This is a genomic window from Shewanella sp. Isolate13, from assembly GCF_022398325.1.
Classification (GTDB): Bacteria; Pseudomonadota; Gammaproteobacteria; order Enterobacterales; family Shewanellaceae; genus Shewanella.
Map to the genome: position 1 here is coordinate 57672 of NZ_JAKEVD010000001.1, position 220159 is coordinate 277830.

175 protein-coding genes, 3 tRNA genes and 1 pseudogene (1 of these 179 running past the window's edge) are annotated in these 220159 nt (G+C 47.2%); 86 read left to right on the forward strand and 93 right to left on the reverse strand.

What is annotated here, in order from left to right; translation table 11 throughout:
• Together L1D44_RS00250 and L1D44_RS00255 are read right to left on the reverse strand one after the other, a co-directional pair.
• Window positions 1-983: the 5' portion of a two-component system response regulator gene (locus L1D44_RS00250; protein WP_239888239.1), read on the reverse strand. The gene continues 37 nt to the left of window position 1, outside the view; the window shows 983 of its 1020 coding nt (coding positions 1-983); its start codon is at window positions 981-983; the stop codon falls past the left edge of the window.
• 161 nt (window positions 984-1144) lie between these two features.
• Window positions 1145-6445, reverse strand: a complete 5301-nt coding sequence (locus L1D44_RS00255) for a PAS domain S-box protein (protein ID WP_239888240.1) — start codon at window positions 6443-6445, stop codon at window positions 1145-1147.
• A 318-nt stretch (window positions 6446-6763) separates the two neighbouring features.
• Here L1D44_RS00255 and L1D44_RS00260 point away from each other — a divergent pair, with 318 nt between their 5' ends.
• The 8 genes from L1D44_RS00260 (at window position 6764) to L1D44_RS00295 (ending at window position 16295) form a co-directional block, all read left to right on the forward strand.
• Window positions 6764-7432, forward strand: coding sequence for an ABC transporter ATP-binding protein (locus L1D44_RS00260; RefSeq protein WP_239888241.1), 669 nt, complete (start codon window positions 6764-6766; stop codon window positions 7430-7432).
• Window positions 7425-9980, forward strand: coding sequence for an ABC transporter permease (locus tag L1D44_RS00265; protein WP_239888242.1), 2556 nt, complete (start codon window positions 7425-7427; stop codon window positions 9978-9980). The genes L1D44_RS00260 and L1D44_RS00265 overlap by 8 nt, the downstream gene beginning before the upstream one ends.
• Window positions 9977-11092: a lipocalin-like domain-containing protein gene (locus L1D44_RS00270; protein ID WP_239888243.1), complete on the forward strand. Its 1116-nt coding sequence runs from the start codon at window positions 9977-9979 to the stop codon at window positions 11090-11092. Before L1D44_RS00265 ends, L1D44_RS00270 begins: the two co-directional genes overlap by 4 nt.
• Before the next feature lie 362 nt (window positions 11093-11454).
• On the forward strand, window positions 11455-11730 hold the full coding sequence (locus L1D44_RS00275; protein ID WP_239888244.1) for a chaperone NapD: 276 nt from the start codon (window positions 11455-11457) through the stop codon (window positions 11728-11730).
• Window positions 11720-14200 carry a nitrate reductase catalytic subunit NapA gene (gene napA, locus L1D44_RS00280; RefSeq protein ID WP_239888246.1) on the forward strand — a complete coding sequence of 827 codons (2481 nt, stop codon included), beginning with the start codon at window positions 11720-11722 and terminating at the stop codon, window positions 14198-14200. The genes L1D44_RS00275 and napA overlap by 11 nt, the downstream gene beginning before the upstream one ends.
• Before the next feature lie 60 nt (window positions 14201-14260).
• On the forward strand, window positions 14261-14995 hold the full coding sequence (gene napG, locus L1D44_RS00285; protein WP_239888247.1) for a ferredoxin-type protein NapG: 735 nt from the start codon (window positions 14261-14263) through the stop codon (window positions 14993-14995).
• Window positions 14992-15873: a quinol dehydrogenase ferredoxin subunit NapH gene (gene napH, locus L1D44_RS00290; protein ID WP_239888249.1), complete on the forward strand. Its 882-nt coding sequence runs from the start codon at window positions 14992-14994 to the stop codon at window positions 15871-15873. The genes napG and napH overlap by 4 nt, the downstream gene beginning before the upstream one ends.
• Window positions 15870-16295: a nitrate reductase cytochrome c-type subunit gene (locus L1D44_RS00295; protein WP_239888250.1), complete on the forward strand. Its 426-nt coding sequence runs from the start codon at window positions 15870-15872 to the stop codon at window positions 16293-16295. The genes napH and L1D44_RS00295 overlap by 4 nt, the downstream gene beginning before the upstream one ends.
• A gap of 80 nt (window positions 16296-16375) precedes the next feature.
• On the opposite strand, the gene L1D44_RS00300 is transcribed toward L1D44_RS00295, so the two are convergent.
• From L1D44_RS00300 to L1D44_RS00310, 3 genes are all read right to left on the reverse strand, one after another.
• Complete coding sequence (locus L1D44_RS00300; RefSeq protein ID WP_239888251.1) at window positions 16376-17254, reverse strand: universal stress protein; 879 nt, start codon at window positions 17252-17254, stop codon at window positions 16376-16378.
• Window positions 17255-17410: 156 nt separating this feature from the next.
• Complete coding sequence (locus L1D44_RS00305; protein ID WP_239888253.1) at window positions 17411-17617, reverse strand: hypothetical protein; 207 nt, start codon at window positions 17615-17617, stop codon at window positions 17411-17413.
• Window positions 17583-18683 (reverse strand): hypothetical protein, encoded by a 1101-nt coding sequence (locus L1D44_RS00310; protein WP_239888254.1) that lies wholly within the window; start codon window positions 18681-18683, stop codon window positions 17583-17585. The genes L1D44_RS00305 and L1D44_RS00310 overlap by 35 nt, the downstream gene beginning before the upstream one ends.
• 250 nt (window positions 18684-18933) lie before the next feature.
• Here L1D44_RS00310 and L1D44_RS00315 point away from each other — a divergent pair.
• The 3 genes and pseudogenes from L1D44_RS00315 to L1D44_RS00325 form a co-directional block, all read left to right on the forward strand.
• Window positions 18934-19557 (forward strand): annotated as a pseudogene (locus tag L1D44_RS00315) (AraC family transcriptional regulator); the annotation flags it as partial.
• Window positions 19558-19686: 129 nt separating this feature from the next.
• Entirely contained in the window at window positions 19687-19968 is a 282-nt protein-coding gene (locus L1D44_RS00320; protein ID WP_275660360.1) for a helix-turn-helix transcriptional regulator, read from the forward strand.
• A 128-nt stretch (window positions 19969-20096) separates the two neighbouring features.
• The gene (locus L1D44_RS00325) at window positions 20097-20357 is read left to right on the forward strand and encodes a DUF5062 family protein (protein ID WP_220769919.1); all 261 of its coding nucleotides are present in this window, start codon (window positions 20097-20099) and stop codon (window positions 20355-20357) included.
• 3 nt (window positions 20358-20360) lie between these two features.
• Here the strand turns inward: L1D44_RS00325 and L1D44_RS00330 are convergent, their stop codons facing one another.
• Complete coding sequence (locus tag L1D44_RS00330) at window positions 20361-21278, reverse strand: LysR family transcriptional regulator (RefSeq protein ID WP_239888255.1); 918 nt, start codon at window positions 21276-21278, stop codon at window positions 20361-20363.
• A 100-nt stretch (window positions 21279-21378) separates the two neighbouring features.
• On the opposite strand from L1D44_RS00330, the gene L1D44_RS00335 reads away from it, so the two are divergent.
• Window positions 21379-21984: a LysE family translocator gene (locus L1D44_RS00335; protein WP_239888257.1), complete on the forward strand. Its 606-nt coding sequence runs from the start codon at window positions 21379-21381 to the stop codon at window positions 21982-21984.
• A 316-nt stretch (window positions 21985-22300) separates the two neighbouring features.
• Here L1D44_RS00335 and L1D44_RS00340 read toward each other — a convergent pair whose 3' ends face one another.
• On the reverse strand, window positions 22301-22441 hold the full coding sequence (locus L1D44_RS00340; protein ID WP_239888258.1) for a hypothetical protein: 141 nt from the start codon (window positions 22439-22441) through the stop codon (window positions 22301-22303).
• Between the two features lie 115 nt (window positions 22442-22556).
• Here L1D44_RS00340 and L1D44_RS00345 point away from each other — a divergent pair, with 115 nt between their 5' ends.
• From L1D44_RS00345 to L1D44_RS00365, 5 genes are all read left to right on the forward strand, one after another.
• Window positions 22557-23483, forward strand: coding sequence for a LysR family transcriptional regulator (locus tag L1D44_RS00345; protein ID WP_239888259.1), 927 nt, complete (start codon window positions 22557-22559; stop codon window positions 23481-23483).
• Between the two features lie 130 nt (window positions 23484-23613).
• The gene (gene glf / locus L1D44_RS00350) at window positions 23614-24756 is read left to right on the forward strand and encodes a UDP-galactopyranose mutase (RefSeq protein WP_239888261.1); all 1143 of its coding nucleotides are present in this window, start codon (window positions 23614-23616) and stop codon (window positions 24754-24756) included.
• A gap of 24 nt (window positions 24757-24780) precedes the next feature.
• Window positions 24781-25596 (forward strand): hypothetical protein, encoded by an 816-nt coding sequence (locus L1D44_RS00355; protein WP_239888262.1) that lies wholly within the window; start codon window positions 24781-24783, stop codon window positions 25594-25596.
• A gap of 326 nt (window positions 25597-25922) precedes the next feature.
• Complete coding sequence (locus L1D44_RS00360) at window positions 25923-28508, forward strand: HAD-IC family P-type ATPase (protein WP_239888264.1); 2586 nt, start codon at window positions 25923-25925, stop codon at window positions 28506-28508.
• A gap of 95 nt (window positions 28509-28603) precedes the next feature.
• Window positions 28604-29848, forward strand: a complete 1245-nt coding sequence (locus L1D44_RS00365; protein WP_239888265.1) for a cation:proton antiporter — start codon at window positions 28604-28606, stop codon at window positions 29846-29848.
• Window positions 29849-29988: 140 nt separating this feature from the next.
• On the opposite strand, the gene L1D44_RS00370 is transcribed toward L1D44_RS00365, so the two are convergent.
• Window positions 29989-34542 carry a biotin carboxylase N-terminal domain-containing protein gene (locus tag L1D44_RS00370; RefSeq protein ID WP_239888266.1) on the reverse strand — a complete coding sequence of 1518 codons (4554 nt, stop codon included), beginning with the start codon at window positions 34540-34542 and terminating at the stop codon, window positions 29989-29991.
• Window positions 34543-34664: 122 nt separating this feature from the next.
• Here L1D44_RS00370 and L1D44_RS00375 point away from each other — a divergent pair, with 122 nt between their 5' ends.
• The 10 genes from L1D44_RS00375 to L1D44_RS00420 all read left to right on the forward strand — a co-directional run bounded on the left by L1D44_RS00375 (window position 34665) and on the right by L1D44_RS00420 (window position 46212).
• The gene (locus L1D44_RS00375) at window positions 34665-35576 is read left to right on the forward strand and encodes a LysR family transcriptional regulator (RefSeq protein WP_220769928.1); all 912 of its coding nucleotides are present in this window, start codon (window positions 34665-34667) and stop codon (window positions 35574-35576) included.
• Window positions 35577-35830: 254 nt separating this feature from the next.
• Window positions 35831-36991, forward strand: a complete 1161-nt coding sequence (locus tag L1D44_RS00380; RefSeq protein WP_239888268.1) for a hypothetical protein — start codon at window positions 35831-35833, stop codon at window positions 36989-36991.
• A 276-nt stretch (window positions 36992-37267) separates the two neighbouring features.
• Entirely contained in the window at window positions 37268-37798 is a 531-nt protein-coding gene (locus tag L1D44_RS00385; protein WP_239888473.1) for a SprT family zinc-dependent metalloprotease, read from the forward strand.
• A gap of 157 nt (window positions 37799-37955) precedes the next feature.
• A complete protein-coding gene (locus tag L1D44_RS00390; protein ID WP_239888269.1) occupies window positions 37956-38699 on the forward strand; it encodes an endonuclease in 744 nt (247 codons plus the stop codon).
• A gap of 12 nt (window positions 38700-38711) precedes the next feature.
• Window positions 38712-39443 (forward strand): 16S rRNA (uracil(1498)-N(3))-methyltransferase, encoded by a 732-nt coding sequence (gene rsmE, locus L1D44_RS00395; protein WP_239888270.1) that lies wholly within the window; start codon window positions 38712-38714, stop codon window positions 39441-39443.
• 120 nt (window positions 39444-39563) lie between these two features.
• On the forward strand, window positions 39564-40517 hold the full coding sequence (gene gshB, locus L1D44_RS00400; RefSeq protein WP_239888271.1) for a glutathione synthase: 954 nt from the start codon (window positions 39564-39566) through the stop codon (window positions 40515-40517).
• 14 nt (window positions 40518-40531) lie between these two features.
• Complete coding sequence (locus L1D44_RS00405; RefSeq protein WP_239888272.1) at window positions 40532-41836, forward strand: alkaline phosphatase; 1305 nt, start codon at window positions 40532-40534, stop codon at window positions 41834-41836.
• Window positions 41837-42112: 276 nt separating this feature from the next.
• Window positions 42113-43138: a class I SAM-dependent methyltransferase gene (locus L1D44_RS00410; protein ID WP_239888273.1), complete on the forward strand. Its 1026-nt coding sequence runs from the start codon at window positions 42113-42115 to the stop codon at window positions 43136-43138.
• Between the two features lie 178 nt (window positions 43139-43316).
• The gene (locus tag L1D44_RS00415; protein WP_239888274.1) at window positions 43317-44981 is read left to right on the forward strand and encodes a FapA family protein; all 1665 of its coding nucleotides are present in this window, start codon (window positions 43317-43319) and stop codon (window positions 44979-44981) included.
• A gap of 100 nt (window positions 44982-45081) precedes the next feature.
• A complete protein-coding gene (locus L1D44_RS00420; protein WP_239888275.1) occupies window positions 45082-46212 on the forward strand; it encodes a site-2 protease family protein in 1131 nt (376 codons plus the stop codon).
• Window positions 46213-46404: 192 nt separating this feature from the next.
• Here the strand turns inward: L1D44_RS00420 and L1D44_RS00425 are convergent.
• Window positions 46405-46489, reverse strand: a tRNA-Leu gene (locus L1D44_RS00425).
• Between the two features lie 329 nt (window positions 46490-46818).
• Between L1D44_RS00425 and L1D44_RS00430 the strand changes: the two genes are divergently transcribed.
• Complete coding sequence (locus L1D44_RS00430; RefSeq protein ID WP_012153859.1) at window positions 46819-46953, forward strand: DUF3149 domain-containing protein; 135 nt, start codon at window positions 46819-46821, stop codon at window positions 46951-46953.
• 94 nt (window positions 46954-47047) lie between these two features.
• Here the strand turns inward: L1D44_RS00430 and L1D44_RS00435 are convergent, their stop codons facing one another.
• Both L1D44_RS00435 and tcdA read right to left on the reverse strand, forming a co-directional pair.
• Window positions 47048-47665, reverse strand: coding sequence for a superinfection exclusion B family protein (locus tag L1D44_RS00435; protein ID WP_220769624.1), 618 nt, complete (start codon window positions 47663-47665; stop codon window positions 47048-47050).
• 190 nt (window positions 47666-47855) lie between these two features.
• Window positions 47856-48677, reverse strand: a complete 822-nt coding sequence (gene tcdA / locus L1D44_RS00440; protein WP_239888276.1) for a tRNA cyclic N6-threonylcarbamoyladenosine(37) synthase TcdA — start codon at window positions 48675-48677, stop codon at window positions 47856-47858.
• Window positions 48678-49061: 384 nt separating this feature from the next.
• Here tcdA and L1D44_RS00445 point away from each other — a divergent pair, with 384 nt between their 5' ends.
• The gene (locus L1D44_RS00445) at window positions 49062-50108 is read left to right on the forward strand and encodes a porin (protein ID WP_239888278.1); all 1047 of its coding nucleotides are present in this window, start codon (window positions 49062-49064) and stop codon (window positions 50106-50108) included.
• A gap of 559 nt (window positions 50109-50667) precedes the next feature.
• Window positions 50668-51690 carry a porin gene (locus L1D44_RS00450; protein WP_239888279.1) on the forward strand — a complete coding sequence of 341 codons (1023 nt, stop codon included), beginning with the start codon at window positions 50668-50670 and terminating at the stop codon, window positions 51688-51690.
• A 307-nt stretch (window positions 51691-51997) separates the two neighbouring features.
• On the opposite strand, the gene L1D44_RS00455 is transcribed toward L1D44_RS00450, so the two are convergent.
• On the reverse strand, window positions 51998-52657 hold the full coding sequence (locus L1D44_RS00455; RefSeq protein ID WP_239888281.1) for a thiopurine S-methyltransferase: 660 nt from the start codon (window positions 52655-52657) through the stop codon (window positions 51998-52000).
• 200 nt (window positions 52658-52857) lie between these two features.
• Window positions 52858-53199 carry a hypothetical protein gene (locus tag L1D44_RS00460; protein WP_239888283.1) on the reverse strand — a complete coding sequence of 114 codons (342 nt, stop codon included), beginning with the start codon at window positions 53197-53199 and terminating at the stop codon, window positions 52858-52860.
• Window positions 53200-53442: 243 nt separating this feature from the next.
• Between L1D44_RS00460 and L1D44_RS00465 the strand changes: the two genes are divergently transcribed.
• A complete protein-coding gene (locus L1D44_RS00465; RefSeq protein ID WP_239888285.1) occupies window positions 53443-55245 on the forward strand; it encodes a protein kinase in 1803 nt (600 codons plus the stop codon).
• On the opposite strand, the gene L1D44_RS00470 is transcribed toward L1D44_RS00465, so the two are convergent.
• Entirely contained in the window at window positions 55242-55829 is a 588-nt protein-coding gene (locus tag L1D44_RS00470) for an FxsA family protein (protein WP_239888286.1), read from the reverse strand. The genes L1D44_RS00465 and L1D44_RS00470 overlap by 4 nt on opposite strands.
• Window positions 55830-56146: 317 nt before the next feature.
• Between L1D44_RS00470 and cutA the strand changes: the two genes are divergently transcribed.
• The 8 genes from cutA (at window position 56147) to L1D44_RS00510 (ending at window position 68685) form a co-directional block, all read left to right on the forward strand.
• Entirely contained in the window at window positions 56147-56470 is a 324-nt protein-coding gene (gene cutA / locus L1D44_RS00475) for a divalent-cation tolerance protein CutA (RefSeq protein WP_239888287.1), read from the forward strand.
• Entirely contained in the window at window positions 56467-58299 is a 1833-nt protein-coding gene (locus L1D44_RS00480; protein WP_239888289.1) for a protein-disulfide reductase DsbD, read from the forward strand. Before cutA ends, L1D44_RS00480 begins: the two co-directional genes overlap by 4 nt.
• 204 nt (window positions 58300-58503) lie before the next feature.
• Window positions 58504-60162 carry a cation:proton antiporter family protein gene (locus L1D44_RS00485; RefSeq protein ID WP_239888290.1) on the forward strand — a complete coding sequence of 553 codons (1659 nt, stop codon included), beginning with the start codon at window positions 58504-58506 and terminating at the stop codon, window positions 60160-60162.
• Between the two features lie 68 nt (window positions 60163-60230).
• The gene (locus tag L1D44_RS00490) at window positions 60231-61157 is read left to right on the forward strand and encodes a hypothetical protein (RefSeq protein ID WP_239888291.1); all 927 of its coding nucleotides are present in this window, start codon (window positions 60231-60233) and stop codon (window positions 61155-61157) included.
• A 63-nt stretch (window positions 61158-61220) separates the two neighbouring features.
• Window positions 61221-64436: a glycoside hydrolase family 2 TIM barrel-domain containing protein gene (locus L1D44_RS00495; RefSeq protein WP_239888293.1), complete on the forward strand. Its 3216-nt coding sequence runs from the start codon at window positions 61221-61223 to the stop codon at window positions 64434-64436.
• A 59-nt stretch (window positions 64437-64495) separates the two neighbouring features.
• Window positions 64496-65917, forward strand: coding sequence for a solute:sodium symporter family transporter (locus tag L1D44_RS00500; protein WP_239888294.1), 1422 nt, complete (start codon window positions 64496-64498; stop codon window positions 65915-65917).
• A 547-nt stretch (window positions 65918-66464) separates the two neighbouring features.
• Window positions 66465-67619, forward strand: a complete 1155-nt coding sequence (gene galK / locus L1D44_RS00505; RefSeq protein WP_239888295.1) for a galactokinase — start codon at window positions 66465-66467, stop codon at window positions 67617-67619.
• Between the two features lie 34 nt (window positions 67620-67653).
• Window positions 67654-68685, forward strand: coding sequence for an aldose epimerase family protein (locus L1D44_RS00510; protein WP_239888297.1), 1032 nt, complete (start codon window positions 67654-67656; stop codon window positions 68683-68685).
• A gap of 44 nt (window positions 68686-68729) precedes the next feature.
• On the opposite strand, the gene L1D44_RS00515 is transcribed toward L1D44_RS00510, so the two are convergent.
• Complete coding sequence (locus L1D44_RS00515; RefSeq protein WP_239888299.1) at window positions 68730-69146, reverse strand: hypothetical protein; 417 nt, start codon at window positions 69144-69146, stop codon at window positions 68730-68732.
• A 538-nt stretch (window positions 69147-69684) separates the two neighbouring features.
• Here L1D44_RS00515 and L1D44_RS00520 point away from each other — a divergent pair.
• Window positions 69685-70416, forward strand: coding sequence for a transporter substrate-binding domain-containing protein (locus L1D44_RS00520; protein ID WP_239888300.1), 732 nt, complete (start codon window positions 69685-69687; stop codon window positions 70414-70416).
• 142 nt (window positions 70417-70558) lie between these two features.
• Here the strand turns inward: L1D44_RS00520 and ssb are convergent, their stop codons facing one another.
• The gene (ssb, locus tag L1D44_RS00525) at window positions 70559-71224 is read right to left on the reverse strand and encodes a single-stranded DNA-binding protein (RefSeq protein ID WP_220769641.1); all 666 of its coding nucleotides are present in this window, start codon (window positions 71222-71224) and stop codon (window positions 70559-70561) included.
• A gap of 32 nt (window positions 71225-71256) precedes the next feature.
• Entirely contained in the window at window positions 71257-72624 is a 1368-nt protein-coding gene (locus L1D44_RS00530; protein WP_239888301.1) for an MFS transporter, read from the reverse strand.
• A gap of 270 nt (window positions 72625-72894) precedes the next feature.
• Here L1D44_RS00530 and uvrA point away from each other — a divergent pair, with 270 nt between their 5' ends.
• The 4 genes from uvrA to L1D44_RS00550 all read left to right on the forward strand — a co-directional run bounded on the left by uvrA (window position 72895) and on the right by L1D44_RS00550 (window position 79163).
• Window positions 72895-75738 (forward strand): excinuclease ABC subunit UvrA, encoded by a 2844-nt coding sequence (uvrA, locus tag L1D44_RS00535; RefSeq protein WP_239888303.1) that lies wholly within the window; start codon window positions 72895-72897, stop codon window positions 75736-75738.
• 17 nt (window positions 75739-75755) lie between these two features.
• Complete coding sequence (locus tag L1D44_RS00540; protein ID WP_239888304.1) at window positions 75756-76067, forward strand: hypothetical protein; 312 nt, start codon at window positions 75756-75758, stop codon at window positions 76065-76067.
• Window positions 76068-76136: 69 nt separating this feature from the next.
• A complete protein-coding gene (locus L1D44_RS00545) occupies window positions 76137-77105 on the forward strand; it encodes a M28 family peptidase (RefSeq protein ID WP_239888305.1) in 969 nt (322 codons plus the stop codon).
• Between the two features lie 228 nt (window positions 77106-77333).
• Window positions 77334-79163 carry a DEAD/DEAH box helicase gene (locus L1D44_RS00550; RefSeq protein ID WP_239888306.1) on the forward strand — a complete coding sequence of 610 codons (1830 nt, stop codon included), beginning with the start codon at window positions 77334-77336 and terminating at the stop codon, window positions 79161-79163.
• Between the two features lie 268 nt (window positions 79164-79431).
• On the opposite strand, the gene L1D44_RS00555 is transcribed toward L1D44_RS00550, so the two are convergent.
• From L1D44_RS00555 to metB, 6 genes are all read right to left on the reverse strand, one after another.
• Entirely contained in the window at window positions 79432-80409 is a 978-nt protein-coding gene (locus tag L1D44_RS00555; RefSeq protein ID WP_239888308.1) for a DMT family transporter, read from the reverse strand.
• Between the two features lie 56 nt (window positions 80410-80465).
• Window positions 80466-80786 carry a cysteine-rich CWC family protein gene (locus tag L1D44_RS00560; RefSeq protein ID WP_239888310.1) on the reverse strand — a complete coding sequence of 107 codons (321 nt, stop codon included), beginning with the start codon at window positions 80784-80786 and terminating at the stop codon, window positions 80466-80468.
• A 79-nt stretch (window positions 80787-80865) separates the two neighbouring features.
• On the reverse strand, window positions 80866-81246 hold the full coding sequence (locus tag L1D44_RS00565) for a hypothetical protein (RefSeq protein ID WP_239888311.1): 381 nt from the start codon (window positions 81244-81246) through the stop codon (window positions 80866-80868).
• A gap of 173 nt (window positions 81247-81419) precedes the next feature.
• Window positions 81420-82310, reverse strand: a complete 891-nt coding sequence (metF, locus tag L1D44_RS00570) for a methylenetetrahydrofolate reductase (protein WP_239888474.1) — start codon at window positions 82308-82310, stop codon at window positions 81420-81422.
• Between the two features lie 223 nt (window positions 82311-82533).
• A complete protein-coding gene (locus L1D44_RS00575; protein WP_239888312.1) occupies window positions 82534-84927 on the reverse strand; it encodes a bifunctional aspartate kinase/homoserine dehydrogenase II in 2394 nt (797 codons plus the stop codon).
• Window positions 84928-84942: 15 nt separating this feature from the next.
• On the reverse strand, window positions 84943-86103 hold the full coding sequence (gene metB / locus L1D44_RS00580) for a cystathionine gamma-synthase (protein ID WP_239888314.1): 1161 nt from the start codon (window positions 86101-86103) through the stop codon (window positions 84943-84945).
• A gap of 210 nt (window positions 86104-86313) precedes the next feature.
• Here metB and metJ point away from each other — a divergent pair, with 210 nt between their 5' ends.
• Together metJ and L1D44_RS00590 are read left to right on the forward strand one after the other, a co-directional pair.
• Window positions 86314-86628 (forward strand): met regulon transcriptional regulator MetJ, encoded by a 315-nt coding sequence (gene metJ / locus L1D44_RS00585; RefSeq protein ID WP_028765579.1) that lies wholly within the window; start codon window positions 86314-86316, stop codon window positions 86626-86628.
• A gap of 155 nt (window positions 86629-86783) precedes the next feature.
• The gene (locus L1D44_RS00590) at window positions 86784-87515 is read left to right on the forward strand and encodes a sulfite exporter TauE/SafE family protein (protein WP_239888315.1); all 732 of its coding nucleotides are present in this window, start codon (window positions 86784-86786) and stop codon (window positions 87513-87515) included.
• Between the two features lie 9 nt (window positions 87516-87524).
• Here L1D44_RS00590 and L1D44_RS00595 read toward each other — a convergent pair whose 3' ends face one another.
• Window positions 87525-88718 (reverse strand): conjugal transfer protein TraF, encoded by a 1194-nt coding sequence (locus L1D44_RS00595; RefSeq protein WP_239888317.1) that lies wholly within the window; start codon window positions 88716-88718, stop codon window positions 87525-87527.
• Window positions 88719-88916: 198 nt separating this feature from the next.
• Window positions 88917-89831 carry a LysR family transcriptional regulator gene (locus L1D44_RS00600; RefSeq protein WP_239888319.1) on the reverse strand — a complete coding sequence of 305 codons (915 nt, stop codon included), beginning with the start codon at window positions 89829-89831 and terminating at the stop codon, window positions 88917-88919.
• Between the two features lie 142 nt (window positions 89832-89973).
• Here L1D44_RS00600 and L1D44_RS00605 point away from each other — a divergent pair, with 142 nt between their 5' ends.
• The 9 genes from L1D44_RS00605 to L1D44_RS00645 all read left to right on the forward strand — a co-directional run bounded on the left by L1D44_RS00605 (window position 89974) and on the right by L1D44_RS00645 (window position 111767).
• A complete protein-coding gene (locus L1D44_RS00605) occupies window positions 89974-90693 on the forward strand; it encodes an SDR family oxidoreductase (RefSeq protein ID WP_239888321.1) in 720 nt (239 codons plus the stop codon).
• 405 nt (window positions 90694-91098) lie between these two features.
• Window positions 91099-91428 carry a c-type cytochrome gene (locus L1D44_RS00610; protein ID WP_239888322.1) on the forward strand — a complete coding sequence of 110 codons (330 nt, stop codon included), beginning with the start codon at window positions 91099-91101 and terminating at the stop codon, window positions 91426-91428.
• Window positions 91429-91603: 175 nt separating this feature from the next.
• Complete coding sequence (locus L1D44_RS00615) at window positions 91604-93316, forward strand: DUF3373 domain-containing protein (RefSeq protein WP_239888323.1); 1713 nt, start codon at window positions 91604-91606, stop codon at window positions 93314-93316.
• 48 nt (window positions 93317-93364) lie between these two features.
• Entirely contained in the window at window positions 93365-94762 is a 1398-nt protein-coding gene (locus L1D44_RS00620; RefSeq protein WP_239888325.1) for a tetrathionate reductase family octaheme c-type cytochrome, read from the forward strand.
• A 274-nt stretch (window positions 94763-95036) separates the two neighbouring features.
• On the forward strand, window positions 95037-96695 hold the full coding sequence (locus L1D44_RS00625; protein ID WP_239888326.1) for an ABC transporter transmembrane domain-containing protein: 1659 nt from the start codon (window positions 95037-95039) through the stop codon (window positions 96693-96695).
• Window positions 96696-96700: 5 nt separating this feature from the next.
• Window positions 96701-98842: an ATP-binding cassette domain-containing protein gene (locus L1D44_RS00630; RefSeq protein WP_239888328.1), complete on the forward strand. Its 2142-nt coding sequence runs from the start codon at window positions 96701-96703 to the stop codon at window positions 98840-98842.
• Entirely contained in the window at window positions 98835-100160 is a 1326-nt protein-coding gene (locus L1D44_RS00635; protein WP_239888329.1) for an HlyD family type I secretion periplasmic adaptor subunit, read from the forward strand. Before L1D44_RS00630 ends, L1D44_RS00635 begins: the two co-directional genes overlap by 8 nt.
• Window positions 100161-100171: 11 nt before the next feature.
• The gene (locus tag L1D44_RS00640; protein WP_239888330.1) at window positions 100172-110353 is read left to right on the forward strand and encodes a VCBS domain-containing protein; all 10182 of its coding nucleotides are present in this window, start codon (window positions 100172-100174) and stop codon (window positions 110351-110353) included.
• Window positions 110354-110618: 265 nt separating this feature from the next.
• Entirely contained in the window at window positions 110619-111767 is a 1149-nt protein-coding gene (locus L1D44_RS00645) for a putative sulfate/molybdate transporter (RefSeq protein ID WP_239888332.1), read from the forward strand.
• A gap of 245 nt (window positions 111768-112012) precedes the next feature.
• Here the strand turns inward: L1D44_RS00645 and L1D44_RS00650 are convergent, their stop codons facing one another.
• The 4 genes from L1D44_RS00650 to L1D44_RS00665 all read right to left on the reverse strand — a co-directional run bounded on the left by L1D44_RS00650 (window position 112013) and on the right by L1D44_RS00665 (window position 115932).
• Window positions 112013-112990 (reverse strand): sensor domain-containing diguanylate cyclase, encoded by a 978-nt coding sequence (locus tag L1D44_RS00650; RefSeq protein ID WP_239888334.1) that lies wholly within the window; start codon window positions 112988-112990, stop codon window positions 112013-112015.
• Window positions 112991-113127: 137 nt separating this feature from the next.
• The gene (locus L1D44_RS00655; RefSeq protein WP_202723197.1) at window positions 113128-113673 is read right to left on the reverse strand and encodes a response regulator transcription factor; all 546 of its coding nucleotides are present in this window, start codon (window positions 113671-113673) and stop codon (window positions 113128-113130) included.
• Entirely contained in the window at window positions 113666-114970 is a 1305-nt protein-coding gene (locus tag L1D44_RS00660) for a HAMP domain-containing sensor histidine kinase (protein ID WP_239888335.1), read from the reverse strand. Before L1D44_RS00660 ends, L1D44_RS00655 begins: the two co-directional genes overlap by 8 nt.
• A 35-nt stretch (window positions 114971-115005) precedes the next feature.
• Window positions 115006-115932, reverse strand: a complete 927-nt coding sequence (locus tag L1D44_RS00665) for an SDR family oxidoreductase (RefSeq protein WP_239888337.1) — start codon at window positions 115930-115932, stop codon at window positions 115006-115008.
• A 111-nt stretch (window positions 115933-116043) separates the two neighbouring features.
• Between L1D44_RS00665 and L1D44_RS00670 the strand changes: the two genes are divergently transcribed.
• On the forward strand, window positions 116044-117930 hold the full coding sequence (locus L1D44_RS00670; protein ID WP_239888338.1) for an alkaline phosphatase family protein: 1887 nt from the start codon (window positions 116044-116046) through the stop codon (window positions 117928-117930).
• Between the two features lie 339 nt (window positions 117931-118269).
• On the opposite strand, the gene L1D44_RS00675 is transcribed toward L1D44_RS00670, so the two are convergent.
• The 3 genes from L1D44_RS00675 to L1D44_RS00685 form a co-directional block, all read right to left on the reverse strand.
• Window positions 118270-119208 carry a pseudouridine synthase gene (locus tag L1D44_RS00675; RefSeq protein WP_239888339.1) on the reverse strand — a complete coding sequence of 313 codons (939 nt, stop codon included), beginning with the start codon at window positions 119206-119208 and terminating at the stop codon, window positions 118270-118272.
• A gap of 58 nt (window positions 119209-119266) precedes the next feature.
• Window positions 119267-119860, reverse strand: a complete 594-nt coding sequence (locus L1D44_RS00680; protein WP_239888341.1) for an LON peptidase substrate-binding domain-containing protein — start codon at window positions 119858-119860, stop codon at window positions 119267-119269.
• A gap of 162 nt (window positions 119861-120022) precedes the next feature.
• Entirely contained in the window at window positions 120023-121078 is a 1056-nt protein-coding gene (locus L1D44_RS00685; RefSeq protein ID WP_239888343.1) for an alpha/beta hydrolase, read from the reverse strand.
• Window positions 121079-121345: 267 nt separating this feature from the next.
• Between L1D44_RS00685 and L1D44_RS00690 the strand changes: the two genes are divergently transcribed.
• The 3 genes from L1D44_RS00690 (at window position 121346) to L1D44_RS00700 (ending at window position 124994) form a co-directional block, all read left to right on the forward strand.
• Window positions 121346-121807 (forward strand): YhcH/YjgK/YiaL family protein, encoded by a 462-nt coding sequence (locus L1D44_RS00690; protein WP_239888345.1) that lies wholly within the window; start codon window positions 121346-121348, stop codon window positions 121805-121807.
• A gap of 94 nt (window positions 121808-121901) precedes the next feature.
• Entirely contained in the window at window positions 121902-122438 is a 537-nt protein-coding gene (locus tag L1D44_RS00695) for a protein tyrosine phosphatase family protein (protein ID WP_239888346.1), read from the forward strand.
• Window positions 122439-122708: 270 nt separating this feature from the next.
• Entirely contained in the window at window positions 122709-124994 is a 2286-nt protein-coding gene (locus L1D44_RS00700) for an aminotransferase class V-fold PLP-dependent enzyme (protein WP_239888348.1), read from the forward strand.
• An 85-nt stretch (window positions 124995-125079) separates the two neighbouring features.
• Here L1D44_RS00700 and mepA read toward each other — a convergent pair whose 3' ends face one another.
• The 7 genes from mepA to L1D44_RS00735 form a co-directional block, all read right to left on the reverse strand.
• Complete coding sequence (mepA, locus tag L1D44_RS00705; protein ID WP_239888349.1) at window positions 125080-125952, reverse strand: penicillin-insensitive murein endopeptidase; 873 nt, start codon at window positions 125950-125952, stop codon at window positions 125080-125082.
• Window positions 125953-126359: 407 nt separating this feature from the next.
• Window positions 126360-129584, reverse strand: coding sequence for a CusA/CzcA family heavy metal efflux RND transporter (locus L1D44_RS00710; protein WP_239888350.1), 3225 nt, complete (start codon window positions 129582-129584; stop codon window positions 126360-126362).
• 12 nt (window positions 129585-129596) lie between these two features.
• Entirely contained in the window at window positions 129597-130931 is a 1335-nt protein-coding gene (locus L1D44_RS00715; RefSeq protein ID WP_239888352.1) for an efflux RND transporter periplasmic adaptor subunit, read from the reverse strand.
• Between the two features lie 10 nt (window positions 130932-130941).
• Window positions 130942-132255 (reverse strand): TolC family protein, encoded by a 1314-nt coding sequence (locus L1D44_RS00720; RefSeq protein ID WP_239888354.1) that lies wholly within the window; start codon window positions 132253-132255, stop codon window positions 130942-130944.
• A 281-nt stretch (window positions 132256-132536) separates the two neighbouring features.
• Window positions 132537-132941, reverse strand: a complete 405-nt coding sequence (locus L1D44_RS00725; protein ID WP_239888476.1) for a hypothetical protein — start codon at window positions 132939-132941, stop codon at window positions 132537-132539.
• Window positions 132942-133123: 182 nt separating this feature from the next.
• Window positions 133124-133300, reverse strand: coding sequence for a DUF3012 domain-containing protein (locus tag L1D44_RS00730; RefSeq protein WP_012275728.1), 177 nt, complete (start codon window positions 133298-133300; stop codon window positions 133124-133126).
• Between the two features lie 73 nt (window positions 133301-133373).
• Complete coding sequence (locus L1D44_RS00735) at window positions 133374-133745, reverse strand: STAS/SEC14 domain-containing protein (protein WP_239888356.1); 372 nt, start codon at window positions 133743-133745, stop codon at window positions 133374-133376.
• A gap of 194 nt (window positions 133746-133939) precedes the next feature.
• Between L1D44_RS00735 and arfB the strand changes: the two genes are divergently transcribed.
• The 5 genes from arfB (at window position 133940) to L1D44_RS00760 (ending at window position 136669) form a co-directional block, all read left to right on the forward strand.
• On the forward strand, window positions 133940-134362 hold the full coding sequence (arfB, locus tag L1D44_RS00740) for an alternative ribosome rescue aminoacyl-tRNA hydrolase ArfB (protein ID WP_239888358.1): 423 nt from the start codon (window positions 133940-133942) through the stop codon (window positions 134360-134362).
• Between the two features lie 150 nt (window positions 134363-134512).
• Window positions 134513-134962, forward strand: a complete 450-nt coding sequence (gene aroQ, locus L1D44_RS00745; protein ID WP_239888359.1) for a type II 3-dehydroquinate dehydratase — start codon at window positions 134513-134515, stop codon at window positions 134960-134962.
• 15 nt (window positions 134963-134977) lie between these two features.
• Entirely contained in the window at window positions 134978-135439 is a 462-nt protein-coding gene (gene accB / locus L1D44_RS00750; protein WP_239888360.1) for an acetyl-CoA carboxylase biotin carboxyl carrier protein, read from the forward strand.
• A 56-nt stretch (window positions 135440-135495) separates the two neighbouring features.
• On the forward strand, window positions 135496-136158 hold the full coding sequence (locus L1D44_RS00755) for an SDR family NAD(P)-dependent oxidoreductase (RefSeq protein ID WP_239888362.1): 663 nt from the start codon (window positions 135496-135498) through the stop codon (window positions 136156-136158).
• A 157-nt stretch (window positions 136159-136315) separates the two neighbouring features.
• Window positions 136316-136669: a hypothetical protein gene (locus L1D44_RS00760; protein WP_239888364.1), complete on the forward strand. Its 354-nt coding sequence runs from the start codon at window positions 136316-136318 to the stop codon at window positions 136667-136669.
• 7 nt (window positions 136670-136676) lie between these two features.
• On the opposite strand, the gene L1D44_RS00765 is transcribed toward L1D44_RS00760, so the two are convergent.
• A complete protein-coding gene (locus L1D44_RS00765) occupies window positions 136677-137303 on the reverse strand; it encodes a DsbA family protein (protein ID WP_239888366.1) in 627 nt (208 codons plus the stop codon).
• Window positions 137304-137568: 265 nt separating this feature from the next.
• Between L1D44_RS00765 and L1D44_RS00770 the strand changes: the two genes are divergently transcribed.
• Window positions 137569-138003 carry a DUF3859 domain-containing protein gene (locus L1D44_RS00770; protein ID WP_239888368.1) on the forward strand — a complete coding sequence of 145 codons (435 nt, stop codon included), beginning with the start codon at window positions 137569-137571 and terminating at the stop codon, window positions 138001-138003.
• A 122-nt stretch (window positions 138004-138125) separates the two neighbouring features.
• On the opposite strand, the gene L1D44_RS00775 is transcribed toward L1D44_RS00770, so the two are convergent.
• Together L1D44_RS00775 and gdhA are read right to left on the reverse strand one after the other, a co-directional pair.
• Window positions 138126-139217, reverse strand: coding sequence for a choloylglycine hydrolase family protein (locus L1D44_RS00775; protein ID WP_239888370.1), 1092 nt, complete (start codon window positions 139215-139217; stop codon window positions 138126-138128).
• A 277-nt stretch (window positions 139218-139494) separates the two neighbouring features.
• Window positions 139495-140838, reverse strand: a complete 1344-nt coding sequence (gene gdhA / locus L1D44_RS00780; protein WP_239888372.1) for an NADP-specific glutamate dehydrogenase — start codon at window positions 140836-140838, stop codon at window positions 139495-139497.
• Between the two features lie 531 nt (window positions 140839-141369).
• Between gdhA and L1D44_RS00785 the strand changes: the two genes are divergently transcribed.
• Together L1D44_RS00785 and L1D44_RS00790 are read left to right on the forward strand one after the other, a co-directional pair.
• Complete coding sequence (locus L1D44_RS00785; protein ID WP_239888374.1) at window positions 141370-143520, forward strand: TonB-dependent hemoglobin/transferrin/lactoferrin family receptor; 2151 nt, start codon at window positions 141370-141372, stop codon at window positions 143518-143520.
• A 10-nt stretch (window positions 143521-143530) separates the two neighbouring features.
• Window positions 143531-144856: a 4Fe-4S binding protein gene (locus L1D44_RS00790; protein WP_239888376.1), complete on the forward strand. Its 1326-nt coding sequence runs from the start codon at window positions 143531-143533 to the stop codon at window positions 144854-144856.
• A gap of 299 nt (window positions 144857-145155) precedes the next feature.
• Here the strand turns inward: L1D44_RS00790 and L1D44_RS00795 are convergent.
• From L1D44_RS00795 to tyrP, 3 genes are all read right to left on the reverse strand, one after another.
• A tRNA-Ser gene (locus L1D44_RS00795) sits at window positions 145156-145246 on the reverse strand.
• A gap of 504 nt (window positions 145247-145750) precedes the next feature.
• A tRNA-Ser gene (locus L1D44_RS00800) sits at window positions 145751-145841 on the reverse strand.
• Between the two features lie 176 nt (window positions 145842-146017).
• The gene (tyrP, locus tag L1D44_RS00805; protein WP_239888378.1) at window positions 146018-147220 is read right to left on the reverse strand and encodes a tyrosine transporter TyrP; all 1203 of its coding nucleotides are present in this window, start codon (window positions 147218-147220) and stop codon (window positions 146018-146020) included.
• 432 nt (window positions 147221-147652) lie between these two features.
• On the opposite strand from tyrP, the gene L1D44_RS00810 reads away from it, so the two are divergent.
• Together L1D44_RS00810 and L1D44_RS00815 are read left to right on the forward strand one after the other, a co-directional pair.
• Window positions 147653-148207 carry a TlpA disulfide reductase family protein gene (locus tag L1D44_RS00810; protein WP_239888380.1) on the forward strand — a complete coding sequence of 185 codons (555 nt, stop codon included), beginning with the start codon at window positions 147653-147655 and terminating at the stop codon, window positions 148205-148207.
• 10 nt (window positions 148208-148217) lie between these two features.
• Window positions 148218-148742, forward strand: a complete 525-nt coding sequence (locus tag L1D44_RS00815) for a GNAT family N-acetyltransferase (protein WP_239888382.1) — start codon at window positions 148218-148220, stop codon at window positions 148740-148742.
• Between the two features lie 66 nt (window positions 148743-148808).
• On the opposite strand, the gene L1D44_RS00820 is transcribed toward L1D44_RS00815, so the two are convergent.
• Window positions 148809-149399 (reverse strand): hypothetical protein, encoded by a 591-nt coding sequence (locus L1D44_RS00820; RefSeq protein ID WP_239888384.1) that lies wholly within the window; start codon window positions 149397-149399, stop codon window positions 148809-148811.
• Between the two features lie 86 nt (window positions 149400-149485).
• Window positions 149486-150025, reverse strand: coding sequence for a hypothetical protein (locus tag L1D44_RS00825; protein ID WP_239888386.1), 540 nt, complete (start codon window positions 150023-150025; stop codon window positions 149486-149488).
• 222 nt (window positions 150026-150247) lie between these two features.
• Here L1D44_RS00825 and ubiD point away from each other — a divergent pair, with 222 nt between their 5' ends.
• Window positions 150248-151729: a 4-hydroxy-3-polyprenylbenzoate decarboxylase gene (gene ubiD / locus L1D44_RS00830; RefSeq protein ID WP_239888388.1), complete on the forward strand. Its 1482-nt coding sequence runs from the start codon at window positions 150248-150250 to the stop codon at window positions 151727-151729.
• Between the two features lie 105 nt (window positions 151730-151834).
• The gene (gene fre / locus L1D44_RS00835) at window positions 151835-152545 is read left to right on the forward strand and encodes an NAD(P)H-flavin reductase (RefSeq protein ID WP_220769330.1); all 711 of its coding nucleotides are present in this window, start codon (window positions 151835-151837) and stop codon (window positions 152543-152545) included.
• Window positions 152546-152622: 77 nt separating this feature from the next.
• Here the strand turns inward: fre and L1D44_RS00840 are convergent, their stop codons facing one another.
• From L1D44_RS00840 to L1D44_RS00985, 30 genes are all read right to left on the reverse strand, one after another.
• A complete protein-coding gene (locus L1D44_RS00840; protein ID WP_239888390.1) occupies window positions 152623-153627 on the reverse strand; it encodes a substrate-binding domain-containing protein in 1005 nt (334 codons plus the stop codon).
• 43 nt (window positions 153628-153670) lie between these two features.
• On the reverse strand, window positions 153671-154588 hold the full coding sequence (gene rbsK / locus L1D44_RS00845) for a ribokinase (RefSeq protein ID WP_239888391.1): 918 nt from the start codon (window positions 154586-154588) through the stop codon (window positions 153671-153673).
• A 149-nt stretch (window positions 154589-154737) separates the two neighbouring features.
• Window positions 154738-155637, reverse strand: a complete 900-nt coding sequence (gene rbsB / locus L1D44_RS00850; RefSeq protein ID WP_239888392.1) for a ribose ABC transporter substrate-binding protein RbsB — start codon at window positions 155635-155637, stop codon at window positions 154738-154740.
• Window positions 155638-155737: 100 nt separating this feature from the next.
• Window positions 155738-156712, reverse strand: coding sequence for a ribose ABC transporter permease (gene rbsC / locus L1D44_RS00855; RefSeq protein WP_239888394.1), 975 nt, complete (start codon window positions 156710-156712; stop codon window positions 155738-155740).
• Complete coding sequence (gene rbsA, locus L1D44_RS00860; RefSeq protein ID WP_239888395.1) at window positions 156709-158214, reverse strand: ribose ABC transporter ATP-binding protein RbsA; 1506 nt, start codon at window positions 158212-158214, stop codon at window positions 156709-156711. The genes rbsC and rbsA overlap by 4 nt, the downstream gene beginning before the upstream one ends.
• Window positions 158215-158231: 17 nt before the next feature.
• On the reverse strand, window positions 158232-158651 hold the full coding sequence (rbsD, locus tag L1D44_RS00865) for a D-ribose pyranase (protein WP_239888397.1): 420 nt from the start codon (window positions 158649-158651) through the stop codon (window positions 158232-158234).
• 788 nt (window positions 158652-159439) lie between these two features.
• Window positions 159440-160723, reverse strand: a complete 1284-nt coding sequence (locus tag L1D44_RS00870) for a winged helix-turn-helix domain-containing protein (protein ID WP_239888398.1) — start codon at window positions 160721-160723, stop codon at window positions 159440-159442.
• 275 nt (window positions 160724-160998) lie between these two features.
• Window positions 160999-161826 carry an ABC transporter permease subunit gene (locus tag L1D44_RS00875; protein WP_239888400.1) on the reverse strand — a complete coding sequence of 276 codons (828 nt, stop codon included), beginning with the start codon at window positions 161824-161826 and terminating at the stop codon, window positions 160999-161001.
• 1 nt (window position 161827) lies between these two features.
• Window positions 161828-162736 (reverse strand): ABC transporter ATP-binding protein, encoded by a 909-nt coding sequence (locus L1D44_RS00880; RefSeq protein WP_239888401.1) that lies wholly within the window; start codon window positions 162734-162736, stop codon window positions 161828-161830.
• A 67-nt stretch (window positions 162737-162803) separates the two neighbouring features.
• Entirely contained in the window at window positions 162804-164144 is a 1341-nt protein-coding gene (gene nosD, locus L1D44_RS00885; protein WP_239888403.1) for a nitrous oxide reductase family maturation protein NosD, read from the reverse strand.
• Between the two features lie 62 nt (window positions 164145-164206).
• Window positions 164207-164695, reverse strand: coding sequence for a nitrous oxide reductase accessory protein NosL (locus L1D44_RS00890; protein WP_239888405.1), 489 nt, complete (start codon window positions 164693-164695; stop codon window positions 164207-164209).
• A gap of 168 nt (window positions 164696-164863) precedes the next feature.
• Window positions 164864-165811, reverse strand: coding sequence for an NrfD/PsrC family molybdoenzyme membrane anchor subunit (gene nrfD, locus L1D44_RS00895; protein ID WP_239888407.1), 948 nt, complete (start codon window positions 165809-165811; stop codon window positions 164864-164866).
• A gap of 2 nt (window positions 165812-165813) precedes the next feature.
• Complete coding sequence (locus tag L1D44_RS00900) at window positions 165814-166524, reverse strand: 4Fe-4S dicluster domain-containing protein (protein WP_239888408.1); 711 nt, start codon at window positions 166522-166524, stop codon at window positions 165814-165816.
• A gap of 63 nt (window positions 166525-166587) precedes the next feature.
• The gene (locus L1D44_RS00905; protein WP_239888410.1) at window positions 166588-167301 is read right to left on the reverse strand and encodes a nitrite reductase; all 714 of its coding nucleotides are present in this window, start codon (window positions 167299-167301) and stop codon (window positions 166588-166590) included.
• A gap of 57 nt (window positions 167302-167358) precedes the next feature.
• Window positions 167359-168144, reverse strand: coding sequence for an FKBP-type peptidyl-prolyl cis-trans isomerase (locus L1D44_RS00910; protein WP_239888412.1), 786 nt, complete (start codon window positions 168142-168144; stop codon window positions 167359-167361).
• Window positions 168145-168204: 60 nt separating this feature from the next.
• The gene (locus tag L1D44_RS00915) at window positions 168205-168633 is read right to left on the reverse strand and encodes a rhodanese-like domain-containing protein (RefSeq protein WP_239888478.1); all 429 of its coding nucleotides are present in this window, start codon (window positions 168631-168633) and stop codon (window positions 168205-168207) included.
• Window positions 168634-168707: 74 nt separating this feature from the next.
• On the reverse strand, window positions 168708-170738 hold the full coding sequence (locus L1D44_RS00920; protein WP_239888479.1) for a cytochrome c3 family protein: 2031 nt from the start codon (window positions 170736-170738) through the stop codon (window positions 168708-168710).
• A 977-nt stretch (window positions 170739-171715) separates the two neighbouring features.
• Window positions 171716-174526, reverse strand: coding sequence for a hypothetical protein (locus tag L1D44_RS00925; RefSeq protein ID WP_239888414.1), 2811 nt, complete (start codon window positions 174524-174526; stop codon window positions 171716-171718).
• 162 nt (window positions 174527-174688) lie between these two features.
• A complete protein-coding gene (locus L1D44_RS00930; protein WP_239888415.1) occupies window positions 174689-175246 on the reverse strand; it encodes a DUF1629 domain-containing protein in 558 nt (185 codons plus the stop codon).
• A 258-nt stretch (window positions 175247-175504) separates the two neighbouring features.
• Window positions 175505-176788 carry a winged helix-turn-helix domain-containing protein gene (locus L1D44_RS00935; protein WP_239888417.1) on the reverse strand — a complete coding sequence of 428 codons (1284 nt, stop codon included), beginning with the start codon at window positions 176786-176788 and terminating at the stop codon, window positions 175505-175507.
• A 209-nt stretch (window positions 176789-176997) separates the two neighbouring features.
• On the reverse strand, window positions 176998-177843 hold the full coding sequence (locus L1D44_RS00940) for an ABC transporter permease subunit (protein WP_239888419.1): 846 nt from the start codon (window positions 177841-177843) through the stop codon (window positions 176998-177000).
• A gap of 1 nt (window position 177844) precedes the next feature.
• Complete coding sequence (locus L1D44_RS00945; protein ID WP_239888421.1) at window positions 177845-178798, reverse strand: ABC transporter ATP-binding protein; 954 nt, start codon at window positions 178796-178798, stop codon at window positions 177845-177847.
• The gene (gene nosD / locus L1D44_RS00950) at window positions 178795-180126 is read right to left on the reverse strand and encodes a nitrous oxide reductase family maturation protein NosD (RefSeq protein WP_239888422.1); all 1332 of its coding nucleotides are present in this window, start codon (window positions 180124-180126) and stop codon (window positions 178795-178797) included. The genes L1D44_RS00945 and nosD (L1D44_RS00950) overlap by 4 nt, the downstream gene beginning before the upstream one ends.
• A gap of 45 nt (window positions 180127-180171) precedes the next feature.
• Window positions 180172-180660 carry a nitrous oxide reductase accessory protein NosL gene (locus tag L1D44_RS00955; RefSeq protein ID WP_239888424.1) on the reverse strand — a complete coding sequence of 163 codons (489 nt, stop codon included), beginning with the start codon at window positions 180658-180660 and terminating at the stop codon, window positions 180172-180174.
• Window positions 180661-181007: 347 nt separating this feature from the next.
• Window positions 181008-181955, reverse strand: a complete 948-nt coding sequence (gene nrfD / locus L1D44_RS00960; RefSeq protein ID WP_239888426.1) for an NrfD/PsrC family molybdoenzyme membrane anchor subunit — start codon at window positions 181953-181955, stop codon at window positions 181008-181010.
• A gap of 2 nt (window positions 181956-181957) precedes the next feature.
• Entirely contained in the window at window positions 181958-182665 is a 708-nt protein-coding gene (locus L1D44_RS00965) for a 4Fe-4S dicluster domain-containing protein (RefSeq protein ID WP_239888428.1), read from the reverse strand.
• Between the two features lie 84 nt (window positions 182666-182749).
• A complete protein-coding gene (locus L1D44_RS00970; RefSeq protein ID WP_239888430.1) occupies window positions 182750-183217 on the reverse strand; it encodes a tetratricopeptide repeat protein in 468 nt (155 codons plus the stop codon).
• A gap of 292 nt (window positions 183218-183509) precedes the next feature.
• On the reverse strand, window positions 183510-184313 hold the full coding sequence (locus tag L1D44_RS00975; protein WP_239888431.1) for an FKBP-type peptidyl-prolyl cis-trans isomerase: 804 nt from the start codon (window positions 184311-184313) through the stop codon (window positions 183510-183512).
• Window positions 184314-184350: 37 nt separating this feature from the next.
• Window positions 184351-184779, reverse strand: a complete 429-nt coding sequence (locus L1D44_RS00980; RefSeq protein ID WP_239888433.1) for a rhodanese-like domain-containing protein — start codon at window positions 184777-184779, stop codon at window positions 184351-184353.
• A gap of 60 nt (window positions 184780-184839) precedes the next feature.
• Complete coding sequence (locus L1D44_RS00985) at window positions 184840-186876, reverse strand: multiheme c-type cytochrome (protein ID WP_239888481.1); 2037 nt, start codon at window positions 186874-186876, stop codon at window positions 184840-184842.
• 556 nt (window positions 186877-187432) lie between these two features.
• Between L1D44_RS00985 and L1D44_RS00990 the strand changes: the two genes are divergently transcribed.
• Genes L1D44_RS00990 through L1D44_RS01000 form a run of 3 tightly spaced genes read left to right on the forward strand, consistent with a single transcriptional unit; the run spans window position 187433 to window position 190435 of the window.
• Window positions 187433-189415, forward strand: coding sequence for a heme lyase CcmF/NrfE family subunit (locus L1D44_RS00990; protein WP_239888435.1), 1983 nt, complete (start codon window positions 187433-187435; stop codon window positions 189413-189415).
• The gene (locus L1D44_RS00995; RefSeq protein WP_239888436.1) at window positions 189412-189858 is read left to right on the forward strand and encodes a cytochrome c-type biogenesis protein; all 447 of its coding nucleotides are present in this window, start codon (window positions 189412-189414) and stop codon (window positions 189856-189858) included. Before L1D44_RS00990 ends, L1D44_RS00995 begins: the two co-directional genes overlap by 4 nt.
• Window positions 189851-190435 carry a TlpA disulfide reductase family protein gene (locus L1D44_RS01000; protein WP_239888438.1) on the forward strand — a complete coding sequence of 195 codons (585 nt, stop codon included), beginning with the start codon at window positions 189851-189853 and terminating at the stop codon, window positions 190433-190435. Before L1D44_RS00995 ends, L1D44_RS01000 begins: the two co-directional genes overlap by 8 nt.
• Window positions 190436-190612: 177 nt before the next feature.
• Here the strand turns inward: L1D44_RS01000 and nhaC are convergent, their stop codons facing one another.
• Window positions 190613-192130 carry a Na+/H+ antiporter NhaC gene (gene nhaC / locus L1D44_RS01005; protein WP_239888439.1) on the reverse strand — a complete coding sequence of 506 codons (1518 nt, stop codon included), beginning with the start codon at window positions 192128-192130 and terminating at the stop codon, window positions 190613-190615.
• A gap of 358 nt (window positions 192131-192488) precedes the next feature.
• Here nhaC and L1D44_RS01010 point away from each other — a divergent pair, with 358 nt between their 5' ends.
• The 3 genes from L1D44_RS01010 (at window position 192489) to L1D44_RS01020 (ending at window position 194589) form a co-directional block, all read left to right on the forward strand.
• Complete coding sequence (locus L1D44_RS01010) at window positions 192489-192731, forward strand: hypothetical protein (protein WP_239888441.1); 243 nt, start codon at window positions 192489-192491, stop codon at window positions 192729-192731.
• A gap of 149 nt (window positions 192732-192880) precedes the next feature.
• Window positions 192881-193459 (forward strand): nucleoside triphosphate pyrophosphohydrolase family protein, encoded by a 579-nt coding sequence (locus tag L1D44_RS01015; RefSeq protein WP_239888443.1) that lies wholly within the window; start codon window positions 192881-192883, stop codon window positions 193457-193459.
• Between the two features lie 206 nt (window positions 193460-193665).
• The gene (locus L1D44_RS01020; protein WP_239888445.1) at window positions 193666-194589 is read left to right on the forward strand and encodes an alpha/beta hydrolase-fold protein; all 924 of its coding nucleotides are present in this window, start codon (window positions 193666-193668) and stop codon (window positions 194587-194589) included.
• Window positions 194590-194594: 5 nt separating this feature from the next.
• Here L1D44_RS01020 and L1D44_RS01025 read toward each other — a convergent pair whose 3' ends face one another.
• From L1D44_RS01025 to L1D44_RS01040, 4 genes are all read right to left on the reverse strand, one after another.
• The gene (locus tag L1D44_RS01025) at window positions 194595-195125 is read right to left on the reverse strand and encodes a hypothetical protein (protein ID WP_239888448.1); all 531 of its coding nucleotides are present in this window, start codon (window positions 195123-195125) and stop codon (window positions 194595-194597) included.
• Between the two features lie 343 nt (window positions 195126-195468).
• The gene (gene ubiA / locus L1D44_RS01030) at window positions 195469-196335 is read right to left on the reverse strand and encodes a 4-hydroxybenzoate octaprenyltransferase (RefSeq protein ID WP_239888450.1); all 867 of its coding nucleotides are present in this window, start codon (window positions 196333-196335) and stop codon (window positions 195469-195471) included.
• A 162-nt stretch (window positions 196336-196497) separates the two neighbouring features.
• The gene (gene uvrD, locus L1D44_RS01035; protein ID WP_239888451.1) at window positions 196498-198663 is read right to left on the reverse strand and encodes a DNA helicase II; all 2166 of its coding nucleotides are present in this window, start codon (window positions 198661-198663) and stop codon (window positions 196498-196500) included.
• Window positions 198664-198810: 147 nt separating this feature from the next.
• On the reverse strand, window positions 198811-199164 hold the full coding sequence (locus tag L1D44_RS01040) for a RidA family protein (protein WP_220767842.1): 354 nt from the start codon (window positions 199162-199164) through the stop codon (window positions 198811-198813).
• 430 nt (window positions 199165-199594) lie between these two features.
• Here L1D44_RS01040 and L1D44_RS01045 point away from each other — a divergent pair, with 430 nt between their 5' ends.
• Window positions 199595-201613 carry an EAL domain-containing protein gene (locus L1D44_RS01045; RefSeq protein WP_239888452.1) on the forward strand — a complete coding sequence of 673 codons (2019 nt, stop codon included), beginning with the start codon at window positions 199595-199597 and terminating at the stop codon, window positions 201611-201613.
• Window positions 201614-201632: 19 nt separating this feature from the next.
• Here the strand turns inward: L1D44_RS01045 and L1D44_RS01050 are convergent, their stop codons facing one another.
• From L1D44_RS01050 to L1D44_RS01065, 4 genes are all read right to left on the reverse strand, one after another.
• Entirely contained in the window at window positions 201633-202046 is a 414-nt protein-coding gene (locus tag L1D44_RS01050) for an NUDIX domain-containing protein (RefSeq protein ID WP_239888453.1), read from the reverse strand.
• A gap of 116 nt (window positions 202047-202162) precedes the next feature.
• Complete coding sequence (locus tag L1D44_RS01055) at window positions 202163-203098, reverse strand: stomatin-like protein (protein WP_239888482.1); 936 nt, start codon at window positions 203096-203098, stop codon at window positions 202163-202165.
• 2 nt (window positions 203099-203100) lie between these two features.
• Window positions 203101-204030, reverse strand: a complete 930-nt coding sequence (locus tag L1D44_RS01060) for a slipin family protein (protein WP_239888454.1) — start codon at window positions 204028-204030, stop codon at window positions 203101-203103.
• Window positions 204031-204056: 26 nt separating this feature from the next.
• Window positions 204057-204536, reverse strand: a complete 480-nt coding sequence (locus L1D44_RS01065; RefSeq protein ID WP_239888455.1) for an NfeD family protein — start codon at window positions 204534-204536, stop codon at window positions 204057-204059.
• Between the two features lie 390 nt (window positions 204537-204926).
• Between L1D44_RS01065 and L1D44_RS01070 the strand changes: the two genes are divergently transcribed.
• Window positions 204927-205679, forward strand: a complete 753-nt coding sequence (locus tag L1D44_RS01070; RefSeq protein WP_239888456.1) for an outer membrane protein OmpK — start codon at window positions 204927-204929, stop codon at window positions 205677-205679.
• A gap of 61 nt (window positions 205680-205740) precedes the next feature.
• Here the strand turns inward: L1D44_RS01070 and udp are convergent, their stop codons facing one another.
• Window positions 205741-206499: a uridine phosphorylase gene (gene udp, locus L1D44_RS01075; protein ID WP_239888457.1), complete on the reverse strand. Its 759-nt coding sequence runs from the start codon at window positions 206497-206499 to the stop codon at window positions 205741-205743.
• Between the two features lie 495 nt (window positions 206500-206994).
• Between udp and L1D44_RS01080 the strand changes: the two genes are divergently transcribed.
• Window positions 206995-207210, forward strand: coding sequence for a DUF465 domain-containing protein (locus L1D44_RS01080; protein ID WP_239888458.1), 216 nt, complete (start codon window positions 206995-206997; stop codon window positions 207208-207210).
• Between the two features lie 79 nt (window positions 207211-207289).
• Here the strand turns inward: L1D44_RS01080 and L1D44_RS01085 are convergent, their stop codons facing one another.
• A complete protein-coding gene (locus L1D44_RS01085) occupies window positions 207290-207748 on the reverse strand; it encodes a hypothetical protein (RefSeq protein WP_239888459.1) in 459 nt (152 codons plus the stop codon).
• Between the two features lie 211 nt (window positions 207749-207959).
• Here L1D44_RS01085 and L1D44_RS01090 point away from each other — a divergent pair, with 211 nt between their 5' ends.
• The 4 genes from L1D44_RS01090 (at window position 207960) to L1D44_RS01105 (ending at window position 212262) form a co-directional block, all read left to right on the forward strand.
• Entirely contained in the window at window positions 207960-208796 is an 837-nt protein-coding gene (locus tag L1D44_RS01090) for a mechanosensitive ion channel family protein (RefSeq protein ID WP_239888461.1), read from the forward strand.
• A 241-nt stretch (window positions 208797-209037) separates the two neighbouring features.
• The gene (locus L1D44_RS01095; protein ID WP_239888462.1) at window positions 209038-210078 is read left to right on the forward strand and encodes an outer membrane beta-barrel protein; all 1041 of its coding nucleotides are present in this window, start codon (window positions 209038-209040) and stop codon (window positions 210076-210078) included.
• A gap of 316 nt (window positions 210079-210394) precedes the next feature.
• Window positions 210395-211327, forward strand: a complete 933-nt coding sequence (locus L1D44_RS01100; protein WP_239888464.1) for a LysR family transcriptional regulator — start codon at window positions 210395-210397, stop codon at window positions 211325-211327.
• The gene (locus L1D44_RS01105) at window positions 211324-212262 is read left to right on the forward strand and encodes a LysR family transcriptional regulator (RefSeq protein WP_239888466.1); all 939 of its coding nucleotides are present in this window, start codon (window positions 211324-211326) and stop codon (window positions 212260-212262) included. The genes L1D44_RS01100 and L1D44_RS01105 overlap by 4 nt, the downstream gene beginning before the upstream one ends.
• Window positions 212263-212277: 15 nt before the next feature.
• Here L1D44_RS01105 and L1D44_RS01110 read toward each other — a convergent pair whose 3' ends face one another.
• A complete protein-coding gene (locus tag L1D44_RS01110) occupies window positions 212278-213162 on the reverse strand; it encodes a radical SAM protein (RefSeq protein WP_239888467.1) in 885 nt (294 codons plus the stop codon).
• A gap of 172 nt (window positions 213163-213334) precedes the next feature.
• Here L1D44_RS01110 and L1D44_RS01115 point away from each other — a divergent pair, with 172 nt between their 5' ends.
• Window positions 213335-213580 carry a hypothetical protein gene (locus L1D44_RS01115; protein ID WP_239888468.1) on the forward strand — a complete coding sequence of 82 codons (246 nt, stop codon included), beginning with the start codon at window positions 213335-213337 and terminating at the stop codon, window positions 213578-213580.
• A gap of 83 nt (window positions 213581-213663) precedes the next feature.
• Here L1D44_RS01115 and L1D44_RS01120 read toward each other — a convergent pair whose 3' ends face one another.
• The 3 genes from L1D44_RS01120 to L1D44_RS01130 form a co-directional block, all read right to left on the reverse strand.
• Window positions 213664-214122, reverse strand: a complete 459-nt coding sequence (locus tag L1D44_RS01120; protein WP_220767826.1) for a GNAT family N-acetyltransferase — start codon at window positions 214120-214122, stop codon at window positions 213664-213666.
• A 142-nt stretch (window positions 214123-214264) separates the two neighbouring features.
• Window positions 214265-215809 (reverse strand): DHA2 family efflux MFS transporter permease subunit, encoded by a 1545-nt coding sequence (locus L1D44_RS01125; RefSeq protein WP_239888483.1) that lies wholly within the window; start codon window positions 215807-215809, stop codon window positions 214265-214267.
• 41 nt (window positions 215810-215850) lie between these two features.
• Window positions 215851-216924: an HlyD family secretion protein gene (locus L1D44_RS01130; protein WP_239888469.1), complete on the reverse strand. Its 1074-nt coding sequence runs from the start codon at window positions 216922-216924 to the stop codon at window positions 215851-215853.
• A 94-nt stretch (window positions 216925-217018) separates the two neighbouring features.
• Here L1D44_RS01130 and L1D44_RS01135 point away from each other — a divergent pair, with 94 nt between their 5' ends.
• Window positions 217019-217966: a LysR family transcriptional regulator gene (locus L1D44_RS01135; protein ID WP_239888470.1), complete on the forward strand. Its 948-nt coding sequence runs from the start codon at window positions 217019-217021 to the stop codon at window positions 217964-217966.
• A gap of 126 nt (window positions 217967-218092) precedes the next feature.
• On the opposite strand, the gene L1D44_RS01140 is transcribed toward L1D44_RS01135, so the two are convergent.
• Window positions 218093-220021 (reverse strand): cytochrome c3 family protein, encoded by a 1929-nt coding sequence (locus tag L1D44_RS01140; protein WP_239888471.1) that lies wholly within the window; start codon window positions 220019-220021, stop codon window positions 218093-218095.
• Window positions 220022-220159 lie beyond the last annotated feature (138 nt).

Consider the following 220159-nt stretch of genomic DNA (forward strand, 5'->3'; position numbering starts at 1 on the left):
AGCTCAGCAACTATCTGTTTAAAGTGCCTCACCAGTTCAGGATCGAAGTGCTTTCCCGCCTCATCCTCTATTAACGCCATCGTCGCCTCTACCGTCCACGCCTTCTTATAAGGGCGAATCGAGGTTAAGGCATCAAACACATCGGCGATTGCCACTATCCGCCCTTCGATAGGAATATCCTCACCGGATAAGCCATAGGGGTAACCGCTGCCATCCCACTTCTCGTGATGGCTCAAGGCGATCCTCCGCGCCATCTCCAGTAGCGGATCTTTATGTTCACCGATGATCTCGGCGCCGATTTCCGCATGACGCTGCATCTCCTGCCACTCAATGTCATCAAGCTTAGTTGGCTTTTTTAAAATAGAGTCTGGCGTACCAATTTTGCCAATATCATGCATAGGCGCCGCGTTATAAATAAGCTCGCAATAACGTTCTGGCAGACCAGACTGCACCGCCAATAAACGTGCATAGTGACTCATCCTGACCACATGTAGGCCGGTCTCATTATCTTTATATTCTGCGGCGCGGCCAAGACGGCGGATGATCTCAAAGCGCGTCTCTTCAAGCTCTTTAGTACGCGCCTTGACTTCCTGCTCCAGTAAACGCTTCTGATCATACAGGGCTAAGTGGGTTTTCACCCTCGCCTTCACTACTGGCGCACTAACAGGCTTAGTAATGTAATCGACGGCGCCAAGCTCAAACCCTTGAGTCTCGTCGGCGACCTCTGTAAGCGCGGTCACAAAAATAACTGGGATGTGGCTAGTTAATGGCTCTTGTTTGAGTCGCTTACACACCTCATAACCATTCATACCCGGCATCATCACATCCAAAAGAATAAGATCCGGAGTGGTTTTACTCGCCAGTGCAAGGGCTTTAGGGCCATCGATCGCCACCTTGACTCGATAGTCCCTCCCTAAGATCCCAACCAAAATATCAATATTCTCAGGGGTATCATCCACAACTAAAATGGTGGCCTTGTCCATTTAACCCTCTCTCCTTTTAGAACTAAAACTCTCTCAAGTATAGCCAAGCATTCCTGCTCGTTTGCTAAGCACTATCCAGTACAAACGCTCCTCACTAAGAGCCCCTGTTTAACGCTCCGATCCCCACTCGCTAATCATTTTATTAATAGGCTCTTATTCGGCTAACTTGGCTTGTTGTTATCACTAAACAAGGCTTGGATCAGCTCCGCCGCCTCATCAAACTGGTAGCCGTTGACCATGGTCACCGCCGGAGTCATCTTCTGCGATAGCGATGGCGAGACTCGAGCTTTGATCTCATTTATTTTCTCAACCGCATCAGAATCGGCCTCATCTAACATCTGCAGTAGCTGTGTCACTTCTTCAGTTAGTTCCTTATCCGACAACGAAGACTCTGACGTAGCACTCGCCTCAAGTTCATCTTCGCCATCCAGATCCGCCTTCCAGCTCGCTATGGCCGCGCATATCGATGCCGTTAACTCGGCAATCTGACTCAGTTCAGCTGTTACATCCGCCGTTGGTGAATCTAGCAGCTTAGTCTCTAGTTGACTTGCGAGCTTCACCAATGCCGTCGAGCACAAGTTACCAGAGACCCCTTTAAGGGTATGAGCATAGCGGATCGCTTCATCGGTTTTACCTTGGCTAAGTGCTGACGCTATCTCTTGGGCAATATGGATTTTACCGCTATAGAATCGTTCGAAAATCCTTCGATATAGCCGTACAGAGTTCTGTACCAGCTGCAACCCCTTATCAATATCTATCGCCTCATGCTGCGGCCAAAACAGCACCTCTTCGCTGTCCTTAATATCAAAATCTGTTGCCGAGATTTCCAGCTGACTGTCACCTAAATATTGCAGCAAGGTACTATAGAGTCTCGCCACCTCGATAGGTTTAGCAATATGATCATTCATACCAGCTCGCAAACACATCTCTCTATCTCCCGCCATGGCATTAGCTGTCATAGCGATTACGGGCAGCTTTTCTAACCCTGGCATTTTCCTCAGTTCCCGCGTGGCTTGATAGCCATCCATAATTGGCATCTGACAATCCATCAGCACCAGATCGACGCTTTGCATCGCCAGCTTCTCCAGTGCCACCTGACCATTCTCGGCAATGGATAGCACCACCCCAACTTGCTCAAGAAATTCGGTGGCGACCTCTTGATTCATATCATTATCTTCAACCAACAATATTCGCTTGCCCTGCAACTGTCCTAGCAACTCTTGGCTGATGTCACTCCCTTTACGACGAACCGCCATCGCGCCATTTTGACCAAGCGAAGACATGATGCCATCAAGAAGCCGTGAAGCACTGATGGGTTTGGTGATGTAACTGGCTATCTCACTGTGTTCTATCTGCTCGATAAACTCGGCATTGGCATGAGCCGAGACGATCAATATTTTCGGTGGATTATCTTGCTCAGCGAGAATTTTTTGGGCGGCTTCGATTCCATTCATTTCCGGCATTAACCAATCGATCAGCGCCACCGGATAGTCCGTATGTTGGCAACGCTCAATCGCCTCGGCGCCACTCTTAACGGCATCAACCTCGAATCCCATGCTCTCAAGGGTGGTACGCATGATGTCTCGAGCGGTCGCGTTATCATCCGCCACCAAGATCCGCATCCCTTCAATCTCACGTTTCACTTTTAACAACCGGTTATCGGCAACCGTCAGTCTCACGCTAAAGTAGAAGGTACTACCGTTGCCAAATTGGCTTTCAACACCGATTTCGCCCCCCATCAGCTCCACCAGCTGCTTACTGATTGCCAGACCTAAGCCTGTGCCGCCATACTTTCTAGTGGTTGAGGTGTCTGCCTGACTAAAGGACTTAAACAGTCGATCACGCTGCTCTTCCGTAAGACCAATACCGTTATCACGGACACTAAACCTAAGCACAATGTCATCTTCGATACGCTCTAGCAGGCTAATGGAAAGCAGCACCTCCCCCTGTTCGGTAAATTTAATCGCATTACTCATCAGGTTAATCAGTATCTGACTTAGGCGCAGTGGATCCCCCTGCAGGAGTCTTGGAATGTTCGGCGCAACGGCAAACAGCAACTCAAGCCGCTTATCGGTGGCCTTGACTGAGAACATATCACTCAAGTCCTCGAGCAGGATATCGAGCTGAAAGGGGACTGACTCAATATCAAGCTTGCCAGCCTCTATCTTAGAAAAGTCGAGAATATCGTTAATGATCCCCAGCAAAGACTTAGAGGCTCTATCGATTTTCTGTACATAATTTTGCTGCTTACTATCGAGCTCTGTCTGCAAGCAGAGCTGTGACATGCCGATAATGGCATTCATCGGAGTGCGAATTTCGTGTGACATATTGGCTAAGAAGTCACTCTTAGCCTGATTGGCCGCATCGGCACTGTCTTTAGCCAACTTAAGCTCTTCAGAAAGCTGCTTCAGTGAGGTGATATTGGCCATAGACAACACAACAGAGGTTAATTGGCCATCGGGATCTTGCAGCTTCGTCAGGGTGATATCCATCCAGATACACTCGCCAGATTGATTAAGCAACCTTAGCTCGGTGAACATATTGTCGCTGCCACCCTCGGTTAGCCCGGCAAACACTTCTCTGGCCTTTTCTCGATCGTCTAAATGTTGAAAATCAAAGAAAGAACAACTCTTCAAATCGGCGACATCTATCTGCATATACAGACTAAACTGCTCATTACAGTCGAGAATATTGCCGCGTTCATCGACATTGACTATGCCAATACCTGCATTATCAAACAGCGCTCTAAAGTGAGCCTCACGATCTTCTAACTCCTTATCTATCTGTTTACGGTCGGTAATATCCATCAAGTAACCGTTCCAGCTAATACAGCCATCGGCTTGCAGATCCCCATGAGCCCCTGCCTGAAGCCAACGGATGTCACCGATAGGGTGGCGGTACCTAAACTCTTCGGTCCACTGTAGCCCTTTACTACTCTTGCCCGAGAGCGCCTCAATAATATGCGAGCGATCATCTTTGATAATACACTCGGCCACTCGCTCAAAGTTATTTAAAACTTCATCACGGTGAAAACCTAAAGTGGTGATACAGGCACTGGAAAGGAAAGTAAACTTGCGCTCACCGTTACGGCACCAATGCAACTGATAAACCGTGCTTGGAATCGATTCGGTAATCGTCTCCAACTGCCGTTGAGACTGAGCTATTTCCTCTTGGGCTAACTTACTATTAGTGATGTCGTGAATGCTACCATCGAACCAAAGCGCGAGCCCATCATCGTTGTAACTCGCCTTGCCTTTTTCATGAACCCAATGGATGCTGCCATCTCTGTGTTTGATTCGGTATTGAACTTCGAAACTTTTTTGCTCTAGCAGTGCCTCTTCGATGGCTCGGGTTGTGTCCTGCAGATCTTGCTCGATAATCAAACTCGCAAAACTTCGGCTAGCATTTTCAATAAAGTCCGATGCGGGAAATCCGGTGATCTCGCTAATGTTATCGCTGATATACTCCATCACCCAAGTCTCACCGACCTGGGTGCGGTAGACGGCACCAGGGATATTAGTGACTAAGCCTCGAAAGCGACTCTCGCTATCTTTGATCCGCTGAGCGATCTCAAGCTCAACAGTCATATCTCTAACAGTAGCGGCCACCTGACGCTTGCCATCATCGGCAATGGGTAGCAAGCCCAAGCTCACCTCAACCGGAAACTCGGTGCCATCACTCCTACGGGCATGTAACGATCTACCCGCCCCCATCTTGCGATCACGCCCCTCAGCCATAAACTGCGCCCGCTGCTTTGCATGCCCTCCTCTCACCGCATCTGGGACTAACTCATCGACAGACATTGCCAACATCTGTTGCTCACTGTACCCAAACAACTGCTGACAACGGCTATTGGTAAATACCAGTTGTCCCGACTCTTCAACGATCAACATCGCCTCTGGCGCAGACTCGAGCACCGCATTTGACCAAGCGACGGCAGAAAACTGCTCGGTCACATCATTAAATAACATCTCAATGGAGAGCAGTTCTTTGTTGTCAGACAGTAGAGGCTGCATAAACAGATCTAAGCGTCTCAACTTACCGAAGGCATCTATCATCTCTATCTGATGCGGCGGCACATTCTCCCCAAGTAAAGCCTGGTCCATATACTGCCAATTTAGCTCGTTGATGGGATTGTCTGAAAACATCCTCTGGTACTTGCGCTTTAACAGTTCTGGTGACACACCCAGCACTTTTTCAACGCCTTCGCTCACTTGAGCTATCTGACCACTAGGTTCAATTGAGCAATAGAAAGACTTATCACTCATGCCATCGATCAACTTAGCGAAGCGATTACCTCGTGAATCTAACAGCGCCTCTTCTCGCTCCTCCAACACCTCGGCCATGTCGTTAAACTTATCGGTTAGAGTAACGATTTCACTCGCCGCACCACGGGGCTTTTTAACTCGTTTAGTTTCTCCTGCGCCAAAGGCTACAATACCGGCCTCCAACTCCTCAATGGGCCGAGTCAAACGCCTAGAGGTGACATAACCTGTCAGTAAAAGAAGGATAGAAAGTAAAAAAAGGTTAAGGCTTAAAGAGAAAAAGTCACTGAGCAGCTCGCCATACAACTGGTGCTGAGAAGTCATGACCGCCACCCGCCAATTAAGGGCAGGAACCACGCCGACACTGGCGAGGAATTTGTCACCCACGCTATCTTCAATATAGGAATAACCGAGTTCACCACGGTTAATCAAGTCGATAAACTTTTGATTTTCATCGGACTTAGACAACCATTTATCGGTTCCTCTCTCAAGGAGTAAACGGTTATTAGGATGATAGATAAGCTGCCCCTTATCATCAAACACCACTATCTGCTTAGTCGATACACCCACCATCTGTGGAATGGAATTAAGCGCCAGATCCACGGTAACCACTCCGGAAAAAGGTCGCTTGCCACCAAATGGCTGAGAGAAACTCACCATTAAAGCGTTACCAGCTCCCTCATCAAAATAGACGGGAGACCAATACCCGTCAGGATTATCGATAGCCTTGCTCCACCAATCCCACTCACCGTTGGTGTAATCGTAACCATCGACGCCGATATCCATCAGACTAATCTCGGTTTGCTCTCTATATGCATAGGGGGCATATAGCTCGCGCCCCTCGATAAAACCTTTTTGAAACGCGATGGCACTGCCGTAAAAGTCACTATAGCGCTCAAGGCGGTGGCTTAGCAGTTGTTGAAGCATGGCTTCATCGGCGAGCTCTTCACGACTCCCCATCTCTGTTAGGAATTCGGAAAAAGAGCGAGTGTCGGTTTCGGCAGTGATGAGAAAATACTGCAGGCGTAGCGCTGCACTCTCGGCTTTTTGACTGAGGTGCTGATAGATATCCTGCTCTTCATCTTGGTAATTAATCCATGCATTCACACCGAAAACGACTGCCATAATTGCAATCAGAGGCAGGGCCATTTGCGACAAAATTCGGCTACGAAAGGTACGAAGTCTGCTCATATCCATAATCCACAGGGCTTTGGTTGAAATGCTTTGGTTTAATAGTGCTACAGCAAGCAGCGGCCTTTATTCTCGAACATGAAAAATGCCTATCACAGGCTTTACCAATTAAAGACGGTAAACTGTGATTTAACACCTTTAAAAGAGCTCCATTTACTTTTAATGGTGTTAACTATTTGATGAGCTTGAAATAACATGTTCATTAAATCACCTTAAACAACGTCATTCAATATAAATAGCGTTTATTAAATGAACTACAACATCAGTAAAGCATGCTAGATTAATATTTGAATTAGAAGTCAAAGTACTGCGACAGGAGTTGTAATGGGGACTGAGATTGTCGGGCTGAGGTGCGTCTCAAAAGGATTTAACGATGGAGACAAATTCCATCAGGTTTTAGATGATATTAGCCTTAGCCTAGATACCGCCGACACAGTTGCATTAACCGGCCCTAGCGGCAGTGGTAAAAGCACCCTACTTAATGTCATTGGCGGCTTCGAGTTTATCAAACAGGGCCAGTTGTTCATTAACTCTAATGACACCGCAAGCTGGCAAGATAAGCAATGGAGCCAGTTCAGGCGCCAGCATCTAGGCATGGTTTTCCAGCAATTTAATCTATTAACCCCTCTCAATGTAAAAGACAATATCGCCTTCTCTCTTAGCTTAAACCAACAAAAATGGAGCCCTTGGTGTGACTATTTGGTAGAGCAACTCGGTCTGAGCGAAGTTAAAAATAGAAGTGTCGAAACCCTCTCTGGCGGTCAGCAGCAGCGCGTTGCTATCGCCCGCGCCCTTGCCCATAGACCAAGGCTATTATTGGCCGATGAACCTACAGGCAACTTAGACGAAAAAGCGGGTCAACAGGTGATGAGCCTGCTTAGCCTGCTCGCTAAAGAGTCTAACACCGCCATTCTAATGGTCACTCACAGCAGCGACTGCGCAGCTTTTATGGCCAGACGTTGGCACCTTGAGAATGGTAAGCTCTATGAGTAGCCTCGCCGGGCAGGAGCTGTGGCTTACGATGCGCTTAAGCCTGAGCGTATTTACACGCCACTATTTAAAATCACCTCTGCAGGCCGGCGCGATTCTAGTCGGGATCATACTCGCAGTCACCCTATTAATCGGCGTCAGAGCCACCAATGAAAATGCGGTACGCAGTTACTCCGAGGCAACCGAGCTACTGAGCCAAAGAGCGCAACTGCTACTCACGCCGATAAGCGGTAAGAAGTCAGTCGATGAGGCGGTTTATTTTGCACTTAGGCAAGCTGGAGTCGATCGGGCCTTAGCGGTACTAAGCGGCACCGTCACCGATGAAACGGGGCAACGCTGGGATATTCAAGCAAGCGATCTGGTGGCGGCGCTGTCGATACAGAGCCAGCGAGAAACCCAAGGTCAAACGAAAAGCCAAACAGAAGACGCGCCAGAACAAAATCAGCTTTCGCTACTGTCGGCCAACCTCCCCCTCGGTAAGTTACTCTCGGGAGCTCCCTACATATTGATGAGTGAAAGCTTTAGTGCGCAAGTCGCTCCTCAAGGCAGTATGACGCTTAACGGCGCTCAACTAAAGGTTATTAGCCTAGACGATAGCCTTGGACTCGGCAGTGCCATCTTAATGGATATTTCACTGGGACAACGGCTGTTAAATCGCAGGGGCGAACTCAGCTATATCGCATTATTTGGTCAAGCCCAGTCACTCACTAAAGCGATCAATCAGGCCTTTAACGGTCAAGGCAGTCTGTATTTTAACCTTACGCCACAAGATGATGGCGAAGGCCTGACGAGCCTCACTCGCAGCTTTCACCTAAATCTAAGCGCAATGAGCCTACTGGCATTTGTCGTTGGGCTATTTATCGCCTATAACGGCGTGCGCTACAGTCTGCTCAAGCGCCAAAAACTATTGGTGCAGCTGCAACAGCAGGGCGTACCTCAACGAGCCTTACTACTCGCCCTACTGTTTGAGCTACTCATATTAGTGCTTATCGGCTCATTAGTTGGCTTTATTCTTGGCCTGCAGCTCAGCCATTGGTTACAACCTATGATTGCACTCACCCTTGAGCAGCTCTACGGCGCGAGACTGATGCCGGGTGTTTGGCAGTGGAGCTGGCTCTATCAGGCTATCGGCCTCACCTTCTTGGCGGCACTACTCGCCTGTTATCCGCTATTTAATCATTTGGCTAAACAACCTTTAGCGCGCAGTGCGAGTCGCTTCGAGCAGCAGAGTCATGGTCGAAAACAACAACGAAAACTCTTTGTTGTCGCCCTATTACTACTCGTTTTAGCGGCTGGCTTGTTTCCGCTGACACAGGACTATCAACATAGCCTAGCCTTATTAGGGTTGGTCACCATCGCCATTCCTTTACTGTTGCCATTGGTGTTACAAACTGGCTTATCCCTTGTTGAGCGAGCCACTCGGCCAGGCCTATGGCAATATGGTGTCGCCGAGAGCAAAGAGCTTATCGCTCCGCTCTCCCTAGCCATGATGGCGATGCTACTGGCTCTGACTGCCAACATCTCGATGAACACCCTAGTCGGTAGTTTTGAGATCACCTTAAAGCAGTGGCTCGATGACAGACTCTATGCCGATCTGTACATCCGTCCCCCCAGCGACAAAATGGTCGAGACTCAAGCCTTGCTGGCAAGCTTAACCAATGTCAGTGCTATTTATGGTCAGTGGCTGCACACGAGTCAATACCAGCAAACGCCAGTGAGTTTAATGACCCGAGATGACCACTCCTTACGAAATAGCAATCAGATTAAGGTACAGTCTAATAAGCATTGGCAAGATCTCTTCGAGGGCAAGGTGTTGATGATCAGTGAGCCGATGGCGATCAAGCACCGACTCAATGTGGGTGACAAGATCAGTCTCCCCGAGTTCGAAAAAGTCTCTCTAGCGCCAATGGCTATTGGGGCAATTTTCTATGATTACGGCAATCCCAACGGACAGGTCATCGTCAGTCAAACGACCTGGAAACGGCTACAGCTACCGATTCTGCCAACGAGCATTGCGGCGGATTACGCTGGTGAAATTAGCCAACTCGAATCGATACTGCAGACCCAGCTGTCACTGCCCGCCGCGCAGATGTTTAACCAAAGTAAAATCAAGCAGCGTGCGATGCAGATCTTCAAACGCACCTTTTCTATCACCTTAGTGCTCAATAGCTTAACTTTACTGGTTGCCGCCATCGGCCTGTTTAGCGCCTGCTTGATGCTGACCCAAGCGAGGCAAGCCCCACTTGCCAGACTCTATGCGCTGGGAGTGAGTCGCGGCCAACTACTCTGGTTGGTTTCGGGGCAGATGCTGTTGATTGTCCTCTTTACCTGCCTCCTTGCCCTGCCTACTGGTGCCTTACTGGGTTACCTACTGATAAATAAGGTCACCCTACAGGCTTTTGGCTGGAGTATCGCCATGATTTGGGACTGGCAAGCGTATTTCAGAGTGCTAATGGTCGCGATGCTTGTCAGCGCTGTCGCGGTGATCTTGCCGCTGTTGTGGCAGACCCGTCGCCCCTTGATTAGCAGCTTACAGCGGGAGGTATTATGAGGCCGTTAATTTGGAGCCTGTTTTTGACTCTTTCACTCTGTGGATGCTTTTTCGATAAACCGACCGCAGACACACCACAGGGGATGGGACAGCTGCTCGATGGCAACATCCAAGGCTACGCTCCCGTCGTTCCGGGAAAAACATTCTCCTTTCCCGACGACCACCAGGCCCATGAAGATTTCAGACAAGAGTGGTGGTATCTAACCGCTAATCTAAAAACCGCCTCCGGAGAGCACCTAGGCCTACAATGGACCCAGTTTCGTATTGCTCTCTCCCCTCCCAACGCTGATGCAGAGGCGAGTAAACAAGACGCTGTCCAATCGAGTTGGCAGACTCAACAGCTCTATATGTCCCATACCGCAATCACCAGCAAGACTCAGCACCTTGCCAAGGAAAAATGGTCTAGAGGTAGCCCAGCCCTTGCAGGATCTCAAGTAAGCCCCTTAGTCATTAAACAAGATAGCTGGCAGTGGCGCAGTGACGATAATCAACTATTTCCGGCCACACTATCGGTTACCACCGACAGTTTTAGCTACCAACTCAAACTTAATAGTCAGGCTCCCTTCCAGCTTCAAGGCGATAACGGCTATAGCCAGAAAAATGCGGCAGGCACTGTCGCGAGCTACTACTACAGCCAACCTTTTATCGAGGTCAGTGGCACTATCGAGCGAGATGGAAAGACGGTAAAAGTCAGCGGTGATGGCTGGCTAGATAGAGAGTGGAGCTCACAATTTCTTGCCAAAACTCAGCAGGGTTGGGATTGGTTCGCCTTAAGACTCGATGACGGGTCTGCGCTGATGTTGTTTCAGCTAAGGCAAAAAAACGCTGATAAACAAGATTTCTACAGCGGCAGGCGCATGTATCGCGATGGCCGCGGCCACAACATTACCAGTAAAGAGATCTCGATGATCCCAACGGCTTGGCAGCAGACAAAATCGGGACGCTACCCAATAAGTTGGCAAATCAGCATCCCCTCCGAAAACATCCAATTAACTACCCAAGCGCTCAACCTCGACTCGAACATGCCGCTGTCCATTGCCTATTGGGAAGGACCAATCAAGATTAGCGGTAGTCACAAGGGTCTCGGGTACATGGAACTAACCGGTTATTAGACAATAATCAAACAACATACCCAGCTTGCCACAGATATATTCTCATGCTGTTTACGCCGCTATAGACACCTGTAAATAAAAATCATTATCAATAAATAAGTTTTTGAATATCTTGCCTTTTTAATATAGCGCAAGCTAACATTCCAAGCGGGTATTTTTTAAACAGCGCACCAGTATTTATTGATAGATTTGTGAACTCGATCAACACCAAAAAGTTGATCTTGGTCTACAAAAAACTCCAATACCCCTTGCGAGGTATACCCACAATAATTATGAGGTCTAGACTCGATACTAACCTTGCTAGATAACATAGACGTCACTCGACAACGATGGAGTCGTCAAAATCATATAAAGGTATAAAGATGAGCCAAGAGTTTCATATTACCAGTCTAGTGGTGCACGCGGCACCGCACGCAGTGACTGAGATTAAAAGCAGAATATCTGCTCTTGAAGGCACCGAAATTCATGCCGTTACCGATGAGGGCAAGTTTGTGGTCACCGTTGAAGGTGGCACACAAGGCGCCATTCTCGATAGCGTAGAAGCAATTAACGCCTTAGAAGGCGTACTAAATAGCAGTCTAATTTATCATCAAGTCGATCCAGTAGAAGAAAAGAGTGAGGAACACCATGAGCATTAGCCGTCGCGAGTTTCTAAAAGCCAACGCCGCCGTTGCAGCCGCAACAGCCGTAGGCGCGACTCTGCCAGTTAAGATAGTCGAAGCTGCAGAGCAAAAAGACAACATCAAGTGGGACAAAGCACCTTGCCGTTTTTGTGGCGTAGGTTGTAGCGTTCTCGTGGGCACAGATAATGGCAAAGTTGTGGCCACTAAAGGTGACCCTGAAAGCCCAGTGAACAAAGGCCTTAACTGTATTAAAGGCTACTTCCTTTCTAAGATCATGTACGGTAAGGATCGTCTAACTACGCCACTTCTACGTATGAAAGATGGCCAATATGATAAAGAAGGTGAATTCACCCCAATCAGCTGGGATAGCGCTTTCGATATCATGGCTGATAAGTGGAAAGACACCCTTAAGACTAAGGGCCCAACAGCCGTTGGTATGTTTGGTTCAGGTCAGTGGACCGTATGGGAAGGCTATGCGGCCTCTAAGCTACACAAGGCAGGCTTCCTTACCAACAACATCGACCCTAACGCACGTCACTGTATGGCATCGGCAGTAGGTGGCTTTATGCGCACCTTCGGTATCGATGAGCCAATGGGTTGTTACGATGACCTAGAGGCTGCCGATGAGTTCGTACTTTGGGGTGCTAACATGGCAGAGATGCACCCAATCCTTTGGGCTCGTCTATCAGATCGCCGCCTAAGCAGCCCAACCAGTCGCGTACACGTGCTGTCGACCTTTGAAAACCGTAGCTTCGACTTAGCCGATAACGCGATGGTGTTCCGCCCTCAGTCTGACCTAGTTATTCTGAACTACATTGCTAACTACATCATCCAAAACGATGCAGTGAACAAAGACTTCGTCAACAAGCACACTAAGTTTGCACTCGGTACCACCGATATCGGTTACGGTCTGCGTCCAGACCATCCGCTAGAAAAGAAAGCGAAGAACCCAGGTAACGGTAAGTCTACGCCTATTAGCTTCGACGAGTACGCTAAGTTCGTTAGCTCTTACACACTAGAGTATGCAGCAGAGATGAGTGGCGTTGAGCCAGAAAAGCTAGAGCTAATGGCTAAGGCTTATGCTGACCCAAGTGTCAAAGTGATGAGCTTGTGGACCATGGGTATCAACCAGCACACTCGTGGTGTTTGGGCCAACAACATGCTTTACAACATCCACTTACTAACAGGTAAGATCGCCACACCAGGTAACAGCCCATTCTCATTAACGGGTCAGCCATCGGCTTGTGGTACGGCACGTGAAGTGGGTACCTTTGCTCACCGTCTACCTGCCGACATGGTTGTTGCGAATCCTAAGCACCGCGCAATCACTGAAAAACTGTGGCAACTACCAGAAGGCACTATTCCGCCAAAGCCTGGTTACCACGCAGTATTACAGAGCCGTATGCTAAAAGATGGCAAGCTGAACTGTTACTGGACTATGTGTACCAATAACATGCAAGCCGGTCCAAACATCAATGATGAAATCTACCCTGGTTTCCGTAACCCAGAAAACTTCATCGTGGTATCAGACCCATACCCAACGGTAACTGCAACTGCAGCCGACTTGATCCTTCCAACCGCTATGTGGGTTGAGAAAGAAGGTGCTTACGGTAACGCAGAGCGTCGTACTCACATGTGGCACCAGCAAGTTAAAGCACCAGAAGGCGCTAAGTCTGACTTATGGCAGCTAATGGAATTTTCTAAGCGCTTTAAAGTGTCTGAAGTGTGGCCTGCAGAGCTTATCGCTAAGAAGCCTGAGTACGCAGATAAGACACTTTATGACGTGCTATTTGCCAATGGCGTAATCAACAAGTTCCCATCGTCTGAGTGTAAGGGCGATTACAACGATGAGTCAGATGCATTTGGTTACTACGTGCAAAAAGGTCTATTCGAAGAGTATGCCCAGTTTGGTCGCGGCCATGCCCATGACTTAGCAGACTTCGATACTTACCATGAAACCCGCGGTCTACGCTGGCCAGTGGTTGATGGTAAAGAAACCTTACGTCGTTTCTCTAAGGGTGACCCTTATGTGAAAGGCGATAAAGAGTTTGATTTCTACGGTAAGCCAGACGGGAAGGCGGTGATTTTCGCGCTACCATTTGAGCCTGCAGCTGAAGAGCCAAACGAAGAGTTTGATCTTTGGATGTCAACAGGTCGTGTTCTTGAGCATTGGCACACAGGTTCGATGACGGCTCGCGTTCCTGAGCTATATCGCGCCTACCCAGATGCGCAGATCTTTATGCATCCTGAAGATGCTAAAGCCCGTGGACTTAAGCGTGGCGATGAAGTCATCGTAGCCTCACCTCGCGGTGAAGTGAAAACACGTGTTGAAACTAAAGGCCGCAATAAGCCGCCAAGAGGCGTGGTATTTATGCCATTCTTCGATGCGCGCCAGCTGGTCAACAAGTTAATACTAGACGCGACTGATCCTCTGTCTAAAGAGACAGATTTCAAGAAGTGTCCAGTTAAAGTGATGAAAGCGTAAGCTTTTTACTAACAAACTTAACTTTAATCGCTTGAGCAAAAACGGAGAATAGAGAAGCAAATGAGTACGGTCAATCAGAGTAAGTTCACAGTCAAAGGCGTTAATCGCCGTCAGTTTTTAGCCACTTCGGCTAAAGCGGGCTGTGCAATGGGCTTGCTAGGGTTAGGGTTAACTGCAGTTGCTAAGCAATCTAGTCAGTTAGACCCACTCGCGATTCGACCGCCAGGTGCATTAAGTGAACAAGATTTTCTCTCGGCCTGTGTACGCTGCGGTTTATGCGTAGAAGCCTGCCCATACGACACCCTCAAACTGGCTCGCTGGTTTGACGGTGCTCCGACAGGCACGCCCTACTTTACCGCACGCAAAATCCCCTGTGAGATGTGTGAAGATATCCCCTGTGTAAAAGCCTGCCCATCGGGTTCGCTTGACCATGATTTAACGGATATTGAAGAGTCTAAAATGGGGATTGCTGTACTGATCGATGAGAAAAACTGCCTTAACTTTAAAGGGTTGAGATGTGATGTTTGTTATCGGGTATGCCCGCTAATCGATGACGCAATCACACTAGAGATGCAGCACAATGAACGCAGTGGTCACCATGCGATGTTCCTCCCCACAGTCAACAGCGACAGCTGTACCGGCTGTGGAAAATGCGAACACGCTTGCGTGCTTGAGCAAGCTGCGATCAAGGTGTTACCTACTCATATTGCTTTAGGTAAAACGGCTTCACACGATACTTATATCAACACCGAAGAAACCACGCTTGAGATGTTAAACAAGGGGCTTGAGTTATGAGCCAGACACTAAAGCAAAAACCGACAACACATGGCTTTGCTAAAGCGGCAATAAAAGAGCTTGGATGGTGGCGCGCCCACAAATTCCTATTTCTTCGTCGTCTCAGCCAAGTCAGTGTCTTTGCATTGTTTGCCATTGGCCCCTGGTTCGGACTCTGGTTGCTTAAAGGCAACCTCTCAGCCAGCGAACTCTTCGGTGTTGTGCCTTTATCTGATCCACTTGCCACCTTGCAAGTGTTGATGACAGGCCATCAGCCCGAGCTAAGCTTAATTCTTGGCGCCATTATTATTGTGCTGCTGTATGCAGTACTTGGTGGCCGAGTATTTTGCAGTTGGGTCTGCCCCGTGAATATGGTGACAGATCTAGCTAGCTGGTTACGACGTAAAATGAACTTGCCTCGCACCTCCGAGATGCCAAGGAACTTACGTTACTACCTGCTCGCGCTTGTGCTCATACTACCTGTGCTATCTGGCATAACAGTCTGGGAATGGCTTAACCCTGTTCCTGTATTGTACCGCGCCGTATTGTTTGGCGCAGGCAGTGGTTTATGGATCTTGGCCGCCATCTTCTTACTGGACTTATTTATCAGTGAGCGAGCATGGTGCGGACACTTGTGCCCAACGGGAGCACTCTTTGGCCTTATCGGCAAAGTGAGTCCAGTAAAAGTATCAGCCGTAAACGCAAAAGACTGCGATAACTGTATGGATTGTTTTGTGGTTTGCCCTGAAAGACAGGTATTAAAACCTGCACTCAAGGGCAAGCAACCCATGATAATCGATAGTGATTGTACTCAATGCGGCCGTTGTATCGACGTTTGCGCCCAACGCGTTTTCCAGTATCAAAATCGAATTGCCCTAAAGGCGGAGAACAACCAATGAAAAAAGTACTCACCTTAGCTGCGCTAGTGATGGCGCTTAGTGCTTGCTCAGGTCAGCAAGCGAACACTCAAGCCGAGCCAGTTAACATCAGTTCACTCGGTAAATCTGAGATCACCGATATTCGTGCAGCCGATCCTGCGCCGCTTTATCCAAAGCGCGGTAAGTCTATCGAGCGTACCTTCGTACATCAGCCACCGATGATCCCACATAAAGCGGATTACCCAATCACGCTGAAGAAAAATGGCTGTATTAGCTGTCACAGTCCGGCAAAAGCTAAGCGCATGAAGGCAACAGCCGTTGATCCTTCACATATGTTGGCAGACGGTAAGTTAAATAACGAGTACTACAACTGTACTCAGTGCCATACGCCACAAGCGGAAAACAAGCAGCAGCTAGTCGAAAACGACTTCTCTGTTCAATAAGCTTTAGCTAGCTTTAAGCCATTAAAAAACCACCTCCATTGAGGTGGTTTTTTATGTGTCATCTCTTATTAGCAATCGCTTTACTCTAGGGGCTCTAACATCCCTTCGCGGGCCGGCACAACCAATACATTACTGCGGATACGGCTTAATATCGATTCCGCCATATTACCGACCACAAAGGCGTACAGGCCTTGACGCTGCACCGCACCAAGCACTAAATAGCGCACCTTATGCTTACAGGCTAACTGATAGATACACAAGTCGGGCTCACCCACCGTAATGTGAATGCACTCAGGAGCGATATTGAGCTTATCAAACAAGGCTTGGTGCTTGGCTCTTGCCTCCCTCACCATGGCGTAGGTATCGACTATCTCCATATCATGGATCACCTGAGGCAATCGAATCACAAATGCAAGATGTAGCTCACAGCCTGTCGCCTCAGCCAACTGGGTCGCTTGACGAATAACGGCTTGATTCAGCTGCTGCTTTAAGGTTTTTTTACTGTCGAGATCCAGCGACATCATCACGGTATTATTCTTCTTTACCGGGTGATCGGTCAGCAGCATTAATGGTACTCGAGTATGACGGATAAGGTTCCAGTCAACAGGTAGGTAATGGTTGGCGTGATGCACCGATTTAACGATAAGATCGAAGCCATGACGGTCTGAATGATGACAAGCATGCTCATAAAGATCTTTGCTCCAGACACTATGGGTTGGCGTATCGGCGGCATCGATACTCTCTAGCTCCAACTCAACTTTAGCCATTCGCTGCTGCATAATATGTTTTTGCGCAACAGCAACAAACTTGGGATTGTAATATTCAGCATTACCAAAGTATTCAAAACTATAAGCAAACACTTCGGCGCGCTTGCCTAACATTCTGGCAAGCTCCACTCCCGCCGATATCGCATCGACCTCGGCCTCTTCTCTCTGGGAAATAATGAATACTTTGTCCATCACACTCTCCGCTTACTATACCCTAATCCTAGCTTAGACAAGTTTGGCCTTAAGTGCAGTTAAACCGACAGGATTAATGATCCGAATCAAGACTGTATAGATAACAAAAAAGCCATCAAACGATGGCTTTTTTACGAGTGTAATCATTAGACTAAATTAAATCTCACAACCTAACGCCTCAAAGTCAGCCTGACTCATATACTCAGTAGTGGGCAAATACTCGCCCATGATGGCATATTCATCTCCAGGTACCGAAGTGTTTTGAATCGCCTCGGCAAAGTCCGCTTTCGGAAGCATATTACGGACAATGAGCAATGCTTCATTAAGTTTATTCTCCCCCCCCCTCAACTCGACCGAAGCCATCTCCCTGCTCGGTCCATGGTAAGTAGTTATAGCCACACTCGACATTGGCATTACTCGGCTTAGTTACATCAGGGCTGGTCACAACCGTGTAGTAACCATCCTCATCGACAACAAGCTCCTCATCAAATAAACATGCCGTCACCCGTTGTGAGTAATACTCATTCTGGCAAATAGACCAGTAGCGCAGTTGAGACTCTGACTCATCAAACACCCCCTCGCCTGCCAGTGTTTTAGGCACTTTAGGCAACTTACCTCGGGTGACAGCCACTTCGCCAAAGTCACTGTTTAAGAAGGTACTCACATATTGGTTATCGGCATTGGCATAGTAATTAACCTTCCGCTCAGGCTCGCCATCACAATTACCTAAGAAGTTACACTGAATACCGAATGCGCCATTATAAGCAGCCCGCCAAACCGCTAGATTTTTAGCTGGGTCGAATGCAGGGTTTAGACGGATCTTGCCATAGGTTTCTTTGGGGACGAGTGGAATAGCGAGGTTATCACTATCAACTTGCAGAGCATCACAAGCTTGCTGGCCATACAGTTGCTCACCAGATGATAGAGTCAGCTCTACTGTTGGCAGTTCAACACCGCCTTGCTCATCTTGGCCTTCATCGTTAACGTAAATTCGATAAATCAGTACTGCCTTATTGCCCTGCTCGGCATAATCAAACAAGGTGTTACTTGGCAGTTCGCCTGCTGGCTGCCCTTGAGCAACTGCAAGAGTAAACTCTCTTAGCAGCTTCTGGCGCTCCGCACCTTGAATATAGGGATTAAACGACCCGTCATCTGCAACAATATCTTTATCAGTTATCGCCGTTGCTGGTGAGGTGTCTGCTCGGTAGCTATTGAGTGATATATAGCGCGCATAAGGGTATTCGCCATGCAGGGTTAAGCTGGCACCTTCTGGCAGGATATAACCCGCGTGCCAGTAATTAGCGCCCGTATCGGGGTAGGCAAAGTTACGTTCAGGATGGTCGATGTTATAGGGGCCGACCCAGAAACAGGCGCTGGGCTCAATTTGCTTACCCAAAGGCTCTTGCACTGAATCGGAGTTACACCCCATAAGAGCTATTATCAACAAGCAAGATGTCAACGTAAGCAGGGATTTTTTTAAATCGCTTCGAGAGGTCAACGAGTAATAATTCATTATTATTCCTTTTCTTATATACCCGACAAAATGCCTTATATCCTCAACCCTATTCACATGATTACGAAGACTCATTTTCTATGTAGGATAAAGATTGAGCTTATTGGGCGTTATTTGTAACCTAAACCAAGATGTGGCGGATTAATGGTCGGCGAGAGACAGCTTTATGACTTTAACGGACAGTAACAAGTTAACCGATGAGCCTACGACGATTGCCTCTTGGGCTTTAGCCGTATGCCGCACAATCGACGCGGCTGGCATCGATAGGCAAAAAATACTCGATGAGATCGGTATAGACAAATCTATATTGCAGGATCCGAATGCTAGATTACCCACACAGCAAATGACACAGCTATGGCGGCGTGCGGTAACGATTACCGCAGACGAAGCCATCGGCTTAAAAGTAGCCAACTTTGTACAGCCCACCAGCTTCAACGCCTTAAGCTTTTCACTGCTTGTCAGCGAATCTTTGGCCGATGCCTGAAGTCGGGTAAAGCGTTATCACAGCATTATTAGTAACGTACTCGAGATGGATGTTGAACACGGGCCACAAGAATCTGCATTATGCTTTAATAAACTCCCAGGGAAACACTATGCAGATGAAGCCATAGATGCCTTTATGGCGACGAGCTATTTAATGCCACTACAGGTTAGTAATGGTCAGATTAAGCCTACGAGATTAGTGCTAGAGCGCCGACAACCTTTTAACCCTAAACCTTTTGAGCAGCTATTTAACTGTCCAATTAACTACGCAGCCAATGGCAACAAAATCTATTATTCCAACCAAGATTTACAGCTGCCTTTCCCATCGGCTAATAAAGAACTTGCCCTAAAAAACGATGAAGCAATTCAAAGCTACTTCCAGACTTTATCTCAACCTGCGTTTAGCAAGAAAGTTTCCGAAGAGATTGCCATTGCTATGACATTAGGTAATCCAGACCGAGATACAATCGCCAAAACATTTCATATGAGTAGCCGTAACTTACAACGTAAGCTGCGGGAGGAAGGCACATCCTTTAGCGAGCAAGTCGAACTGTTCAGAAAAGATTTGGCACAGAAGTACCTGTCATGTCCGCAACTCTCAATGCTAGAGATCTCGTTTCGATTAGGCTTTAAAGATCCGAGTAACTTTACCCGAGCATTTAAACGTTGGTATGGTGTATCACCGCTACAATATCGGCAGCGAAACGGCTCAAAATAATCTTTGCTAAATGATAACAAACTCAAGATTTCAATAGATTAAACTACTTTTATCGGCGCAATGTCACTTGCTATAGTCCAATTTTCAGGTAACGTTAGAGCAACATCAATAGAAAGAAGAGCGTCACTATGAAGTCAGGTAAGCACGATGCACAACTACTCAAGCTCGCGATGGAAATTGGTGTAGGCTACGCCAAGAAAAGAGGCTTTGCTGATTTTGGCCAGGGGATCTCCCCCAAAGATAAAGTCGAATGTATCTACCGATTACTGGTGCAAGATAACCTTATTCAGGCACTCCCTAAAGATAAAGAAGATGGCCCCAACATGAAGCACAAGCTGGTGTTATGGATCAGCCGCCAACTCCCCCCTGAGCATGAACTCTTAAACTAATATTTAAGTTATTATAGCGTCAGTTAGCTTGGGGACCGTCGCTTTCCCAAGCTCTACTTTCGAAGGTATGCAAATGGCTAACTGCTCAGTTAACCATAATGAAAAAGCCGCCAGTTCGGCATTAGTTGAATAAGGCGCTGTAATCGCCACATATTGGTGTTCAGACGGCACAAAGCCGAAGGGAGCAACAAGATTTCCCCTTTTTAAGTCATCCACAACCAAAGGGTAAGAACCTAACGCAGCACCTAATCCATCAACTGCCGCCTGAAAGCAAAAGTAAAAATGAGCAAACGTCTGCTCATCATTGATTTCAACTGATTGCTCCGTTACCGTTTTTAGCCAATTTTGCCACGCTTTAGGTCGCGTCTGACTATGAAGCAATTTCAGTTTCGACAGATCTTTTTCAAGCGCCAGCCAATACTCCGGCGACATAACGGGACCAACCCACTCTTCCACTAATGGTAGCTTTAAGTAGTCTTCTGGGATAATAAAATCATCTCGTCGAATCGCCATCGACAAACCACTTGTTCCCAGTGTCACAGGCCCCCCAGCGGTTGAAAGGCGAACATCAACGCCAGATTGTTCATTGAAAGCTGACAGTCTTGGCATCAACCAACGCATCGTCAAAGTCGGTTCACAACTCACCTCAAGGTAATGCTGATTTAATTGCTGAACACGCTTAACCCCAGAGCTTAATGTATCAAAAGTCTGCTGAGTAACCTGCAACAACTGTTGCCCCTCTTTAGTCAGATAGACATTTCTTCCCTGTTTATAAAATAATGGCATCGCAAGGTGAGTCTCCAATACCTTTATCTGCTTACTTACGGCGCCATGAGTAATATGCAGTTTCTTTGCCGCATCACTGTAGCTACTGGAAGAAGCTGCAACATGAAAAGTATAAAATGCTTTCAAATGTCTCATCTGTGAAATTAGCTCACATGTACGGTGAAGTTGTTTCGATTATAACCAGCGTAAAAGCTCCCTACAATGCTCACTTATCTTAGCTAATTGAGGAGTTGTTGTGGAAATTGTTAGTCTAGCGGCATTGGGGTTGCTAATTGTTATCAGTCCAGGTGCAGACTTTATTCTGGTACTAAGAAATAGTCTTAATAAAAGCCGTAAAGCCGGTTGTTATACTGCAGTTGGGATCAGCCTAGCCATAGGTATTCACATTGGATATTCATTACTAGGAATCGGTTACTTAGTTTCACATAACCAGTGGTTATTCAACTTCATCCGTTATGCGGGGGCAATGTACTTAATCTACTTAGGAATTAAGGGCTTACTTACTAAACCTGTAGCACTGAACCTACTCAGTGAAACTGCTGCATTCGATAATCCTTTTCGCTACTTAGTAGAAGGCTTCCTGTGCAATGTATTAAACCCGAAAACAATGCTGTTCTTCTTAAGTATTTTTAGCCAAGTTATTAGCCCTAGCAGCACCAATAATTCAGCATTGCTCTATGGTGGCTATATCATGTTCTTACACTTACTCTGGTTTGTTTTAGTGGCGCTGTTGTTCACCTCAAAACCTCTGCAAACTGCATTAATGAAGTCCCAAAAAAAGCTTAACCAGCTATGCGGAGTTGCCCTTATCGGTTTCGGCGTAGCTCTGGTATTAGATTAAAGATCCAGAACAATACATTCTGTGGCGACAAGATCACATTTGTCGCCTTTGCTCTTATACCGAAGCGAACTGCTCTTCCGGTGCGCATAGTTGGGACTAGGAATACATGAGTAAAATAAATCCACAAAACCTACTTCATAGTAAATGGACCGCAGTTCAGGCGAATAAGAAGCAATAGCACTCTATTTTCATTAAAGTGGAGTTTGAGGAGTTAGGAGAGGTGAATGCTTAATTGAGCTCGTGCTCACTCGCGCTGAACATTAGCGCGAGTTGGTGCAACAGCAGGGGGGATTATTTGGCTGGCAGTAAACCCTGTTTATCTAGATTTATTCTTCGCTTTCTGTGCTGAACATTGGCGCTGGCTAGAGGCCGCATTTAACTTCTGCCTTTCGGCTTTATCCAATGGTTTAGCGGCTAAATAGAGAGCTTGGGCAAACAAACCTTGGTATGACTTCATCTTCTTTCCTGTCGTTGCTATAAAAATAGGCGAAATAGTGTGGTTGCGGTCAAAGTAATCCCTATCCTATTATTAGTAAAATGAATAATACCCATCTAATAAATTCCATTTAAGCATGAATGTTCAAATTAAAAGTCTGCACTGTTTTGTCACCCTATTAGAAGTCGGCAACTACACCCGCGCCGCTGAAAAATTACACCTTACTCAACCCACCTTGAGTAAGATGATCCAGCGTTTAGAGGATAATTTAGAGCAGCCATTACTCATTCGAAATAACCAGAAAGTGATCGCCACCGAGGCTGGCAGGATGCTCGCCAATAGCGCGCAACAAATCGTAGGGCAATGGCATAGGCTTCAAGAAGATATTAATAGCTTAAATGGATTGCAGACGGGACAGTTGCGTTTAGGCGTTTGCCCCATGATGGGTGAGATGATTATTGGTCTACTGAGTGAATATCGAAAACGCTTTCCTAAAATAGAGGTCAGTATCGTCGAACTCGGAGGCTTTGGTGCAGAGCAAGCACTGCTCAATGACACCTTAGATCTCACCTTTACCGCGCTTCCGACTACGCACTCTCAAGAATTTAATAGCCACAACCTTAAGGGTTATCCCCTATTGGCATGCATACCCAATGGCCATGAACTTGAAAAGGCAGAGGCAATTACATGGGCCGCCCTTGAGCCCCACCCCTTTATTCTCTACAACGATGATTTCTCCCTAGCCAAGCTTATCCATAGATTAAGCCGCAAGGCCAATATAGAGCTTAATGTTGCCGCCCAGAGTGGCCAATGGGACTTTATCGCTGCCATGGTAGAGGCACAGATGGGACTGGCCATCTTACCTAAGCCTATTTGCGATAAAATCAATTCATCCAAACTTGTCTATCGACCATTATCGCCAAACTTAACTTGGGATCTGGCGTTAATTTGGCGTAAAAACCTGCCGCTAACCCCAGCAGCCGAAAGTTTCATCAAGCTCAGTAAAGAACTTAGCCCCCGCGCCAAACAAAATTGCAACATAAAGCAGCAGGACGATAGCTGATAGGTAACATATAGACAGAGCAACGTCATCAAAGAGAGAAAAAAACTCTACAAGATGATTTTCCGCGCAAGTATTGCTAGCGAATAATATAAAATACGTAATCGCTTTAATTGATCGCAATATTGAATAAATGACACTTAAGATTGGAATAGCAGGAGCGGGCTTCTCTGGGGCCGTTATCGCAAACGAACTCGCCAATGCCGGGCACCAGATCACTGTATACGAACCTCGTCAGCATATTGCTGGTAATTGCTACTCATCGAGAGATGATGAGAGCAACATCATGCTGCATCACTTTGGGCCACATATTTTCCATACAGATAAAGCTCATATATGGCAGTACGTGACTCAACTAAGTCAATTCATGCCATTTACCAATCGAGTCAAGGCTATGACTCAGGGACAAGTCTATTCATTGCCGATTAACTTACATACCATCAATCAGTTTTTTAAAAAGCAGATGTCACCAACGGAGGCTGAGCAGTTTCTGGCAAGCCAAGCAGACTCAAGCATTGAGGAAGCGAGCAACTTTGAAGAACAAGCTCACAAACTCATTGGTAAGCAACTGTATCAGGCGTTCTTTAAAGACTACACGATAAAGCAGTGGGGGCGCTCACCCGCCACTCTGCCAGCCAGTATTTTAAAACGACTGCCAGTCAGATTTAATTACGATGATAACTATTTCAATCATCCATTCCAGGGCATGCCAATTGAAGGCTATACGCCTTTAATTGAGAAGCTACTCGCTCATCCTAACATCAGGTTACGACTAAACTCGACCTTCGATGCATCGATGAAGTGCGATTATGATCATGTGTTTTTTTCAGGACCATTAGATGCCTATTTTGACTTTCAGCTAGGTAGGTTGCCCTATAGAACCTTAGATTTCCATAAAGAAACTCATACAGGCGATTATCAAGGAAATGCGGTTGTTAACTATTGCGATAACCGCCAAGCCTATACTCGCATCAGTGAACATAAGCACTTTACTCCATGGGAGTCGCACTCTCACACAGTGATCTTTAAAGAGTACAGCCGTGAAGCATCGCCTGAGGATCTCCCCTACTACCCTGTAAGACTTAGCGATGATAACTCGCTGCTTGAGCAATATATTGCGCTCGCAAAACAACAGAAAAATATAACCTTTGTCGGTCGATTAGGTACCTATCGTTACCTCGATATGGATGTCACTATCGATGAAGCCCTAACCGCCAGTAAGCTGTTTTTAGAGTCGCTGGAAAGCCATCAAACTATGCCAGCATTTACCGCTTGAGAATGCCTTGAAGAATCATTAGATATGAAAAAATTTTTAATCATTGCCCGTGTAGGCGACAACTCACTGCATCCACACTGGTTAGAAAACGCTACACCTAATTTTGACTTATTTTTAAGTTACTTTGGTGATAAACCTAATCACTACCAAGCCGAAGCCACTTATTACGAACAGGTGAAAGGTGGAAAATGGCCAATGATCCATAAATTGATTGAGGCTAATTGGGCGATAATTGCTCAATATGAAGCGGTTTGGTTACCCGATGACGACATTTTAGCGGATGCGCATACTATCAATAAAATGTTTAGCCTTTTTGATGGCTTTGACTTGGAGTTGGCGCAACCAGCACTCACATTAGATTCATACTTCTCCCACTCGAGTTTACTGCGTCAACCTAACTCTATTCTGCGCTACAGTAATTTTGTAGAGGTGATGGTACCTATTTTTTCAGCCAATACGCTTTTGAAATTAAAAGAGAGCTTTGGCCAAAGCCCTTCAGGTTGGGGGCTCGATGCGCTATGGCCTCACCTCATCGACAATAAAGGCTTGAAAAAAATCGCAGTTATTGACGCCACGCCTGTGATCCATACACGCCCAGTAGGAGGAGAATTGTATAAGCTCAATCCTGAGTTATCACCAAGCAAAGATGCAGCTCAACTTCAGAGCTTGTACCCACAGTTCAATATCAGCCGACGCCATGCTCCAAATAAATTTAAAGTCTTTAGTCAGATATCTGAATCGAGCGTTCACTCATCATTAGTTGCTAGCATCAGAGGAAAGTACCAAAGAGTGATTGCAAAATATAAGTCGAAAAAGCACCCTAAATTTCGCACTAAATAGGCTCATAACCCCAGCTAAGCCCTTAAAGAGGCTCCCTAAAAGGAGCCTCACACCATTTATGTCTTATGACTTCTGCAAATCAACACTGCGCCCCTGTCGCGTTAATTAAATATCGAAGCACAGAAGATCACTAACAGTAGGCCATCTTTGAACTCGGCAGCCCAACCTATCTCATTTGAGGAGCAGTAACCTCCTTGTACTTTCTGGGAGTCACTTAAAAGTCTTGATTCTGGTCAATTAATCACCAGATTTAATTTTCCTTACCTATAATTATTGACTATAGAACAAGGAATAAGCCGATCTGAGTAGTGAGGGATAATGTGCCAATGGCCGCACAAGGACTGACGACCGTTCAAGCACAGGAACGGTTGCAACAGTATGGTAAGAACTGTTTGCCAAAACCACGACGAAATAGCTTTTTACGGCTATTTCTACTTCAGTTTCGTAGCGCATTTATCTATGTATTACTGGTGGCCGTCATTGTCTGCTTGCTGCTGGGACAACTTATCAATGCATTCTTTATTTCTGCAGTCTTACTGATCAACGCTCTCATCGGCACCATTCAAGAGTATTCCGCGCAGCAGGCTGCCGATTCATTGGCTCATATGGTGCCGCAGCAGAGTCGAGTTGTGCGTGATGGCCACCCAATACTACTAAGCAGTGAGGAGTTGGTTCCCGGTGATTGGGTCATGCTCAATAGCGGCGATCGCATAGGCGCCGACATAAGGCTTAAACAATCCAATCAATTCCAGGTCGATGAGTCGGCCCTCACCGGCGAGTCTATCTCTGTCAGTAATAAGCAGCAAGCATTTGCAGGTACCTTAGTCACCCATGGCCGAGCCGAGGGTGAGGTCATGGCAACTGGGATCAAGACTCAAATTGGCCAGATAGCCAAACTTGTGCATCAAGGTGAGCATACCAAACCGCCATTAATGCAGAGGATCGATCAGTTTACCCTGCGGATCGCAATCGCGATTCTGATCATCATCGCCTTTATATTTGGCCTCACGCTTCTACGTGGTGCCGCCCTCTCCGAGGTATTTCTTCTCGGCGTCGCATTAGCCGTATCGGCCATCCCCGAAGGTCTCCCTGCGGCGATTACCGTGGCGCTTGCAATAGGTATGAAACGCATGGCAAAGGCTAACGTAATCGTACGGAAACTGGTTGCCGTTGAGGCACTCGGATCCTGCACCTTTATCGCCTCCGATAAGACCGGCACTTTAACTGTCAACGAGATGACCATAGGTCAAATCTGGCTGGCAAATGACCAGCTGTATGATGTCACTGGTGAAGGGGTTAGCCCGACAGGCAGGGTATATCGACACGGCCACGGTAGTCCTGTCAATTTGCACGATGAAAGTGATCTCAAACAGTTAGTCACCGCGGGCATCCTAGCCAATGAGGCGCACTTGGTGTTTGAAGGGGATAAGGTTCATGCCGATGGCGATGGCGTGGATCTGGCATTTCTCGCTCTAGGTCACAAGCTTAAGGCTCTCACCGATAAAGAGGGTAAGCCACTCACCCTCTTTCCCTACGAGTCGGAGAAAGGTTTTAGTGCCAGTGTCAATGCAACCGAAGCGGGCCCCGAGCTCTCGGTAAAAGGAGCGGTAGAGAAACTCCTCCCCATGTGCTCACTAAATAAAGAGATGCAACAAGGCATTCTCAGCCAAACCCACTCAATGGCTAAGCGTGGTTATCGCGTCCTAGCCTTGGCTCATGGCAAAGGCACACCACTAGATGATCATTTCAGCGATCTACATTTTCTTGGTTTGGTCGCCATGAGCGATCCGCTCAGGCCCGATGCTATCAGTGCGGTTGCGGCCTGTAGACAAGCGAAAATCAAGGTAGCTATGATTACGGGCGACCACCCAGCGACTGCACTGACCTTATCGCGACAACTCAAAGTTGCCGATGAGACCGATAGCGCAATCACGGGGCAAGAACTCGAGCAAGCTAGGCAGCAAGATATCAATGCATTTGATCGACTCGTTGCTAACCATAGGGTGTTCGCTAGGGTAAAACCCAAACAGAAGATGGAGATCACCGAGTCGCTTATCAGGCAGGGGGAATTTGTCGCTATGACCGGAGATGGCGTCAATGACGCTCCGGCATTAAAGCATGCCCATGTAGGGATAGCCATGGGCCTTAGGGGGACCGATGTGGCCAGAGAAAGCGCGTCCTTAGTGCTCACCGATGATAAGTTTAGCTCCATAGTAAAGGGGATCATCGAGGGACGCGTCGTCTACAACAATATCCGTAAGGTGATCTACCTGCTTATCAGCACAGGAGCCGCTGAAATCTTTCTGTTTATTCTCAGCGTATTGTTTGCACTGCCCATCCCCCTCTTCCCTCTGCAGATCCTCTGGCTCAATATCGTCACCAATGGCGTGCAAGATGTTGCGCTTGCCTTTGAGCCCGCCGAAGGCAGAGAGCTGTCTCAAGCCCCGCGCTCACCAAAGGAACCCATTTTCGACAGGTTGATGCTTGAGAGAGTCTGCAGCAGTGCTCTCACCATGGGGCTAGTGGCATTTACTCTATTTGCGAGTTCACTCCATATGGGCATGGATGAAGTCGAAGCTCGAAATCTAACATTAATGTTGATGGTGTTATTTGAAAACGTGCACGCACTCAATAGTCGCTCCGAGCACAGATCACTACTAAGGACGCCTCTGTTTAGCAACCCAATATTGCTTATTGGCATTTTAGTGGCTCAGGGGATCCATATCGGTGCCATGTATACACCAGGGCTAAGCGATGCACTGCAGCTCAGCCCAATTAGCCTGAATCAGTGGCTTGTGTTACTGATCACGGCCTCTGTGCTCTTCCTTGTAGACGAAGCACATAAAAAGTATTGGCACACTAAACATCATCCAAAATCGGCAGTCTCGATAGCTGAACACCCACGAGAATAGTGACCGCTTGCAGAGCGAAATTAGCTCAAAATATTAGACTTAATACAGGCTCACAACTATTCTCATATTAGTCAACCAGAGGGTTGGAAATACTGATGCGCTTTCTATATTTAGTTCTTGTATTACTAACAGTTACCCGAATATTTGCGGTGCTTGCCAAACGGCTAAATTTGCCGCCAATCGTTGGAGAATTAGTATCGGGTATCGCACTGGGTCTGTTTCTCCACCGCTTTCAAGACTCCTTTCCCCTGCTATGGCAGGTGACTCAAGGCGAGGCGTTTGAGGCACTGGCCGATCTGGGCATGTTTTTCCTCATGCTATTAGCCGGTGTGCGTATGAGCCCGCTAGATTTTAAGAAGACCTCAAGCTCTGCCCCCGCAGTGGCGGTCGGGGGAATGTTAGTGCCCATTATCGCAGGCACAGTGATAGGGCTAATGCTATTTCCTGAATCCCCCTTTAAGACTGTCCAGAGTTGGTTCTTAGGCACAGCCCTCGCAGTTACCGCAGTGCCAGTGACCATTCGAATGCTGATGGAGTTTAACCGCTTAGATACCGAAGAGGGTAAGACCATTGTCGCTGCGGCGCTGTGGGATGACCTGTTAAGCTTATTTATCCTCTCACTCTTGTTAGCGGCAATCTCTAATGGCGGCACCCTCTCTTTTAGTTTGGAGTTATGGGGGCCTTTACTCGCCAAGGTGCTACTCTTTTTCGCCATTACTATCCCAGTCGGTTACTATCTGTTTCCGCTTATCGGCCGCTACCTTAAGTACATCGATATTCCCGATATCGATTTTAGTATGCTGTTGATCGCCTCTCTGGCGTACGCGGTGCTGGCAGAATTGCTGGGGCTACATTTCATTATCGGTGCCTTCGTCGCAGGTATGTTTTTTCATCCTGCCGTGGTGGAACAAAAAATCTATGACCGAGTCGAGAGGCAGACCTCCGGTATCACCTCCGGCTTTCTCGCGCCGATCTTTTTCGTGTCCATCGGCTTTCATCTCAACTTAACCGCTCTGTTCTCTATACCTGGATTTGTAGTGCTACTCATCAGTGTAGCCCTGCTCAGTAAGCTTATCGGTGCAGGATTTTGTGCCAGGGCGACCGGGCATGATACCCCAGAGTCCCTGCGGATAGGGGTGGCGATGAGTGGTCGAGGAGCCGTGGAAATCGTGTTGGCGGGTGTCGCATTGCAAGCAGGACTGTTTAATCACCCTGAGCCGACACCACCTATCATCTCTGGGTTATTTTCAGCCATCGTGATCATGGCAATTGCAACCAGCATCATTACCCCTCTGCTATTAGCCTTTCTCATTCGCTTTCATGGGGTAGATAAAGAGTGAATGGCAGGCACCCCCTTCCTACGCAATCCCTGCGTTCAGGGATAAGTACTTCCATGTACAAAAAAAATACCCACACAAGGTGGGTATTTTTTAATTGCCGTTATCGCTTCAGATAAGCCAATAACGGCATATCTAAGTCATTAGGCAACTGGTGATACTACGAAGAGTAACTCACCTTGAGAGACCTGCTGTCCGTTACCGTTAAGAATACGCTCGATACGGTACTTCTGATCTTCAGGGTAAAGCACTGCATTCTTACGGTTAAAGCCAGCGAGTGTCACCTGTGAGAACATCTTCATCGCTTCTGTAAGCGCCAAAGTTTGATCTACAGTAACAATGTCGCCTTCCTTAACGAAGTCGGCTTCACCAGGTGCTGGAGAGGTATAGAAGATACCTGCGCCCTGTGCCATAACCTTAAGCTCGTTACTCTCACCAACACGAAGGGATGCAGTATCAACACCTACGGTTTCAGCCGCAGCTTCCATCTCAGCAATCAGCTCAGGCACATCTAGCTCAGCCATAAAGCGTGGTAGATAGTTAGTGTCGTATACGCCTTCGTTGAAGGTGCCATCTTTAAGGATACGCGTTAACAATGGAATGTTAGTCGCGATGCCCTTAATCACTACCTGATTAGCCAAGTAGTCATGAAGCTTAGTGATCACATCTTCACGGCTCTCGCCACGACAGATAATCTGAGCAATCAAGCTATCGTAGTAAGGAGAAACCTCTTTACCTTCGCCCGCGATTGAGATGATCTCGATATCATCACGCTCAGGCATCTGGTACTCGGTGATTAGACCTGGATGCGGTAGCAACTGCAGTACGCCGTGGCTATCAAGCGCTGCTTTCTCAGCCGTTACACGTACTTCCATCGCGTAACCAATTTCCTGAGGCTCAAGCTCGGCAATCGAGCGACCCGCTGCGATATCAAAACCAGCACTTACGATATCGATACCCGATGTGGCTTCTGTTACTGGGTGCTCTACCTGTAGACGAGTATTCATCTCCATAAAGTAGACTTCGTTTGCGTCTAAGTTATAGATAAACTCAACCGTACCTGCGCCCATGTAGTCAGTAGCATCACCTAGTGCACGGGTGTATTCCATCACGCGCTGCTTAAGCTCATCTGGCAACATAGTTGAGCCAGATTCTTCAACCACTTTCTGGTTGTTACGCTGTACAGAACAGTCACGTAGACCCAGAACCTTAGTGTTACCAAACTGGTCACGAAGTAACTGAACTTCGATATGACGTAGCGAGGTCACATACTTCTCTAGGTATAGGTCACCGTTACCAAATGCTGCTGCCGCTTCGGTAGAGGTCTTCTGGAACAAGGCAATCATGTCGCCAGGACGTTCAACAACTTGAATACCCTTACCGCCACCACCTTGTACCGCTTTAAGCAGAACTGGGTAACCGATTTCGCTCGCAACGTTTACGGCTTGCTCTGCGTTGGTCAAAATACCGTGGCTACCAGGTACAACTGGAACGTTTTGAGACTGTGACGTCTTAATCGCGTTCGACTTGTTACCCATAGTCGTCATGCTGTGTACGCTTGGACCAACGAAGTTAACACCGTTGTTTACACACAATGCAGCAAACTGTGGGCTTTCCGATAGGAAACCGATACCTGGGTGCAGTGCGTCAACATTTTCATACTCGGCGACTTTAAGCACTGAGTAGGCGTTTAGGTAACTTTCATCAGAAGTGTTACCACCGATACAAACTAGCTTGTCGTTGTCTTTTAGCATATCCGCAGGTACAGAGGTCATATCAGGGTCTGATGCAACCAATACCACGTTGATATTGTTGTCATGGGCCTTACGGATAAGCTTAACCGCAGTACAACCACGAGCATGAACCAATACTTTCTCAATTGGCTTCATTAGCTGACGAGGATCGTCTTGAACAATCTCTTCTTCAGCAATCTGTCTCTCAGGCACTAGCGTCGATACTGCGCTCGAAATCACATCGACAATCTTAGCTGTCGGCTTAGGCATTAATGGATCGATGCTCTGTAGCTGATCGTCAATCGTCTCGCTAAATGGGTTAGTAACCAAGGCGTTCATCGCACCCGGTACTTTCGACAAGTAGTTAGATAGAGTCGAAGTCGATGGCAAGTAAGCAGGAACAACCATTTGACCCGCAAACGGCATGTTAGTACCCGATAGGTAATAAGTTTGCACAAGTGGGTGAGTCACAAAACTCGCCTGTGCACCACCAGTACAGTCGCCGTAACCGAACATCAATACAGGCAGTTCGTTGTCACGAATAAAGCGAGTAATACGGTCGTTCACCACAGCCATTGAGAATAGCGCCGCAGCACCTTCTTTAGTCTGCATACCACCAGAGCTGATGAAACAGATAACCGGTAGCTTACGCTTAGCACACTCAATCAATAGTGCACTGAACTTCTCTGCGGCAGCCATATCGAATGCACCCGCTTGGAATGCCGTATTTGATACCGCCACACCCACGCGCATCGGCTGGCCGTTTTGCTCAAAATCTGCAAGACCAGTGATTAAGCCACATGGGCGAATACCCTTGTCCAATGCATCTTCGATAGATAGACGGAAGCCTGGGAAGTTCAGCAAGTTAGCCGAAATCTTATCACCATCAATCTCTTCGAAGTCGGTGAAGAACTTAGCGATAATCGCTTCCCAACCCATTTTGCCCGCGCGTTTTTCATCACGAAGCACTTTCTGGATCAGCAAGTCTTGATAACCCATAGTCAAGCGGTTCCAGAAGTCTTTACGACGACCGATACGCACAGGGTTAATTGCGCCAGTGTAATCACTACTCTCTTCTTCGCTATCGAAGTACTCAGGTAGCAAACGTTCGAAGAAGTAGGTCAAGATAACGAATAGACTGTCGTTCAACTGCGGGAAACCAACACTCTTCCACTGCTCGGTACGAGTCAGTAGCTCAGCGCGGTTTGACTGTGACATAAAGTACTTAAGCCACTTGTAGAACTTGTTCTTGTCGTTGGCAACATCTTGGGTCGACAGCGCACGGTCAATCGAGTCATGTAGCAAGTTATCGACTGAGTTACGTGACAGGCTCTTCGACATCATGGCTTCTTTAGCGATAGAGGCTAAGTTACCCACAACGTTGTCGTAAAGGGCATTGAATACCAAGATGTTATGACATTGCCAGATGAAGTCTTCACGAAGCTCGTCATGAACAATCACATCGAGTACGGTTAGCTTGTTCAGCTCAGGCCAATCGGCTTGAGTCACTTCTGATGGCAGTGTCTCAAGGTAATGGATAAGGCCTTTGAAGTTATTCTCTGCGTTGCCTTTCCAGCGATGGTATAGCGACCAGCTAATGTTGAAGATCAGCGCCTTACGGGCCTTCTTGTAGTTCTCTTTTGGTTCACCCAAAATCAAACGAGTTAGCATGTTACGCTCGGTAGACACATCATCACGCTTAGCGATGAAGTTACCCCAAAGCTTGTTCAACTCTTCGTCATAAACCAGTTTATCAGGGCTTGATAACCAAGATTGGAATACACGGTCTTGCTCTTGCTGAATACGTGCTAGCAAGTCACCTTCTGGTACGCTCACCTTAGAGAGACGACCATACTGCTCTTGCGAGATAGAATGGATACGGCTACGTAGTGTCAGGTATCGCAGGTAACGGTAAGTGCTACCAAACAGATTCAAGTGCATGGTTGGGTTATTAGCAACCGCAAGCTCAGCGTTAAGCTCCAATGCTTCAAGATTCTTAGATGGGTTCAGGAAACGTGCCAAACTACGGTCATAATGCTCACGCAGGTCGTCTGACTCACGAACAAAGTTAACCGCCGCTTTCTCTACCGCTTCGATACTGCTAATGATTGCACGACGCAGGTTATGCTGACGCTCATCGCGATCTGATGGAGAGAAGTCAACGATACCATCGATACAGCCAGAGGTATAAAGCTCTTCTGGTGATACACCAACAGATTTAGCACATTCCTGCCAAGACAAGTTGTACTTACGTGCAATGCTCTGCAAACCCTGTGGCTGAATGGTGTTAAAAATACCATCGCGTAGCGACAACAGGATGTTTGCTGCAGCAAGTGGAATCGCACCGCCTGAATAGCCCGCACCGATAACGATACCCACTGTTGGTACGTCAACGTTCGCGCTCTCGGCAATCGCTTTTGAAATAGAGTGTGCTTGGTTCTGGCTGTTAGCGATTTCACCCGCATCGGCACCTGGGGTGTCAATAAGGTAAACAATCGGCATAGACAGCTCAGCAAAGTGGCGAATCGCTTTACAGCAAGCGATGTGATGCTCTGGCATCCATGCACCGTTTGCGGTGGTGCGCTCTTGCGCCACAAAACCGATACGGCGAGTGCGAGAACCAAAATTCAGTTCGATCTCTGCACTATAAAAAGGGCCAATATGGGTTTCGGTAATGAGTTTGCCTTTAAGATCGGCAATGATGCGCTTCGCGCCTGGGCGATTTTTATCTTGGGTCGGTTGTATCACCTTAGTGACATAACCATCAACGTCTAACTGCGCCAAGTCTTTAAGGTTAGCTTGAATCGCATCATCGTCTAAAAGACCTTTAATCTCTTCTGAAAGCGTCTGCTTGCTGTGCTCAGGAAACAATGAAAAGTCTTTGGCTAACTGCTCTGCTTTTAGGAAAAGCGGATCGGCAGTTTGCACTTGAGTCATGTTAGCGGGCTGATTTTTGCTGGTCATCGAAAGATCCTCTGCTTTTAGCCTCTGAAATTTTTAGCCCGTAAATATAACTTTGTTATCCCGTCAATTGCTATTAAACTGCACTAGACGCTTTGTTCCATATTTGAGACAGTGGAGATAACATGCCAGATTTAAACGGTATGATGCTCTTCGCGGCGGTAGTTAGAGCCAAAGGTTTCTCTCAAGCTGCCCGTGAAATAGGCATGCCAAAATCAACCATTAGCCGCAAGGTTGCCCAGCTAGAAGAACAGCTTGGCGTGCGACTATTGCAGCGAGATACCCGTAATCTAAGCCTGACTCAGGTAGGCGCGCTATTTTTTCAGCACTGCTCCAGTATAAGCGATGAAATCGAGGCTGCCAAAGCCACGGTGGAAAATACCCACAATGACGTTTCAGGCCTACTGCGTATCGCAATTCCCGTCTCTTTTAGTCAAGAGTTAATCGCGACCCTATGCAGCGGTTTTCTACGCCTCTACCCCAATGTTGAACTCGATGTACAATTTACCGACAGCGATGTAGGGCTTGTAGGTGAAGGCTACGATATCGCCATCAAATATGGCCCTCTGCAATCATCGGATCTTGTTGCCAGACTGCTATTTGAGCGCCAACCTATTCTAGTCGCCAGCCCAGGTTACCTAAAAGTGCATGGCACTCCAGCCACACCGCAAGACTTGGCCGATCACAGTGGTATCTTGTTAGGAACCTCGCGCTCTGCCCCTATTTGGCCCTTAGGTAAAGGCACCAGAAAGACCATGGTTAACTTTCAGCGTAAGGTGCGAGTCAATAGCGCGGTAATGGTTAAGCAGCTGGTGATGGATGATTTTGGCATTGCTATGTTATCTAACTCCGTCTGTAAAAATGAGCTGGCCAGCGGTTCACTGGTCCCCATCCTACAAGAGTGGCCGATGGAAGCCTTCAAGGTATACGGCGTGTACTCAAGCAGACGTCAGCTCGCCACTAACATCAGCGCCTTCTTAGACTTTTTCCATAAGCGTTTCACCAACCAAGAATCCTTGCAGTCATTGATGATGTAATACCAATCAGAGTCGCCACCCAAGCCGACTCTGACGACACATCTCCCCTATGGTTCGGATACACGCCCTTCTTATACCAGCAAACTTATACCCGCAAAGCCCAGATCAGATATCTTTTAATGGGATTTATTGTGGTGCATACTGGAGAATGCATATCTTGAGAAAAAATAGCAGCCTTATCAGGCTAGTGACTCAAGATTAAAGCCATAAATGGACAAGCTTGCGCTGTAACAATAATAAGAAAGGAACTGGCAATGAATAAACACGGCTCAGCACGACTTCTTAGCGCCTTCGCTGCGCTCACTCTGCCCCTAAGTGCCTTCGCAGCACTCGATGTAGAGGAAGCTCGCTTAGTAAAGGCGAACCAAGCCATGCCGGAAGTGGTCTCGCGCTACCAAGCCTTTGTTAACAACTTAGGCGAAAAGTACAGCCAGCATTCAGACGAGTTAAAGGTCACCCAGATGGTGGCTCATCAAGGACTCAGATTATGGCAACAGGCGGTGAGAGATGTACAGTCGGGTCATTTGGATGATCGCTCTCTGTATTGGAATCGCCTTGCAATGCGTGAGCTACTCAAAACCCAGAAACCAGACTTCAATATCGCTTCTTGGCAACGAGACATCTTGATTAACGCCGTTGAGAAGTCATCACGAGGTTTTAGCGATCTTGACTTTAAAGATGACGCTCAGATAAAAATTCTACTCACGGGTTTCGATCCTTTCTTCCTTGATCGCAATATCGATCAGAGTAACCCATCGGGGCTCGCCGCGCTGGCGCTCGACGGTTACCGTTTTAAAGTCGATGGTAAACAGGCACAAATTGAAACCGTGATGATCCCGGTACGCTTTGCCGATTTCGATGAAGGCATGATTGAATCTCTGCTCACGCCTATCTATCGTGACAATAGCGTCGATATGATCTTTACCGTGAGTATGGGACGCGATGATTTTGACATCGAGCGCTTCCCAGGGCGTAACCGCAGCGCTGCAGCGCCTGATAACCTTAACGTGCTTACCGGCGCCAGCAAACAGGCTCCCATAGCCCCTAAATTCAATGGTGGCAGTTTAAATGGCCCCGAATTTGTTGAGTTCTCGCTACCTATCGCGGCAATGCAAACGGTCACGGGTCCGTGGAAGATCAATGATAACCACACGGTCTCCACGCTAGAGCGCGGCGAGTTTCAAGCCAGCTCGCTAGCACAACTTCAGGGCGCGACATCGGTAGAGGGCTCTGGCGGTGGCTACTTGTCGAACGAGATCTCCTATCGCGCTATCCTGCTGCAAAAGCAGTTTAATAGCAGCATACCCGTTGGGCATATCCACACTCCGCGTATCGCCGCCTACGATGTCAAAACAGAGAGCGACATCGTCACTCAAGTGCGAGACATGGTGGTCAAGGCCGCAGGCGTACTCTAGCCGTGTCAAGATTAAGCTGACTCGCCTATGTTCTCTGCAACCTAAGCGAGTCAGTGGCATTAACTAAAAAAGCTAAAGATAGGTCAATCACGCTGACAGAGATGCCACTAAACAAGCACAACACTGGCCTGCATCGGTACTCTCGGCTAAAATGGCAGCGCTCAATGCTGTTGAGCCCGATTATTTCAGCCCCGCAGTACCAGTGAGTAGTGAGAGTCAATGTTCAAGTCGCTAAATCCTTTCAAAGCCATACAGAATGCACAGTCACCCCTATCGATGCTAAAAGCTCATTCCGCTGTCAGCTTCCAAGATCCATTACATCAGCAGATGGCGCAACAGGTGGAACATTGCTACCAAGTTGCAGAGTCGAAACTCGGCAAACGCTTTGCGAGGCCAGAGATAGCTTTTACCCTAAGGGGCAAGAGCGCAGGCACGGCTCACCTGCAATTAAACAAACTGCGCTTTAACCCCAAACTGCTTAACGATAATCAGCAAGCCTTCTTGGACGATGTGATCCCCCATGAGATCTGTCACCTACTGGCCTTCCAACTTTATGGCCGGGTAAAGCCCCATGGCCGAGAGTGGCAATCGTTAATGCAGTCTCTGTACGGACGAGTGCCACGCACCACCCACAGCTTCGATACCCGTGCAGTCGAAGGCAAGACCTTCGAGTATCACTGCCAATGTGGGCCGATAAAACTCAGCATCCGCCGCCACAACAAGGTAGTGAGAGGTGAAACCCAATACCGCTGTCGCAGGTGTGGACATCAGCTCTCAACTAAGGTCGGTGAACACTTAAGGAAATAGCTTTAAGTAAAAGAGATTTTCAGCGCAGTATTGGCTAACGAAAAGCTTATGATCTAGTTAGCCACAAATCTTACATTGCGACAAAACAACGGCTCACTTACAATCCCGCCCAAATAAAAAAACGTTTCATCACTTCGATCTTTTTAGGGATTTTTAGATGTCATTTATCAAAGTGCTCACTGTAGCGCTCGGTCTACTGTGGCTGTTACCTCAAACGACTCAGGCTTCACCCGCTCACCCAAAAAGTTTTAACCAGGCTAAAAAATTGGCCAGAAAAATTTACCTTAACAACTTACCTCAGACCAGCTTCTATTGCGGCTGCGATATCACAGTTAAAGGTAAAAAGTGGATCCCAGAACTCGATTCTTGCGGCTATGAAATTCGTAAGCAAAAAGTGCGCGCATCGCGTATCGAGTGGGAACACGTTGTCGCTGCGTGGGAGTTTGGTCACCAGCGCCTTTGCTGGCAAGAGGGGGGACGTAAAAACTGCGGCCGCAAAGACAAGGTCTTCAAGAAGATGGAGGCCGATCTGCACAACTTAGTGCCAGCGATTGGTGAGGTCAATGGCGATCGAAGCAACTATCGCTTTAGCGAGTGGAATGCTAAGCCAACTCAATATGGTCAATGCCAAGTGAGCGTCGACTTTAAAGGCCGCAAGGTTCAGCCACCAGCACGTACCCGCGGTCAAATCGCCCGAACCTACCTGTATATGCAGAAGACCTATTCATTGAAAATAGCTAAGAGCCAATTAAAGTTATTTAAGGCATGGGATAAAATGTACCCAGTTGATACTATTGAGTGTCGACGCGATCGAGAAATTGCCAAAGTTCAAGGCAACCACAATGAGTTTGTATTAGCTCAATGTGAGCGCTTAAATGACTCGCAAACACACGCAGAATAAGGCTTATAAATCATGAGAGTGCCAAGAATTTATCAAGAATCATCGCTGGCCATCGGCCAATCAGTTGCTTTAGATGATGAAGCTGCAGGCCATGTTGGACGTGTACTTAGAATGTCTGCCGGCGAACAGGTGAGCCTGTTCAATGGCGATGGTAATGATTACTTAGCCGAGATCGTTAGTGCCAGCAAGAAGAATGTCGAAGTTAAAGTGCTGACTTGCGAGGCCAATGACAGCGAGTCACCGCTGAACTTGCACCTAGGTCAAGTGATCTCTCGCGGCGATAGAATGGACTTTACCATTCAAAAATCGGTCGAACTTGGGGTCAATACCATTACACCACTGTTTTCTGAGCGCTGCGGCGTCAAGCTAAGTGGTGAGCGTCTAGAAAAGAAAATTCAGCAGTGGCAGAAAATAGTGATCAGCGCCTGCGAACAATCTGGCCGCAGCGTTGTGCCTGTTGTGCGACCAGCGATGCAGCTCGCCGATTGGTGCGCTGAAGCATCTGATGCGGTCAAACTTAACCTGCATCCACGCGCTTCTCATGGCGTCAATGGCCTAACCTTACCTAACAACAGAGTAAGATTGGTGATCGGCCCTGAAGGTGGCTTATCAGCACCTGAGATTGCCATGACTGAAGAGCACCAGTTTACCGATGTATTACTTGGCCCACGAGTGCTGCGCACAGAAACGGCAGCACTCACGACCATCAGTGCACTGCAACTCAAATTTGGCGACATTGGCTAAATGTGGATAAACATTTAAGAATAAGGCTGAGTTAACGTTTATCTCTTATAAACTAGAAATCGGCCCTATTCGTCCCCATGTTTACCCTAGAAACGAATATTAAGAAAAGGAAAACGCTCCATGATTAAACTCGGCATCGTGATGGATCCCATCAGCGGCATCAACATCAAGAAAGATTCTAGCTTTGCAATGTTAATGGCTGCCCAGTCCCGTGGTTATCAGCTTTTCTACATGGAAATGAGCGATCTAGCCTTGGTTAACGGCCAAGCGATGGCAACCATGCGCGCCCTGACCGTAAAGGATGACCCTGAGCAGTGGTATCAGCTCGAAGAGGCTATCGATACGCCACTTGCCGACTTGGACGTTATCTTAATGCGTAAGGATCCACCGTTCGATACCGAGTTTATCTACGCAACCTATATGCTTGAGCGCGCCGAAGAGCAAGGGGTGCTCATCGTCAACAAACCTCAGAGCCTGCGCGATGCCAACGAAAAGCTATTTACCGCTTGGTTCGCAGAGTTTACTCCAGAAACCATAGTTACCCGTGATGCACAGCGTATTCGCGCCTTCCATCAAGACAAGGGCGATATCATCCTCAAGCCACTCGATGGTATGGGCGGTACACTAATTTTTAGAATGAAGGCCGGCGATCCCAATACCGGCGTGATCATCGAAACCTTAACCGAGTACGGGCAACGTTATGCGATGGCACAAGCCTTTATCCCCGATATCACCTCCGGTGACAAGCGCATCTTAGTGGTCGATGGCGAGCCTGTACCTTACTCTTTGGCGCGTATTCCACAAAAGGGGGAAACCCGTGGCAACCTCGCTGCCGGTGGTCGGGGTGTGGCGCAGCCGTTATCTGAATCTGATTGGCATATCGCTCGCACCATTGGCCCTGAGCTTAAAAAGCGTGGTCTTATCTTTGTCGGCCTAGATGTGATTGGTGACAAACTTACTGAGATCAACGTTACCAGCCCAACCTGTATCAAAGAGATTGAAGCTGCCTTCGATGTCGATATTGCGGGTATGCTCATGGATGCAATCGAAAAGCGTATCAACAAGTCAGCTTAGCCAAAGGATTCGGCATGAATTTAAAGAGAACATTCACTTGGGCACTATGTGCCCTTGTCTTGTTACCCCAAACTGTATTGGCCAATGTCGATATTCATGACGCGCCTTCGCGCCCTAAGAATATGATCATCATGATTGGTGACGGCATGGGTCCGGCTTACACCAGTGCATACCGTTACTACCAAGATAACCCCGATACCGAAGAGATTGAGCAAACGGTATTTGACCGTCTACTCGTCGGCATGGCGTCAACCTATCCTGCTAGACAGAGTGGCTACGTGACCGACTCGGCAGCATCGGCAACGGCACTTGCAACCGGGGTCAAAAGTTATAACGGTGCTATCTCGGTAGATGTAGATAAGCGTCCGCTGACCACCATCATGCAGATGGCTCAAGAGCGCGGTATGGCAACTGGCGTTGCAGTTACCGCTCAAGTCAATCACGCCACTCCAGCCGCTTTTCTGGTTCATAACGAGAGCCGTCGTAACTACGATGAGATCGCCCAAAGCTACTTAAGCTCGGAGGCCGACGTGATCCTTGGTGGTGGGCAGAAGTACTTCCCAGAAGATCTGCTCAAGCAATTTACGGCTAAGGGGTACCAGCATATTAACCAGCTGGATCAGCTCGATAGCTTAACCCAAGGCAAGGCCTTAGGCCTTTTTGCCGAAGTACAACTGCCTTGGGTTATCGATCAACAAGACTCGACTCAGTTAAGCCGTCTAACCCAAAAATCCCTAGAGCTACTATCGCAAAATCCAAATGGCTTTGTGCTACTGGTTGAGGGCAGCCTTATCGACTGGGCAGGCCACAATAACGATATCGCCACAGCCATGGCAGAGATGCACGGCTTTGCCAATGCCATCGAAGTGGTAGAGCAATACGTGCGCGCCCACCCTGACACCTTGATGGTGGTGACCGCCGACCACAATACTGGCGGCTTATCTATCGGTGCCAACGGCGAGTACGCTTGGGATACGAGATTACTAAAAGGGATCCAAGCAAGCCCAGCGAGTATCGCCGAGCAAGCTATCGCCATCGATGATTGGCAGCCTTTAGTGACTCAAAAGTTAGGTTTCGAGCTTAACGCTGATGAATTGCAGCGTCTTAGCAATGCACGCATGCAGGGAAAAACAGCCTTGGCAACAGGACTGAAACAACTTATCGATAATCGTAGCTTCACCGGCTGGACCACCAGTGGCCACACTGGTGGTGATGTACAAGTTTTTGCCGCAGGTCCAGCGGCGGATCTGTTTAAAGGTAACCAAGACAATACCGACATCGCAGAGAAAATGATCAGCTTATTACCTAGAACGAAATAACTTTTGAAGTGACGTCGAAAGATAAGAATTAACCACGAAAGACACGAAGAACACGAAGGAGGAGCACCCCGCTCTTTTTCTTTTCTTCGTGCTCTTCGTGTAGCGAGCAAAGTGAACGCTTAGTGGTTTATCGTTTTTTAATTAATCAGTCAGACTTTGGCTTATCTTAACGGCATTACTCCCCATCCTTTTTTGATACAGGCAACTCCATCAAATTCGCATTCCAAAGTAGTTGGGGTATAATCGCAGCCAATTAAAAGCCGACCTTGAATACACATGCTAACCAACGCTTCACAAGTCCTTCTCAGAAACAGTGATTTAGTCAAAGACCAATCAGTATTGGTGCTCAATTATGAAAGCGATCAGCTACCAAAAGCGTTGTTAGATACCGCCAGCAAAGTTTGCGGATTAGCATTAGACTACCATCACCATTTGATGATGCAGCCCTATTCCAGTGCAGATTTAACCCTCTACTTTGGTCATCAGCTGCCAACTGACGAGTGCTTTGATAGTGTCATCGTCTACTTCCCAAAAGCAAAGGCTCTAGCACCTTATCTGTTTAATCTCGCCGCTAAACACCTAAAGCCACAAGGGCAGCTCATAGTTGTCGGAGAAAATAAGGGTGGAATAAAATCCCTGCCTAAGCAGCTTCCTAGCTATTTTGATAAGCCGTTTAAAGCCGATAATGCCCGTCACTGCATCGTATTTACCAGCGAGCTGAATGCACCCGCTCCGACATTAAAACTGGCTGACTGGCTAAGCCGCTATCAACTCGATACCCCTCAGGGACAGGTGACCATCTGTAATTTAGTGGGCGTGTTTAGCGAGAAGAAGCTCGATGAAGGTACAGAGCTGTTACTGGCGAACCTACCAAAGATGTGTGGCAAAGTGCTCGACTTTGGCTGCGGGGCTGGTGTAATCACGGCCGCACTACTCAAGGCTCAGCCGGAACTTGAGTTCGATTGTGTCGATATCAATGCCATGGCGCTAGCCTCTTGCGAATTAACTTTAGAGGCAAACGGCTTTAAGGCCAATGTTTTTGCATCTGATGGCCTAGCACAAACCTCTCAACGCTACGATGGTATTATCTCTAACCCACCGTTCCATGATGGCCTTGCGAGCACTACCAACATTGCCACCAATTTCGTTAAAGACAGCGCCGCAAATTTAAAGCCGGGTGGAATATTTCATATTGTGGCTAATCGTCACCTGCCTTATTCCGACACCATTGCTGACAACTTTGGTAAGGTGAACGTGGCAGCCGAAAATAACAAATATAAGATCTATTCCAACATAAAATAACTCCCGCGAAACTCAACTCTAAGTCCAGGATTATCCCATCAATTCTGTGACTTAGAGCGTCGTCAACTCGCCCTTCAGTCACACTATTTATCATAGACACTTTTTAACCAGCCTTTTATATGGTTATACTCCCAGAGCTGTTTATTAAAAATAATAAAAAGAAACGGATGGGATTTTTATGTTGCGCCCAGAGCTCATTGAGTTTAGTCAAGATAATCAAAAAGCCGAATTAAGAATCGTCCCGAGTCTCAATGGGCCGATAACAGAAGATGCTCTGCTACAGCTTTTAGCGCTACCAGACTTCTCTTGTCTGTGCCCCTTGAAAGCCGTAATCTCCCAAGCCGTCATTCAAGTCAATCAGCTGCACCCAAAAGATGAAGGGAAAACAGAACTATTTTTTGAAATCGGCGAAAGACGTGATGCCGAAATAAGCTTCGATGTCTCCAGCGATAAAATGCAGGCAAGCATGACATTAACTGCGGCCTTCGGAGGCAAAAATTTAGGGCTTAGAGATGTACTGGAAAATCTTAAGCTACAACGCATTAGTATGGGGCTAAGCAAGGCCAAAATTGACGCATTACTTGCCAAATTCGCCACCCTTTTACCCGGTGAAAAGTGTCACAGCATCATAGCTAATGGTCGAGCCGCTGTGAACGGCACACCAGCCAAGCTAGAGCGAAAAGTATCCCTCGCTAGAGAACGCTTGCTACAACCTCAATCAAATAGCGATGGTACCGTCGATATGCGCAATCTAGGGGCTGTTATCATGGTCAAGCCCGGCAATCTTCTCATCGAGAAACATCCTGCCACCCTAGGCATTGATGGCTACAATGTCTATGGCGAAAAGTTGATTGCCAAGCCAGGTAAAGATGTTAAGTTCACCGCTGGCAACGGTACCGAGTTTAGCCCAGATGATCCTAACAAACTTATCGCTACCGTGGCTGGCCAACCCGTTGAAACGCCATCGGGAATGCAGGTCGATGATGTATTGCAGATAAAAAATGTCGATGTTGGCTATGGTCATGTCGACTTTAAAGGCAGCGTGTTGATCACTGGCGATGTGGGTGAAGGAATGGTGGTAAAAAGCCTGGGTGATATCACTGTTATGGGCTTTGTCGATTCAGCGACACTAGAGGCGAAAGGCGATATCACCGTCAGTAAAGGGGTCATTGGTCGCCAGCTAAAAGACTTAAGTTTGTCGACGAAGTTAACCGCTCAGGGTCAGATCAGCGCTCAGTTCGTGCAATATTCAGAGCTCAACGCAGCAGGCAATATCTTAGTCACCAAGCAACTGCTACATAGTCATACACAAACTCAACAGCAATTACTCGTTAGTGATGCCAGCGGCCGCCGTGGCGATCTCGTTGGCGGCAAAGCTGAGGCATGCAGAGGGATTAAGGCCGTTGCTATCGGCGCCACCGCCGACACTAAAACTGAACTTTTTTGCGCCATGGAGCTTGCAGAATTAAAACAACAGCTCAAGCAGCTGGATCAGAGCATTAAATCCATGGTCGTTGCAGGTCTAAATATCGAGGCACAGCTCAGGAAACTCCCGCCTAAAGAGCAGTGGCAAGGTGATGCTATGATGGTAGAGCAAGTAACCGTCATGCTGGAGGAAAAGCGCCGCACAACCCTAGCCCGCGCCCAAGAGGAAGCTGAGTTTGAAACATTGAAGATGGAGGTAGATGGCTACTATAAGCACTACCGGATCGATGCACTCAAGCATGTCTTCTCTAATGTTGAACTCCATATCGGGACGGCGTTTCAACGTACCCAGAGAGAGCATGGGCCGTGTCACATCCAAAATGAAAATAATGAGATCCACTTCGATTACAGCCAATAACCATTAATTCTGCTCTAACGGGGATAATTAGACCAGATTCAAGTGCTTCAGCCGTTCCTTAACGCTGTAAATCACGGCATAATTGAGCCATTTTTATTGTGTGAGTCATCTCGTGGAATTATTGAAAATCGACTGCCTAGGCAAGCCCTTACGCCTAGAAGGCTCTCTTGCTGGCTGGCAACAACTGTTTTGGGGCGATAACCTAGTCTCAGTGATCCAAGCTAGCCCCAACAACGAAGGGCTCAAAAGCCACACTTTTGAGTTGTCGACTCAAGATCCTGCACTTGTCACCGATGGCGAGCCTGTGCCGTTGCAGACAATCAAAATCACCCTTGAAACCGACCTACAGTGGCAACCCTTTATCATCGACTACCGTCTACTCCAAGACGATGAAGTAATTACAACGGGTCAACGCACGGCTAAAGATATTGAGCGGCAAACACCGACCACTCCCATCCCCGAGAAGCGACAATTCAGTGTCGTGGGTCTGGCATCGCTGGGCTTTAAGTTACTGAAAAGTGCTAAGGTGATTAAGGTGCTGCTCGCTGGTGCCAGTGTTGCCGCATACTCTTGGTTATTTTCATTCCAGTTTGCGCTGGCACTTATTGCCTGTTTAGTCTTCCATGAATATGGTCATATTCGTGCAATGAAATACTTTGGCATGAAAACCAAAGGCATCTATTTAATTCCGTTTATGGGCGGCCTAGCCTTAAGTGATGAGAAGATAAATACCCGCTGGCAAGATGTGGTGATCTCCATTATGGGCCCGACCTTTGGTTTACTGATGTCAATCGCATCGCTTGTGGCCTACTGGGTAACAGGAAATATTTTCTTTGCCGGTTTAGCCACCTTCAACGCGCTACTCAATCTGTTTAACCTACTACCTATTTTACCCCTAGATGGCGGCCATATTCTAAAGAGTATCAGCTTTTCGATGAACAGCATGATGGGATTAGTCGCCTGTATCCTTGGTGCTGCAGTGGGTGTGTATATCAGTTATTCGCTAGGGCTTGCTCTTCTGGGGTTCTTACTGCTTATAGGCAGTGCTGAGATAGTATTTGAGTGGAAAACTCGGCACCAGAGCCACCTATTGCCACTGGATCGCTATGGTCAGATTTTCTCTGCAGTCTGGTACTTCTTAACCGTTGGCGCCCTCATCGGCATTATCTGGTACTTTGCAGCCAGCGGTGATGAAATGCTAGCGCTACCGCTAGAAATTTTAAAAAGCTAACCAGCAAGCTTCGGCCGCAGAAAACCGGCTTTATGCCGGTTTTTTTATGCTTATCACTTTAAAGCTAGTTTAAGAGAGCGCTTTAGTTTGCGAAATTTTGCTCGCAATCATTAGGCTTAGGCAAGATATTAAATAAGAGCCAAACTTCAGGCATAAAAAAACCTGCTCGATGGCAGGTTGCTTTCTTGATAATGGTACCTGAGGACGGACTTGAACCGTCACTTCTTTCGAAATCGGATTTTGAATCCGACGTGTCTACCAATTCCACCACTCAGGCATTATCAATATTTCTCACTAAAATCTGCTCGACCTCAGTAAGTGAACGGAATTATACCTACCAGCAGATGAATGGCAAGTACTTTGAGCCAAGGTTTTTATCAAGTGGCCATTTTTCACGCTCAAGTAGGTTTATCCGTTTACTATCCGCGCAAAAGCCATCTATCGAACACCACACAAAATTAGCAAAACATGATCTACAGCATACTTGTTAACAAAAACAGCTCATTTCTTTAATAACAGAACCGACTTTTGACTGAGATCAAAAAGCATACTGAGAGTGCGGCGTATTGTTAACGGGAACTAAGAAAAAGAAAGAGGATTTCGCAAATGGCATTCTGGTTAGATTTGATGTTTGGCAACCCAATAGGATTGCTCTCGATGATAGTTATCTTTAGTACAATTGGCATCATCTCTTATCTGATGTGGATGTTCTATACCAAGTCTGCGGATCCCGAAAATTAGTTTTCGTCAATCTTTCTAATGCAGGGGGCTATTCGCCCCCCTTTTTTTGCTCAAAAACAGCCATAACCTAGGCTCGAAAACTCGAACAGAGTCTCTAGGCTGCATGTTTCCTCGGCGCAACAAGGTTATTGACGAAGTGCGGACGCGCCTTAATCAAGTTCTTCATATCTTCAGGGCTAGGCTCGCCAACAGGGAAACGTAATACCTGACGGTTTAAGTGGACCCGAGCACGCATGGAGATCTTAAAATCTGCCGTAGAACCTTGAATCGCATAATGCTTCTGATTGCCTAAGTGTTCCAAAATTCCTGCTTGTAGTAGGCTCTTCACTGCCGTCTCTTGCTCAGGTAGTGTCAAAATAGTTTGTCCCTGCAGGAAGAACTCTCTTAGCAAGGCTCGCTCCATAGGATCGAGTAACTTAACCTTCTCCTCGATCACCTCGACAGAACGCTTATCACTGAAGTAACTGATCGCCTCATCAAGGAAATAGTTTAGCAACAGCGTCAATAAATAAGCGGAGCCAATGATCAAGCCTAAACCAATAAAGTGAGCATGATTTTGTGACAACTCGGCCAGACTTAACGAAGCTAGCAGTGGTTGTGGAACGAAGAGTAGTGCCGCCGATGCAAGCGTCAGCCAAAGCATGGTTGTAAAAACCACCTTTTTAGGAGAAATCATTTTAAAGGAAGCCGTGTTAAAACCCACTTTTTGCATAATCATATCCAGTGTCAGAATTCTGTTTCTGGTATATTCAAAAGCAATAATAGTGCCAGCTTTTATAGTGATATAGGTTAATTTTGCGAGTTTAAGGCGATAGAAAATCAACAAATAACAAAAAGGCGTCCTATGGACGCCTCTACTTGTACCGAGCTGTTATTATGATTGCCAACTTAAGTTTAAGCTTTTACTTAGCGTTTGCCTTAGCCGCAAGCTTGGTCAACACCCTACTCGTCGCTACAAAACCGAAGGTGCCAGTCACCACTGTGACGGCTCCAAAACCTGAGGCACAATCCATTCTCATACTGCCTTCGGCCGTCGCCTTAGTACTGCATACCGTACCATCAGCTTGGGGGTAAACCAGCTGCTCAGTAGAGAACACCGCCTCGATTGAAAAACGGCGGGCTACATTCTTAGAAAAGTTATATTCGCGTCTTAGTTGATTACGCACTTTAGCTAACAATGGATCTTGGTATGTCTTAGCTAAGTCAGTAACCTGCACTTGAGTCGGATCCATCTGGCCGCCGGCGCCACCCACGGTAATAATGGGTAACTTTTGACGCTTACACCAGGCAATTAAGGCTGTCTTAGCCTTAACGGCATCGATACAGTCCACAACGTAATCTATGCTACCGCCCTGCTTTTTACCCTGAAAATACTCAGATAAGTTTTCAGGGGTGATGAAGTCTTCTACCTCATTCACGATACATTCAGGATTGATCAGCTTAAGGCGCTGCGCCATCACCTCGACCTTAGACTCACCAATGGTGTCTTTTAACGCATGAGCCTGCCTGTTGGTATTGGTCACACAAATATCGTCCAGATCGATAAGAGTGATCTGTCCGACACCACTTCTTGCCAAAGACTCAGCAACCCAAGTGCCGACACCACCGATCCCCACTACGACAACATGGGCCTGTGCAAAAAAGCTTAAAGCCTGTTGACCATATAAACGGCCGATACCTGCGAAGCGATTCAAGTAAGCGTCTGACAAGGTGTGATTATTCAAAATGATACTCAATGTAGAAAAAGTCTAGAAAATAGAAAACATAAATAGCTTGCTAATTTTATCTTAAATACAGGAAAAACTCTAAAAAAATAACCACAGCCAAAGATACACCTGTTACCAACTTAAGCAAAAGTAGAGCAAATAGACACCTGACATGTATCCGCTGTTAACCACAGCTTAAACCCTTGTTTAAAAAGGGTAAAGTGACATGATAGCTATCACAGAAAATACATTGAATTTGATTTAGATCACAAACAGAAAATCCTATTCCGTGCCAGAATCTCGCCCGACAAATACAGCTTCACTCTTGTTGGCCCGCGAATAGGGCTAACGAATATTGATAGCCTGCAAACTAAAATAGCAATTCGCTACAGGAAGATGAAAATGAAAAAAACTGTTCTGTCCGCCACGATTATTTCTGCACTAGCCGCCACCTCTTTTACAGCACTTGCTGATGGCCCAAATTTCTATGGTCGTGCTGATCTAGCCGTTACCAACTCTGACATGGGGATTGCTACTCAAAACCAAAAGTCAGGTACTATCATTGAGAACAACTTCTCATGGTTGGGTGTAAAAGGTACTGAAGCGATCAACAGCGATCTTGAAGTGGTTTACCAGATGGAGTTTGGTGTTAGCAACTTCGATAACTCTGGCAACACTTTCGCAGCACGTAACACCTTCCTAGGCCTTAAGTCTGCTACAGCAGGTACTATCCTAGTCGGTCGTAACGACACTGTATTTAAAGCGTCTGAAGGTGGTTTCGACCTTTTCGGTAACACTAACTCAGATATCGATCTATTAGCTGCAGGTCAAGCTCGTAGCGCCGATGGTTTCACTTACTACTCGCCAAAAATTGCCGATCTAGTGACATTAAATGCTACCTATTTAATGGATGACAACTACGATCAAGATACCACAGCAGACAACATGTACGCACTAAGCGCGACTGTTGGTGACAAGGGCTTAAAATCACAGAACTACTATGTTTCTGCTGCATATAACGATGGCATCGAAAATGTGAAAGCCTACCGCGGCGTGGCTCAAGTTAAGCTTGGCCAAGTTATCCTAGGTGGTTTCTACCAAAACAGTGAGCACGTAGACAGCAAGTACGCCAACCTTGAAGGTGACACTTACTTCGTAAACGCTGCATACGTTATGGGTAACCTAAAGCTTAAAGCTATGTACGGTAGCGACGACTCAGGTCTTGGCAAGTATGTTAGCCGCTATGTAGGTAGCGTAGACGGCGCCGCTCTAGAAACTGTTAGCGATGTGGATCTACAGCAGTTCAGCGTGGGTGCTGACTACCGTCTAAGCAAGAACACTCTAGTATACGGTCACTACACTAAGTACGATGGCGACATAAAACTAGCTGGTGCGACACAAGATTTAGGTGATGACATCTTCACTCTTGGTATGCGTTTCGACTTCTAATTTAAGCTGCTTTGCTGACGTAGTCGGCTTAGACAAATAAGAGAAGATCTTAAACGTAAAAAGGCAGCGTAAGCTGCCTTTTCTATTTATAGGACTTTTTCATTCAATGGGAAGTTAATAGCTTTAACCACAACAGTTTTAACAACAAAAACATAACATTTGAGCATTTCTAGGGCTTTTTCACTCCAACCCCACCACTGGTTAATTTTTCAGCAGAAAATAATACGGTAAAACAACCGCTTTCCGACTTCAATTTACACTAAAAAAGCTACAAATAATTTAAAGTCAGCCGTGATGGATACTCCTTTAGAGATACATTTAAGTGTTTATTTCCATAGAAGTTACCAAATAAACAACCAAACCTCCTCAAACGTCACAAAAAAGTAGCAATTACGTGCTTGACCCTTGAAAACATGATCTACTCCACAATTTCAAATCCATAAAACTGTAATATTTAGCCCCACAATTGTTATGGGCTAGGACGCGCGTAACAAAAACAAAAGTTTATGCAATAAACCATAAGAAACGAATAGGAACTTAGGTTCTGGGAGCAAATGAAATGAAAAAGACGCTAATCTCGGCATCAGTGGCATCAGTTTTAACCCTAGCTTCTTTCGGCGCGCTAGCCGATGGTCCTAGCTTTTACGGCCGTTTAGATCTAGCTGTAACTAACTCTGACACAGGTGCAACGACTCAAAACGGCAAAGAAGGTACCGTTTTCGAGAACAACTTCTCTCACGTGGGTGTTAAAGGCTCAGAAAGCCTAACTAACAACATCGACGTTGTTTACCAGATGGAATTTCAAGTAGAAAACACTACTAACTCTGGTGAGACTTTCAAAGCTCGTAACACTTTCCTAGGTCTTAAGTCTCAAGCAGGTACTGTACTTGTTGGTCGTAACGACACTGTATTCAAGCAGTCTGAAGGTGGCGTAGATCTATTCGGTAACACTAACGCCGATATCGACCGTCTAGTTGGTGGTCAAGCGCGTAAAGGCGATGGTATCTGGTACTACTCTCCAAAGATTGCTGATTTAGTAACGCTAAACGCGACTTACCTAATGGAAGACAACTACACTAACGAAGCTAACGAAACTTCTTACGAAGATCAGTACGCACTAAGTGCAACTATCGGTGACAAGAAGCTTAAGGCACAAAACTACTATGTAGCAGCTGCTTATAACACTATCGGTGGCATCGACGCATACCGTGGTGTTGCTCAAGTTAAGTTAGGTGACTTCAAAATCGGTGGTCTATTCCAAAACACTGAAAGCCAAACAACAGATCAAGAAGGTAACTCTTACTTCGTAAACGTTGCTTACAACCTAAACGGCGTTAACCTAAAGGCTGAGTACGGTAAAGATGAAGCTGGTTTCGGTAAGTACTACTCAAACATCACAGATGTAGACGGTTCTGATGTAAACGTTCAGTCAATCACAGTTGGTGCTGACTACAAGATCTCTAAATCAACTATGGTATATGGCCACTACGCTATGTACGAAGGCGACCACAAAGTAGGTACTGCTAAAGTTGATCTAGAAGACGATAACGTATTCACTGTTGGTGTACGTTACAACTTCTAATCGATTGAGTCTGTAGACTCTATAACGATTTCAAGTCATAAAAAAGCGACCTTAGGGTCGCTTTTTTTATCTAGCTAAAAACTGAGAAGACTCGAGGACGCTTCGTTATAAAAAAGGGACTAGATCCTAGGACGCTTCGCTGCGAGGACGGGCTACGCCCTGCTAGGAAGAGAAAAAGCAAAAACATTATCTTTGCTCTTTCTTAGCTTTTCCGCCTTTACCGTCTCAGCTTTTCCTTGCTTTACCCGGCTTTTACCATCTTTGCCTTTCCTAGTTCCTAGAACCTACTTTTCCTAGAACCTTCTTTTCAGCCTTTCCGCGTTAACTTATAAACCGACTCTGTCAGCCATGACACCTGCTTCTTCACGAACCTCGGATTGTCAGCAAGCACATCTTCACAGGCTAAACGCTCTATCTTAAAGTTTGCTGCTAAGTTGGCCTGTATCCAATCATCGGACACAGCAAAAGGCGGACCATTCAATTCAGCCTGGGGATAATCTAGGGTGATCAATAGACCAACACTGTTATCAGGGATCAAGTTAGCTAACTGATTGGCATAGGCTAAACGCATCTCTTCTGGCCAAGCAATTAATGCAGCACGGTCGTAAAACGCCGTTGTATTTAGCATCTCACTCGCGTCGAGACTAAAGATATCGCCCTGATAGATGCTCACCTGCTCGGTATGGAAACGTTGATGTTCGGCAGTGCGACTGACTTCAAAAGGCAGTGAATTTTCTCGATAAAACTGCTGTACGGCCAACTCGTTTAGCTCGCATCCAAGAATGTGATGACCCTGCTCGGCCAAGAAGCACATGTCTAACGATTTACCGCAAAGAGGAACAAAAACCTGAGCGTTAGTATCGAGTTCAAGTTGTGGCCAGTACTTAACAAGGAGGGGGTTAACTGCACTCAAATGAAAGCCAATCTGCTGGGCATCCCATTTTTCATGCCAAAAACTTGGCTGCATATTCAAGATCCATATCAAAGAAAACTAAGGTATGACCGAGCACTCGAATATCTGAGGAGGAACTAACTAGATCTGACTAGAATCGTGATGATTCAAGACTTGGTATACCGCTATAGCTATTACTCTATAGACAGAGTGAAACGGAAGCAAAAAAGAATACGCGCTATCTAGCGAACAATACCAAGTCAAAACCTAGGATTTTACGCCTTAAGTACTTGCTGAACTCGCTTTAACCATACACAGTTTTCGCATTCACATTGACGACGTGACAGATGATGTGGCGTTAAACTTGAATCGATAAAATCAACCGCAACCAGAAGTTGTTGCTTCAACTCTTCGGCTGACTTTCGCTCAACAGCAATCGTTTCATCGTTATGGTTCATCCAAGTACATTCCATGCCTTGATGGCAATTAATGCACTCCATATCGGTGTGATTGAAAAAACCTGCATGAGGGCAGTAATTCAACTCCATCGATTGCAGAATTCGACGCCTAGGGTACTCAAGTAGTTCAATTAACTGTGATTTGTCTAATCCTGACATAGCTACCTCTGTATTGATATGTAAGCTTTTTCCTTTGCCTATATCATTTATAGTCGTACTAACTAAAGATTACCTTTCTCTTATTCTGTTAGGTTTGATGTGTATCAATATCTAACCCGAAAATATTGGTTAGGTGTGACCTAGACTGGTTTTTTTAAAGCTGTTGCTTCTGCTTTAAATTGAATCAACTTGGACTTTATTACAGCTTGTTGATTTAATGGGTTAACAACAGAGGGAGCTCAATTGCAAACACCAGAACTTCAGCACTTTTATATCTCAGAAGAGCAGTCTATCTATCTACTGGGCGCTCAAGATGCTCGTAAGCATAGAGCCTGGATCCGCTTGTGTAAGCAGCAACTCGGCAAGCTCGGGTACCAAGAGCTCGAGCTAGTGGGCAAAGGCGCCTATGGGTTTGTGTTTGCAGGCATCAATAAGTTAGGTCAGGCCCACGTGTTTAAATTCTCTCGCCTCACCTTGCCACAACATATTCAAGACCGGCTTGAAGAGGAAGCCTTTATGCTATCTCAGGTCGTCCACCCCAATGTGCCGCCGGTGATTAAATTTGAGCATGTGGGTAAGCAGGGGATCTTAGTGATGGCCAGAGCACCGGGAGAAGATCTCGAGCAGCTTTGCCTTAGGGTCGGTGCGCTTCCCGTCGCCATGGTGATGAATATCGCTCGCCAGCTCGCCGCCATCTTGCAGTATTTACACAATGGTCGTCCGCTCATTCATGGTGATATCAAACCCTCCAATCTAGTTTACGACGTCAAGACCCAACACCTCTCCCTTATCGACTGGGGCTCGGCTGTTTTCGCCCAGCGAGACACCGAAGGCAATCCGGTCAATGGCAATGTGATGGATCTGATGTCTAGCGATCAGCAACAGACCAATGCGCGTATGGGCGATGTATATTTCATCGGTGAAGAGCAGCTCAATGGCGCGCTATCTAGCCCGAGGTTTGATGAGCAAGGCGTTGCGGCTACGCTTTACGCCCTCGCCTCAGGTCAGGCTAGTCGCTTTGGTAGTAAGGTGATCCCCCCGACCAGCATCGGCCTACCTATCGAACTGGCCCGAACCTTAGATGGCATGCTCAGCGACGACCCCGTGAGGCGTAAACATGCTGGCGACTACTTTTTAAAGAGCATGGCTCACAGCCATCGTATGCATCTGCCTGAGATTAATTCTGCAGCACTGACCGCCGAGATCCCTGTATGGATCTTACCGAGAGATAAAGAGGTCGAAACCGTGAGTTACAGCTCGCGTAAGGCATTCTTAAAAGAGCACAATGGTGACGATCCCATAGCCAAAATGGACGATCTGCAGCTAGAAAAGTATTACCGTAACTTTATGGCTGGCATGGGAGATACCGAGAAAGGCTTTATCGCCGCCGTGGGCCGCCTTAGTCAATATGCCATCGTTGGCGGACTGGCTATTCACTGGCGGGAAACCGGGGTGTTTATCGATTCAAACCTTGCTATCTATAAACCAGAGCAGAAGCAAGCGATCACCATAGCGGTGAATAACATGGTAACTCTAGCGCGAGGGATCCGCCGCATCGGGGTATTCAAAGCTTGCTTCTTCAACGCTCGCGACACCCTGCATATCGAGCGTGAAGACAGCTCAAAGCCTTTTGTTACTGCTCAGGATCAACAGCTGCCGTTTGAGGTGGGCAACGTGCCGTCACTGGAAGATAAGTCTCGACTGCACTCCTATTTTGAAGATGGCCGCGATCCAGAAGAGAACCTAGAACTGCCGAAGGAGATCATGACTGAACTCGGCTGGATAAACCAGATCCACCACACCGGCTGCATTATCTTTGAAGTGCTGCCAAACCATATGAAGATCCACAGCTATTTGCGTCTACTCAACCCAAGAAAACAGGCCGCATTCAGAGCGAGTCTGGATAGGATCTTAGCCCATGTGGATAAGATTCAAGGAAAGGGGGTGTCAGGGTTTATGAAACTGCCCTATAAGAACACCCGCAAATTTAATCATATTGAGCGCAAGGCAGACTATTTCTACCCCAAAAACCCTAAACAGACTTAGGCTTTTGGCTCTTTATCATCATGGACAGGCTTAGAGGCGTCATTCACTTGATGACTCTCGGGACGCTTATCGCTCGGGTCGGGCTTACGCTCAAAATCACCATCGAAGGTGTTACCTTGATCGAAAGGCGAGCTACCATTTTGTTCGAATGGGTTCTGTCCATGAGGGCCCATTCCTGGGCCAAACCCTGGACCGAAGCCAGATTGAAAACCACCGTTAGCCTGTACTTTTAGTTGCATACGCTTATAGAAGAACTTCGCCACCGGAATGCGAGTAAATGGAGTGAGTAACACTAGGCCGATAAAGTCAGTAACAAAGCCTGGGATCAAGAGTAATAGCCCTGCGACCGCTAACATCATACCTTCAACAATCTCTTGCCCAGGCGCCTCACCACGAGCCAGCTTCTGCTGCACCTGCATTAAGGTGCTGATCCCTTGGCTACGCACCAAAGATACGCCGACGACGGCGGTAAAAATCACTAACGCAACGGTCGTCCAACTGCCTAACACCTCACCCACACGGATCAGTACGGATAGCTCCATGACTGGAACTAACACAAATATTATTAACAAAATAAAAAACACACTGACCTCACATTTTTTGCTGGTGATGAAAACTAAATTGGGGCGGCCCGGTCTACTTTCAAGTCGTTGCCTGTTTGAGGCAGCTATTTAACAGTATAAATCCTAGTAAGAGCAGCAATTAGGTGAGTAATTGTAAGCAAAAACTACTGGCATCACTATTTTAGCCATGCCTTAATGCAAGCCTAAGTTAAAAGACGTAAAGTATCGATTAGCTTTTTGAAAGCCGTTCGCTTTACTGATTACCATTGTACCTTGAACGGCATAATACAATCGTTGGCTTAATACAATTTTAATCTGTTGGATAATAAAGTAGCGTAATGCAAAACGAATTTTTGTTAGTGATCACCACCAGCCCGAGCCAAGAGCAGGCAAAAACTCTTGCCCATGAACTGGTTAAAGCCAAACTTGCGGCCTGTGTACAGATCTCGCAGGCCGTAACCTCTGTGTATGAGTGGCAGGGGCAAGTGTGTGAAGAGCAAGAGTTTACTCTACACATAAAGTGTCTAGCACAGCATTACGATGCCATCGAACAGCTGCTTTCTAAACTACACCCCTATGATGTACCCGAGCTAATCGCACTCCCTGTGACCCAAGGATTGCCGGCCTATTTTGATTGGATAAAAGAAACCACACAGCCATGAAAAGAATCATAAATCTGTTTTTAGCCTCACTACTGCTGCTGACGCCGCTGGCACATGCAGAGGGCATTTTCAGTAGTAATAAGTTTGACTTTTTAAAGGGGGAACCCGAACTGATGCCTGTCGATCAGGCGTTTGTGTTCGACTTTAAACAACAAGGCGACAAGGTCAAAATAAGCTGGGTCATCGCCGACGGTTACTATATGTACCGCGACAAACTAAAATTTGAAGCTGCCGACGGTGCCGTGATTGGTGAAATCGCGCTGCCGCAAGGCAAGCCTCACACCGACGAGTACTTTGGCGAGCAAGAAGTTTACTACTCTTACGTCGAAATGCCAGTAGCGATAAAAGAGGCCGCGGCAGGCAGTAAGCTCAACGTCACCTTTATGGGCTGTGCCGAAGGTAAACTTTGCTTCCCACCGACTAAGAAAACCGCAGAACTGACTGAAGTCGCCGCCAACGATGGCCTGTTAGCCGATGCCGATAAAGCATTGGGAACGACCAACGAGGTCGCAAAACCTGCCGAAACCGCTAGCGCGCCTATCACTCAACAAGACACGCTAAGCGCGATGCTCTCGGGTGACAGCCTAATCTGGACCTTAGTCATCTTCTTTGGCTTAGGTGTTGGCCTTGCGCTAACCCCTTGTGTGTTCCCTATGTACCCAATTTTATCTGGGATCATCGTCGGTCAAGGCAAGAAACTCTCTACCGCAAAAGCCTTCAGCCTATCTATGGTCTATGTCCAGGGTATGGCGATCACCTACTCACTCGTGGGTCTTATCGTTGCTTCGGCGGGCATGAAGTATCAAGCCGCCTTGCAGCACCCTGCTGTACTTATCGTGCTGGCGATACTCTTCTTCGTGCTGAGTTTGTCGATGTTTGGTCTGTACGATCTTAAACTGCCTTCGAAGTGGCAGGAAAAGATGAACTCACTGTCGAACAACCAAAAAGGCGGCAATGTTATTGGCGTGTTTGTGATGGGGATTATCTCTGGCCTTGTCGCCTCACCTTGTACCACGGCTCCGTTATCTGGCGCGCTGATCTATGTGGCACAAACCGGCGATCTAATGCAGGGCTTCCTAGCACTTTACGTTCTGAGCATGGGTATGGGTCTACCACTGCTGATTATCGGTACCTCTGGCGGTAAGATCTTGCCAAGAGCTGGCAGCTGGATGGATGTCATTAAGACTATCTTCGGTTTCCTACTCATCGCCGTATCGATTGTAATGTTAGGCCGCATCTGGCCAGGCTTTATCTCTGATTTACTCTGGTCAATCTGGGGTATCGCTTTGGTGGGCTACTTAATGCACCAGAACAAGCTCACCGAGTTTAACTGGAAGCAAACCACCCGCTCGGTACTACTGATGCTGGCGCTATTGGGGAGTTTCTCCTACGGTATGCAAGCAGTAATGGCCAAGCTTGGCTTTAATACTCATACAAGTGTCGCCGCTAGCAGTGCTGCTGAAAACCATGGGTTTAAACGTATTAAGTCACTCGATGATTTAAATACTGAACTTGCAGCAGCAACCGCTGAAGGCAAAACTGTTATGGTCGATTTCTATGCCGACTGGTGCGTTGCCTGTAAAGAGTTTGAAGCGATCACCTTCAAAGATGCACAGGTGCTAGAGCGCATGGATAAGATGGTACTGCTGCAAGCCGATGTGACGAAAAACGATGCGATTGATATCGAACTGCTGGAACACTACAACATCCTCGGCCTGCCAACGCTACTGATGTTTGATGAAAATGGTGCCGTCCGAGACGAGCTACGTGTCACAGGTTTTATGCGACCAAAGGCCTTTGCCGAACATCTAGACCACTTAGTTAATTAACGAGTGAGTTAACTAAGTCTGATAATCAAGCCCTGGTTTATTTCGATAAACCGGGGCTTTTCTTCTCCTCCTGTCCAACTAGCAACAAGATCTGTAAGCCTCAAATTTATTCACATTTTTCAGCTCAAGTTCATAAATTTCTTATACAATGGTGCATCATTATACCCAAAGCACTTGGATGTAAATCACTAGAAAAGGAGCATCATGGAACCCGCTATACTCATTATCACCTTAGCCTGCGGCATGTTAGTAAGCCGTGTGGGACTTCCCCCTTTAATTGGCTATCTTGTTGCGGGATTTGTACTGTTTCTATTTGGTATCGAAGAGTCCAGTTTACCCATGCTTGAACAACTGGCTAACCTAGGTGTTACCCTGCTGCTATTTGCCATCGGCCTTAAGCTAGATCTGCGCAGCCTGTTTAAAGCCGAAGTTTGGGCGGGCTCAAGTTTGCACTTACTCTGCTCTATGCTCTTTTTCATTCCACTCCTTAAGCTACTTGGGCTCATGGGACTGGAACAGCTCACAGGCCTTGAGCTTGATCAACTGGCACTACTCGCCTTCGCATTGAGCTTTTCCAGTACTATTTTTGCCGTAAAAGTGCTTGAAGATAAAGGTGACATGCAATCACTTTATGGCCGAGTGGCAATTGGTATCTTGATTATGCAGGATATCTTTGCGGTCGCTTTCCTTACTATATCCAAAGGTGATATCCCCTCGTATTGGGCATTAGCGCTTCTGCTGCTACCACTGGCGAAACCACTCATTTACAAGGCGTTCGACAGAGTCGGTCACGGTGAGCTACTGGTGTTATTTGGCCTAGTGATGGCGCTGGTCTTGGGCGCTGGGCTATTTGAGCTTGTCGGTCTTAAACCGGATCTCGGTGCATTGATTATTGGCATCTTGCTCGCCGGCCACCCCAAGTCATCTGAACTGGCAAAGTCGCTGTTTTACTTCAAAGAGCTCTTCCTCGTTGCCTTCTTCTTAACGGTAGGGCTCAACGGTTTACCGAGCTTTTCCGATATCGGCTTAGCCGCGATTTTAGTCCTAGTGGTACCGATTAAAGTCATTCTATTTATGTACTTGCTTACATACTTTAAGCTACGTTCTCGTACCGCCTTGATGAGCTCATTTAGCCTTGGTAACTACAGCGAGTTCGGCTTAATTGTTGCCGCTGTAGCGACCTCAAAAGGCTGGCTACCGCCACAGTGGATGGTGATCCTAGCGGTGGCATTAAGTTTTAGCTTTCTATTTGCCGCGCCACTTAACACAGCCTCAAGCCGTATTTACCAAAAGTTTCAAGGTCGACTCAAGCGTTTGGAAAAGCACCCTTTGCATCCGGAAGATAGGCCTATCCCGGTCGGCAATCCTCGCTTTCTGATCTTAGGTATGGGCCGTATCGGCTCCGGTGCCTATGATGAACTCAGGTCTCGTTATGATGGCGAGATCTTAGGCGTCGAGCATAAACAAGACTTGGTCGACTTCCATATTTCTGAAGGTCGAAATGTTGTACAAGGTGATGCATCCGATACCGACTTCTGGGAAAAACTCGATAGAGCCCCCCACCTTGAACTCGTGCTACTAACCATGCCCCATCACGTGGGTAATCAGTTTGCCGTTGAGCAATTAAAGCTCTTGGATTATCAAGGTAAGCTAAGCGCTATCGTCAAATATAAAGAAGATGCCCAGTCGCTTAGCGAGTCGGGAGTGCATAGTGTATACAACCTTTATGAAGCGGCTGGAGCGGGTTTTGTCGAGCACTTGGTCAAAGAGCTACTGACACCAAGCGGTGCCGCGCCAGATAATCCCAACGCAATCAATCGAAAAAATGAAGTCGAAACACAGGAGAGTCTACAAAAAGGCTAATTGTATACATTATCCTGATTATAGCGTATGTTATTTCTCAACGAGTATAAAATGACCGATAACATACAATGCCACACAATTATAAAAACTCTACTCTGGTGGGTTATGCACTTCTAACAGGCCTATTTATCTCCGGCAGCATTCAAGCTGCCGGATTTGATATCTGGCTCTATCCGCTCGCTTACAACGAAGCTGAGCAGCAATGGCACTTAGGCGAAGCTAAAGCCGTTACCGAGCGTGATGGCTATGACAATCAACCCAGTTTTAGCCCTGATGGCCAAAATCTACTGTTTATCTCCGACAGAGTCGATGCACAAAACGATATCTATCAATATCGACTCGATAACGCGAGTCTCAGCCAGTTGACCTTTACCCCCGAGCAGAGTGAATACTCACCGCAGGCCTATACAACAGTCGCCAATGGCGTACACATTAAATATGTAGTCGAGCAAGGTGTTCCTCACCAAAGCATTTGGCAACAAAATGCAAATACTCCACGCCAACGAGCAATCAACAGCCTCATTCCTGCAGGTTATTTTGCCAGTGATGAGCGTTTAGGCACGCTTATTTGGGCGAGGTACGCCTACAGCCTCTATTTTGAACCTGTGGGTGAAACCGCAGATGAGCGTCACTTTGTAGTGGCCAATGTCGGCCGCAGTATTCACGCCATTCCCAACGATAAAGCCTTCAGCTATCTACATAAGCAGCTAGATGGCGACCGCATCATTAAACGTTACTCGCCGCTAGACAATAGTCATCAGCGATTAATTGCACTGCCCCCTAGCGCCAGCGAAGACTATACCTGGAGCCAAGGTAATTGGTTATTCAACATAGATGGCGGTGATTTAGTCGGCTGGCAAGCGGATCAACATACTCAACCAGAATGGCAATTAGTCAGTCCAATATCGCCACCCAGTGCAGATTATCTTAGCCCATCGCGTATCGCCATAAGCCCAGATAATAAGCACTTAGCCGTCGTATGGCAGCGAAAGTAAACAGATAAGAAAACAGATACAAAACACAATAAAAAATAATAATTAGTGAAGAGTCGCCCCCTGATGAATAGCCAACAATCAAGTAGCAAAACAGTAAACACTCGTCGTATTATCGCCAGCTTACTCGCCCTTTTGGTCAGCCCGTTAAGTTATGCAGCTGATACGCCGCAAAGATGGCAAAATCACCAAATCTTCGAGCAGAACAAGCAGCCAGCACACGCTAGCTTCTTTGGCTATTCGAGCCAAGAGAAAGCCCTCAAGGATGACTACCGAGTCAGCAGTAACTTTTTCGATCTTAACGGCCGCTGGCAATTTCATTACGCTAATAACCCATCAAGCGTGCCTCAGGATTTTGCTCAAGCCAATGCCGATCTAACTGATTGGCAAAGCATTCAGGTACCGGGAAACTGGGAGACCCAAGGTTTTGGTCACGCCATCTACCTCGATGAGCGCTACCCGTTTACCACGACTTGGCCCGATGCTCCTGAGGATCACAACCCTACCGGCAGTTATCGCCGTCTAATCACCTTGCCAGAAGCCTGGCAAGATAAGCAGGTTTTCCTACACATTGGCGCGGCTCGTTCGGCGCTGACCGCCTTCGTCAACGGCACAGAAGTGGGTTACAGCCAAGGGGCAAAGACACCAGCAGAGTTTGATATCACCTCTTACTTAAACAAGGGGGAAAACCTGCTGGCCTTACAGATCATCCGCTGGAGCGATGCCAGTTATCTAGAGAGCCAAGACATGCTCAGGGTCAGTGGCATCGAGCGCGATGTCTATCTCTATGCCACGGAAAAACAGCGCATCAGCGATATCGACGCCCAATATCAAATGTCGACAAGCCTCGACAAGGCCGAGGTAGCGCTTAAGCTAAAACTCGAGAACCACGCCAAAGCCAAAGACGTCAGCCTCAGCTATCGACTGCTTTCGCCCCAAGGTATTGAGGTTAGCCGCGGTGAACAAGTTATCGCTAAGCTTAAAAAACTACAGAGCCACAAGTTCGACTTCTCCATCACGTCTCCTAAGCTTTGGAGCGCTGAAACTCCAAACCTCTATCAACTCATCGTTAGCCTAAGCGACAACCAAGGTAAATTGCTGCAAGCCAGCAGTCAGCAGCTGGGCTTTCGCCGCGTCGAGATAAAAGGGGGTCAACTATTAGTGAACAACAAGGCGATCACCATTCGCGGTGTCGACAGGCACGAAACCGATCCAGATACCGGCCATGTGGTGAGTCGAGCCAGCATGGAAACCGATATTCGCCTGATGAAGCAGAACAATATCAATGCCGTACGCTCGAGCCACTATCCAAACGACCCCTACTGGTTAAGCCTCACCGACAAATATGGCCTGTACGTTATTGATGAAGCCAATATCGAGTCACACCCGCTAGCGATCGATAAGAACACCCAGCTAGGTAACGAGATGAGCTGGCTGCCCGCCCATCAGGCGCGAGTCGAGCGCATGGTCGAGCGCGATAAGAACCACCCCTCTATCATCATCTGGTCTCTGGGCAATGAAGCCGGTGAAGGCAAACTCTTTGCCGCTCTCTATGATTGGATTAAGCAGCGCGATCCGAGCCGCCCAGTGCAATATGAACCAGCGGGACAACACGCCTATACCGATATCGTCGCGCCCATGTACCCATCCATTGAGCGCATCGAAAAGTACGCTAAAGAGCATAAGGATAGGCCGCTGATCATGATTGAATACGCCCACGCCATGGGCAACTCCGTCGGCAATCTGCAAGACTACTGGAATGTCATCGACCAATATCCACAGCTGCAAGGCGGCTTTATCTGGGACTGGGTCGATCAATCTCTCGCGTTTACCAATGAAAATGGCCAACGTTATTGGGCCTACGGCAAAGACTATCACCCCGACATGCCCACCGATGGCAACTTTCTCAATAATGGCTTAGTGGACCCCGATAGAAATCCGCACCCACATCTGTCTGAGGTGAAAAAAGTCTATCAGCCATTCAAGCTGTCTGACTTTAGAGCCGTGCAACAGAAGGTCGATTTTACGCTATCCAACCGCCATGACTTTATCGACACACAGGGCCTCAACTTAGTGTGGACCGTGCAGCAAGATGGTCGCTCATTCGCAAAGGGCTTGCTCGCTATGCCACTAGTAAACGCTGGCGATAGCAAGACAGTCCAGATGACGCTGCCAGGCTCAGTGCTTGAGGCGATGCAACAAAGTCAGCAATATGAATATCAGCTGTTACTTGAAGTTAAGGTCGATACGCCGCAGCCTATGCTGCCAAGCGATCACCTGATCGCCTTCGAGCAGTTCCAGCTGCAATCGGCAAAAACGGCCTCGCCCCAAGTAATCGATGCCATCGAGCAAAATAGCCAGAACTGGATTCTAGCTAACAAGGACAACCAATATTTCATCAGCAAAACTAGCGGCTGGTTGACGGATATTAAGGTCAAGGGAGTCTCACGCCTAGATGGGCCCTTGATGGCGAACTTCTGGCGCGCGCCGACCGATAATGACTTAGGTAACCAGATGCCTAAGTGGGCAGGCATGTGGCAAGACGCCGCACTCGAGCTTGAGCTCGTATCCATCAGCCGCACCAAGGGTAAGCATGCCGCACTGAATGTTGTCCAGCAGCATCCTGTACTTGGCTTTAGCCTCACCACGACTTATCAGTTGAGTCAGCAGGGAAAGTTACTGGTGAGTAGCGATTTTACTCCAGGTAAAGGTGAGCTTGCCGACCTACCAAGATTTGGCTTTACCACTCAGCTGCCGTTCGAGATCCGTTTCATGCACTACTTTGGCCGCGGCCCTGAAGAGAGCTATGCCGATAGAAAAACTGGTAATGCTGTTGCTTGGTATGCCCTGCCGATAGAGAAAACTTTTCATCGCTACTCAAGACCACAAGAAACTGGCCAGCGCACCGATGTTCGCTATGTGGCCGTGACCAATAGCAAAGGCGCGGGGTTACTGGCGCAATCCACAATGGATGGTGAGATGTTGCAGACCAGCCTGTGGCCATTTGCTCAGGCTGATATAGACTTTAGGGACGGCGATGCCGAGGGCTCAGCCTCGGGTCTCGTGCCAGTGACCGCCAACCATGGCGCGGAAATTCCAATCCGTGACTTTGTCACCTGGAATATCGATTACAAGCAGATGGGCGTTGGCGGCGATACCTCATGGGGACGCCCTGTACATACCCCCTATCGTATCGAGGCGAAACCGATGCGCTTTAGCTTCAGCCTAGAGCCTGTTCCGGCTGAGGCCAATATTCAGCAGCAGGCTAGGGCTAAGCGATAGTCACAAAAGATTTGTACGACCACGGATATTAAAACTAAAAATAATGGTGAAGGATCAACATGGAACAGACTATTCAACTGGTTATATTTTTTGGCTTAACCGCCATGGTAGGTTTGATCACCTACCTGAAGTGTCGCAAGGTAACTCGCGACTGTAGCGACAGCAAAGACTATTTCCTTGCCGGTGGCGGTTTAAGCTGGATCGTGGTCGCAGGCTCATTGATGATGACCAATATCAGTGCCGAGCAAATCGTGGGGATGAACGGTGCCCAGACCTTGCTCGTCGCCTGGTGGGAGATCGCCGCGGCGGTGGGATTAATTATCCTCGCGAAATGGCTTATTCCTATCTATTACAAATATAACTGCACCACGACCACTGAACTGCTGGAACGCAAGTATCAAGACAAAGGGATCCGCGCCATGGTATCGGTGCTGTTTATGCTCGGCTATGCCTTTATCCTATTACCTGTGGTGCTTTATACCGGCTCACTGTTTATGAAGTCGATGTTTGGCTTATCCATTTCAGTGACCCTGCTAGCCATCATCTTTGCGGTTGTGGGCGCTATCTATGCGATTTTCGGTGGTCTAAGGGCCATCGCTATATCCGATAGCCTCAACGGTATCGGTCTGTTGCTTATGGGCGTGGTGGTCTCCTATCTTGCACTCAACGCCGTAAACTGGGATCTATCTGGCGTACCGATCGAACGCTTGACCCTTGTCGGTGATAGCCAGTCTGATATTCCTTGGCACACCCTACTAACCGGCATGATCTTTATCCAGATCTTTTACTGGGGTACCAACATGGTGATCACCCAAAGAGCCTTGGCGGCAAAATCGGTCAAAGAAGCACAGAAAGGCCTTTATGCCGCTGTAGTTATGAAACTGATTATTCCAATTATCGTGGTGCTCCCCGGCCTTGTCGCCTATAAACTTTATGGCGATGTAGGTGATGTCGCCTACGGTAAACTGGTTGGGGATATTCTACCTAGTTGGCTATCTGGCGCCTTTGCCGCGGTAATGGCGGGGGCTGTGCTAAGTTCGTTTAACTCTTGCCTCAACTCGGCAGCGGCGCTTTACACCTGCGATATTCATCAAAACTATATCAACCCTAATGCCGATATACGTAAAATTGGTACCCGCGTTGCCCTCGTCTTCACCCTGTTCTCCCTATGCTTAGTGCCAGTGTTCGCCCAGTCGGCTAGCATCATCTCATTGCTGCAGCAGCTAAACGGTCTCTACTCTATGCCTGTATTGGCGGCCTTTATCTGCGCCCTCGCCTTTAAAGATGTGAATGCAAAAGCGATTAAGTTTGGCCTAGTGTTCGGCGTGTTGATGTATGCAATATTTACCTTTGTCTGGAGTCCTCTGCACTTCATTCATATGATGGCAATCACACTCGCAGCGACAATCTTAGTGACATTAGCACTGAGCAAATATGTTTTTGGCCCACAGAGCCTGAGCGCTCAGCTAGTGAGTGATTAAGCGCTAACAGCATCGAACTCGGTAGGCTTACCCTGCCGAGCCTGCTTTTTGACGGTTGGGTTTGATTTGTTTTCGGCTAAACCATACTCGGGTCTCAGCTACAGCTCTAATAGAAAAACTCAGTTACACAAATTGTAGAGTCGTGATATAAAACAATAGATGGATATTGAGTGTACAAATTACTCTTCACTGCCGTTCTCGCTAGAAGGCTACTAGCGCTCAATTAAGATGTTCAACATCTTAGAAAAAATTTTAATGTAACCCGCTGTTAAGAAATTGGTCGCCAGAATCAAAGTGCAGCGAATACTAATCAGTTTAAAGATTTGATCACTCAGCGAAAGTTTAGTGCTTTTGAGGCAAGGTCATTAATTGCTCCTGCATGAATGAACTCATCAGGCAGCAAACATTATGTCATTCATTCGCCTTGAATGAGTTTGCCAAAAATACTCTGGGTAAAACAACTTCTTATACTAATTAGTATAACCACTCAGTTTACAGCAAGGTCTTTGTACTGAGCGCAAATATTAACATTCGGAAATTTGAGATTATGTCCAACCCCAGTCAACGAGCAAACAAGCTGTTTGTGCAAACTTTTGGCACCCAAGCCGATGAGCTGTATTGTGCCCCTGGACGTGTCAACCTTATAGGTGAGCATACCGACTATAACGATGGCTTCGTGCTTCCAGCCGCCATCAATTTCTATACTGCGGTGGTTGTAAAGCGCCGTGACGATCAGCGCTTTCGCGCCGTATCCGATGCCTTTCCCGGTGAAATCGAAGAATGGGTTTTCGGCGAAGAGGGTCAGCCCATTGCCAATCATTGGTCAAACTACCTCAAGGGCTTCACTGCCGCCATGGCTAGCTCAGGTCTAGCGCCAAAAGGCTTAGACGTGGCAGTTGTCAGTAATGTCCCCATGGGCGCAGGCCTGTCCTCATCGGCCGCATTAGAGATAGCCTTTGGCACTGCGGTCAACGATTGTAGCCAGATCAAGCTGTCGCCACTTGCGATCGCGCAACTGGCTCAGCGCGGTGAAAACCAGTTTGTCGGCTGTGCCTGTGGCATCATGGACCAGATGATCAGTGCCTTGGGTGAACAAGACCATGCGCTGCTTATCGATTGCCTCGACTTAGACAGTGAAGCGATCAGTATTCCCGATAGCTTGAGTCTGATTATCATCAACTCAAACGTACAGCGTGGCTTAGTCGAATCTGCATATAACCTGCGTCGCGAGCAGTGCGAACTGGCGGCGACTCACTTTGGTTTGGAATCACTGCGCGATCTTGATCTCGCCACGCTAGAGGCGGGCAAGTCAGAACTCAGCGATGCCTGCTATAGACGCGCTAAGCATGTTGTCACCGAAAACAGACGCACTCAAAATGCCGCATGGGCATTAGAGGCGGGCGATATCGCTAAATTAAGCCAGCTAATGGCCGACTCTCACCTCTCCATGCGCGACGATTTTGAGATCACCACTGACGAAATCGATTATCTGGTCGAGATTGTCAGCGATGTGATCGGTAAGCGAGGCGGCGTGCGTATGACTGGCGGCGGCTTTGGTGGCTGTGTTGTGGCACTGGTCGATCATGAATTAACTGATGCTGTTGTCGAAACCATCGAGCAAAAATATGCGATGAAGACAGGCCTAGAAGCCGACATTTATCTGTGCTCTGCCAGCGATGGCGCCAAGCGCATCGATAATTAATCATTTCTAACAGAACCTAGAATAAGGACTCAACATGGTACGCTTTCGCGCTCTCGAACCTTGGAACGATCCACGCGGAGGACAGATTGAGCGAGTCCTTGTTGATAACGGCACTATCGCTATTGAGGTGTTAAGCCTAGGCGGTATTATCCGCTCTTTATGGACCCCAGACCGCAATGACGAGCGGGGTAATCTAGTGTTAGGGTGCGATAGCGTCGAAGATTATCTAAGCCAAGATGCTTACTTAGGTGCCATTGCCGGACGATACGCAAACCGTATTGCCAATGGACGATTTAACCTTGGCAGCACTCAGCATCAACTCGACATTAACCAAGACAATAACTGTTTGCACGGTGGCAGTGAGGGCTTTCATCGTAAGCAGTGGCAGCTAGGTACTCTCCCCGATGGTGTACGCCTTAGCCTAAGAAGCCCAAATCTTGATATGGGCTTCCCCGGTAACTGTAACGTACAGCTCGACTATCGCCTCGTGGGAAGTAATCTCTATGTGGAGATCTTAGCCAGCTCAGATAAACCCTGCCCAATCAGCCTCACGCAGCACAGCTATTTTAACCTCGACGCGAGCCAGACAACTCTGAATCACCAATTGCAGATCGATGCCAAACAGTATCTGAGTCTAAATGATAGCGGGATCCCAAAGGCGATCTGTGCAACCCAAGGCAGTGGCTTAGATCTTTCTATGCCAACGGAGTTGCAATCACTCATTGGTCGTGAAGAGTTAACCACGACATCGGGTATCGATCACTGCTTTTTGATGCCTACAACTGAGTCGAAGTTACAGCGATTTGGCCGTTTAAGTTCGCCGCTCAGTGGTCGCAGCATGACCTTATATACGAATCAGCCTGGTGTACAGGTATATGGGGGGAATGGTTTAGAGGGGGTGGTTGGCAAGAGCCAACATAGACTAAATCAATATCAGGGGATTTGCTTGGAGCCTCAACAGGTACCCGATGCCCCTAACCAAACTAACATTGCAGGGAACGCGATAATTAATCCTGGTGAGATCTACCATCATATCAGTCGCTATCAGTTTGCGAATGATGCTTAAAAGCAGATAACAGCGCCGAGGCGCTGTTATCTAACTCTTAATGATTAATCGTCGTAATCATCTGACCAATCATCATCATAGTCATCGTCGCCATCGGCTGACTCTAACTCTGGCTCATCGTCTTCAGAAACGGCTTTTGCCTTCTTAGGAGTAGCTGCTGCGCTCTTAGGATTATTAGCCTCAACCCAACCTTGATGTTTAGCCATAAACTCTTCTCTGGCTGCAAACCAAGCTGCACCACAAGTCTTTTCAACTTCAGCTATCGCCTGGTCATCAAGTTCATGCAGGTTAGGCTTAACGATATCTTCTGCATACTCGATAATTGCTTCACGAGTCGCGTTATAGAAGTAAACACGCCCTGCAGAAGCATCTGGAAACTGTTTATCATGAATAAGAATGGTATTGCCGCGAGCGGTTCTTAGCTCACCGTACCAAACTGGTTTTTTTGTCGTCTTGTACATATATGTTAATGCCCTTAAATCAACACATACAAAATAAAGTAAGAAGTAAATTGCGCTAACATTTACTTCCGTTTTCCCTGTATTTTGCCATCAGGGACAGAAGCGGTATTTTTACAGATTTTTGCCGAATATCAAGAGTAGAAAATACAAAATATTCCTCTCAAAGACGAAATAAATCACATAAATTATTCAGCTCTTATCGAATTTAGTTCAAAGCAGTCGTTATTCAAGTTTTTCACTATCAATAAATACAAAAAATCACCAAGCAGAGTGACAACCCTCACAACATCAACAATTTAAGTAACAAGCACCGAAAATAAACAACAAGCCTTCGTCAAACATCAAGCCCTATTACTATAGGGTTAGAGCTAAATTGTATCGAAAGGACCGCAACAAACTATCCCGAAAAATCGATTTTCAATTCAGACTCAATCAAGTGGAAGGATGAGTGATAAAACCTGTCCATTGCCCTCCTTTCTTAGCAGGGTTTTGTTAGACTAAGGCCAGCCTTAATATCATGAGCAGTAAAAGGATTGTTTTGAAGTGTAGATTACTCATACTCTGTGCCATGAGCTTTTCAACAAACGCAGAGCAAATTGTGGTGGCTTCCGATATATGGTGTCCCTATATCTGCACCGACAACTCAGGTTATGTCGTCGAGCTCACACAGCAAGCTTTCGCCTCGGTTGATGTAGAGGTGAAATTCGAATCTATCCCTTTTCAAAGAGCACTAACACTCACAAGTCAGCACAAACTCGATGCCGTATTGGCGGTAACAGCCGAACACATTGCAGCCTTCTCCCTCAGTAATAATCATATGGTGATTGGGCAATACACCAATGACTTTTATACACCTGCAAACTCTCATTGGCAGTACTCAGATCTAGAGAGCCTAGATAACAAGCTCATCGCTACCATTTTAGGTTATGACTATGGCGAGTCATTGAACCGTTACTTAGAAAACAGCCAAAGCCACATTCGCACCTCCGGAGAAAAGCCGCTCAAGACCAACCTCTACTTAGCGACCAAAGAGCGAATTGACCTACTAATAGGTAACCGTTACGTCATCGATTACACCGCTAAGCAATATGGCTATAGTGAGAATATTCGCTTCGCGGGTAGTGAAAATGAAAGCACGGCGCTTTATGTTGGATTTAGTAACGATGATAAGGGGCGCAGCTTCGCCACTAAGTTTGCTCAAGGCATAGAAAACCTAAAGCAAAGTGGCGAATATCAAGTCATTCTCGATAAATACCAGATAGTGTTTTAAGCCCAATACCTAGAGTAAATAGGTAGTGTCAATTGACAAGTGAGGCAACATTTCCAATGCTCGGCAGGTTCTCGCGCTATCGAACATAAAAAAGCCCAGCTAATTAGCTGGGCTTTTTGTAATGACTAGTCTCTATTCCCCTTTAGAACGGGATATCGTCGTCCCAGCCATCATCCAAATCTGGAGTGAAGTTCTGCTGTGGCTGCGGAGCAGGGCGCTGTTGCGGCGCTTGCTGCGGAGCTGGTGCAGATTGCGGCTTAGGCGCGTAACCACCTTGTTGAGGTGCTTGCTGCTGTTGCTGTGGTTGCTGCTGGTAACCACCTTGCTGAGCAGGAGCTTGTGGCTTCGGCTGGTAGCTGTTTTGCTGTTGTGGCTGCTGTTGTGAACCATAACCACCTTGCTGTTGCTGCTGACCACCATAGTTCTGGTTGCCACCTTGCGATGGAGCACCAGCATTTTGGTTACGGCTACCTAGCATCTGCATGCTACCACCTTGATCGACAACCACTTCAGTGCTGTAACGATCTTGACCGCTTTGGTCTTTCCACTTACGAGTCTGTAGCTTGCCTTCAAGGTAAACTTGAGAGCCTTTACGTAAATACTCACCAGTGATTTCAGCTAGTTTGCCGAACATCACAACACGGTGCCATTCAGTACGCTCTTGCTGCTGACCTTGTTGGTCTTTCCAAGACTCACTTGTCGCCACGGTAATGTTGGCTACGGCATTGCCATTTGGCATGTAACGTACTTCAGGATCTTGTCCTAAATTACCGACCAAAATTACTTTATTGACACCACGACTAGCCATTGAAATCTCCTGGAACGTATATTAAATTTTTACTAATCGACAGAGCGTAACACAGCTCTGGCTTCTCTCAAATCGAAATGGTCATCTACTTTTAAATAAGCCACTTTTTCTTCGAGTACGACTATCGCTTCTGACACACCCGCTAACGCCGACAGCTCGGTGGCCATGGCCACTGCACTCTGTTTGTCGGTCACATTCGCTTCTAGTGTGTAACTCTTCAGTAGCACAGGATTTTTCATGCCAAAGGTCAACAAAAACCAGAGGCACATTAAGCCTAATGCCACCGCGAATACCCCAGATGCCCCAACCAACTGATAGGCACCACCACCTAATATACCACCACAAAACGCACCTAAAAATTGGCTGGTCGAATAAACGCCCATAGCCGAGCCTTTATCGCCAACAGGGCAAAACTTAGCAATTAGACTAGGGAGTGATGCCTCTAGATAGTTAAAGCCGGTAAAGAACAACACCACGGCAATGCTCAGTACCACTAAATTATCGGCAAATATCGCCATCGAGCCCAGCGCGGCCATCATGATGAGCAGCGCCACTTGGAACATACCTTTAGTATTATTGCGTTTAACCCCAATAATAATCAGCGGCACCATCAGGAAGAATGCCCCCATAAAGGCTGGAAAATAGAGCATCCAGTGCTTCTCTTTAGCTAGGCCAGCGTCCACTAAATCCAGCGGCAACGCCACAAATACGGCGGTTAACACCAAGTGCAAGATGAAAATACCCGCGTCGAGTCTAAACAGCTGCGGATCGAACAACATGCGCTTTAGCTTTTCTGGCACGGCAACGGTATCGCCCTTTGGCGCCTGACCAACCGGAGTGGGCACTAACAGCTGTACGATCAACATGCCTAAAATAGCGAGCCCCGCCGTCATCATAAACAGACCCGATAAACCCAAGTGCTGGGCCACTATCGGACCAACCAGTAGCGACAGCGCAAAGGAGAAACCGATACACATACCGATAATCGCCATTACCTTGGTACGCTGCTCGTCACGAGTTAAGTCCGCAGCAAGCGCTAACACGGCGGCGGCAATTGCCCCCATCCCCTGTAGTGCTCGGCCAGCAACCACGCCGTAAATCGTCTCGGCATTGGCCGCAACTAAGCTACCTAAGGCGAAAATAAGCAGTCCGGCGAGAATAATCGGCTTACGGCCGAACTTGTCAGACAAGATCCCCATCGGGATTTGAAGAACTGCCTGAGTTAAACCGTAGGCACCGATGGCAATACCCACCCATAAAGGTGAAAAACCTTCGAGGTGCTGTCCGTAAAGCGCGAACACAGGCATGATCATAAACAAACCCATCATGCGTAGCCCGAATACACTGGCTAATGAAAACGCGACCTTCTTCTCAGTCTTGGATAGTCCCTTGTTGGCCATTCCCCGCCCTGCTCTATGAACTTAAAATTAGGTGGCGCAGTTTATCATGAAGTTTTTCAATAACCCAAAAGTAAAAGCAAAAGGTGCATGACTAAGTCATGTTTTAACTTGATAGCGACTCACATGACTGACTCGGACATAAGATGCTTGAAAAATTATAGAGACAACCCAAATCCTTCCCTACAATTGATCCTAAGTTCTGTCTATTGCCACAGGCAAATTTGTGAGATACTTAACCACTTTTTTTCGGCTTAGAGATCTGAACGCTAGATGGAAAATATTGAAGTTCGTGGTGCTCGTACCCACAATCTTAAAAACATCAACCTGACTATTCCCCGTGATAAACTCATTGTGATCACAGGTCTGTCTGGTTCTGGCAAATCTTCTCTTGCATTTGACACCCTATATGCTGAAGGACAGCGACGTTATGTCGAGTCATTGTCGGCCTATGCTCGTCAATTCTTGAGTTTAATGGAAAAGCCTGATGTTGATCATATTGAGGGCCTAAGCCCTGCCATCTCAATCGAACAGAAGTCTACATCTCATAATCCACGTTCCACCGTGGGTACCATTACCGAAATCTACGATTATTTACGCCTGCTGTTTGCCCGTGTCGGCGAGCCTCGCTGTCCGACTCACGGTAAGCCCCTTGCGGCACAAACCATTAGTCAGATGGTTGATAAGGTGCTTGAACTGCCTGAGGGCAGCCGTCAAATGCTACTGGCCCCCGTCATTAACAACCGTAAAGGTGAGCACGTTAAACTATTAGAGAGTTTATCCGCTCAAGGTTATATACGCGCCCGCATCGACGGAGAGGTCTGTGATTTAACCGATCCGCCAGAACTCGACCTGCACGTAAAACATACCATCGAAGTGGTGGTTGACCGCTTTAAGGTACGCGACGACATGAAGCAGCGCCTAGCGGAGTCATTCGAAACGGCGCTTGAGTTATCGGGCGGTATCGCCAAAGTCACCAGTATGGAACCTGTAGAAGGTAAAGCTAAGCCTGAGGAACATGTATTCTCGGCTAACTTTGCTTGCCCAGTATGTGGTTACTCCATGGCCGAGCTTGAGCCAAGGATCTTCTCATTTAACAATCCAGCCGGCGCTTGCCAAACCTGTGATGGTTTAGGCGTGCAACAGTTCTTCGATCCAGAACGCGTGATCACCAATACTGAGCTGTCATTAGCAGGCGGGGCGATTCGCGGCTGGGATAGACGTAACTTCTATTACTTCCAGATGCTGACCTCGCTCGCCGAGCACTACAAGTTTGATATAGAGAAACCCTTCGAACAGTTAAGCGATGATGTACGCAAAGTCGTACTCTATGGTTCAGGTAATCAGAGTATCGCATTTAAGTACATCAACGATCGCGGCGACGTGGTCGTAAGAAATCATCCCTTCGAAGGGATCTTAAATAACATGGACAGACGCTATCGCGAGACCGAGTCCAACGCGGTGCGTGAAGAGTTGACTAAGTTTATCAACACCCAACCTTGCCAAAGCTGTGGTGGCTCTCGTCTACGTGAAGAAGCCCGTAACGTCTTTATTAAAGAGTTAAACCTCCCAGTTTTAACCCAGTGGTCTATCGGCGAGGCGGCAGAGTACTTCGAGCAGCTTGAGCTAACAGGCCAACGTGCGCAGATCGCCGAAAAGATCTTAAAAGAAGTACGTGATCGTCTAGGTTTCTTGGTCAATGTCGGTTTGAACTACTTAAGCCTGTCACGCTCAGCCGATACACTCTCTGGTGGTGAGGCTCAACGTATTCGTCTCGCCAGCCAAATAGGCGCGGGGCTTGTTGGGGTGATGTATGTCCTCGATGAGCCCTCTATCGGTCTGCACCAACGAGATAACGAGCGTTTGCTGCAAACTCTTATTCATCTGCGTGACTTAGGCAACACGGTTATCGTGGTCGAGCACGATGAAGACGCCATTCGCATGGCGGATCACGTTATCGATATCGGGCCAGGTGCGGGTGTTCACGGTGGCCAAGTTATCGGTGAAGGCACCTTGCAAGATCTGCTCGATTGCAAAGAGTCGATCACAGGTCAGTATCTATCTGGTGAGAAGCAAATTCATATCAAAACCGAACGCAGCCAGTACAATCCAGATAAATTAATCGAGCTGTTTGGCGCATCGGGTAACAATCTTAAAGATGTCGATCTGCAAATTCCTGTCGGCTTGTTCACCTGTATCACTGGCGTATCAGGCTCAGGTAAGTCGACGCTTATCAACGACACCTTCTACAAGATTGCTCATATGCAACTTAACGGTGCAACGGTTGATGAGCCCGCACCTTATAAGAAAGTGATTGGCATGGATCATTGCGACAAGGTCGTCGATATCGATCAGAGCCCGATTGGACGTACGCCACGTTCAAACCCTGCAACATACACAGGTATTTTCACCCCCATTCGTGAACTGTTTGCCGCGACCCAAGAGTCACGCACCCGTGGTTATCAGCCAGGACGCTTCTCTTTTAACGTCAAAGGCGGCCGCTGCGAGGCTTGTCAGGGCGATGGTTTAATCAAGGTAGAGATGCACTTCCTACCCGATGTGTATGTGCCTTGTGACAGCTGTAAGGGTCAGCGCTATAACCGCGAAACCTTAGATGTGCGCTTTAAGGGCAAAAACATCCACGAAGTGCTACAGATGACAGTTGAAGAGGCGAGACCCTTCTTCGATGCCATTCCAGCCATCGCTCGTAAACTACAAACCTTAATGGATGTGGGTCTGTCTTATATCCGTCTCGGGCAGAGCGCAACGACTCTGTCGGGCGGTGAAGCCCAGCGTGTGAAACTTGCCAAAGAGTTATCGAAACGTGATACCGGCAAGACCTTGTACATTCTCGATGAGCCAACAACGGGTCTGCATTTTGCTGATATCCAACTGTTATTGGATGTATTGCATCGCCTCAAGTCACACGGCAATACTATTGTAGTCATTGAGCACAACCTAGATGTAATAAAAACGGCGGACTGGATTGTCGACCTCGGTCCTGAGGGCGGTTCTGGTGGTGGTACGATTTTAGTTGCAGGTACACCTGAAGAGGTGGCTGCGCATAGCGAATCTCATACCGCGCGTTTCTTAAAGCCACTGTTAAGCAAAGCATAGAGCCAGTTAGAAAATCGATGCACTTTAAAAACCTCTTCTTAAGCACAAGCCTAGTGATGATGCTAGGCCTGCTGCTTATCGCCGTATTCGATCCCCTCATAGGTAACTGTAAGTCAGTCAAGGCCAGAGTCATTAGCAGTGATGATGAATCGACTACCATAGCGCTGCCCGATGGCAGTGTTGCTCGTGTGGCTGTCGGTAATCTAAAAAAGCACTCACGGGTCAATGTCACAGCGAAACTGCGACTGTTTTCCCGCCTTCCTGTTTATAAAATTAAGCAAACGAATCCTTATAGCGAACAAGAAAGCACTAAAGTGAGTGAAATATAGTCGCTAACATGAGTGTTAAACGCTAGTCTCAATAACAGGGATAGTGAAAGACACTCATGGGCAAAATGGATGCAGCGTTTACTTTTAATCACCACGGCTTTACTCGGCTCAACGATACTGACCTCCTGCGCCACTCGCTCCTACTGTGATAAGGAACCAGCAGTCTATTGGGCCGATGTCAGCACCATTACAGCCGATCTGCATACCCTAAGCTCGGCTCGTTTACAGGGGCGCAAAACAGGCTCCGAGGGGGCATCCCTAACCCGAGAGTTTCTGCTGCAACGCTTTAAACAAGTCGGACTCCACCCTTGGCAAGGCCGATACCAACACCCTTTTAGCTACCAACGTTCATTCACTGATAGAGTGGGGATCAATATGGTCGGTATGCTCCCAGCTGAGCAAGAAACCCAAAGTTGGCGCATCATCATAGCCCATTATGATCATCTTGGAGGCAGCGATAGGCGGTATTATCCCGGCGCCGATGATAATGCCTCTGGCATCGCAGGGTTACTGCAACTGGCCCAATTTGCAAAAGAGCAAGGCAGCAAATTCAATCTGTTATTCGTTGCCACCGATGCCGAGGAACCCGGGCTTTATGGTGGGTATGCTCTGATTGAGCAACTTAAGCTTGCCAACACAACCCCCAATATCGAGCAGGTAGAGCTGGCCATAAACCTTGATATGATCGGCAGACCCGACCGAACTGGCGCCATCTACATTGAGGGAGCAAGACGTTTTGATTCCTTCTCACAGATGCGAAAGTCCATCAGGCAGGATAACCAGATCTGCATTCGAACTCAGCAGCCTAAAGCCTTCGATGGCTCGGTCATAGCTATCGACTTTTTACGCGCCTCCGATCACTACCCTTTTCATCAAGCAGGCATACCTTGGCTCTATTTTGGCGTACCAATCCATAGGGATTATCACCAACCCACCGACACCGCGGATAAAATAGATGTTAACTTTCTCGCCGCCGTCAGTGAATCAGCCTATCAACTGTTAAAAATAGACAGCTTAATACTCAAAAGCCCACAATAATTTTACTGATTAGTCACTTTTTAAACAGTTTAACTCATTATCTGGCCTGTTATTTGCTTTGAAATCTGATAAAAATTCAGGATTGATTGGTAATACCAATTGTAAGCTGCTATACTAGTCGGCTTACTGATATGTTTCGGTGCGGGAAGTCGACACGGGGTTGATTTTCTGTCTATTAAACATCAGCACATACTTTTTGTGCTCTGCTATTCCACAAGGCTACAACCCATGTCATCCAGTGAAAAAACTTTCCGCGAACTCGGTCTTGCCGAGCCTTTGTTGCGTGCTCTTGACGAGTTAGGTTACGAAAAACCAACTCCAATCCAGGCAGCAAGTATCGAGCCTCTTATGGCTGGTAAAGATATTTTAGGTCAGGCGCAAACCGGTACAGGTAAAACAGGTGCTTTCGCACTGCCTCTACTAAACAGCATCGACCCAAATACGAATGCTCCACAAATTTTAGTACTAGCGCCGACTCGTGAACTTGCAGTTCAGGTTGCTGAAGCGTTTGCTAGCTACGCTAAATTTATGAAGGGCCTACACGTTCTGCCAATTTACGGCGGACAGAGCATGCATCAGCAGTTAAATGCTTTGCGTCGTGGTCCTCAGATCATCGTCGGTACTCCAGGCCGTGTTATGGACCATATGCGTCGTGGCACACTTAAGCTTGAAACCTTGAAATCAATGGTTCTTGACGAAGCCGATGAGATGCTAAAAATGGGCTTCATCGATGATATCGAATGGATCCTTGAGCACACACCTAAGTCACGCCAATTAGCGCTATTCTCTGCAACTATGCCAGAGCAGATTAAGCGTGTTGCTAACAAATACCTAAATGAGCCTCAGCATGTCAGCATCGCTGCGACTCATACGACTGTTGAAACTATTGAGCAGCGTTTTGTTCAAGTATCACAGCACAACAAGCTAGAAGCACTTGTACGTGTTCTAGAAGTTGAAAAGACCGAAGGTATCATTATCTTCGTTCGTACACGTAACAGCTGTGTTGAGTTAGCCGAGAAGCTAGAAGCTCGTGGCTATGCATCGTCTCCACTACACGGCGACATGAACCAACAAGCGCGTGAGCGTGCAGTTGATCAATTGAAGCGCGGCAAGCTAGATATCATCATCGCGACTGACGTTGCGGCTCGTGGTCTAGACGTTGAGCGTATTGGACACGTAGTTAACTTCGATATCCCTTACGATACTGAAGCTTATGTTCACCGTATTGGTCGTACAGGCCGTGCGGGTCGTACAGGTATGGCGATCCTTTTCGTTACACACCGTGAAATGCGTATGCTACGCACTATCGAGCGTGCAACTAAGAGCCGTATTTCTCCAATGGACATCCCTAGCCCAGAGACAGTGACAGAACGTCGTCTATCTCGTCTAGGAGAGCAAATTTCTGAAACAATCGCACAAGATTTAGATTTCATGAAGGGTGCTGTTGCCAAACTTTGTCAAGAGTTAGAAGTTGACACTGACGTACTTGCTGCGGCATTACTGCAACAAGTTCAGAAAGATCGTCCACTACAGCTACCAGCAATGAACGAGCGTCAACGCGATAGCCGTGACGAGCGTAACTCTCGTGACCGCAATGACCGTGGACCACGTGATCGTAGTGACCGTCCACGTCGTGAATCTCGCCCAACACCTGCTAACCTAGGTGCAGCGGATTCATTAAAGGACAACCCAGATGTTAAGATGTGCCGCTATATCATCGATGTGGGTCGTGACAATGGCGTTGGCGTAGGTAACATCGTTGGTGCCGTCGCTAACGAAGCGAATATCGATAGCCGTTACATTGGTCAGATCCAACTGTTCGACCAAGTGACTGCAATTGACTTGCCAGACGGCATGCCAAAAGAAGTACTACAACACCTTAAGAAAGTGCGTGTATGTGGCCGTCCATTAAACATTCGTGAAGCGGCGGGTGAAACATTTGCCAATACTTCTGGTGGCGATAGCCGTCCACCACGTCGTCCTCGCAGACCTGCTGGCGACCGTCGTCCTTCTGGTGACAGAAAGCCGCACCGCAAGGGTCCAAGAGACGCTGAATAACGCTTAACGCTTGGAACTGATGTTCCTGCTGCAAGACCTAAAAAGGAGCCTAATGGCTCCTTTTTTGTTTTCAGCCGCATAGACTCAGTAGTCGATGCAGGCCTTTCGACCTCCCTAAAAACGTCACGCAGGCTTCCCCTAGCCCTGACGAGCGCAATACAAGCAAAAGCTAAAGCTCGTAGCCGCAATACACCTCTTTTTAAGGTGCCTAGGAGCAGCATAAAAAAAGCCACCGTCTTTAGAGGGTGGCTTACTCGTCTGTTGCTGTCTAGGCGACGACCTGAACTTGCTTCAACGCCCTGCGTTTCTCCCAGATAGGAGACAACTGCACAGCAATCACTGACACCACAATTAACACTATCCCGCTAAACGATAGCGGGTCAATATGCGCCCCCTTGATGATACCGCTCCACCAACCTAAGGCCACCACAATGGCTGTAAGGCTAAAGCTGATTACTGGTGTCAGAGCCAGCATGGCACTTACCTGCCCTGTGGGCCAATACTTCATCGACTGACCAAAACAACCGTAGGCGATAACAGTATTAACCGCACAAAAAATCGCGATAGCCCACTGGTTAGAATCCATGACAGCGAACTGACTAAAATCGCTAAAAGGCGCCATGGCAAGGATACCGAATAAGTAGATAAACAATAAAATGTTATTGGGTGATAGACGCTTGATCATCGACTTCTGAATTAATGCATAACTTGCCCATGACAGTACCGAGAACTGAACGATCATCACTCCTTTCCATACATCTGAAGGCCCGGAGCTAAAGTCTAAATAGGGGTGGAAGAACATCAACATGCCTAAGCCCAGTGTCGCGAAACAACTGAGTTGTATCGCATTGAGTCGCTCTTTAAAAAACAACATCCCACCAAAAGCTAGGAAGAAGGGCGAGGTTTGGAAGTTGAGCTGAGCCGAGCCCGGCGCAAGATACTTAAGCGAATAGACAAAAGAAACGTAGTTAAAAATCAAGAGCACGCCAGCTAAAACTAATTTTAGCCAAGACACTTTATCGAGTCCTTTAAACTGCTTGATACTGCCGCTTAAATACTGAATGGCAAAGCCTACCACCAGAGCGACCAAGAAACGGAACCAGGTTAAGGTAACAGCATCGATAAATTGCCCCGATAGTTTGAGTGCTATCGGCAATATCCCCCAAAAAACAACAGCAACAGAAATAAAGATAAATCCAAGTTTAAACTCGGAACATTGAGCGCGCGGATCCATGAATATGGCCATTGAAGAAATAACAAGATCGGCGATATTGCCCTATTGGCAACCCTAGGTCTAGTAGGCTAATCGATTCTCTTATAAAGCGTGCGACCTTGAGCCTGCAACAGCTGTAGTCGCTGTAAACAAACCTCACAAATACAAGCATTTCCATTCAAGCCAGCAAGCTCTTCGGTATCCAAAACCTGAGCTAGCAGTGCGCTATCTGGAAACTCTTGTTTACTGCACCAACACTGCTCAATACTCGCCCCAGTTTCTGCTGCACAACGATTAAGCCCTTTGCACAGAGGACAATGGTTAGCATCAGCAAAGCCCTTAGCGAATAAAGTGTCCTTAGCGAATAAAAAGTCCTTACTAGGTAAAAGGGACTTGTCCTGCTCACCCATAGGCTCAGCCTCATTCAAAAAACCAACTAACTATAGCGCTTATCACTCACCACGCTCATTACCGCCACCTGATGAGTAACTAGGAGAAATTAACTTCATAAGCAAGTGCTCGGCACTCTAGGTGTGCGATACAGGCGGCATAAGGGTTATCCTTTGCGCACTCCATCACCACTATGCCGTTACCGCCAATTTTATGCACCTTATACTTTAACATCTCAATAATTCCGGAGTAGTTTGGGGGGGGCGTGTTAACTCTTTGGCAATAGGCTGCACTCACGTCACCGATCATCTGAGAGTCATGGTTATACACCTCTTCTGCAGTGTACTCTACAACCTGACTAGCTTGATATTTATCAACAACCATTTCTGGCGTTAAATTGGTATTAAACCTCACCCCCTGACAGGCCGTCATTCCCATCAAAGCGGCAATTAAAAAGATAAGCTTTAATTGATTGTCCATAATCAAATCCTGTACAAAGTATCTCCAACCTCACTTAGATTACCTACTTAGCGATTGTTACTCAAGCCACACATAAACCTACATAAGCAGCGCCCTGTCAGATCACCCGAAAGCAAAAAAGCCAACAACCTACAAGGTTATTGGCTCTATATAACTCAAGGGTTTACGACAAGTTATTTACCCGGTCTTACTCCTAAGGTATGGCAAATAGCATAGGTCAGCTCGGCGCGGTTTAGGGTATAGAAGTGGAAGTCTTTCACCCCTTCACGAGACAAGACTTTAACCATATCGATAGCCACGTTCGCTCCAACCATCTGGCGTGTCGTAGGGTCGTCCTCTAACCCCTCAAACTGACGATGTAACCAACCAGGAATAGACACATTGGTCATCGCGGCAAAGCGCTTAGTCTGATTAAAGTTGGTCACTGGGAGAATACCCGGCACTATCTCGGCATCGATGCCGGCTGCGGCGCAGCGGTCACGAAAACGTAAGTAGGACTCTACATCGAAAAAGAACTGAGTGATGGCACGGTTGGCACCGGCATCGATCTTCTTCTTCAGATGAATAAGGTCGGCTTGCGCATTACTCGCATCGGGATGCACCTCAGGATAAGCGGCAACCGAAATATCAAAGTCGGCGACTGAGCGCAGTAGGCGTACAAGGTCGTTAGCGAAGCGAGTCGGCTTAGGGCTGCCGTCAGGCAAGTCGCCACGCAGGGCGACGATATCGCGAATACCGCTGTTCCAGTAATGCTTTGCCAGCTCTTTAAGCTCTTCATCACTGGCGTCCACTAAGGTCAGGTGCGGCGCAGCCACTAAATCGGTCTCTTGCTGGATCCGCTCGATCACACCATGGGTTCTATCTCGAACGCCTGAGTTAGCGCCGTAAGTTACAGAGACGAACTTAGGGTTTAACGGCTCTAAACGACGAATAGAGTTCCAAAGTAGCTTTTCCATCTCTGGAGTTGAAGGCGGGAAAAATTCGAAAGAAACGTTAATGTCGCCATTTAGCTCAGACAGGCTCTGGTTTAATGATGTTGCATGTTGTGCGTGATGAAAACCCATTTCTACTTCCTCAACTTCAGCCTTAGTTTGCATTCCCATATAGACGTTTGGACGTCTATATGTCCACATACTAGAGAAACTGAGATTGAAGTCAAGAGTAAAAAGCAGGCAATTGAATTTTTTTCTTGGGACAGTAAAAAAATCTAGCTTCAGAAAAAGCTAGCCTAGGGTTGAAAATAAAAAAGGGCTCAGATGAGCCCTTTTTTATTGATTAAAATGAAGATTATTCTTGTAGTAGATCGCGACAAATATGAGCTAAGTCCGATTGTACTGCCGCTGCTGTCACTAAACGTCCCGCACCAGGTCCGCGAATGATCAACGGGTTGTTCTGGTAGAACTCACTGCGGATCACAAACACGTTATCCCCTGGCGTTAGGTTCGCATAAGGGTGAGAAATATCGACCCACTGTATGCCAACCTCAGCCTTCAGCTTACCTTCAACCTTATCTAAAGCGGCGACATACCTCAGCACCTTATCCTGCTCTGCGGCTGCCACAAACTGCTGTTGCATATCGGCATCGAGCTCACCAATACGCGCCAAAAACTGCTCTAGTGACAATTCTGCAAGGTGAGCGGGAACCAAAGATTTAAGCTCAATATCTTCAAGTTCAATCTCAAAACCAATCTCACGGGCGAGGATCAGTAGCTTACGCTGCATATCTCGGCCAGATAGATCGTCTCTAGGATCCGGCTCGGTGATCCCTAACCCCCTAGCCTCGATAACGAGCTCAGAGAAAGGCTTTTTCCCATCGAAGTTTTCAAATAACCAACACAAGGTACCGGAGAAGATCCCACCAACCGCTTCGATACTGTCACCGCTATTATGCAGATCGTTCAACGCATGCTGTACTGGTAAACCAGCCCCACAACTGGCGTTATAGCGCCAAAACAAACGACGATTATCCAGCTGCTGTTTCAATTCGCGATAGAAAGTTAACGGCCCTGAACCCGCTAACTTATTTGCACTAACTACGTGAATACCACGCGCAAAAAACTCTGGGTATTGCAGAGTCAGATCGGCACTGGCACTAATATCCAGCGCAATCACTTCATCACACTCTAAATCATGCAACTCTTCAAATAGATGACTGTACTGCCAAGGTGTCGCATGCTGTTCGAAGGCTTGCTTCCAAGAATCGAGCTCAATGCCTTCATCACTAATCAGCGCTTTACGCGAACTCACCAAACCGACTAACTCGACGCTAGCCTCAAGCTCTTTGTTTAAAGCCGCCTTAGCATTGCTAAATAACTCAACCCAGGCTTCGCCAATATTACCTACACCCAATAACAAGACGCCGATACGTTTACGTGGTCCTGCGCAGCGACGATGCACTTTCTGGGTTAATAGATTCACCTGCCCTTGAGGCACCAAAGTCACTAAGCTCATGCCATCGTTAAACAGGGGTCTAGCGTTACGGCTAAGCAGCCTAGCAAAACCACGGCGATACAAATTGGCATCGGCGCTCACTAGCGCGACTAAACCAAGATCTTCGGTGATCTTAATATTACTCACACCTAATGCATCTCGATTAACATCTAACAATGCTAATACCTGCTTCTGGTTCTCTAGAGTAACCGTTAACTCAACACGGCCCTGAGCTAACTCCCAGTGAGCAAGTGGATTTAGACCCGTTTCCTCAAGCAGTTCAATAAGCTGACTAAAATCAGTCTTAAGCTCAAAGTTAAACAGCGCAACGCTACTTAGATTGGTAACAACCGGTGCACTCGCCGATGAACTCTTTGGCGCAATCAAGGTAAAGTCGGTATGGGAGGCGTAACTTGAGCGAACAGCAAGACTCACTTGAGTATCAAACAAGGGTTGCAGGGTTCGATTATGCAATACCGGCGAACCTAAGTGTGCCAAACGGTTAGCTTCGGCTAACGAGAGACTACTGAGAAGCTTTGCATCATTGATCTTATTCGGATCGGCGTTAAACACGCCCTCTACATCGGTCCAGATAGTCACACGCTCGATATCTGCCAAGCTGGCGATCAAGGTGGCGCTAAAGTCGGAGCCGTTACGCCCAAGTAGTAAAGTATCGCCACGCTCATTGGCACAGATAAAACCCGTTATGATAAGGCGTTCATTAGGGTGTGTCTCGGTCATGGTGTGAACGCGCTGACGAGATTCCTGCAGACGGATCTGCGGCACGGCGGCCTCATCGGCAATCAACAGCGTACGCGCATCGACATCGGATGCTGCGACACCAGACTCGCGCAGTAACGCCGCCAATAGGCGTGCAGACCAGCGCTCACCAAAGCTTACCACTTGGTTGCTCTGATAATCATTAATCGACTCTAATGATAGCAGACTGATCAGCTGCGCCTTATCGTTAGAGAGCCGCTCTCTTAAGGAGCGAGCCTGTTCATTTGAGAGCAACTGCTCAATCAAATTTTGCTGGAAACTGATCAGTGTTTGTAGCTCTTCTTGCCACAGCTGTTTAGTCGTACTCAACTCGAGTAACTTATACAAGAAGTTGGTGCTTTTACCTGCCGCAGAGACCACAACTAAATCATCGCTGTGACCGTGAGTCAGCAAAATATGAGCAACGCGACGGTAACAGTCTGCATCCGCAAGACTTGAGCCACCAAATTTATGTAAGTGACAGCGTGCCATCGTATACCCCTTTAATTAACAAGCGGCTGCGGCATTAAGCGCAGCTTCAATATCGGCAACAAGATCATCGGCATCTTCGATACCTACAGAAAGTCGGATAAGCGTATCCTTAACGCCCGCCTCAGCCCGAGCCTCTGGTTCCATCGCTCTGTGTGTCATAGTTGCTGGCACAGCCACTAGACTCTCAACACCACCAAGGCTTTCTGCAACCGAAAAATAGTTAAGATTTTTTAAGAATCCGACCAACTGCGCTTCGCCACCCTTAAGCTCAAAGCTCAACATGGCACCAAAGCCCTTTTGCTGTTTAGCCGCAATTTCATGACCCGGATGCTCTTTAAGTCCCGGGTAGTATATCTTGGACACAGCCTGATGGTTAATAAGGGTATCAAGAATTCGCTGTGCATTCGCCTGATGTTCGCGAATTCGTACTGCAAGTGTACGAATTCCGCGCAAAGTGAGATAACTGTCAAATGCTGAGCCCGTTAGCCCTAGCGTATTTGACCACCAATGCAGCAGTTCACCCAGCTCAGGGTCTTTCGCCACAACCGCTCCCCCCACCACATCGCTGTGACCATTAATATATTTGGTAGTGGAATGGATCACGATATCGGCACCCAATAGTAGCGGTTGCTGTAGTACTGGCGAGAGGAAAGTGTTGTCGACAACCACCAATGCACCGACTTCATGACTGGCAGTGCAGATAGCTTCAATATCAACCACACGCAGTAGCGGGTTCGATGGAGTCTCCAGCCAAACCATCTTAGGTTTCTGTGCTATCGCTTGATTCAGCGCCTGCGAGTCGGTTTGATCGACCACCAATAGCTTAAACTGGCCTTTCTTAGCCAAATTGGTAAATAAACGGTAGCTGCCTCCATAACAGTCATGGGGAACAACGAGTAAGTCATCGGGTCCAAGTAGACTCGTCGCTAAGGTGATTGCCGCCATCCCTGTACAGGTGACGATACCTGTCGCGCCTTTTTCCAACTCGGCAATCGCATCGCCTAATATGGAACGTGTTGGATTCCCAGAGCGGCTATAGTCAAAGTCTCTTGGATTCTTATGGCCATCAAAAGAGTAGTTAGTAGAAAGATAAATCGGTGGTACAACTGCGCCGTGCTGGCTATCGGACTCAATTCCTTGACGTACCGCCGCAGTGGCGAGTTTACGCTCAGTCATGTACTACTCCTTTGCTATTATTTTTTGGCCAAGAGATGTCTGGACGTCTAAATGTACCTAAGCACTCCCCCGCCGTCAACCATTTTAGCCGTTTAGACGTCCATGCATATGGAAATCTATTTGCAATTGTCATAAATAAGAGGCAATAATTTGACTGCACAATTTAAAGGGTTAAAATCTGCCCCGAATTTTGAAATAACAGGTGAGTCAATGACTGAGTGGAATGGCGATTATATCAGCCCCTATGCTGAACACGGCAAAAAGAATGAGCAAGTGAAAAAAATTACTGTCTCCATTCCTTTGAAAGTACTTAAAGTGCTTACCGATGAGCGTACACGCCGCCAAGTAAATAACTTGCGTCACGCCACTAATAGTGAGCTGCTATGCGAAGCCTTCTTACATGCATACACAGGCCAACCACTACCAAACGACGAAGATCTTACCAAAGATAAACCCGACAGCATGCCTGCTGAGGTTAAGCGTTTGATGGATGAGATGGGTATTGAGTGGGAAGAACTTGAATAATCTTCATCGATTATCAGTAAACAAGATCTCCAGATAAGGACTGCTAAGCAGTCCTTATCTGTTTTTGGCCGAATGAAACTAAAAAAACATCAATGTTCAAACCGAGCACGGAGTACTCTCTGAGCTCTACTTTAGCCCAGATGCCTGGATACCTAATGATAGATCCCGTTACACTACTACTCGCTTCACTCATTATCTTTTGTGGCGCACTGACCCAAAGCCTGATTGGATTTGGTCTAGCCGTTGTTGCTAGTCCTCTACTCTATATCGTCGATCCCAGCTTGGTTCCGGCCCCCGTCATCATGATGGGCTTCTCGATAGCACTACTGACGCTATTTAGGGAGCGAGGTCAGCTCGAGTTCAATGGCCTACAATATGCGCTATTGGGTCGCATTCCCGGGGGAATATTAGGTGCAACCCTGATTTTAGTCGCGCCTCAGCCGATCTTAGGTCTGGCGATTGCCGCAATTGTTGCATTAGCCGTTGGCCTGAGCCTAATGAAGCTCAGTATTCCAGTTAACCGATTCAGCCTGTTTATCGCAGGGGTATTATCTGGCATCTTCGGCAATATAGCTGCGATTGGTGGCCCGCCTCTGGCCATCTTGCTATCGGGAAAAGATGCAGGCCAATTTCGCGCGGCCCTCTCCGCCTTTTTTATCTTTAGTTCGATGATCGCTTTGATCATTTTGGCACTTGCAGGCCTGCTAACTCTAAAGCATTTTTATATCTCTTTGATGTTACTGCCGTCTGTCATATTGGGCTATCTTGTGGCTGGACGCTTGGTTGGCCGAGTAGACAAACAAAAAACCAGAGCGTTAACTCTGGCTTTATGTGGGGTCAGTGCGCTAATCCTTACGCTCAAATCGACTATTGAGTTAATCAGCTAACGGTAACTGTTAGAAATGGTAGGAGGTTTGCAGGACGCCTCCTACTGCATTGTCATCACCGAACATACCGGTAAAATCTAGGAAAAATGATTCACCAAACGCAAAGCCTGTCCCCAAAGAGTAGAGGTTTGCGGTAGAGTCTTTCATGTCATGACGATAACCGAGTCGTAATGCCATCCAGTCAAAGGCTCTGACTTCGCCACCGAGACGCCAGTATTGAGTACCGTCTAGCTCTTTAAACCTCTTGTTCTCAATTAGATCAACATCTGTCGTTACCGATACTCGGTCCCAATCATAGGCTACGCCAGCGGTCACTAGAGGCTCTACGCTATAAGTAAACTTCTGCCCCTCAACTTCAATGGTATCCACCTCTTGGCTGATCAGGTTTCGCCCTGATAGACCGAGAGTTAAGCCATCGAATGGCTGCATGGCGACACCAATATCTAAATTAAAATTGGTCTCATCATTGCGATACTTGGCATCATCAAAATCGCTAGCATCGAAGTTATTCGCGTTGGCAATATAGTTATAGGTGTCTATTCGCTGTAACTTGGGTGATATTCCAACTGAGATAGGCATATTTACAATAGACAGTGGGAAACTTAAGGCGACGCCAAGATCCGATACAGCCCCGCCAACCACTTGCCCCTGAGAGTCCAAATCGCTGACCTCGGGAGGGTTGTTAGGATCGAGATTATTGAGGGTATCGATATCTGACTGGGCAATGTCGGCCACGCCAACTGCGTTAACATAGCTCTTATAGAAAATAGCCATCGGCATTCTCTGGTAGGGGATGGCTACGCTGAAACCAAGCCCAGCACTGGCGTAAGCAGAGCTGCCTTTAAGAGACTCGATGTCACCGACCAGATCGTCACGAAACTCGGCGATATCGTCACTGTTCTCAGCATCAATTGCCGCTTCTAGGGCATCGTAAGAATCAATTAGCGAGTCGAACTTATCTATCATATCATCGCTGTCAGCCACATCAACGCCCAGTACAGGAAGTAGCAGTACTGCAGAGTTGTCTTTATGAGCATTAATCGCAAGCAGGGCTGGGTTAACGAAGGCCGCACCTTCTTTGTTTGAAGCCGCCACGCCTGCACCGCCCATCGCATCGCTGCGCGCCTCATAATATTCCTGTCCAGCATTAGCCAAAAAGCAGGGAAATAAAGCACAAGCCAGTGCAATTTTCTGTAGTTTCATCCATTCCACCCTTTTTATGTCCTTAACGTTCTAAGCGACAATACGGCTCAAATCGAAAAAAGGTTATTTTGTTCTTAAAGTATTCTAAGACAAAATCGAATAAAACGGAGATAAACTTAACGTTAAATATACATTTTTACAGCAATTAGTTCGAAAGATTGATAACAAAAAACGATGCAGCCTTACGAAAACCGCTATTTAAGCATCTGGCAATTCAACATATTTCATAAAGTTTTGCGTGGCAAAATCGATAAACTGCTTCAACCTAGCTGGCTGAAACTGGTCTCTGTTATAGAGCAGATACAGCGGCGTATCTGAAATGGTCCAGTCCTCAAATAGATGCACCAAGGTACCAGCGTTAAGCTCTGCACTGCAGTAGATCTCCGGCAGGCGCACAATACCATTTCCTGCCAAGGCGCTACTTTTCATCACCCTGCCATTCTTACATAGCAAGGCTCCAGTAATGGTCACCTCGGTCTTCTGGGTTTTGTCGGATCTACGATGATAATTCCAGTGGTAAACTGAACCCGTAACACAGGCGTGATGCTTAAGATCTTTTGGATGCTCAGGTCTTCCATGTCTGGCGATATAACCTGGCGATGCCAAAGTACAATTGGCAATATCCATCAGCTTTCTGGCCACTAAGCCCGAGTCCTCAAGCTCACCCATTCTAAAAACCAAGTCAAACTCATCGAGCACCAAGTCGACTCGCTGGCTACTGAAATCTAAGTGCACCTGAATATTGGGGTGTAGAGCCATAAAATCATTAACCAATTGGTTGACTATCTCCTCACCGATATAACCACCCACACAGTTGATATTAATCTTGCCCTGCAGGTTATGGGCATCATCAACCGTTTTCGCCACTGCTTGCTCCATGATATCTAACGCATGTCGACAGCGTTCATAGAAAAACATGCCTTGCTCAGTTAATCGTTGCGCCCTAGTCGTGCGAGTGATCAGGGTAACCCCTAAGTAGCGTTCTAACTGAGTCAACTGTTTAGAAAGGTGCGAACGAGAACAACCGAGCTTTTCGGCAGCAAGGGTAAAACTGCCCTTTTCCGCAATCACGGTAAAAGCCCGTACATCTGCTAAATTTAGGTCTTGGTACATAAATAGAAACTCGTTTTAGCTTAATAAACAGAAATAGATTAGGAGCCAGATGTAAACAATCATATTCTCTGTAGATTATATATCAACAATATTAGCTTGGTTAGAATACTTACCAACAAAGACCCCCTTATTTGAGGCTGATATGAAACAACTAATCGTTATTACAGGTGCATCTTCTGGTATTGGCGCGGCGATGGCGAAAGCTTTCAGCGCAAAAGGCCACCCACTACTGTTATTGGCACGCCGTGTAGAGCCCATGCAAGCACTAGGCTTAGATAACTGCCTAGCCGTTAGTGTAGATGTGACCGATGCAGACGCCATGAAAGCGGCTATTGCAACCGCTGAAGCACAATTTGGTCCAGTTGGCTGCTTAATCAATAACGCTGGTGTAATGTTACTCAGCGCCGCAGATGTTCAAGATCCTGCAGAGTGGAGCCGTATGTTAAACATCAATGTGATGGGCGTACTAAACGGTATTCACGCAGTCCTTGCCGATATGAAAGCGCGCAAGACGGGTACAATCATCAACGTCAGCTCAATCGCAGGTCGCAAGACTTTCCCGAACCACTCTGCGTACTGTGCAACCAAGTTTGCAGTACATGCATTGACTGAGAACATTCGTGAAGAGGTGGCGATGGATGATGTACGTATGATCACTATCGCGCCAGGTGCCGTAGAAACTGAACTACTTAGCCACACCACTAACGATGATATCAAGGCGGGCTATGAAGATTGGAAACAGCATATGGGCGGTGTCATTGCACCAGAAACCATTGCCGAAGCAGCACTGTTTGCCTTCGAGCAACCACAGAATGTATGTGTACGTGAAATCGTATTAGCGGCAACGCGTCAAGAGCCGTAAGCTCTGTTAATAGCCACAGCTTTCATCTGTTCATCAAGGCCCTTTCAGCTATGCTGACTGGGCTTTTTGTTTACCAAAAATCAACCCCTTCATATCACTTTAGTAATAGTTAAAAATCAGAAGTGTGATCTAGATCTGCCACCCAAATAGCCCAACTTGCAATTCAAAAAACACCTCAAGCAAATAAAACACAATTTAATCAATGAAATAAACCATCGAAAAACACTCAATTAGATTTTATTCAATGATATTTATATCAATTAGATTTTTATCATGAATATGATCAAGCTCAATAATTAAACCAGCCTACCTTGCTAAATTCAATAACAAGGCAGAAGCATTTTTGGAACACTCTGCTAACCCGCAAAGGACGGCGTAATACCATACAAAAAGAGTAAGGAATTGATGATGAAAACTATCACAAAAATCGGTATAGGCCTTGCGCTAGCATTGTCTGTAGGGCTACAAGCTCAAGCCGCCGATGGCGGTAACCCCAAGAAAGGCAAACATCTTTATAAAAAAGAGTGTAAGGCTTGCCATAGTCAAGACGCGATAGGAGGCGAGATCACCCCAATGAGCAAAACCATGAGCCAATGGGATCGTTTTTTTAAGCGTATGAAGCATAAAGGCGATCAAGAAGCCTTTAATGCTTTATCCGAAAAAGATCTAAAAGATATTCAGCAGTTTCTCTATGACCATGCCGCAGACTCTGATCAGCCTCAAACTTGTGGCTAACACCAGTTAAGCGGCACTACTGCTTAAAAATATTTTAACCAACAAATAAATAAAAATGGGGAGTTACCTCAGGGCTTCATGCTGCCTAAAAACAGCCACCCTACCTAGCCACCCGATGATGACATCGAGTTTAAACGCATGAAAATAAGCCAAAAACTCAAAATGGAGAGATATTATGCGTACCCTTATATCATTGCTTGTTGCCAATGCTATCGCTTTCTCTGGCAGCATCTATGCAAACGAAAATGATGTTCAAAAAATTGCCGATCTCAAACAACAGCTCGAAGATATCACCAACGAACTCGACGATCTCAATGATCGCGTCGATCAAAACGAACGCCATACCGCGCTCGATCGGATCGAGCTAACTGGTGATTTTCGTACCAAGGCCCACTCACTGCATTATCGAAATGTCACTTGGAACCCTGCTATTAAGGTTAATTTCAATGACTTCGGTGCCAAGGCGATGGCGGGGGATTTTGGCATGCCAAATGATCCCAGCTCCCCACTGGGTAAAATGATGGCCGCCGATCCCAACCTCGCAGCCGCATTTCAAAACGGACAACTGCAAGGGATCATGCCCTATGTCCTTGCACCTAAAACGGTTCAAGACATTGATAATGATATTTTTTACACCACAAGATTACGCCTCAACCTAAAAGCTAAGGTGTGGGATAACGTTAGCTTTGCAGGCCGACTCTCTATGTATAAAAACTGGGGCGACTCAACTGGCGTTCAGGTGTTCGACTCTTGGCGCTCATTTACAATGGATGGCACCAACAGCGGTAACACCTCCGGCGACTGGCTAAGAGTCGAACGCGCCTACTTCGACTGGAAGAACATTAATGGTTCACCACTCTATCTCTCTATTGGACGACGCCCTTCAACCTACGGTCCACCGACTCAGTACCGTGAGAACGAGAAGCGCGGCGGCACCCCATCGGGTCACCTTGTTAACTTTAACTTCGATGGTGCAACCTTAGGCTACAAGCTCGGTGAGCTAACGGGTGTCGATGGCCAAGTGGTTCGCATCTGCTACGGCCAAGGCTTCGAATCTCAGTGGGGCAACGGCGAGATGTTTGGCGACATAGTCACTAAAGATACCCACCTTGGTGGCTTCAATATCGATGCGATAAATGACGGTAAAAACTTCCTCCAATTCACCCTGTTTGGTGCCAAAGATGTCAACGATGGCTTTAAGGGAACCATGGCCTTTCCTATTCAGCTAGCCGGAATTTTTGCCCCGACCATGTATCAAGATATGCAGAAGTTCAGCAACTTTAACTTCGAGACTCGAGTGCAACCCAGTGGCGTTATCGGCGACATGTTCCTCGGCGGTATTGGTTTCGCCCGTGAGGAAGATAACGATGTGAAATGGTTTATTTCCGGTGGCTGGACTCGCGCCGAAGGCAACGGCAATGCCGGTATGTTCGGCGGCATGCTCAGCGATGCGGTCTTTGAGGCGCAGCTCAATGCCGATGGCAGTGAGATTATTATGATGGCCGCTAATGCCGAAGATAGCGATGCTAAAGATGGCTACGGTGTCTATGTCGGTATTCAGATCCCAGCACCTTACGGCAAGGTTGGTTTCGAATATAACTATGGTTCTGAATATTGGACACCATTCACCCAGGCCCAAGATGACCCTATCGGCAGCAAGCTTGCCACTCGTGGCCATGTCGGCGAAGCCTATTACATGTTTGATATCAACCCACGTATGTTCATCAAGTTAGCGGGCCTCTACTACGACTATGAATATACCGGTAGTGGTACTCCAGTTGGTGCTCCGCAGGATATCGATGAGGTCATCGCGGGTGCAGCCTATTCGATGCTTCCTGTGGTCGACACGGCGTTCGATATCAACGCCTCTCTCACCGTCAACTTCTAACGCAACTAACAGCCTCCTCGGTGGGTGCCGAGGAGGGAGGGATTAACCATGAGAACCTTAACAATCACACTCAGCCTTGTTGCTATGCTGCTGTATTGCAATAGCAGTTTAGCGGCGCAAGATCATAGTGAGTTTATCGAGGGGCCTTTCACAACTGGCTCACAAGTCACAACTCAGTGTATCGAGTGCCATGAAGATCATGCCGCCGACTTTATGAAATCGTCACACTGGACCTGGGAGCTGGAACAGACTCTTCCAGGGCGCACAGTTAAACGCGGCAAGAAAAACACCATCAATAACTTCTGTGTCGCTATCTCTAGCAATGAGCCTCGCTGCACAAGTTGTCATGCAGGCTATGGCTGGAAAGATAATAACTTCGACTTTAGCGATATGAGCAAGGTGGACTGCCTCATCTGTCACGACACCACGGGCACCTATGTCAAAGATCCCGCAGGCGCGGGGGAAGTCTTAGGGAAAGTGAACCTTGAACGTGTCGCAAAAAATGTCGGCACCCCGGTGCGAGATAACTGCGGTACCTGCCACTTCTATGGTGGCGGCGGTGATGGCGTCAAACATGGCGATCTCGACTCTTCGATGGCCTACCCCGACAAACGCACCGATGTGCATATGGATGTCGACGGTAACGACTTCCAGTGTCAGGAGTGCCACACCACTAAAGATCATCAGATCACGGGGAACGCCATGGGCGTCTCTCCTGGCGGTGACAACCCTATTGGCTGTACCAACTGCCATGATAGTGCACCACACGAAAACCAGAAGCTTAATAACCACGGCCAAGCGGTAGCTTGCCAAACCTGCCACATTCCAGAGTTTGCCAAAAATGAGCCAACCAAGATGAGCTGGGACTGGTCTACAGCGGGGTCAAACCGTGAGCAGACTCTTGATGAGTATGGCAAGCACAGCTACATGAAGAAGAAAGGCGACTTTGTCTGGGAGAAAAATGTTAAGCCTCAATACGCTTGGTATAACGGTAAGGCCGATGCCTATATGGCTGGCGATAAGATGCAGGCAGATTCTGTCACTAAGCTTACCCACCCCTTAGGTGATATTAATGATCCCCATGCCAAAATCACTCCTTTCAAGGTACATACGGGCAACCAGATCTATGACAAGAAGTTAAATATCTTCATCACCCCAAAAGTCTTCGGTAAAGGTGGCTATTGGAAGACCTTTGACTGGGATAAAGCCGCTCGACTCGGTATGGAACAAAACCAAAACATGGTCGATAAAGGGATTAAATACAGTGGTGAATATGGCTTTGCCGCAACCGAGATGTGGTGGCCAATCAACCATATGGTTTCCCCGAAAGAAGACGCCCTTAAGTGTAAAGACTGCCATAGCAAGCAAGGGCGACTCGACTGGCAAGCCCTAGGTTATGACGGTGATCCCATGAAGGTTAAGGGAGGACAAAAACACGCTAACTAACTTAAACAGGACTTCAAACAGCGACTAGAAATAGTCATCCCACCAACTAGCCTTGCTACCTCTCCTTAGCAAGGCTATTCGTCAGCCATGCGCTTTGCTGGCTGACGTTTTTTAATCCCTCCTTGCGAGCATTCCACCACAAGCTTTGCTTGTCCACGGAGCAAATTCCAGCCCTAATTCAACCAATAAGTTAACACGCTGTTATTGCGTGACTATTTTTTGTACATACTCTATTCTTTAGACATGCTTTCAACGGTATTTAAGGATGATACAAATGATGAGAGATAACTTCAGTTTAATAAATAACAATCGCGCTTGGGCTGAATTGTTTCTTTCCTCAACATTTATCAACCTACTCTCCCTTGCCCTCCCCTTTACTCTACTGCAGATATACGATCGCATTTTACCCAATCAAGGATATGGCACCGCAAGTGTGCTCGCCTCGGCCGTAGCAGTAGCCATTTTATTAGAGCTGCTATTACGTTATGCCCGCAGTTGGGTCTTAGCGTCATCGGCCGCCAACTTCGAACTAAAAACGACCACTCGGGTAGTCAGTACGCTGATGCAATCGGACTACCATCATGTAGAAGCACTTGGCACAGGTAAAGTTTCTAGTGGTTTAGCCAGCATTGCCGCAATGCGCGAGATATATTCGGGTCAAGCCTTAGTCGCACTGATGGACTTCCCTTTTGTACTGATATTTCTAAGCTTAGTTGCCTACATCGGTGGCCCACTGGTCTTTATACCGATTGCGGTTTGGGGATTAATCGGCGGGCTGGTTTATTTTATCGGTAAAAAATTAACCCAAGCCACACAAGATCTTGCCATCACAGATAGTGAACGTTCACGAATGCTGATTTTGGTCTTATCTGGACTCACCACAGCAAAAGCATTAGCCATGGAAAGCCGTTTGGCATCGAGCTACAGCGAAATCAATTACCGCCGTCTCGCTCAGCAACAACAAGTCGACTGGCTGTCGTCAAAGTTACAAGAGTTAATCCAAGGTGCTTCCCAAGGAACAACATTACTGATTGTGCTAATTGGCTGCCTAGAAGTGCTAAACGGTACCTTAACCACGGGTGGGTTGGCTGCCTGCTCCATTTTAGCAGGCCGTGCTATTGCACCGCTAAGTGCCATCATCAGTTTACGCTCTCGCCTTGCTCAGGCAAAAACGGCCATGTCTCACGTTGAAACCCTAGTTCAGCTTCCTCAAGAATCATTTAAAGGCAGTAAGCAATACCAGCAAAAACTGCCCCTTGGCCCAATTAAGTTTGAGGCAGCCGCCAGTCAGCAGGTAGGAGCAAGAATTAATCACTTTAATCTTGAAATTCCCGCAGGCAGCCTAGTGACTGTAACCTCGGATCCGCTAACACACGCTAGCCTACTATTAAGTGTTGTAGGTGCATTTCATCATTTAGAACAAGGAACCATTTATATCGATGGCGTAGCCCAACACGAACACTGTGCCAATGAGTATCGCCAATCCGTCAATTATGTACCGCCTTGGCCACCGCTGTTTGCTGGAAGCTTATTAGAAAACATGACCATGTTCAGGCCCGAAAAAGAGGCGCAAGCAATGGAGATAGCCGAACGTCTGGGCCTAACAACGAGTATCGCTAAATTACCCGCAGGCTACCAAACAGAGGTAGGCGTGAGTGATAGTCAAATGCTCAATAAGGGCGCAATAAAGCTCATCGCCATAGTGCGAGCCTTGGTGCAATCACCATCAATCTTATTGCTTGATGAACCCATGATCTCCTTAGATGCTGACTCTCAAGCCCGAGTTATCAGCCTCATTAAACAATATCGGGGACGCTGTACCATACTTTGCGCATCCCATTTTAATGCATTGGCACAAATCAGCGATTTACGGGTCAATATTACAGCTAATGGCGAAGCTGAAGTGCTAGCCAATCAATCAGAGCAAGGATGAGTACTATGACAAATGCAACCAATATTCATCCTGTTGCCAACACAGATATCAATAGTAATACACATAATCAGGCTGTAGGGAGCTCAGAATTAAGGCCGTTACTGATTGCACTCTTCCAGCAATTGGGGTTATTTGCCCAAGCCACCAACTTACAAACTGATGCCAATGATAACGACATTGATACCGCCCAATTGGCCAGTATATTAACAAAGCACCACATAGGTTTTTCGGTTGTTAAGCACCATAAGCAGGTGGTAGCGCAATCAATACATCCTTTTCTTGTCGTGCCTCAAGATTCTGACGCCTTTATTGTTCAACGGCGTGATGAAGCACTCGAGTCATTTGATAGAGTCAGTGGTCAATGGCGAGCCATTCAGTTTAAGGATATCCCGGCATCTAGCCATCTGTTTATCATTGAAAGTTTACCTAGTAGTAAACAAAATATCCGTGCATTTAGTGCACACTTAGCTAAACGAACTAAATGGTATCGTCCGGTATTTTGGCTCAGTCTACTATCAAGCATCACAGGGCTTGCCGTGCCTTTATTCACCATGGCGGTGTATGACAAAGTCATTGGGGGGCAAGCGCCTAATGTACTACCAAGCATTGCACTAGGCGCAGCATTAGCTTTAGCCGTGTTAATTGCAAGCCGATTAACCCGCGCTAATGTTCTGGCGAGTACCAGTAATCGTTTCGCCCGAGACCTGTCTAACTTAACCTTCCGCCGTCTACTCAGCATGCCGTTAATGGTGTTATCTCGAGTTGGGATCTCTAACCATATGGCCAGAATGCGTAATGCAGAAAAAGTCCGTACTTTGCTTTCAGGTCCTGGCGGCGCAGGTCTGGTTGATCTCCCCTTCACCCTTATTGCGTTTGTCACCATTGCTCTATTAAGTGGCTGGTTAGTTATCGTGCCGATGGTGATGTTATTACTGTTTTATTTGGTCATGAAGGCTGTTAATAAATATGCGCAATCGGCCTCTCCCACTATCAGCAGTGATTATCAAAATTCCATTAATGAACTGGCTAAGAATCTGCTACAGCTGAAAAGCAGCGGTGAAACCGATGGCTGGAACACCAAATTTGCTCGCCAGTGTAAGGAGAACTGTCGTCAAAACTTTTTATATGCCAAACGCAATGGTCTCAATGCCGCCATCGCCCACGCAATGAGCTTAATAACAGCACTTGTCACTGTTTTTACAGGAATATTCCTCGTCTTAAATCAAAGTATTAGTCCAGGCGCACTCATTGCCTGTGTCATGTTAATTTGGCGTATTACTGGGCCAGCCCAACTGGCGTTTTCATCCAGTCAAAAGCTCAACATGATGGACTCAGCCATTAAACAGTTTGACCGCTTTATGCAGGCTGGTACTGAACACAGTGAACTGAGACTCGATACGCCCAACACTCATGCTGCACCAGCAATTAGCTTTCAACATGTCACCTTAAGATATAGTGCCGATACTGAGCCTGCCTTGTCAGGCGTCTCTGCAGAAATCGAGCCTGGTGAGAATGTCGCTATTATTGGTCCTAACGCCTGTGGTAAAACCTCCCTGCTATTAGCGGCAATGGGAGTAGTAGAAGCGCAAGCAGGCTATGTCACCGTTAACAGTAAAAACCTAAAACAATACGATCCAGAAGCTTTTAGACAGTGGGCTGCATTTTGCCCAGCAGAGCCGGATCTCTTCCCCGGCAGCTTGGCTGAAAACTTAAGGATAGCAAAGCCCGATGCCAGCGATGATGAGCTCATTCAGGCCCTGCACGCTGCAGGAGGACACTCACTCTTTAATGCCCTCAATAATGACTTAAACATAAACCTATTTAATCGTGGACATACGCTTCTATCTGCCGTTGAGGGCAGTTATATCAGCTTAGCTCGCGCCCTACTTAAGCAGTCGACCTTAGTGATTCTAGATGAGCCCATCGCCAATCGAAATCCTGCGGCTAAAGAGGCACTACTCAACACGTTTAGCGCATTAAAAGGCAAAGCAACAGTGCTATTTACCAGCCATGATCAAGAGCTTATCCAGCAAGCTGATAAGGTCATCATTCTTGATAAGGGTGCAGTAGTTTACGCAGGTCCTATTCCTGACCAATCACAAAATATGGCCGCCACAGACTCTGAGGAGAATACCCAAAATGGATAATCGTCAATTAGCAAATAGAGTCTATCCAGAACATGAGTTTACCGATGCTATTGAGGCACCAGCCGAACGCAAGTTGATTAAGCGCATCATTTTCTTGATCACTGGCTCAGTACTCATCATGCTGCTGTGGTCCATCTTCACTCAAGTGGAAGAGGTCTCAAAATCTAAGGGCCAAGTCGTTCCTCTAGGACATAGACAAATTATTCAAAGTCGTACTGGAGGCACCATTGCCTCTGTAGAGGTTGAAGAGGGAGACGTAGTTAAAGAGGGAGATGTACTCGCAAGCTTTGTTGCTATCGATAGCCAATCAGCAGAAGAGGAGCTAGCCAGTAAGAGTGCTAATTTACAGCTAAAGATTGAGCGATACGATGCCTTTATCAATAGGCGTGATGCCGACTTTGGCGAGTTTATCACCGACTACCCGCAACTCGTTAAACTCCACACCGCATCTTTAAAGCGCATGAACCAAGAACGAGTGGCAGTTGAACGACTTTCAGAAACTGAAATCGCCAAATCACAGGCGGAAATTAACGGTTTACAAGCTGAGATCCCACCGTTAAACGATCAAATAAACACAGCACAAAAAACACTGAAAATGATGCTATCAGTTACCGAAGAACAGGCTGTATCAAAGCTGCGTATTTTAGAGTCACAACAAAAACTAGACGCTTATATCCGTGAGTTAAAAGTGATGGAAAGCAAACAAGAAGTATTGTCTAAGGATCTTTTGAACCTAGAGCAACAGCTAAAACAAAAACAGGCGACGTTACTTAAAGAAGTAGGAGAAAAACGCACCGAAGCCCAAGCGGAGCTATTGGGGATCACCGCAAGACTTAAGTCTTCAGGTTCTCTGGTATCAGCAAAGACTGTCACAGCGCCCGTTGACGGCATTATCCAATCAATTCCTTCAACCTCTTCAGGCAGTGTTATCCAACCAGGAGGCACTGTCGCAGTGATCGTGCCAATGACCAAAACAGGACTGATGGAAGCTAAGCTATCACCAAAAGATATTGGTTTTGTCCGTGTTGGTCAGCCTGTTCGCATAAAAATCGATGCCTTTGACTATAGCCGTTATGGGGCTTTAGATGGTGTCGTCAAACGCATCTCTCCAAGTACCGATTCCGACGAAAAAGGTGGCGTGTTCTATAAGGTGCAAATAGCTATCGATAAGCCCTACTTTTCAGATAAGCCAGGACAATTTGACTTGATCCCGGGCATGACTGGCGAGGCCGATATTGTCACAGGCGAAAAGACCGTCTTTCAATACCTTTGGAAACCCGTATTCACCAATGTAACCCAAGCTTTTGGCGAACGATAGAGAGGCAAACCATGAGTCATGACGAGAACAAACACAATTCCGCCTCTCCATCTAACCCTAAAAACGATGATAAAAACGAGCAAAAAAAACGACAGCAACGCTCTACTGAAAAAGCAAAGCGACTAGATAAGGATGCCGAACGTCTAAAAGCAAAAGAGTTTAGAGACAGTGGCAAGACTGAGCAAATAGGCAATAAGGATCTGGTCGCCGATAAATCATGGTCGACACAAGACCTCGCAAACCAAGATAGCCAAAGTTATAAAGGCCTCGAAAGTGATGCTCTTGCCCCCACAAATCTGAGCGATGCCAATACCGACAAGCTGCAGGCTCCCAAAACAGAAAAGATTGCTCAATTAGATGAACAAGCCACTGCTAACCAAATAGAAACTTTAGCCACTCAACAACCAGCTGAAAATCACACTGCAATCCATAAAGGCTCGTCTGAAACGACTGGCCTAGGCGCTGGAGTAAACTTCAATCATGCCCATCACCAAGATATCAGTTTAACCAATATCAAAAATGCACTGAGCTTTAGTGAAAATGAGCAGCATCAACCGCACTTTACTGTGGCAATGCAAGCTCAAGCACCTGTAAGCCAAAAGCCTGACCCCACAACGACCCACATTTCAGCTGGAAGGCCAAGCTCCCAAGGGGGGACTGAAACTGGCACTGGCACTGGCACTGGCACTGGCACTGGCACTGGCACTGGCACTGGCACTGGCACTGGCACTGGCACTGGCACTGGCACTGGCACTGGCAAAAATGAAAAGCCATTAGCTATTGATAGTCAACAACAAAATCAACATCTTAAAGAAGATAGCGCTACGGATACTGCTCAGGGAACCTTAACCGCCCACGGTGAAAATAGTCAAAGCGTGACTTGGTCCACCAGCCAAGTACAAGGTCAATTTGGCGAACTACAGCTAAATGCCCAAACAGGCCAATGGCAATATCAGCTTAACAATGCATTGAGCTCAACAGATTCGTTAAATGAAGGTGAACGCCACACCGAACAATTTGTGATAACAGCGACCGACAGCCAAGGTCATCAAGTAAATAGCGTTGTCGCCATAGAAGTCGAAGGCAGCAACGACCTGCCCAAGATTTCTGGCCTGCACCACGCAGCATTAAATGAGCGGGGCAGCGTTGACACTGCAACAGGGCAATTACTTGCGACAGACCCAGATCTTGATGACACCCACACTTGGGCGATCACTCAAGGCCAAGGCCAATTTGGACAACTCGTTATCGACCCTGATAGCGGGCAATGGCAATACCATTTGAATAACCAGTCCCCGAGCACCCAAGCCTTAAACCTAGGAGATAAAGCCACTGAGCAATTTATTGTTAGCCTAACTGACAGCTCAGGCCAAAGCGTTCAGCAAATCGTCACTATCGATATTACGGGCAGCAATCAAACTGCACAGATCCAAGGTGTTAATAGTGCTGCAGTCACTGAAGATAAAGCGCTAGACAACCAAGGTCATTTGCATGCCCAAGGCCAACTAACCATAACGGATCCTGATGCTGGCCAGGCTCAATTCCAATCTGGGGTATTGCAAGGCCAGTTTGGTACGCTGTCCATTAACGAGTTCGGCCACTGGACCTACACAGCCGATAACGCCCAAGCTACGATTCAGGGACTCAAAACTGGCGAGTCGCTCACTGATACCCTGCTGGTGCACTCTGTTGACGGTACGGAGCAGAAAATCACAGTGACCATTAACGGCACTGATGATAAGGCTGCTATAGCAGGAACGAGTACTGCGACTCTCACCGAAGATAAAGATTTGCACGGCGGTCAACTTCGCGTTGATGGCGCACTTAGCGTCACCGATGCAGATAATGGTCAAGCGCAGTTTCAAGCAGGCGTATTGCAAGGTCAGTTTGGTAGTTTGTCTATTAACAATCTCGGCCACTGGAGTTACACAGCGGATAACTCCCAAGCCGCCATTCAAGGGCTAAAAACTGGTGAGACGCTCACTGACCCCCTGCTGGTGCACTCTGTCGATGGCACTGAGCAGAAAATCACTGTCACCATTAATGGTACTGACGATAAGGCACTGATTTCGGGCTCCAGTACTGCACGCCTTACCGAAGATAAAGATCTGCACAGCGGTCAACTTCGCGTTGATGGCGCGCTCAGTGTGACTGATGCTGATAACGGTCAAGCCCAGTTCAATGCAGAAAGTCTGCAAGGGCAATTTGGCACGCTATCCATCAATAACCTTGGCCACTGGACTTACACAGCCGATAACGCCCAAGCTGCGATTCAGGGACTCAAAACTGGTGAGCAGCTCACCGATACTTTGCTAGTGCACTCTGTCGATGGCACTGAGCAGAAAATCACTGTCACCATTAACGGTACTGACGATAAGGCTCTGATTTCGGGCACCAGTACTGCAAGTCTCGCCGAAGATAAAGATGTGCATAGCGGGCAACTTCGCGTTGATGGCGCACTCAGCGTCACCGATGCAGATAATGGCCAAGCCCAGTTCAATGCTGAAAGCTTGCAAGGACAATTTGGTGCGCTATCAATCAATAACCTTGGCCACTGGACCTACACAGCCGATAACGCCCAAGCTACGATTCAGGGGTTAAAAACTGGCGAGTCGCTCACCGATACTTTGCTAGTGCACTCTGTCGATGGTACTGAGCTGAAAATCACTGTCACCATTAACGGTACTGACGATAAGGCTCTGATTTCGGGCACCAGTACTGCAAGTCTCGCCGAAGATAAAGATCTGCACGGCGGTCAACTTCGCGTTGATGGCGCGCTCAGTGTGACTGATGCTGACAACGGCCAAGCCCAGTTCAATGCAGAAAATTTGCAAGGTCAATTCGGCACACTATCGATAAATAACCTCGGCCACTGGAGTTACACAGCTGATAATACACAAGCTGCGATTCAGGGGTTAAAAACTGGCGAGTCGCTCACCGATACTTTGCTAGTTCATTCAATCGATGGCACCGAACAAAAGATCACTGTCACCATTAATGGTACTGACGATAAGGCTCTGATTTCGGGCACCAGTACTGCAAGCCTCACCGAAGATAAAGATGTGCATAGCGGTCAACTTCGCGTTGATGGCGCACTTAGCGTCACCGATGCAGATAATGGTCAAGCGCAGTTCAATGCTGAAAGCTTACAAGGGCAGTTTGGTACGCTCTCCATAAATAACCTCGGCCACTGGAGTTACACAGCGGACAACTCCCAAGCTGCGATTCAGGGGTTAAAAACTGGCGAGTCGCTCACTGATACTTTGCTAGTGCACTCTGTTGACGGTACTGAGCAGAAAATCACAGTGACCATTAACGGTACTGACGATAAGGCTCTGATTTCGGGCACCAGTACTGCAAGTCTCGCCGAAGATAAAGATGTGCATAGCGGTCAACTTCGCGTTGATGGCGCGCTCAGTGTGACTGATGCTGACAACGGCCAAGCCCAGTTCAATGTAGAAAATTTGCAAGGTCAATTCGGCACACTATCGATAAATAACCTCGGCCATTGGAGTTACACAGCGGACAACTCCCAAGCCGCCATTCAAGGGCTCAAAACCGGTGAGTCACTCACCGAGACTTTATTGGTGCACTCTGTCGATGGCACTGAACAAAAAATCACAGTGACCATTAACGGCACTGATGATAAGGCTGCGATAGCAGGAACGAGTACTGCGACTCTCACCGAAGATAAAGATGTGCATAGCGGGCAACTTCGCGTTGATGGCGCACTCAGCGTCACCGATGCAGATAATGGCCAAGCCCAGTTCAATGCAGAAAGTCTGCAAGGGCAATTTGGCACGCTATCCATCAATAACCTCGGCCACTGGACTTACACAGCTGATAATACACAAGCTGCGATTCAAGGGCTTAAAACTGGCGAGTCACTTACCGACACCCTACTGGTGCACTCGGTAGATGGCACCGAGCAGAAGATCACTGTCACCATCAAGGGTACAGATGATAAGGCTGCTATAGCAGGAACGAGCACTGCGACTCTCACCGAAGATAAAGATGTCCACAGCGGTCAGCTGCGCGTCGATGGTGCACTCAGTGTGACCGATGCTGACAACGGCCAAGCTCAGTTCACTTCTGAAAGCCTGCAAGGCCAATTCGGAACGCTATCTATTGATAACCTCGGCCATTGGATCTACACCGCCGACAATGGACAAAGCGCGATCCAAGGGCTGAAAACCGGCGAGTCACTGACCGACACCCTGCTGGTGCACTCGGTAGATGGTACCGAGCAGAAGATCACTGTCACCATCAACGGCACTGATGATAAAGCAGTAATTTCTGGCACTTCAACTGCCAGCCTTACCGAAGACAAAGATGTCCATAGCGGTCAACTGCGCGTCGATGGGGCGCTTAGCGTGACTGATGCTGACAACGGCCAAGCTCAGTTCACTGCCGAAACTCTACAAGGGCAATACGGTGAGCTGAGTATCAACAACTCTGGCTATTGGATCTACACAGCTGACAACTCGCAAACGGCAATTCAAGGGCTCAAAAGCGGCGAGTCACTCACCGACACCCTACTAGTGCACTCGGTGGATGGCACTGAGCAGAAGATCACTGTGACCATTAACGGTACAGACGATAGAGCGGTGATTACAGATGCTCAAACAGATATCAATTTACGCGGTGTTACCGAAGATCGAGGTTATATCGATACCCATTACGATCTTCATTATGAAGGTAAGTTGAACATTCAAGACCCCGATAAAGGACAAAGCAGTTTTGACCCCAATATCGGCCCACAAACTTATCAAGGTATTGGTTACGATACCAAGTTAGGCGGCCACGTATTATTGATGCGAGATGGCCATTACACCTACACCATAGATAATCGCAACATTCAAAACCTCGCAGCAGGAGAAACCCAAAAAGACTCAGCGGTTATCAGAACGGCTGACGGCACAACTCATACTATAGAGCTTACCGTTCATGGCACCAATGATAGGCCAACCATTGCAGCGCAGTCACAATCTGTTGTTGAAGGCGGTACTTTGCTACATGGACAGATACTCGGCCAAGATATTGATCACGGCGCTACCTTGAGCTATTCAGCGCCACAGATAGATGGACTAACCTTAAATACCGATGGAAGCTACAGCTTTGACCCTAGCCATGTAAGTTATCAATCACTGGTCACAGGGGCAACAAAAACGCTAACTATTCCTGTCACCGTGACTGATGAGCATAATGCCAGTGCAACTCAAAACCTGTCGATCACCATTACTGGGGTAAACAATTCCGCTTCAATAACAGGTGTTAGTACTGGAGATGTCCATGAAGGCCACTCTTACACCGCAGCAAATGGCAGCATTTCTGGCGGCAGTGTTGGCGATAGATCCCCTGACTATATGCACGGGAACATAGGGAAATTATGGAACGATGAAACCCATACAGATGGTCACCTAACGATAGTCGACACAGATACGGGTGAAAGCCATGCCCAAACGGGAATTTATTACGGCACTTATGGTCAGGTGATACTTCACGATAACGGGGATTGGAGCTACTACGCTTCCATTGGCCAAGATGCAACTGGTAGAACGATTGATCATCTTGGGAAAGGAGAGTCATTAACCGATACAGTCACCTTAAAATCAGCAGATGGCACCACACACGATATTGTTATTACCATTCATGGCGATAATGACCGCCCATATTGCTCTTCAGAAGTGCAGCTTAACAGCGGAAAAGAAGACCTATCTCAAACCATCACAGCCACTGAACTATTAGCAAACACCGTCGACGTGGATGCCAACGATACAGGCAAACTTACCATTGCCAATATCAGCGTCGATCATGGTTCACTCCAAGATAACCAAGATGGTACCTACACGTTTACACCAGAAAAAGACTACAACGGCCAAGTCCATTTCAGTTATGACGTAAAAGATGCCCATGGTGGCGTCACCCACACTGGCGCCACAAGTACACTAACAGCAGTTGCAGATAGCGCCACATTCAGCGGTAACGATAGTGACTCAATAAAAGAAGATCGACATGTTCAGGGAGATGCAGATCAAAGTGTTGCAGTTTCAGGGGTAATAAATGTTACTGATCCAGATGCAAATGAAAGTGAATTTGTTGCTAGTCGCAATGTTCATGCAGTGAATGACCCGTTCGGTGGCAACTTAAGCATTGGCCGCGCGGGTGATTGGACATACTCAGTGCCAAATGCCAATTTAAATCATCTCGCAGAGGGGGAAACGGTACAAGTCACCTATCAAGTTCGTTCAAGAGGCGGTGATACCCACAATATTACCATTGATGTAATCGGAACCAACGATGCGCCAACCATTAACGTGCAAACTCTTGCCCACGGTACTGAAGATATTCATTACCAAATGCAAGCCAGTCAGTTTGGATTTGCAGATGTGGATAGCAAAGATACATTGCACTCTATTGCTATTACAGACTTACCCGATCCCGCTCAAGGTCTATTTGTACTCGATGGCCAAGCAATTCATGCCAATCAAGTCATTGCCACAGGCGACATCAGCAAACTACAGTTTGTACCCGCACATAACTTTAATGGCGATGTTAACTTCTCCTACACAGTTAACGACGGCCGTGCTGATTCAGCCAAAGTGACCAATACGCTACACATTAACCCAGTCAATGATACAGCTACCATTGATGGACAAACACAATCCAGTAGTAATGCTTCGATTACCGAGGATTCCGCCAGCAGCACAATATCGGGTCAATTGACCCTAATCGATCCCGATACTGGCGAAGGCAAGTTTGCTGCTAATACCCAAATAGCTGGCCAATATGGTCAGCTGACATTAGATGAAAACGGTAGTTGGCATTATGCACTCAACAACGCCTCACCTGCTGTCAATGGCTTAAATGCCGGACAGCAACTCACCGATACCCTGACAGTCACCTCTCCCGATGGCACTGCCAGTCAGACGATTGCTATTACCATTCACGGCCATACAGATACGCCAACTTTACAGCTACAAGAAGCGGGCGCAACGCAGGGCTTAGATCTTTATGCTGGTATTCAAGGTAACGGTATCAGCCAGTTACAATACTCTACTGACGGGATCAACTTTAGTAGCCAAGTCCCGGCAGGGTTTAGCCTAGCAGCAGATGGACACACCTTAGAAGTCGACCCAGCTCACTCTGCCTACGATCACTTAGCTAATGGCGTTCAACACAAGATCTGGATCAACTACCAACTACAAGAGGGCAGCGGCAGTAACACTCACCAATCGAGCCAGCAAGCACAAGTGATTATCAGCGGGACAAGTGATAAACCGGTGATTCATAGTTTCAAAGCAAATTCAGATCAATATAGTGGCCCTGTAACCGGGAACTTACTCCAAGGTGCAACCGATCTAGACGATGGTGCACAGTTGATTTTACAAGATCTGCAATTTAAAGATCCTACGAGCCATCATTACATTACAGTTCATGCAGGACAGGACGTATCGATCACCGGTGTTGGCCAAATCCATATTGCTAGCAATGGCGACTATCGCTTTACGCCAGATGCTAACTTTAGTGGCGATGTACCTGAATTCATTTATAGAATAGTTGATACCCACGGTGACTATCGGGACGAGAGCCAAAACACACTTAACATCCATATCAATGCTAACCATCAACCGACAATACAAACGCTAACGGCAAGCACGGCCGAGGATACAGATTATCAATTTAATGCAGCCAGTTTTGGCTATCAAGACAGCGACAATGATGCTTTAGCAGGGCTAACAATCACTCAACTACCCGATCCTGCCAACGGTCACTTAGTTGTTAATGGCCATGCTATAAGTCAAGGGCAAACCATTCATGCCAATGATATTAAGCATCTGCTGTTTAGGCCCGCAGCCAATTTTAATGGTGATGCTCACTTCAGCTATGTCGCCAATGACGGCCATCAAGATTCAGCCGCGCATACAGCAGTACTCAGCGTTACCGCCGTTAATGATTTGCCAGTGTTAACTATTAACCAGACCAGTCACACACAAGGAAGCTTAATCGCAACCGATGTTGATACTGGCGATACACATACATTTTCAGCACCTATTCTGACTGGCAGCTTTGGCAGTTTATCTGTTGACCCTGATAGCGGCGCTTATGTCTATACCCAGAATAATTCTGTGGCACATATGAACTATAACCCCGCCACAGCAACCTATAGCGGTGTCGATATATTTGAAGTTAAGGTGAGTGATAATCACGGCGGTACAGCAAGTCAATTTATCAGCTTCAATGCCCAAGCAACTCTAAGCAGCGTGGCTGGCGCAGTGGTGATAACAAGTAGTGTTCCAACTCAACCTGTGGTAACTGACAGCTTGCCAAGCGGCCATATTGTTGCAACGCCACCAAGAAATCACGTAAGTATCGATCTCAGTGCAACCAGTGACACAGGTAAAAGCCATAGCGATGACTTAACCTCAGACGCCACACCTAACATTACTGGCCACACTGATATTCCCTTTTCTAGAGTCACAATTTACGATGGAAATAATCCCGTTGGCCACGCCCTCTCTGATGCCCACGGTCATTACAGCGTAACACTTTCGACATTAACAGACGGCAATCACAGCTTGTCAGCACAAGCGCTTGCGCCATCATCCATGCAGCCAGCAGTATCATCAGTGCTCGATGTCCAAATTGATACTCAAGCGAGTACCAGCGTTCAGCTTGACCCGATTACTGCCGACAATGTTATCAATGCACAAGAAAGCCATACTGCAGTCAATGTAACCGGACAAGTTGGCGGTGATGCACACCAAGGAGACGTTGTTACATTAACTCTCAATCAACAGAGCTATACAGGGACAGTTAATAGCCACGGCCAATTTAGTATTGCTGTTGCGGGCAGTGAACTTGCCTCAAACTCATCTATTTCAGCCTCGGTCACCACCACAGATAACGCAGGAAATACAGCTCATGCAGCCCAAACCTTGCACTATGATACCGATATCCAAGTTGGAAGACCGAGTATCAGCTTCGAATCCCCGGGTAGCGATAATCTTTATAGCAAAACTGAAATTGCACAAGGGCATGCTGGAACCATTACCGCAACGGTGCATGCTGCAGCCGATGCCAAGGTGGGAGAGCACCTAAACATTAATGGCATTGATCACATACTCGACGCAAACAGCTTAGCCCATGGAATTGAGATCGAAGTGGCGCCTAGTAGCATAGTCAAAGCCATCATGACCGATGAGCACGGCAACGTGAACTCCGCCTTGAATATGGCCGCAGGCGCAAAACCTGAACCCATAGTTGTTACAGCCCCGCCAGGCAGTCATCACATTGGTACCTCATTAGGTGTACCAACACTCATTCCGGGGCAAACTCCGGTACCTGTCGCTGAGCAAGGCTGGAAAATTTTAGTCAACGGTCATTACCAAACATCCTATACCAGTCAATGGGGCACCCTAACGATTGACCCTAAAACCGGTCAGTTAAGTTATCAAGAACATGGAAATACCCATACAGGTCCCCATGGGAGTGCTCAGAATGTTGGCGTACACGAAGATAGATTTGAAGTCGCCCTTCAAGGCTCACATCACGACGATGTGGTCATGCATGTTCAGGTTAGCATTTTAAACCATGGCCCCGGCAATAGCGGCAAGCTCACTTTAGGTTCTGAAGTGCTAGATATGACTGTCACTCCTGTCATAGGCCATCCAGCACCGCCACCTCCACCAGCTCCCGTAATGCATGATGAACCGCTAGGCACAGAAATCACTGTCAATGTCGATGAGCAGGTTATTGCTGATGACAGTGCTTTAGATAAAGGCCCCGAAGAAGACAATACCGCAACTACTGCGGACTCTACTTCACATAACGACGGAGATAGACAAACTCACGGTGAGCCACAACATACGCTAGATAATCAGGCTCTCACTCCAATTGATCACTATCTCAATATGGTGGGAATGACTCATCAAGATATCGCCCCGCCGAGTGACACTACAGTAGCAGAGCTTCCCCAAATACAGGTGCTAAGCAATGATGATATTAACACCGATATGTTAGATGTAGAGCAAAGTGATAGCTTTGACAATCCCCTGCTCGATGATGAAAAACATCAGCAGCAATTAGATTTAGCTTCACTTGATGACTCAACAGAGCCAGCAGCCCATGATCCAGTCAACGATGATGATTTATTACATCAAGCGTTAAACGATATGCACAATCAAGTGTAGAAATGCATTAAACATTAGCTAGCTTATTGTAAAGTTTAAAGTTTGCTCGCTTTATGCTTTACAGTGAGTACGCTCAAAACACTCCCTCAAGTTAAGCTATTGCGAATGTTAGACCAATTGACCACTTTCAACTTTTAAGCAGGCCAACTTGTCTCAAACTAAATGGATTATCGCCTCCTTAGGGGCGTTTTGCTCCCAATTCCCCCCGATAATTCTGGCACCATTCTTGCGATAGCTTGAAGGTTCTTTTCCTACGGCAAGTTATATGAGATGTAAGACCAACCGATTCGATAGTGTTAACCAATATTCAGGAGAGTTTAGCGGCGCTTTCGCCGATTTAGGTACCTTTCTGCCCTTAGTGCTCGGCCTTATTGCCCTGAACCACTTTTCCCCTCAGGGGATCTTCATGGGATTTGGCCTCTTTGCCCTGTTCACCGCTTTTTATTATCGTCGCCCTATTCCGGTACAGCCGATGAAGGTGATTGCCGCGCTGGTGATCGCTCAAGGACTCACACCCGGCATGTTGCAAGCCAGCGGCATATTAATGGGGGTAATTCTATTAGTGCTCGCCTATAGCGGTGCAATCAAGTGGATGGCCAAGCAGCTCTCCCCCGCCATTAGCATCGGTATTCAACTGGCCATTGGTTTACAGCTTATTTGGATGGGCGGCCAGATGATGAGTCAAACATGGCTTATCGGCCTCGTTGCTTTTATCGCTCTGTTCGCCAGCAAGTTCTTCCCCCTGCGCTATCTGGCGATGCCGCTAGTCTTAGCCCTAGGTATTTTATGGCAACTCAATAGCGGAACAGCCCCAAGTTTTGATCTTTCAGTCTATACGCCATGGCAGTTAAGTTGGCCAAGCTTAGATGAATGGAGTTCGGCCGTTGGTTTATTAGTATTACCTCAACTGGCGTTGACTCTGACCAATGCGGTTATCGCCACCTCAGCAATGGCTAAAGAGAAGTTTCCTGAAGACAACAAAGAGAACTTTGCCCCTCAGCGATTTGCCACCAGCTCAGGCTGGGCGAACTTACTCTTGGCTCCGTTTGGCGCAACGGCTATGTGTCACGGTGCAGGCGGCCTTGCGGTGCAGCATCATTTTGGTGCGAGAACCTGGTTAGCCCCAACGATTTTTGGTAGCAGTTGTCTGTTAATCGCAGCCTTCTGGGGGCAAGGCATTGCCACTGTGTTATCGCTTATCCCGCTTGCCGTTTTAGGTAGCTTACTGGCGATAGCGGGGACCCAGTTAGCTTGGTCACAACGATTCATCGATGGTAAACCCTTCTGTATTTTTGTAATCCTGTCCACCGCAGCGATCTGTCTGCTAATTAACACGGCGGCGGGATTAGCCACAGGATTTATACTCGAGTTGGGGCGACGTCAGTGGCATATCTATTCAGATCTTAAGCACTGATAATTGAACGCTAGAGCGATTAAAAAGACCGTCAAGCTAAGCCCGCTTTACAGAAACTGCGACATGCTGTCGCAGTTGTGCCATCAAGCTTTGCCTACTTCAGCTAATACTGACACCATAGCTTGGCACTGAACTTACTGCTTATCCCGTATACGCTTAGGTATCGGTGACTTTTTTGGGAACTTAAAATGCAAATGCCACTGCATTCCCCGACCCTGAGTTAACTCCTACGCTCAGGGTTTATTTTATCCAGCAATGCGCTGTTTATGTTGAAGCATATCTTGATCTGCCGAATCTAAAAGCTGACAAATATCTATTGTCTCACTTACCAAGCTATAGCCAATAGAAACGGTGAATCTCGGTAACTCTTCAGAGCAATGACAAAGCTCAATAGCATGCATAATCCGTTGTTTAAGCCCGTCTATCTCGACCATATCTTTTACCGCAACTAGGGCTACAAATTCATCACCTCCTAGGCGGCCAACCACATCGGATTCAGCCACACTTTGACTTAAAATTCGGGCTACAGCTTTTAGAACTAAATCCCCGACTCCGTGGCCGTGCAGATCATTAATCTCCTTAAATCGATCGATGTCGAGATATAACAAGCCCTGCAAACCGTCATTACGCTTAGCAAGCTTAATACGTTGCTCCGCCAATACGTTAAAACCACGTCGATTATTAACATCACATAAGGGATCGGTAATGGCCAACTGCTGCATTTGCGCATAGCAGCCAATTAAAGCTAGATCGGACTCTAGTAGCTCTTTAAGCTGAGTGATCAACTCGATATAGGTTTTTTGATAGTCAGTGGCTTTATAATCCATCACACAGAAAGTCCCAAATGCTGTACCACAAGGCCAAAAAACCGGCACTCCGAGGTAAGAGCGAAAACCATCATTATGGACTTCTGGGTTAGTATCCCAACTAGGATCTAACACAGCATTGTTAACGTATAGAGACTGACCTGTCTCGACAATTTTACGACAAAAAATATTCACTTCCGGTTCAATAACCACGCCCGAAGCGTAGGGGTTAGATCCCTGCTCACTCGCAATCGTGACTTGAAAACCCTCTTTAGTGTATTGCACTAAAAATCCAGCAGGAGCATCGAATAGCTTTGCAAGCAAGTTCACTGTTTTCTGCCACTTGTCTAAAGAGATCAAATCATTTGGATTATCGAGTAGAAATATATCGGTCGTATAAACGGGGGAATTTTTCATATACAGATGTGACTCCCTGTAGTGGTACTGTTCTCAGTACAATACAACTCTACAGCAATATATTACATCTCAAAAGCATAAAGCGACCGACTATCACACTAAAAACAGTGAATTCACCATATAAAATACTAAACCCGTTATACCTCTCGATGATCCGCCGTTGGCTTCTTTAACAACTTACGCTGTAGAGTACGCCGATGCATCCCTAGCTGACGGGCGGTCGCAGATACATTGCCGCTGTTGGCATTAAGCACCTGCTGGATATGTTCCCACTCCAAACGTTTCGGTGACAATGGCTCCTCTGTCAATGGCTCCATCTCATTATCGACCGCTGTTGTTGATAACGCATTGAGCAAAGTTTGCGTATCGACAGGCTTGGCCAAATAGTTATCGGCACCGAGGCGAATGGCCTCTACGGCTGTAGCAATGCTGGCATAGCCCGTAAGTAATACCATCACGACATCTGGAAGTAACTGCCTGAGCGGCGAGATGAGTTTTAGGCCATTTTCTTGGGCTAACTTCATATCTAATAGCACGTGAGTTGGGCGAAACTGCCGTGCTAACAACAGTCCCTGAGTCGCATCGTGACACTGCTGACACTCAAATCCTTGTTTAGTCATGCGCCTGACAAGTACACTCGCTAAAGCGGTATCATCCTCAATAATGAGTAGTTTTTTAGTCATGACACTCTCCATTGGCGTCGTTATGCCAAACAGGGAAACACACTTCGGCAACCGTGCCGCCCTCTTTCGCAGCCCCCAGAAGTAACCGTCCACCTAGACGTTCGACGCTAGCATTACTGAGTAGCAGCGCCATCCCCATACCACGCTCACTCTCAACAAGTTTATGTCCTAGCTGTAGTAACATCTTTTTAGGGATCCCAACGCCAAAGTCTCTCACAGAGATACACAGACGATTCTTCTCTGTTGCAGCCATAACCGATACCACCACCTTAGCCTCGCCGATATGAGCTAGGCTCGCGCTCCCCGCATTTTCAACTAAAGCCAACAGAGCCGGAAGCAGGCTGGCATCAGTCTTGATAGCACGCGGCTGTGCAGCTTCTTGCTGATTATTTTCAACATGAATGAGTTCTAAGTTAATCTCAGGCATCAAGAGTAAGACCTGTTGCTTAAGGGTTTCCAGCAGTTCATCGGCGGTTAGTAGGCTTTGCTTCTGCTCGCGAATCGACTCGGTGGCCATGCGCAGAGCGTTTAGCGTCTGTTCGCAACGCACCAGCGCCGTATTCATCTCCAACAAGATCTCACTATCACTGACGCTATCTTCGACCGCCTCATCCACCAGCAAGCGTAAGCTAGCTAAAGGCGTGGCCATCTGATGCGCCATCTGCGCCGACGCCGTACCCAACGCCAGTAACCTTTCTTGGCGCAACTGCGCCTCACGCATATAACTGAGTTCAACCTCTTGCTTGCGCATTCGCTGGGCAATATAGGCCACACTGGTAGTCAGCACTAACGCCGAGATCAAAAAGTTAAACCACATCCCCAAATAGTGGGAGCTCATATCCATACCATGGTGCTTCATCTGGCTCTCGGGCACCGAAAATATCATCACGCTATAGGCAAAGGTCGACAATAGCGCTAACGCCCAAGGCGCCCACTGAGGCAGAACAACTGCGGCAATCGCAATCGGCAATAACAGCAGTGAGATAAAGGCATTGGTCGCCCCACCAGTAAAGTAGAGCCAGGAGATCCAAAACAGGGTATCGATAAGCAAGACAATGAAAAAGCCATTCTCCAAGCGAGCAATTGAACTACGGTGCCAGAAGGTAAAGCCTAAATAGAGTGCCTCTAAGCTCATGCCCCAATAAAGCACTGGACTGGTAAGCGATAAGCCAAAAGTATCGGCGGCGAAAAAGGTTAATCCAATCTTGAGTAGCAGTGCGCCAAATCGGAGTAAGGCTAGCTGATCGGTCGCCCCGAGATTGCGTATGGGTAAGTTTTTAAAACCAAGGTTTATCATCGTTATTGTTCTTTTGGTATTTGCCGCTAGTGAAATTAGCTTGTTACATTATCAACGGTTAAGTAAGCAGCCGCACAGGGAGAGTCCTGTAGCGCTCTTTTAAATCCAATCTTGAAAGGTACCTTGCTTTCAATCCCTAAACTGACAAGCCGCTCACAGCTTAAGCTACTGTCTTTTGGACGTTTTGCGCTATCTGTGGGAGAGGTCACAGGAATAAGGTGCCCGGTGGCTAGCCCCAGCACCTCAGCCATCGCCAGCAACATCTGATACTTGGTCATCGTCTCTTTTGCACTGAAGTGGTAATGGCCCGCTAAGGTCTCGCCAGCTAGTTTAAGAGTCACAATTTTCGCGATGGCCGCAGCCACATCGGCGGTAGAAGTGGGGCTTCTAATTGCCCAGTTATCGACAGGCTGTTCCGCCGTATCGGCTAACTGCTCTAACAGCACCATGACTGCTGACTCATTTAACGACTCCACTTCCCCATAGAGGATCGGCAGGCGCAAAATAGCAAAACCTTGCTGTGCATCGCTAACAATCTGCTCCCCCTGCAGCTTAGATTGACCGTAGAAATTAACCGGATTGGGCTCGGCATCTTCTCGATAAGGTGACTGACAGCCATCGAACACATAATCGGTCGAGATATATAACAGCCATGCGCCATATTGACTGGCAGCCCGAGTTAAAAACTGTGTGGCATCGCTGTTAAGCGCCAATGCGCCTTGGGGATCTTGCTCCGACACATCCGGCCTACGTTCGGCCGCGCAGTGCAAGATAATATCCGGCTTATGCATTGCGACAAAAGCGCTCACCTGCGCCGCTTGAGTTAAGTCTAGCCTCTCTATACTAGGGCTCGTTCGACTGTATCCGCAGGCGATTATCTGATGCTCGATACTTTGAGCCAACTGTTTTATCAGCGCCCGCCCTAACAGCCCCGTTGCGCCTGTGACCATAATCTTCGCCATCTTCTTCATCCATTGAACCCTGAGATCTGGCCATCCATCTTAAGGGGTTTTCATCCTGTTAGCACTGGTTTACTCTTGCTACAGATAACTTTTCATTGAAAGACTATATCGATGCCATCTGCAAGCTCCATTCCGCTAATTATTGCCGGCCCAAGCCTACGTCACTGCGATCAGCAGCACTTCACCTTATGGTTTGTCTGTAAGCAGCCGCTGTCGACTTTGCGCTTGGCATTAGTTGGCGCCGATTTTGACCGGGAGCTAAGCCGAGATGAGGTTCACTGTATTCCACTGGGTAAGCATGCATTTCAGTATCTGATCCGTGTCAACCAAGAGCAGTTATTACCCAAAGATGTCGCGCTCGCCTATCGACTATTTGATAGCGAGCAAGGTGAGCTCTTTCATCAAATCGATGAGTTACATTACCCAGACGAACAGGCCTGCAGATTTATCATCAAGCCCCAAATCGATAAACTGATGCATGGCTCGTGTCGTAACGCCCATCATCACAGCAGCGATGCCTTAGTCGCCGCCGATACCCAATTGATGCAAAGCAACGATATTACGGAGCGCCCGGCACTACTGATGATGAGTGGCGATCAGGTCTATGTCGATGACATCGCGGGGCCCATGCTGTACGCCATTGGCCAAGTCATCCAGCTTTTAGGGTTACATCAAGAGCAATTCATCGATGCCCCGTTAATCGATAGCAGTCAAATTAGCTACCAGCCTGCCGCCATGTATCGACGTCACGTACATCTGCTGCCTAAGACTCAATATAAGGCGAAGACGGCCATCAAGGCTTGGTATATCAACCACCCGATCTTTACCTCATCACTCGCAGAGAACCACCTCATCAGCCTCAATGAGATGGTGGCACTTTATCTACTTTACTGGTCACCCGAGCTATGGGAGCGGATTGATATCCCTAAAGAAGTTGTGGGGCTTAGCAAGACACTCACTCAGAGGTGGCAAAAGGAGTGGACAGAGCTACTGGCATTTAAGAGTGGCCTAAAGCAGGTTCGTCGATTGATGGCACATATCCCCACTTACATGATCTTCGATGATCACGACATTACCGATGACTGGAATCTCACCGCAAGATGGGAGCAAGCCGCGTACGGACACGCCTTCTCAAAACGCATCATAGGAAATGCACTCATCGCTTACACCCTCTTCCAAGGATTAGGGAACGCACCGAGTCGCTTCGATGCCGAAATCACTCCTAAGCTTGATGCCTTTCTTAAAAGCCCGACCACCGGTGACCAAGATGCACTCATCGACACACTGCTTAGCTTCGAGCATTGGCATTACAGCCTGCAAACCTCGCCTAAGCTCTTGGTGCTCGATACCCGAACTCGGCGCTGGCGCAGTGAATCAAACCTGGCTAAACCTTCGGGGCTGATGGACTGGGAAGCCCTGATGGAATTTCAGGCCGAACTCGTTAACCAACCCAATGTGATCATCGTCTCTCCCGCACCTATCTACGGGGTAAAGCTGATAGAAACCGTGCAACGTATGGCGACGCTATGTGGTGGCTCTTTACTGGTCGATGCCGAAAACTGGATGGCCCACCCCGGCACGGCTAACACCTTACTCAGCATCTTCCAGCACAGAAAGACGCCGGAGCAGTTCATCATCTTATCAGGAGATGTACACTACTCCTTTAGCTATGATGTGGGGATTCGCTTTCGTCATGGCGGACCGCAGATCTATCAGATCACCTGTAGCGGCTTCAAGAATCAATTTCCGGAAAAGCTACTGCCGATTTTCGATAAGTTTAACGGCTGGCTCTATGGTCACTTCTCACCACTTAACTTTTTCACTAAGCGTAAGCGTATGTCGATCCGTGGCCGCAGGCCCAATGGTGAGCGTAGCAAGCGTTTAGTCAATCAAAGTGGTATCGGCATAGTGGAGATAGCAGCCGATGGTGCGCCAACCAAGATAGGCGTGCTGCATTCAGACATGAGCGAAACCGAGTTTTTACCGCCGAGGCATTAGGTCATAGAACATAGATTCTAGGATAAACAGGTTCGAGGTGCTAGGTAAAAGCAGAGACTAGGAAGAGCTGGTTCGAGGTGCTAGGTAAAAGCTAAGATGTGACAGCCGATAAAGGCTAAGACGGAAAAGCCAAGACTAAAAGATAAAAGCTGAATGCCGTCTTTTGGCTGTATAGCAGGACGCAGTCCGCTCTAGCCGCGAAGCGCCCTAGAAACGAGCATGCGAGTGCTCTAGATTCTAGAAACAAACTAAGACGGTAAGAGCCGGAAAGAAGCCGAGAAAGCAAAAACGGAAAAGCAAAAGCTAAAAGATAAAAGCTGAATGCCGTCTGAGATCGCACTATAGCAATCGGACTTCATCCCGTAAGTTAAATCCGTCGCAACTCACATCGACACACTCTTGAGTGATTGGATCGGTGAAGCATAAACGCTGCGCCATCAGCTTCAGTGGCTTTGCAAAATCATCTGGCGCTTTATCGAGTAACTCAGGATAGAGTCTGTCATTTAAAAGCGGCATGCCTAGGCTCATCATATGCACCCTTAGTTGATGGGTTCTTCCGGTCACTGGCGCTAACTCAAACAGCCCATAACCGTTATGCACCTCTATTAAGCGGATCTTAGAGTGGCTATTGGCTTCGCCATCACTTATACACATCAAGAAACTGGGAACGGTTTTCTGCAAACGATTTTTAACCGTCCACGCCATAGGAAGCGTCAATGTGTCTTTGGCTATCATCGCCTTAAGTTCACTATTTAATGGTGCTATCGCTTGATAAGTCTTACGGGTCTGGCCACTCTTAAACAGCTCATGATAATCATGACGAGTGGCGCTATTTAGGCTAAGTAACATCACGCCCGCGGTGGCTCTGTCCAAGCGGTGCGCCGCAACAATCTCCTGATTACCCGTCTTAATCCGCAGCCTGTTGACCAAGCACTCATTGACGAAGTTACCGCTCGGATTCACTGCCAGAAAGTGAGGCTTGAAGACCAACATAAACTCACTGGCCTGCCGCAAGATCTTCTCCTCAAAGGGAATTATCGACTCCTGCTCGACCTCGCGGTAATAGTAGACCCGCTCACGGGGGATAAAGGCGGTCTCTAGAGTAATAGGCGTGCCATCTCGCCAATGCACTTTGCCATCAAGAATACGGGTTTGCCACACGCTTTTCGCTATCGCAGGAAACTTACTCACAAGAAAGCTAAACACGGTCGGTTTATCGGTTACCGTATCCGGTAACACCACATAGGAGGCTTGGGCAGCGCGAACAGAGGAACTCATAAGACTCAAACAATAAAAGTGTGCAAAACAAAGTGGCGCTACTTTAACAAAACTCAGCCTAAGAGTGTTGATTATCTCTAGCGTGGGACTTAATCAACTCGAGTACGAAGTTCATGGTTTTATGGCAATTAGGCTGATTGAGCAAACGTAACTTATCTTGATTATACAAGGGTAACACCTCTAACCAGCGCTGGCTCACCCAAGAGGCATCTTCAAGGTGTACATCGTTCTCATAGAGGCCAAACAGCTCGGGGTTAACCTCATAAAACTGCTGCAGTGCGGCACTGATAAGCTCAAACTCCCCATAAATAGGCTCCTGTTGCCAATTGCTACAAGGCAAGACTCGGCAGATCCATGTGCCATCTTTACGCTCGGCCGCAGAAAGGATCTTAACCCTTTGCTTACCTTCGAGTATGATCCCTAATGAGTCATCATCGAGTTGATTAAAATCAATCACCTCACATTGAGTCGCAGTATCATAGCAGGGCGGGGTACTATTGGGCTTACTCATGCCAAATACCAACGGATAGTGTCCCTTAAGGGACTCGGCAATCATCTTCATACAGCGAGGAGCTATCACGCGGATCTCGACCCGCCCTCCAGGTAACAATAGAGCGTCGTGCGCTAGTAATGCCATCTCTTTAGTCTGCATAATAACCTCCCCCTCGAATAGGTAGGTCACATCATTTTTAAAGTCGCGAATAATGCTTAAAGTGTAGCAGCTGAACAAATTTCAGCCAGCACGCCTCAGCTCGCGACACCTACTAAATAGACAGGGAAACAGACGGTTTTATTACCCCTTTAGAGCATAGAGCTATAGCCTTTCTAAGTGCTCATGGAACACATTTTTATCAATAATTTCAGCTAAATCATCGGCTAAAACCTGACTCTTCGCCGCCGCTTTACGCCAATATTTAATTCTCGAGTCACTGTCTAAGCGCTTGAAATCCTCTCGGTCTGGTAGCTTGCCATAGGGCAGGCTCTGCAAGTAGCCATCGGTTGGCGCCAGAATAAGTGCATTATCGTAATTATCTCTAGCTAGGCGCCAAGAGAGTGACTTATCGAACCAGCCCGGCGACATCTTAGGGTAAAAATGCGGGTACAAGGTCAAACCTTGGCTATGGTTGAGTGGCAGATCGAAATGGTAGTCGGTGATCCCGCCATCATAATAATGCCCCTTAGGCGCACCATGGATCCGCTTTACCGGGGCTAGCACCCAAGGGATAGAGCCAGTCGCCAATAACACTTGGTGAATATTACTCTGTGACAGCGAATAAAACTGACTCGGTAGATCCCTAAGCCCAGCAAAGGGGGAGGAGTGTTGCTCGACACCAAAGATACAACGCTTAAAATGCCAAGATAGGCTCTTACGGCTGACGAGGTTTGTCATCGCCGCCGTCGCTAATCCAAGGGCCAGCGGCGCTTGTCCACCGAGGCGATTAATATGTCGAGCCTGACAGGCAATGTAGTGGCTATTGATCTGGGAATGACTGACTATCTCATCTGCGCCAGAGCTGCCCAGCAAGCCTTCGATAATATCGGTCACCTGCTGCGAGACTTCTATCGCTGTCGGCTTGGTATCATAGCGCTGACCGATATAGAGCTCCTCTAAACGATCATAAGCGGCTCCCGGCTCTGCCTGAGCAAGACATGCGAGTCGCCATGCCCCAGATGAGGCGCCAAGGGTATGCAGCGGTTGCTTCATGTCTTTAAAAAACTCGGTAAACAGGTAACGGTCAAGCCCTGCTATGCCAATCCACTTAGGCCCACCGGAGGCTGCAAGCAGCTGTGAAAACAGCTCAGGTTTGAAGCCATTTTCACTGAGCGTTTGATAGGCCTTAGGCCCAGCAATCAATCGTAACGAAGCCACATTCATCCTTAAAGTTAAATTACTTTCGTGCTCTAATCTACGCTTACCCTAAACTCGTTACTCGATAGACGCAACTCGGAAGTCTGCTCGATAGTAGCCAAAAGCTTAAATGTACGTTCGACGTAAAAGAGAGCGAATTTAAAGTGAACTCTTGTATCGCCTAAGGCCAGTTAAGGCTACACTTCGCTTCTTAAATGACAGGCGTTTCAGCCTGGCTTTGTCTAACTAATTTTAATGGTCAACTTTGACCTATTGTGAGCAAACATCATGATTGTTGATACTTTAGCGAACCGCCAAATCTACACTGCGATCAATCCACGCATTGCTAAAGCCCTCGAACACCTCGCTACTACAGATTTCAGTCAGCTTGAAGTCGGCAAGTATGAGCTAGAAGGCAAAGATCTGTTCGTCATCGTTAACGATTACCAGACTAAGCCTAAAGAGCTAGAGCCGTTTGAAGTTCACCAGCAGTATATCGATGTGCAGTATGTGGTGAGTGGTGAAGAGGAGTTCGGTTATCTGCCTTTGGCTAACCAGACACCGTCGAAGGCCTACAACAGCGAACATGACTACGCCAACTTTGATTATGAATCTAATAAAGGTGATGCCGCCTTTATCCCACTGAAGGCTGGCATGTTTGCGCTGTTCTTCCCAGATGATATCCATATGCCAGGTACTGGCGATAACGCTAGCCAAGTGCGTAAAGTGGTGATTAAGGTCAAAGTCTAAGTATTAAGGCTAACTATCTGTTCTGCCTCTTGAACTTATGCCTTAAGACTCACTCTTATACAAATTGATATTGAGTACAGAAAAGGAAACCCAGATGCGCTTTATTTTATTGCTAACTAGCTTGCTTAGCCCCATGGCGTTTGCAGCCATTACACCGGAAGCTTTACAGCAAATTAAAGCTGTGCAGTTTAGTAGCGATAAAGTAATAACTGCAGGCTTGCCAACCGAGCCTCAATTCAAAGTACTTAAAGAATCAGGTGTAGAGCTAGTGATTAACTTAATCCCAAAAGATAATCCTACTGCTTATGCCAATGAAGCAGAGCTGGTTAAACAAGCTGGCATGGACTACGCGCAAATTGATGTGGACTGGAAACAGCCTACTCTTGCAAATGTTCAGCAGTTTTTTGCCATAATGGACGCTAACCAAGACAAACAAATTTTAGTGCATTGCGCAGCCAATTATCGAGCGTCTGCCTTTTATTATCTGTATCAGTTAAAACGCGGCCAGAGTGATTCAGAGGCTTACCAACAGCAAGTCATGGCGCCATGGGGACAGCTTTCAAAAAGCTTAAAAGAGTACCCTCAATGGCAGGCTCTTATTGATCAAGTTAAGTCTGACTTAGCCAAATAGCGCTTGGTTTACCAAGCTGACAGACCTAATTCTAAAAAGCGCCTATCTAGGCGTTTTTTTATCTTGGTTGGCATTAATTCTCCCTCCTTTCCCCATGGCAACTGCCTAAATTAAGATTAACTTAGCTCTAGCTAACCAGAATCCCAGCCACTGAAAAACGTGATCTTGATCATTATCCTCAAGCTGCTAATATAGCCAACTCGAATTAGTTATACCCAAAAAGAATATAGTTTTCATTGTACATAAAATAACAATAAAGAGCCTTACGCCATGAATAACCACAATGAATTGACCCAGGTTTACCTAGATGCAAATGCAACCACTCCCGTGTTACCTGAAGCCGCTGCCGCCGCACTATCGGCCATGGAAACCCTATTTGGTAATCCAAGCAGCAGTCATATCACCGGCCTGAAAGCGAAAGATTTAATGGAACAAACTCGCCAACGGGCACACAGCTTGCTTGGCGTCGGTGAGGGAAAACTCATTTTTACCAGTGGTGCAACCGAAGGGATCCAGACCGCAATCCTTTCGGCGTTACTCGCAGCGAAGAAACGGCTCCAACCGGGGCAAACTTATAAGGCTCTCTATGGCGCAACAGAGCATAAAGCCGTACCAGAATCTCTTAAACATTGGTTAACGGTGTTAGATATTCCGGCTGAGATCATGGCAATCCCGGTCGATCAATTTGGTCTTTTAGATAATGATTTTATTGCGCAACACGCACCCAACGCATTGATGATCTGCACCATGGCGGTGAATAATGAAACGGGCGTATTTCAAGATCTTCAACAGTTAGAGCAGAGTATTCGCCATGCAAACCCCAATATTTTCTGGATGGTCGACTGTGTGCAAGCTCTGGGGAAAACCGCGCTAAATCTACAACAAACAACGATCGATTATGCCCCCTTCAGTGGTCACAAACTCTACGCCCCAAAGGGGATCGGTTTTGTTTATATTCGTGATGGTGCGCCCTTCACGCCCTTTATTGCTGGAGGCGGACAAGAAAGCGGTCTTCGCTCAGGTACCGAAAATCTACCAGGAATGGCGGCGCTCAATGTCATTTTTAAGATGCTACTTTGCCCCCAAGGCTCTGCCTTTAGCGACAGCCAAACGTTACAGGCTTATCGCCAGCAAATTGCCAACACCCTAACTGAGTGCTTCCCTCGTATCGTATTTAATAACAGCTTTGAACACAGTGTACCAACTACGATTAACTTTGCCGTGCCGAGTTTTAGCAGCAAAGAGATCATGGATCTGTTCGATGCCGCTAATATTCGCGTAAGCTCGGGCTCAGCCTGCAGCTCTAAAGTCACCCGCAGTTTTGTGCTCGACGCCATGGGCTTACCAACTTGGCAGAGCGAATCGGCGATTAGAATGTCATTTGGGCCCGCTATAACCCAGGCCGATGTTGACCTTGCTTGTGAGCGGATTAAAACCGCATCACAAGCACTAACTCAAAGCTGCATGCTGTTGGATCACGCTCGCGCTCTCGATGACAAAACGCCGCTAGATGGCTTGTTGCAACTTAGCGCAGGCGCGAGCTGCACTTGGGTCTATGTCGATAACAACAGCAAGCAAGCCTTGATTATCGATCCGCTACCAGAGTTACAACATAGACTCGATACACTACTTCAATGCCAGCAACTCGAAGTAAAAGCGATTATCGATACTCACGGACACGCAGACCATGTCTCGGGGCGTGAAGTATTAGCTAACCGCTACTTAGTCGAGCAAGATAGTGATATTTTGGGCTGGCCCTATCAAACTCAAACTGTTGAGCATTTAGGCGTTCAATATGAATCGATTGAGATTGGCTCACTGCAATTAGTCAAGGTGCCGACTCCGGGCCATACAGCTGACAGCATTAGTCTGCTCCTGTGTGAAAAGCCATTAGAAAATAAGACATTGTCACAAAGAACTAAATTTGCCTTCTGTGGTGACACCATATTGATGGGCAGCCTGGGACGTACTAATTTCGACTCAAGCTCAAGCGAGGCACTATTTGATAGCCTTAAGTTACTAAGCCGCATCATCAGCGCTGATACACTTATCTGTGCCAGCCATGATTACAACCATGAATTCACCACCAACCTGCAGGCAGAAATGACCCGTAATGCTTTATTGAATGCCGTCGTTAACGAACAGGTATCATTAGCAGACTTCATTGCTCGCAAGACGCAACTCGACAGTCACCTTAATGATGAAGTCGGCACCGAGATCATGTGTGGTGCCTATGTAGCGAGCTGCGATAAGTCAGCAATCAACGAATATGATGCAGAGGGCTTGGCCGCCGCGATAAACAGCCAAGATGAGGTGCAGCTAATCGACATTCGTGAGCCTCATGAATATGCCTTAAATCACTCTCTAAACTCGAGTCAGAATGTGCCTTTAACTCGCCTAGTGCAGTTTATCCATGAGCAGCAATACCAGAAAGATAAGCCTTGGGTACTGGTTTGCCGCAGTGGTAGTCGCTCTATGGTCGCCGCCCAAGCCATGCACCGATTAGGCTTTTCACAAATTTCTCATCTAAAAGGTGGCTATGCGTTAAGCCATTAATGGGCCCCACTCTTCTGCACACAAACCCAAGCCGCCGATGAACCACTATTGGCGGCTTGCTTCTTTAAACTCTACTTTGCTGCCATTACTTTGCCGCAAGCATCCGCGCACACTGCTCAGGTTTAACCTTAGCTTTTTTCTTTTTTGGCTTACTAGCAGGCTTGTTAGCTTTAACTTGTGCCAACTGAGTTTGAGTCAACTGTCGCTTCCACCAGCCAAGTTCATTACAACCATTACCGGCAGGAATCTTCGCCTGTTCACGGCAAAACTCACTCCCTTCAGGGCAGCGTAGCCTCACATGCATATGGTAAGTGTGTCCCCACCAAGGGCGTACCTTTTTAAGCCAGCCATCATTGTCTAACTCTAAATCACACAAGTGCTGCTTAATCACAGGGCTAACAAAAATGCGGGCTACTCGGCTATCTTCTGCTGCGAGTTTGACCATTTGCGTCTGTAACGTCGACCATAATTGAGTGTCGAGTGTAAATTGCTTCTTATCAACGGGATCTATCGCTAAAGGTTGTGCTAGCTCTGCAGTGGTTAACGGCTTACTCGCCCGCTGAAACCAAACATCCACATCCAGCCCAGTCTGATGACTGCTATGGCCTTGGGTAAAGTTGCCTCCCCTTGGCATCGACATATCGGCAATCAAAATGTCGTCAGCGCCAAGGCGATTTAGGCTCGAGGAATATTGCTCGATGAACTCGATAAGCTCTGGGTGGCCATAGTATCGCTGCCGCTGAGGACGGATAACCTGATAGCCGTTACCGTTTAACGGTAGGGCCTCAGCCCCTTTTAGGCAGCCATTAGCATAACTGCCGATAGCGCTGGCTTGACTGGCATAGGGAGTATCGGCTGCCTCCCATAGATTAGCTATCGCTGCCGAGGAGGCCAGTAAGTTTAAACCCAAAAATACCAGCGTCCGCCGTAAGCTCATCCACAACTTACTCGCCAACATAATCACCTCAAAATTCGCTTTTAAGATTATCCATAAAGATAGCTGAGATTTACGATGATGAGAAACCGAGTCGCTGGGGTTAGTCGAGAAGTTACAGGGAGAAAAAAAGGGGGAAGTTAAAGCAAAATGGATGCATTAAAAATGCGGAGCGCTCCTGCTCCGCGTACTAAATAAGCTAGCCATGCTAGGTAGGTTGTTCATTAAGATGGTTAGGCATAACCGCAAACTGGATTTCAGCTCGCGCCTTAATAAACAGAGTACCGCTTAACGACTCGCGAACCATATCGAAAAAACAAGATGCTGCGGTGATGGCAGACTAATGCGTCACCGCCATTATCAAGCTCTCTTTACCTTCCTTGGTAAAGAAAAATAAACCACGGCTCAAGGGAGACGTGAACAGAAAAGCATTACTTACGACCTTGGTAGATCCAACGGTAAAGCGTTGGCAACACCAGCAAGGTAAGCGCAGTCGAACTAAACAGACCGCCGATGATCACCACGGCCAGTGGCTGCTGGATCTCACTACCGACTCCCGAAGAGAGTAGAATTGGGATCAAGCCTAGGGCCGATGTCAACGCCGTCATCAGTACCGGACGCAGACGCCCAACCGTACCCTCGTAAACCGCATCATAGAGAGACTCATCACTCTCCTCTTTTACGCTGGCTCGGCGCTGGTTTATCGAGTCGACCAACACCACCCCGTTTAATACCGCCACACCAAATAGGGTGATAAAGCCGATCGAGCTTGGTACCGAAAGATAAGTGCCACTGGCAAACAGGGCTACCACGCCACCAATCAACGCCAGAGGCACGTTAGCCATGATCAGGCCCACCTGCTTCACCGAACCAAATGAGAAGTACAGTAGCAAAGCAATCAAGGCGATAGAGATTGGCACCACGAGCATCAGCTTTTGCTGAGCACGCTGCTGGTTCTCATACTGACCACCCACCACTACGGTATAACCCGGCGGTAGCTCGGCTTGAGGCACAATCGCGTAAATGTCGTTTACCACTGAGCCCATGTCACGATCTGACACGTTAGCCTGTACCACCACGCGGCGCTGAACGTCGTCGCGACGAATGTTTGGCGGCGCCATCTCAATGACCACATCGGCCACTTCACCAAGGCGCACGGTTGCACCGCTCACACCGGTAAGTAGTAGATCTTCTAGGATATCTGGCGAGCTACGATACTGCTCAGCTAGACGAACATAGATGTCGTAACGGGCGTTACCGTCAATCACCTGACCGGCACTGCCGCCACCAATACCCTGGCTAACCAGCGCCATGATCTCATCAACGCTAATACCATAACGTGCTAGTTGATCGCGCTTAGGGCGAACCACTAACTGAGCCTCACCACTCACCTGCTCAAGCGATACATCCACCGCACCAGGGATCTGTGACACTAACTCGGTTAGCACTTGGCCACGCTCTGACAATACATCGAGATCTGGACCAAAGATCTTAATCGCTAACTGCGCCTTAACCCCAGAGAGCAACTCATCGACTCGAGTCGCGATTGGCTGAGAGAAGGTAAACAGCAGGCCTGGATAGATGTTAAGTTTCTCTTCCATCTTACGCTGCAGTTCGAAACGATTGCTCGCACTAACCCACTCATCAACTGGCTTAAGGCCGATGTAGATCTCGATGTTGTTCACCGGTTCTGGATCGCCACCTAGCTCGGCGGCGCCGATACGGCTAAGGGCATAATCCACTTCAGGGAATTCAAGCAGCAAGGCTTCCAGCTTTGGCGCCACATCTAAAGAGGTCGAAAGACTTGCCGTTGGCGCGAGAGTCACACGTAAGTTAATGGTGCCCTCCTCTAGCTCAGGCACGAACTCGGTACCGAGCCTTGGCAGCAACATCATGCTCATTGCGAACATCACCACCGCGGTTATCACTACCACTTTAGGGTGGGCCATGGTAGAACTTAGCAGCTTACGGTAAACCGACTCAATCGGCTTAAGCACGGCACTCTCTCGCAGCACCACACCACGCCTGAATAGGTACACAGCAAGCGCTGGCACGGCAATCAAGGCCACTAACAAGGCCGAAATCATCGCTAGGATAATACTCACCGCCATCGGCTGGAATAACTTACCTTCAACGCCTTCTAGGGCAAACAGCGGCGCAAATACCACTATGATGATCGCGGTCGCGAAGAAGATTGGACTACACACCTCTTTCGCCGCCAGCATGACTCGCATGGCGATACCAGCACTGGACTCATCATGAGCCGTGGTTTGAGTACCATCTTCATCGGCGTGGTATGGGTCGGCTTCATTCGATGCACGCTTCTTAGCATTGGCAAGATGACGTCTATCGGGCTGAGTCAGGTGTTTGAAGATGTTCTCCACCATCACCACCGAGCCATCGACCAGCATACCGATTGCTACAGCTAAGCCACCTAACGACATCAAGTTAGCCGACATGCCAAAGTAAGACATCACCAACAGCGCAAGACCGATAGAGACTGGAATCGACAGCAGCACCAACATGGTCGCGCGGATGTTAACGAGAAACAGCGCTAAGATCACCACGATGAACACGAATGCCATCAACAGGGCATCACGCACCGTCGTCACCGCTTGGTTCACAAGATCTGATTGGTCATAGAAGACTTCAAACGACACACCATCGGGTAGCGCCTGCTCAATCATCGCCGTACGAGCACTGATATCATCGATGGTCTCTTTGGTGTTGGCGCCCATACGCTTAAGCACCACACCGGCAACCACTTCACCTAAATCTTGAGCGTTACCCGCTTCATCACGGCGAGTCATGGTCACGGCACCGACGCGAATTTCGCTGCCGTAATCGACCTTAGCAATATCGCCCACACGCACTGGTGTACCAGCAACTTCGGTCAGCGGAATTTGCGCAATCGCCTTAAGGCCCGCATCCCCAGCCGGCAGTAAGCCATAGCCACGTACCACTAACTGCTCTTGACCTTGATCCATAAACCAACCACCGGCGTTGCGGTTGTTGCTCTCTAAGGCGGCAGTCACCTGCGCCATAGATAGACCGTAGCTCAATAGTTTATTGGGCTCGATTTGCACCTGATACTGACGCACTTCACCACCGAAAGATAACACCTCGGTCACGCCACCCACAGGCATCATGATAAGCTTGACCATGTAATCGTTGATGCTACGCAGCTCAGCCGCATTGACTCCCGACTCAGGTGTGGCACGCAAGATATATTGATAGATCTGCCCTAGACCCGAGGTATTCGGACCAATTTCAGGCACACCGACCCCGTCAGGGATCATCTCACGCGCAGCCTGTAACTGCTCAAACACCTGCTGACGCGCGAAATAGATATCTGTGCCTTCCGCAAACACCACGGTTACGATCGACAAACCGGTACGAGAAAGTGAGCGCACCTCTGTCACCGCAGGTAAGGCGTACATCGCCGACTCAACCGGGTAGCTGATCAGTTTCTCTACTTCTTCTGCCGCTAAGCCTTCGGCGGCGGTATTTACAGTTACCTGAACGTTGGTCACATCAGGAAAGGCATCTAAATTTAGTTTTGGTAGCATGGCTACGCTGGCAATAATCAAGCCGACCAGCGCAAGCACCACCAAAAGACGGTTGCGAACGGCAACGTCTATGAGTTTCTGTAACATTGCAGCAGCCTCTTAGTGATTGTGGATATCGAAACCAGATTTAGCCTGTTCAGAGGCAAGGAAAAACGCCCCCGAAATAACGACCTTGGTATCTTTCGCCAAGCCACGAACTAGGTTCATGCCACGCTGACGTTCAACCACTTCAACCTCTAGTGCTTCAAAACCCTCAGCGCCTTCGATAAACACCTGCCAGTGACCATCGCTGCTACGAGTCAATGCCGAATCCGGTAAGATCACCCCGCCTTTCGATGCATCCGGTAGGTACAACTCCGCAAATTGGCCAGCGTGTAGCACATGACCTGCGTTTTCAAACGCCACCAAGATCTGCTCGGTACGGGTCACGCTGTCGAGCTCATGTGAACGACCAATAATGGTGCCTTCCATGCTCTTGTCGCCCACCTTAACCACGGTTTTGCTACCAATGCTCACCTTCTCGGCTTGAGCCGGTGTCAACTCGGCTTCAACCCATAGGTGTGACTCATCGGTTAGCTGCATCAACGCCGTACCCGCAGGCACGATTTGACCTAATAGCGCGATATCTTGCTGAACACGACCACTAATCGGTGCGATTAGCTGATAGCTCCCGATAGTTTCCGGCGCATTAGCCAGTGCCTTGATCTGCGCAGGCGTCATCTTCATCGCCTCAAGCGTTGCACGCTTAAGCTCGGCATCCACTTGCGCCTGTAAACGACGGCTAGCACTCACCGCGCTGGCACTCATACGTTTTACTCGGCTCCACTCTGCCGCAGCATTGATATAATCGGCTTGTGCCTGAGCAACCGCTACGCCACCAAGGGTGAGTAGTACGTCGCCCTTCTTCACTTCTTGACCCGGTACTACGTTTCTTTTCAATACTCGAACATCAACCTGAGGAGCAATGGTAACGGTTCTGTCTCTATCCACCACTATGGTTGCAGTCGCCACATCTTCTAGGCTAAATGTCTGCTCGCTAAGCTGAGCCACTTCAATCTTTGCCAGTGACAACTGCGCCGCCGTCAACTCGATACCATGAACATCTTCCTCGGCTTCTTCAGCGCCGTGTCCGTGACCATCATCTTTTGGCTTCACTTCTTCGGCATCGTGATCGTGGCTATCATCATGGGCAGTCTGCTCGGCAGCATGGTCATGACTATCGTCTTGCGCCTTAACGAGAACCACCTCTTTCGCGCCATGATCATGGCCATCCCCCGCGGTGGCCAGTGTCGGTAGCACAAATGCCGTGGTTAGACTCATTAAGAAGCCAAAGCTCATGGCGCGAGTGATCGCATTAAGATCGAATGAGCGAGATTTTTCACTGCCGTTAGTAAGCATCATTGTTTGTACCACTTCTTTATTGTTCGTTTTCATAATCAGAGCCTTAATTCATTTGCTCAGAGGCTGGTGCAGCGCCCTGAGTCGATAGTTGGCTATTGAGGTAGCCTTCCAATTGCCCACTTGTTCCCATCCAGCTCAGCCAATTTTCATAAAGGGCTGACTCGAGCGCTAGACCAGCTAAATAGCTGCCGCTCATCTGCCTTTGGCTCTGGAGGTAGTCACTAGTATTGATATCACCCGCTCGCCACTGTTGAGACAGTGAACGAGCCGCCTTCGAACCAGAGGTCAGTACTAACTCACTCCAGTCTTGGTAGCGCAGGGTTAATCTTGGAAGACTCAACGAAAATTGTTTCTGCTGCTGCAGCAAGGTACGCTCGGCCGCTAGGTAAGTCTGCTCGGCGATCACAACGCCTTGATTAGCAACAGCAATCGCCTCGCTATAGTTGTTTCTGATCTGCAGTGGGATAGACACACCGACGCCAAACTTATTTTCCTCGCCTTCACGCTCGGCGCTAAGGCTGATACTAGGGTCGGCGCTGCTATCTGCTTTGGCTTGCTCTGTGCTCACCTTGGCCAGCAAGACTTGCTGGTAAGCACTCTTAAGTGCTGGTAGCTCAGGAGAGACTTGGAGATGACTCGCCTGCAGAGACAATGCGTTTACGAAATCCTCGAACGGTAGTTCAAACTCCCCAAACAGGGCTAAAACCGCGCCGTCAGCGGCGATAGAAGCTTGTTCCGCTAGCGCGTAATCGGCAGCGTTGCTAGCGACATCGAGCTGCATCAGTTGTAGCTCAACCTGAGACATATCACCCACTTCGGTACGCTGGCGGGCAATATCTAACTGAGCCTTAGCAATTTCAAACTGTTGGCGCTGAAACTCAAGCGCCTTACGCGCCTGGCTCTGACTGGTTAATGCTAGCAGTCTCTCGGCCAACATCTGGTTACGCTCAAGCACGATATTAGATAGCAAAATTTCACTCTCTAACTGAGCGATGCGCGTGGCCACGCCACGCTTATCACCCCAGTCGATTGTCTGGCTGATATCTAAGCTGTAAGTGTCTTCACTGGCATTTTGATAACCCAATCCTAGCTCTGGGTTATAGACAGCTTTGTCTGCCGCCTCAATGCTCATCTGTGCCTGCTGACGACGTGCTGCTTGAGCTTGCACTTCAGGCAAGCCGTTAAAGCGTTGCATCACTTGAGGAAGCCAGTCACTAAACTGACCAACTTGGCTTGCGCTAGCGCTAACCTGAGCCTGAGCTTGGCTCACATTAGTCTCTGCAGCAAGGGCTTGAGCGGCTGTTGCTGAGCCTGAAAAAAGCCCTAACAACAAACTAGCGATTATTGTTTTTTTCATCGCGGATCCTATCAACCCGGCAAGATCACTTGATACAGCTATCCTTAAATCTAGATATCACATCAGATTCAATTTGGCGCTGAATAACTCTTGCTCGGGTGTAAATCGATATTAGGTCGGCATGAATATCACCGTACAGCTAGCGCAATAGCATTACGTCGGCCGATCACAGCAAAATTCACACAGTATTTTGATAAAGATTTAGCGAAGTGGAAGTCAGGCTATTTGGCCACTGGGCCATAGATGGTCAACCACCAAACCGAACTTCAACCCCGATAGGGTTAAACGATTGGAGGGCGATAATCAGGAAGTTGTTCTGGTGGTAAATACAGGGCATCTATGCTGTTGAGTGTATCACTCACAGGCACCGATGGCACCATAGCAACAAATGACATGGTCGTTGCATGACCGCCATGACAAGGGCAGTCTAAGCAGAGATCGAAATTTTTAGATTCGGTTTTACTCACAGTATGGCTGTGAGCCGGCTCGTCGACGCTCATACTCGCTTGCGGATCCAGTGAGCAGGTACAGTCAACGCACTCGCTCAAGGTGATAACCTCGGCGGTAAACTGCAGATGTGGATGCGGGGCACTTTCCTCCTCATGATCTCCTAAATGCAACTGATGCGCGCCGATGTTGCCGCCTGCAAACTGCAGAAGGACAACGGCAATCAGCAAAGCTGCCATTCGATAGAGAGATTGAGGGGTAAATAAACGCAAGCCGCACCTATAAATTTGTTTTAAAATCTTACAATTAACGTATCTTGTTAATACGACCCGCATCATAAACGAAAGTTCACACCGAACAAGCTATTATCTAACTCTTAGTGAACTCGCTCTCATTTTCAATGCGAGCCGAACATTAATAGTTATTTGAATACACAATGCTTTGCATAATCAGCAGCTTCATTCGCTGTCCAATCGCCTGACGGCTTTTCTTTCATCTGCTTACACCAAGCTTCGCTGCCAACCTCTGGAGCGCACGCACTTAAGCCAAAAACCAGTGCACAAACCAATGATAATCCTGACAGTTTAGATAAAGACATTTGTAAATCCTTCTATATTAATACGCGACATTAAAAAGCAATCTTGGCTAATGATACCAAAATTTAATCAAAATTATTCACACAGCTCGGTACGCACGGCAATCCATTCTACGGCTAACGCTTTCTGCTCTAGAGGATACCAAGCCACCTCACCTTGCATGAATGGCCCCATCAGCCTCACTGCATTACCAAACCAATCGGGCCCGCCCACTAGCACTAGGGCGTCAAAGTTAGGCAACTGCACCTCACCACTGCCCGCTAGCGACTCATGCTGCCAGCCTTCTAACAGCACATCGGCTTCGACATAGATGCAGGTCTTGCCTGTGGTATCACGATAACTTTCGATTAGCGGCTGCATGATCTGACCATAATCTTCGGTCGACAAGCGTCCGCTGGCAAATAAACTGATCACGCCCTTGGCAATATCAGGGATCTTACACAGCATAGATTGGCTCCATAACACAAAATCGCTGAAGCAATAGGTACTTCAATATTGCTTGATAATAGCAAACCCAGAGTGAAGGAAAAGTGGACTCGGCCCTTATTTGCGCTAAAAGTCTGTTAATATTGACCTAAGGCAATCTAAGACCGAGTGCGAACAGCATTCCAACGCGCACTCAAAATAATGGATGTGAATTTTTGGCAGCAATAAAGATATCTAACTCAGTATCGATTCAAGATAGTGAATTGGAGTGGCAATTTATCCGCTCTAGCGGCGCAGGCGGGCAACATCTCAATAAGGTGTCGACGGCGGCGCAGCTGATTTTTGATATCAAGCAATCCTCGCTGCCAGAATATTACCAGCAGCGCTTGCTCGCAAAAGCCGATCATCGCATCACCAAGAGTGGCAAGATCATCATTAAGTGCCAACAAAGCCGTAGCCAAGATTTTAACCGCCAAACAGCACTGGAGCAGTTTATCGCTCTGATAGCGAGTGTAAACGCGGTGCAGAAAAAGCGCATAGCCACTAAGCCGACTAAGGGCAGTCAGCGCCGCCGTGTCGATGCCAAGAAGCAAAAGGGAGCCACTAAGGCCCTAAGGCAAAATAAACCCAGCTTTTAGTGCCGATACTCGCGCTGCTGTTGAGAAATACTCACTTATTTTGCCATTCACTCTACAATGTTCGACAAGCAGCAGTTTTTTTGTTGAAATCAACGCTATAAGCGCACACTCACTCAGCGCACATTCAAAGTGTATAGCAAGGGAATACTCATGAGCAGCCAAGCCAAGATCCTATTAGTCAATGGTCCCAATTTAAACTTACTCGGACGTCGTGAGCCCGGCCATTATGGTCACCATACTCTGGAGCAGATCGTCGATGATCTTAAGCAAAGCGCTGCCGCGGCCGGAGTCGAGTTAGAGCACATTCAATCTAACGCCGAGCATCTGCTTATTGAGGCTATTCACAACAGCGATGCCGATATGGTGATCATCAACCCAGCCGCCTTTACCCACACGAGTGTCGCTCTTAGAGATGCTCTGCTTGGCGTCGCCATTCCCTTTATTGAGGTGCATCTTTCTAATGTGCACAGCCGCGAGCCGTTCCGTCATCACTCCTACTTTTCTGACAAAGCCGTTGGCGTGATCTGCGGCTTAGGTGCCCAAGGTTATCAGTTCGCACTACAAGCTGCGATAGCCCGCATTCATACGGCAGAGAAATAAGGTTAACGACACTCCATGGATATTCGTAAGATCAAGAAACTTATTGAGCTAGTGCAAGAGTCTGATATCGCCGAGCTAGAGATAAAAGAGGGAGAAGAATCGGTACGGATCTGTCGCCACAGCCCAGTGCCGATGCAGGCCAACTCACAGGCTTTCTTAGCACCAGCCAGCGCTGTAGCCTCTGCAACGCCTCGCCCACACACAGGTAGCAGTGATAACTATGATGAAACAGCCGATGATGAGGCACACCAGCTCATTTCGCCTATGGTCGGCACCATTTATCTGACGGAAAAACAGAGTCAGCAGCCACTATGCACCTTAGGGCAGAGAGTCACTGCCGGTGATGTGGTCTGTATTATCGAAGCCATGACCATGAGCAATCGGATCACAGCCGATAAAACTGGCGTGATCAGCGCTATTTTGGTCGAAGATGGGCAGCAGATAGACTTCGGACAAGCGATTCTCGTGATCGAATAAGCTCATTGAAACAAAGATAATATCAACAAACCATTTAGCAAAGGAAAAGGACCACTATGATACTCATTACCGGCGCTAGCAGCGGGTTAGGCGCAGCACTCGCTAAGCTTTATGGCAAAGAAAGTCCAATTTGTATCAGTGGTCGCAATAGTGAGCGTTTACAAAAAGTCGCCACAGACGTCGGCCAAGCTTGCCAGACTCAAGTTACCGACCTAAGCGATGCCGATGACGTAGCGGCGCTGTTCGATAACCTAGCCACGGTGCCATCGCTGATAATCCATAGCGCCGGCAGTGGCTATTTTGGCCCCATCGAAACTCAATCTCCTGAGGCGATAAAAGATCTCCTTAATAACAATGTCACCTCGGCGATTTTTTTACTGCGCGAGGCGGTCAAACGTTATAAAGAGCAAAGCGTGACCCTAGTAATGGTGATGTCCACCGCGGCACTGGTCCCTAAAGCCGAAGAGTCCACTTACTGCGCCGCTAAGTGGGCGGTAAAGGCCCTAATTGAATCGGTACGCTTAGAGTTAAAAAACAGTCCGATGAAGCTGATTGCCGTCTATCCTGGCGGCATGGCCACCGGCTTTTGGCCAACCAGTGGCAAAGACGCTAATACCGATAGCTTTATGAGCGCAGATGAAGCGGCCAGCATGCTAAAACAGGCACTACAGAGCAGCGAACACGGCTACATTAGCGACCTCACTATCGCGCGTGGCTAAGTGAGTAAGATTAAGAGAGCAAGATTAAGAAAGTAATAGAGAGCAGGGTAGAGACACTAAATAAAATGAAATCGCTGTCGTGTTTTCTATACTTATACCAGCTTAGCGTTTCAGATGCTGTTTAGAGATCGGCAGCGTTCCTAATCAAGGAGAATAAATGCGAACTTGCCTACTCATGCTGGCTTTTTCAGTTTTATGCCTATTTATCGGCTATTACGCCTACCTGTTTATTATGCCCAGCGTAAAAGTGATTAATCAGTCTGGGCAGCTACTCACTCGAGTCGAAGTCAGCCTGCCTAGCAATAATCTAGTCTTTGATAATATCGCTCCGAAACAAACCATGCGGATTCACCATAGCACCGAGCAAGCCGATGGCGATTATGCTTATCGGATCCGCTTATCATCGGGGGCTTACATTAATGGTCGTTGTGGCAATGTCACCCATGACCAATATATGAAAGTGCTGAAACTGACCATCAATAACGATGATCAAGTGAGCTGTATTGAATAGTTAGAAGCTATTCACTCAGTAAAGAGGCTATCTGCTGAAAACTGGTTTGCCAGTTTTTATAATCAAGCTCGATAAGACAAAACTCGCCATTCACCAGCAGGACGATTGAGGGAAAACCTTGGATAGGCAGGTGCCGGGTACGACTGACCTCCTCCTCAAGTTTCGCCTTCGTCGATTCACTCAATAGCGCCTCGGTAAATAGCGCCCTATCTAGGCCCAAGCCAACTGCAAGCTCGATTAGGGTGGCGTTATCGGAAGGGTTTTTAGCTTCTAAATAGTAAGCTTGTTGAATCGCTAGCGTCATCTCCTGCTCGAGACCAACATCTCGCGCTAACTGTACGGCACGGCAGGCTGGATAGGTAGAACGGCGGGGCTGACACTTATGCCAAAAATCAAAGTTGAACTTAGTACCTAACTGCTCGGCAATCTTGTTCCATGTTTGCTGCAAAAATTGCTGCATATCATCGGGCATAGGCTCGTCACTATCTGGAGCTAAGCCACCTAACTTATATTCGATACTGAGCTCAGGGTAACTCATTTGCAGCTTAGATTGCAGCGCAGACCAAGTCGGCCTATAGCCCCAACACCAGCTACACATAGGATCGTAAACATAATACAGAATCGCTAAGTTCATTAAATGATATTTCCCTGTTCATTTTAGAGTTCCTAGACTACCTAGCCAGACAAATATGTCTAGTAATTCAAACCGCCGCATTCAAATATATCGATATATTATGGCGAAAAAAAGTATTTTTGCGGTGATTAGGCCTAATAAGGAGCTGAGCTTAAAAGTTATCTTAAAGACTTAGGAAACGAGCTTAGAAAAGCATTGCGAAACGTGAAAAGCCCCAACCTTTTCAGTATTATATACACACCATTCATCAGTTACAGCCCAATAAGTGTCTAAACTCAAGCCCGATGTCACTATTGTTCGTAGCGGTATCTTCACCCAGTGGGATGAGGAGAGCAATAACCTACCCCGCCTATTAAAATCAACCATGCATATACCAGCCGAGATAGATATCGAGTTTGGTTTTATCGCCCAAATCAAGAAAGCTAAGAATCAAAAACTGAAATACTGCATCTATCATCCAAATATCCCCGATGATAACGGTCAGATTCGCCCACCATTCGATGGCGAAGTGTTTGTAAAGTCCAACGACTGGAAATTTTACCTAGGCGACACAATCTGGGCTCCCGAGCATAATAAAGTCGGCAACTGGCGCATGACCCTAGAGCTTAAAGGCAAAGTCATTGCCGAGAAGACCTTTAAAGTGCACTTGAATGAGGAAGAAGACAAGATAGCAGCTTTTTGGAAGCACAGAGGATATTAATGGGTCTTCTACGGCAAAGATCGTAGTGACAACGAGTTAGGCGCTGTACTACAAACCTCACTCACTTTCTAAGTACGCGTCTTTGATAGCTCAAGTGAGCCTTGAGCTATCATTTATCCACTTTACTTAGTGTTAACCGTCACCTCTCGATAGCTAAACTTGCCGTTATCTAACTTCTGCTTACGCTCCTGCTTGGCGGTAAAATCCAACTGATTCAAGTCGACTCGCGTAATCGTGCTGTCATGCATGGTCTTATAAAACAGCAGCCCATTACTCTGATCGATAACCGAGGTCCATTGGGTTGCACTGGGCAAGGCAGGTATATGAGACTTATCATTAAACTCACTGCCGATAGGAATATCGAAGTTATTTAAGATATGGAACGCCTGTGAAACGGCTTGCTCCGCACTGTTTAAAGTCGGTGCTGTATTAACGTAAAACGCCGCGCGCACGAATCGCGATGGTGGTGAGATATCCCCAGGTAAGCCAACAAAGTTAGAGCCGACACCAAAAGATTGCGCCTCTACAGCGTTAATCTTCTGCGGCGGACTGATACCCGGGTGTAAGTTGATGTAGTTGTTGAGGTTGGTCACCTGCCAATTGTAATCCGGTGAGTTGGTTAGCACCTTAGCCGTGTTCTTATGGATATTGATCTTGCCGTGATCCATGATTTCAATCACTATGCTGTTGCCCTGTTTATCAGACACGCGCCAGTGCGCCGTTGGCGAAGGGTTACCTTGCTGATCGAAATAAACAGTGACAATCTTAATTTTATCTAATGCCGCCTCGACCTGGGCAACGGTTTCAAACTGACTTAGCATCCAACGCACAAAGTCCATATCGGTGATATTGTTTGCAGTCTGTTTCGGATCGTACTTGGCCAAAGAGCCATAATTACGGAAATAGAATAACCCGGCGGTCAGTCCTTTCTCGTTAATCCCCTCGGCAATAAAGCGATCGTCACTCACCGAGATCCCAGCAAAACCATATTGGCTTTTCCAGGTGAGGCCTTGCTGCTGATCCGGCATAGTCGAGGTATATTGGTAATTACGAGGCGAGACAACCAGCTTGCTATTGAGGTCGCTATGCCCCCATTCGATAGTGCGCGCCTGGATCTGATCGTTAGCCGTAGTCGATAGGGTGATGCCGGTACAGGCACTCACGTTGTAACTGAAAACCGAGGCAAAAACTAAAGCGAGTAGTGATTTTTTCATGATTTCAATCTTATACAGTTAGTATCAATTTATGCGAAAGGAGATAGCCAGAACCTGTCCGATTTAGGGCCGCTCGATTGCTATCCGACAAGCTAAAAGTACACCCGAAAAGCTGAAATAACAAAAGATTTTACAGCATATTATCTAGGCAACCTTAGATTGTTAAGCATAAAAAGCTGTATCCACACTATTTAACGGCAAACAGCCCCGCGACTTAAATATGCCACAGTAGAAAACAAAAAAGGGCCAGACGGCCCTTTTCATCAATCAAATTCGCTTAGTAGACGCCCTGCGCCTTCATCGCATCAGCCACTTTAACAAAGCCTGCTACGTTAGCACCCAATTCATAATTGATGTGCGTACCTTCACGACCATACTGCTCACAGGTGGCATGAATAGAGTACATGATATCGCGCAGACGCATATCGACTTCATCGCGGCTCCAGCTTAAACGCAGCGCGTTTTGGCTCATCTCTAGCCCAGAGGTAGCAACCCCACCCGCATTAGCCGCCTTACCCGGTGCGAACAGTACTTTTGCTTCATGCATTAACGCAATAGCTTCAGCCGTGCTTGGCATGTTCGCGCCCTCGGCAACCATCTTCACGCCATTGGCAATTAGCATTTTGGCATGTTCGCCATCGAGCTCGTTTTGAGTCGCACAAGGCAGAGCAACGTCAGCCGCAAACTGCCAAGGTGTACCGCCAGTCACATACTCTAGACCATTCTCATAGGCGTAATCGGCAACACGTCCACGACGTTCGTTTTTAACTTCCATCAGCTTAGCAAGCTTCTCTGGGGTAAAGCCTTCAGGGTCAAACACCACGCCGCTTGAATCTGATGCTGTAATGACTTTACCGCCCATCTCCATCGCTTTTTCGATAGCATATTGTGCCACGTTACCCGATCCCGATACGGTAACGGTTTTGCCTTCTAAGGTTTCACCCTTGGCTTTTAGCATGGCTTCCACAAAGTACAGCAGACCGTAACCAGTCGCCTCTGGACGAATTAAGCTACCACCGAAAGATAAGCCTTTACCGGTAAACACACACTCTGCGCTATTAGTCAGCTTCTTCATCATACCTGTCATGTAGCCCACTTCACGCGCCCCTACACCGATATCACCCGCTGGCACATCGGTATCTGCACCTAGGTGACGGTGTAGTTCAAACATCAGGGCCTGACAGAAGCGCATCACTTCACCGTCACTCTTGCCCTTAGGATCGAAGTCACTACCACCTTTACCACCGCCCATCGGCAATGTAGTTAATGCGTTTTTAAAGGTCTGCTCAAAAGCCAAGAACTTAAGTACCGACTGATTAACAGAAGGATGGAAACGCATACCGCCCTTGAATGGACCGATCGCCGAGTTGTGCTGAATACGGAAAGCACGGTTAACCTGCACCTTTCCTTGATCATCGACCCAAGAAACACGGAACTGGATCAAGCGCTCAGGCTCAACAAGACGCTCTAAAATACCCGCATCTAAATATTCAGGGTGCGCAGCAACAAAAGGCCAGATAGAAGTAAGCACTTCTTTTACTGCCTGCAAGAATTCAGGTTGGTCAGGGTTACGGACAGCAACGGTAGAAAGAAAACTATCGAGAGTCAGATCGCAGCTCATTTTTGTGCTCCAGGGTATACAAAGAATTGAGATTACTACTGCTTGGAATGCGCTGTGCTTACATGCAGTTTATTTTGTGAAATGGTTTATATCAGTAATTGATGGTTAATGAATACAATACTTTACTGAACCTGTGTGATGCCTCAAGAAATTCGAACATTATTCCTTAAGGCTAAGAATTCCTTAATAAATAACACCAAAAAACAAGAAATCACTAATTTCTGCCATTCTACTCTAGTAAAAGAACCTTTCGCGGCCGACTAGTGTTTGAAGTTAGCGAAGAGCAACGGCCTCCTCGCTTCATTATAGAGAGGTTAATCATGCTGTAAGAAGCCTACGCCTCTTGCAATGTCGATGATAAAAACGCCCCATAGCGCTACCCATGACGATTTACATCACATTCCTTATAGCTCATAAAACACCAGAACCTTAAAAATCAACAACTTAAAAATGCAGCGACAATTTGCCGCATATCACTTTCCTCAAACCCTTCTTTATGATGCCGTCATTTCTATATCAAAGGATGAACTAATGAAACAAGCCGCCTTTCCCTTTTCGGCTATAGCCCTAGCAGTAATGATGACCTTACCAGTATGGGCAGGCTCTCCCGATGAAACACTTGTCATTGTGGGTAGTCGAAGTGCTGCTGCCATCTCCGACGTCAGTGGTAGCGTGGCAGCTATCACATCTGATGACTTAGCGCGTCAGTTAGCGAGCAATCTGCAAGATGCAATAAAAGCCGAACCCGGAGTTGAAATGGCGGGTACGGGTAAGTTTGGCTTAGGCAGTTTCAACATTCGCGGTATGAGTGAAGATAGAGTTAAGTTACTAATCGATGGCATTGAGCAACCCGTTTTTTTTAAGGCCAGTAACAGCTCTCCTCATACAGATGTAATCAATCAATATTCGGGAAGTGTAGAGCTCGATACCCTGATAGCCATTGAGATAAATAAAAACTCGGCCTCAAGCTTATATGGTAGTGATGCTATTGGCGGCGCCGTTATGCTGCGAACTAAAGCACCGGATGATCTGCTGCAAGGACAGACTCAGGCGTTAATTTTTAATGCGGGATACTCTGGAGCCAATCAAGGATTCAAAAATACTTGGGAATACGCCTATGACGCGGGCAGTTGGCAGGGAATGGCGATATATACATTCCGAGACGAATCAGAGACCCAGTCCCACGGTGACGGTAAGGATGTTATTGGTGTAGAGCGAGGCCTCGCCGATCCTGCAGACTACCTGAGCCATAACTTGCTGATGAAGGCGGTGACACAGTTAACAGACGAGCAGAACTTATCCTTGACCGCCGAGTTCTACCAACGTGACGGCGATACCGATCTCTGGTCTATGGAAGGCTATCTAGTCCCCGACCGCCGTGGTGGACCCGATACGATCTACACCAATAACCGCCTGGAAAGCCAACAATCACGCTGGCGACTAACCTTAGCCCATGAATGGCATGCCGATAGCGATTGGTTCGACACTTCCAGCTGGCAACTGAGTTGGCAACAAGCCGTCACAGACAATGACAACTACCGAACCAAGAATACTGACTGTTTAGACGGCTGCAAGTTGGTTCGCAATCGCGAAGACAAAAACCTGCAACTTCATGGTCAGTTTGACAAGCTGATCAACTGGCAAAATGTCGAACAAGAACTGGTTTACGGACTATCTGTGGTCAACAGCGCATTTGATTCTTTCTATCAAGATGTGGACTTAGGCACAGGTCAAGGCTCCAACACCACCACGACAATGCCAAATGCCACAGCCGTGCGTACAGGCCTATTTGCTAAGCAGCAACTACGCTTCGATACTTTGCCGCTGCAATGGGATCTCGGGCTAAGATATGATGACTACCGCACCAATCCCGATGGCGATCTTAAGGAACACCAAAGCGATGTACTGACTTATAACACAGGACTCATGCTACGCCTTAATGAGCAACTTAGCTCCTATGTCTCCATCACGACCGGCTATCGAGCTCCCTCGTTATACGATCTCTATTATCGACTCGATCTGCCCCATGTGATTATTTTGCCAAATGAAAACCTCGAGGCCGAAACCAGCACTAGCTATGAAATAGGTATGCGTTGGTTTGGCGATGAGGCACGGGCTGAACTAGCGATATTTTATAATGATTATAAAGACTTTATCGACAGCGTCACCGATGACTCAGGCTGGCCAAGTATTATGCAATACCAAAACGTTGGTAAGGCTTGGATCTCTGGCGTTGAGTTAAAAGCCGATTGGGATCTAGAGCAGTGGCTAGATGGAGCCTACGTTAAAACGGGTATGGCTTGGGCCGAAGGGGAGAATCGCGATACAGGCCGAGCTCTGGATAGCGTTTCTCCATTCAATGCCAGTTTAACTCTAGGTTATGACGACCCCAGTGGCACCTGGGGCGCAGAGCTGTTTGCCAAATATGCCGCTGAAAAATCTGGAGATGATTGGACTGAAGAAGATAATTTGACGGCACCTTCGTATCTTTACCTAGATTTGACTAGCTACTGGCAGGTCAATGATAGTTTAAAACTGCAACTTGGGGTGATGAATCTGACTGATGAGAAGTACTGGCTGTATGGCAACCTAGGAGGACTACAACCCGATCCTCAGCTAAATCCAGATCGTCTAACGCAGCCCCGTCGTAATCTGAATGCTGCCCTGCAGTATCGCTTTTAAAGGGGCAGCGATGAAGGTTAGTCAATCTCGCAGCCCTTGGCTGACAGTATTTCAATGGATTATCGTCGCTATCTTTGTCGTGACCTTGCTTCTGGGCTGGTTACTACCAGAGCACAGCGAACTTTGGGTACGCAACCTCTTTTGGAGCCTATTTTGGCCAACCACAACGGTAGTCTTACTGCTGTTGGCCGGTCCAATATTTTGCGGGTTCTGCCCGCTAGGCACATTGGGACGCTTTATCAGCGCCAGAGGCTCCAGACGACGCTTACCAACATGGTTACAGTGGGCAGGCTGGAGTCTATTAATGCTGCTTGGCAGCTACTGGCTGGTTAATACTGTTTCTTTGGGTTATGGACGTTTGCCTCTCTATGCAACGATGATTTTCTTCACTGGCTTCTTATTACTGATGCTAGGCTTGTCTGTTCGATACAAAGATGCACCGTTTTGCCGTTCGCTATGCCCCTTTGCAGTATTGGCCAAAGCATTTGGAAAACTTGGCTGGTTGGGGCTCAAACGTAGCCCAACCTCCTGTAAGCATTGCGATGAGCCTACTTGCAGCCAAGCCTGCCCTCAGCGAAAATCCGTTCATCGTCAGCCTAGTAACCAGCTGACATCAAGATGTAATTTGTGTCTCGAGTGCTACTCTGGTTGCAAAAATATCCAATTTGGGTGGCGACGACCGACCTCAAGTTGGTTGTTCAATGCCAGTCAGGTAGATGGCTGGGCATATCTGCTCCTGACCGCAATGGTAGTGATCCTGACTCAATTAAAACACAGATGGGATCGAAGTGCGTTGCATGAACAATTGCCCTGGAATCGCTTGACGGATTGGTTACAGCCTTGGGTCTCCGCTTCTTGGATAGATCTAAAGGGAAGCATTCTCGCTTTGTTTGCCATCGCGCTAACACTGGGTGTGCTCTGGTGTTGTGTCGCAGCGGCAAGCGCAATAACGGCTAAACCATTGAAGAAAATGATGCCGAGCATGGCAGCAGTCAATCTGCCCTTGATTCTCTGCTTGCTATTTTCCCATGGTGTATTGGTGTTTCTTAGCCGAGGGGTTGTTGGATTGACTGAGGGGGTGAATCAGCTACTCGGCACAGAGTTTGTGATGTCAGGAATAAGCAGAGGCTCAGTGGTAGCATCGATACTGGGGTTATTGGTCTGGGTCGGTGTGGGCTGGAGCTTAATCCTCGCTTGGCGCTGGGCGAGTCACTACTCCAGTAAACAAGTGACAAGAGTACCGCTGTGGCTACTGGCCTCGGGAGTAACCTGGTTATACTTACTGCTACGAATAGGCGGTACCATGTTGAGTGCGCAAGCTCCGCCTTGCCACTAACTACCGCTGAAAACGAAAACGCTATAACGAAAAAGGTTTCCGCTCTCTATTACAAGAGTGGAAGCCTTTTTTCTTGAATATGGCGCAGAGATAGCGGCTTTAGCTCTCTATGAATAACAGGAACCCTAGGGTTCTTCTTTATAAATCGCAGATAGCAAAAAGCCCGCTATAAAATAGCGGGCTTTTCTATGAATGTGGCGCAGAGATAGCTGGTTCTAAACAATAGGAACCCTAGGGTTCAACTTTTATTTTAACATACGAAAAAGGGCCAGTCTTTCGACTAGCCCTTTCTCTAAATATGGCGGAGAGATAGGGATTTGAACCCTAGATGGGCTACAAACCCATGCCGGTTTTCAAGACCGGTGCATTCGACCACTCTGCCATCTCTCCGAACGCCGCAGATAATAAGGATACTCGACTTCAATGTAAAGCCCAATTTGAACTGAATGGTCAAAAAATGAAAAGATCGACTCACTTTTAGGGGATTGAGCTGCATTTATCCTCAAAACCTTAGTGCACTCGTACAAATAACCGGCACCAAGTGCTAGCCACTAGCGGAAAGAAACAGAAATGATTCGAGATAGCGGCTTTAGCTCTCTATAAATAACAGAAACCCTAGGGTTCAAAGTATAACGCCCTAAATGCGAAAAGGCCCCAGCATTTCTGCAGGGGCCTCATCTAAATGTGGCTCAGAGATAGCAGCTCCAAACAGCAGGAACCCTAGGGTTCTTCTTTATAAATCGCAGATAGCAAAAAGCCCGCCATAAAATAGCGGGCTTTTCTATGAATGTGGCGCAGAGATAGCTGGTTCTAAACAATAGGAACCCTAGGGTTCAACTTTTATTTTAACATACGAAAAAGGGCCAGTCTTTCGACTAGCCCTTTATCTAAATATGGCGGAGAGATAGGGATTTGAACCCTAGATGGGCTACAAACCCATGCCGGTTTTCAAGACCGGTGCATTCGACCACTCTGCCATCTCTCCGAACGCCGCAGATAATAGGTGTCATCGGCTTCAATGTAAAGCCTAATTTTATTCTAATCGCTCGAATGACTAAAAAACCAGCCAATCTCGTAAATTAATACTTAATCAGCTACTTTTCAATCAATTACTCCGCTAATAAATCGAAGAATAGCCACTCTAATCGCTTTTAGTGGAGATCAACCAACCGACGGTAGTAGGTTAAACATCTGCATCAACTGCACGCTAATGATCAACACACCGGCTAATGTCGCCGCAGCTAAACCTAAGTTACCGCCTTTTACCCTATATCCCTCTATACCCAGTTGCTTACGCTGTGCAGCAACCATGGCGACAGGCAAGAATACCGCTAAAATCACTAAGGCAAAGGCTGCATAACCTAGCGCAGTGATAAATCCTTGAGGGTAAAACAAGGCAAACCCCAGTGGTGGCAAGAAGGTCACTAGACCGACTTGTAGTCTGTGGCTAGGCTTAGCACTGCGTTTAAGCAGATCGGAAATAAAGTCAAACAGACCTAAACTTACCCCAAGAAATGATGTCGCTAAGGCGAGATCGGCAAAGATGGATACCGCGCTGGCAATCATAGGATTTTCCAGCATACGGCTCAGAGAGCCAATAAAGCCATTCAAGCTTTGACTAGCCATTAACTCCTGCTGTGGCAGTACGCCCTGACTCGCTAGCATCCACAACACATAAACCATTAAAGGCAGTGAGGAGCCAACAACGATGATCCAGCGTAGCGCCTTGGTATCTTTACCTAAATAGCGTACCACCGACGGAATAGAACCATGAAAGCCAAAAGAGGTGAAGATAACAGGTAGAGACGCAAGCACTAAACCTTGATGCACAGGCAACTCGACCAAGTTTTCCACCGAGACATGGGGTAGCAACAGAAACAACATCACCACCAGTGCAATCAGCTTTAGTGAGAATAGACTGCGATTAATCAAATCCACCGAGCGTGTACCGATGGCAACCACAGCGCCGATCAACAAGGTAAAGATGACCGCTCCCGCTTGCATCGGTAGCTCGAGCCCAAACCAGCTCGTTAACTTGCTGTGCATCTGCTCTCCTCCACCGGCGATATAAGCCGCGCAGAGAGCGTAAAACAGAAACATCATCGAAAAGCTAGCGATGACCTGTCCTTTGCGACCCAATAGCTTATGAGCCAAGGTGTGCAGCGTGGCATCGATAGGCGCATGTTGATGCACTTCAATCATAAGCAGTGCGGTATAGGTCATCAAAGACCAAATTAGCAACATGATTACGCTGGCCATGCCAAAGCCTAGACCCGATGCAGCGAGAGGTAATGCCAACATACCCGCACCGATTGTCGTACCAGCGATAATGAGCATACTGCCGAAGATTTTACTTTTGTTCATTTATGGTGTTCCAAATTTAAAGATAAAGAGTTCGGAACAGGCTTTGATGGTGGCCAACTTCCGAAAGAAAATGGAATTGCCACAATGGAGTGATTTAAAGCATGAGGGGGGGATGAAATAACCTCTATCTACGCCATTGTGGCTATAGATAGTAATACGCTTCTATGGGTGTTAATAACACGTAATTTTCCTTGATAGATTCTGTTAATCAACAACTTAACAAACAGAATGATATATGAACCACCACGATATGTTGTCCTCGCTCAACTGTCAATAACCCTGTTATATTTATTGTTAAAAGCCGATACCACGCGTGCTGGCGACGAGTACCTTTCACTACCGAGCAGCATAACCAAGTTACATGCTGTTGCAAGCTAGGCTTATACATTCCGTTAAAGCTCTGTTATTTTAAAGACCTTTTAAAGAGAATGGATGCCAAACGTGAAAGCCCTTAGCACAAAAAAAGCCATTAGCATGAACAAGGCGCTTCGCTGGGAAAAAGCACTAAAACTGACTTTTGCCAGCCTATTGCTGCTCACCATTTCAGGCTGCAGCAGTGCACCAACTCCAGTTGAATACCTCACCTATGTCAAGCCCGGTGACAGCGCGCCTGTTACTCGATTCGTTGACACTCAAGGCAATGTGCAAGATCTCAGTGAGTCAAAAAATAATAAACTACTGATCTTTTTTGCCACTTGGTGCCACGACTCCCAGCGGACCTTGAAGCACCTAGTCAACTCCGATCTACACCTGAGTCCTAACGTGGATATCATAGGTATCGGTCGCGAAGAAACGAGTGACGTCTTAGATAAATTCGCCGCCGAATATGAGCTTAACTTCGCGTTAGTGGCCGATGTCGATAGACAGATCTATGCTCAATTTGCCAATGCGGGCATTCCAAGGCTGATCTTGCTAGATGCCAATAACAAGGTAGTTAAAACCATTATCGGTGAGACTGAAAACGCAATCACAGACCTTGTATGGTAAAGGAAAACCAATGAGCAAATTCATAACCCAGACACAGAGATTAATTATTAGGGAGTTTAATCTCGATGATGTCCAAGCCGTCTATGATTTTAATGCCGACGAGCGAGTTAACCGCTACACAGGAGATGCAGGCGTCATTCAGTCGCTGACGGATGCCGAACGCATCATTCGTGATATTTGGCTGACAGAGTATTTACAATTTGGTTATGCACGCTGGGCCGTCGTCTTAAAAGAGAGTAATCAAGTGATTGGTTTTTGTGGCTTTAAAAATGATTATCGCATTAATGAAACCGATATCGGCTATCGCTTGGCTCCCGAACATTGGGGCAAGGGCTATGCCACCGAGGCCAACCAAGCCTGTATTGAGTACGCCAAAGCTAAGATGGACCTCGACTATATTGTCGGCGATGTGGTCGAGCAAAACCAAGCTTCAATCAATGTCCTATTAAAACTAGGCATGAAGTTCAATAAGCGATTCGACGACCTAGGCTTTAAAATTATTCGCTACGATATGTATCTAAAGGCCAAGAGTTAACGCCTCATACTCCACAGTTCCTTATCTAAGCTTGCAGATATCGGCTCCAAGCACGAATGGAGCCTATTAACTGGCGAGTTCTTTAATTTGAGTGTCACAGAGCTGGGTCCTTGAAGGGCTAATACTGTTTAGGTGCTCTATCAACTTAAAACACAGTTCAATATATTGAATCGCTTCGGCCCCGCCCACTTCATAGCCCACCGCATGAGCAACCCGATTACGTAATTGGCGTAGTTCACTGAATAACTTTCCCTGTTTGGTATCGATCAAGGCTTCGCTAATCAAGATATTCTCAATATGTTTATATCGGGTATTTTTATCTAAGGTGATGTTATCGCAGTGAGACTTGATCAAGCGTTCGGCCGCCAAATCAACCTGCTCCCAAGCCTCTATGATGGCGGAATTGGGCAGGTGGTTAGCAGAGGCGATGAGCATGGACTTTTTATCCGTTTTCAGTTCAGGAAAGACCCCCTGAGCCTGCTCAGTTACAGCCTTGAGTCCCTCACCAAACTCCACTTCCAGTTCTCTAAACTTTAGCTTTTTAGCCAAGGGGATCAACTTAGAGATAGGCCGTTTTAAGGTAATAACGGCAAACACTAGCACCGCAGGCCAGACTAGCTTATCCAGCAGTTCTATGGTGAACTCCATCCAACTCATTCAGTATCCTTCCATGTATTCACTGTTTTCTGCGTTCAGGGTACCAAGTTTAAGCGCCAGAATAAAATGGCGCTCTAGCGGTTATTTTACCTTTTGCTAGGTACCTGTTGGTAGGTCTTAGAGTCCCAGTCATAGACATACTCAATGCCCTGCCACTCATAAACCGTGCGTCCCTCTCTTTGGATCACCCGTGCATTATCGGGCAAACGCGTCAATCCTGTAGAGTAGCTGACACTGGTGGTCACACGCTCGGGCGGCGCGACCACCTTAGGTTTTGGCTGCTTATACTCGGATCTATCATAACGGTAGGGATACACATAACGGCTGTTATAACGGTAAGGGTAGCCCCAACGCCAGTTGTAGCCAGGACGCCAGCCCGGTCGATAATAGCGGCTTCCATAAGGGTAACCGTACCAACCATTAGACACGCCCACATTCCAGCGCCAAGGGTCACGGTAACCATGATTACTCCAACCGACACCAACACTCACGTTATTGATCACCGATGAATTGGCAAAGAGGTACCTGTGCTGTTGTTGGGCAAGCAGACTCGGTTGCTCGACTGCAGCCGCGCTCGATGCGCCGAAAACCAAAAGGAAACTCAGGCTCCACTTGACTGTATTCATAGCCGTCCTCCTCGATAAGTTCGTCATAACCGATTAGTTAATCTTACGCTTAATCACCCGATTCGCCAATGTCAGCTCCCCCGCCTCCCCCCATGGCAGACAGCAGTTCAGTATTCACTGAATAATTGCGATACCACGCTTTGATGAACAAGCGTTTAACGCACGTTGGAATAGTGCTATAGTGCGCGCCATATCACAGTTTATAGCGATGAGAATTCCCCTATGAGTTTTAAGGATTTGCGTAGCTTTATAGACCACTTAGAGAGCAATGGTGAGCTTAAGCGTATTAGTCATCCCGTCGATCCTCATTTGGAAATGACAGAGATTGCCGATCGTGTATTGCGAGCCAAGGGTCCGGCTCTGTTATTCGAAAATCCTGTCGGCAACGACATGCCCGTACTGGCTAACCTGTTTGGTACCCCAAAACGGGTGGCAATGGCTTTGGGTAAAGAAGATCCTATCGCGCTGCGCGATGTGGGTGAGCTACTGGCTTTTCTAAAAGAGCCCGAGCCGCCTAGCGGCTTTAAAGATGCGATCGCTAAGATCCCTATGTTTAAGCAAGCCTTGAACATGCCGCCAAAAACTGTGCGTAACCCACCTTGCCAACAGGTCGTCAAAACCGGCGAAGAGGTCGACTTAACCAAGCTGCCAATCCAGCACTGCTGGCCAGGTGATGTGGCGCCGTTGGTAACTTGGGGGCTCACCATCACCAAGGGACCACGCCAGAAACGCCAAAACCTCGGAATTTATCGTCAGCAATTACTCGGCAGAAATAAACTCATCATGCGCTGGCTCGACCATCGCGGCGGGGCATTAGACTTTAAAGACTTTAAAGAGAAGCACCCGGGTGAGCGCTACCCAGTGGTTGTTGCCTTAGGCGCGGATCCTGTCACCATCTTAGGCGCGGTAACACCGGTGCCCGATGCCATGAGCGAATATGCCTTCGCAGGCCTACTTCGCGGTGAGCGCACCGAAGTCTGCAAAGCCATCAGTTGCGATCTAGAGGTACCCGCCACCAGCGAGATCATCTTAGAAGGATATATCGATCCCGAAGAGATGGCCGAAGAGGGTCCCTATGGCGACCACACTGGTTACTATAACGAAACCGACTCTTTCCCTGTATTTACGGTGACCCACATCACCCACAGAAAAGATGCGATTTACCACAGCACCTACACCGGCCGTCCACCAGATGAGCCCGCTATGCTAGGTGTGGCACTGAACGAAGTGTTTGTGCCGATTCTGCGTAAGCAGTATCCAGAGATCATCGACTTCTACCTGCCACCCGAGGGCTGCTCCTACCGTATGGCGGTGATCTCGATCCGTAAGCAGTACCCGGGCCACGCTAAACGAGTGATGATGGGCGCATGGTCGTTCCTACGTCAGTTTATGTACACTAAGTTCATTGTGATAGTGGATGAGGACGTGAACTGCCGCGACTGGAACGATGTGATCTGGGCGATCACTACCCGCATGGATCCCAAACGCGATACCGTGATGATCGATAATACGCCTATCGATTACCTCGACTTTGCCTCCCCGATCGCTGGTCTTGGCTCTAAGATGGGAATGGACGCTACCAACAAGTGGGAAGGTGAAACCGACCGCGAATGGGGCACGCCTATCGTGATGGACGAAGCGGTTAAGCAAAAAGTCGATGCCATCTGGGATGATCTCGGCATAGATGACGCGCCGACCCTATAGAGAATATAGGGCTAACCAATTAGCTAAGCTCGATATAGCCTGCCTAGCAGGCTAAAAGATTAATAGTGAATAAGCTTCCAAAGAGAAGCGCATCAAGGACTAAAGATGAACACAATAAGCTGTACTATCGAAAAAGTTGCGCCGTTTAATGACGCTGTCTATCAGGTGATTTTAAAGCCTAACACCGCTTTTGATTTTAAGGCGGGCCAATACCTTTGTATCGTGATGGGTGAGAAGGACAAGCGCCCATTCTCTATCGCTTCGGCCCCCGATGCCGAGCATATCGAACTGCATATCGGCGCGGCGGTGAGTGAAAGCTACCCGATGCAGGTTGTTGAGCGCTTAAAAGAGTGTCTCGCGGTAGGTAGCACTATCGAAATCGATGTTCCCGGTGGCGATGCACACCTACGTGCAGACAGTGTACGCCCCCGCCTACTGATTGCTGGCGGTACTGGCTTCTCTTATATCAAGAGTATTGTCGAGCAGAAGATTGCCCTAGGCCAAGAGATTGAAACCACCCTGTACTGGGGTTGTCGCAACCAAGATGCCATGTACTATGAGACCATCGCCCGCGAGTGGCACGATGCTCACCCATGGTTGAACTTTGTGCCTGTTATCGAAGAAGCGACCGATGACTGGAAAGGCAAGCAGGCTAATCTACTGGAGCAGATCCAGCACGATTTCGATAGCCTCGTTGGCTATGATATCTATATCGCGGGACGTTTCGATATGGTCGGCGCAGCACGTGAACTGTTCCGCACCATGGGCGTAGAGGAAGAGCACCTCTACGGGGATGCATTCGCATTTATTAAGTAAGCCATATAAATCAGATTTAAACCGCTCATTGAGAAAAGGCGAATGGATTCATAATTCATTCGCCTTTTTTATTGGTTTTATTTTTTACTGACGCTGGCTCGCTCGGTCACTCTTGGCTCAATATCCATAAATTGTTGTGGCAGACTTGGATCTTGCAGCCTAGCGATGAGCGCATTGACCGCCGCCGCGCCTAAACGCGCCTTAGACTGATGAATACTGGTTAATGCCGGTGTCATATATTTCGCTAGCTGAATGTTGTCGTAACCTATCACCGACAACTGCTGTGGGATCTGCACCCCAGTGCGCTGCGCCTCATGCAATACGCCGATAGCCATCATGTCATTACACACAAATAGGGCGCTCGGTAACTCGCCGGCCGCTTGCAGCTTAGCGAACGCCGCCTTGCCGCCTTCGGTTTCAAAGTTGCCTTCCACCACCCAATTAGGGTTAATCGGCAGATCAGCCGCCTGCATCGCATCCACAAAGCCTTGATAGCGCAAATCTGCCTGCTGGCGATTACGCGGCCCAGTAATGCAGCCGATTTGGGTATGGCCATTATCAATCAGGTATTGGGTAGCGAGCACACCGCCCTGACGTGAGTGCCCTTGAATTTTGTCACAAGGAAAATCAACTTGCCCCCAGTCCATCACCACTACGGGTAAGGCATCTAAGCGGCGATAGATCAGCGCATCTTCGCCTTCTAACATGGCGCACATCATGATTAAACCATCGACGCGGCGTTCAATCAGTGTGGTTAACGAACGCTTAAGGCGCTGGGCATCCCCCTCGGTATTACACAGAATAAGGTTATAGCCCTGCTGGTAACACGCCTGCTCCACGCTGCGAACCACCTCAGCATAGAATGGGTTAGTCGAGGTGGTCACCAACATACCGATGGTTTTGGTGCGGTTCTGTTTAAGGCTGCGGGCCACCGCAGAAGGACCGTGATAATTCAGTTGCTGCGCAGCCGCTTGCACTCGCTTTGCAATGTCTTCGCTGACAAAGCGAGTACCATTCATCACATGGCTCACCGTGGATGTGGATACGTTGGCAAGTTTGGCAACATCTTTCATGGTGGCCATTGGGGGTTAACTTCCTTAATTACTATTAAAATTCAATCGCAGATTAGTTCGTTGCGATAAACTGCTCAACTTCATCCCGTGATGGAATTGAAGTCTGTGCGCCAAAGCGCGTCACCGAAATCGCCGCTGCGCCATGGGCAAAGACAATCGCATTATCCATTGTTTGCCCTTCCAGCAGCGCGGTTACAAATGCGCCGTTAAAGGTGTCACCAGCAGCCGTGGTATCGGTAGCCTGTACCTTAAAGCCCGGAATGATTTTACCCGTCCCCTGCTCACTCAAGTAAACACCTTTCGAACCTAGGGTGATCATCACGGTAGCGATGCCTTTATCATGTAGCACTTGTGCCGCTTTTGCAGCGCTGCTTGCATCCGTCACGGCCACGCCCGTTAACAGTTCGGCTTCGGTCTCATTTGGGGTAATGATATCCACCATAGCGAGAAGTGCATCCGGTAGGCTACGTGCAGGTGCTGGATTTAATACCACCTGAGTCCCTTGGGCTTTAGCAATGCTGGCAGCAAGCTCGATGCCCGCAAGCGGGGTTTCTAACTGCATCAACAGGTATTTGGCTTGCTCGATTTTTTCGCCGTGCTGCTCAACAATCTCAGAGGTTAACCCATCGTTCGCGGCTGCAGCAATACAGATACTGTTTTCGCCACTCTCGCTCACTTGGATCATCGCAATACCCGTCGGCGTATTGTCAATCATGTGTACAGCAGAAATATCCATACCGTCCTGAGCAAAGGCCTGACGAATATTTTGACCAAAACTGTCGTCACCCACACAGGCGATAAAACCGATATCGGCACCAAGGCGTGCGGCGGCTACTGCCTGATTAGCCCCTTTACCACCAGGAATAACCTGATAGTTATGGCCATGTAAGGTTTCCCCTGGGCGTGGAAAAGAAGGCACTTGAAGAACATGGTCGGCATTCACACTGCCTAAAACGATTAACTGAGACATTAACTTTCCTCGATGACCTCTGTAGCAAATACCCAGCTCGCAATGATGTTGGGCTCAGAGGGAAAATACACCAATGATACTAGCTCAATAGGCACGCACTTTAGAGTGCACAGATATATGTAGGCTAGTGTGACAAATTATCAGTAAGATTACTGTGTTTGAGTAATGATTTTTAACGCAACAGGAATAGATTTTTCAACAACTTGGCCTTTTAATAGCCTATCTGCGGTGGCTATCGCCGTTGCACCGAGCAGCTCTGGCTGCTGGGCAACCGTTGCCGATAACTGCTGGCGCCTAACGGCGGCAATCCCTTCATCGGTACCGTCAAAGCCAATCACCATAACCTGCTTACCTGCGGCTTCAATGGCACGTAAGGCGCCGAGTGCCATCTCATCGTTCTGGGCAAACACCGCCTGCACATCACCATTGGCGGCAAGCATATTTTCCATCACGTTTAAGCCTTTTGAACGGTCAAAGTCTGCTGGCTGACTCGAAAGCATGTTTAAGTCATACGCCTTAATCGCATTATCAAAACCTTCACCGCGCTCACGGGCGGCAGAAGTCCCAGCGATACCTTCAAGCTGAATAACCTTGGCATTCGCCCCCAGTTGCTCGGCAATAAACTGCCCTGCTAGCTCACCACCCGCGATATTATCTGAGGCAATATGGCTGACGATGTCGCCCCGTTCTGCGGTTCTATCTAATGTCAGAACCGGAATATTAGCGCGGTTAGCGGTGCGGATCGCATTGGTCACCGCTAATGCATCGGTCGGGTTAATCAAGATAGCCTTAACGCCGCGCATAGTGAGATCTTCGACGTTTGCCAGCTCCTTGCTTGGGTCGTTTTGCGAGTCCAGTGCAATCAGCTTGTAGCCAAGCTCTTTGGCCTTGGCTTCGGCGCCATCTTTCATGGTGACGAAGAAGGGGTTATTCATCGTCGACAGCACGATAGCGATGGCGTCTTGGGCACTGGCGCCAAAGGATATCGCACTTGGCAGTAACGCTGCCGCTAACATCATTGATGCTTTCTTGTTAATACGTTGCTTCATAATCGCCTTTCAATACCCAGCCTTTATGATAGTAGGCTCTAGAATGATAAGAACTTTCAGAACAAAAGCAGGAACGATAAACGCCCCTGCCGAACCGAAATTACGCTTTTTGCTTAGTGTCGATAAGTACCGCTAACAAGATAACGCTGGCTTTAGCAATCATCTGGTAATAAGAGGAGACATCCAGCAGGTTTAACGCGTTATTTAAGAAGCCGATGATCAGCGCGCCAATTAAGGTCCCCATGATGCGGCCCTTACCGCCCATTAAGCTGGTGCCACCGAGTACCACTGCAGCAATCGCATCCAGCTCATAGCCCATACCTGCCGTTGGCTGCGCAGAGGACAGACGCGCAGTGACGATAATCCCCGCCAAAGCTGCCATCGAGCCACAGATGGCGTAAGCCGCAATCTTGACTTTATCTACCGCAATTCCCGATAGACGAGCCGCCGACTCATTGCCACCCACGGCGTAAATATAACGACCAAAGCGAGTATGATTTAGCAGATACCAAGCAGCAACAAACACCATCGCCATCAACCACACAGGCACAGGAATGCCCAGCAGATAACCCGTGCCTAACCAAGTAAAGCTGTCGGCGGTTTCGCTAAAGCCTGTCGGTACTGGGCGGCCGTCGGTATAGACCATGGTCACACCGCGTAGCAATGTCATGGTCACCAGCGTGGCGATAAAGGCCTGCACCTTGCCCTTAGCGACTATAATGCCGCTAATCGCACCTAATGCCGCGCCGGCAATCAGCGCCACTGGCAAAGCCACCACAACCGGTACGTCCATGCCGATTAGGGTTGCCACTATTGCGCCGCTTAAGGCCAAAACCGAGCCAACGCTTAAGTCGATACCAGCGGTTAAAATCACGATCGTCATGCCCACCGCAATAATCGCGTTAATTGAGGTTTGGCGTAAAATATTGAGTAAGTTATCGACGGTTAAAAAATTTGGGCTCAGCAGTGACACCACGAAAATCAGACACATTAAGGCGATGAGAGACTTATTCTCAATCAACCAAGCTTTATTAATGCGCTTGTAAAAAGGTTGCGCTGTTATTGACTGGCTCATGCAATATCCTTGTTTAATGTTTTACCGACTGCACAAGCAAGAATGGTTTCCTGTTCTGCTTGGGCGGCATCGAATTCACCGGTGATCTGGCCTTGATGCATCACTAAAATACGATCCGACATGCCCATTAACTCCGGCATATCCGATGACACTAAAATGATGCTCATGCCGTCGGCTTTGAAGCGGTTAATCAGATCGTAGATCTCTTTTTTCGCCCCAACATCCACACCACGAGTTGGCTCATCTAAGATCAGCACCTGAGGTTGTGTCATTAAGCCCTTGGCAATGGCGACTTTCTGTTGATTTCCGCCCGACAGATTACCTATGCGTGCATCTCGAGTCGGCGTCTTGATATTAAACGCACCAATGAACTGATCGACTTCAGAGACCTCATCTTGATGACGCAGTTGTAGTCCGCTGCTGAGCTTTGAGAGTGCGCAAATCGACATATTTTCTTTAACCGACAGGTCCAGCAGTAAGCCGTCCCCCTTGCGATCTTCAGAAATATAGGCGATGCCCGCCTCAAGCGCTTGCTGAGGGCTGTTAACCTTGATGGGATTGCCGTTAAGGCTAATCTCCCCTTGGGTTTTAGCGCTCGCGCCAAAGATAATTTTCATCAACTCGGTACGCCCTGCGCCCATCAAGCCTGAGAAACCTAAGATCTCGCCCTTGTTAAGGCTAAAGCTGACGTTATTAACCCCTGAGCCCGATAGTTCGCTAACCGCGAGTCTGCAGCCTTGGTGTGTATTGGCGATACGCGGATATTGGTCCGCCAATTTACGGCCAACCATGCGCTCGATTAGACGGTCTTCATCAATATCGGCTATGGCACATTCGTGGATGAAACTGCCGTCACGCAATACGGTGACCGCATCACAAATAGTAAAGATCTCTTGCATGCGGTGGGAGATATAGACGATGCCACAGCCCTGTTCGCGCAGCTCATTAATCACCTTAAATAGCGATTGCGTCTCTACATCGGTAAGCGCATCGGTCGGTTCATCCATGATGATGACTTTAGAGTCAAAGGAGATGGCCTTGGCTATCTCGACCATCTGCTGCTCGCCTAAGCTCAAGTCCCCCACCCGTGTTTGTGGCGCATGGGTAATGGCTAGGCGTGCTAACAGCGCCGCGGCCTGTGCATTCATCTCATCCCAAAGGATACGGCCAAAGGTGGATGTGATCTCACGACCAAGAAAGATATTTTCGGCGATGGTGAGCTCAGGTAATAGGTTTAGCTCCTGATGGATAATGCTAATACCCGCGGCTTGTGAATCTCGGGGGCCGTTGAAAGTGCGCGTTTCACCTTGATAGATAATGCGACCCGCATCTAACGCGTAGATCCCGGTGAGCACTTTCATTAAAGTGGACTTACCCGCTCCATTTTCGCCCATCAATGCCATCACTTGGCCTGGGTAAACGTTTAAACAGGCTTTGTCTAAGGCTTTAACCCCAGGGAAAGACTTTTCAATGGCTTGTAACTGCAATATGGCTTGGGTCATACGTGACTCCGCTAAGCTTAAAATACAACACCGGTTTTAAAAATCACATTGGCATAAGGCGTACACTCGCCCGTACGGATCACCGCGCGGCTATGGCCGCTGCGCTGCTTAAATGCCTCGTGGCTAATGTACTCGATAGTAAATGTTCGCCCAGTCGCTTGCTGCTCGGCTTCAATTTCGGCCAGCAACTGTTGATGACACTCTGGGCTGACATCGGCAAACTCCTCAGCCATCACCACGCCCTCAATTTGCGAGCTTGCTAGCCAAACCTTAACGGTTGCAATAAAACTCGGCACCCCATGGGTCAGCGCCAGATCAATACGTTGCACCTGTGCAGGGATAGGTAGCCCCGCATCACAAATAGTGACTTCATCGGTATGCCCCAATGTTGCCACTAGGTAGTTCATATCTGCATTGAGTAGAGCGTGTTTGTTCATCTATCAACCTAAAGTATTTTGCTATGCATCACGGCAGATGTTCTTCACCGCCAAGCCATTCGATCGAAACGTTTCGATAAGATAGCGTGAGATTAATCGAAACGTTTCGATAATGCATGGTTCAAGAATAAGATCTGTGAAGGATCTAACAGAAATATTTGCGATCGATGGGGAGACGTGAGTAAAAATGGGGAGTGATGATGGGCAAAACAGCTTTAAAAGAAGGAGCTAGATGCTAGGACGCTTCGCTGCGAGGACGGGCTACGCCCTGCTAGGAACAGCAAAAGCCAACAGCACCACCTTTGCCGCTTGTTAGCTTTGGCTTTACCGGCCTTTATCCGTCTCAGCTTTTCCGGCCTTTACCCGTCTCAGCTTGTACCGTCTTAGCTTTATTCAGCTCTTCCTAGAACCTAGAGCCTAGAACCTAGATCCTAGAACGCTTCGCTGCGAGGACGGGCTACGCCCTGCTAGGAACAGCAAAAGCCAACAGCATCACCTTTGCCGCTTGTTAGCTTTTGCTTTACCGGCTTTATCCGTCTCAGCTTGTACCGTCTTAGCTTTATTCAGCTTTTCCTAGAACCTAGATCCTAGGACGCTTCGCTGCGAGGACGGGCTACGCCCTACTAGGAACAGCAAAAGCCAACAGCACCACCTTTGCCGCTTGTTAGCTTTTGCTTTACCGGCTTTATCTGTCTTAGCTTTACCGGCCTTTATCTGTCTCAGCTTGTACCGTCTTAGCTTTATTCAGCTCTTCCTAGAACCTGCTCTCAACCTAGAACCGTCTTTTATTAAAGCTTCACCTTGTCATACTCATACCAAGCGACGAGGTTACCTAAAATAGGCACGATCCAAACTGCGGTGTCGGGATCTTTGTATATGCGGTAGAAATACAGGTCGCTATCGATGATCTCATGCTTGCGGATCTCACGATAAAAATGCATGGCAGACGAACTGACCTGATCTGGTTTTAGCAGCTCTTTTTGAGCCACTTTAACGTGGAATACATCTACGTCCAGATTGTCTATTTTCTCCTGATACTGAGTAAAGTCGCCCTTAATCTTGTACTTGATTGGGGTGGTCTTACACTCTTCATCGGTGACGCAGGCTGCTGAGTAAAACTTACCGCTATTCTCCCCCTCATAAATCAGCGATAGGCTGATGTCAGAGCGTACCAACATATTGTCCTTCACCGGGAAATATACATCGGCGTGATAATGATGTTCGATAAAACCGCTGGTACCTGGCTCGTCATGGGGAATAATGACTCGGTTGTAGCGAATGCGCTGCTCCATCTTATGGGTCAGCTCGGTAAAGGTCTTCATATTTAAGCCAGCTGGCGTCAAATCAATTGCAGTAATATTGATTAAGCCCTTACCTGAGCAGCCATAGACACTGGCCTCAGGACACACCGCCATAGAGTAATAATTACCGTCGGTTACAGCAAAGCCACTAAATTGACTCATATCCTCTAAGTGATTCGACTCTGGCGCGAGATGCTTTTGCCACATAGAGGCATGCAGGTGGCTAACATTATCTTTATGGATAAGCTGCACATCCTGTTTGATACCACCAATATTCAACTCGATATTCTTATCCGAACTCCAACTATTCTTAGCCTTGATCACACCGTGATAATCACTGAAGTACCAGATAGAGAGACAGATAAGTATCGCGATAACGATACCGCTAATTTTCACCAGTAAAGAAACATCTACGATAGCCGCACGCATAGACTCAGGATCGTTAACCGCGAGCATCTTGATATGGGAGCGAGTAGAGACATTGAGCTGATAACCGCGACCCGCGATGGTTCTAAGCACCACCTCAGGATAGGGTTCTAATTTCTTTCTAAGGGTACTGACACACTGGGTTAGTGAGGTCGCCGCAACAACGCGATCGGGCCAGCCTGCAGCCAATAACTCTTCTTTAGTGCATACAGAACTCATGGAGAGGATCAATTGATGTAAAACCGCAGACTCCGATACCGTTAAGGTAATGGTTTTACTGTTCGCATGATCAATTAACTGTTTGGCCTCTTCATCCAACTCCAGATAAGGAGTAACTTTATGCACCTTAAACCTCTTTAAATCAATTGACTACGACTAAGTTATTAACGAATTTTAATGTTAGTTTACTAAAATAGATTATTAAAAATGTGACTTCCACCGAAAATTAAATCAAGTAATCACGATCTGCTTGTTTACGCTCACATATATCACATTTTCATGGAACTCTGCATCCAATATTCAATACAAACATTGCCACTCCCCTTCTACGAGCCGATTAAAAACTGGAGTCATTACTCACAGCACAGACATACCACATCAGCTCACCTAAGCCGTTAGGCTCACAGGGTTCGACGCTGAAATACTCGATGAGCGATAGCCAACAATGCCAAGCTCCACAATAACATGGCACAGTAGAAGCCCAGTTTTCCCATGGTCGAGGAGGAAAGCAGCGCGAGACTGCCACTCCCCGCATCTGAGCCAACTAAGTTTACCGCTCGATACAGATCCGTTGGGTTAAGTGCAATTAAGGCATTGATCAGATACTGATTCATAAAGGATAGATCCGCCACTAATATCGCCAGCAAGATCAAATCGTAAATCAACACAAACACAAACCATAAAAATAAAATGCTGCCCACCGCCTTAGCCTTCTCTGTCGATTTAAGGCTGACTATATAGCCCAGCAAGATAAAGGTGATGGCGAGTAAAATACTGCTGACGATAAACTGAGCAAACCGACTTAGCACCACTTGCGCTTCATAGGTCTCACCGAAGAGCAGTAGCAACACTGCGGTTAGTCCAAATGCAAAACAGCTAGTCGCACTCATGATCAGAGCATGACCCAGTAACTTACCCATTAAAATCTGCAATCGGCTTATAGGGTAGGACATTAACAGCAGTAGGGTTCCAGACTCATCTTCACCGACAAAGGCATCGTAGCTCACTAACATGGCCGCTAAGGGGATTATAAATACCGAAACCGTCGACAGGCTCGACATCAAGGCATCGAGCTCCGGCAGAGAAAGGTGCCCGGCGACAGCGCTTCCGGCGAAGGTAACGCTAAGAGACAAAATCAAAAATATCAACGCGATAAAAATAACCCAGCGATTACGTAGACTATCTTTGATCTCTTTTTGAGCAATAACCATCACCACAGATTGCATCATATTAATTCACCACTTCGCTTTGCTTACTCTGACCCATATAAAGGTGATAAATATCGGCCAAAGTCGGCTCTTTAAGATTGAAATCATAGCCTTGGCACTCAGACATTAATAGCTGCAGTACCTTAGCCTTAGACTCAAGATCCAGTAACAGTGCATCATCGACATAAAAGGGCGCCAGCCGTGGCTCCTGCTCTATCCACCTCGCCAAGTTAGGCGATGTCAGCCGAGTTTTAAGGGCGCTGTTTTGCCTAAGCTCGGCTAGACTCCCCTGGGCTAGACTCTTACCCTTAGCTAAAATCAGCGCGATATCGATATTATTCTCAATCAGCGATAACTCGTGGGTGCAGACGATAACGCCGCAGCCTTGCCGCTTTAGCTCATCGATTTTGCCATAAAGAAACTGTGAAGCCATAGGGTCGAGCCCCACCGTTGGCTCATCAAGTAGCAGCAGCTCTGGCTGACACAAGATCGCCTGAGCAAAGCCTAGGCGCTGCTTCATCCCTTTCGAATAGGTCTTTAGCGCCCTGTCTTGGGCGTACTCGAGTCCAAATTCTTCAATAAGCTGGCTAACTCGTGGTTTAGTAACCCTTTTAAGCGCGGCAAAGTAACTTAAAATCTCCTTGCCCGTCAGCTTGTCATAGAAGCTAACATTCTCGGGTAGATAGCCAATTCTCAGATCCGCGCGCTGCTTAAGCTCACTATGGCTTTGTCCAAGTACAATCGCCTCGCCCGCACAGGGCTTAAGCAGACCCAGTAGAATTTTTATCAGGGTGGATTTACCCGCGCCGTTATGGCCTAACAGCGCCATGGTCTGTCCGCGCTCCACCTCAAAGCTGACATCATTCAGTGCGCTAAAACCGGCAAACTGGTGCGAAATATTGCGCGCCGATACTGCTAAACAAGGATTCATTGATTCTCCGAACACGTCCAATGAGCAGGCCGCGAGAGCTAAAAAGTCGCCTGATGGCTGATAGTCACTACCTGTTAGCCACTGCCGATTGATAGTTGAATGCGGGATTAGGCGTTAACAGGGGAAAACTATCGATAATGCCACTTGGCTCACCGATTTCAAATTGGCGCTGCACCCAGCGAAGCACCACCACTATAGCGCTATCCATCAAGAAGTTAGCCTCTGGATAGAGCCAAAATAACTTATCAATATTATCATTAGGTCGATAAGCCGTATTGCCCACGCCATCTAAATTGTGATCCCAACCTAGGTATCCACTCCAGTAGTTGCCACGCCCTGCATGGCTCCACTCTAGCAAGCTATCACCCACATATTTCACCTGGGAAAAGTTATCGATAAACTGGTTTTGATAAACTTGGTTACCCTCCCCGCCCATCGCCATATAAAAGCCGATATCGCTGTGGGCGAAGTGGTTATTAATAATGGTATTGTCACGGGCGCCATAGACAAAAATGCCTTTGCCTTCTTGCCCCAACACCTGATCTTCTTTGCGATTAACAATGCGTTCGACTCGATTGTGGTCCACAAGAGCCTGCTCGGTCATATTAAGCAAGATCCCAAAATCGATCGCATCCCAAACTTGGTTGCGGTGCAGGTGAATTCGCTTTGAGTTCATCAAAGCATAACCGCCATCGACCTGATAGCTCTGGTTATTGAAGGCTTCGTCATCCATGGTATACATATAATGAATACCGTATTGCTGATCGAATAGCTGGTTATCGAAGACCTTACTTTTACTACTGGACTCTAAATACACACCATCTCGAACTTGCGAAATAGTATTGCCCGTAATGACTGAACCAGTTACATGCTGTAGATGAATACCGTCGCCTCTATCTAAGATATATAACCGGTTATTACCCACAATCACGTTATCGTTTATCTGAATATTATTAAGCTCATCGGCGCGAATACCAAAGCCGTCTCCGCGTAAGTGATTGTTGTGGATCTTAACGCCATGACTACCCGGCTCAAGCAAGATCCCAGCATCGCGCTCATAATGATCATTGCCCCAATTCTCAATTCTAAGTCCCGATAGCTCGACATTAGCGGCAAACACGGTAATGGCACTGCCAACGCCATTGGCATCTATGATGCTGTCTCCAAGGCTAGTTAAAGTAATCGATTGATGAATTTGCACCGGGCCTTGATAACGCCCCGAATCGAGGATAATTCTGTCACCATCTTGGGCATTAGTCAGTGCTAATTTAAGCTCTTGGTTATTCGAGACAGCGAGACTCTCGGCGTAACTGTTAAAGCCACAGCCGAGGGTAACCGCGAGTATAAGCAGAGGTAGAATGGCCGAACTTAGAGTCTGCCTTGTAGGGTTTAACAGTGATATCTTCATCGTTTAATACCACCTCATTTGGTCGCTAATGGGAAAAAGCGCTCCAGGCTATTTCAACAATTTTACTCACCCGCCAACAGCTCGATGGTGATCTGATCATAGGTGAGCACGGCGCCGCCAAACTCGCTGGCAAACTTTGTCGCTCCCTCTTCTGTAGCAAACGAAGCAACGGCAGGTCCCATTACCGCTTTTTTACTGGTGCCGTACACATACCACGCTGATTTCGCATCAATAAAGGCACTATCCTCAGGATGTTCCCAGTCTGTCACCGCCATATCATGCACTTTCAGCTGAGTGATCTGACGCTGATTCTCAGGCTGTAGGGCAAAATTGAACATATCCCTCGTCGAGCAGAACTTAGGCACTATGGTTTCACTCTTCAGCCTTAGCTGTCCCTTGGGCCCAGGGTACTTGGTGATCATCATGCCGCACAGGTGGCAACGGTCATGATCATGAATCGCCTCGGCATGGGTCGGCTGCGAAGCGGCATCGCCTTGACTACAAGCAAACATAAAGGGGACAAACAAAAAAATGAGCATCAGCTTTTTCATACAACTTCCAACTCGAATCATTAGGAGGGGAACTCTACACCTTGCTAATCCATGGAGATAAACCAACAAGGTGAGAGAGAACTATCACAACAGACTCGGCTCCCAATAGCGTCTTGCAGGGACAACGTATTAGGAGCGAACCTATCGAACCTAACTAAATAGCCAAGGCTAGATAGCGAAGTTTTGGCCTGCATACAGAATGAACATACGCAAACACATCATACCGGTCACGGCGCAAACACCCGACAGGTAAAAGGCTTTAGCCGAGTGGCTAAATGTCTTACCCGTGGCGAAGTTCAGTAGCAGAGGACCACCAAAACCTAAGCCCACAACACCAAACCAGAACACCGCCGCCCACTCTCCGGTATGGAAAGCTTCAAACGCACTCTGTGCTCCGGCGTTGCCTGTCATTAGAGAAGTCACGATCATGAAGATGAATAGTATTTCAGCAAACATGATTGGCCACTCTGCACCATGCAGTAGCTTCATATCTTGGCTATGTAGGTCTTCCTTAAACATCGATACCGCCAGCATTTTGGCTGCTGCAGCACCCGCTGAAATACCTGAGGCGATAAATAGCGCCGGCAATACAGAGGTATTGATGATAGGAAAACGAATCAACGCCGAAATAAGGAAACCGGTATAAGCACACACTGCCAGTGCTAATACTAGAACCGCCATTTCACATGGACGACGCACGCCTTGTAGCTTTTCAACCACTGGCACTAACACTTTCAGTGCAGGAACCGAGCGGATCTCTTCTTCGAAGGCAAATAGACAGATGAGTGCCACTAACGGGATATACACAGATAGTGCGATAACACCGATAGACATCACTGAATTTAGGTTGTAGTAAACCAAAATTCGCCAGAAGAACAGCGGATTGGTCAAGTCTAAAACCAGACACAACATACCTAAGCTGATTGTTACAAACGAGATCAATGCAGCCGCTTTATAAAATGGCGTGTTAGTGGTCTGCTTCTTGTAAAATCGCAGGAACAGTGCCGTGGCTAGCGCACCACCGGAGATCCCCGCAAAGAACAAGTACACAGCAATTGGCCAAGGCCAAGCAAGCCCCTGAGACAAGCCCATTGTAAACTCAATATTGCCGTCCATATCTATACTCCTAGCTTAACAATAGGTATGTAACGTAAGCTTGGCTCGGTACCAAACCCTGGCTTAATACGCACAGAATCTTTTACCCGTAATAGCTTACTGATATAGGATGTCGGATCGTTAATATCACCAAAGATCAGCGCATCATAACGGCACTTCTGCACACAAGCTGGTAACTCACCAATGGCAAGTTTGCTGTTCAAGCAGAAATCACAGTTGTCGGCGACATCGGTTTCTTTATTGATAAAACGCGCATCGTATGGGCATGCAGCAATACAATACTTACAACCTGCACACTTAGCCGCATCCATGGTCACAATGCCGGTCTTCTCATCTCGGTGCGCCGCACCCGTTGGGCATACGGTGACACAAGGAGCGTTCTTACATTGCTGGCACGAGACACGCACAAACTTACGCTCACAGCCACATTCAACTGTCTTGCCGCAGTGCGGACATGGCTGACCTTCAATGCCACCCGAATGCTGTTCCATTAGCAGTCTAGACTTACCTTCAGGTAAGTTGTTAGCTAAGTTACAGGCCTCTTTACACTCGCCACAGCCAGTACATTTGTTTTGGTCAAACACCATCGCATAATGGGGCTTGTTTGGGTCTGGCTCCCCCTCTTTGACTGAACTACACCCTAAGGGCGCTATTATCAAAGAGCTGGCTCCTAAGCACTTAAGGAACCTCCGTCTCTCTATATTTTCACTCACAGCATCCTCCAGCTACCAGCTATTTAGCTGATATATTTATACTTATTAGGTTTTACGTGACTTTTACTCAGATGCAGCCACTGAACGATTAGCTAATTTTTGCTCGGCTCTATAAATTGCATTATTAATTGAGGCTCGGTTAAAGTTCTGCTTATCGCTTTTGAGTAGGGTCAGCCATTGCTCGATAGCTTTCTCATAGTCGCCATTTAGATAAGCGTGGGTGGCCAGTAACAGGCGAGATTGAGGCTCATATTCGTCGAGCGCTAAGGCTCTGGCGATAACCAAATCAATGTCTAAACTCATCTCTCTTTTATCGCGGTAGTACATGGCATTCGCTTTCATGCCTAGCACTGTGGCACTGTCGCCAGAGAGTGTGAGTAGGTCATCTAGGGTCTGCACCGACTCGCTATACAGGCCGCCATCCACATAGGATTGAGCCAAATTTAATAATGCAATTTCATTGCTAGGTTGCTCATTTACTTTCTTTGCGTTTTTATTGATCTCTGCGGTGATCAGATAATCAATATTTTCGTCTACCACTCCCTTGTTCCAGCCATCGAAATGACCAAGCTGTGCATAAATTAATAAGGTTGTTGTACAGAGCACTATGGACAGTCCAACGGCAATTTTAAAATCGGCCTGTTCAACGCCTTGGTCATTGCTGAAGGAATTAGCTACCGGCATTACACTAAGCTTTTGACTAGAGTGATGATGACGCAAAATTAAAGTGGTAACTGCACATAGGGTGACAGCAATACCGATAGCTAAACTGTTCATAGTGACTCTCTACAATCGAACTCTATAATCGAATTAACACTTAGTACGCTCTACTAACTAGTGGCCGCCGCCCATCATGCCACCCATGCCCATACCACTTAGGCCCATGCCATGAGCGTTTTCACCTGGCGCTTCCACTTTAACTAACTCCACCTCAAACACTAAGGTTGAGCTTGGTGGGATAATCCCTACCTGCTTATCGCCATAGGCAAGTGCAGCTGGAATAGCAAACTTGTAAGTTGAGCCTTCACTCATTAATGGAATACCTTCTTGCCAGCCTTCAATCACACTCATCAAGGCAAAGCGGTTTGGTTCATTGCGCTTATAAGAGTCATCAAACTCTGTACCGTCGATTAAGAAACCTTTGTAATGCACGGTAACCACATCTTGTGGGTTAGGCTTACGGCCTTCACCTTCGCTAATCACTTCGTATTGCAGACCTGACTCAGTCTCTTTTACACCATCTTTCTTTTTGTTTTCAGCTAGAAACTCATTGCCAGCTGTAACGTTTGCCAAGGCTATCTTGGCTTCAGCCGCTTCACGGGCAGCGTTTAGCTGCTCGGCGCGCTGGTTAAGGAAAGTGAGAATTTCTTCATCTGAAAACTGTGGGTTGTTTTTTAGTGCATCCACCACACCTTCAATCACTAGATCGACATCCACTTCAGCACCCAGCTCTGTTTGACTGTAGATTTGGCCAGAGATGTACTTACCTAATGAGGCGCCGATACTGTAAGACTCTTTTTGAACATCAGATGTCAGCTCGGTAGCGGCCATTGAATTGGCAGACATAAACAGGGTGAAACCTGTCACAACAGCTAGGGTAGTTTTTGTAAATGTTTTCATAATAATTATCTCTTTAAATCAATTCGGTACGAACTAGGTTTATGACCTAACATCCTGCTGTTATGGTTTTTCAGTTACTCGATTCGACAAGCGCCATCCGTATATTCCATCAGGCATTTGCAAAACGTTGGTGTAACCCATCTTCATCGCCTCATGAGCAGCAATTTCGCTGGCATTACATAGGCGGTTAGCGCAATAGAACACCATTACTGCATCTTTCTTAGCTGGCAGTAACTTTTTCCAATCTTTAACATTGAAGTAAATCGCACCTGGAATGAAACCTTCTGCCCAAAGCTCCAGCGTATTCACATCAAAGAAGTAGACGCCCTCTTTGCCAACTAAGGACTCAGCTTCCATCATGCTGATGGTAGTAAGCTGGTGCTCATAACGATGAGCAGGTGCCATCTCAGAACCACCACCTGCTAGACAGTTGGCTGAACTTGCAATTAACGTAAGGCTTAACAGAATTTGACCCAGTGCTTTTTTCATCATTTTTTTCTCTTTATTGCCTCGGCAATTATTGCAGTGCAATGCATGCCGAGGCGGTTAACTAGTTAGGCGGCTTATTTAGCTGCGTAACCTGTTCCATCTAGAATGTTTTGCGCTTGTGTTACATAAGTAAGTGCAGCATCTAGACGCTTCTGGCTATAACGGAAGCCATGCACACCCCAAGAACCATCTTTCTTGATTAGGTCAACAGTTTCTTGTGCCTTCTCAGCTAGCATTAGCACTTGAGTCTTGTCTTCAGTAGACAGCTTAGTGACTTCTAATAGCTGGTCGATGCGTACAAGAGCTTGCTCAACTTTCGAGAAAACTTCTTTAACAGGTGTTTGCATCTTCATTACTTCACCGTAGATCTCTAACTGGTCTTCGTAATGTAGGCCTTTTTCAAGTTCAGACTGGAACTGGCTGTGACAACCCTTGTTCTCAACCACGTCATGGTCAGAGATAGAGGTACGTGCACAAGACCACATTAAGTCTAAGTAGTTGCGACCTTCTTCGTTCTTAGCAACAGTCCAACCTTTACCAGCCTTAGGACCTTGAGTACGTGGCTCACCTTCTGGTGGGTTTAGGGTCTTCAGTGTTGGATCAACCTGGATCTTCCACATGTGTGACTTACGTACTGCGTCGAAACCAGCTTGGTCAGGGAACTGCAGTGCCTTGAAGTTTTCACAGCTACCCATGTTAGGCATGTGACAGCTTTGACAAGTTTGCTGGTTGTGTGTATCTGAGTTCTCAGCAATCAAAGTCTGTGCTTCGTGACAGTCTTTACAGTCTTTCTTAAGCTTTGGAGTAGTGAAACCTGACTGCCAATCGCCATCAGTCACTTCGTGTGGATCGTGACATGTAGTACAACGCATGCCCTTCTCGTAGTGCTCAGAGTTATACATCTGAGAGCCTTCGGTACCACATGATGGACATAGTGACTTCATCTTCACACCGAAAGCGTATTCACGCTTCTCTTGTGCTTGAGGCGTGTCAGCAAGTGTTGGGTCATACTGGAAACGCTGGTGACAACGTTCACAGTTAGACTGCATACCGCCAGTACCACCATCTAAGTGACCGCCCGCGCCATGACACTCTTCACAAGCAATACCACGAGAGATTGTGTGCTCTTGTAGCTTCTTAGGGTCGCCTAATGCGTCGAAGAACTCTTGCTTGTTTTGGAAGTCAAACTTGAACGTATGACAAACTTCACAGTAAGAACTTGCTGGTTGGAACAACATCTCTTTTTCGTACTTAGCACCGTATGAACTCATACCTTGCTGGTGCGAACCTGAACCACCGAAACCTGCTAGGGTTGTTGGGAATTCTGGAATAACATCGTTAATTTTCTTAGACATCTCTGGCGTTAACCATTCTGCCCAACCACGAGAGAACTGGTTAGCACCCGCAACCATCTTACCGCTACCGTCACGTAATAGACCGTCTCTGATGTGGTAAGTACCACGTACTAGCCACGCATCGATGAAACCGTATTTAGTACGTGGTGTACCAACAGTTGCATAGATCATGTCTGGCGTAATACCGTCTGGCAAAATAGACGTGTCTTTGGTGTTGTACATGGTCTTTTCAATATCGTTGTCCACTTCTGGGTGTTCACCAGGGAAACGAATTGTTTTAGCGTGACGCGAACGTTGCCACTTCTCATATTGAGTCGCATGACATTCGGCACACTTCTCAGGGCCAACGAAGTTGTTTGGATAATCTAGAATTGATTTCGCACCTAAACGATACTGAACTGCGCGAGGTGTACCTACGCGCTCACTATAGTTAGGGCTGTGGCCGGTATCTAAATACTCTTCACCACGGTCACTAATATGGTAATCACCAATCAAGTTGCCCGCTTCGTGGTATTTGAATACTGGGTGGTTTTCAAAAAGATAATTGAATAACTCTTCTTCTTGAACAATATAGTCCTGCAGCGTTTTCACGCCGTTGACTTGTTGCATACCGTCATAATTAGCAATAACCCCTTTAGCGGTTTTACCCATCTGAGGGATACTGTCGTATTTTCCAGCAGCGTTCGCATTGGCAATGGCACCAAAACAAAACAGCACGCTTAATGCTACCTTGTGTTTCCACCGTCTCATCATTCACTCCTACTTATCATTATTTTATTTTTTCACTGTTTTTTGTGGGCTTTTTTAAGCACACATTTTTAAAAACTAACCGTTCACCGATTGAGCTAGACAACTGAGCAAGGGCTATTTTCCACATAAAAAACAGTAAAAATCTGAGCTACAGCACAGTTAAAAATCCATTAGAAGCAATCAGATATAAAAACAGAATTTACGATATAAAACAATGAGTTAAATAATAATCAAGAGATCTTTTTAGATGTAAAATTCACAACTTTAGCTTTCTTGAATCGCAAAAAAGTTGCAAAACGGCGGGCAAAAATAAAACTAACAATGAGCAGATAAGCGCGCAAACTTAGACGCTATAAGGCCTCGCACGGTGATAACCATTAAGAGGTAGACTGAAGACGATACATTGCAGCAAAATAGTAGAAAGGTATCCGCCTAGATACCGAATAAGCTGTCAAAGGCCATTTAAAGGTGTTTTAAGGAGCGAATTTAAGGGACTAAAAGACTCAATATTGCTCAGGGTGGTGTGCTATCAATATGCAACACAGAAAGGGAAAGCTTGGGAAAGCCGCTTTAGCCGAGATGGCGTCAAGGAGTTTGCTTTAATAGGGGTCAAAATGGTTAATACACAGGCTACGCCTGAGCATGTACTCAAGCCTAACCTAACAACTATCATCGTAGGTTTGTAGCCCACGCGAGACCTAGAATAACGTTTCCAAACGCACGGTTCTCACCACCAAGCACGACACTCTCATCAAAAGCACCAAGGTAAACCAGCTAGCCATGAAAGGGCTTAAACAGCCCTTGCTCACCGTCTCAGCGTCCTTCGGGGAGTAGGTTTAAGCCAATATGGATTAACCGATAATGCTATCAACGGGGCAAGCATATATAAACGCAAAAAAATCCCCCGAGGTGGTTAACCTACGGGGGACTAAGGTGAGAATAACAGCCTAACTCTGGCTTAACAGCGCTTTCTGCTGTTAACTGCGATTACCAAATAGCTTACCAGCCAACTGCTTTACCGCGCTTGAGCAATCCTGTAGAAAGCTTTGCTTGCTGGGCTCTGGCAGTGACTCAATATCAGCGAGCATTTCTAGTAATTGCACCCGCTCATTTGCAGTTAACCAATCTTGCAGATCTGGTAAGCGGTTTTCGGTGGCCAATCGGCAAACAAATTGTTGCTGCTCATAACCCTCATGTACAGCGAAATACACTAATGCAGCCTCAGGTACGCCCGCTTTATCGAGCCAATTAAGTGCCCAATTTTGCTTAGCCACATCGAGCGCATCACCAATATCACTGTCGCCGTGGCGCTCATTGCCAACTTCTGCGTGCAGCCAACGCTCAGCCATTGTAATCTCACCCGCTTGAATACGGCTCGCCACATAAGCCTCTTCCATCGAAGAACGCCCTAACCAATGTAAGCCGCGCTTACCAAGTTGAGCTAAAAACAATGCCAAACGCTGTGCCATTTCCGGCGGCAACAACCAGACAAAATCTGCAGGCCCCACTTTACTGCGATACATAGGGTAAGGATTCCAGCCCTGCAGCTTTGGTTTATTCAACGCCTGCGGACTCAAGCTCTCTAAGCCCTCACCACTGACTAGATAAGCCATTACTTTGTCATACAAAGTTTGCGCGCTATCGTCCTCAAAATCTTCTTTTAAGGTATTGAGCAGAGCGACTTCAAACATCGGCATTATCGGTAATTCAAGCCCTGGATTGAGCGCTTTAAGATGTTGGAAAAATTCCAAAACCTGATCTTCACGACAATACTCCAGCTCACGCAATAACGCCTCGAACTGCTTAAGTTGCTGGCGTCCAATCATGCTGGTGTCAGTGCTATCGACTGCAGCATATTGCTCAACTTTGGCTGCGTAACGCTGGGCAAATCGGGCATTGGCCGGGCGATAATCGGCAACTTGCTGATCTGCCATTAGTGTGAAAGCTTCCAGCATAGAATCGCTGACGCCGAATTGCTGCAATAAATCAAATAGCGATGCCTCTGCATCTTGATCATCAATCGCCGCATACAAGCCATAATTAGCTTTAAATTTAATGACGCGATTAATTGCTCGCTGCGGTGCGATGGCTAACCACATCTGCCAGTGACGTTTAGCAAGCTGAACAACTGGGCTCGATGGTGCGAGTAGCTCCGAGCTCTGGCATTGACTAAACCGACTCGCGCTTTGCAGCAGCAAGGTGGTTAACATGCAGCGCTGACCTGCATCATGAGTAAACAAGTTCCAGTACGCTGCTTGCTTACTGCTAATTTCAGGCCCCGACTTACCACCATCTTTTGCCAAACCGCTACGTACTAGCTCAATCATTTTGGCGTCAACATCGGCACTAGCTGTTTGCTCAACATCTGACTCTACACCACAAAGCCACTGGCGCAGTGCTTCACAGTCTTCCTCGGCGACTCTGCAAAATTTAAGCACAAAATCACTCAGCAGTTGACTTAAGTGTTGCTCAAACCACTGGCCAATTGCCATGACTTCATCATCGCTTGGCTCTTGATGCAGTCGCAAGGCTAAATAAGTACTGCTGCCTAAATGCAGCGGCATATAGGGCAGCGCCTCAATAATCTCTTGGCCGTCACGATAGCCAAGCTCATCGTTAAGGCGTTCAAGTCGACTTTGGGTAATTAAATCAGTTCTTGGATGCAAGCAGGTAAAGATCTTACGGCCCGTTGCTTCATCCCACTCGATAACTTCAACTTCTGGTTCAGGGGCAACTTCTGGCTCTTGTTCAACTGCTGAAGAAGCTTCTATCTCATCCTCTGCAGCTTGTATCCAGGCTTGATAGGTATTATCTAGCCCATTACGCTGAGCTTCAGCGACCGAGAAATACCCAGACTCACTGTGAGCTTCTGTGAGCGTTGCAGCTAACGCGATGACTTCATCTTCGACCTTGGCGCCACAAATCAGCTGTTGCTTAACCCGCTCGCTCCACTCACCAGGTTCATCTTCAAGCTGCCAGCGCTCACATCCCACCGGCCACGCCCCCATGGTGCTGTAATACTCAAACAGCAACTCGGTCAAAGAGCTCGACTCGTCAGCAAATACCAATATAGGGCTAGTTTGCAGCCGCGCTATTAGCTCATTTTTAAAATAAGCGTAATCCTCAGGCTGAGACTGCAGGTGCGATAGCAAGTCTGCTTGAATTGCGTCATAGTCGATGTCTTCATAAAAATAGCGCCGCACCTCAGCGCCATCACACCAGACATAAGCCTTGATCAGCTCGCGACTCCAGCCATGCTTGCCAACTAAACGGCTAAGTAAGCTCAGCGGCGCAGTCATGGTTTGCGTATCCCAGTAAGGCACAAGGAAGCGACCTAACATAGGGCTGTACGAAATGTCGCTTTCAATCAACATATACAAGGCTTCGATGCCTAACGCGTTGTAGTCATCTATCCAGAGATCGTTAGAGTCATTGCGGCTACGGGAGAACGCCACTAACGCCTCAAGTGTTGCAACCACCTCTGGCATCAGCTCAGGGAAGTTCAGTGCCGCGCCAAATAGCACGGGCTCAGTGATATAGCTCTGCTGCTCGTCAAAGCGACAAGTATTTAAGGCCTGCTCAACTAAAGCGCGGTTAGCGCCAGCATCATCTAAATTAAGCGTCGAGCCATCCGTCTTAACAAACTGCACATTGAGCAACAGGTTCATGGTTAAGCGAAAGGCCGAACCATCGCTTATTCGCTGACGATACTCGGCAAGTGCACAGGTAATACTCTCAGGGGATTGGGGATCGACAACGATAGAAACATACTTATCAAACTGAGCCATACAGCGTCCTTGGCGATTGAATAGAAATAGAAAACAAATAGATAGCGGGTTAAAAGAGTACCTTGGTGCAAGGTAAAATGCGAATCAAAGTGATGGGATATGCGCTAGTGTCACAGATCAGTACTACAGCTTCGCGCTTCGCTTGAAAAAGGTCGTGAACACTTATCTTGTGCCCGCCCAAGCGTTCCAAGTCGTCACAGGGATAAAATGCACACCTAATAGATTGTGGGTCGCCAAGCTATCGACGATGGATTTGTGCACCACTGTGACCGAGCTATGACCGACTTTAAACATCAACCTATCGCTTAGATTGATATTGGCCAACTCATTTGACAGTAAGAATCTATCAACGCCTTTAATACTGCCTCTTCTTATCGTCACTTTTGACTTTTTATCATCAATGAGTAAAATAAAGTTGATGACTTTTAACAGGTAAAATTTTTCCGGTTTCTGGTCAATATTGGCAGGAATAAATTGCACGTAACTTAAATCAAATGTGCGTAGCACAGCGCAGAGCTTTTCACTCAGTAGATACTTGGGCGAGTAGTAAACATCGGCTAGTTCTTCACTGTCACCTTTAATCGTCATTTTGTACGCTAAAGTCTCATCAACAGACAGCAGCTGTCTTTTATTTTGAACCGTTTCTGTAAATTCATTGGCAGCATCAAGCAAGCCAAACTGACAGTCTTCAGTCCAAACGTAATAGTCTTCGTTAATCATCAATTATTTCTTCCAGTTAGACTTCGTCTAACAAACTATCTTTTGAGCAATCAGACTCTGCTTGATTGCACATATCGACAAAGCTCAACTGTGGAGCGCCACAGCCAAACAAAGGGCACAAAAAAGCCCACATAACCGTGGGCTTCCAAAGTGGGATTCCATCCCACGACGTTAGTAGTTAGACGCAGTCTAACTTATAAGTCAGGCGCAGCCTGATGTGTCACCAAACTTGACCTCGATATACTAATATCCAAAGAATTAGATATCGAATCTCTCATAATGGTACCAAGCCGTCACTTGGCCAAACAGCGGGATAATCCAAACCGCAGTCTTGTGATCCTGATGAATTCGGATGTAATACACCTCTTCATCCTTAATATCGCGCTTTCTCAAATCGCGATAAAAACGCACCGCCGAGTCATTGAGCTTATCGGGTTTAATCAGGTCTTTCTGCTCAACATTGACCTTAAAGATATCCGCCTCTAGGCCACCGATCATCCCCGAGTACTGTTTAAACTTGCCGCGGATCTTGTACTTAATCGGCGTGGTTAGACAGTCTTGGTCGGTAATACAGGTCGATGAGTGAAATTCACCGGTGTCTGACGAGTCATAGATCAGCGACATGTTGATATCGGCGCGGATCAGCAGCTCATCTTTAACCGGAAAATACACATCGGCCTGATAGTTATGCTCAAGCAATGCCCCACCCGTGTCAGTACTTTCAGGCAACATCACTCGGTTATAACGGATACGCTGCTCCATGGCACTGGAGAGATCGACAAACTCTTGCAGATTAAGCTCTGCAGGCTCTGACTCCACCGAGGTCAAGTTGATTAAGCCTTTACCCGCACACTGCTCTTTATCATTACCAGGGCAAAGCGCCATGGAGTAATTCTCGCCATCGGTAGCGGCATAGGCATTGAAATCTTCATGACAGGTCAAGAAGCTAGTATCTGGAAGTAGATGCTTCTCCCACATAAAGGGGTGTAGATGCTGTGCATCATCTTTGTAAAGCAGCTGAGCATCGCCCTTTAAGCCGCCAACCTGCAGCTCAAATTGCTCATCGGCACTCCAGCGAGCCAAGTTCTGCTGGGCCTTATGCGCATCGCTAAAATACCAAACAACCAATAGCAGTAGTAAAGCGATAACGATGCCGGAAATTTTGACTAAGAGTGACACATCGAAAATCGCAGCACGCATCGACTCGGCGTCATTGACCGCTAACATCTTTACATGGGATTGAGTCGAAATATGCAACTGATAACCACGGCGTGCGATGGTTTTAAGTTGTACCTCACGGTAAGCGTCAAGCTTCTTACGCAAGGTGCTAATGCACTGAGTGAGTGAGGTCACAGCAACGACGCGATCGGGCCATCCAGCACTAAGTAGCTCCTCTTTAGAGCAAACTGGCTTAGAAGATAGCAGAAGACGATGCAGTACTGCCGACTCGGAGAAGGTTAACACCACCTTCTTACCACTCACATGATCAACCAACTGGTGAGCTTCAGTATCTAACTCCAAATAAGGAGTGATTTTTAACACAACTAACCTCGACTACTTATTATGCGCAACTGGTTTATGAATGCGTAAATTTTACAACTAAGTGCTTAAGTAGAATGTGATTATTGGCTCAAAATGGCCGCCATTGTGCGGCCAATCATCGCCAGTGTTCACAGATTTAGAATTTAGTGATATTACTCATTTAGTTGTAGAGTATTTTCGGCCCTCTTAACGAGTTTATCTCGGCTGGTTCAAAGCGGCTTACGCTTAAAAATTCGATGCGAGATAAACGTCAAAGAGGTTATCCATAATAGGAATAAGCCGTACATCGCCGATAAGCCCCAATCTGTGGTCGCTATCATCGCCAAGCTACCTGTGGCGCCCTCTCCCTCAATTGCCACTAGATTGATCGCACGATAGAGATCCGTCGGACTCATGGCGATCAGAATATTAATCAAGAATTGATTGGCAAAGGAGAAATCTGATACCAACAAGGTCAGAAGCAACAGATCATAGATCAGCACAAACAGAAACCACAGCAGCAATAAACAACCGATCGCCTTAGCTTTCTCGGTGCATTTTAAGCTGACAATGTAACTCAACAGAATAAAGGTCAGAGCCAACAAGTTACTGCTAAGCAGGAACTGCATAAATGCCGCCACTAATTCGCCGCCATCGTACTGTTCCCCAACGAGTAACAGTAGCGCCGCCGTCAATCCAAAGGCTACGCCTGTTGCGGTTAACATCACTGTGATGTGGCCGAGTAGCTTACCGAAGATAATTTGTGATCGCGTCAACGGGTACGACAGTAGCAACAATAAGGTGCCCGCCTCCTCCTCGCCGACAAAGCTGTCGTAGCACAGCAAAATTGCCGCCAGCGGAATGATAAATACAGAGATGGTGGATAGACTACTCATTAGACTATCAAGCTCTGGTAGATACAGGCTACCTGTCACCGCGCTGCCAGCGAAGCTAACACTCAACGAGAGCAGTAAAAAAATACTGCCCATAAAGGTAAGCCAGCGATTACGAGAGCTATCACAGATCTCTTTATGGGCAATAATCAAAATCGGGGATTTAAGTCTATTCATCTGCATTCTATGACTGCTCAACCGAGGAGCGTAAGGCTTGCCCCATTAAATCGTGGTAAATATCTTCGAGCCTTGGCTCTTTAATCTCAAAATCAAATACTTGGCATTGAGTAACTAGGTGCTGAACCATTTCACTCTTTTGTGATGCTGCGATCTGCAACAAGCCATCTTGGTAAAACTTTTGCAGATACGCATTGCTCTTTACCCGCTCACTAAGTTCACTGAAATCGATGCTGGTCTTAAGCGTGCAGGCACTTCTCAGCTCAGCGCAGGAGCCCAGGGCGAGACGCTTACCTTTAGCCATGATCAGGGCGCGATCCAGATGGGACTCAGCCAGAGACAGCTCATGGGTTGAGATCACCACGGCGCAGCCCGCCTGCTTTAACTGATTAATTTTGCCGTAGAGGAACTGCGATGCCTGAGGATCTAGCCCCACGGTAGGCTCATCGAGTAACAGCACCTTAGGCTCTGATAAAATCGCCTGGGCTACCCCTAGTCGCTGCTTCATCCCTTTAGAATAGGTTTTTAGCTGTCGATGCTGGGCGTATTCGAGGCCAAACTCTTCGATAAGTGACACGACACGCTGCTGGCTCACGCCTTTCAACGCCGCAAAATAGCGTAACACTTCATACCCTGTCAGCTTGTCATAGAAGCTAGCATCTTCAGGCAGGTAACCGAGACACACGCTATTGCTGGCCTGACTAGCCTGAGCGTTTTGCCCCAATATATTCACCGAGCCCCTTGTTGGCAGGATCAAACCTAAGATGATTTTAATCAGGCTAGACTTACCCGCACCATTGTGACCGAGCAAAGCGAGGGTCTGGCCAGCCTCGACGTCAAAGCTGACACCATCGAGTGCGGTAAAATCGTTATATTTAAGGCTAACTTCGGTTAGCTGTATTGCGAGTTCTGACATTGTATTCTCATGATTAACCCCATGGATTTGGATCGCAGCGTTCATCGAAGGCGCTCCCCGTCTATGCTGTCCATGCTTAGCAGCGGAAAGCTATCGACAATCCCGGTAGCGGGGCCGAATTCAAACTGTCCTTGCACCCAACGAAGCAGCGCAACCACAGGGCTGTTCATCAAAAAGCGTGCCTCGGGGTAGAGCCAAAAAAGTTTATCTAGGTTGTCGTTAGGTCGGTAAGGTTTATCGGCGATACCGTCATGGTTTGCATCCCACCCCATATGGCCGCTCCAGTAGTTGCCACGGCCGTGATGACTCCACTCCAAGAGGGAGTCACCCACATATTTCACTTGGGTCTTGTTATTAACAAACTGATTGCCGTAGATCTTATTCTTCTCACCGCCCATGGCCATGTAGATGCCGATATCACTGGTGGCAAACAGGTTATGACTCACTTCGTTATCGCGGGCGCCGTAGATAAAAATCCCTTTGCCTTCATTACCGAGCTCTGCGGTTCCCTGAGGGTTATGGCCCAGCGACAGGCGGTTATTACTGACAATACAGTGGTTACTGATATTGAGTAGCACGCCAAAATCTAAGGTATTGGAAGCCTGATTTTGGTGCAGATTAACAAACTCTGAGCTCATGATGGCGTAGCCACCATCGACGTTATCCACCTGATTGCCATAGGCTTCATCATGCTTGGTATACATGTAGTGAATACCATACTGTGCAGAGTGAAAGCGGTTATCGTACACGAGACTATTGGTACTGGTTTCCAGATAAACACCATCTCTAACATGGGAGATTTGGTTGTCGTGAACCACAGGGGCGTCAACGCCTTTAAGGTAAACACCGTCTCCCCGATCAAGCTTATACAGCTCTGGATTACCTGAGATAATATTGTTTACAACCCTGATATGGCTTGAGTTCTCTGCATAAATACCGAAGCCACTACCACTAAGACGGCTAGAGTCAATACGCACTCGGTCTGCCTTATCTTGTAGCAATATGCCGGAATCGCGTTCATAGAGATCGCCACCCCAGTTTTGGATCTGTAGCTTAGAAATGGTCACATCTGAAACATAAACGGTAATCGCGCTCCCGATACCGCCTGCATCAATAATCGCGCCCTTTTCCCCCGTTAGGGTTATAGGCTGATGAATGGCAAAATGGCCCGAATATACTCCCGCTTTCAACGTGAGCGTATCGCCGGCTTTTACGCTCTTAAGTTGCTGCTTAAGGCCTTCGGCGTTCGCCACCGAGTAGCTCTTAGCGATGGCAAGCGGGCAAATAAACAGGCAGAAGCAAGTGCTAAGACAGAGCTGTTTCGCTGCCTTTCTCAAACTGCTCTGCACTTGCTCTGAACCAAGATTAATCATGAGTTTCTTCATACTTTAGTATGTACAAAAGTAAGTAACGACTTACTATTCACCTGCTAACAGGGCAATATCAATCTTTTCATAGGGTAATACGGCGCCGCCAAACTCTTCGGCAAACTTAACCGCATCCTCTTGATTCTTAAAGCTAGCGACCGCAGGCCCCATCACAGCTTTTTTAATCGTGCCGTAGACATACCAAGCCTTAGTTGCTTCAGTAAAAGCTTCATCTTTAGGCTGTTCCCAGTCTGTAGCTGCGACGTCATGGACAAATAGCGCTTCAATTTGACGTTTGTTTTCTGGCTGCAGCGCGAAGTTAAACATGTCGCGAGTCGAGCAAAACTTAGGGACTACGTCCTGCCCTTTTAGGTGTACTTGCCCCTTAGGGCCTGGATACTTGGTGATCATCATGCCGCACAGATGGCAACGGTCATGTTCATGAATGGCCTCAGCCGTGTATTGCTTGGCATCGGCATTACTGTCGCTGCAGGCACCGAGCAAGGGTAAAAGGAATAACAAACAGATTAGCTTTTTCATTTTCTCTCCAAGTTCCATCATGCTTTCAGGCTAGCCCTTCGATAGCCTTGCAGGGGCGACACTCGAAGGGCAAGCTTACTCACAGCTAGCGCAATTAATTGCTGTAAAGCTAAAGCGAATAGTTCATCAAGCGCCCATAGGGAAAAGCGCTTAACGAGCCTATGCCTCAACACCACCACAATTTAAACTTGCTAGCACTATTAGTATTGAGTCTTTGGTCACTCCACCGCTAAGACATAGCCTCAGCGATTGGGGAGGAGTCACCGCAGACTCGCTACTCATTTTTGTTGGATTTATCGATAGCAGAGTTAACTTAGGGGTCGTTAACTTGCTAGCAATCAATCCGACTAGATGGCATTTAACTGACCAGCGTAAATGATGAATAAACGCAGGCACATCATGCCAACTACTGCACACATACCAGACATGAAAAACGCTTTAGCCGAATGGCTGAACGCTTTACCTGTGGCGAAGTTAAGCAGTAGTGGACCAACAAAACCAATACCCACAACACCAATCCAGAACACATTGGCCCAAACACCGGTATGGAATCCAGCGAATGCAGCTTGTGCACCTTCATTACCTGTTGCCAAAGACATGATAATCATGAATAGGAACAGGGCTTCTGCCGCCATTACTGGCCATTCTAGGCCGTGTAATGTGTGCATATCTTTGCTGTGTAGGTCTTCTTTAAATACTGATACTGCAATCATTTTTGCAGCTGCAGCACCGGCAGATAGACCTGACGCAACAAATAGCGCAGGCAATACTGAGGTATTGATAATAGGGAAGCGAATTAACGCAGAGATCAAGAAGCCGGTGTAAGCACACACTGACATAGCAAGTACCAGTACTAGCTTTTCAGATGGCGCACGAATACCGCGTAACTTGTCGATAATTGGCAACAAGAAGTGCAACGGCTTGTAGGCTTTGATCTCTTCTTCTAGTGCGAACAGTGTCACCAACGCTACCAAAGGAATGTATGCAGACAGGGCGATAACACCCACAGACATCACTGAGTTTAGGTTGTAGAACACCAAGATTCGCCAGAAGAACAGCGGGTTTGTTAAGTCTAGAACTAGACAGATCATACCCAGTGCAATCGTCACTAATGAAACTAAAGACGCCGCCTTAAGGAAAGGCGTGTTTTCAGTTTGCTTCTTATAAAAACGAATGAACAGCGCTACCGCTAATGCACCACCAGAGATACCAGCAAAGAACAGGTAAACCGCAATAGGCCAAGGCCAAGCGATGCCTTGTGAAAGGCCCATTGTAAATTCAATATTACCGTCCATGACTATACTCCTAGCTTCACAATAGGGATGTAACGCAGGCTAGGTTCAGTACCGAAGCCCGGCTTAATACGTACCGAGTCCTTAACTGCTAATAGCTTGCTCACATATGAAGTTGGATCGTTTGCATCGCCAAAGATCAGCGCATCGTAACGGCACTGCTGAACACAGGCTGGTAACTCGCCAATAGCAAGCTTGCTGTTTAGGCAGAAGTCACAGTTGTCGGCTACGTCAGTTTCTTTGTTGATAAAACGTGCATCGTAAGGGCAAGCACCGATACAGTATTTACAACCGGCACATTTCGCCGCATCCATGGTCACAATGCCGGTCTTCTCATCGCGATGTGCAGCGCCTGTTGGGCAAACTGTTACGCAAGGAGCATTCTTACATTGCTGACATGAAACACGCACAAACTTACGCTGACAACCACAGTCAGTTGTTTTACCGCAGTGTGGACAAGGTTGACCTTCAACGGCGCTTGATTGCTCTTCCATTAACAGGCGAGATTTACCTTCTGGCAAGTGGTTAGCCTTGTTACAGGCTTCCTTACACTCACCGCAACCAACACATTTGTTTTGGTCGAAAACCATTACATAGTGCGGCTTGTTGGTATCTTCCTTGTCTTTGACCGAGCTACACCCAAGCGGTGCCAATATCAAAGAGCTGGCTCCTAGACCTTTAAGGAACCTCCGTCTCTCTAGATTTTCACTCACAGCATCCTCCGATTATCGGTATTAAACCGACACGTTATTTTTTTAATTTAATATTTTTCTAGCGTTTATTTAGGCGTTAATGAGTTAGTCGAAACCAACTTGCGTGAGTTTTTGCTTAGACTTTTCAATCGCAAAATTAATAGCGTCACGATTAAACACCTGAACCTTATTGGTTAACACAATATTCCAGTTATCTATCGCCTTCTGGTAGTTACCATTGAGGTAAGCATCATTGGCGATGAGTAAGCGGGTATTGAGCTCTTCGTGATGCAGAGTTAGCGCCCTCGCGATCACTAAAGAGGTGTCCATGTTGATTACCCGACCATCTCGGTAGTACATGGATGATGCTTTTAACCCTAAGGCCTCAGTGTTCTCGCTGTTAATCACCAGCAATTTATCTAAGGTTTCGATCGCATCTTTATATAAGCCACCATCGATATACGACTGGGCTAAACCTAACAACACCAGTGGATCATCAGGATTCTTTTCGGCGAGCTTCTGTCCCTTGTTGATATCGGCAACAAGCAGATAATCGACATTGTAGTCAACCATGGCTGAATCCAAGTTTTGATATCGACCTAACGTCAGATAGAGAAAAACAGACACGCTAATTAGAAATAAACTAATGAATCCAAAAGGATAATTATTGTTTGAGCTCACATCATTTGGCGCGATGCAACTATTAGAGTCAAAACGGTTCCCAACCTCATTCTGCAAGTCTTGGATCTTGGTGCCATATCTAAAATGATGGCAAAAAAGAAATGCCGACGAACAAAATAAAACAATTGAGATACTTATAAGCAAGGTATTCATTTTGACTCTATATCAATAATTAATATCAAATTTATTTGTGTGGATTGGCGCCCATCATGCCGCCCATCATGCCGCCCATACCCATGCCACTTAGACCCATGCCGTGAGAGTTCTCACCTGGCTCTTCAACCTTGACCAATTCCACTTCAAATACCAAAGTAGATTGAGGCTGAATCATGCCAACAACACGTTCACCGTATGCAAGTGCAGGCGGAACTGTTAACTTAAATTTTGACCCTTCAGGCATTAAGGCAAGACCTTCTTGCCAGCCTTCAATAACGGTAACTAATGAGAAACGGTTCGGTTCGTTACGGTCGTAAGTGCTGTCAAACTCTGTGCCGTCAATCAAGCTGCCTTTGTAGTGCACGGTGACAACATCATTGCCCTGCGGCATCTTGCCTTCACCCATAGTTAGCACTTCATATTGCAAACCAGACTCCGTCTGCTTTACTTGACTGTTTTTGCGGTTTTCAGCCATGAAAGCCTCACCAGCAGCTAAGTTTTTAGCTGTCAGTGCATCTAACTTGACCTGCTTGGCCGCATTTAGCGTTTCAGCACGCTGATTTAGGTAAGTGACGATCTCTTCTTTAGACATTTTAGTTTCGTCCTTTAAAGCATCGAGTAAACCACCAACCAACACATCCATGTTTACTTCAGCGCCTAGCTGAGTTTGGCCATAAATCTGACTAGAGATATGATGACCAAATGAAGCACCGATACTGTACGATTCCTTTTCAACGTCAGTGGTCAGGTCGCTATTAGCGAAACACGACACCGATACTGACATGGTTAGACAAGACACAACGGCCAATACACTTTTTTTAAGCTTTTTCATACAATTAATCTCACTAAAAATAAATTTACATAATCCGTTATGGCTTTTCTGTTACTCGATTCGCTAAACGCCAGCCGTAGATCCCATCAGGCATTTGCAGAACGTTGGTATACCCCAACTTCATCACGTGTCGAGCAGCAATTTCACTGGCATTACAAAGACGGTTTGCACAGTAGAAAACCATGAGTGCATCCTTGTTTTTTGGCAGCAAGTCTTTCCAATTTTTTACGTTGAAATAAACAGCGCCTGGAATGAATCCTTCAGCCCATAACTCCAATGTATTGACGTCGAAGAAGTAGACTCCCTCTTTGCCCACTAAGGTCTGTGCTTCTACCATGGTGATCGTATTTAACGGCTCATCATAATATTTAGCAGGGCCCATCTCTTGACCACCGCCGGCATAACTGCCCGCCGATAGCATTGACAAAAAGACGGTGAAAACGACACTTCCCAGTACTCTATTCATAGTTTCTCTCTTAGTTACCTCAACCTAAGCGCACCTAGGTTGAGGCAGGTATTAACTCAATTACATCTTTTTAGCGCTGTAACCAACACCGTCTAGAATGTTCTGAGCTTGGGTAACATAAGTTAGGGCTGCGTCTAGACGCTTCTGGCTGTAACGGAAGCCATGAACACCCCATGAACCATCTTTCTTGATTAGGTCGATAGTTTCTTGTGCTTTCTCAGCTAGCATTAGGACTTCAGTCTTGTCTGCAGTAGACAGCTTAGTCACTTCTAGTAGCGTATCGATGCGCTCAAGAGCTTGTTCAACTTGTGCGTACACCTCTTTAACAGGTGTTTGCATCTTCATCACTTCGCCGTAGATCTCTAGCTGGTCGTTGTAGTGCATGCCAGTTTCTAGCTCAGACTGGAATGGGCTGTGACAACCCTTGTTATCCACAACGTCTTTGTCAGAGATAGCAGTACGAGCACATGACCACATTAAGTCTAAGTAGTTGTGACCTTCTTCGTTCTTAGCAACAGTCCAGCCTTTAACGCTTGAATCACGTGGCTGACCAGCAGGTGGGTTCAGAGTCTTACGCTCTGGGTCGATATCGATCTTCCACATGTGTGAACGACGTACGGCATCGAAACCTGCGTTGTCTGGGAACTGAATCGCAGCGAAGTTTTCACAGCTACCCATGTTAGGCATGTGACAGCTTTGACAAGTTTGGTTGCTGTGAGTGTCTGTGTTGTCAGCGATTAGCGCTTGCGCTTCGTGACAGTCAACACAGTCTTTCTTCAGCATTGGCTTAGAGAAACCAGATAGGAAGTCACCATCAGTCACTTCGTGTGGATCGTGACAGGTAGTACAACGCATGCCTTTCTCGTAGTGAGCAGAAGCAAACATCTGTGAACCTTCAGTACCACATGATGGACAAGCAGACTTCATGTATACGCCGAACGCGTATTCCATCTTCTCTTGTGCCTGTTCTGTGTCAGCTAGCTCATCAACGAAGAAGAAGCGCTGGTGACAACGTTCACAGTTAGACTGCATGCCGCCAGTACCGCCATCTAAGTGACCGCCCGCGCCATGACACTCTTCACAAGAGATACCCTTAGAGATAGTGTGCTCTTGAAGCTTCTTAGCATCGCCAAGTGCGTCGAAGAACTCTTGCTTGTTTTGGAAGTCAAACTTGTAGGTATGGCACATTTCACAGTAAGAGCTGCCTGGTTGGAATAGCATCTCTTTCTCGTACTTAGCACCGTATGAAGTCATACCCCACTGGTGAGAACCTGATGCGCCAAACTCTTCTAGCGTCACTGGGAACTCAGGGATTGCCTTGTTAATCTTCTTAGCCATCTCAGGAGTTAGCCATTCAGCCCAACCACGAGAGAACTGGTTACCACCGGCAACCATCTTACCTGTGCCTTCAGATAACAGACCGTCACGTACGTGGTAAGTACCACGAACTAGCCATGAGTCAAGGAAGCCGTACTTAGTACGTGGTGTACCGATAATCGCGTACACGTCGTTAGCACGAACACCATCTGGTAGCATAGAAGCTTCACTACCGTATAGCTTGGCGTTCAAGTCACCGTTTGGTACTTCTTTATCAGTAATTTCACTTGGGAAACGAACTACGTTTGCGTGACGCGAACGTTGCCATTTCTCGAACTGAGTCGCGTGACACTCACCACACTTCTCAGGTCCAACGAAGTTGTTTGGGAAATCCAATGTCGATTTGGCACCTAGACGGTACTGAACCGCACTTGGGCGACCCACACGCTTACTGTATGCCTGGCTTCCGCCAGTATCTAAATATTCTTCACCACGGTCACTAATATGGTAATCACCAATTAAGTTGCCTTCCTCTTGATATTTGAACATTGGATGGTTTTGAAATAAGAAATCAAATAACTCATCTTCTTGAACAATATAGTCGTGCAGTGATTTAACACCTATCGTTCTCTCTGTACCTGCATAGTTTGCAATTGCATTCTTAGCAGACTCACCCATTTCAGGAACGCTATTGTACTTGCCACCAGCGGCATTTACAGCACCAACAGCGCCGAAACAAAACAGCACGCTTGCGGCTGCTTTAAGTTTCCAACTTTTCATCATCACTCCTAGTTATAACCTAGTTATAGTATTTTCATCATCATTCAACTAAGGCACTCTCTTGTTTAGCTGAACCACTGAACAATTGAGTTGAGGCTATTTTCCACATCTTTTTTGCGAAAAATATGCGTCACCGCAAAAAATGAGATCTAGGAAAATACAGATAGTAAAAAATCGCTGAAAACAAAATTAAAACAATAACTTACACCAATATATGGCGCAGGTTTTTCACTTGTAATTCGTTTTTTTGATATCTAAAAGCTTGTAAAAAAAGGCTATTTACATATGAAAAAATATCAGATGTGGAATGGGGTTTGATAAAGGCTAGAGAGGTCACAAAACACTTCACTAATATAACCTACCCTAAGCCAAACGAGTAAGATCCGGCTTAAATAGAATGGCTAAAATAAAGATAATTTAAAAGAGTGTTAATTGAGATCAACTTTATTAGCCGATCATTTAACGCGCAACCATTTATAAAGCCAAATAATCACCAACGTTTAAAAGCAAATTATATTTACACAACATTTTCTTAGAACATAGAGAATTTAATAAGATGATTCCAGAACTCGGACTTATTTTTCTAATTATTAGTACGGTGTCAGCCTTAATGCTGTCATTTATTCCGCTCTATGCTTCTTATACTAAAAATAGCTATCTATTTAGCTATGTAAAGACGCTCACCGCCCTGATGACGGTCACCATTAGCGCCTCTATTTTATGTCTATTGATATCGTTTCTTACCAATGACTTCTCGGTGGCTTATGTTGCCAACCACTCCAACACTCAGTTAGCCACTTTATACAAGGTCGCCGCAGTTTGGGGCAGCCATGAAGGCTCTATGCTATTTTGGGTGGTCGCAATCGCGATTTGGGGCTGCTTAATCGTGTTCTCATCACGCTATCAGGACCCGTTATTTATTGGGCGCATGATTGCTATATTGGCGTTTGTGATTGCTGGCTTTAACCTGTTCATGCTGTTCACCTCAAATCCATTTGCCCGCTTACTACCCAACTTCCCGATAGAAGGGCGCGACCTTAACCCCATTTTGCAAGACATAGGTCTTATCTTCCATCCGCCGATGTTGTTCCTCGGCTATGTCGGCTTGACGATTACCTTTGCAGCGGCAATTGCGGCTTTGCTTGGCGGCAAGTTTACTCAGCAACACGCTAGCTACCTGCGCCCATGGGTATTAATGGCGTGGGTATTTCTAACCGGTGGTAATGCCTTTGGTTCATGGTGGGCCTATAACGAACTTGGCTGGGGTGGATGGTGGTTCTGGGACCCGGTAGAAAACGCCTCTTTTATTCCTTGGCTTGTGGCCACAGCACTTTTGCATAGCGTGGTACTGAGTCAGCATCGCGGCAGCTTTAAGGTCACCACGTTATTGCTCTGCCTGCTAGCCTTTTCCTTAAGCTTGCTAGGCACCTTCTTAGTACGTTCAGGCATAGTGCAATCGGTACACGCTTTTGCCTCAGACCCGACTCGCGGTATGTCTATTCTGTTCCTTTTAGGCGTCTTTGTTTGTGGTGCACTGACCCTGTTTGCCCTAAAGGCTAACTTGATAAAATCAAAATCAGACTTTGCGCTCGTCTCCCGCGACAGCTTGATTCTGCTGGGTAATATCGTGTTAGTGGTGGCGGCGATTTCGGTGCTACTGGGCACCTTCTACCCCTTGCTATTTGAGCTATTAAACCTTGGGACGCTTTCAGTTGGTGCCCCTTACTTTAACAGCATGTTCGTGCCATTAACCTTTGTCGCCGTACTATTAATGGGTGCCGCCCCTTTGCTCAAGTGGCAGAAACAATCGCTTAAGCCGCTAAAGCCGTTACTGTTGCTATTTGCCGCCGCAGCCGCGATCGGTATTCTCTTTGCGCTGCAAACCCGCGACGGTTTTAACCCTTGGGTATGGATTGGTGTCACTTCAGCGAGCTGGATATTCCTCACCCTTGGCTACTTAGTGTTTAGCTTACGTTCGCAGGGCACTGCGAAGATTGCTAAGAAAGCAGCCATGCTGATCGCTCATTTGGGTGTAGCGGTAAGCATTATCGGTGCGACCGCCGTGTCTAACTTTGAAACCCAAGAACTACTCAGAATGGGGCCAGGGCAAGGTAAGGTCGTGGCAGGCTACACCTTTGTCTATGAAGATACTGTCGATGTCGATGCCACTAGCTATACCGCTATTCAGGCCAATATTCGTGTCACCGATAGCGATGACAACTTCATCGGCTATATCACGCCCCAACGTCAAACTTTTAAAACGAACGCTATGGAGGTCTCAAAGGCGGGCATCATGCGCAACTTTGCCCGAGATCTATATGTCTCCAGTGGTCAGCAACTTAGCGAGACGGAATACCTTGTACGCATCAGCCATAAGCCGTTGGCCTGTTGGATCTGGATTGGTGGTTTGATGATGATGTTCGGTGGCGGTATCGCCGCTTTCTCGGGTCTTTATAGCCTAAGTCGCACACAGGCGAGATCGAAAACAATGCAGTACACAGCTACAGCCAATACACTCGAAGCTAAGGAGCTAGCATGAGCAAAGCATATACATCTACGCTAGCTGGCTTACTGGCAGGCCTAGCCATCTTGCTTTGTATCAGCATCTCGGCTCAGGCGGCCTCAGACAAAATCCATTACACCCCAGACCAAATTCGTGACTTGGGTTTTGAGATTGCCCATGAGCTACGCTGCCCGATGTCGGTCAATCAGAACCTATTTGACTCAGGCGCGCCTATCGCCAGTGAGCTGAAGGGACAGATCTTTTTGATGCTAGAGCAAGGTGAGTCAAAGGCTGAGATCATCGATTTTCTGGTGCAGCGCTATGGCGAAAAAATCAGGTATCAACCTAGCTTTTCGGCGGCTACTGCCCTGCTCTGGTTTGGCCCCATTCTTCTGCTTCTCGGTATTGTTGGCATCGCCGCCGTATTAATCCGTGAACAACGTAAACATCAAGATACTAATGGTAATACCTATGAATAAAACACATTTACTCAGCTGCTTACTGGTTTTCTCGTCTTTACTTATGCCAGCGCAGGCCCAAGTGGTCACGAAAAAGGTCTACAACACAGGTAAAGCGATTGAAAAACCACTGATCATGTCACGCTTTATCGAGATGCAGTCCGCTCGCGCCGTGCCCGATGTGAGCTTTACCGACACTCAGGGTGGAAAGATAAACCTCAAGCAATTTAAGGGCAAATTGGTATTGGTAAACCTGTGGGCGACTTGGTGTGCACCTTGTATTAAAGAGATCCCACAGATGGAAAATATCCGTCAGGTGAACAAGAATAACGACTTGGTAGTGGTGCCTATCTCTATCGATGAAGAGAGTGACAAGGTGCAGGCCTTCCTAGACCGCCATGAACTTGGTCATTACCAAACTTGGTTAGATCCGAAGAAAACTATCGACCAGGTGATGCCAGCAGACGTGGTACCTGCCACCTATGTATTTGACGGTTCAGGCAACCTAGTTGGCTTCCTACGTGGTTACCTTGATTGGGGTGACAAAGAGGTGCAGCCGTATCTTGAGAAGCTCACCGCCAAATATGCACACCGTTAAGTTTAGATTTTAGGTCCTAGGTCCTAGGTCCTAGGTCCTAGGGTGATTTGAACATTGCTTTCCTCGCTAAACACCCATCTCGGTGGGTAAATTCACCTCTCCATGGTGATCTTAGGCTATGCCATCGCCTTGTCGTATCCCAAACGACAAGGCGTTTTTTTGGCCGATAGAAAACAATTAAGCCAGAGCTTGCTCCGCCTCCGGGGACAATCGCTCAATCTTAAAGTCGTAATGAGCATAAGCCGCGCTGATCAGCGGACACACTAAGTTGAAAAAGGCGTATGGCAGGTAAGCGACTGTCGCAACCCCTAAGGTACTGGCCATATACGCGCCACAGGTGTTCCACGGTATTAGTGGGCTGGTGATCGTCGCCGAGTCCTCTAGGGTACGACTTAAGTTAACTGGCGCTAATCCACGCTTAGCATATTCCACCTTGAGCATACGCCCTGGCAGCACAATTGCGATAAACTGATCGGCGGTGATGAGGTTGGCACCGATGCAGCTGGCTATCGTGGTGATCATCAGGCTACCGCTAGACTTCACCAATCCAAGAACACTCTGCAAAATACGCTTTAATAATCCAGTGGCCTCCATGATGCCACCAAATGTCATGGCGCAAAGGATCAGCCACACTGTGTTGATCATGCTGCTCATGCCGCCACGACTCAGTAGGCTGTCTAACACCTCATCACCAGTTTCGGCGCTATAACCATTAAACATCGCCACCCAGATCCCTTTGACCAGCGCGACAACTGGCGTCAAGGTTTCATCACTGGCGAACTTAACCACATTATCGAACTGAAACAGCGCCGCACAGACCGCTCCCGCAATCGTACCTATGATCACCGTAGGAAAGGCCGGTACCTTCTTCCAGGCTAAGATAAATACCACCAGCAGCGGCAACAGCAGATGAATGCCGGGATTGAATTGAGTCTGGATCAAGGAGAGTGTCATCTCAAAATCATTACTCTCTATGCCTGCCTGAGCATTAAAACCTAATAACAGGAAGCAGATCATCGCGATGATGATACTGGGTGTCGTAGTCCAGACCATATGGCGAATGTGACTAAAGATATCGGTTCCGGCTACGGCTGGAGCCAAGTTGGTGGTATCAGACATGGGCGACATCTTGTCACCGAAATAGGCACCACTAATAATCGCACCGGCGGTGATCTCCACGCTGAGCCCCATCGCAGATGCCACACCGATTAAGGCAATACCTAAGGTGCCTGCAACGGTCCACGAACTACCGATACTGATGGCAACAACGGCGCACAGCAGGCAACATGCTGCGTAGAAATATTCGGGGTTTAACACCAACATACCGTAATAGATCATCGTCGGCACTGTACCGGCGAGGATCCAAGTGCCAATGAGCGAACCGACGGTAAATAGGATCAGTAACGCCCCGGTGGCAACACCGATACTGCGCACTATGCCCTGCTCCATCTCCGCCCAGCTATAACCATTTTTCCAACCGATTAATAGGCCTATACAACCGGCCATAATCAAGGCTATTTGGTTAGCACCATAGGAGCTGTCGGAGGAAAATAGGTAAACGGCGGCGGTGAGCATTATCACCAAGGCGACAATAGGTAAGAGTGCATCGAGCAGAGTGGGGACGGAATGCTTGCTATCTTGCAGCGGATCCATTGTCACGGATTCTGACTGTTGAAGATCATTATTTGAGCTCATATTACATCCTTTTCTTATTCTTATGACCTAAGCACTCTTTCTGAAATTAACTCTCTAAAACAAAATCGCTTTATCTCTAAAAAACAAACTAACGTGCTTAGGCTGGAACCACATCCTTACATAAAATTAACAACATCGTCTAGCGCAGCGCCCCGTGATGAAGAGTCAACAGCGGATGCAAATGTGACGAGCAAGCCTAGCAATTCAGCAAAAATGGCATATAGCGATTAAGCATGCAGAGAAAGAACATTTTTAAGGAGCACAATTAGGGTTGATAAAAATTCAGTGTAAGATGAGCAATAAGTTAAAAAACCAACAATTTTGCAAAGTTAATAGAAAACAGATACAGATAGGTTTAATGAGAGAAACAAGTGAACGACAAGCCTTTATGCAAAAATTTAGCATCAGCCGGTTAAACACCAGTATTGGCATCATTAAGCTCGAAGGAGAGATCTGCCAAGGGCAAATAATCGCTATCAGTCAATTTTCGATCATGGGGACTGACGGCTGGCTTGAGTTAGATATGGCTCATCAGCACACACAGACACTCATCCAAAGGCTCCAAGCCGAGGTGGTTTTACATCTACGCGGCATTACGTAATCCAGCATAGATAAACTCAGAACTTGCAACTTAACTCTATTTTCCGCCTTGTAAGAGCTTATCACTGGCCTGCGGATGCTTTCATTTAAGCAATCACTTCTTTAATATGTCGCCTGATTATTCACATTAGCAGCAAAGGCACATTACCGATGAAATTATCCGCTTTAGATCAGCCACTATACGATCACCTCTATCGCGATATTCGAGAGTTCCGCATGACTTTCGACCTACCGATCGAGGACAGCAATACGCTAGATGATAAAGCCGATACGCTGCACACATCCTTAGCTATCGAAGAGCTCACCGAGCTGGCCGAAGCCGACAGCCGTGTAGAGCAGGCCGATGCCATCGTCGACTCTGTGTACGTATTGATGGGACGCTTGGTCCATCTGGGCGCAACTCAAGTCAGCGATAGACTCGAGATCAGCTATGTTATCGATCTCCTGCTGCACGTTGCCAAGAACCGTGAAATTGACTTCGTCACCTGTTGGGATGAAGTCCACTCGAGTAACATGAGTAAGGTGTGCCGTAACGAGCAAGAACTTGAAGAGACCATCGCCTTTTACGCTAAGCAAGGGGTGGAAATTGTCGGTAGCACTAAGGGCGACTTCATCATAGCTAAGTGCGCTAAAGACGTCGAAATGGCGGGTAAAGTGGTTCGCCAAGGCAAGGTACTCAAGTCGGTATATTACCGCCCTGCGGATCTAGAAAAACTCGTTAAGGCTTAACCTTAAACTAGCCTAAGCCTTAAACCAAAAGGTTAAACCTGAGTAAGTAGTGACAATAGCCTCTGCTTACTCTTAGTTCCAGCATCGGCGCTACTGCGTATATAGGTAAAAAATCGATATAAGCGGCATCAATTTCAGCAGATTTTGTACAAATAAAAGGCTAAGCTGGGAGCTATATTCACGTTTGGCAAACAGAGAGGCAAACCTTGCGAATTAAAATCATCCTTGTTAGCTTATTGCTATTGAGTTTGCCATTGTTCAGCATGCTCTCTGCTTCCGCATTCGCCAATAACCGTAGCATTGAAGCCACAGCACACTTAACCACCCCCTTTAGCATTCCCCGCAGTCATACGGTGCAGATTAACGATCAAGAGCGCACCTATAAGCTCTATATCAAGCTGCCTAAGGGCTATAAAGCCTCGGAAAATAGAGACAGGTTATATCCGGTCATCTACCTCACCGATGCCATGTATACCTTCCAGATCATGTCCGGTGTCACTCGTTTCCCGATGAACTCAAAGCAGATGCAACCGGCTATCATAGTCGGGATCTCTTGGGAGCTTGGCCTTAGGAGTGATCACAGCCGCGTTAGAGACTACACGCCTAGTGTCGATAGCAGTTGGAAGAAGGTCACTGGTGGTGCCGACCGACACATGCGCTTCTTACGAGATGGAATCATCCCCTATATGGAGCAGAACTTTCGCGTTGATCCCAGCCAGCGAACCTATGTCGGTAACTCTTTAGGCGGTCTGTTTGGCGCCTATATTTTGCTAAAGCAACCCGAGCTGTTTCGTAACTATCTGCTAGGCAGCCCCTCTCTTTGGTGGCAAGAGCGACACTTTCTGACTCAGTTCGCCAAGAATATCGCTTCACTCAAGGAGATCGATGCCAATGTCTTTATCGGCATCGGTGCACTAGAGCATAACGGTGAAGGTGGGGACTCAGAACACGATATGGTGGCCGACGCTCAGCACTTTAAGGCGTTACTGAACAATCTTGAAGTGAACAACCCCGATTTAAACAGCAAGCTATTAATTATCGGTGAAGCTCATCACGCCACCGCGTTCGCGACTTCGGCCATTCATGGTATGGACTGGTTGTTTAATCACGAGGTGGGGGTTAGCCAGTAGGCATGCTAGCCGATATTGCGCTGCTCAATCTTTAGGATACAAGGTGTCTTGAGCCGAACTCTCGCACTCTTATGGATCAGCTCATACTCGTACCAATAGATATATAACCGCAGCTCGATATTGTCACTAAATTGATTGCTGTTATAGAAATCGCGATAGCAGCGACTGTGCTTTAAGTAGCCGCTGTGGTAGAGCTTTAGGATCCGCTCACCGATATGGATTTCGCGAAAATCTATGCCATAACGAGAGCTATGAGGAAAGTGATACTCACCGTAGCGGTACTCACCATTGAGCACCTCAATATTCTTCCCCATCGTCAATAACGAGCTGATTTGCAGGGCATCGACTCGACTGGTTAAACACAAGCCCATTAACGTAACACAGCTAACGATGGCCAGACTCCAACGTAAGAAGCCTTGCGCCTTAAGGCGACAAACCAACAACCAAATAAGCAAGATAAAAACCGCGATAAGCAGTAAGCCTAATTCATAGTGCGCCCACTGGTCTGCTTCATAAGCGGTAACCCAAGATGACATTATTCCCCCCTGTCGCATTCAAATCCATTTGTAACTTTAGATAGCATGACCGAAACAATGCTCCTCACGGCACTAATTAAGACAGTTAAGCGTAACTGCCTCAGCTTAATGAGCTCAGATTAACGGCCTCTGTCTCAGCTTAGTTATCCGAGCATCGCAGATACTTAATGTCCTGCTGTGAACCTTTAAAGTCTTAGTGATAAGTATAGTCAGGGATCTTCAGTGCGCAGGTATACGAAAGTGCGCTTGAGCGCAGATAGGGCACTGCCAGATTGAATCTCTGTGGATATCAAACATAAAAAACGCCTCTAGTGAGAGGCGTTTTTTATGTTAAGCAAAGGGACTAACCTAACACTAAATAATCCAGCGTCAGCGCGGCAAATAACACCATGCCAGCCCAGTTATTATTGAGAAAAGCGGTAAAACATGGCGCACGTTCACGGCCATAGATCAGCTTTTGTTGGTACAGGCCGAAGCCAATAAAGGCCGCAATGCCTAAGGCGTAGATCTCGCCTCGTCCAGCCACTAGCCCCGCGATAATAAAACAGCTCAGTGCCGCGAGTTGAAAAGCCCCGATGATATGTCTGTCATAGCGGCCAAACAAAATGGCGGTCGATTTGATGCCAACTTTTAGATCATCGTCTCTGTCTACCATGGCATACATGGTGTCGTACGCCACCGTCCAGCACCAGTTAGCGGCAAATAACCACCACGCCTCGGCAGGAACCGTCCCCGTTTGCGCCGCGTAGGCCATAGGGATAGACCAGCTCCACACTGTGCCGAGAAACATCTGCGGCATATTGGTATAACGCTTGGTAAAGGGGTAGATGATGGTAAGAATAATACCGACAACGGAGAGTTTAACGACTAAAGGGTTAAGCAGCAGCACTAGTCCAAAGGCAAATAGCGCCATAACGACAAATAGCAACAGCGCTTCTTTACTGGAGATCTCACCACTGGCTAACGGCCTAGCTTTAGTACGCTCCACATGGGAGTCGAGATCCCTATCGGCATAGTCGTTGATGATGCAGCCACAGGCTCGCATTACCACCACTCCGATAACAAAGATGATAAAGACTTTAAGATCGGGTAAGCCAGCTGCGGCAAAAGTTAAGGCCATCAAACAAGGCCATAATAGCAACAAGGTACCAATGGGACGGTCCATACGCGCGAGTCGCATATAGACATCAAGTTTATCCCTAAGATTCATATATTAGGCTCTCCTACAACGTCTTCGGCCTTTAATTTTGTAACCGCATTATGACTGAGCTGTAACAGTATTCAACCAGTAATGAGATAAATAAAATCGGTGCAGGTTTTATCGGCTAAAAATAAGGCTGAGTCTTAGCTCAGCCTTAGTAAACCGTAACGGTTATAACGACTCCAAGCGTGCGTAAGCGATCACTAACCACTTACTACCTACATCGAAAAAGTTAACCTGAATACGTGCCTGTGCGCCACTACCTTCATAGTTAGTCACCGTGCCCTCACCAAATTTAGGGTGCATAACACGTTGACCAATCTTAAAGCCTGAATCATTAAAGCTATCATCTTGCTTGCTAAAGCGACTGCTTACTGCTGGCGCTGAAACTTGAGTTCGCATGCGGATCTCCTGCACATATTGCTCAGGGATCTCTTTAACAAAGCGCGAGGGTCTAGCAAAGCTCTCACGGCCATAAATACGACGTGATTCAGCATAGGTAATGTACAGCTTCTGCATGGCACGGGTCATACCCACATAACATAGGCGGCGCTCTTCATCGAGGCGGTCGCCCTCATCTATCGCCATCTGACTCGGGAATAGACCTTCTTCTACGCCAGCCATAAACACCATAGGGAATTCAAGACCTTTAGCCGAGTGCAATGTCATTAGCTGCACTGCATCGGTAAATTCGTCGGCTTGACCTTCACCCGCTTCTAACGCCGCATGAGATAAGAAAGCGTTGAGCTCGCCCATATCTTCTAGATCTTCAGGCATCACAAAGCTACGGGCAGCGGTGACCAGCTCTTCTAAGTTTTCGACACGTGCACGCGCCTTCTCGCTCTTTTCTGCTTCATACATCGCCTTTAGACCCGAGGTTTGAATCACGTGGTCTGTCATGCGGTGCAGCGATTGCTCATCGGTGTCCATTCTCATGGCGATGATTAAGTCCATAAAGCCACGTACAGCGTTTGCAGCTCGGCCTGCTAGAACCTTCTCTTCTAGTAGGCGAAGGCTCGCTTCCCAGAGCGTCATCTCCTGCTGGCGTGCCGTGGTACGAATGATCTCTAAGGTGCGATCGCCGATACCACGGGTTGGGGTATTTACCACACGCTCAAAAGCGGCATCATCATTCTTGTTGTTGATTAGCCGCAGGTAACCCATGGCGTCTTTAATCTCTTGGCGTTCGAAGAAGCGTAGACCACCGTATATACGGTAGGCGATACCTTTATGCAGCAAAGCTTCTTCCAACACCCGTGACTGGGCGTTAGAGCGATAAAGAATAGCGCAGTCTTCGAGCTTACCCCCTTCATCTTGCCAATCGGTGATGCGGCCAACAATAAAGCGCGCCTCATCCATCTCATTGAAAGCACAGTACAGGCCAATCGGCTCACCGTCTTTATCATCGGTCCACAGCTTCTTGCCCATACGATCTGGGTTATTGGCGATTAGCTCGTTCGATGCGTTCAGAATGTTACCGCTCGAGCGATAGTTCTGCTCCAAACGAATGGTTTGCGCGGCTGGGAAATCGGCTAAAAACTTATGTAGGTTCTCCACCTGTGCACCGCGCCAGCCGTAGATTGACTGATCGTCATCACCAACGATCATCACGTTAGCCGTTGAGCCAGCAAGCACGCGGATCCAGGCATATTGGATGGCGTTGGTATCTTGGAACTCGTCCACTAAGATGTGCTTAAACCTATCTTGGTAGTGATCCAAAATATGGGGCTTGTTGAGCCATAACTCATGAGCTCTGAGTAAGATCTCAGCAAAATCCACCAGACCGGCGCGATCACAGGAGTCTTGATAGATCTGGTAGATCTTCAGTAAATTTTGCTCAATCGGAAAACCGCCCGCATCGATATGCGATGGGCGTAGACCTAGGTCTTTCTTACCGTTGATATAGCCTTGGGCTTGTCTTGGCGGATACTGTTTCTCATCCAAGTTAAGGCTCTTTAAAATGCGTTTGATCAGACGCAGTTGATCGTCTGAGTCTAAAATCTGGAAGCTTTCAGGCAGATTCGCATCTTTATAATGGGTGCGTAGTAAACGGTGCGCTAAACCGTGGAAAGTACCTATCCACATCCGGCTCATATTGCCACCAGCCACTTTTTCTACACGCTCACGCATCTCTTTTGCCGCTTTGTTGGTAAAGGTTACCGCCAAAATGGCATAAGGGCTTTGCTGTTCAACCTGCATCAACCAGGCAATTCTGTGGGTTAACACCCGCGTTTTGCCGCTACCTGCACCCGCTAAAACCAGCATACTGGATTGTGGTGCTCCAACAGCTTCGCGCTGCTTGTCGTTTAGGCCGTCTAGTAAAGAAGATACGTCCATTATTGCCTCCAAAAAATCAGGCGGGCAGTATAACAGAATCGACTAACTCGGGGATAGGATTCCCACAATGGGGTGGAGCGAGGAAGGAGAGGCTCCATTACCGAAGTGAGCTTTCACTTCGGTAATGGAGTCAGGTTAAGACTAAGGTTAAGCTTTTTCTGCTGCAACCACAGAGATCTCAACCAATAGTGCATCACGGGCCATCTTGGCTTCAACACAGGCACGAGCGGGTGCATGGCCAGCGGGTACCCATGCGTCCCACACTTCATTCATCTGAGCAAAATACTGCATATCTTTGATGTAAATGGTTGCCGACAGGATATGCTCTCTATCACTACCAGCTTGCTCGAGTAGGCTATCAACCTTTTCCAACATGGTACGAGTCTGCTCCGCAATACCTTGCTCAGCATCCTTAGCCACCTGACCACATAGATAGATGGTTCCGTTATGCTTAACAATGCGGCTCATACGGGTAGCAGTTTCAATTCTTTCAATAGTCATATTTAGCTCTTTCACTCGATTAATCATTCATAATTACAGTCATTTTCAATTAAGGTTTTCTAGGCCAACCCAAATTTACTAGTGAAAAGTAGCTATAATTCAAACTGATGTTTTGTTACATTTGGCGTATTTACCATTTTTGAATTTAGGTCCTATACTTATAGCCAGCAGTTAATCAACGGATGTGATTTCTGAACTTTTAAAGGACTAAATATGACTTATCCAATAGCCCAGCAAACATTCTCCAGCGTAGCTTACGCACCTAGTCCTAGACCTTGTCAGTTAACTTCACAAACAGCTTGCTCTTATCAGCAGCCTTAATCCTACTCGATTCAGTCGAAAGAGATAAAGTTTCATTATCAAACTCTGGATGTGATGTATGCAAATCAGTAATAAATTGACAATAAATCCATGGCTTCTTTGCCTTCTCATGACGATTTTGACCGTTACCCTAGGCATGCTTTGGATATTTAGCTCTGCATCACCAAGCCCAGTAATACAGATTATTATCCCCTTACTCTTATCGGCAAATATCGCCTTACTCGGCGGTCTCTGGCTACATTTCCACCAGCAGCCATCTCTGTCGAATGACGACAGTGAGCTTGATATAGAACAGCTCCCTAAGACTCAGTCCAATGTCACTAAGCTCCACTCATTAAATGAATTAAAAGCAAAGCGAAAACAACTCTGCAAAAACAGAACGGTCACAGCCGATCAAGATCTGATTCAAAAGGAAGTACAAACAAGTGGGCACCTGCTTGAGGCCGTGCTTGAGTCGGCAGCCGTTGCGATTTATGCCATAGACGATAAAGGAAAGTGTATTTTTGCCAATCCCCTCTGCGCCCAATTACTCGGGTATTCCAGCCCCGCACAACTACTAAACTTCAATATGCATGAGCTGATCTATCAAAGCAGCGCTTCTACTGAAGTGACACTGCAACTCGGTAATGGAGAGGTTAAAGAAGATATTTTTTGGCGAGCCGATGGCAGTAGCTTTCCTGTGGATTACAAATCGCAGCCTCTCGCGCTAAAGGACAACAAAAGTGGTGCAGTGATCTCTTTTTATGACAATAGTGAACGCCGAGAGGCAGAAGCGCTTATTCGCCACCAAGCCCATTACGATAGCTTAACCGACCTACCCAACCGTTTTTTAGCACTCAAGCGGCTCGAGCAGTTAGTCGAAGCCAGTGAAAGAAATGGCCAGATGCTAGCGGTTATCTTTCTCGATCTCGACGACTTTAAGAAAATCAATGATTCCTTAGGCCACGAAGCGGGCGATCAGCTCCTTATCAGCGCATCGAAACGCTTACTTAATGTCACCAGAGCCGAAGATACCGTTGGCCGTTTGGGAGGAGATGAGTTCATCATATTGCTAGATGGCCTATCAAGTGCCAGTGACGCACAACCCCTAGCAGAGAACCTCATTGGCGGGTTTAGAAAGCCTTTCTATATCGATAACAGACAGTTAGTCCTAACCGCCAGCATAGGTATCGCCATCTACCCTAATGACGGCTTAACGCCATCCGAGCTGTTACGAAATGCCGACTCGGCCATGTATCACACCAAAAGCATAGGTAGAAATACCTACTCTTACTTCACCCATGCGATGAATAAAGAGGTGTCACGCCGCCTAGCAATTGAGGAACAGATCCACGGCGCTCTCGAACGGGGTGAACTCCGGGCTCACTTTCAAATTCAACTCGATATCAGAGATGGTAGCATCATGGGCGCCGAAGCCCTGCTGCGCTGGAATAATCCGACTCTAGGTAACGTATCACCCGCCGAGTTCATTCCTATTGCCGAGCAGACTGGAGTCATTGAGCTGATGGGCGACTTTATTCTTAAATGTGCGTTAGAGGCGGCGTCCACTTGGCAAAAGAAGTTTAATGACGACTTTCGAGTCGCCATTAACCTTTCTCCAAGGCAATTTAGAAATCCAAACCTAGTACAAAGCATCACAGACCTAGTGCACACATTCGGCATGCGCCCTGAGGATCTGGAGCTTGAAATAACCGAGGGGGTGCTACTAAGTGGTCACGCCTATACCTTGGATGCCTTAAAACAGCTAAGTGATGCGGGTTTTTGTATCTCCATGGATGACTTTGGTACCGGTTATTCCTCACTAAGCTATCTAAGAACCTATCCATTTGAGATCCTAAAAATTGATCGCAGCTTTATTAACGATATGAACAAAGACGGTAAGAGTAACGAGTTGATCATCGCCACCATCGAGATGGCTCACGCTCTAGGGATCAGGGTGATTGCCGAAGGGGTCGAGACTCAAGAACAGTTAGATGAGCTTAGCTTTATGATGTGTGATTATGCTCAAGGCTTTCTGATCAGTAAGCCGGTGCCCTTCGAGGAGTTACTCGAAATTGGCACTCACTATAAGGAGATCCACGAAAATCTTGCGACTCAAGACAACCCTATTCCCCTGACGGCCATGTGAGGCATGGCAGAAGCAGCAATTAGAATTTACGACTGACCACGGCGCCATTGTAGTCTAAGCAATCGATAACTCTCTGCTTCTGAACATTGGAGAGCTCGGATAACGGCATGAAACGGTACTCACTGTGTTCATCACTAAGCCTAATACTGTCTTGGTCACTAAGTTCACATCGAAAGATAAAGGCCTGTGAGTCGTACGCTCGGTGGTAATAGACTCCGCTTAGGTAATTCACCTTAACGGCTACACCTAGCTCCTCTTGGCATTCTCGCAAAAGTGCTTCGTGAATCGTCTCTCCAGGCTCTAAAGCCCCGCCAGGTAGCCCCCAGCGACAGTCACCATAGCTAGCCTTTAGTAATAATACCCTTGGATCTGATGAGCCGGGTTTTAAGATAACCGCGTGACTACTGAGTCTAAACTTATCATCGAATGCCATCGGGCCCCTCTTAAGCGAATAGGAATAAAAACAGACCATTTACAAGTCCACTAATGAAAATGCTAGACCCTAAAGAAGGATCTAGCATCGTAATGAGTCACCTTTGGCCGAGCCCGCTATTGCTTATCTTCTTCCAAGCCGATGCTATTCATCCAGTGATCAAAATCCATCATATTGCCAGGTAGAATCACCTTACTCTGTCCAGAGCTGACACCGTCAAGTTGCTTAAGGTACTGCGCCCCGAGCTGCATGCGCACCACGTTCTTACCGCCCGGCGCTGCAATAACGGTGGCCATACGCTCGATCGATTCAGCCGTGGCCCGGGCAATGGTTAAGATCTCCTCGCCCTTACCCTCTGCCTCGTTAATACGGCGCTGCATTTCACCCTCTGAGTGGTTAATCGTTTCAGTCTTGATCCCCTCAGAACGATTAATCTTACTCTGCTTATCACCCTCGCTCTTTGCCAATAGCGCGCGACGCTCACGCTCGGCATTTACCTGCATCTCCATGGCATTTTTGACGGTTTCAGGTGGAGTGATATTTTTAATCTCATAGCGATGCACCCGAATGCCCCACATGGCACCTGCTTGATCTAGCACTTCGACCACTTTAGCACTAATCACGTCGCGCTCTTCGAAGGTGCGATCCAGATCTAGGGTGCCTATCACGCTACGGGTCGTGGTTTGCGCCAATTGAATTGCCGCATAGCGGTAATCGGTAACGCCATAACTGGCCTTTACCGGATCAACCACCGAGATATAGATAACCCCATCGACTTCGACATTCACTTCATCGCAAGAGAAACACTCCTGTGGAGGGACATCGATAGTCTCCTCTTTGAGATCGTGAATATAAGCCACTTTATCGACAAAAGGCACTAAGGCATGAAAGCCCGCGTCTAAGGTTGAATGATATTTACCTAAGCGTTCAACGATATAGGCCGATTTTGTCGGCACTAATCGAATAGACTGAAACAGCTTAACCACGAAGATGGCAAAGATTAGGCCCCAGATAGCCATTACAATTAAATCGGTATCTATTCCTGAGATGATCATTAGCGTGCTCCCTTCACTGAATTGGCAGACACCGCGTGAGTAACCTGCTCCATACCTTCAAAGAATCCCTCTATTTTAGCCAGCTCAGCGGGTACCACTGACACATCCGCTTCACCCAAGATCTTGCCAACCTGAGCAATAAACTGCTCTTTAAGCTGCATGTTCATCGCTTCATGCCCTCCCTCTTTGGCGAGCGCGGCAGAAACCAGCTCCATGCCTTCGGCCTTAGCACGGGCAATAATGGCAATCTCTTGCGCGGTACCTTTTGCCTCGTTAATACGGCGCTGTTTCTCACCTTCAGAGAGATTAATCGCTTCTTGGCGCTCACCTTCTGACAGATTAATCATCGCGGCTTTTTCTGCATTGGCCAGCGTGATCTCGGCGCGCTTACTGCGCTCCGCTTCCATCTGCTTCTCTAGGGTATGGATCACCTTACGTGACGGGGTGATATTTTTAATCTCATAACGCAGCACCTTGATCCCCCAGGGATCCGATGCTTTATCAATTTCTCGTACTATCGACTCGTTGAGGCTATCTCGCTCGGAGAATGTCTGACTCAGACTTAACTTACCTATCTCTGAACGCATGGTGGTTTGTGCTAGGTTTACCGCCGCGCGGCGATAATCTTCAATACCGTAGCTGGCAAGCTTGCCATCCATCACCTTGAGGTAAACTAAGCCATCGACTTCTAGCTGGGTATTATCTTTCGAGATACAGCTTTGTGGCGGCACGTCGAGCACCTGCTCACGGATTTCATGCTTATAGGCTACCCGATCAAAAAACGGGATCAAAAAGTGAAACCCGGGTTGAAGCACGGTGCGAAACTTACCTAAACGTTCAATCACATTGACCTCACGCATAGGCACAATTAACAACAACTTATAGAGGATAAAAAAGACAAATAGAACAAAGAATGTAAATGCGAACATAGAGATCCCTTCCTTACTTAAACCAATTACTTTTCTACGAAGTGCTCTTCTTCAGCCTTGATAGGCTCAACCACTAGCGCAATATTATCTCTGCAGATAATCCTAACCTGAGAGCCTGCCGCAATCTCGCTACCATCTCCCAATGCCGACCATTCACAGCCTTGAAATTCGATCCGCCCCATTTTTTGCGCCGGACCTATGGTCTGTTTGACGACAGCGAGTTGACCGTAAATGTCGAGTTCTTCATCGGTATTACCGACATGAGCATCACCGCCGACCAACTTTTGTGTGACTTGACGAAAGAGTAACAGTAACACCATTGAGGCAATAAACCACAGTGTTAAGCTTTGTACTATGCCTTCGACTAAACCTATAGCCAAGGCTGCAGCAACAACAAGACAAGCTGTGCCTAAGAGGATCACAATACCGCCCGGTAAAATGATCTCCGCCAGCATGAGGATAACCCCAATACATGCCCAAATTATTATCGGATTTGAAAACTCCATATTTCCCCCTGAAATGAAAGAGCCTCAGATGACTATATCAGTTGCACAGGTTTTATGCGACATATTATGTCACCCGATAGTTAAGATAACGACCCCCAACACATAATCAAATTGTTAGCTTGCCAGAGTGAGCATCAATTTCCCGACAGTTAAAATGCGCATCATCTACAAGTGAATTCACATTTAAAGACAATCGCCAACCACAACCTGCAATATCAACAACGCAACTATCAACAACTTACGCTAAGCGCATGCTATCCAACTCAAAAAGAATGACAAAACCTTTGAACATTGTTCACTTTACGCCTATATTCCCCGCCAGCAAAACTCACGTTTATTATTTAATAACTTACTGCGCCCTAAGCTCCTATAAAAATAAAAGGTTTTACGATGAACAAGAAATTACTTTGTTTGGCTTTGCTAGTCAGCCCAACAGCAATGGCTGACAATATGGTTAACTGGTGGGATGTGAGTGTCACTGCGCTATACGGTGAAAACTACGACCTCGCGCCATCAGAAAAACAGACAACCTTAACCTTTGAAACCGCTGGTGATTGGAAATATGGCGACTGGTTTGCCTTCCAAGACGTGACTTACTTTAACGGCTCAAATGTCAGCAAAGACAACACCACCTATGGTGAGATCTCTACTCGCTTAAGTGCAGGCAAAATTTTAGGTAAAACAGTAGGTTTTGGTCCTGTAACCGATCTATCGCTAGCACTCACACTTGAAGAGGGTGAAGGCCCAGTAAAGAGCTTCCTGTACGGTGTCGGTATGGATATCAAGATCCCATACTTTAGCTACTTCCAGCTTAATACCTACCGTCGACACGCAATCAGCAGCGATAACATCAGTGATGGTTGGCAGTTAACGCCCGCATTTAGAATGGATTTCCCTGTCGGTAACTCGAATATCGTCTTCGACGGTTTCATTGACTGGGTATTTGCAGCTGATGACGCAGCTTACGAGACGAACTTCCACTTCAACCCACAGCTTAAGTATGACCTAGGTGCGGTAGTACTAGGCGAGCATCAGAAAAACAAGCTATTTGTCGGTATCGAATATGATTACTGGAAAAATAAATACGGTGTCGATGGTATCGATCAGAACACTTACTCGGTGATCGCTAAGTACCACTTCTAGCACGGATCACAGTAAACAAAAAAGGCGCCATCGGCGCCTTTTTTATTGGGTTAAATCGCGGTTATGCAAGTAACTTTTTAGCCGCTGCCACAACGATAGAAACCGCACTGACTTCGGTTTTCTTCATTGTCGCTTCATCTGGGATCTCTTGCTGAGTACGGTTAACAATCACGCCGGCAACACATGCCGCGCGCCATCCCTGTGAAGCACACATGGTAAAGAGCGTCGAAGACTCCATCTCGTAGTTAAGCACACCTAAGTCTTGCCACTCTTGCATTGAGCCCTTGAACTGGCGCGTTATACGACCCGAAACGGTATCGTAACGCTCTTGGCCTGGGTAGAAGGTATCTGATGAAGCTGTAATACCAATATGTGGCTCAAGGCCCGCTTCGCGGCTCGCCTCAACCATAGCCGTTGTACATTCAAAGTTTGCTACCGCTGGGTACTCCATCGGCGCAAAGTGCAGGCTTGCGCCGTCTAAACGCACCGACGCTTGAGTCACAATCACATCGCCCACATTCACATGTGACTGAATCGCACCTGTGGTACCTACTCGAAGGAAAGTACGTACACCAAGCTGGGCTAGCTCCTCAACGGCGATCGATGTCGATGGACCACCAATACCCGTTGAACAAACGACAACAGGCTTACCCTCGATATATGCCAAGTAGCTGGTATATTCACGGTGACTCGCTAAAAATGTCGCATTCTCCATCAACTCGGCAATACGCTTAACACGCTCAGGATCGCCTGGCACGATCGCTAAACTAGCACCATCTAACATCTCTTTAGTTAAGCCTAAATGAAATACATCAGACATCGTGAAAACCCCTTTCATTTTTGAATTTATAAATCTAATTGAAGCGACTTTAACCTAGTCTTGGCGCTAAAAAGGTTAAGTCGATCACACTTTCTCCGCCAAGAGTAAATGATTTGTCGTAATCTAGTTACTAAATCAACTTAGACTCTGAGCTAGAATATAGCAGTTACTGGCCATACTGCCAGCCATGAAAGATGAGGTTTGATAAACAATAACACTAAGATCCTAGACCCTAGCTGACAAGAAATAAGTTACAGGTTAGCAACAGCTTAGCTAGCTCCTTCAAGCGAAGCCGTTACACTAGGATCGCAAGTTTTCTGGGCTCATTTCTGAAGCTTATTTATGGGGCATCATGGCAAAAATATCTCCGGCTCCAACGTGTATTTCTAATCGCTCACAATTTGATCGACATCACATTTAGCAGCAAGTAATCGCGGTAATTTAAAACTGTACCAAATGAACTATCCGCAAAAAACCGCTAAAAAGGACGCCTGCATGTTTCCAGAATACAGAGAACTTATCAGCCAACTAAAGACATCTGATAGCCATTTTCAGAAGAAGTTTCACAAGCATAACGAACTCGATGAGGAGATAAAGAATCTGGAGAAAAACATCGCTAGCGACTACACCTCAGAGCTGCATAAACTCAAGCTTAAGAAGCTACATTTAAAAGAAGAGATCTACGATATTTTGAAGGGGCATTCTGCTTAAAGCAGTTAGAAGAAAAAAGGGCGCTGAGCGCCCTTTTTTATCTTCTAACTGTGTTTATACATTTATAAAGTAGATGATGCTATTTCAAGTCTGCTAACAGCGCATCAGCTGTCTCATAGAAAGCAATCTTAGTTATCTGGTTATTATTAAGCTCAACCAAGGTCGCTTGATCCTTTTGCGCAGGCAAAGGCATAGTTAGCTCACCTTCGTTATCCAGCGCCACTCTATATGGAAACTTTTTAAACTGAGGTAAAGCGACAAAACGTGCAATCAAAGATGGCATGCCACTGATGTCCGCCACATAAATCAGGCCAGTATCTTTCACCAACTCAGGTTCAGCCTCCAGCGCCTCTTGGATAACAGTTCCGCCATCCATACTACGACTAAATAAAACCCGAGTTGTGCTGCTATCGACCTGATATTGCGCTTCATGTTGATCTTGCAACTTAATATCAATAATTTGGTCGCCAACTTGATAGGTGCTTGCCCAAACCGATGTGGCAAATAGGCTAGATAAAACAAAAATAACGGCTCTCATAATTGGACTCGGCTAATTAGTATTAACAAAAAGAGTAACCTATTCTTTAAAGACCAACAGTAAACTTAGCGGCAAAGCATGATCCTCTTCACGCAAAGCGTCCGCACTACAAAACAAACCCCTCCTATAGCAATACACATATAAAATATAAGTTACAAACTAGTGTATTTTCAGTAAGCTAATCGGGAAAGGTTGTCAGAAGGATACAAAAATGAATGAGCAAGGATTAGACCAAGAAATCGCGCAGCTGCAAAATGCCTATACCGCGATAACCGAATTTTTGGTGCAGTATAGCTTTAGTATTCTTGGTGCCATCATCATCTTCTTAATTGGCCTGTGGCTCGCCTCTAAAGCCGCCAACCTGGTCACGCGAATTTTCGAAAAGCATGAAATCGATATCACCCTGAGTAATTTTACCAGTAACTTCGTCCGCATCTTAATCATACTGATGGTGGCAGTGATAGCTTTAGGCAAGCTAGGTATTAGTGTCACTCCGATGGTTGCCGCAATCGGTGCCGCCTCTCTCGGTGCTGGCTTAGCCTTACAGGGAATGCTATCTAACTATGCAGCCGGAATTACCATTATTGTGACTCGACCTTTCATAGTAGGTAATACCATCGAAGTTAAAGGAGTCGGCGGCTTAGTTAAAGACATTCACCTTGGTATGACGGTGTTAACCAATGAAGAAGGTGAAGAGATCAACATCCCCAATAAGCATATTGTCGGTGAGATCTTACATAACTCCTTCGCCAATAAGCTGGTCGAAACCAAATTAAATATCAGTTATCAGGCCGATCCCCAGCAGGTCATAAACTTACTCGCTAAAGTCTTAAGTGACAGCTCAATCGTCTATCAGGGTGATAAAGCCCAAGTTGGCGTAAATGACTTTAACAGTATTGGTATTGAGATAGGTGTTCGCTATTGGGTGGCGACTCAAAGTTATTACCAAGACAAATACCAAACCAACGCGGCCCTCTTTAAAGCCCTTAAAGAGGCCGATATCGAGATCCCTTGCCCTGTTAAGCAGATACATATTCAGCAGCCTTAGGTTAATTAGCACTATAGCGGTGTCATATTCGCCGCTATCTATTGCTGTTTTTCATCATCCAATTTACTTATGGAAAAAGTCCCCACAGCCGTATTTTTGTGAGTTCCAACCTTTAGTTATGACCTACTCATAAGTAAAGCGAATAATCGTTATTGCATTTACTCTATCGCTCTAATTTAGCCAATCCCGCAAAATGCGCTCCATTGAAATGAGAGACGAATTAAAACTCACTGGAGATAACATGATGAACAAGACACTAATTGCACTAGCATTAATGAGTACATGTGGTTACGCCAATGCAGCCGATATCGATAACACTTGGTACATAGGTGCCGGTGCTGGTCAAAGCAACTATGAGTCAGTTGACGCCGCTAGCCACCTAGGCGATGACAGCGATTTAGCTTGGAATGCCCTAGTGGGTTATCAGCTAAACAAATACTTGGCCTTCGAAGCGGGTTGGCAAGATCTCGGCACCAACGACGACACTCACATGTGGGGCGGCCTAGACGGTAGCCAGTCTATCGATGTCGACGGCTTTACACTGGGTGCTGTGGGTACACTGCCTCTAAATGAAAAGTGGTTCTTAACTGGTGAAGCGGGTGCTTATCAATACCACCTAGCGCACCAGATGAGTGCGAATAAATATGTTAGTGCTACCGATACCGCCGCATACTTTGGCGCAGGTGTGGGCTACAACATCACTGACTCTTTAGCTATTTCAGCTAAGTACCGCCGCTTTGCCGGTATCGATGAAACCGCATGGAACACGGCAAACATGGACGCACAGACAGTGGGTCTACAGCTAACTTACCGTTTCGGTGTGAAGCCTACGACAACAACAGCCGTTGTGCTACCAGCCGTGATTGAGAAGCAGACTAAGCCTATGCCTCGTCCAGAGCCAAAGCCTGAGCCTAAGTATGAAATTCATACCGAAAAAAGCAGTGTAGCCGTACTATTTGGCTTCGACTCATCAGAGCTAACTAGCGCTGCCAAGGCTAAGCTAGATCAGGTTATTCAGCTTTCAAAGAGCAAAGAACAAGACGTTATCTTGCTAAACGGTCAATCTGATAACCAAGGTGATAACCAATACAACCTTAAGCTATCTGAAAAGCGTGTACAGCATGTAGAAGCCTACCTCGTTTCTCATGGTGTGGAAGTGAAGAAGATCGATACTCAAGCCGTTGGCGAACAAGATGCTCATGCCGATACCCGTAAAGATCGTGCCCTAGAGCGCCGCGTAATCGTGACTCTAACTAGCCAAGAAAAAGTGCAAGTTTCTTAAAAACACTGATTCAGATTAAATCTTGTATCACCAATAGGGACCCGACACCGCCAGGATGGCGAAACGATACGCTAGGATCCCACAAATCTTGCCATGCCCTTGGCATAAGGTTTTGGGGTGTAAGATTCACGTCAACTAGGACGGTTGACGTGAATCCTTACCAAGGAAATATACAGGGAATATTTGCACTTAATCTAAGGATAGACATGAGCCAAGGACGGCTTCATTTACTCCAGAACAACTCACACCAACATGATCTATTCAAGCTGAACTTTATCGTTTATAGTCAATTTGTTAATGGAGGCTAGGTAACATAATGCTAACTCAGCTCAATCTTGAACGACTGAAAAATTGCGATTTAAACCTATTGCTGGCCCTTGCGGTACTGCTCAATGAGGCCCATGTTTCCAATGCCGCCAAGCAACTTGGTTTGTCTCAATCGGCGATGAGCCAGATGCTAAAACGCTTACGGCTAATGTTTAACGATCCCCTACTGCTCAAGAGCAACAACGGCATGACCTTAACCAACAAGGCTCAAGCCATCGCATTAGAATTAACCCCTCTCTTGGATAAAACGGCCCGCATCTTAGAAGCCGAACACTTCAGCCCCAAAACGGCTCAGGGGAGAATACGCTTTATTATGAGTGATGTGACCGCTCAGCTAATTATCACCCCATTAATCGAGCTGATGAGCGAAAAAGCGCCTGGAATAGAGCTGGAATATATTTCACAAAACGCCAATGGTTTTCAGTTACTCAGACGAGGACAAGTTGATGCGGTTATCGGCTTCTACGATAATGTGCCAAGCCCAATTGTCAGTGAACCCATCGGCCTAGCCCCGTGGCAAATGGTCACCCACAAAGTGACCAACAAGCAAAATCTCCACGCCCATAAAGATGCTATCAAGCTATTACGCTATCAATTTCAAGAGCATAATCAGCTACAGTCAATTGAAGCACTTAAGCACCTCGATATACTCGATGCGGCATACGCTTTGACAACTAACTCTTTAAGCACGCTGCTCTATGCGCTGCAAACCAATAACACCGTTACCTTGCTGCCCCATTTCGCCATGCAGATTTTACCCGAGCATGAGACGAAAGATTTTGACTGGCTCGGCTCGCCCATCAATCTAGAACTTAAAATCTGCTGGGATCGCCACCACAGAGCACCTGAGCTACAGCAGTGGTTTAGACGTCAGTTAGTGACGCTTTTTCACCAACACTTTCCTTTAGCACAAACCTTATGAATCCAACAGACTTAAAGATTATTCAACAGTGCGATCTCAACTTATTGCTGAGTCTAGCTATTCTGATTGAAGAGCAAAGCGTATCTAAGAGTGCAGACAGGCTCGACATATCCCAGCCAGCCATGAGCCAAAACTTAAAAAAGCTGCGTAATATGTTCGATGACCCCCTGTTTGTAAAGCAGGGGCAAGGTATTCGTGCCACCAATAAGGCTCTGAGATTATATGGATCACTCACAGAATGGTTGCAGATGAGCGATCGACTCATCTCGCAAACCGCTTTCGATCCGATGGAAAGTCATGGAGTGATCCGCATTGCATTTATGGATGACCTCACCCAGACCATGATCCCCATGATGCTAAACAGGATCCTCGCTTTTGCGCCCAATGTAGAACTCGAATTTGTGCACAAGCCCAGAGATGTATTTTCACTACTAGAATCTGGCGAAATCGACATCGCTGCCGCAGGTACAGATACTCCACCAGCCAATATTCATGGCCGCCATATCAATACTGATAGTTACTGCGCCGCCTACAGCCGTAAACATCCCTTGGCAAAAATTGCACAACCAACGCTGGCACAGATTTTCGCCTATGATACGGCAGAGTATTCAGCCTCAAACTTGGTTGAGCTAGAAGTTTCTCAGCTTGCATTACAAAATCAACTACAGCGTAAAATAACCTTTGCAACTGGCTCATTTCTAGTCTTGTTACAGGGGCTACTTGTCGGAAAACATGTTGGCTTTCTGCCTCAACGTGTTCTCAAGTCTGCAAAATGGCGTTCACAATTAAAAGGGGTCGTACTCACCGAGCTACCTCAACTAGACAGCACTCTCTACTGGCACGCAAGGGTACACAAAGACCCGTTAATCCAATGGTTTAAAGACCAGTGTCTAGATATCATCAATCAACAACAGTTGCAAAGAGCTGGGGGCTGAATCACAAAGTTCGATTTAAAGTCCCCTTTGCCACTCCTGCCGCAACTGAATTTGAGCCGGTGCATTCATTGCAGTTTCTACCTGCGCGATGAGCGCTTGCTTATCTTTACCCAGCACGCCCTTTAGCACCAAGTAATTGGAGGCGTGATCCGAGCGAAAAACCGTTTTACTCAGCTCAAGTTTACTCAGCAAAATATGCATCTCTTCAAACAACTGCGCCTGATCCGGCAGCTGAAAGTGACCGTCAAAAGCCTCATCCATTCGCTCAGTGCCCAGAGGCAAAGTCACCACTAAGGTCGACAGATATTCAGGCTGCGCGGCATTCATCAACTTGGCGGAGTTTTCGGCGTGCTGCTTGGACAGTTCTACTCCACCTAACCCATTTAAGATCATCACCGAGGCCTTGATCCCCGCGGCTTTGATCTTCTGTAACGCCGCTAAGGAGGAGGCAAAGCTTTCCCCCTTATTAATGCGCGCTAATATCTCGTCATCGCCGCTTTCACAGCCGATATAGAGCAAACTTAGCCCAAGCTCTCTTAAACGCTGTAACTGCTCGGGGGTCTTATTATTGATATTACGTGGCAGGCAATAACTGCTTATTCGTGTCACGTTGGGCAGATACTTTTTTATCAATAGGCAGATCGCCTCAAGACGTGCAAAGGGGAGTGTCATGGCATCGCCATCGGCTAAAAACACTCGTGATATATGCGCACTCGAGTTAGCAACCGCGATAAGATCCTGCTCTATCTTGTCCGCTTTCTGCGCTCGAAATCGTTTCTGGGGCTGAGTATACATGTCGCAAAAGCTACACTGATTCCAACTACAGCCGTTGGTGACCTGCAGAATAAGAGATTTCCACTCCGATGGCGGACGAAATACTGGTTCGATATAGTTGAGCACCGCATTCTCCTTAATACGTTAATCACACGAAAAAAAGTTGAACACTTTTTCTCACAAAAATAGATGTTTATTGAACTGGCCCATTATTTATCGGATAAAAACTAGTCATATTAGCCGGCGGTTGTATACTTAACCACTACTGGATTAACACGCTGCCTATAGAGAGAAGAATATGCTAATTGCATTACAATCTAAAGAGAAGCGAAAGGCTCCACGCCATCATGACGCTCATTGGGACGCCATGAGTGCTGAGCAGAAGATTGCTCTATATGATCTACATAAGTTTGGCTTCCGCTTACTGTTTGTCCGCCAGCTGCCGTCAGGACCGCAAGCCTTTATTATGCAGAATAAGACCCTTGCTGTGATCAGTAAAAATGGTGACGTTGACTACTCACCCGATGTGAAGTTAAGAGCATAATTTACTTGAAACTTCCGCAAGTAAAATATTGAGCAACAAAAAAGCGCACTCAAGTGCGCTTTTTTTGTATCGGTTATTCGATGCTAGCTCTTTAAGGTTAACAACATATCGATATGGGGGATCCCATCCTCGAGATACATCTCTGAAACGGGTTCAAAACCTAGCTGCTGGTAAAAGCCTTTCAGGTGCTCTTGACCACCTAGCTGAATATTGTGCTCAGGCCATTTCTTAGTAGAAATAGCTATCGCTTTTTGCATTAATACATGAGCAACCCCACCACCTCGCGCAGACTCAGCAACAATGACACGGCCAACGCTGGCATCAGGATAGCTCACCCCAGGAGCCAAGACCCTCGCATAAGCCTGGATCACCCCCTGTTCATTGAGGCCAAGTAGATGTTGAGTTTGGCTATGGCGGTCTTTATCGTCTAGCTCTGGATAAGCACAGTTTTGCTCAACCACAAATACGTCTACCCTAAGCTTAAGCAGATCGTATAGTTCATTTAGTGAAAGTTCAGAAAAAGATAAAGATTTCCAAAGCATAGGAAGCTCTCCAAAACAACGCAATAGAGCCGCAGTCTAGCACTTAACCCTAAGTAATAACTACGCCAAAGTCGCGTTAAATCAACCACTGCCGTATAAAGCAGCGGTTGCATAGATTAAAGTGAGGATAGAAACGAATTTTCTATACCTGCTGTGGTATCGGTTTACGTATCGACAATACGGCAACAACGGCCACTAGGAGTAAACCCGCCATAATGAAGAACACATCATTATAGGCTTGCACCATTGCCTGCTGCTGCATGGTCTGCCCAAGCAGTGCCGATGCTTGCTGACTCGCGGTAACCGAGTTCGATCCTGCCGCTTGCAACATCGCCGCTGTACTGCTTAAGTAATCACTTGCCAGTGGACTGACTGCAGGCAAGGTTTCTTTCATCTGCGCTAGGTGAACTCTACCTAAGTTATCGATCAGGGTCGATACCATGGCAATCCCCACCGCTCCACCTAAGTTTCGCACCACGTTTAACACCGTCGATGCAGAGGCATTCTCATGCTTTTGCAGCCTAGCCGTAGCCAACATACCAATTGGCACCATGATAAATGGCTGGCCGATAGCACGTACCACCATAGAGGCGATTAGCTGAGGGCCGGCAAAATCGGCAGTCATATGGCTGTTCATATAATAACTTACCCCGAACATGAAAAAGCCAAATGCCGCTAGATAACGATTATCGAAACGCTGCATCAACATCGGCATAAATGGCAAAATCAGCAGCTGTGGAAAGCCCAGCCACATCAGAACCTCACCTATCTCTAACGAGTTGTAATCTTGGATCTGTGACAGGTATAGCGGCACCATATAGATGGATGAAAACAGCGCTAAACCTAACAAGAAATAGGCGATAGTTGAGATGCTAAAATCGCGATTAACAAGTAGCCTTAAATTAACCAGTGGCGCCTTGCTTTTTAACTGCAGATAGACAAAGAGCGCAATATTCACCGCCGCAACGATAGCAAGGTTACGTATAAACTCTGAACCAAACCAATCCTTACGATTTCCCTCCTCTAGTACCACCTCTAAACAGCCCATCCCCAATGCCATGGTGATAATACTACTGACATCGACATTCTTGAGTTCAGGCCAGTTAATTGGTTTTTTCACCAGACCATAGGCAAGCATCGACATCACCACAAGCCCCGGTGGCACATTGATATAAAACAGATAGTGCCAACTAAATTGCTCGGTGAGCCAGCCACCTAAAGTGGGGCCAATTGAAGGGGCAAACGTGGCGGTAAGGCCAAAAAGCGCCATACCTACCGCCCGTTTGCTGTCGGGAAGATATTCTAGAATCAACCTGAAGGCCATCGGGATCAAGGCGCCACCAAAGAAACCCTGCATCGCCCTGAACGCGATCATCGATTCTAAATTCCAAGCAATCGAACAAAGTAGCGATGCTAAGATAAAGATAGCGCTGTTCCACAGCATATAGCGACGTATGTCTAAGCCTTTACTGAGCCAACCCGATAGCGGAATGGCGATCATCTCTGCCACTAAATAGGCGGTAGCGATCCAAGAGCCCTCCTCCAGCGTGGCACCTAAACCGCCTTGGATCTCTTTCATCGACGCATTAGTGATCTGAATATCCAAGATCGCCATAAAGGCGCCTATCAAGCCGCCAAATACCGCGATCCAGGCTCTGCGACTACCGGGCTCAACCTGTTGAGTCATAGCAACATTCGTTGTCGTGCTCCCCACTTGGCTAACAGACATTACAGTTGCGCTCTATTGGCTACCATAGCCGAATCTAAGCTATCGCTTGCGGTATCGACTTTCACCAGTGCACTCAAGCCAGGCACAATCCTGCCCTGCTCAAGCTTTTGGGCGGCATTGTCATCTAGGCGAATTCTCACCGGGATCCGCTGCACGATCTTAGTAAAGTTACCCGTGGCATTTTCCGCTGGCAGTAGGCTAAATTTAGCTCCCGAAGCCGGAGAGAGGCTGTCAATCACCCCTGAAAATGTCTTTCCGGAAAACGCATCTAACTCAATCGCCACCTTCTGCCCTGCATGCATCTTAGCAATTTGGGTCTCTTTAAAATTGGCGGTGATCCACACAGCTTCATCAGGCACTAGACTGTAAATCGCTTGTCCAGGCTGCACATATTGCCCCTGCTGCGCACCACGCTTACCGACTATCCCTGTAAACGGGGCAGTAATTTGGGTATCTGCCAGTTGAATTTGCGCTAACTGTAAGCCAGCCTTAGCCTGCTCAACACTGGAATCAGCCTCGACTAACTGTGCGTTATAGACTTTAAGCTCTCTTTGCTTCGCCACTAATGCCGCATGCATTTCATCGACATGGGCTGTCGCCGACTCGAAGGCCGCTTGGGCTTCATCCACTGCATCTTGAGAGCTGTAATTTTTCGCCTTCAGTTTTGAGGCTCGAGTCAGTTGCTGCTGACTACGCACTCGCTCGGCCTCTGCTGCAACCACACTGGCTTGCGCCTGAGTTATAAGCGCTTGCTGTAGATCAACCTGCGCATTGAGTGTCTGCAGCTTAGCCTTAGCACTAGCTAACACGGCTTGGTTTTGCGCGACCTTAGCCCTGTATTGACTATCTTCCAATTGGGCGAGCAACTGGCCTTTTTTGACATGCTGGTTATCGGTGACAAAGGTGGCTGTCACATAGCCAGGAACTTTAACGCTGATATGAGAGATGTCAGATTCGACATAGGCATTATCTGTCGACTCAAAATTACGTACTTGGGTCCACCAATAATAACCGCCGGTTAATAACGCAATAATAAGAACAGGAATCCCGAAAAATAACTTAGTTTTAGACATGAATGACTCCTTGATTAGTGAGTCATAGTTTACTACTGTCTCTGTATATTTATTAGATAGCTAAAAAATTACCCACTGTTCCACAGGTGTAACAATGATAGATCTCAATCGCATTCAAATGTTTGCCCAAGTCGTCGAGCAAGGAAGTTTTACTCGGGCTGCCAACGCCTTGGGTCTGACAAAGGCTACCGTAAGTCGTAAAGTTGCCGAACTAGAGGCCGATGCGGGAGTACAACTGCTGCATAGAACCACTCGCGCACTTAAGCTCACCGAGGCCGGAGCCGACTACTTTCATCGTGTGAATCGGATCTTAACTGATCTTAAGAATGCCGAAGATCAGCTCAGTGCGAGGCAACAGACGATTAAGGGTCACCTTAAGATTGTCTGCCCTATCGAGATGGGGCAGCTCTATTTTGGGCGGATCTTCGCCCAATTTCTAGCGCTCTACCCCGATATAACTATCGAAGCGGAGCTGACTAATCGTCAGGTCGATGTGATAGCAGAAGGGATTGATCTATTGTTTCAGATCACCGCAGAAACCGATGATAGATTACAAACCTATGCCCTGATCAATACTCCAAAAATTCTGATGGCCAGCCCAGATTATCTCGATAGATTTGGCGAGCCCACCACCCCAGAGCAATTACGACAGCATCAATGTATCCGTATTAGCTCTCCCCATATTGACGGCAACTGGATGCTGTTTAATGGCAAAGAATGGGTGACAATAGAGCCAGAATCGAGACTCGAAACCAACAATATCACTCTGATGCGAGAGGCGGCGATTGAGGGCTTGGGGATCGCAGCGATACCGTTAGTGATTGCTCACAATGCCCTAGAGGAGGGTGAACTAGTAACAGTACTGAATGACTTTCCGATGAAGCAAAGCCTAGTCACTATGAGTATGCCACAGCGAGTGTACCTACCGCGGCGTTATCGAGTGTTTATCGAGTTTCTCTATCAAGCGTTATTCAATAACTGGCAAGATAAAGTGCTAGATGTACCTGATTTTATCGAGCGTCCTGAATTCGACAGTAATTAGCAACAGAAAAAAGGCGCTAGATAAACGCTATTCAAAATCAGCGGAAAACTATCTCGAATAGCGCTTAAATCGCGCCTCAAAAAGTCATGGGCTAGCTAGTTGCAGGGAGAAGCTAGCCCTTACTTTTTATTCCTTACGGTCAAACACGTGGTACTTCTCGATTCCGTATGAACGACCTTCAGCATGACAGGTTGCACAAGACTCAGATGTTGGCTGAGTGAACCATTCGCCCTTAGTATCAACTTCAAGATTAAGCTCACCACCATTTGAAATCATATGGTTAAGTGCTTGGTCATTGTTGTGACAGGCAAAACAGTTAGCAGTGATTGGACTTGTAGCCACACCCGATTGCCCACCATTGAAGGCTTTCGATAGCATGTACTGATTAGGCACCGCGTTTAGATCTATGCCGTCAGCATGACAAGCCACACAGTTTTCAGCATTAAGCTTAGTGGCAGAGTTCGGCTCACCTGTCACAGCTGAACTACCGACTCCCCAGTGCATGCTGTGAACCATAGGACCAAAGCCTGGTGCAGAGTTCTTCGAGCTACGATCTTGACCATTGTTATGACAAGCAACACAACCTAAACCACCATCACTGTAGCTACCATTCTTGTGGTAATTGGTTTCGTTGTTGTGACATGTTGTACAGCTATCTAGAGTGACACTATGACGACGGTTGTACTCTTGAAGTAACTCTTCATTTGAATCAACAACATCTGAGTAACTGGTCAGTGAAACGCCGTCATAACCACCATCATCATCTTGTTGCTTGAAGGTCACTCTTGAGCTTGCTGTAAAACCAGCGTTAGCAAAGCCAGCATCAATGCCATCTAAACGCACGTAACACACGGCCCTTGAACCATCATCCTTTTCCACGTATTGGCTATTTACCACACCACCAGAGTCTCGTGGACTTGGGCGACCAACAATAGAGTCATTATCATATGCGTGGATGTAGGCTCCAGCATAAGTTAACGTGCCTGCAGCATATAGCTCTGCAATATTAAGCTGAACAGCTGTTTCACCCTCAGTATTAAATAGTGCAATATCGGTACACCAGCCACCAGTGGTTTCATGCTCATCCCATACCAAGCTGCTATCAGTGTACGGCGCAGAGGTAGTCGTGTAGTGCTGCTCTCTTATGTCAGCTCTTTCACCTACTTTCTTATGGAATAGGCGCACATCATCTGACTCATCAAAGCTGCTATAGGTCATGGCTACTGCAGCTGAACCGACACCTGCAGCTTCATGACAGTCGGTACAGGTATTCATGCTATTTACCTTAGTGATAGGTTCAGCATGACAGGTGTAACAGTTAGCAGGTTCGAAGTCTTTCTCAAACTTCTGATGATTGATATGACCAATTTTCTGCATAGAGTTACGAGCATAGCCGCCATTATCACGTACCACATTGCCGTGACAAACCATACAACCGGCCACGAGATCGGTTTCACCATCGGTATTAATCGCAGTGTAGCTAGGATGCTTTAATTTAGACGCGGCATAGTCAACGTGACAACCGTGACAGGTTGCGGTTGAAGTGGTGTGTAACCCTTCGGACTTATCAACTATGATGTAATTTGATTTAGCGATATTCTCACCGCCACCAACAGCGATTCGAATGATCCCTTCAGTCCCCGCATTAACTGCCGGCATTGGTGCTAAAAACTCATAACGACCACTTTCCGTCATGGTAAGACTTGCGCCTTCGGTAGCCTCATTGGCACTGCCACCGGCAATGGTGCCTTCAAAATCGGGACGACTGCGGGCAATGCCTTTATCTGTCAGCTCCGCAACCTCGGCGCTCACTTTTTCCAGCCCACTGACAAGCAGACCTTCTTCATTAGTGACTTCAAACTCAAAACGCACCGCGCCCTCTTCTAGGGTGTGGCTCAGCATTTCAACATTGGTGATCTCAGTCGCCTCGACTACTGGTGGTAATGGGCTGGTACCATCTTCGCCATCACTACCATCTTTACCGTCAGTACAGGCGGCGAGGCCAAAAGCTGCGGCGACGATAAGCGCCGCTTTGCATCTATTAAAATTTCTCATCATCACTCCATAACTATAATTAAGTCGTGATCTTTTACTCCCCCTTAAATACCTTATTAGTAGTAGGTGATTATTTTTGTGATTAATTCCCCAACAATTAATTTATTTAAGTCCAATCATTAAATAAATAAACAAACA

Excerpts from the sequence above, each read along its gene's own strand:
- L1D44_RS01095 (WP_239888462.1), top strand. The coding sequence starts at position 209,038 with ATGATGAACAAGACACTAATTGCACTAGCATTAATGAGTACATGTGGT.
- nhaC (WP_239888439.1), bottom strand. The coding sequence starts at position 192,130 with ATGAGCTCAAATAATGATCTTCAACAGTCAGAATCCGTGACAATGGAT.
- L1D44_RS00995 (WP_239888436.1), top strand. The coding sequence starts at position 189,412 with ATGAGCAAAGCATATACATCTACGCTAGCTGGCTTACTGGCAGGCCTA.
- L1D44_RS00330 (WP_239888255.1), bottom strand. The coding sequence starts at position 21,278 with ATGAGACATTTGAAAGCATTTTATACTTTTCATGTTGCAGCTTCTTCC.
- L1D44_RS01105 (WP_239888466.1), top strand. The coding sequence starts at position 211,324 with ATGAATCCAACAGACTTAAAGATTATTCAACAGTGCGATCTCAACTTA.
- uvrD (WP_239888451.1), bottom strand. The coding sequence starts at position 198,663 with ATGGACGTATCTTCTTTACTAGACGGCCTAAACGACAAGCAGCGCGAA.
- L1D44_RS00920 (WP_239888479.1), bottom strand. The coding sequence starts at position 170,738 with ATGAGACGGTGGAAACACAAGGTAGCATTAAGCGTGCTGTTTTGTTTT.
- L1D44_RS01100 (WP_239888464.1), top strand. The coding sequence starts at position 210,395 with ATGCTAACTCAGCTCAATCTTGAACGACTGAAAAATTGCGATTTAAAC.
- nrfD (WP_239888426.1), bottom strand. The coding sequence starts at position 181,955 with ATGGACGGTAATATTGAATTTACAATGGGCCTTTCACAAGGCATCGCT.
- L1D44_RS00970 (WP_239888430.1), bottom strand. The coding sequence starts at position 183,217 with ATGGTTGACTACAATGTCGATTATCTGCTTGTTGCCGATATCAACAAG.
- L1D44_RS00765 (WP_239888366.1), bottom strand. The coding sequence starts at position 137,303 with ATGAACTTAGCGATTCTGTATTATGTTTACGATCCTATGTGTAGCTGG.
- nosD (WP_239888403.1), bottom strand. The coding sequence starts at position 164,144 with ATGAAGATATCACTGTTAAACCCTACAAGGCAGACTCTAAGTTCGGCC.
- L1D44_RS00660 (WP_239888335.1), bottom strand. The coding sequence starts at position 114,970 with ATGATAAACCTTGGTTTTAAAAACTTACCCATACGCAATCTCGGGGCG.
- L1D44_RS00690 (WP_239888345.1), top strand. The coding sequence starts at position 121,346 with ATGATTGTTGATACTTTAGCGAACCGCCAAATCTACACTGCGATCAAT.
- L1D44_RS00590 (WP_239888315.1), top strand. The coding sequence starts at position 86,784 with ATGATAGATCCCGTTACACTACTACTCGCTTCACTCATTATCTTTTGT.
- L1D44_RS00410 (WP_239888273.1), top strand. The coding sequence starts at position 42,113 with ATGCTAACCAACGCTTCACAAGTCCTTCTCAGAAACAGTGATTTAGTC.
- uvrA (WP_239888303.1), top strand. The coding sequence starts at position 72,895 with ATGGAAAATATTGAAGTTCGTGGTGCTCGTACCCACAATCTTAAAAAC.
- L1D44_RS00375 (WP_220769928.1), top strand. The coding sequence starts at position 34,665 with ATGCCAGATTTAAACGGTATGATGCTCTTCGCGGCGGTAGTTAGAGCC.
- L1D44_RS00755 (WP_239888362.1), top strand. The coding sequence starts at position 135,496 with ATGATACTCATTACCGGCGCTAGCAGCGGGTTAGGCGCAGCACTCGCT.
- L1D44_RS00530 (WP_239888301.1), bottom strand. The coding sequence starts at position 72,624 with ATGGCCAACAAGGGACTATCCAAGACTGAGAAGAAGGTCGCGTTTTCA.
- L1D44_RS00715 (WP_239888352.1), bottom strand. The coding sequence starts at position 130,931 with ATGAAAACGAACAATAAAGAAGTGGTACAAACAATGATGCTTACTAAC.
- L1D44_RS00650 (WP_239888334.1), bottom strand. The coding sequence starts at position 112,990 with ATGAAAAATTCCCCCGTTTATACGACCGATATATTTCTACTCGATAAT.
- L1D44_RS00455 (WP_239888281.1), bottom strand. The coding sequence starts at position 52,657 with ATGCAGCCAAGTTTTTGGCATGAAAAATGGGATGCCCAGCAGATTGGC.
- L1D44_RS00775 (WP_239888370.1), bottom strand. The coding sequence starts at position 139,217 with ATGAAAAAATCACTACTCGCTTTAGTTTTTGCCTCGGTTTTCAGTTAC.
- L1D44_RS00975 (WP_239888431.1), bottom strand. The coding sequence starts at position 184,313 with ATGAAAAAGCTTAAAAAAAGTGTATTGGCCGTTGTGTCTTGTCTAACC.
- L1D44_RS00575 (WP_239888312.1), bottom strand. The coding sequence starts at position 84,927 with ATGGCACGCTGTCACTTACATAAATTTGGTGGCTCAAGTCTTGCGGAT.
- L1D44_RS00825 (WP_239888386.1), bottom strand. The coding sequence starts at position 150,025 with ATGAATACAGTCAAGTGGAGCCTGAGTTTCCTTTTGGTTTTCGGCGCA.
- L1D44_RS00720 (WP_239888354.1), bottom strand. The coding sequence starts at position 132,255 with ATGAAAAAAACAATAATCGCTAGTTTGTTGTTAGGGCTTTTTTCAGGC.
- mepA (WP_239888349.1), bottom strand. The coding sequence starts at position 125,952 with ATGTTGGCGAGTAAGTTGTGGATGAGCTTACGGCGGACGCTGGTATTT.
- L1D44_RS00365 (WP_239888265.1), top strand. The coding sequence starts at position 28,604 with ATGCGCTTTCTATATTTAGTTCTTGTATTACTAACAGTTACCCGAATA.
- cutA (WP_239888287.1), top strand. The coding sequence starts at position 56,147 with ATGCAAAACGAATTTTTGTTAGTGATCACCACCAGCCCGAGCCAAGAG.
- L1D44_RS00700 (WP_239888348.1), top strand. The coding sequence starts at position 122,709 with ATGAATAACCACAATGAATTGACCCAGGTTTACCTAGATGCAAATGCA.
- napG (WP_239888247.1), top strand. The coding sequence starts at position 14,261 with ATGAGTACGGTCAATCAGAGTAAGTTCACAGTCAAAGGCGTTAATCGC.
- rbsA (WP_239888395.1), bottom strand. The coding sequence starts at position 158,214 with ATGACCCAAGCCATATTGCAGTTACAAGCCATTGAAAAGTCTTTCCCT.
- L1D44_RS00620 (WP_239888325.1), top strand. The coding sequence starts at position 93,365 with ATGAGAACCTTAACAATCACACTCAGCCTTGTTGCTATGCTGCTGTAT.
- napA (WP_239888246.1), top strand. The coding sequence starts at position 11,720 with ATGAGCATTAGCCGTCGCGAGTTTCTAAAAGCCAACGCCGCCGTTGCA.
- L1D44_RS00945 (WP_239888421.1), bottom strand. The coding sequence starts at position 178,798 with ATGAACGCTGCGATCCAAATCCATGGGGTTAATCATGAGAATACAATG.
- L1D44_RS00550 (WP_239888306.1), top strand. The coding sequence starts at position 77,334 with ATGTCATCCAGTGAAAAAACTTTCCGCGAACTCGGTCTTGCCGAGCCT.
- gshB (WP_239888271.1), top strand. The coding sequence starts at position 39,564 with ATGATTAAACTCGGCATCGTGATGGATCCCATCAGCGGCATCAACATC.
- glf (WP_239888261.1), top strand. The coding sequence starts at position 23,614 with ATGACACTTAAGATTGGAATAGCAGGAGCGGGCTTCTCTGGGGCCGTT.
- ubiA (WP_239888450.1), bottom strand. The coding sequence starts at position 196,335 with ATGAATCTTAGGGATAAACTTGATGTCTATATGCGACTCGCGCGTATG.
- L1D44_RS00630 (WP_239888328.1), top strand. The coding sequence starts at position 96,701 with ATGACAAATGCAACCAATATTCATCCTGTTGCCAACACAGATATCAAT.
- L1D44_RS00430 (WP_012153859.1), top strand. The coding sequence starts at position 46,819 with ATGGCATTCTGGTTAGATTTGATGTTTGGCAACCCAATAGGATTGCTC.
- L1D44_RS00990 (WP_239888435.1), top strand. The coding sequence starts at position 187,433 with ATGATTCCAGAACTCGGACTTATTTTTCTAATTATTAGTACGGTGTCA.
- metJ (WP_028765579.1), top strand. The coding sequence starts at position 86,314 with ATGACTGAGTGGAATGGCGATTATATCAGCCCCTATGCTGAACACGGC.
- L1D44_RS00265 (WP_239888242.1), top strand. The coding sequence starts at position 7,425 with ATGAGTAGCCTCGCCGGGCAGGAGCTGTGGCTTACGATGCGCTTAAGC.
- L1D44_RS00260 (WP_239888241.1), top strand. The coding sequence starts at position 6,764 with ATGGGGACTGAGATTGTCGGGCTGAGGTGCGTCTCAAAAGGATTTAAC.
- L1D44_RS00930 (WP_239888415.1), bottom strand. The coding sequence starts at position 175,246 with ATGATTAACGAAGACTATTACGTTTGGACTGAAGACTGTCAGTTTGGC.
- tyrP (WP_239888378.1), bottom strand. The coding sequence starts at position 147,220 with ATGAACAAAAGTAAAATCTTCGGCAGTATGCTCATTATCGCTGGTACG.
- L1D44_RS00500 (WP_239888294.1), top strand. The coding sequence starts at position 64,496 with ATGGAACAGACTATTCAACTGGTTATATTTTTTGGCTTAACCGCCATG.
- L1D44_RS01025 (WP_239888448.1), bottom strand. The coding sequence starts at position 195,125 with ATGTCATCTTGGGTTACCGCTTATGAAGCAGACCAGTGGGCGCACTAT.
- L1D44_RS00840 (WP_239888390.1), bottom strand. The coding sequence starts at position 153,627 with ATGGCCACCATGAAAGATGTTGCCAAACTTGCCAACGTATCCACATCC.
- L1D44_RS00875 (WP_239888400.1), bottom strand. The coding sequence starts at position 161,826 with ATGATGCAATCTGTGGTGATGGTTATTGCTCAAAAAGAGATCAAAGAT.
- L1D44_RS00910 (WP_239888412.1), bottom strand. The coding sequence starts at position 168,144 with ATGAAAACATTTACAAAAACTACCCTAGCTGTTGTGACAGGTTTCACC.
- L1D44_RS01090 (WP_239888461.1), top strand. The coding sequence starts at position 207,960 with ATGAATGAGCAAGGATTAGACCAAGAAATCGCGCAGCTGCAAAATGCC.
- L1D44_RS00615 (WP_239888323.1), top strand. The coding sequence starts at position 91,604 with ATGCGTACCCTTATATCATTGCTTGTTGCCAATGCTATCGCTTTCTCT.
- L1D44_RS00565 (WP_239888311.1), bottom strand. The coding sequence starts at position 81,246 with ATGGACAATCAATTAAAGCTTATCTTTTTAATTGCCGCTTTGATGGGA.
- L1D44_RS01070 (WP_239888456.1), top strand. The coding sequence starts at position 204,927 with ATGAACAAGAAATTACTTTGTTTGGCTTTGCTAGTCAGCCCAACAGCA.
- L1D44_RS01130 (WP_239888469.1), bottom strand. The coding sequence starts at position 216,924 with ATGTCTAAAACTAAGTTATTTTTCGGGATTCCTGTTCTTATTATTGCG.
- L1D44_RS00360 (WP_239888264.1), top strand. The coding sequence starts at position 25,923 with ATGGCCGCACAAGGACTGACGACCGTTCAAGCACAGGAACGGTTGCAA.
- nosD (WP_239888422.1), bottom strand. The coding sequence starts at position 180,126 with ATGATTAATCTTGGTTCAGAGCAAGTGCAGAGCAGTTTGAGAAAGGCA.
- L1D44_RS01060 (WP_239888454.1), bottom strand. The coding sequence starts at position 204,030 with ATGTTCGCATTTACATTCTTTGTTCTATTTGTCTTTTTTATCCTCTAT.
- L1D44_RS00355 (WP_239888262.1), top strand. The coding sequence starts at position 24,781 with ATGAAAAAATTTTTAATCATTGCCCGTGTAGGCGACAACTCACTGCAT.
- aroQ (WP_239888359.1), top strand. The coding sequence starts at position 134,513 with ATGAGCAGCCAAGCCAAGATCCTATTAGTCAATGGTCCCAATTTAAAC.
- L1D44_RS00645 (WP_239888332.1), top strand. The coding sequence starts at position 110,619 with ATGAGATGTAAGACCAACCGATTCGATAGTGTTAACCAATATTCAGGA.
- nrfD (WP_239888407.1), bottom strand. The coding sequence starts at position 165,811 with ATGGACGGCAATATTGAGTTTACAATGGGCTTGTCTCAGGGGCTTGCT.
- udp (WP_239888457.1), bottom strand. The coding sequence starts at position 206,499 with ATGTCTGATGTATTTCATTTAGGCTTAACTAAAGAGATGTTAGATGGT.
- L1D44_RS00300 (WP_239888251.1), bottom strand. The coding sequence starts at position 17,254 with ATGGACAAAGTATTCATTATTTCCCAGAGAGAAGAGGCCGAGGTCGAT.
- L1D44_RS01045 (WP_239888452.1), top strand. The coding sequence starts at position 199,595 with ATGACGATTTTGACCGTTACCCTAGGCATGCTTTGGATATTTAGCTCT.
- L1D44_RS00980 (WP_239888433.1), bottom strand. The coding sequence starts at position 184,779 with ATGAATAGAGTACTGGGAAGTGTCGTTTTCACCGTCTTTTTGTCAATG.
- L1D44_RS00545 (WP_239888305.1), top strand. The coding sequence starts at position 76,137 with ATGCAGCGTTTACTTTTAATCACCACGGCTTTACTCGGCTCAACGATA.
- L1D44_RS00610 (WP_239888322.1), top strand. The coding sequence starts at position 91,099 with ATGATGAAAACTATCACAAAAATCGGTATAGGCCTTGCGCTAGCATTG.
- rbsD (WP_239888397.1), bottom strand. The coding sequence starts at position 158,651 with ATGAACAAACACGCTCTACTCAATGCAGATATGAACTACCTAGTGGCA.
- L1D44_RS00760 (WP_239888364.1), top strand. The coding sequence starts at position 136,316 with ATGCGAACTTGCCTACTCATGCTGGCTTTTTCAGTTTTATGCCTATTT.
- L1D44_RS01125 (WP_239888483.1), bottom strand. The coding sequence starts at position 215,809 with ATGACTCAACAGGTTGAGCCCGGTAGTCGCAGAGCCTGGATCGCGGTA.
- rbsK (WP_239888391.1), bottom strand. The coding sequence starts at position 154,588 with ATGTCTCAGTTAATCGTTTTAGGCAGTGTGAATGCCGACCATGTTCTT.
- L1D44_RS01040 (WP_220767842.1), bottom strand. The coding sequence starts at position 199,164 with ATGACTATTGAAAGAATTGAAACTGCTACCCGTATGAGCCGCATTGTT.
- L1D44_RS01050 (WP_239888453.1), bottom strand. The coding sequence starts at position 202,046 with ATGGCATTCGATGATAAGTTTAGACTCAGTAGTCACGCGGTTATCTTA.
- rbsC (WP_239888394.1), bottom strand. The coding sequence starts at position 156,712 with ATGAGCCAGTCAATAACAGCGCAACCTTTTTACAAGCGCATTAATAAA.
- L1D44_RS00625 (WP_239888326.1), top strand. The coding sequence starts at position 95,037 with ATGATGAGAGATAACTTCAGTTTAATAAATAACAATCGCGCTTGGGCT.
- L1D44_RS00695 (WP_239888346.1), top strand. The coding sequence starts at position 121,902 with ATGCGCTTTATTTTATTGCTAACTAGCTTGCTTAGCCCCATGGCGTTT.
- galK (WP_239888295.1), top strand. The coding sequence starts at position 66,465 with ATGTCCAACCCCAGTCAACGAGCAAACAAGCTGTTTGTGCAAACTTTT.
- L1D44_RS00270 (WP_239888243.1), top strand. The coding sequence starts at position 9,977 with ATGAGGCCGTTAATTTGGAGCCTGTTTTTGACTCTTTCACTCTGTGGA.
- L1D44_RS00340 (WP_239888258.1), bottom strand. The coding sequence starts at position 22,441 with ATGAAGTCATACCAAGGTTTGTTTGCCCAAGCTCTCTATTTAGCCGCT.
- L1D44_RS00595 (WP_239888317.1), bottom strand. The coding sequence starts at position 88,718 with ATGAAACTACAGAAAATTGCACTGGCTTGTGCTTTATTTCCCTGCTTT.
- L1D44_RS00345 (WP_239888259.1), top strand. The coding sequence starts at position 22,557 with ATGAATGTTCAAATTAAAAGTCTGCACTGTTTTGTCACCCTATTAGAA.
- L1D44_RS00515 (WP_239888299.1), bottom strand. The coding sequence starts at position 69,146 with ATGTACAAGACGACAAAAAAACCAGTTTGGTACGGTGAGCTAAGAACC.
- L1D44_RS00905 (WP_239888410.1), bottom strand. The coding sequence starts at position 167,301 with ATGAACAGTTTAGCTATCGGTATTGCTGTCACCCTATGTGCAGTTACC.
- L1D44_RS00605 (WP_239888321.1), top strand. The coding sequence starts at position 89,974 with ATGAAACAACTAATCGTTATTACAGGTGCATCTTCTGGTATTGGCGCG.
- L1D44_RS00790 (WP_239888376.1), top strand. The coding sequence starts at position 143,531 with ATGAAGGTTAGTCAATCTCGCAGCCCTTGGCTGACAGTATTTCAATGG.
- L1D44_RS00655 (WP_202723197.1), bottom strand. The coding sequence starts at position 113,673 with ATGACTAAAAAACTACTCATTATTGAGGATGATACCGCTTTAGCGAGT.
- L1D44_RS01115 (WP_239888468.1), top strand. The coding sequence starts at position 213,335 with ATGCTAATTGCATTACAATCTAAAGAGAAGCGAAAGGCTCCACGCCAT.
- L1D44_RS00320 (WP_275660360.1), top strand. The coding sequence starts at position 19,687 with ATGACATTAGGTAATCCAGACCGAGATACAATCGCCAAAACATTTCAT.
- L1D44_RS00955 (WP_239888424.1), bottom strand. The coding sequence starts at position 180,660 with ATGAAAAAGCTAATCTGTTTGTTATTCCTTTTACCCTTGCTCGGTGCC.
- metF (WP_239888474.1), bottom strand. The coding sequence starts at position 82,310 with ATGGGTTTTCATCACGCACAACATGCAACATCATTAAACCAGAGCCTG.
- L1D44_RS00275 (WP_239888244.1), top strand. The coding sequence starts at position 11,455 with ATGAGCCAAGAGTTTCATATTACCAGTCTAGTGGTGCACGCGGCACCG.
- L1D44_RS00390 (WP_239888269.1), top strand. The coding sequence starts at position 37,956 with ATGTCATTTATCAAAGTGCTCACTGTAGCGCTCGGTCTACTGTGGCTG.
- L1D44_RS00460 (WP_239888283.1), bottom strand. The coding sequence starts at position 53,199 with ATGTCAGGATTAGACAAATCACAGTTAATTGAACTACTTGAGTACCCT.
- L1D44_RS00670 (WP_239888338.1), top strand. The coding sequence starts at position 116,044 with ATGCCATCTGCAAGCTCCATTCCGCTAATTATTGCCGGCCCAAGCCTA.
- gdhA (WP_239888372.1), bottom strand. The coding sequence starts at position 140,838 with ATGAGCTGCGATCTGACTCTCGATAGTTTTCTTTCTACCGTTGCTGTC.
- L1D44_RS01065 (WP_239888455.1), bottom strand. The coding sequence starts at position 204,536 with ATGGAGTTTTCAAATCCGATAATAATTTGGGCATGTATTGGGGTTATC.
- L1D44_RS00490 (WP_239888291.1), top strand. The coding sequence starts at position 60,231 with ATGCCACACAATTATAAAAACTCTACTCTGGTGGGTTATGCACTTCTA.
- ubiD (WP_239888388.1), top strand. The coding sequence starts at position 150,248 with ATGAGTTTTAAGGATTTGCGTAGCTTTATAGACCACTTAGAGAGCAAT.
- accB (WP_239888360.1), top strand. The coding sequence starts at position 134,978 with ATGGATATTCGTAAGATCAAGAAACTTATTGAGCTAGTGCAAGAGTCT.
- L1D44_RS00735 (WP_239888356.1), bottom strand. The coding sequence starts at position 133,745 with ATGCTGTGTAAGATCCCTGATATTGCCAAGGGCGTGATCAGTTTATTT.
- L1D44_RS01120 (WP_220767826.1), bottom strand. The coding sequence starts at position 214,122 with ATGCTTTGGAAATCTTTATCTTTTTCTGAACTTTCACTAAATGAACTA.
- L1D44_RS00560 (WP_239888310.1), bottom strand. The coding sequence starts at position 80,786 with ATGGGTGAGCAGGACAAGTCCCTTTTACCTAGTAAGGACTTTTTATTC.
- fre (WP_220769330.1), top strand. The coding sequence starts at position 151,835 with ATGAACACAATAAGCTGTACTATCGAAAAAGTTGCGCCGTTTAATGAC.
- L1D44_RS00680 (WP_239888341.1), bottom strand. The coding sequence starts at position 119,860 with ATGCAGACTAAAGAGATGGCATTACTAGCGCACGACGCTCTATTGTTA.
- L1D44_RS01000 (WP_239888438.1), top strand. The coding sequence starts at position 189,851 with ATGAATAAAACACATTTACTCAGCTGCTTACTGGTTTTCTCGTCTTTA.
- L1D44_RS00255 (WP_239888240.1), bottom strand. The coding sequence starts at position 6,445 with ATGGATATGAGCAGACTTCGTACCTTTCGTAGCCGAATTTTGTCGCAA.
- L1D44_RS00725 (WP_239888476.1), bottom strand. The coding sequence starts at position 132,941 with ATGGCAGCTTTGCTGATTGCCGTTGTCCTTCTGCAGTTTGCAGGCGGC.
- L1D44_RS00445 (WP_239888278.1), top strand. The coding sequence starts at position 49,062 with ATGAAAAAAACTGTTCTGTCCGCCACGATTATTTCTGCACTAGCCGCC.
- ssb (WP_220769641.1), bottom strand. The coding sequence starts at position 71,224 with ATGGCTAGTCGTGGTGTCAATAAAGTAATTTTGGTCGGTAATTTAGGA.
- L1D44_RS00510 (WP_239888297.1), top strand. The coding sequence starts at position 67,654 with ATGGTACGCTTTCGCGCTCTCGAACCTTGGAACGATCCACGCGGAGGA.
- L1D44_RS00495 (WP_239888293.1), top strand. The coding sequence starts at position 61,221 with ATGAATAGCCAACAATCAAGTAGCAAAACAGTAAACACTCGTCGTATT.
- L1D44_RS00370 (WP_239888266.1), bottom strand. The coding sequence starts at position 34,542 with ATGACCAGCAAAAATCAGCCCGCTAACATGACTCAAGTGCAAACTGCC.
- L1D44_RS00380 (WP_239888268.1), top strand. The coding sequence starts at position 35,831 with ATGAATAAACACGGCTCAGCACGACTTCTTAGCGCCTTCGCTGCGCTC.
- L1D44_RS00405 (WP_239888272.1), top strand. The coding sequence starts at position 40,532 with ATGAATTTAAAGAGAACATTCACTTGGGCACTATGTGCCCTTGTCTTG.
- metB (WP_239888314.1), bottom strand. The coding sequence starts at position 86,103 with ATGACTGAGCGTAAACTCGCCACTGCGGCGGTACGTCAAGGAATTGAG.
- L1D44_RS00435 (WP_220769624.1), bottom strand. The coding sequence starts at position 47,665 with ATGCAAAAAGTGGGTTTTAACACGGCTTCCTTTAAAATGATTTCTCCT.
- L1D44_RS00890 (WP_239888405.1), bottom strand. The coding sequence starts at position 164,695 with ATGAAAAAGCTGATGCTCATTTTTTTGTTTGTCCCCTTTATGTTTGCT.
- L1D44_RS00710 (WP_239888350.1), bottom strand. The coding sequence starts at position 129,584 with ATGTTACAGAAACTCATAGACGTTGCCGTTCGCAACCGTCTTTTGGTG.
- L1D44_RS00555 (WP_239888308.1), bottom strand. The coding sequence starts at position 80,409 with ATGGCCATATTCATGGATCCGCGCGCTCAATGTTCCGAGTTTAAACTT.
- L1D44_RS01010 (WP_239888441.1), top strand. The coding sequence starts at position 192,489 with ATGAGAGAAACAAGTGAACGACAAGCCTTTATGCAAAAATTTAGCATC.
- L1D44_RS00310 (WP_239888254.1), bottom strand. The coding sequence starts at position 18,683 with ATGGGGTGTAACTCCGATTCAGTGCAAGAGCCTTTGGGTAAGCAAATT.
- L1D44_RS00640 (WP_239888330.1), top strand. The coding sequence starts at position 100,172 with ATGAGTCATGACGAGAACAAACACAATTCCGCCTCTCCATCTAACCCT.
- napH (WP_239888249.1), top strand. The coding sequence starts at position 14,992 with ATGAGCCAGACACTAAAGCAAAAACCGACAACACATGGCTTTGCTAAA.
- L1D44_RS00480 (WP_239888289.1), top strand. The coding sequence starts at position 56,467 with ATGAAAAGAATCATAAATCTGTTTTTAGCCTCACTACTGCTGCTGACG.
- L1D44_RS00820 (WP_239888384.1), bottom strand. The coding sequence starts at position 149,399 with ATGAGTTGGATGGAGTTCACCATAGAACTGCTGGATAAGCTAGTCTGG.
- rbsB (WP_239888392.1), bottom strand. The coding sequence starts at position 155,637 with ATGAAGCAACGTATTAACAAGAAAGCATCAATGATGTTAGCGGCAGCG.
- L1D44_RS00485 (WP_239888290.1), top strand. The coding sequence starts at position 58,504 with ATGGAACCCGCTATACTCATTATCACCTTAGCCTGCGGCATGTTAGTA.
- L1D44_RS00385 (WP_239888473.1), top strand. The coding sequence starts at position 37,268 with ATGCTAAAAGCTCATTCCGCTGTCAGCTTCCAAGATCCATTACATCAG.
- L1D44_RS00785 (WP_239888374.1), top strand. The coding sequence starts at position 141,370 with ATGAAACAAGCCGCCTTTCCCTTTTCGGCTATAGCCCTAGCAGTAATG.
- L1D44_RS00415 (WP_239888274.1), top strand. The coding sequence starts at position 43,317 with ATGTTGCGCCCAGAGCTCATTGAGTTTAGTCAAGATAATCAAAAAGCC.
- L1D44_RS01080 (WP_239888458.1), top strand. The coding sequence starts at position 206,995 with ATGTTTCCAGAATACAGAGAACTTATCAGCCAACTAAAGACATCTGAT.
- L1D44_RS00925 (WP_239888414.1), bottom strand. The coding sequence starts at position 174,526 with ATGGCTCAGTTTGATAAGTATGTTTCTATCGTTGTCGATCCCCAATCC.
- L1D44_RS01140 (WP_239888471.1), bottom strand. The coding sequence starts at position 220,021 with ATGAGAAATTTTAATAGATGCAAAGCGGCGCTTATCGTCGCCGCAGCT.
- L1D44_RS00915 (WP_239888478.1), bottom strand. The coding sequence starts at position 168,633 with ATGAAAAAAGCACTGGGTCAAATTCTGTTAAGCCTTACGTTAATTGCA.
- L1D44_RS00665 (WP_239888337.1), bottom strand. The coding sequence starts at position 115,932 with ATGGCGAAGATTATGGTCACAGGCGCAACGGGGCTGTTAGGGCGGGCG.
- L1D44_RS01135 (WP_239888470.1), top strand. The coding sequence starts at position 217,019 with ATGATAGATCTCAATCGCATTCAAATGTTTGCCCAAGTCGTCGAGCAA.
- L1D44_RS00635 (WP_239888329.1), top strand. The coding sequence starts at position 98,835 with ATGGATAATCGTCAATTAGCAAATAGAGTCTATCCAGAACATGAGTTT.
- L1D44_RS00730 (WP_012275728.1), bottom strand. The coding sequence starts at position 133,300 with ATGTCTTTATCTAAACTGTCAGGATTATCATTGGTTTGTGCACTGGTT.
- L1D44_RS01015 (WP_239888443.1), top strand. The coding sequence starts at position 192,881 with ATGAAATTATCCGCTTTAGATCAGCCACTATACGATCACCTCTATCGC.
- L1D44_RS00600 (WP_239888319.1), bottom strand. The coding sequence starts at position 89,831 with ATGTACCAAGACCTAAATTTAGCAGATGTACGGGCTTTTACCGTGATT.
- L1D44_RS00815 (WP_239888382.1), top strand. The coding sequence starts at position 148,218 with ATGAGCAAATTCATAACCCAGACACAGAGATTAATTATTAGGGAGTTT.
- L1D44_RS00450 (WP_239888279.1), top strand. The coding sequence starts at position 50,668 with ATGAAAAAGACGCTAATCTCGGCATCAGTGGCATCAGTTTTAACCCTA.
- L1D44_RS00810 (WP_239888380.1), top strand. The coding sequence starts at position 147,653 with ATGCCAAACGTGAAAGCCCTTAGCACAAAAAAAGCCATTAGCATGAAC.
- L1D44_RS00880 (WP_239888401.1), bottom strand. The coding sequence starts at position 162,736 with ATGAATCCTTGTTTAGCAGTATCGGCGCGCAATATTTCGCACCAGTTT.
- rsmE (WP_239888270.1), top strand. The coding sequence starts at position 38,712 with ATGAGAGTGCCAAGAATTTATCAAGAATCATCGCTGGCCATCGGCCAA.
- L1D44_RS00325 (WP_220769919.1), top strand. The coding sequence starts at position 20,097 with ATGAAGTCAGGTAAGCACGATGCACAACTACTCAAGCTCGCGATGGAA.
- L1D44_RS00675 (WP_239888339.1), bottom strand. The coding sequence starts at position 119,208 with ATGAGTTCCTCTGTTCGCGCTGCCCAAGCCTCCTATGTGGTGTTACCG.
- L1D44_RS01085 (WP_239888459.1), bottom strand. The coding sequence starts at position 207,748 with ATGAGAGCCGTTATTTTTGTTTTATCTAGCCTATTTGCCACATCGGTT.
- L1D44_RS00295 (WP_239888250.1), top strand. The coding sequence starts at position 15,870 with ATGAAAAAAGTACTCACCTTAGCTGCGCTAGTGATGGCGCTTAGTGCT.
- L1D44_RS00305 (WP_239888253.1), bottom strand. The coding sequence starts at position 17,617 with ATGGCTTCGGTCGAGTTGAGGGGGGGGGAGAATAAACTTAATGAAGCA.
- L1D44_RS00985 (WP_239888481.1), bottom strand. The coding sequence starts at position 186,876 with ATGAAAAGTTGGAAACTTAAAGCAGCCGCAAGCGTGCTGTTTTGTTTC.
- L1D44_RS00940 (WP_239888419.1), bottom strand. The coding sequence starts at position 177,843 with ATGCAGATGAATAGACTTAAATCCCCGATTTTGATTATTGCCCATAAA.
- L1D44_RS00540 (WP_239888304.1), top strand. The coding sequence starts at position 75,756 with ATGCACTTTAAAAACCTCTTCTTAAGCACAAGCCTAGTGATGATGCTA.